Below are 197,902 nucleotides of genomic sequence, written 5' to 3' on the forward strand. Positions count from 1 at the left end.
TCTCAATTTTCTGCCTTTAGGGAGCCTGTGCCAATCACAGGCTCCCTTTTCTTTCCCTTGTTAGTCTAAACTCCAGTTATCTTAGCCAATCTCGACAAAATTCCGCCGACAGAATTGGCAACCATCGGCCAAAAAGCGGCAGAGTGGCACTTAGGAAGTCATTAGTCAGCAATCAGTAGTCAGTAGTCGTTAGTCATTTGTTATTAGTCATTTGTTACTTGCTACCCATGCCCCATGCCCCATGCCCATGCCCCATGCCCTTTGCAATTCTTATTTTTTCCCTGACTTTTCCCTAAACATTCCACAGCGTTTCCACAGGCAAGTCTGAGGTTTTCCACAGGTGCGACAAAGTTTTCCACAGAAATTAACGGCACGGTAGCATCTTGCTGCGGAATTGGGGATTTCCTTAACTTGCTGCCCAATCCCTCATAAACCGCCCAACACATAAAGATATGTAACAAAAAATGCCCTGAAAAGCTTATTATTTGGTAAACCTTTTTTTTATCTAAAGGACTTTGTAATATTTCGCAACATTGACAAACCCACCCCCTCATAGCGCACAATGATGCGACCGACCTAAAAAAAGCGCTCTGATTTCGGCTGTGCCTGCACCTGTATCCGGCCGAAGGGGGGGTTCTGTTTTCAATTTATTAGCGAGACTAAAAAAAATGATGAACCCAACAGTCAGTATTTTTGCTGAAATTCCCGAAACGCTGCACGATTCTCTCAAAACTTACCTGGAAACCCATCCCGAATGGGATCTAGACCGAGTATTTTGCGCGGCCCTGTCGCTGTTTTTGTTGCAGAATGCCGATAGCGGTACGCCTGAAGCTTCGCGCAGTTATCGCCAAGCTGCGAGAGTTTATCTCGAAACTCTGTTTCAATCTCCTCAAGATTTGCACAGCAACAATGTAACTCCGTCGTCTTGAAGGATCGGGGGAGAGAGGGAGACGCGGTTTCTGGGAAGGATTTTAGTTGACCGAGAGGGCGCGCACTGCAGAGGTGGCAACTTCAGCTTAAAATCCCTGAGAACTATCGCTTATAGCTTAATGCCGAACCCCATTGCATCTCCCTTAAGAAGGGGACTTTGATAGCTTCAAGTCCCCCCGGACTATCAGGGGATGCCGAGGGGAGAAGCTGTCTTAATCGTCAAACAGTAGACGGGTAGTACATAAGATGCGCTTGTTTACATCCAGGGTGCTTGTGGCGCACTCTACAGACTACAAACAAATGGCTGAAGACTACATCATGCCCATGCCGCCCATGCCGCCCATGCCGCCCATGCCACCCATGCCGCCCATGCCGCCCATGCCGCCCATGCCGCCCATGTCGCCCATGTCGCCGCCGGCTTTTTTCTTCTCGGGTTTTTCGACAATCACAGCTTCAGTGGTCAGCACCATACCAGCGATGGAACCGGCATTTTGCAAAGCCGATCGCACCACCTTAGCCGGGTCAATAATCCCAGCGGCAATCATATCTTCGTACACGTCGGTGAGAGCGTTGTAGCCAATGTTGAACTCGCTCGCCCGCACTCGCTCGATGACGATCGAACCTTCAACGCCGGCATTATCAGCAATTTGACGCAAAGGTGCTTCCAAAGCTTTCTTCACCAAGTCAGCGCCTACTTGTTCTTCGCTGTCTAAAGTATCTCTGATCGCATCTATTTTTGTAATCAGGTGAATTAGCGTCGTGCCACCTCCGGCAACGATACCTTCTTCCACAGCAGCTTTAGTAGCGTTCAGAGCGTCTTCAATACGCAGTTTACGGTCTTTGAGCTCGGTTTCGGTAGCTGCGCCGACTTTAATTACAGCGATGCCACCGGCGAGTTTGGCGATGCGTTCGGTTAGCTTTTCCTTGTCGTACTCGGAATCCGTCGCTTCTAGCTGCTTGCGGATTTGCTCGATCCGTTTTAGCACGTCAGCTTTGTGTTCTTCGCCAGCAACAATGATCGTGTTTTCTTTGTCGATCGTAATTTTGCGGGCGGTACCGAGCATTTCTAGGGTTGCGGTATCGATGCTGAGTCCGACTTCTTCTGAAATCAGTTGACCGCCTGTGAGAACGGCGATATCTTGAAGCATAGCTTTGCGTCGCTCCCCAAAACCAGGAGATTTCGTTGCTGCGATGTTCAATACGCCGCGGGCTTTGTTGACTACCAGAGTTGCCAAAGCTTCGCCTTCAATATCTTCGGCGATAATTAGCAGCGGTTGACCTGTGCGGGCGATTTTTTCGAGAACTGGAATTAGTTCTTGAATGGAGCTAATTTTTTTGTCGGTAATCAGGATGCGAGCGTTTTCGTAATCAACTTCCATGCGATCGCCGTTAGTGACGAAATACGGAGAAAGATATCCGCGATCGTACTGCATCCCTTCGACAACTTCCAATTCTGTTGTCAGAGATTTCGACTCTTCAACAGTAATTACGCCGTCTTTCGTGACTTTTTCCATTGCTTGGGCAATCATGGCGCCGACTTCTTCGTCGTTACCGGCGGAGACAGTGGCGACCTGAGCAATGGCGCTTCCTTCGACGGGTTTGGCCAATTTCTCGATTTCCAGCACCAAGTGGGCGATCGTTTTTTCAATACCCCGGCGCAGCGCGACTGGGTTGGCGCCTGCAGCGACATTCTTCAAACCTTCGCGAATGAGGGATTGAGCTATAACCGTTGCGGTTGTTGTGCCGTCGCCTGCGATATCTTTAGTTTTGGAGGCGACTTCTTGAATTAAGCGAGCGCCGGCATTTTCCAGGGGGTCTTCGAGTTCGATCTCCCTAGCAACGGTGATACCGTCGTTAACAATTTGGGGACTGCCGTATTTCTTTTCCAATAGGACGTTCCGGCCTTTCGGGCCCAAGGTGATGCGGACAGCATCGGCGAGTTGATTGACGCCGCGTTCTAGTGCCCGCCGAGATTTGTCGCTAAATGCAACTATTTTGGTCATGTTTGTCTCCAATCGCTTACATTAGCAAATTTAGCACTCTCTGAGGCTGAGTGCTAAGTCGATCGATTTTTGATTGTAGCGCGCCTCGACGGTGTGGGGGATTGGGGGGACGGATTGGGATTTGGGCGAGCTCGTTCCGGGTGGCTAAGGACAGGGCATTGCCGTGTCCCCACAGATCTCGTGTTCCCACAGATATAATGGGGTTTGTTACATATCGATATAATCAGGTTTTAGTTAATACCAAAACCTAATTTTGATGGCACGTTATCCCAAAGCAGAATTTTTATTAAAAATTTCTTAACTTGAGTTTGCGGTCATCTACCTTTCGATAGAGCTTCTATTATTTTTTCCAACTTCTACCTTCTATAGCAACCGCCAAGACTATTAGGACGTTCTTAATTGCTGAAACATGAGCTTGAAGATTGCGCCTTCCCTCGGACTTCTTCATTCTTCCTTGTTCCTTGTTCCTTGCATCCGTTATATCCGTTACAAAATCCGTTGCCGAACCTTCTTCCTTTCCTCAATTAATCTCAAATTACGCACTAACACATGGCTCGTTATTCTCGACTGCAAAAACTCGGCTCTTATATGCGCCCGCACTGGAAGCCCACCTTCTGGGGCGTTTTTTCGCTATTAGTTGTCAATGCTGTGGGCGTTTACATTCCCCTGCTGATTCGGAATGCAGTTGACACTCTCCAAGTTGCGACTAAATTTGACCAAGTTTTCAACTTCGTGGCACTAATTCTGATCCTCGCCTCAATTATGTGGGTAATTCGGATGGCGTCGCGGATTTTGCTGTTTGGCGTCGGGCGTCAAGTCGAATTTGACCTCAAACAGCAAATATTTAATCATTTATTAACATTAGAACCGTCTTATTTTGCAGCCAATACGGTAGGAGATTTAATTAACCGCGCTACTTCCGATTTGGACAATATTCGGCGCTTGGTGGGGTTTGCGGTGCTGAGTTTGGCGAATACGGCATTTGCCTATGCTTTGACTTTGCCGGTGATGCTGGGGATTAATGTAAGGCTGACGCTGTTGGCGATCGCCGTTTATCCTTTAATGTTAGTTTTGGTTCAGTTATTTAGCGACAAACTTCGCATCCAACAGTTAGCCGTGCAAGAGGAATTGTCGGCGATGAGCGATTTGATTCAGGAGGATATGAGCGGGATTTCCGTAATTAAAATTTACGCTCAAGAAGAAAACGAACGCCGAGCTTTTCGCAATTCAAACGCACAGTTGCTATCAGCAAATTTGGAATTAGCAAAAACTAGAAACTTTATTTTTCCGCTGCTGGGCGGTTTGGCAAGCATCAGTTTGTTGGTGCTGCTTTCTGCTGGTGGCGGGGCAATTGCTAATGGTCAAATTAGCATTGGCGATTTTGTGGCGTTGCTGATTTATGTCGAGCGTTTGGTGTTTCCGACGGCGCTGTTGGGTTTCACAATTACTGCTTACCAGCGGGGAGAGGTGAGTGTCGATCGCATCGAATCAATTCTGACGGTGGAACCGCAAATTAAGGATGTTGCCGATGCAGTTGAACTGGCAACTCCAGTCAAAGGCGAAATTGTCGCCCGCCATCTAAATTATACTTATCCCGGCGCTAAGATACCCGCGCTTAAAGATGTTGATTTTACCATAAAACCGGGAGAAACTGTCGCCATTGTTGGGGCGATCGGCTCTGGAAAATCAACTTTAGCTAATGCGCTGCCACGCTTGCTCGATATCGATCCGGGTCAGTTATTTGTAGACGGACAGGATATTACCAAGGTAAAATTGACCGAATTGCGCGGGGCGATCGCCTACGTTCCGCAAGAAAGTTTTCTGTTCGGCACTACCATCAAGAATAACATCCGCTACGGAAACCCTTTAGCGGAACAGCCGGAGATTGAAGCCGCAGCCAAACAAGCGCAAATTCACGCCGAAATCCTCAACTTTCCGCAGCAGTACAAAACAGTTGTCGGCGAGCGCGGCATTACTTTATCCGGCGGACAGCGGCAGCGAACGGCACTTGCTCGCGCTTTGTTAGTTGACGCCCCGGTGTTAATTTTGGATGACGCTCTTTCCAGCGTTGACAATCAAACGGCTACCGACATTTTGCGAAACTTGGCAACGGGAACCGATCGCAAAACGGTAATTTTTATCTCGCATCAAATGTCGGCGGCGGCTAGTGCCGATCGCATTTTTGTGATGGATAGGGGAGAAATAGTTCAGAGCGGCACTCACCTTGAATTGGTAGGGGAAACAGGGCTTTATCAGTATTTGTGGAACCAGCAAAAATTAGAGGAATTGCTGCACTGACCAGTGACCGATACTTTGAGTTATCTAGAGTTAGACCATAGATAAATAGGTAGGTGCAAATAAACTGGTGACTAGAAGGGCGGGGTTTGTCAGAATAAACTGGCTGCTAGTATAGCTCCCGCCTAAACCCGCCCTCCCCATCTAATGTTTATTTGTAACCACCTACTTAACTAGGAAAGTTAGGGTTGAAACTTATCCCACTAACTGCATCCCTAATCCTAGGATTTTGGTGATAAAAAAGCCACCAAATTTATTGCAAACCGACTTTAATGAGCTACTTTACTGAATGGAATTTCTTCTTGTTGTTGAAAAAATTTAATCGATTGCAGACTATCTGAAGCAGCATCCCAAAGAATGAATTTGAAGCAGTCAGGAATATCGCGAATGGTCAGTGATTTTGAATTAGCCAGCAGGTGAATATTAGCATTGTGACAAGCTTGAAGATTATAGTTAGGTATTCGCTCAGAGAGATGATGAATATTGTGGTAAGCAATATCAGCCGAAAACCAATTGAGAAGATTTGGTAATTTTAGGTAACTACTGCCTTCAATTGCGCCAAGAAGATAGTCCCAACCCTCGGCTTTATGAGCGTAGGAACCGTCAAAATTATGCTGTACAAAGAAAATACAGATAAATATCGCTGCTGAACAGGTCATGACAATTGAGTAAACACTCCAGAAAAAGCCCAATCCCAGTAAGTTGCTCAGATAAATCCAGCTAGCAACAACACAAATATTGTTGAACAGTAAATCCCAAAATTCAGCCGTCGTATACCAATGTTTGGATTTATAAGAAGCAATGATTGCAGATAAACCCATGCTTAAATCTTGATTGAGACAAGCAAAAATATGTTGGATAAAACCAGTAATTCCCAAGATTAGGGCGATTCGTGGCTTAATAATTAGATAGAAAAAACCACCGGGAAACAGCATCAATGGGTGTCTGAGTAACTGATAGATCTTTTGCCTAAAGGGACTTAGCGCCGCAAATTTTTCGATGGATATCAACGCCGAAGGGCCTCGGTACATATCCCAATTACCATTATGTTTGTGGTGATAAGCGTGTCCCCTCGACCACGGATACTGAGGAATCGCATTGATGATACCTAGCAGAAAACCCATAATGCGATTGACTTTTTTGGAACTAAAAAGAGAATAGTGTCCGCAATCGTGCATCAAAGAGAAACAACGTCCTGAAAAAAGTGTCATCAACACCATTATCGGCGGCAGCAGGAATACAGAAATGGCAGCAGCTTTAAAGGCTAAAAACCATAACAGTATATAAGGAATCACTGTATTGAGTATTTGGCAACTAGCTTTCAAATTGTTGCTCTTCATATAAGGAGCTAGCACAAAATCCGACTTTTTGATCGCGTTTTTCATTCAGTATGTCTATGGTGTGTGGATAAGTGCTTCGCTTAGCATCAGGATAGGGTGGGTATTTTTGGCATTGTTTTATTGCAGGTAAGCGGGTGAATTGCGGTTGGAATTTTGCCCATACTTGACAAACCTGCTAATAATATGTAGTTCATTAGCTCCTCATTTGGATGGTTTCGTCAAGCTGAAATTAATCCCAGCATTGACGTACTTGCTCCTAACAAACGGTAAGAGTAATTGCTAATTGTTGCAGAAAATCGATTTCTATTTGACCATCATTTGTTAGCAGAATAATTTCTTGGATGGGATGGTATGTCGCAATGATTTGAAGCAAAATTGAGATAGCGGATAGCTCTCTTGACGGTCGTTACAGATAATCTGTTAGCGATAATTCAGTTAGGAATTACAAGTGATGCGGAACCGTAGAGACTGTATAATCTCATCACATTTGCGGGACAGGGGCGGATTTACGCCGGACTTTCCCCGTTTCTTCCAAAGGTTTTTTTGTTGGAACCGATTTTTGCACATTTATGAGGTTATCACAAGTCTGCTTTGTTTACAGAAAAAACTGTGAAGCCTTTCAACAGCCGAACAAATCGCTGCACCGGAAGGTATGAATATCATTGGTTGGTTGCACGCCATCCAGTAATTTATGCCACTATTTTTGCTTGCATCGTCTGTGCCACACTTTACTGTACCGGGTTCTAGCCCAACTCGATCGCAGGTTCAAAAGTTGGGCTACGGGCGAAAACTTTTTATTGGCGGGCGATAGGGGCGATCGACAAACGACCCATCTCGGAAACCAAAGCTGACACAACATCCAGAAGCGCAGAGGATTTTGGCTCAACTCCTTGAGAATAGAATTTGAGGAGCGATCGCAATTGCCTGCGTTTTTTGTGCTCGGAGATAGCTTTGATTTGCTACAATCTAATCGCACACGCGATTAGAAATGGGTTATGACCGAACTATTAGATGAGACGCTTTCTATTGAAATGGCCGCTCGCATCAAAAGCAACCGTAAAAACTGCTTTGACAACGCTTGTAAAGCAGCGTTAGCCACCGAGGGCGCGATTTATGTTCAAGGCTTTTTAGCCGTGCCGGGAGTGCCATATAAACCTATCGAATATAGCTGGATTGAACTCGATGAGCGAATTGTTGACCCAACCTTTCCCCATCTTGGTTTCATCGCTCAAGACATTCATTACTTCCCAGTCCAGCGCTTCAGCGTCAAGAAACTCAAAGCAATCCTAGAAGAATCAAAAGAAGATTATCCTGAAGACGACCCGCTGCCGATTTATGGCAATCAACCTTATGAATATTACGGCGATTTGATGTTAGGCGGTAGCGATTACCAAAATGCTTACGATTTGGCTGCCGCTAAATGCAGGGAATTAAACCAACCCAAAAAACAGGATGCGAACTAATTCCAGAGTTACCAAAAAATGGTGGAATGCGCCTATTATAGCAGTAAGGTATGCTGCACCCAACCTATATAGGTTCAAGTAAGTGCTGAAGGTCCAAACCTCGAATAATGAAAAGCAGCCAATAACGGATCTAAGTTCTGATTCGCAATCAAATCAGCCAACAATTTAGCCGTCACCGGAGCCAACAAAATGCCATTGCGGTAATGCCCCGTCGCCCATGTCAAATTCTCCCAAGCACTACCACCCAAAATCGGCAATTCATCAGGAGTAGCTGGCCGAAATCCCCACCAAAACTCCAGAATTGGATAATTTTGTAATTCGGGATATAACTTAATCGCTCCTGCTAGCAAACTTTGGATTCCCGCAGGCGTATTTCCCGGCGTGAAATCAACATTTTCGCTAGTTGCACCAATAATAATTCTGCCATCTTGACGTGGCACAATATAAATGCCAGTCCCGAATAGAACGGTTTGTAGGGGCTGGATAACTCCACAATCTTCTGGTACACATACTGACAGCATTTGTCCCTTTCTTGGAAAAACAGGAATATCCAATAATTTCTCAGACCAAGGACCAGCAGCCAAAACATAACGGTCAGCTTGTAATTTTCCTGCCGTTGTTTCCACTCCAAAAACTCGTTTTTTATGCCGAACAATTTCCTCTGCAGTGCCTTGAATAATATCAATTTTTAATTCTTTGCTGGCAAATTGAAGCGTCCGAAATAAAGCGCGGTTGTCTACTTGAGCGTCGTCAGGATACCACCAACCGCCAATTACTTCTTGACCTAATCCAAACTGGTGCTGGCGAACAGTATCTCTGTCCAACCATTGATAATTAAGGTTTGACAAAAGCGGCTTTTCTTGAGATTCGTTTTGACAAACTGGTGCGAGAATTCCCGATCGCCAATATCCCGTTTTCAATCCAGTAATATTCTCTAGCCGTTCTACCCAGGCAGGATACAGTGCGCGACTTTGCAAGCACAAATCCAGCATCGGACTCGGGGGAATTCGTTCGGCTTGCGGGGCAAGCATTCCCGCAGCAGCCCTGGCCGTCGGTTGTTTAGAATCGGCGGTCAGAACTGCGACAGATGCCCCTCGCAATTTCAGTTCTACTGCTAGCGAAAGACCAATTATTCCGCCGCCAATAATCAGAATATCTTTAGATGAATTCATTAACTTTTATATGGACTTTCTGGCTTTTTTGACCTCTCGGGTTTCTTTAGAGTAAGGTGTGCTAAGCACACCTTACAGTTAGAATTATTATGCAAGTCTTACAGATTATCTGGCAAGGCGATCGTCCTATCTGCCTTCCTTAACAAAAAATCTATGCTTGGGGTTTCCAGACAGTTTCACAACCTTGACCCCAGAAACCGTCATATTTTGTCACCTTAATATCGCCTAAAACCTTGGTTTGGCAGGACAAACGGCGGTTGGAGGCGGGAGAATGGGGAGGAACCGAAAGTCGGGCTTTTTCGCGCCACTGGGCCTCGGAAACTTCGCCCTCGACGGTGACAGCGCAGGTGCCGCAAGTGCCGAGGCCGTGGCAGTTGATGACTTTGGCGTTGCCGTTGTAGAGATCGATGCCGTTTTTGAGCAATACTTCACGGAGATTCGCTCCGCGATCGCACTCAAATGTTTTGCCTTGCGCTTCTACCTTGACCACAGCAATTTACCCCAGTTAGATTTATGTTAATTTTCCTATATATTATGGCATTAAATTCAAATATATTCATCTAATATGGTAAGTGATATATTACCAATTTCTCGATCGCAATTTCCCATGACAAATCGGCTCTGGATCTACGATACCACGCTGCGAGACGGTGCTCAGTGTGAGGGACTCTCCTTATCTCTCGAAGACAAACTGCGAATTGCTCGACAGTTAGACAGTTTAGGAATTCCCTTTATTGAAGGCGGCTGGCCGGGGGCGAATCCTAAAGACGTACAATTTTTTTGGCGACTCAAAGAACAGCCCCTAACTCAAGCAGAAGTTGTAGCTTTTTGTTCGACTAGGCGGCCGGGAACTACGGCAGCTAATGATGAAATGTTGCAGGCTATTTTGTCCGCCGGTACTCGCTGGGTGACGCTGTTTGGCAAGTCGTGGGATTTGCACGTTATTGAAAGTTTGAAGACCACGCTAGAAGAAAATCTGGCGATGATTCGAGATACAATTCAATATTTGCGGAGTCAGGGAAGGCGCGTTATTTACGATGCCGAACACTGGTTTGATGGGTACAAAAACAATCGAGATTATGCTATTAAAACTTTAGAAGTAGCCGACGATGCCGGTGCAGAATGGCTGGTGCTTTGCGATACTAACGGCGGTACTTTGCCTCACGAAATTAGTGAGGTGGTTCGCGATGTTTTAGAATCTTTAGGAACTAATAGACAAAAATCTTTACAATTAGGAATTCATACTCACAACGACTCTGGAGTTGCGGTTGCTAATGCTTTGGCTGCTGTGCGGGAAGGAGTGAGGATGGTACAGGGAACTATAAACGGTTACGGCGAACGCTGCGGTAATGCCGATTTATGTTCTTTGATTCCTAACTTTCAGCTAAAGCTGGGTCAGAATTGCATTGAAGACGAGCAATTAGTGAGATTAACTCAAGTAAGTCGCTCGATTAGTGAAATTGTCAATCTTGCTCCCGATGATCGTGCTCCTTTTGTCGGTCTTTCGGCTTTTGCTCACAAAGGTGGAATTCATGTATCGGCTGTTGAGAAAAATCCGTTAACTTACGAACATTTGGAACCGGAAAAAATTGGCAACAGGCGGCGAATTGTGATTTCCGATCAAGCGGGTTTGAGCAATGTTTTGGCGAAGGCTCGCACTTTTGGCATGGATCTCGATCGCAAAAATCCTGCTTGCCGCCAAATTCTGGAAAAATTGAAAAATTTGGAAAGTCAGGGATATCAATTTGAGGGTGCTGAGGCTTCTTTTGAATTGTTAATGCGAGAGGCTTTGGGAAAGCGCAAGCATTTATTTGAAATCAAAGGTTTTCAAGTTCACTGCGATAAAGGTAAGGAGGAAACAGTTAATTCTTTAGCAACGGTGAAAGTGACTGTTAACGGTCAAGATATTCTCGAATGCGCGGAAGGAAACGGGCCTGTTTCCGCACTTGATGCGGCTTTGCGGAAGGCTTTGCGGAATTTTTATCCTGCAATTACTGATTTTAACTTAACCGATTATAAGGTACGAATTCTAGACGGATGTGCGGGAACTTCTGCTAAAACTCGCGTTTTGGCTGAGTTTAGCAACGGTCAAGACCGCTGGACAACTGTGGGGGTTTCTGGTAATATTTTGGATGCTTCTTATCAAGCGGTTGTTGAGGGTTTGGAGTATGGTTTGGTGTTGGGAGATAGGGAGGCGATCGTTTTAACTGTGTCGAGTTATTAGGTTGACGGCGAAGAGAAGTTGCCTGAATATCGATGTTTAAATAGATATCAGGCGATTTCAAGAGGCGGTTAGCCAATTTAAAAAGGGTGAAACCTGAGATTTTGCATCATTCTCAATAAGGCTTTTATGGGCTGGCTATAACATCCCACCCACAAGAAATTCATTCTTTGTGGAACAGGCCCGAAAGCCTTTTAAATGAGAAGGGTGCTCTGGGCGTGAGTCGGGAGCATCTCAATGAAAGCAGCCAAGCTAGAAATTGGAGTTTTGAGGCCCGACGCGCCGAGGCTCTCTTGCTGCTGGGAAAGAGGAAGAAGGAAGGAGCCAGAAGAAGTGTTTTTACAAATATGAGATGCTCCCCGTGAGTTATCCTAGTTGTTTGACCCAATTCATAATTGTCGTATGATGTACACCTTTGACTCTTTCAATCTCCCTAAAACCCATGCCATTAACATACATTTTTAGGCATTCGTCTTTCACTTCTTGAGCATAACCTCTGTGAGGTTGATAGCAGTCTATAAATTGTCTGCCACAGGTAACACACAGGTAGTTCTGCTTACTTTTTTTTCGCCCATTTTTATTGATGTGAGTTGACTTACATTCAGGACATTTCATAGAATATGACTGGTGTTAAATTATTTTTTGTAAATTGCTCTCAAAATCAATAATATCTTAATTCAGCAACGCCGATTATTTAATAATGTGGTGCGCGTGATGACACAATCACTTTTGCTATTAATGCTAACTCTGTATGAGGAGTTTCATCCCTCATACAGAGTTACCAGTCTCTTTCAATTGCCCATTCTAGCTAAGACTACTTTTTAACCTCATTATTATTACCTTCGCCCACGATCGATCGCATTCCTTCGAGCGTCGCGGGAATGCTGCGCGGGTCCATAAACATCACCTTGCTGCTGTCGCTGGTGCCAATTTTTAGACCCATATCCAGATAGTTTTGAGCTAACAAAAATTGTAAAGCTTCCCGGGCAGTGGGGTCATTTTGCAGAGTTTTGGCGATAATTTGCAAGGCCTCAGAAGTAGCTTGAGCTTTCAAAACCTGACTTTGGCGTTCTGCTTGAGCTTTCAGGACGATCGCCTTTTGTTGAGCTTCCGCCTCCAAAATAGTCGCTTTTTGGCGCGCCTCTGCATCCAAAACTTGCGCTTCAGCTTTACCTTTGGCGCTGTTAACTGCTGACTCGCGTTCGCCCTCAGATGTCAGAATTGCCGCCCGCTTGCGTCGATCGGCTGCCATCTGCAATTCCATCGATTCCTGTACAGTTTTAGAAGGGATAATATCGCGCAATTCTACCCGCGTTACTTTCACTCCCCAAGGATCGGTAACAATATCTAAATCTCTGAGCAAAATTTCATTAATTTGAGAACGAGCAGTAAAGGTTTGTTCGAGATCCAGTTGACCCATTTCGGCGCGAATTTGAGTCAGCACCATATTTACCATTGCTGACTGGAGATTTTCTACTTTGTAACAAGCTTTTTCCAAGTCTACAATGCGCCAGTAAACGACAGCATCAACGGTGATGGAAACGTTGTCGCGGGTAATACAAGCTTGCGGAGGAATATCTAAGACTTTTTCCCGAATTGTTTGCTCGTACACGACGCGATCGAGAAACGGCTTGACAAAATTCAAACCCGGTTCCAGTTTCTTACCGCTGTATTTACCTAAAGTTTCCACCAATGCTTCATTTCCCTGATTGATAATTTTGACGGAACCTGCGAGGGCTGAGCCGCCTAAAGCTAAAAATACGAGTAAAAAAATTTGTTCCACGGTCGCCTCCTATTAAATGTTGAGTGTTGAGTGTTGCCTGTTAAATGTTGACTAATGACTGATGACTAACTACTAATTGCCTGTGATTAATTACGCATTTTGTTTAAGAATGCAATAAATTTTCTGGCAAAACTATTAGAGTAGTGCCTTTCCGTCCCACGACAATTACGTTTTGGTTGGGGGGGATAGTGGCCTTCGTGTCTTCGCAGCGAGCTTGCCAAGAATTCCCCTCATAAATGACTCGGCCGGCTTCTCCGGGGGGAATTTCTGTCAAAGTTTTTGCTTCCTGAGAATCTGCGATCGCCCTTGCCTTGCCTTTTGGTATCAACCGCCGAGACAGCAGCACAAAAACTGTCGAAAATACCATCCACAGGAATATTTGTAAATTAACGTAAGGTAGAACTAGAGAGCATCCAGCTACGGCGAAGGCGCTCAGTCCCATCATAAAAGCGACAAAAGCAGTCGGGAGAAATAGCTCTGCCAAACACAGCAAAGACCCAGCTAGCAGCCAAAGGAGCGTCGGAGTCAAGATCATAAAAAGAATAGGTGATACTATTTAGATCTTAGATTGGAAATTTAAGATTTAAGAAATGCAAACAACTGACTCTGCAAGGGTTTGCGACTTGCTGGCCCTCAGAGCGATTTTTCGCGCCACGGTATCAGGTTGAGGCTTCTACCGTACTCCAAGTCAGAGTTTAGTAACTTAAATTACAATTTAAGCCGGTGCAGACTGGCAGAAACTACAATTTCTAGGGGCCCAAAGGCAGTTAAGAAATTGATAGGGGCTAAAATCAGTTTATTCTCAAGCTCATGAATTTGAGGTTGCGAATTATATATCTTCAGAATGTTTTTACACAAACTATTTCGATATGATCAGCAGTTTCTCCGAACCCATTTATTGCCCGAATCTTAGCTGTGCCGATCCCCGCAATACCTTTGGCCGCCAGCACTGTGCAGCGTGCGAAACGGATTTAATTTATCGCTATGTGTGGGTGGTGGGACAAGCAGCCGAGGAAGTGCCGACGGGTAAGGTAATAGCCGATCGATACTTTGTCATTGCACCTCAAATCTGGCTCGACAGCCGTCCAGCTTTGCCTCCCAGCGTCCCTGAACAACTGCCGGATAGCATTATGCCTTACCTGCATTTGTATCCCCAACGGCTGCATACGCCGGAAGTATACGGTTTTTCTTCCTTGGGGGAAGCACCGGAAGCGACAGACGTGCTCTTGTTGGAAAATGTGCCCATCAATAATTTCGGTCGCCTGTATCCTTCTATTTTAGAAGCTTGGTCGGGGACAAGCGCCGCGCGCCAAGTTTACTGGCTGTGGCAAATGCTCCAACTGTGGGCGCCGCTATCGGAACAGGGAGTCGCTTCGAGTTTGCTGGTACCGGAAAATTTGCGCGTGGAAGGTTGGCGGGTACGCCTGCTGGAACTGCACCGGGGCAATTTTGTACCGACGCTGCGGGATTTGGGAGATGTGTGGTCAGGTTTGGTGGAATCAGCGCAAGCCGAGGTGCAGTCGAGACTCGGAGAGATTTGTCAGTTTATGCGCCGCAGCAGCATGAATTTCGACGCGATCGCCCTGGAACTAAACGATTTACTATTAGAACAAGCCGCTCAATTGCCTCTGCACTTAGAAGTAGTCGGCATGACCGATACCGGGCCGCAACGCTCCCAAAATGAAGACAGTTGCTATCCGATTGCTACTGATTTTCAATCTAGCAAAACTTCAGGGAACGACAAATTAATTCCTTACTTGACAATGGTTTGCGACGGGGTTGGAGGTCACGAAGGAGGAGAAGTTGCCAGTCAATTAGCCGTGCAGTCCCTGAAAGCTTTAATCCAAAATTTGCTCGCAGAAATTGCTCAACAAGAAGAGTTGATGACGCCAGCAATGGTAATTAAGCAACTCGAAGAAATAGTCAGAGTTGTGAATAATGTGATTTCCGCTCAAAATAATGAGCAGGGAAAAGAGTTGCGGCAGCGGATGGGGACGACTTTGGTGATGGCCCTCCAGTTGCCTCAAAAAGTGAAAATTTCCGAGGATTTGCCATCGAATAACAGCCACGAACTTTATTTGGTCAATGTTGGAGACAGCCGCGCTTATTGGATTGGCAAAAATTACTGTCAGCGGCTGACTGTGGACGACGACGTAGCCTCAAGGGAAGTCGAGCTAGGACATTGTTTATACTGGGAGACTCAACTGCGAGCCGATGCAGGAGCCCTGACTCAAGCTTTGGGAACGCGGGACGGCGATTTCCTGCGCCCGACGATTCAGCGATTTATTGTCGAAGAGGAAGGCTTACTGCTGCTGTGTTCCGACGGTTTGAGCGACAACGACTGGGTAGAGAAATCTTGGGAGAATTACGGCCCAGAAGTGCTTGAGGGCAAAATGTCTTTGGAAGCCGCGGTTCAGTCTTGGATTCGTCTCGCCAACGAGAAAAACGGTTATGACAACACCTCCGTGGTGGCCACTCACTGTCGGATGTCGCCTGAGAGATTGGTACTGTTCGATCCGGCGGTGGCGTCAGCGCCGGCGTCAGCGCCAGCGTCCGCCTCGGTGTCGCTGCCGCCGTCCCTGCCGCGGTCCCTCCAGAAGTCCGGGAGGATTCCAGAATCTCAGCTTTCAGAATCGTCCAAACAGTTGTTGTACCCCGAAACTTCCCCCGCCCCGGAACCCCTTCAAAAACGCCGATCCAAGCTGCCACTGCCCCTACTGGGGGTGTTGGGGCTGATATTAGCCGGCGGCGGTTTAGGTTTGTGGGTGCAAAGCCTCCAAAGCCGCCAGCCAGATCCCGCACCACTTCCGCCACCGCCGGAAACTCCCGCCCCAAGTCCTTCGGAGAGTCCCTCGCCCGGAGCTGAGAGTCCCTCGCCGTCCCCCGAATCGACTCCTGCGGAAATTCCGTCGCCCGGGGTCGAGAGTCCCTCGCCGTCCCCCGAATCGACTCCTGCGGAAATTCCGCCGCCCGAAGAAGGGGAAACTCCTTTGCCATCACCGGAGTAAGGGAGATTGAATTAAGCAGAACCTTTCATAAAAGTAATATGGGATGCGGGAAACGATCGCGTCTTCAGATTCCAGAGGGAAGCGACGCGGGGGACTTCAGTCCCCGTGTTCTTTCTTTCCGACCAACGGCCCTTGTGGTAAATCTTCTAGGCTTTTGAGCTTACAAAAAAATGCTTCGAGAGTCGCAGCTATCTACTATCCAAATTCGGGAAAAATTTCCCAGTGTAAATTGAATGCTTTCTGGTAGAGCTCATTGATCTTCTCTTCCAAGATTGGCCTGTAAGTTTTTTTTTGCGTGGTCGCGGTTGGTTTTTCGGCTAGCACCCATTTTTACTTACTGAGATGTTGCACCATTTTCAATAAGCCTTTTATGAACGGGATCTGGGACCCGTTTCACAAGAAAATCTACTCTTTGTGGAACAAGCGGGAAAGCCTGTGCGAGCGAGAATCGTTCAGATGTGAGCTTACCTACACAATCGCTCAATTACTCGTCAATTTTATCGTTTTATAATACCAAATCCGGGAAACGTTACCCCTTACCCCTGATGATAACCCTGCGGAAACTTCACTCGCTTGTGTACTCTCAAAAAATAGAACCTTTGAGGCAAATATTGAAGAAAAATTGTCACCAACTTCAATAAATACAGCTCGCTTGACAGTTGATAAACAAGTGAATATTTTGCATAGCTTCGGTGTCCCTTGCGCGATCGTATGGCTGCTTTTGGCCCCGGTCGTCATCAATTAGAGGTCATTAACCCGGATTTGGTATTAGATAATTTTCTCGCGGACCTGTGAAAACTATTTGACAATTTATTGACGATCCTCGCCTTAATTGGGCTAGTCCAACCTTTCCGCTTTTTTAATTATCATTATTAGTTAATTTTTTATCCACTTAGAGGGGCTGACAAAATCTACTCATTTCTAACTTGTTACCAATGACTTGACATCAGCTATGCTATGTAAATCACAGTGGGATCATCTCAAGGAAAGCAGCCAAGCTAGAAATTGGAGTTTTGAGGCAGGAGGCAGAAGGTAGAAAAAAAGAGGCAGAAGGCAGGAGCCAGAAGAAGTGTTTTTACAAATATGAGATGCTCCATCACAGTTAATGATTTGGTATCATAGTCTGCTTGCAGAAATAAGAGGGCTAAAAAGTCAGCCATCACTACAAAAAGTAGTTAAAAATGCTTAATAATCTCCAGGCAGCTAACAATTAGCGATTAGGAACTAACAACATAAGCTTTTTTTATATTGACGGCGCACAATTTATTAACTATAATTACCAGGCTAAAAATAACAAAAATCTTACGCCTAACAGTTTTTCTCAAATAACCGTTAAACTATTCTAACGTTTGCGCGTACTCAACCTCGCAGGCACAACCTATATCTGTTAAGGATTCGTCCTGATTCACAGGAGCAAGATTTTAAAATATGCATCTCAGCGAACTGACTCACCCAAACCAATTACACGGCCTCTCGATTCATCAACTCGAACAAATTGCCCGACAAATTCGAGAAAAGCATTTAGAAACTGTAGCCGCTAGCGGCGGCCACCTCGGCCCAGGATTGGGTGTAGTCGAACTGACCTTAGCACTCTACCAAACACTCGACCTCGATCGCGACAAAGTTACTTGGGATGTCGGCCACCAAGCTTATCCTCACAAATTGATAACCGGTCGCTACAACCACTTCCACACCCTGCGCCAAAAAGACGGCGTTGCAGGCTATCTCAAGCGCTGCGAGAGCAAATTTGACCACTTCGGCGCCGGCCACGCTTCCACAAGCATTTCCGCAGCGTTAGGAATGGCGATGGCGCGCGACCTCAAGGGGGAAAACTTTAAAACTGTAGCAGTCATCGGCGACGGCGCATTGACCGGCGGCATGGCACTCGAAGCGATCAACCACGCGGGCCATATGCCGAAAACCAATTTGTTAGTTGTGCTCAACGACAACGAGATGTCAATCTCCCCCAACGTCGGCGCAATTACCCGCTATTTGAACAAGATGCGATTGTCGCCACCAGTGCAGTTTCTCAAAGATAACTTAGAGGAACAATTCAAACACATTCCCTTTGTTGGCGAAACTTTTACTCCAGAAATGGAACGCCTCAAAGAAGGGATGAAACGCTTAGCAGTCTCGAAAGTTGGAGCAGTAATTGAAGAATTGGGCTTTACTTACATGGGCCCGGTAGATGGACACAATTTGGAAGAGTTAATTACCACTTTCAAACAAGCTCATACTATCCAAGGGCCGGTGTTGGTTCACGTTGTGACGGTGAAGGGCAAAGGATATGCGATCGCCGAAAAAGACCAAGTAGGATATCACGCCCAAAATCCCTTTAACTTAGCTACCGGCAAAGGCATTCCCTCCACTAAACCCAAGCCTCCAGCTTACTCGAAAGTCTTTGCCCACGCCCTGGTAAAGCTAGCAGAAGATAATCCCAAAATTGTCGGCATTACCGCTGCAATGGCAACCGGAACAGGTCTGGATAAACTTCATGAAAAACTGCCGAAACAGTACATTGATGTCGGGATTGCCGAACAGCACGCCGTGACTTTATCCGCTGGTTTAGCCTGCGAAGGAATGCGCCCGGTTGTAGCAATTTACTCGACATTTGTGCAGCGGGGGTATGACCAAATAATTCACGATGTCTGTATCCAAAATTTGCCCGTTTTCTTCTGTTTGGATCGCGCCGGAATAGTCGGCGCTGACGGCCCCACCCACCAAGGAATGTACGACATTTCTTTCTTGCGGTGTCTGCCAAATATGACAATTATGGCACCAAAAGATGAGGCAGAATTGCAGCGGATGGTCGTCACAGGAATCAACCACACCAGCGGCCCGATCGCCATGCGTTACCCGCGCGGCAACGGTTACGGCGTGCCTTTGATGGAGGAAGGTTGGGAAGAATTGCCGATCGGCAAAGCCGAAATTCTCCGCAACGGCGACGATTTGCTGATATTGGGTTACGGTTCAATGGTTTATCCGGCAATGCAAACCGCCGAGATGCTGAGCGAGCACGGGATTGAAGCAACTGTGATCAATGCGCGTTTTGTCAAGCCTTTGGACACCGAATTAATCCTGCCTTTGGCACAGCGAATCGGCAAAGTTGTCACAATGGAAGAAGGCTGTTTGATGGGAGGCTTTGGTTCAGCAGTAGCCGAAGCTTTGTTGGACAATAATGTTGTTGTTCCAGTGATGCGGTTGGGTGTACCCGATACATTGGTAGATCATGCAACGCCTGAACAATCATTTGCCAGTTTGGGATTAAATCCGTCGCAAATGTGCGATCGTATCTTAGCAACATTCAGCCGCAAACAGTCTCCTGTTAGCGTGTAAATAGCTAGAATTGTAGGGTGCGCCTAGCGCACCTTACCATTAGAGTTCCGAGCAGCAGGATTGAAGTAAGACTTGAGGATAAGGCAGAAAAAACAATGACTAACGTGAAACCAAATCGTACCTTAAATTTTAATCTAGCGCCAGTGGCTGAACACTCGGCGATTAGTAGTTGATATGTGTGCGGCTGTTTTGACATTAGAAGTGAGTTAAAAGCAAGATGACTGTAAAAAGTTTTGACATAGTAATAGTAGGAGCAGGTCCCGCAGGCGGACACTGCGCGAGAATACTAGCTAAATCTGGTCACCAAGTCTTGCTGGCAGAGCAAAACGACAATTTTAATAAAAATGACTTTTCTAGCGCCGCGACGCCTCTAGAAACCATCTCTAAATTCGATTTACCTGAATCCGTTATCGGCAGCTTTTGGCACAAACTTACTATTGAAACCAGCAAAGTCAGTCAAACTTGGGAGTCTCCCGAAAGCTTGGGAGTTGTTCTCAACTTTGCTAAATTTAGAGCATTTTTGGCCAGCGAAGTTGAGCGATTTGGCGGTGAAGTTTGGCTGGGTTATCGCTACACCGGACATTCACAAAGCAACGGCGAAACAACAGTCGAATTTAAACAGTTATCCGACGGTCAACTTATCAAAGTTAGGACTAAAGTATTGGTTGATGCTACTGGCTTTGCTAGGGCGATTATGTACGAAAAAGAGAATGATAAGCCCGATTTTTTGTCGGGAACCGGAATCGAATATTTAATTGAATTAGAGCCAGAAATTTACAATAAATACAGCAGCGATTTAATCTTATTTGTGGGTGATAAATGGATGCCTAAAGGTTATTGTTGGATATTTCCAATGGAACAAAACAGGCTGAAAGTTGGTGCTGCCCGAATTTTTTTAGAGCAGAAAAAGCTGAGGCATTTGCCACCGCTGAAAAAATATATTGATTTACTGATTGATGAATATCTGAATTCTAAAAATTATAAAATTCTTGACAAACACGGTTCAATGCTGAAGTACAGTCGCGGTTTGAATGATATTTATTGCAAGGATAATATAATTGCGATCGGCGATAGTGTTTCGACAGTAAATTTTTTGGGTGGCGAAGGAATTAGACACGGGATGGATGGTGCCCAAATCGCCGGGAAATATATTCAAAGGTATTTGGAGGGAAAAATCTCAGATTTTCGGGATTATGAGATGGAAATGCACCGCAAGTTTGAGCGGAAATGGAATATTTCGGAAAGATTGGCAGTGAGAAAGTATATCGATGATGTTAATGATGAACTGACCGATAAAATAATTTCTTATTTAAAGTATATGAACACAGAAGATGTTATGGAGATTTTATTTTATTATAAGTTTGAGAAAATTTCCCGAGGGTTGGGCGGTTATTTGCAGCGAAAAATCAAGGAATTGATTAATAAATTTAACTGGTAAGGTGCGTCCGTTGAGAGATTGTTGATTGAGGAAAAATCTCGCTGATTGACGCACCTTACTAAGCTAACTTAAGCTAATTTTAAGGCATTTTCGGTAGTTACTTGAATGCGCGGCAGCGACAATAAAGAATCGTCAAAACTGCTAAAATTTAATTGATATGATACACCAAAAGTATATCCACTAGCTCCAATTAAATGCGCTACAATGGGATCGAAATCCCCGTAAGGATAAGCAAAGCATTTAACAGATTTCTCTAATCCCTGTTCCAAGATAGCACGGGATTTGACCGCCTCCCGCACAATTTCTGTCGGCGACAATGCAGTCAAAGGTTGATGAGTAGCAGACATAGAACCGAATTCAATCCCTGCATCCCGCAATTGCAAAATTTCCGGCCATCCCATTAACGGCACTTCTTTAAATTCGGCTTTTTCCCAACTATTTGTCTTGCCTATTGACTCCGCTACAATAAAAACAGTTCCTGTAAAATCAAAGCGTTTTAGCACAGGCCAAGCATATTGGATAAAGTCGAGATAGCCGCCGTCAAATGTCATCAATACAGCTTTACCGGGTAAAGGAGTTTTAGCCTGTTTTGCGCTTCGCCAGTTTTCCCAACTCACACTGTGATAACCCAGATTTTTGAGCTTGTGTAACTGTTGTTCAAAAATCTGGGGAGTAACTGCGTCTAAACCGTCAGGAGAAATGCGGCGGTACGAGAGAATCGGGAGTTTTTGTGTAACGCTATGATTGTCCAAAACTTGAGGTTTCACCGAGTGAGAAACTTCCCGATAAGAAGATTTTGAGCCAATAATTTCCGGTGCGTAAAATACTTGCTTTGGAAACTCGTTTTCTTGGGGAATTTGCATTGTCGGTTCCCCCGCGATTGCCGCGGCTGACTCGATTTCCTGCAGCGCCGCCGCCGGGAGTGAGGCGCGGCGGCTGACACTCGTCCCGATCGCACCCGATCGCCTGCCGAATATCACCGCATTTTGGGGATAAATGCCCCCAGCACCCGGTGCATTGAACGAGTCGGGCAAATTAGACCTTTGTTGAACACAAGAGGCTAAGCGCGATCTTAGCCACTGCTTGCCGTTGAGTGGTTTTCCAACCAAAGCTTCTCGCACGGCGGCGACGCACAACTCAAAACCCATATTTCGATTAATTGTCGATCGCAATTTTTGAGCCGAAACAAAATTATTTTCCACCGCAACAGTGACAATACCGACAGCCACGCCGCCTACTTTCACCAGCACATTTATTTCAGAAAAATCAACCTTTATATTAGCAAATTCCTCGCTAACTTCTACAGCAATCAAATCTTTTTCGATGGTAATTGTTGGGACTTTCTCAGCTATTTCAGGATTGTAGAAATCCTCCAAATGCCAATACGGACGCCCCCATAATTCTTGCATAAATAGCGTCCAGTCATGTTTAGGGTGCAATGGTTCCAGCAAAGTTTCCCACAATTTATTGCCTTTTTCGCAGCGATTGCGTTGAAAGAAGCGATCGAGAATTTGCCAAGCATACTGGGCTGCAACCGCATCCGCCAAAACCGAAGCCGCAACCATGCCATCGCAAATCGGCAATTCAATAATACCTAGTTGAATTCCTTCTAGTTCGATCGTACAGCACAGGCGATCGCATATTTGCAAAGCGTAAATATCCGAAATTGGTTCGCTCACTTCCACCGTAACTTTCCACGCCATTTCACCCTGGACTCGCTGAATTTTCTCTAAAACATATCTAATTTCATTTCGCGTGAAAATTTTATGATATTTGTGAACGTTACTACTTTTGACATCTCTCTCAATTCCTTTATGCCAAGGTAGATTTAAACTTAGCTTGGCTGCTTTTTCTTGATAATTAACGAGCATTGTATCGTCATATTCAATGCCCATAAAATGACAAATTTTTTCTAAAATTTGTGTTTTGTTATCTAAAAGATCCTCATATTTAACTAATATATGATTATATTTATTAATATATTTGTGGCTAGTTAACATCGCGTGTTCCCAGCGATAGATACAGTGGTTTAAATCCCAACCAGCGCCCCACAATTCGTTAAAATTCCTAGTAGCATCATACATAGAAGCTATTGTATCCATACCGTTTCGCAAAATATGTATGAATTTTGCATTCGGCAAAAAGCGCTCTATGTCATCAATAAAATATATGTGCTCCGGCGTTTTTTCCAACCAAATGCTTTTTTTTTGTTCAGCCGCCAAACCATCCAAAACTTTCACAAACCAACTAGCTTTAGCTTCCACAGTTTGGCTGTCATCAAAATCTTTCAAAAGTTCAGGACGTTTAATCTCATCCTTAAAAAAAGCTTCCATTCTACGTGGCAACTTTCCCGCAAACTGATCGTATAGCAAATAGTGAAAAAACTTAGATTCCGGAAAAGAAATAACTTCAGGATGAGCAGCTAATAAGCTTTGAAGAATTGTTGTGCCACTGCGAGGCGAGCCCAGGAGAAATATGCGTTTCATAACATTTTGCAATTATAATTAACGGTATATTTTGAGGGGTTGGGTTTCCTTCTCTGAACCCAACCTGCCAATTCTAACTCCAAGTAAAATCCTGTTTTAACAAATCAGAAAGTTCCTGATTGTAAGGTTTGAAATAATCTGTCAATTGTTGTTCGATTGCTGCTGGTATTTGGGTGTAATCCTCCCTCATATTAATCTCATCTTCTTTACTGGCGATGGCACTAATATCCAAGAAATCTAACACTTCCGAAAAAACTTTATCGGTATTTGCCTCAAAATCTTCGCTTTTGAGAATTAGCAACTGTTCCCTCGGAAAATAATCGAGCCAATTCCTGATTTGTTCAACATAAATTCCTCGCGACAAATAAGAATAATGTTGGTGGTTGAAACTGTAATAATCTTTATCGGCTTTGATCTTTTCAATTTCACCTTTTAGGCGATCGGGCTCGGAAGCGATCGCCTTTTCAAAATCCAGCTTTTCGCAGCCGATCGCGACTTCTAGATGATAGTGCAGCCAAGCTCGTTTTACCGGGTTTCGCAGCATTACAATTAGCTTAACATCCGGGAAACACTTGTAAACCCGCTCGGCCACCAACGGATGATAAATATAGTAAGGAGTCATTTCCCACAGCAACACCTTCTCATCCGCCACACTGCGCGTCAACTGCTTGCTGTACCAATCAACGCCCCGCTCAAAATTCAAATCAAAAAAGTGAATGTTGCGGGAACCATCTTTGATAATTTGCAAGTGATTGGCGAGATAGCCGGATAGAGGTTCAGTGCCGCACTTTTGAGCGCCAATAATTAAAAAGTCTGGTTCCTGCTTATTTTTCAACTGAGTCGAAATCTTGGCATAGGCGGGATTATCCTTATTCAAGGCGTGAACTTTTTCGATTGGTTCTGGTAAATCCGCAACCTGCATTTTGCCATCAAATTCCCAGCGGTATGGCGGACAAAGAATCGTTTTTTGGCTTACAGTCGATCGCACGTACAGCGGATAAAGGTGCCAATGATAATCGTAGGCGTAAGCCAAACTCTTCTCGTAAACCCCAGCATTCACGTAATACTGACCGTTGCCTAAATCCAGCCTGTCTACGTGCAGGCGAATTTTGCCTTTACCTTCGGCCAGCGGCAGCAATCTGCCCATTTGATTAGTATTAGTATCAAAACAACTTTGACCGTCTTCCCGGCTAATTGTCACGCCAAAAATAGCAGCCGAAATTGGCTTCGGTACAGAATAATGAATTTCCACAGTAATAGGATCACCACTGTTGATCTCATCATCCGGCAACACTTTAACATCCGTAATTTCTACTTCCAAAGAACCGAAGCGATTGTCATTGATTCGCAGTTGCGAACCCGTAGTCGTCATTTCAGGAGGACGCATGGGAGTGCGTTTTTCGGTGGCTGGGCGCATTTCTGACAAATACTGACCGACTACCACTTCTGGTTCCCCGTAAGCCACGATTTCACCTGATTTCAGCCACAAAGCCCGATCGCACAGTTTATGAATTTGCGCCGCGTTGTGAGAAATCAAAACAATCGCACATCCTTGATTCTTAAACTCGGTGATTCTGTTCAAACATTTATTTTGAAAAGCCACATCACCAACCGACAAATGTTCATCAACTAACAGCACTTCTGGATCGGTGTGCACCGCCACCGAAAAAGCCAGCCGCATTTGCATCCCGGTACTGTAAGTCCGCATCGGACTATCAATAAACTGTTGCAATTCCGCAAATTCAACAATATCATCAAACCGACGTGCCGCTTCCCGGCGAGTCAAACCGGCTACCACCGCACCCACAAACACATTTTCTCTGCCCGTTAAATCCGAGTGAAAACCCGCACCCAAATCCAACAAACCACCAATTCTGCCATTAACTTCAATAGTTCCTTCTTGAGCGTGGCCGATACCGCCAACAAGTTGCAGCAGCGTCGATTTTCCCGCGCCATTCTTGCCGAGAATTCCCAGCATTTCCCCGGGAGAAACAGTAAAATTGATATCCCGCAGGGCCCAAAAACGCGCCTGCGGTTTCATCTGCCGAAAACCCGCCAAAGCGGCCGCCATAATCGTATAAGGTCGATCGGCAGAGTAGCGGTTGAAACGTTTCCCCAAACCCTTGACAACAATAGCTTGACGCATTTACAATTCCTCCACAAAAGTATTGCTTTGCCGTCTAAAAATTCCCAGTCCGATCGGCAAAAGAGCAGCCACAACCAAGCTAACAATTAACAGCGCCAGCCAATCCGGCTGCGTACCTTTGAGCAGTATGGCGCGGTAAGCTCCCAGCAGTGGCACCATAGGATTCAACTGATAAAAAGCCTGAAATTGTTTCGGGACACTGTTGAGGTCGTAGAAAATCGGAGTCAGGTAAAACAGCATCTGCAAAACTACGCCCAAAGTGTGCTGAGTATCGCGAAAAGTGACATTCAAAGCGGCGAGGGGATAAGCCAAACTGACTGTCAAAATAAACTGAATAACCATCAGCAGCGGCAACACAAACAGCACAGCACTCGGCTGAACGCCATCAATTGCCAGAAAGATAATTAACACAGGCAAAGCTAACAGAAAGTGAATTAGCCCCGTCATAGTCGTGACTACCGGCAAAATTGCCGTGGGGAAATTCGGCTGTCTGATTAGCGCTTTATTGTTGGTAATTAATCCCGTTGCTTGAAATAATGCGGTTTGAGACCAACTCCAGATTAACAAACCGCTGAAAGCAAAGGAAGAAAATTGCGGAATGTTTATCGGTACAACAGAGCGAAATACAAAGGAAAATACAGCTAACTGCAACAGCGGATTGATTAAAGTCCAAGCAATCCCCAAAGCCGATCGCTTGTAAAGTAATTTCATATCGCGATCGACCAATACCCGCAGCAAATCGAAGAAATGAGCGATTTTGCGCCTGTTAATCAGCCTGGGAACACTTTTCATCGCACACCTCCGGCGACTTCCTGCGGTTCGGACTGTAGCTGCTCTTCCGGCTCAATCTCAGCTAAATGCTGCGCCTGCAACTGCGCTTTTCTGTAAGCAAAAGGACTGTCGAGAGCTCCCAGCAACTCGCTGACTACCAACTTGCGCGGCAGCCAACCCGGATCCCCCAAGCGGCGCACCAGCCACCAACCAAGCCACTGAAACATAGCAAATTTCCAAATTTCCCAGCGCGGCACAGTGCGGTTGCGATAGCACGTGAGTACATAAGCCCCAAAACCGCGCCCGTTATCCTGCAACTGCTTGCTCAAAGCCTCGGCGCTGCGCCGGTGCAAGTGCCACACAAAAGCTCTCGGCTCATAAAAAGTCGAGTATCCCTTCGCCAAAATGCGATGAAACATCTCAATATCCCCACCACCGCGAGTTGCAGTCCCCACATCGAGAGCAACGTCAAAATTGCCCACAGCCTCGAAAACTTGCCGCCGGAAAGCCATATTCGCCCCCACGCCGTATTTGCTCGCCCACAGCAACTCCCGCACAGAAAGCTTGCTACCGTCGGTTTTCTGGCGGTCGAGGTGTTGCAGCATTCCGCCGTATATCAGTTCAAATTGCTGTTGCGGCAAGGTTTCCAGTTCGGCTGCCGCCACTAAACCGCTCACGGCCATAATTTCTGGGTCAGCAAACGCCGAAGCAATACCCCGCAACCAACCGCGATCGGGCCGCACGTCGTCGTCAGTAAAAGCAATAATCTCATGTCGCGCTTCCGCGATCCCGCGATTGCGCGCCCAGTCCAATCCTGGCCGTTCTTCCTTGACGTAGCGTACCGGCAATCGCGCGACTAATTCAGCGGTGCTGCTGCTTGCAGGAGCGTTGTCTATAACGATAATTTCGCGGTGCGGATAGTCGAGGGCGAGCAGAGCTTCCAGAGCGCCTTTGAGCAAATCTGTGCGATCGCGCGTGCAGATGACAACGCTAATTGACGGCAGGTCGCGATCCGCCACTGCTTCAGAAACAGCGCCGAACTGCTCTCCTAAAGTCGATCGCACCAACTCTTTTCCTAACTGATCCAGAATTGTTTGTCGCACTCGCTCAGCGGAAATTGTTTGTTCCCAGGGATTGTTACTAACATAAGCCCAGCCCAGAGGCCGTCCCCGGTAGCGAACTAAAATCCGAACTCCTTCGTATTGTTCGAGTTGCCTAATCGGATTAATCTGTTCGGCAAACTCAATCTCCATAACTTTTATTGCCATAACTTGCTCCTGAAAATTTTGCAGCGGGCACTAGATAGAAAAGTTTTGACTTGGGACTTTTAAGTTTGGGGTGGCAATTTTCCAATTTCCCAACTTTTGAGGTTTGAGTTTTTGGTTTAACTTCCCCGAATTCAGTAGATATGCACGAAAAAAAATATCTTCTAGGGGCTAGTTTAGCTAAGCATAACGAGATATAAGCGAGAAGATGAAGGCACTCACCTGCCCGCATCCTGTAATCTTTATTTGCACCTATTTACTTAGCTATTAATGGCTAACTCGTAAGTTTCAAAAGCAACTAAAGGCTTTTCTTCAAGCGTTTCAGCACTGCGGGGCATACCGTTAACCGCGATCGCCCCAGCCAGTGGTTGAGCAAAGTGAAGCGCCAGAATCGATCGCAAATGAGCGCCCCGCAGCGGTTCCGCCCCCGCTTGCGGAAAAATATGGCCGATTGCCAGTTGGTCGTAATACAGGTAAACCCCAGCCGGTCGTTCCGCGTCCAGCAGACTTTCTGCCGCTTCCCAACCTTGCTGCAAATCAATGTTAATTTCATGTCCGCCCAAATCAGAACGGGCCGGGCCCCCTTGCATAAAACTAGAAATAGCAGAGCGACTTTTTAGCTCATCAATCACACCCCGCAAATACCAATAACCGCGCAATTTTGCCCGCAACCACCGCCAAGTTTCCCGCATCCCCAAGCTTTCGAGCAAATCCAGAGATTTCCTGCCTCCCACAGCCAGCCAATCCATAACCGCCGGCCAGAAAAACGTGAGCGCCACCACAATCTTGTCTACCAAAAAATAAGGAGTTTCGTAGTCTTTTATGTGCAGCGTCGGTCTGAGTTCCGGGTGTCGGCGGCCGATCAAAACATCCGATCGCCCTTCCTGACGAGATCGGCGGAAAGAGCGATCGAGATTGTTAGTTTCGTGTTCGTAATGATAGCCCACAGCATCCTCCGCTAAAGCAAAAGGTACATCAGCTTTCAGCAAACGCAGCCCAAACTCGTAATCTTCCCCGCCGCAGTTCCCAAAAGCCGAATCAAAGCCTTCGATACGAGCAAACAGTTCTGCATCCAAAGAAAGGTTGCCGCTGAGCAAATCTTGATAAGTAAATCGGTGACCAGGTTGGCTCATCTGATAAAACTTCTCTTCCCACCACGAGCGCACTTCCACGTCAAAAAACCTAGTTCCTCCGTGCAACTTAGGCGGATAGGGGCCCATGACAGCCGATCCCGGACGCTCTCGGTGAACCCGCGCGTGGCTTTCCACCAAAGGCGGCAGCGCTTCGATGTCGTCGTCGAGAAACAGCAGCAATTGCCCGGTAGCCGAAGCCGCTCCTGTATTGCGGGCGATGGCAGCGCTCCGGCAATTTACCTCGATCACCTGCAGTTTAAACTGAGCTTTGTAGTCTTGTAGTATTGCCAAAGTATCATCAATGCAGCTATCTGCCACTACAATAACTTCGAGCAGGTCGATCGGATAAGTCTGCGAGTGCACAGCATCAAGAGCGCGCCGCAGCGAAGAACTTCGATTGTGGCTCGGAATAATTATGCTAATTGTTGGATTTTCCCTATTCATAGTAGATTGGTATTTGGTAATTAGTAGTTGTTATTTGGAATTGGGAAATTAATTTTTGGTATTTAGGATTGGGATTTTTATAAGTGGTGATTAAAATTTCAAACACTCTTACTTCTTCCCTGTACCCTCAATATCCATCTGTTAAATCCCTTAAATCCATTACACCATCCGTTGCCGGACTTCCCTGTTCCTCCTGACTAATGACTAATGACTAATGACTAATCCCAAAAGCTTAGAACTTAGTTTCATTTCCCAGATTCATCATGTGAGTAAATCTAAAATCTAAAATCTAAAATCTAAAATCGATTAACTTCCCCTTTAACTTCCTGCAACCGCTTGCGAGAAGAAAAATAAGCCATCGGCCCGCTAATGCACCCCCGCAGTTGAGCCAAAAGTAAATCACTAGGAATACAGCCCGGTTGGTTTCGCAAAGAAGCAAATAATTCAGGAATTTGCTTGTAATACAGCCATCCCCAAGCTAATAGAGGCACACTAAATTCTTTGTTGATTACAAACATCCGCGTCCAGAAAGCATAGACTCCGATTCCGTAGCATCGCAGCAAGTTGCGTAGTTCTTCCCAGGTGCGTCGGTGGCGGTGCCAACTCAAAGCCCGCGGTTCGTAGACGATGCGGTAGCCCGATCGCAAAATGCGGGAAAACAGTTCGCTGTCTGAACCGCACTTAGCGGGCGTGCCCACGCCCAAAGCTTCGTCAAACAGGCCAATGTAGTCGATCAAACTTTTTCGCAAAGCCATACTCGCCGAAACCCCCACTGGAGCTATAATCAGCGGATTGCAGTACGCCCCGTCAACCACTCGGCGCTCGTAGCCGCGCCCGTGGGGGCTGTAGCGCTCAAACCACTCTTGCGCTTCGGTTTCCAGTTCCAAGGGCATCACCAGCCCCGTGACGCACATCACTCGCGGATCACTAAAATTCCACAAGAGCGATCGCAGCCAGTTCGGATCGGGGGCAGCATCGTCATCTGTAAACGCTACGAATTCGTGTTTAGCTTCGCGTAAAGCTCGGTTGCGGGCAGCACTCTCGCCCGCTAAATCTTCGCGGACATAGCGGATTTTCGGGTAATTTTTGACCAATTCACTGCTGGCCTCGGTGGCGGGACAATTGTCAATTACCAGGTATTCCTGACCATCATCTGGCAGCAGCATCAGCGCGTCTAGACAGCGCCGCAAATCTTCCGGGCGATCGCGCGTGCAAACTACTACTGTGGCCAGTGGCAATGCCTCCACCGGCCCCCGCTCATCCCATTCTAGAGTGTCGTAGAGCCAGTTTTTCCACAAGTTGTCACCAGCAGCATTCATCAGTGTTTCCCGTAATTCGTCACCGCCAAAGCGGCCTCCGACTACGGGCAAAAGAGCTTGACCGATCGGTTTTCCGTGCAGTCGAATTAAAATCAAGGCTTTACTGTAACGCTCCTCAACCGTAATTTCTGGCGGGAGTTTGGATATTTCCAGGTCAAGAATAGCTGTTGCCATTTTAGATTTTAGATTTTAGATTGGGAAAAAATCCTAGATACTCCCTATATTACCGGAGGTATTTTAGCAGAAATTGTTTTAGGGGATAGCAACTTCTCAATGCCATACTTGCCGATTGCTGATCGCGAATCAAAGATAAAGCCTCATTGTTTTTATTGCTTTTATTTATTTTTACTTTCAATTACCCGCTGATGTCAAGTTTTTTCCCAACACAACTTTTACCACCGGCAACGATCCCTCGTCGAGGCTTGTGTCAATTGAAGGTGTTATTGGCAGCAGACCGCCACCAAGCCTCGCCATTATTAATGCCACCTCTAAAAACCAGATTTTTTGACAAAACCCGGTTTGTGCGATCGCTCCTCATTTCCGCTTTAATTGCGATCGGGTACTATTCAAGGGCAATATACCAAACCATTAAGCACTCTCGCAATTCCAACTTTCTCAATTAGGTAGTTGTATAGCAATCCCAAACCCGTTGTGAGAATAGAGACCGAGCCCATAAAATACTCTTTTTTGACATCAAGCCCAATGCTAAGTATAACGGCACAAAAAACCATAATATCTTGTAGGGTCTTGTAGGGGCCAGTTGAGCTAATAATCACTCCTATACAACCCACTTTATGAGCGATCTCACCCGCCTGACCCACATTTTCGCCATTGCCCAAATCAGCACGCGCCCGGCCTCCGTGTATAAAACTGAGATCCACCCTTGGTATTTGGTATTTGGTAACTTATAAGTGGTGATTAAAATTTCAAACACTCTTACTTCTTCCTTCTCCCCTCAATATCCATCTGTTAAATCCCTTGAATTTATTACACCATCCGTTGCCGAACCTCTCTGTTCCTCCTGACTAATGACTAATGACTAATGACTAATCCAAAAAGCTTAGACCTTAGTTTGATTTTCCAGATTCATCTGTGGAGTAAATCTAAAATCTAAAATCTAAAATCTAAAATCGATTGACTTCCCCTTTAACTTCCCGCAACCGCTTGCGAGAAGAAAAATAAGCCATCGGCCCGCTAATGCACCCCCGCAGTTGAGCCAAAAGTAAATCGCTAGGAATACAGCCCGGTTGCTTTCGCCAAGAAGCAATTAATTCAGGAATTTGCTTATACCGCAGCCATCCCCAGGCTAATAAAGGCACACTGAATTCTCTGTTCATTACAAACATCCGCGTCCAGAAAGCATAGACTCCGATGCCGTAGCCTTGGAGCGTTTTTCGCAATTCTTCCCAAGTGCGCCGATGGCGGTGCCAGCTCAATGCTCTCGGCTCGTAGACAATGCAGTAGCCCGCGCGCAAAATGCGGGCAAAAAGTTCACAGTCTTCGCCGCCCACCGTGGGTGTTCCCGCCCCCAAAGCTTCGTCAAACAGGCCAATGTAGTCGATCGAACTTTTCCGCAAAGCCATACTCGCCGAAACTCCCACAAGATGCACAATCAGAGGATTGCAGTGCGCCCCATCAACAACTCGGCGCTCAAATCCCCGCCCGTGGGGGCTGTAGCACTCAAACCATTCTTGCGCTTCGGTTTCCAGTTCCAAGGGCATCACCAGCCCTGTGACGCACATCACTCGCGGATCGCTAAAATTCCACAAGAGCGATCGCAGCCAGTTCGGATCGGGGGCAGCATCGTCATCTGTAAACGCTACGAATTCATGTTTAGCTTCGCATAAAGCTCGGTTACGGGCAGCGCTGGAGCCTGCTAAGTCTTCGCGCACATAGCGGACTTGTGGATAATTTTTGACCAGTTCCTTGGTAGCGTCCGTGCTGGGACAATTGTCAATTACTAAGTATTCCTGACCATCATCTGGGAGCTGCATCAGCGCGTCTAGACAGCGCCGCAAATCTTCCGGTCGATCGCGCGTGCAAACCGCTACTGTGGCGATCGGCAATGCCTCCACCGACCCCCGCTCATCCCATTCTAGAGTGTCGTAGAGCAAGTTTTTCCACAAGTTGTCACCAGCACAATTCCTCAGTGTTTTCCGTAATTCGTCACCGCCAATGCGGCCTCCGACTACGTAAAAAAGAGCTTGGCCGATCGGTTTTCCGTGCAGTCGAATTAAAATCAAGGCTTTGCTGTAACGCTCCTCAACCGTAATTTCTGGCGGGAGTTTGGAGATTTCCAGCTCAAGAATAGCTGTTGCCATTTTAGATTTTAGATTTTAGATTTTAGATTGCGAAAAAATCCTAGATACTCCGTATATTACCGGATGTATTTTAGCAGAAATTGTTTTAGGGGATAGCAACTTCTCAATGCCATACTTGCCGATCGCCTATCGCGAATCAAACATAAAGCCTCTTTTTGTTATGGCTATTATTTATTTTTACTTTCGATTACCCGCTGATGTCAAGTTTTTTTGCTACATCATAATATTTTTTATCAAAAACCTTCGCACCTCCAGGCAGGTGTCAATTGCAGGTGTTATTGGCGGTCGGCGCGCTCCCCAGTCTCCCCATTAATACTAAATCTAAAAACCAGATTTTTTGCTCAAACCGGGTTTGTGCGATCGCTCCTCATTTCAGATTTAATTGCGCTCTGATACTATTCTAGAAAACATACCAAACAATTAAACACTCTCGCCCTTCAAACTTTCGCGATTAAACCGCGCACGGATTAGGTGAAAAACACTCCCAAACTCAACCCTAAATTAGACCCAGAAATGATAAAAAACAGGAGATTACAGGCTGGTTGGAGACTCATCGAGCTGAGATTACTTCTGGCAAGTTAGTAGTATTTTTACAGGATAAATATCATCTATTGTTTGGGAATTTATGTGGCTATGTTTGGGGTTAAACAAAAAAAACGCATCCTTTTGCCCCCTAGTCAATGAGCGGAGTAAACAAACGTATTATGGGGCAGTCAATCGATTTTAGATTTTAGATTTTAGATTTTAGATTTTAGATTTTAGATTTTAGATTTTAGATTTTAGAATTGAAGTATTGACCCCACCGATAAATTCGGGGGCGACTTTATCGGATACAGGTTTTTTATTTCTGCACGGATGAATCCGGGGGATTGTATCCTGGATGCTTTCGGTCAAAAAGCCATTTACACTCCCTCCTCGATCGCCACAAGATTTGCTTAGAAGAATGTATCAAACTTTTACAAAGAAACCGAGCAAGCTCATAAAGTCTCTCTCTGCCCTGACAAAAGCTGTTAGCTAGCACGATGCTGGTTCTTCGTTTTTCAGATTGGACTATACACGACCCTCAAAACCCTGAAAATGAAGAATTGTAAAGTTTTATCAAGATGTTTGGTCATCTGAATTAAAATCTTCTCATAAAAAAGATTACCTTTTAGCAGGCGCAAATTGTGGAAAAAGGTTTAAAACTCAGAATATGAGATCGAGCTCGCTGCTCTTACATGGTGCAATAAAATGTAACTTTTGATGCAAGAACCAGTAGCCTGAACTTTGTCCAAGGCCGAATGCCCGTCCGGCCCATGCCTTCGGAAAATCGCTTTCTGGGCGCTGCATCAAATCTTAAGTGCAATTACTTTCCTTGCACGAGAGCCGGAGCCTTCGAGCAAACATTTAGCTCTAGGGCTTACGCACCAGAACTTTGATAAACCGGATTTTTTAACCGGGAGCGGGGGCGGCAACAAAGTGTTTTCGTTCATCAAACCCGGTTTCAGCGTCCGAGACTGAACTCGATCGAATGAATGCAGTCGCAACCAATGTTTAAATGTGGCGATACTGCAAGTTGCGTGCAAAGCAGGGAGCTAACCGCAGTGATGGATCTCGATTGTTTACCTTACGGCGCAGGCCACGCACAGGAAGGGGTCTGTCTGCTAGTCCGAATGGGGCCGCACCGCATTTTACTCGACTGCGGTATAGACGATATTGCACCGCTGTCAGCGACACTAAATCGATCGCTGCCAGCCGATTTTGTGGTGTGTACCCACGCCCACTCTGATCATGCCAGAGGTTTGCTAGCACTCCATCAATCTTTCCCCCACTTGCCAATTTACGCCAGCGAAGTGACAGCGCGACTGTTACCGCTCAACTGGCCACAACTGGCTCAGCAGCCAGAGTCCCGGTTCTGTCAGGGACTGCCCTGGCAGTCGCCGCTCGAAGTGCGCCCTGGACTGAGCGTGCAGTTGTTCCCGTCGGGTCATTTGCCCGGAGCGGCGACTGTGCTGCTGACTTATGCCGCCCCGCACCGCACCTACACAGTGGTTTACACCGGCGACTTTTTCCTGTCCAATTCTCGTTTGGTGGAAGGTTTGCCCCTGGGAGAACTCAGGGGCATGAAGCCGGATGTGTTAATTTTGGAAGGCAGTTACGGCACGGCGCGCCACCCTCACCGCCGACAACTAGAAAATCAGTTAGCCGATCGCATCCACCGCGCCATCGCCGACGGGTACTCGGTACTGCTGCCCGCGCCGGCCCTTGGTTTGGGCCAAGAAATGCTGATGCTGCTCCGCAGTCACCACTACTTTACTGGCCGCGACTTGGATATTTGGGTGGACGGCACTGTCGCCGACGGGTGCGACGCTTATCTGGAACTGTTACCCCAATTTCCCACCGCCGTCCAAAATTTTGCTCTGCACCAACCTTTGTTTTGGGACGAAAGGGTGAAACCCCGCGTCCGCCGGCTGTCTGCCGAACAACGCCCCGGATTGGGAGCCACGCCCTGTATTGTAATTACAGACAAGTTAGCTGATTTGGCTTTGTATGTTGCCGATGGCACACATCCTTGGATTTTGCTCGCCCCTCAAAAACCAGGATATCCCGTCAGCGACTGGCTGGGCAACAGGCCCGAATCTGGAGTCACAAGTGTCGAAACTTATCTGCTAGCCGAACACTGCGACGGGCCCGGGACGACCCAACTCATCCACAATTTGCGTCCCCAGCACGTAATTTTACTCCACGGTTCCCCTGCATATTTGGCTGACTTGGCTAACTTGGACGAGCTGCGAAACCGCTACCAGTTGCACACTCCGGCGGCCGGAACACTTGTCGAATTGCCGATCGGGGAAATGTTTTTGCAGCCCGCTATCCCAGAAACTAACTATGAGGGAGAACTCAGCGAATTGGGGACAGAGGTAGCAATTAGCTTACCGAGTCCGATTACAGCCGATCCTCGGTGGGCCAATTTTGCCGATACCGGTTTGGTAGAAGCGCGCTGGCAAGGCGAAGAGCTGGTACTGCGCGGCATCTCCCAGCGGGAACTGCTTTTTCAAGGCAGCGCCGTTCAGGCAAACCTCGAATGCTGCGGCAATTGTCAGCACTACCGCAGCCAGCGCTGTTGGAACCAGTCCAGTGCTTTGTTTGGCTTTAAAGTTACCCCCGACGGTTACTGTCCCGTATTTAAAGCGATACCGGAGTCGGAACTTTTCCTAGATCGCGAAACAGACGGCGAATAAGCTCTCGGATACCTACAAACCAGCCTGCAGGCCTAGAAAACAAAAGAACAGCCCTGGACGCACCCAGACAAAAAACCCTGTTTCAGCAGGGCTAGGGTGTCGCGCATTGAATTTTTAAACTACTGTGTATTTACGCTGTTGTCCCGTGGGCAGCAGATCCCCCCATCAAGCTTAAATTTAAAGGCAAAATAGCTTATGTGGTCACAACCCAGAATATGTTTGGCCTAAACCGGGTTTTTTGCATAATTTCTCCACAAAAAAGGGAGAAAAGTCGTTTTCTTTTCCCCCAAGTTTTCCTTGTGCCTCAAGCGCGAGCTCAAAACTATTCCAAATTCGAGTCCGGGTAGTGATTGCGAATTTGTTCGGCTTCGGGACAATCGTCAGAAACTAGGGGTTCGCAGTTAGTTCGGGACACCGAAGCCAACTTCTGGGACACAGCTCCAATACTTTCGAGACGCACCATTTCTTCCCAAGAGCTGATTTCGTCTTCTTCGTCGGTTTCGTAGCGCAGCGTGACTAGATCCCCTTCAATATCTAGGATACGAGCGCGCTCTATCCAACGTTGCTGATCTCGAAGAAAAATAGAAACCTCACGACCATCACAACAGAGTTGATAGATTTTGCGCTGTAGCATTTGTCAGTTCTCCTGCGCAGTGTAACTTGCTTAAAATATGGCCTGTTTACCGTAACGTACTTTGGGTTTTACATCGGAAGGCACAGCCGTATGGACTGGCCAGTTTCACGTTTTCCGCAACTTTGGTACCGATGGGAGTTACCAAATTTGATTTTACCACCAAATCTATCTAGTACGCCATTTATCCAATTACAGGTTGTGCAGCCAGTGGCATCCCTCGTGAGAGGCATTTGCCAGCATAGATCGAAGCATTAGGACTTGACAAAGGCACGCGATTAACAGCCACAATAAAAACAGACTCTGCCTCATAAATCTCCCTCTCTTGTGCCTCAAGTCCCCCAGAAATCTATTGTTTCGACGTTTGTTTTATTGTCCGCTAAGGCCTCTTGGCTCAATCTCAAATCTCAAATCTCAAACCGAAAGCTCTAAAGCGACACTCAAACAGCGACAATAAAAACAGACTCTGCCTCATAAATCTCCCTCTCTTGTGCCTCAATTCCCCCAGAAACCTCTTGTTTCGACGTTGGTTCTGGCCCCGATTACCCTCTGTGAACTCAATCTCAAATCTCAAATCTCAAATCTCAAATCTACCGACCTGAGTGTGATAAAAATCACTGACAGCAGGCAGCCCCTAAATGTAGAAAATGGTGGCGGCCAACAACTAGCTTCAAAACGGGCAGCGGAACCTGTGGCGGTTAAGCTAAAAGAATTGCGGTTCCGTTCAAAACAAATTGGAGTCATTGCTCGTGCGTATTAAGGAGGCTAATTGATGGTGTACGCAGAAAATTGGTCGCAGCCGTCTATCTTGGAGCTAGCGCGATCGGGCAACTTTCAAGCCCTCAATTACTGGATTGACAGCTTGCTGCGACCCGAAGGGATTTATGCCCGCGTCGAACAGGCTCAGGCCGGCTGCGTCCAAATCCTCGTAGAATTCCAGCGCGAATTTGCGCCAGATACTACATTACTCGGGAGCAATCTCCGCGAAGGCTTAGTCAAATTTATTTGCCACCAACTTTGGAGACTCAACTCGCCAGCAGTAGAAGGAGTGCGAATTCACGCGCGCTTGGCTGGGGATGCAGACATTCTCTGGAAACAGTCAGTGCGAATTGTCACTCCGGCAAACCGCCAGCGTCGGCGTTACCGTTCCCTACCAGTCGTCGATTGGGTTAAATTTAAAACGTATCGTTCTCTGCTGCTAGTGGGATCGGCACTTGCCTCTTTTATTTTAGGGTGTTGGGTTAGCTACCACGAAGCTCTGACCCTGCAGTTAGTATCTCCAGTATCCGGCTACCAGCAAACTGCGCTAATGTCGGGGCCGCCTCCAAAACGTGCAGATACGGTGCAAGCGGCCTTAGAAGTGGTACCAGTAGTACAGCAAAAGCAAGTTGCTAATCCTTACGACCCAACAGTAACGCTGATGTTCGGAGGAAATGTGAATCTATCGGATGCGCTCGGAGCATCTGCTGCCAACGATCACCAATGGGCTTTCGCCAATATGGACGAGTATCGGCAAGCAGATGTGGCGATGGTTAACCTAGAAAACTCGCTGACTCGCTCTACATTGGGGTCTGGCAAAAAACAATTAAATTTTAAAGCCGATCCAGAATCGGTGAAAGTATTAACAGCCGGAGGAGTGGATATTGTCAATCTGGCAAATAGCCGCGCTATGGATTACGAGGAACCGGGGCTGGTGGAGACGATGAATACTCTAGATAATAGTGGGATTCAACACCTGGGAGCCGGCAGAGATATTAAAGAAGCGAGGCGTCCAGATATTATTGAAGTTAAGGGTCAGCGGATTGCCTACCTCGGTTATTACGATGCCGAGCTTAACGTCGCTGACCAAGGGAAAGCGGGCACTAACCCCCGCCGTAACAATCGCGTGGCTGAGGATATTAAAGCTCTTAGGGGTCAGGTAGACTGGATTATTGTGAATTACCACTGGGGAGTCGAATTGGCAGATTATCCGGGGGACTGGCAGATTGATTTGGCTCGGTTCACGATCGACCAAGGAGCTGATTTGGTAGTGGGACACCATCCCCAGGTATTGCAAGGTGCAGAAATTTACAAGGGCCGTCCGATAGTTTACTCGCTGGGTAATTTTATATTCGGCGGCAATGCTCGCAGGGATTACGATACCGCAGTCCTGAAAGTATCGCTCAAAGACAGGAATATGAAGGTAGAGTTTCTGCCTGTGGAGGTGAAAAAGTTTCAGCCCAATGTGGTGAAGGGAGCCGCAGCCGATCGCATCCTCAAACGCGTCGAGCAAATTTCTAGTATTTTCGATCGACCGATGCAATCTTCTGTAGTTCTCGATGCCCTAGTCCAGCCAGGAGCGGCATCAAAAACTCCAAATTCTCCATTGCCAGGAGCAGCAAAGAGCGGTACATACCAGCCCGGGCGAGGTTCCGGGGGAACCTCTGGTGAAAGCACTCAGCAAGGGCCCGCACAACCCAAACCTACTTTGATTTTGCCGGCTTTGCCGGCTGCGCCCCAACAGCCGGACAACTCCTCATTTTTCCCGAACGGGACAGGGCCTGCAATTGAGTCAAATCCGCCTCTGAATCAAAATTTGCCGCCGCGCATCTACCCCACTCAACCTCAAAATCCCAGCGGGGAACCAGAGCCGTTTACAAAAGAGCCATTTATCAAAGAACCGTTTATTTCGCCCCCATCTCCTAGTCAAGGAGCAGTGCCGAGTCCCCAAAGCTATCTTCCCCCCACTCGGGCTGTATCTTTTGAAGTCGCACTCAAAAAGCAGCCGGCATCCGCGACCGTTCCAGCTAACAGCAGCAAACGCTCCAATCACCGGATCGCCCTGCCTCCTATAGCTGGGAGAATTGGTTAGCCGGTGGGGGTCGGAACAACGAGGAGGCAGGGGGAGGATAAGGGCGGTAATGGGTGAACATCAAGATACTAGCGACCATTTATTAACGACTGATTTACTGACAACCAATGATCAATGACCTACTACCGATGACAAATGTGTTTGCGATCGCGCTCAAGCAAAAGCAGTACAAAACCTATATCCTCTCCGACGAAGCCGCTAACTCTACTCTAGAAGTTGTGCCGGAACGGGGCGGTATTGCCACTAGCTGGCTGGTTGAAGGCAAAGAAATCTTCTATTTGGACGCGGAACGGTTCGCCAATCCCGATCTAACTGTACGTGGCGGGATTCCCATCCTGTTTCCCATCTGCAGCAATCTCCCCGACAATACTTACACGCACAAGGGAGTCGAGCGTCAGCTCAAACAGCACGGCTTTGCTCGAGACTTGCCTTGGACAATAGGCGAACAAGTTACGGAGGGTTGCGCTGCTATTACGCTGATTCTCGACAGCAGCGACAAGACGCTGGCTGTTTATCCCTTTGATTTCCAACTAGCCTTCACTTATCAGATTAAAGGCAATTCTTTGGAAATTTTTCAGCGATATACCAATCTGTCTGCTGAACCCATGCCGTTTTCTAGTGGTTTGCACCCCTACTTTTTGGCGACGGACAAATCTAAGCTGCGCTTTGATATTCCAGGGATGCAGTACAGAGATCAGAACACCCATGAAAAGGGTTACTTCACTGGAGTTTTTGACCCGACGTTGGATGAAATTGATGTTTCCTTTGACGAACTCACTGGTCTTGCTGCTACTGTCACTGACGCGGCGAGTGGCTTGCGGCTCACCCTCAGTTACAACTCCAGCTATGGGAAGTTGGTTTTCTGGATGGTGAAGGGCAAGGATTTTTACTGTTTGGAACCTTGGACTGCTCCTCGAAATGCGCTCAACACTGGCGAACACTTGATTTATTTGCAGCCGGGAGCGACTTGCGAGATGCTGGTTCGCATGACGGCAAATTTTATTTAAAAAACACTTGCTATTTCAAATGAGGGGTGCTACTATTAGAAATTGTGTGCGGTAACAATGTTTTCTCGGGTCGCTAGCTCAGCGGTAGAGCATTCGGCTTTTAACCGATTGGTCTCGGGTTCAAATCCCGGGCGACCCATAAAAAATTGGTGAGTTAAAAATTTTGAGTTTTGAGTTTAATGCTCGGAACTCAAAATTTTGTTTTTTGAACTTTTAAGTAAATCTAGAAAGATAGTGCGCGATCGGTGGCAAATTGTCTTAATATTATCGTAAGAATTGAGCTTGTTCAAAATTCACTGCCCAAAAATCACAAATAATTAGGAGGAATATCTATGGCGCTTGTACCTATGCGATTGCTGCTCGACCACGCGGCTGAAAATGGTTACGGCCTACCGGCTTACAACGTCAACAACATGGAGCAAATCCAAGCGATCATGCGCGCTGCTGACGAAACCAACAGCCCTGTGATTCTGCAAGCTTCTCGCGGCGCTCGCTCCTACGCTGGCGAAAATTTCCTGCGCCACTTGATTTTGGCAGCAGTTGAAACCTATCCTCACATTCCCATTTCCATGCACCAAGACCACGGCAATGCCCCCGGCACTTGCTATTCTGCCATGCGCCAAGGTTTCACCAGCGTGATGATGGACGGTTCTCTGGAAGCGGATGCTAAGACTCCCGCCAGCTACGAGTACAACGTTCAAGTTACTCGCGATGTGGTGAATGTTGCTCATTCGATCGGCGTTAGCGTTGAAGGCGAACTGGGTTGTTTGGGTTCTCTGGAAACAGGGATGGGCGAAGCAGAAGATGGCCACGGCTTTGAAGGTGCGCTTTCTCACGATCAGTTGCTGACAGATCCTGAACAAGCTGTGGATTTCGTTGAGCAAACCGGCGTTGATGCTCTAGCAGTCGCGATCGGCACTTCTCACGGCGCTTACAAGTTCACTCGCAAGCCGACTGGCGAAATTTTGGCAATCAGCCGCATTGAAGAAATTCACCGCCGCTTGCCGAATACTCACTTGGTAATGCACGGTTCTTCTTCTGTGCCCCAAGAATTGCTGGAAATCATCAACAGCAACGGCGGCAAAATCCGCGAAACCTACGGCGTACCTGTGGAAGAAATCCAAAAGGGCATCAAGTGCGGCGTTCGCAAGATCAATATCGATACTGACAACCGTTTGGCGATTACCGCTGCGGTGCGCGAAGCTTTGTTTGCCAAGCCCGATGAGTTTGACCCCCGCCACTTCTTGAAGCCGTCGATCAAGTATATGCAGAAGGTTTGTAGCGATCGTTATAATTCTTTCGGTTGCGCTGGTCACGGTACAAAGATTAAGCAAGTGTCTTTGGACGATTTTGCAGCTAAGTATGCTAAGGGCGAATTGAGCTCTTCTGCTAAGAAGACTGTGGCTGTTTAAGAATTTTAGGTTTGAGATTTTAGATTTGTCTGAAGTCTAAAGTTAGGATTGCCGGGTAGCTTTGAAGTTGCCCGGTTTTTGTTTGTGCGCTTTTATGTATTTAATCACTCGGCGATTGAAATTGCTATACAAACTAAGTCTGCCTCCGGAGACTAAGTGATATCAATTACATCGCATAGACGATCGCATATTGCCTCAGTACAGGTGAAATCGTGTAAAAATTTGCTTGTTGTTCTATCAAGCAGCGCCGCGATAGAGATTGCAGCGCATTTAGCAAATCTGAAGCCGGAATTCTGTCATTTTCTAGCAATTTTGCTCGGTTGATTGGCTGGCTTTCTTTTGCTAATAAGGAGATTACTTGTTTTTCTAGTTCCGATAGGCGATCGAACTGCTGCTGTAAAACATCTTTCAAATCTTCCGGCAACAATATAGTATCATTTGGTAATAACTCTGTCAGGCCGCCTCCCAAGTCTTGAATCAGATTCGCTACGCTTTTTAACCATAGGGGGTTGCCTTGGTAGCGATGAATGAGTGCTTCACTGTTGTCGCTTTCTTCTAACCCATAATCTCTGAGAATTTCCCGTGCGGCGGCGATGTCTAAACCTTTGACTTGTAAGATGCGAATAGAAGTATTTTGGCTTTTAGCTTGAGTCACTTCTCTCGGTTGTTCCCAACCGATTAACATCAAGCAGCTTTGATGGGATAATTTTTCTATTTGTTTGAATAAAGTGCGATATTCTTCGGATTCTGGTTTATATTTTCCTGCCAATTCGCCGCTACAGAAAAGGTTGTGAACGTCATCTAAGACTATTAAACAGCGATGGTTTTGTAAATACTTAATCAGCGGTAAGCGTTTTTGGTTTGTTGGGGATGAATCTTGTTTTTCGGAATGGGAAAAAAGCTGTATTAGGTTAGATTGAAATTTATCTATGGTGGGGAATTCGTCTAGTGTGTACCAAACTGCGTACTCAAACTCGTCTTTAATTTGTTGTACGAGTTTTACTGCTAGGGTGGTTTTGCCGATACCGCTGATGCCGGTGAGGGTGATGAGGCGACAGCGTTGTTGTAGAATCCAGGTGGTCAGGGTGTGGAGTTCGGGAGTGCGATCGAAGAAATCACCCAATTCCGGCATCTCGCTTAAATCTTGATGTGAGGTTTCTTGATTTGGTGGGCGTGAGTTCGGTATGTTTGGCGGATGTCTACCTTCTGCACAGGTGTTAAAGATACCAATCCCTACCACATCTTTTGCAAAATTTGAGACATTTGAAACTTGCCACCTCTGCATTGCCGATCGAAAATTTGATTTACTGACTTTTTTTCCTAACTCTTTTGAGAGTATCTGCCATAATTCCATTCCAACCTCTCTAACACGAGCCTCAGAGAGGTTAACCTCCTTGGCAATCTCGTTGTAATCCTCATGTTGCCATGTCCCGCACAGGATTTTCTCTTGTAAGTCATTGAGATGCTTACCTGTTCGAGCAAATACCAGATCGTCTGCGAGTTTTACCACTTCCTTAAGGTTCATAGAGTCGCGTAGATGTCAGGGTTGTTTGTATTGTATCCAACATTTACCAACATTTACCAACATTTCCCTATTTTGGAGCGCGTTATCAACGGGAAAAGTCCCGATAAATACCATACTTTTGGCTAGCCGACAAAAAATATAATTGCTAGTATGGATAAAGAGCAAGTTTACTCCCTTGGAAATGTCAAATAGATGGAGCGACCTATAAATTTAATAAGATATCACTGAGATGAAAGACAGTCTAATCGTAAAAATTCTCCAGGAAGGTGACAAAGTTTTGAATGTCTCACACCAGGGTGAAGAGATTCATATAGTAGTACAGAAATCAAACGAGGAAGTTGTTGTTTGGGTCCTGTATCGCGATGAAAAAGGGCAGCCTATACTGTCTAAAAGACCAGAGATTACCATCACTTTGGGAGATGGTATGGTTGAAGCCAGGGCAACCGATTCTAATGGTCAACAATTTTTCTCTTTAACTACATGAGGTGAACAGTGGGTAAAAAATCTCTTAAAATAACAGTCAACAATTTGGATGATGAGAACTACGTTAAGGTTGCTTATCAGGTAGCTGAGTCAGTCAAGTCGGTTGCTCCAAATAGCACTATCTCTATTCTAGGGGGAAGTCCAGAAGTATTTGAAGGTTCCTCCAATAAGCAAATCAAGGGTGAGTAACATGGCAAGTCAAAGACGACCTCCTGAACACCTGAAGGCGCAGAAAGAAGTCAAGCTGAGGGATGGTAACGAATGTGAAATTTGCGCTAAAGTCTCCAAAATCGCCGATGGACACCATGTTATTGCTTACAGTGATGGTGGTCCGGCGGATTTGAAGAATATGATGACACTTTGCCCAGAGTGTCACAAGGCTTACCACCATGCAAAAATACAAGTGGATATTTGGCGATTTTAAATACAGAGTAAAGCTTGCCTAAACTTTTTTTCCATACGTTTAATATTTTAAAAACCTCAGTAACCAAAACTGAGGTTTTTATTTTTATTGATTTATTTTTTAGGTATTATACTTAATATATCAAGCATCTTTTTGATCGGAAACATGAGCCTTAGAGTCAGAGTCGTGTCGCTATTCCGTAGGGAATCGCTTTATCAAAATAAATAGCCCTCGCCTTACCAAAAAAAAGGGCGATCGCCTATCTTGCCTATTCCGTTGACACTCGTGTTACCCAACTTCTTTTTCCAGTTACAATCTGATCCATTTCCACCATTTCAAAGGGCTATGGTTGCACTCCAGGCGTGAAGCGTAGCTATCCAATAGCGAATCGCCCCAGCAAAAAAAGGGCGATCGCCTACAGAAATATAGAATATTGCCTAACTGAGTGTTTGTAGCACCGAATTACCTGTAAGGTTGGCATCAACTGTAGCTAATTTTAACCCATAGTAAATGGCTGTGGCAGCAATAAATCGGTCTCCGGGGTCTTGATGGGGTAGTGCAATCTCGCGACTTAAAATGGCAATGGCGTGATTCATTTGGGCTTCACGAGTTTCCAGAGTTTTTAAAGCTAAGTTAACCCATGTAACCGGATCTGGCTGTAAAGATATCCTTCCTTTTTCTGCAAGAATGAGCGTCTCCCAAATGCTAATTGGACTCAGCCAAAGTTCAGTATTAGGATCGGCGATCGCGGTTTGAAGTTGAAGCGATAGGCGTTGATCGCCGAGTAAATACCAAAGCCAAATGTGGGTATCGAGTAAAAGTTTCATTCTAAAACTTCCCATAGTTCGGCGACAGGAGCAATTAAATCTCCTAATATTTCACCGCTTCCTTTCATTGTGCCAAACACAGGGCGTGGGGTTTGGGTAGTGGCAGGATAGATAATCACTAATGGTTTCCCTTCATGGATGATGGTGAGGGGGGTTTTGGTACGTTCGACCTCTATAAGTAGAGTCTGGAGGGTTTGAGGTAATTCAGTCGTGGTAATTTGTGCCATTTGTTCACCTTTCACAATCTTATTCTATTTCTACTATGATAATGCGAGGATTAGACGGAAAGCGATGCTTGAGTGAAAAAAGAGCGATCGCCCCTCGCACCAAATACCAAACACTGCGATGATTCTACGGAGTGCGATCGCACATAATCATCATCCCTAATTTGCGATCGACCTCCCGCATCAATTCTCCACAAAGCATCCGGCTCAAATTCGTTATCTGCGTCCAAGCACACAGTAGCATTCTCGCCTAATTCCACCCCAGCCAACCTCTAATTTGATTGTGTGGTTCGCCGTGACTTCTGAATCTTAGCGATGATGCCAGATAAAATATTTTTTCACTCTATTCAGTTAGCGATAAAAATTTAAGTAAACATAGCATAGGGGGGCGAGTTTTGCAGTACTAAACTCGCTCCTAATATCAAATTCTAACTAAATCCTTCCCTTAAACCTTCTGCTTCTTCCTTCGCGTCCTTCGCGTCTTCGCGGTTCGTTTCTAACGCAAATATTCAATCCAAGTCGGCAAAACCTCCGCCGAACCGTACCACTTCCCCGGAGAACGAGGCGAATGCCAAACCCCCTCCAACACCAAATTTTCGGCCCCATCCAAAACAGCAGCTTCCACCGGCGTAATTCCATCTCCCCAAGTTTCGCCCTTCCCCACAGTCAACTCGTAACTTTTATAAGCCAGCCAAGTCCCAAAACCCCGCTTGCCAAAAACAGCCTTCCCAGCAGCGCACACGTAGCGCACCTGCGGGTGAAAAGCCCCCGGATAGTGAATTTTGACAAAATCTAGATTTTTGCGCGTCCAGCGCTCTTGAGAGACGTGCGGCGTGCCTAAAGTGATTAAAGTATTCACATAAGGGTGAGCTTCCCATAAACCCGCGTCCTCAAGCACGTCGCCGTGAATCGTGTAAGGCTTTTCGCCCAAATAGATGCGAGAAATCCAGCCGCCGGCGGAATGACCGACGAGATTGATCTGGGGAACGCCGTATTGCTGTAACATTTGTTTGACCGTGCGATCGAGCTGTCGCAAAATTGGCACCATCGACCGCCCGCCAAAAGTCGGCAACCAATCTCCCTTCCGCAGAGGCACTGTTACTGTTGGGAAACCTCGATCGACCAGAGACTTTTCTAATTCGCGATAGTCGGAAGCAGCAGCAAAATATCCTGGTAAAATCACGGTTGGTAATGGCATTGTCAATTTGAGATTTTAAATTTTAGATTTTAGATTTTGCGGCCGGAGTGCTACGATCTGTTTTTCAAGTTCAAAGACACTTGCCGAAGCATCCTTTGGATTGCTAACATCTGCCGCTCGTTAAACCTTTTGCTTAGGGAATATCTACTTCTATGGCTCGCGAGCCGATTCAAACATGGTATTTTACCCTAGTTGTCGTTCACTTAGAAGACCGTTTTCTACTGGTACAAGAGCGCAAGTACGAGCAGCAGTGGTATCTCCCAGCAGGGCGAGTGGAAAAAGGGGAAACTTTGCTGGAAGCTGCTATGCGTAATACCCGCGAGGAAGCGGGCATTTCCATCGTCGTTGAGGGAATTCTCCGGGTAGAGCATACAGTGATGCCTAAGGGTAATGTGCGCCTCCGAGTCATTTTTGTGGCTCGTCCGCAAGATAAGACGCCACCCAAAAGCAAGCCGGATGAGCATACTTTGTGCGCGGGCTGGTATTCTCTCAAGGAATTAGATCAGTTGTCGTTGCGGGGAGAGGAAGTTCGAGAAATGTTTCAATATATGGCAAGCGGCGCTCCAATTTATCCTATCGACTTGCTCACCATCGAGGGAGCTCCTTTTAAAAATTACCGCTATCGCTGGTGAATCTGTCGATTTTAGATTTTAGACTTCGGCGTGAGTGCGATCGCCCTTACGATTTTAGATTTACTTGCAGCGCAGTGAATCAGGGAGCAGGAACTTTAATTTACAATTTTTAGAATCGACCCTGACGCTAGTGTCGCGGGCTTGTACTCATTTTGGGGCGGGGCCACCGGGGGGCTGCGGGCTGGGCTGACAGCCACTCGATCAGTTTTTTGATGGCGTAACCGAATTGGAAACGCCGATCCATCAAACCTGTCGATCGTGTTTAATAAATTTGGTTCAGTTTCGGACCCATGAATTTTCATCAAGGTCGATCGGACAACTTCGAGGGCGATCGTGCTAAAATCATACCTTTGAATTCCCAACCTCTCCTCATTAAAACGAATTCACACTCAATCACAACCACAACAATATAAATTACCAATCTCCCAATCTCCCAATCCCCCAATCTAAAATCTAACAATCTCCCAATCCCCCAATCCCCCAATCTAAAATCTAAAATCTAAAATCTAAAATTTAAATGACTGACTCTTCCTCCCTAGCCAACACCCTTTCCGAACCGCTGCGCCAGCCTTATTGGTGGGCAGCCCTAGCTTCTGTCAGCCTTCACGGAGTGCTCGGAGTAAGTGCCCCGACGCTCTCAAACATAATTTATGGTGGAAATTCTTCAAAAAATATTCCCGGTTCTGTAGGCTTGGTAGAACTAACTCCCGCAGAAGCCGGCCGCCTGCCACAAACCATACCACCGCGCGCGTCAAATAAGCCGTTTACGCCATTTTCGATCGCACCAGTTCCCCTTCGACCCGCGCCAAAGTTAGCCCCGCCCTTGCCCCCCCCACCTGATACCATCAACTTGCCCGCCATGCCGCCGGGAATGCCGCCTCCTGGATTCTTTTCCCCTCTGCCTTATTCCCCTCTCCCGCCCTTAACGGCCCCAACAGCCCCGCCACCTCCCAAAAATCCATCCCCAACAGTCAGAACCCCCTCCCAGGCAACAACACCCACTATCATCCCACCCGTACCTCCCAGCGGTTTTCTTTTCCCGCCCTTACCTGGTAATTTCGATCGCAATATCCCGCCGCCACCATCGCTGCCAGAAGCGCCCCAGCTTCCCGGCGGCGGCTCGGAAGATGAAGCAGAGACGCTCAAAAAGATCATAGCCAGTAGAGGCGGACTCCCACTATTTCCAGACGGAGCTCCAGTCTTTACCCCGGAATTCCCAATTGGCAGGAATGTGGGACCCGATGGAGTACCAAAATTGACTCAAAAAGATCCCAATAAAAGGAATCTCATCGCAGAAACTCCCGAAGAAAGAATCAGGAGACAACAATTTGAAGATGGACAGCGACAGCTAGGACAGTCTGGCCAACCAGCTTCAAACTTACCCAGCGACAGAGAGACACAGCTTGCGGCTGCAAATACCTATGTTGCTTTGTTTGAGAAATTCAAAAAGGCTTATCCTGACTTGGAAATGACGGGCCCGACTCCTGTGAATGTCCCTTATCCCGTAACAGCTTGCTCGCAAAAACTCCAAGGAACAGCAGTTTTTGGAGCAGTTGTCAGCCCTCAAGGCTTGCTCAGGGCAGAGCCTCAGCCGATCGTCCCCACTGGTTACGGTATTCTCGATAATGCGGCTAAAATTGCGATTATTAGCCCTTCTCTAACATTTTCAGCAGCCAGCACGCACAAGCTTTACCAACTGGCTGTCGAGTTTAAGTACGACGAAAAAGTTTGCAGTGGCATTCCTGTCACCCCAACCAGGCCCAACCCACCAGGCCAGCAGCAGCCAGCGCCCGCCCCGACAGCGCCCAGGAGACCAACAGGCCAGCCGCCCTCCCCACCGCCTACAGAAGTGAAACCGCAGTTTGAGAAGCCGCCGGCCCCCTCCACCAAACCGCAGCCCGGGGCCCAACCGTCGCCGTCGGTACCCAAGCCTGCAGCTCAACCGTCGCCCTCGGCTGAACCAAAACCAGCCGCGGAACAGTCACCTTCTCCTCAACCGCAACCCGCCGAAGAGTCCCCGCAGCCGCCAGTGTCCCCATCTCCTGCCGCCGAAGAGTCCCCGCAGCCACAAGTGTCGCCATCTCCTGCCGCCGAAGAGTCCCCGCAGCCGCCAGTGTCCCCATCTCCTGCCGCTGAAGTGTCGCCCTCACCTGAAGCAGCGCCATCTCCTGCGGCTGAAGTGTCGCCATCTCCGACCCCGGAAGTGTCGCCGTCGCCGGAAGCTGCGCCATCTCCTGCAGCTACCGAAAATTAATTGGGCATAAGTAAGAGGCAATCGGGAATGGGTAATATCCAATCTGCTGGCTTCACTATTGTGAGTTAGTAGTTAGTAGGGTGCATCAGCTTGAATATTTGTTGCTTCTCAAACTAAGTTCTACTTGCTGACGCACCCTACTTTATCCACTAAGAATTAAGTTTTTTTGCGTCGGCCCTAACCGACTTTGGACGATTGAATTTTTGACGATAAAGCTAATTACCTATTCCCCTTGACCACTCAATTGTATTGAACTTTATACATTTGAAATAAGTCGCCGCTTTGCTTTTTTATTACCTTAGCGCCCGCAGCTTTAATCATTTTTTCCCAATCTTCTATGGTCTCTAAAAATACTTCGCCGGCTCGATAAGTTTCCAAAATTGCCCAATCTTCTGCTAAAGGAGCATCGGGGTTGAGGACATCAAAAACAAAATGACCGCCCGGTTTTAGTACCCGCTTTACTTCTCCCATGACAATACTCCAATAGTCTATGGGATAGTAACAGCTAAAGCCTGTAGCAAGGCATAAATCGAACTGAGCCTCCTCGTAATTTAACTGGTGAGCGGGAGCCCATTCTACCCCTTTGAACAGCTTAGAATTGAGCTGAGGGCCGCGAGCGTTTAAGGCGTCTCGCGCTGCGCTGCTGATTTCTTGACCGTAAAAATATGCCTCCCACTCCCGCCAAGGGTAGATCAGAAAGCTGACTCCGCAGCCAATGTCTAAACAGCGCTGATTTTTTTGAGGTTTGGCAATTTTCCAGAAGGGAGAAACTGTTTTTTCTTGGAGAGTTCCTGCAACTGATTCTAGGAAAATCGGCATTGCTTCGACTTCTTCGGGTAAAGCGAAAGCTTCTCCCCGGTATTCGCGATCGAACCGAGAAGCGACTTGCGACAGTAAAACTTGCCAGCTATCTGATTTTCCTTTAGCAAACCAAGTTTGCTCCTGACCCGCTACTGGGCGCTCGGACTTTTTAGACATTCTTGAATTACCTTTTAGAAGCTTTGAGAGCTTTTGTAAAGTTTTGGCGGTAAGGCTTATTAAAAATTAACGCCGGCCAGAGCAGCGACAGCTTCAGGCGATTTGCAAAACTTCTGTCGAAGTTAGTGCGATCGAAACCATTCCAAAATTTCCAAATACCGCCGCCGTAAGCGATCAGCAATGCCAAGCTAATTAATGTACTCATTTAAAAAACCCCTAAGCAATGGATAGGATTTTGGGTCAGCTAGTCAAAGCGTTACCCTTAATCTATCATTTATCAGATGCCAAAGCGCACCGATAGCCGTAGCAATTCCACCTTCAGAAAGAGACTTAAAAATCCCCGTTGGCCACAAACTTAAAAATAACACCCCCGAAATAGCTTTCACCGAGTAAGCAAGAAGGGACTTCTGTCAAAAGTCGAGGATTCTGAGGACTTATACCATTTTAGATGGAAGAATTGAAGAATTAAAGCATTGATAATGACTGATGACAGAAGGGTTTCGAGTACGGGCATACAGTTGCATTCTGTTTTTTAACTGGTATCGCCCAACATCCCCTACAAATCCGAGTTCGACCGGGGGATTGGTGTGATGCCGGAAGTTCTAATTCGGTTGAAATCGGTTGCTGCTGGGGGACAGCGCGGTCAAACGGGATTGCCCAGATGTGTAACTACTCGAAGATATTTTACTAAGAACTGATTCCTGGTGGCCAACGAATTACAGCAGGCAAACTTTTTCTAGCGGACAATAGCGGTAGAGAGCTTTCTAAGCAAGGAGGATTTTATGCGTGCAGTGCTGATGGCTGGGGGGTCGGGAACGAGGCTCAGACCCCTGACGTGCGATTTGCCCAAACCGATGGTGCCGATTCTCAATCGCCCGATCGCAGAACACATTATTAATTTGCTAAAAAGGCATCAGATCACGGAAATTATTGCAACGCTGCACTACCTTCCCGATGTCATGCGCGAATATTTTACCGACGGGGCAGAGTTTGGCGTTCAAATGACTTACGCTGTGGAGGAAGACCAACCGCTGGGTACGGCTGGTTGCGTCAAAAATATTGCTGAACTGCTCGATCGAACTTTTCTGGTCATAAGCGGCGACAGCATTACAGACTTCGACTTAACGGCAGCGATCGAATTTCACCGCAGTCAGCAATCCAAAGCCACGTTAATTTTAACTCGCGTTCCCAATCCGATGGAATTCGGGGTCGTGATTACCGAGGAAAATTACCGCATCAGCCGTTTTCTGGAAAAGCCTTCTAGCAGCGAAATTTTCTCCGATACTGTCAATACCGGCACCTACATTTTAGAACCCGAGGTCTTGGATTACCTGCCGGTAAATCAGGAGTGCGACTTCTCGAAAGACTTGTTTCCCCTGCTGCTGGAAAAAAACGAGCCGATGTACGGTTACATTGCCGAGGGTTACTGGTGCGATGTCGGCCAGCTTGATGTTTACCGCGAAGCTCAGTACGACGCGCTGCGGGGAAAGGTCAAACTGAATTTAACCTATTATAACCAAGTTCGATCGGGACTTTGGGTAGGTCAGAATACTTTTATTGACGATAGCGCGATCATCGAAGTACCGGCGATGATCGGCAACAATTGCCGAATAGGAGCCCGAGTTAAAATCGATGCCGGTACAGTGATCGGAGATAACGTGACCGTCGGGGCGGACGCTAATCTCAAACGTCCCATCGTGTGGAACGGAGCAATTGTCGGTGAAGACGCTCATCTTAGGGCCTGCGTGATTTGCCGGAGTACCCGCGTAGACAGGCGCGCTCACGTCCTCGAAGGTGCTGTCGTCGGTTCAATGTCCATTGTGGGAGAAGAAGCGCAAGTGGGGCCAAGCGTGCGCGTCTGGCCGAGCAAAAATATTGAATCCGGTGCTCTGTTAAATCAAAATTTAATTTGGGGAGAACAAGCTAAGCGGAATTTGTTCGGTCAACGTGGGGTTCAAGGACTGGCGAATGTGGATATTACCCCGGAATTTGCAGTGAAATTGGGCGCGGCTTATGGCTCGACTTTGAAACCTGGGACTTCGGTATCGGTTTCTCGCGACCAGCGGAGCATTTCGCGGATGGTTTCGAGGTCTTTGATTGCGGGTTTGATGTCGGTGGGAATTAATGTGCTCAATTTGGAATCGACGGCAATTCCGATCGCGCGCACGGTTTCGTCTACGCTGTCGATTGCTGGCGGCATTCATGTTCGCATTTCGCCCGATCGCTCCGACCACATTTTAATTGAATTCTTCGATATCAAAGGCATCAATATTACTAAAGGAGCTGAGAAAAAAATCGAGGGGGCTTATTTTAAGGAAGATTTGCGTCGAGCTCTAATTCCCGAAATTGGAGAGATGACGTACTTTAACCAAGCTCTCGAAGTTTACAACCGCATTTTTGAGCGGCAGATGAATGTTGAGGCAATACGCTACAGCAATTCTAAGGTGGTAATCGATTACGTTTACGCGGTTTCTGGAGCAATTTTACCCCAAATGCTTGCCAAGTTCGGCTGCGATGCGGTGGTCCTCAATGCTAGTCTCAAGCAAACTTCTCTAAGCAACGGGGAACGGGAATATTTGCTCGACCAACTCGGCCGGGTGGTGAAAGCACTCAGCGCTAATTTTGGAGTGCAGGTATCGGCTAACGGCGAACAGCTCATTTTGGTCGATGAGTCTGGGATAGCGATTCGTGGGGAAATGCTGACGGCGTTGATGGTAAATTTGATGCTGACTTCTCATCCCAAAGGTACAGTAGTAGTGCCGGTGAATGCGTCTTCTGCAGTGGAGGCGATCGCCCGACGCTATCAAAGTAAGGTAATCCGCACGAAGGCGAACCCAACTGCTTTGATGGAAGCTGCTAACAGGAACCCGAATGTGGTGTTGGGTGGCAGCGGCCTTATGGGTTTTATTTTCCCGCAGTTGCATCCCGGATTTGACGGAATGTTCTGCATTGCGAAAGTGATAGAAATGATGACGATTCAGGAGCGATCGCTCGGACAGATCAAGGCGGAACTTCCCCGCATCACCCACCGCAGTTACAGCGTCCGCTGTCCTTGGACTATCAAGGGTTCGCTGATGCGACATTTAGTAGAAACTCATTCGCCCGATCGTTTAGAATTATTAGATGGAGTGAAGATTTTTAACTACAGCGACGACAATTGGGTATTAGTTTTACCCGATGCTAGTGAACCGACGGTTCATATCTTCGCCAACAGTGAGGATCGAGATTGGGTATCTGAAACTTTGAAAGAGTACCGCGCCCTCGTTCACGATTTTGTCAGTCAAGCCGAGGCTGCGGTTCTCCAAGATAAATTTGGTAACGTGTAATCCGCAATCGGACATTTGCCAAACAGGGCATTGGGCATTGGCAATGGGGAATTGGTAATGCAAAAGTAAAAAAATAAAATGCGTTATTTTAAGTTTTACCTTTTTACTTGAAAGTTCATGCCCAATTCCCAATCCCGAATTCCCTGTTTGCCCAATTCCCAATTCCCGATGCCCAATTCCCAATCCCGAATTCCCTGTTTGCCCAATTCCCAATTCCCAATTCCCAATTACGCACAGATAACAGATGAATAGCTGCATTTTGATGGCGGAAATAATTCAACAACCGCAACTCCGTTATACTCCTGACAATCAACTTCAAATCGCTGAGATGTTGGTGCAGTTTCCCGGCCCAAAACCCGAAGATCCGCCCGAACATTTGAAAGTGATAGGATGGGGAAATTTTGCTCAAGAAATTCACGAGAAATATCACGAGGGCGATCGCGTGATTATTGAGGGACGGCTGAGCATGAATACGATCGAAAGAGATGGTATTAAAGAAAAGCGCGCTGAACTGACAGCTCAAAGGATTTACAGTGTCGGCGCCGATGCAATGAGTTCGGCTCCCCCAACTAGAACTGCCCCGGAACCTGCTCAAATTCGCGACAGCGCCCCGGCTAATGTGCCGAGCAATGTAGTGCCTTTAGGCTCGCGGAACCGCAGTTCTAACAGCGCTCCAGGTGGCGCTAACCGCACGTCTAGTTCGGATTGGAACTCGCATCAGTCTTCAAATTCTGAGTCCGATCGCCCGTCGGGTTCGTCTAACGAACCGGAAAATCCCGATTACGATCCGATTCCGTTTTAAAAAGTAGAGTGCGTCACTTTACGAGCGATCGCAAAACTTCGCCGTTCGATCGAAAGTGACGCACCTTAATTTAAGGGCGATCGCACTTCAGGAAAAAAAGGGCGATCCTCTTCGAGGGCTGCGCTAACGACTTTGACCCAACTACGAGCTAAATTGCAAATTTTACAGCTCGATTGTCACAACTTTTTTCTTGCTTTTTTCGTCGCGCAGCACCACTGTATTGTAGGGTGATGTATCCGTCCCCAGCGGAATTGGCAGCTTAAAGGTGCTGCTCTTATGCTTAAGTTCGCCTAAATCAATGCTTTTCGTTATATTGCCATCTGTTGCCAGATAAGCGGTAAGTTGGCCTTTATAATCTTCAATCAAAAAGTCTCTGAAGAAAAGGACTTCCCCATCACCCTCGACATCGATAGCAAGGATGACCGTACCGTTAAACGTTGCGCCTTTTTCTTCTTCATGAACCGTCGCCATTTTAATTTCCGAGGGGTCTTGACCGGACATATCTGCCATACATTTTTTCTCTTGAGCGGAGCGCAATAATTAACAAGAATCATACCTGACGCTAGGGGCGATCGCAAAACTCTTAGGACGTATTTCTGCATCGGTCTTGCTTCTGTCTGAGGTTAGAGAAGCCCGCGATCGCGCATTCTACCAATTCTCTCAATTATTGAGTTAGTAAGTACAGACAGTTAAAATGATCTCTATAATACCCCCAAGTCTCGCAAACACCGCCGCGTTAATTCGCTTCGATATTTAGCATCCTGAGTCTGGAGTTTTTAAGTGATTGGGTGGAGAATTAAGCCTGATGTTTTTGATAATTTAAGAGCGATCGCACTTTGCTCGAGAAAGGGCGATCGCCCTTAAAGATTATTCTTTCCAGTAACGGGTCACAATCCGCATTACTTCACCTGCTAGAGGGGACGGTAAAGGCGGGATCCATTCACCAACTTCTGCAAAACCCAAAACGTGCAGCAGATTGATGAGGCTTTCTACTCCTTTGGGAATGTCGCAAATCAACAATCGGATCGGTTGCTTTCCAATGGGTGCGTCGGGAATTTCTTCGCGCAGGAGTTCGGGAACTGACTTTGGCTGTGATATCATGAGTTTTAACTACAAAATAGTCGGATAGCGATCGCCCTTCAGTTTTCGAGGCAAAGGGGCGATCGCTTTTCCGTTTGTACATCCTCAGCATAGTTCATTCGCTGCTGCCATTCAAGCGATACGACAAAAAATATTGCCGATACGGCAAAACAAGTGTTAGTCAAGGTTGCAGGATGCTAACATCACCTTGCAGAGTCCTGGCTAGTAGTTGAGTACGCGCAGTGATCCGTTGGAAATTGGCAGTTGTGATGGCCGATCGCAATATCAGCAATAAAGAATTGGCGGCTAGAGTTGGGATGCACCCAACATCTGTTTCTAAAATCAAAACCCGTCGCCGGCTGACAAGAATTGATGAAACAACTCTTGATGCTTTGTGCAAAGCACTAAACTGCCAACCGGGAGATTTAATGGTGTATGAGGAGGAAAATTCCGATCGCACTTAAAAAACCGACTGCGATCGTTAGTAGGAAGGTTGACAGCGACGCACCCTACACATTCGTGAAGCGAAGCTATCCCGTAGGGAATCGCACAATTTCCACTGCAAAAACGCGAGCAAACTCAGCGACAACGAGCGATCGCACTCGATCGATCTCAATTCCCGGAATAAACTGCTCTAAACTGCCAACGGGTCGATCGGGAATCCCGCAAGGTACAATTTGCCCAAAACCTGCGAGATCCGGACAAACATTTAAAGCAAAACCGTGCATCGTAATCCAGCGGCTGACTTTAATGCCGATCGCACCTACCTTGCACCCATCCACCCAAACCCCAGTCATACCGGGAACCCGCGAACCCTTCAACCCCAAAACTTCCAGCACCCCCAGCAGCACTTCCTCCAACTGTCGCAAATACCAGTGCAAATCAGGCTGGTGGCGCCGCAAATTTAAAATCGGATACCCCACCAATTGGCCCGGACAATGGTAAGTCACCTCACCACCCCGTTCAACTCGGTGCAATTCCGGCTGAGTTTCGCTGTCAAATTTCAGAAATTCCAACTTCGCGCCCTGTCCCAAAGTATACACCGGCGGATGTTCCACCAAAATCAGCACATCTGGCAAATCTGGGTTTTCCCGGCGCTCTTGCACGAGTTTTTTCTGGATTTCCCAAGCTTGGGAGTAGGACACTTGTCCCCAATCGAAGAGCAAGCAGGGTTGTGCATTTAACTGTTGAGGGATGAGAGGAGAAATCATGAAAAAAATCAAGAGTGTATTTACGGAATATTGGCGCAGCTTAAATCAAGAATTGTCAACATATAATAAAAGATTTGGAAGATAAGTGTTTTCCAGAATACATAGTGCTACTGTATAAAATATACCCAAGTAAAAGAAGGGAGGGAGCTCTATGAAGCTTGTTATCCAGGGTAAAAATATAGAAATCACCGATGCGATTCGCGAGTACGTCAATCAAAAGGTTGAAAAGGCAGTTAGCCATTTTCAAACTTTGACTACAGAAGTGGACATACATCTATCGGTGGCTCGTAACCCCAGGATCAATCCTAAGCAGACTGCTGAGGTGACAATTTATGCTAACGGCAGCGTGATTCGGGCTGAAGAAAGCACGGAAAGCCTGTATGCCAGCATCGATTTGGTTGCCGACAAGATAGCTCGTCAACTGCGGAAATTCAAGGAAAAACGCCACGACAACAAGACCCACAGTAGTGTTAAAACGGTTACGGCAGTTGAAGAACATCCTGTAGTAGCGGATCTGATTGGCGATCGAACTCCCGAACTTCCTGCTGAGGTGGTGCGGACTAAGTATTTTGCCATGCCTCCAATGACTGTGCAAGAAGCTTTGGAACAATTGCAGATTATCGATCACGATTTCTATATGTTCCGTAATGCGGAAACAGGCGAAATTAATGTGCTCTACGAACGCAAGAGTCACAGCGGCTATGGAGTTATCCAACCCCGCCACAGCAACGGTAACGGTAATAGCAAAAATGGCAAAACTGCCGAAAGCGCTACATCTGAAAAATCGAGTGTTGCGAAAAGCTAGATAATTGCTGAGTGCTAATTATTAATGGCTGCAAGCCGTTAGCAAAAAAGGACTAAAGTCCTTACTACGAACCACGAGTTTTTAGTAAGGACTTTAGTCCTTTCTTGGTTTTTTTAGATAATGATTCGTAGTCAGGACGTTGCTGATATTGCCTAGAGAAAATGGATGAAAAATTATGCTATTGGAGTTAAGACAATTGAAGATTCAGCCGGGTCAGCAATTACTGGTTGAGGATGTTAACTGGCAACAATTTGAAAGTATTTTGGCGGAATTAGGAGAACGTCGTGCTTCCCGACTTTCCTATAGTAACGGAAGGTTAGAAATTATGGTTCCTCTGCCCGAACATGAAAAAGCCAAGGAAATTATTGGCGACATGGTAAAAATTTTGTTGGAAACACGACAAATAGCATTTGAGTCGTTGGGTTCGACAACGTTGAAAAATGAACGCATGAGTCAGGCTGTCGAACCGGATACCTGTTTTTACATTCAAAATCAAGTAGCGGTTATCGGTAAAAATCGCCTCGATATGAGTGTCGATCCGCCCCCAGACTTAGCTATAGAAATTGATCTCACCTCTCGCACGCAGTTGGATAATTATCAAATTCTACGAGTGCCGGAACTTTGGCGATACGCAAGGCGAGGGCTACAAATCAACGTCTTGCAAGCCGAACAATATATTGAGTCTGATGTGAGTCCTACTTTCCCCAATATCCCGATTGTTCAACTGGTGAACCAGTACACTCAGCAGAGTCAAGTTGCTGGCAGAACCCGCGCTATTCAAGCTTTTAAAATTTGGGTAGGGGAAAATCTCTAGTCTCAGAACTTTCTTCCTCACTAAAAACCGTTAGTTCGCAGTCAGGAATTTAGTGTTTTCTTGTTTTTGAGACAAGGAGGACTTTCGTCCTCACTACCAACAATATATTTAAGCAAATCCCTCTAACTTTTGATGGTTTCTAAAGTTTTGAGTGCTTCTGCAACGTGTGCTTTGAAGTCTAACATCGAGTCAAAGATATGCTTGACAACGCCTTCTTTGTCAATGACATAAGTTACTCTACCGGGCATAATCCACAAGGTAGCTGGAACGCCGTACAATTGCCGAACTTTATTCCCCGTATCACTCAACAAAGTAAAAGGTAACTGATATTTGGCAGAAAAATTCTGGTGAGACTGCTGCGAATCTTCGCTAATTCCTATGACTTCTGCACCTGCGTCTTTGAAGACTTCGTAGCTATCTCGAAAGGCGCAAGCTTGGGTTGTGCATCCGGGTGTGTCGTCTTTGGGGTAAAAGTAGACTATGACGTTTTTTTTACCTTTAAAATCTTTGAGGCTGACTGATGTGCCAGTTTGAGAGGGTAAGGTAAAATCGGGTGCGGTGTCTCCTACTTTGACTGTCATGTTTTTTAACTGAGTAGCTCTGTTTGAGTGAAATTTTAACTTTTGTTATTGTACAGTCTTTTGTGACGAATAGTTGGCAGTTGCGATCGCCCGGTTCGGTATCATCCCATGCTTGCTTTCTGGCACTTAAACAAAAAACCCTTTTGACAACATCGGGATGCTCCAGGTGATTCGCAATTAGGTGGATTAATTGGAGAACCTTTTTTGAAACGCAGATGCACGGGGATTAACGCAGATTGTTATTGAAAATTGGAGGGGCGGGGCTGAATCGTTAACACAAAGTTAATTGTTATCGGCCTTTAGTTAAATTTTTTAATTCCCGCCAGATTGGAGGAATTTGGCCGGAGTGTGTGCGGGGCTGGGTGAGGATTCCTTGAGTGGGACTGAACAGCAGTGATAGCACAAAGAATCCCGATGCAACTAAAACTATTGCGGGGCCGGATGGTAAGTTATAGAAGTAGCTGAGATACATTCCGCTAATGCTGGAAATCACTCCGATAATTGCGCCTAAAATCATTACTTGGTGCAGGCGAGTTACTAGGAGATAGGCGGTACTTGCTGGTGTAATTAATAGGGACAAGACTAGCACTACGCCAACGGCTTTGAGGCTGGCAACTATCGTGAGGGCGATGAGTACCATCAGTCCGAAGTTGAGCAGGTTTACTGGCAAACCTGTTGCTTGCGCTCCTAATGGATCGAATGTGTAAAATAGCAGTTCTTTGTAAAAGACTACTACAACTAATAAGACTACGGCGACAATAACGGCTGTGTCGATCGCATCTTCGACAGTCACGCCCAGGATGTTGCCGAACAGAAAGTGGTTGAGGTCGATTTTGTTGTCTTTTTGGACGATCGTAATTAAGGTGATGCCGAGGGCGAAGAATGCCGAAAATACGATGCCCATTGCCGCGTCTTCTTTGATTGTCGATCGAGCTTTGATCCAAGCTATGATGACTGTACTCAAAACTCCGGCAATGAACGCGCCGATAAAGATATTTGCTCCGAGGATAAATGCGATCGCCAATCCGGGCAAAACCGAGTGGCTGATGGCGTCTCCGAGCAAGGCCAGTCGCTGTACCATTAGGTAGCTGCCGACGATCGCGCAGACGATGCCGACGAGAATGGCAATTACGAGCGATCGCTGCATGAATCCGTACTGCAACGGCTCAATTAAGGTTTGTAGCATAAAATTATAAAATCACAGTTAACTAATGACTAACAACCAAAGCAACCCGGTTTGATCTGAGAGGTTGCACCATTCTCAATAAGCTTTTTATGAACAGGCTTTCCGGTGGGTGAAGCGAGAAAATTCACTTTTTGTGGAACAGGCCGGAAAGCCTGTTCTTGAGAATGGTGCAAGATGTGAGTTCGATCCGAGATTTATCGTTTCCCAATTCAAGATTATCAAAAAAACCGGGTTCAAGAGTGTAACTCCTAGATTAATGACCAAGAATTTCAAAGGTGGTACCCGCCACGTGATTTATGCGTGGAATCAATGCAAAATCGAAAATCGAAAATCCTCAAGCCCCCGCATTTATCCATGGGGTCGCCTCTAAAATCTAAAATCTAAAATCGATTGACTGCTGGCTAATTAAGCTGCTTGTCCGGCAAAGAACATTACTTGTCCGCCGTAGGCGCGGTAAAGGTTTTCTTGGGTTAGCACTTCTTGGCGGGAACCAGCAGCAATCAATTCTGTATTTAGCAAAATTAAATCGTCAAAATTAGTGATTGATTCGCCTAAGTCGTGGTTGACTACTAAGACGATTTTTCCGGCATTTGCTAGTTGGTGGAAGATGTCAAAAATGATATTTTGAGTTTTTTGGTCAACGCCAACAAACGGCTCGTCAAAGCAGAAAATAGAGGCTTCTTGGGCTAAGGCTCTCGCTAGAAATACTCGCTGTTGCTGTCCGCCGGAAAGTTGTCCGATCGGTCTGTCTTTGTAAGCACTCATGCCTACTCTTTCTAAGGCATCGGCAGCGGTGCGGCGACTAGCTGCCGAAAAGCGGCGGAACCATCCGGCTTTTCTGACTCTTCCCATCATCACGACATCCCAAACGGTGGCGGGATAGTTCCAGTCAATTTGCGATCGCTGCGGCACGTAGGCTACTGTTTCGAGTCGATCGGCGATCGCTTCTTCCCCCCAGGTAACAGTGCCGCGAGCTGCCGGAATTAAGCCCAACATTGCTTTGATCAGCGTGCTTTTGCCGGCACCGTTGGGCCCAATAATACCCGTCAGCCTTCCCGGTTTGACGGAAAGATTGATATCTTTGAGTGCCTCTACCGTGCGGTAGTTTACTGCTAAGTGCTTAACAGTGATAATTTCAGTGTCGGTAGCGCTGTCTTTGAGGTGGCAAACCATTTGAGACCAAGGATTCTCGTTGGGGAAGGCGGCGGTATTCATTGGGGTGACTCTATATCCTTTTTATTAAGTTTACTGTAAAAATGAAAAGAATATGAAATCATCGGTAAATAGGAATAATCGGCAACGCACCAGAGGTAGATAATGCGACAGTCCAAGCTGGAAACCCCTCAAACCATAGGCTTTGTAGCGAAAATCTCAAGTCGGTTAAAACTTCTCATATCTTCCACCATTCTCAATCAGAGGCAAGAAGCCTGTGAAGCGAAGAGTGAGTTTTCTTGTGGGGTGGGCATCCTGCCCGCCCATAGAAGGGTGATTGAGAATGGTGCCAGATGTGAGTTAAAACCGACGGAAATTGTAAAGCAATCCTATCAAGGGGAGTTTAGCTGTGAGTGGGGAATTGAAACCTCCCGCCCTGCATTGGACAAGTCCAAGGTATTTTTGATTAGAAGTATTGCCTGCGGCATTTTGACTTTGGGTTTATTTAGTTGCGCTCAAACCCAGGGCGATCGCCTCTCTCCAGAGGCAGATGCTAAACCCAAGGTAGTTGCTACCAGCACAATTATTGAGGATTTGACCGATCGAGTAGCCGGCGGCGAAGTTCAGCTAACAGGAATTTTGCAGCCGGGAACCGATCCTCACGTTTACGAACCGGTGCCAAAAGATTCTCAAGCTTTAGAACAAGCTAACTTAATTTTGTATAACGGTTACAATTTGGAACCCGGATTAATTAGGATGATGAATGCCGCCGGAATTAAGGCGCGGAAATTAGCAGTGGGTGAAGTTGTCAAGCCTTTGCTACTGAATAAAGAAGGCAATACCGTACCCGATCCGCACGTTTGGGGAAATGTGGAAAATGTAGTTCAAATGGTGGAAGCGATTCGGGATGCGCTAATCGAACTGTCGCCGGAAGATCGGGAGAAGTTTACGCAGAATGCTGTGAAACTTACTGAAGAGTTAAAACGCTTGGATAGTTGGATCGAACAAGAGATTAAAACTATCCCCGAAAATAAGCGCGCATTAGTAACAACTCACGATGCTTTTCAATATTACAGCCGCGCCTACGGATTGGGAAGTGCGGGCAGTTTGATCGGGATTAGTACGGAGGAACAGCCGAGCGCTCAAACGGTGCAAAAGTTAGTAGAATCGGTGAAAGCTGCCGGAGTTCCTGCTATTTTTGCCGAGACTACAATTAACCCGCAACTGATTAGAACAGTGGCGGAGGAAGCGGAGGTAAAATTGGCGGCGCAGCAACTTTATTCGGATTCGATTGGGGCGCCCGGAAGCGATGGCGATTCTTATGTGAAAATGATGTCGGCTAATACTCGCGCCATCGTCGAAGCTTTGGGGGGGAAATACACGCCGTTTGAAGTTAGCAAGTAGCAAGTATGGCGCCCCGGAAGAGTTTTATTTTCTCTGCGGGGTGACAGCTAGCTGATGCAGCCTGCAAGTTTCAGTAGGCTTGCATTGCATAAGTCTTTGGTTGATACAGAAACCGCAGATGCAAGGCAGATAAACACAGATTAACGCAGATTGTTGAAGGAATTGAAAGCTTGGGAATGCAAGAGGTCTAGTTTACCTGCTTCGACAAAATTAAATTGAGCACGTTCAATTCGTTGGAACTTAAAAGATATTTATCTGTGAAAAATTTTTCTCTACTTTGCTCTAAACTGTAGCTTCTAAACACGATAAATGGAAAGTCTTGATACTTGTGCCCGATCGGCATTACACTATCTACAGGGTAGATCGATCGCACGTAAGCCGACAAAATATCCCGAAACCGCCTGTCTTCCGGTTCTTCCAGCTTGCTGTCAGCAAAATACTCCTGCATTTCCTCCCCGCTAACAAAAGCAAACAGCGGTATGGCATAATAGCGATCGAACTGCTGACTCTGCTCTTCAAAATACTGAGTTTTCTCAACTTCGCTGTTGAGAAATTGCAAAAGCTCGATCGCACCGCCTCTAATTGCCGATATTACATTCTCCGGGGACGAATCCCTATCCCTAATTAGACGCATTTTGTGCAGCAACTTCTTCTCTAGACATTCCTTAATTTCTCGATGAAGCCGCATCTGGTATGTTTCTACCAAATTTTGTTTAGCTAGAGGTACGACCAACAAACTACCGCAAACATGACCGAGTTCTAAATTATCATAGCTCAGCAAACCATCAAGAGGATTGCACTTATCCAAAAATTTACGATTAAAATCGTCCCGCATTTCCAGATAGGAATCGCCCTTTTGGCGAGAGTTATCATAATTTTTCAAAACAAACTCCCCGCGACCCAAAAGCTGTTCCAGACTCGTATAAACCTCCTTAAACAACATATTTCCTCGCTGGCTCTCGCTCTTTAATGTCTTAATTAGAGCAGCCATTTTGTTGCTAAAAGTATCCCCGACTGCGGAAACCGACTTTCCACCAATCGGAATTATCAAAAATTTATCCCTACCTAAATAACCGTATCCCGAAATTCGCGTCATCACCGCAGTCTTCAAAATTAGCAATAAATTCAACAAACTTAACTTACTTTCTTGCAGGGAAAGTTCCGCATCATCAGCGTAATAAACGGCGGTATCAGATAGGTAAAAAACCAATTCTTTGTCTTCACCATCAAGGGTTTTACCGTTCTCATCTTCTCCGCGTCCCCGATAAATCACCTGTATCACTTCCATCAGATTTTTCTCAATCTGGAAGCGGGGAATATCAACTAAAATATGCTTGGTTTTGGGGAAAGAAAGTCCACGACTTCCCGATGCAGTCATAAAGATTACTTTAGCTGTATTTTTGTATTTCTGTATTTTTTCTTTCTCCTCTTCCGAGATATTCGCGTGAATTTCCAGATAATCGGTAAACTGCTCAAACTTTTCGCGACTAGCTTTAATTTTTTCAATTAATTCTGCCAATCTTTGCTTGTTCTGAATATATACTATAATTTGTTCCACACCTGGGATAGCTAATCGCTGATTGATATCCTCAATCATTTCTGTTTGAACCCGCTTTACTAAATTACTATTCTGTTTTAAAGGTGCATTCTCAGTGTATTTAAGAGTTTCTACAAATACCTTATAAGTGATATCTAAACTGCGCGCCGGGTAGGAATTCGCATTAATAACCTTTGCAGGTAGATTGTTAAATTTAAAAGGAATAACTTGTAAAGGTTGAATTTCTTCAGAATCTCTAGCTAACTTTTTAAAATAAATTTTGTCCGGTTCCGGTGACGTGTTATCCAGGTGTTGTTTGATGACATCAGGGTCAACTATCGAAGCATCTGCCACAATAATTTTAGTATTAAAGCCGTGTTCCCGCTTGTGCAAATCATGTTTTTTGACAATCTTGGCAATTCCGGCTAAAAACTCAACGCCACCATCATCTCCTGTAATTTCATCTATCATAATGAAAATATGTTTGATGCGACTGGAGATTTCTTGCATCTTAGCGGGAATGACCCGTTTGTCCCGTTTATTATAAGTATCTTGAAAAACTTTATCTAAATGCTCTAGAGTATTTTGTCTGTTCTCTTTCATTTTCACCGATTGAATAGAAACCGTAGCTACGATATTATTAGATACCTGACTATTGAGCAGCGCGTATATACCTTCGCAAATGCTCTTAAGCACTCCATTTCCTTTGGAATTAAGTGGTTTAATTACTGTTTCTCCCTTTTTTTGAAGTTCAGATTGATGAGATCCCCTCCTCTGAATTTCTGAATCATCCTTGAGGAAGCAAACAGTTTTTTTTGTGAAATCTTCACGATAGCTATTCGATGCGTATTTAACTGTACAGTGTCCTGAATTGCTTTTAATGATATCGGCGTTAGTGTTGATACAAAATAATCGATCGTTGCACAGCAAGCCAGTATTTTTATCTTTAAATTTTTTGATAATATCTAAGTTTACTTGCTTGCGGGGACTCACGTATAGGAATAAGAAACCCTCGTCGATATGGCTTTCCAGGAAATTTACGATCGCAGTTGTTTTCCCAATTCCCGGATTCCCAGTCAAAAATAGGTAAGTTTCGTCAGATTCCAGTGCTTTGACAATTAATTGAGCGTGAGCATTTCTCAGGTGTAATCCGCGATCGATTTGCAAATCATCTGCCAATTTATCTGATATAATATCAATGGAATTGACAAAGTTATAGATCCGCTCTGTATGACATACAGGTGCGACATTTTTGCCAATTGTTAACAAATCGGTGACAAATTTTTTGCCATTCTGAAAACTGTAACCTGCGTTAAGTTGGATCGCATCTAAAACTTCGCCACGAGCATCGTTAATCTGTTTATCTTTCGCTTCCTGCTGGTAGATTTTGGCACAAGTCGCCAAGATGTCAATTTTATCACTGCGGAGGGAAATTGTGCTGATTGTGCGATCGCTATAACCGACAACATTCAACAAAACATCAGCATCATGAGGAATAATATTAGTTGTTTGCAGAAAACCGTAGAAGCTGTGAGCGTAGCTACCAGCCTGAATCAACTTAGCGCTTTCCTTATCCTTATACTTAAAAGCCGTAAAATAGCGGTTTAAACCCTCCGAAAAGTCAATACCTAAAGTGCTAGTATCGATTCGCAGATTAGAAAAAACACTTTTCGATCGCAAATAGCTAATTTCTCTGAGCAAAGACTTCCGCATTACCTCTATTTCGTTGAGATTATCGAATTTTTCCGAAGTCAACGGAGGAGTAAACACAGACAAATCAACGCACAGGATTCTAAAATCCTTACCATTTTGCAACAAAATCAGGGTATCAGCTTGCAAAAACTCACCTTTTTTCTTGTAGCGGCGGATGTAGGAGTTAATTTCATCGCCTGATAAATTGGGTTTCGCAGTTTTTAACTGAGATAATACCTCTGTAAATCCTGCTTTTGGATCCTTATTATAAGTTCTGATACTGTTAGCATCGCTAAAACTGCACTGACAATACAAAATCTTCACCACATTTAAATTGCAGCCAGTAGATTTGACGTACTCCCGGAAAAAATTCAACCCACCCAAAAAGCCTTTTTGAACAAAAAATAAGCTCCATTTTTCAACAATTTTAGCATCCAAACTACCGAGCAAATTAGCTTCTCTGGTAATTTCCCCAATCATCTTGGGCAATTTGAGTTTCTGCAAATCTAGACGATAGGAATCACCGAAATTATGAGCTATATTTTCCCGCTGAATATATGCCAGAATCCCGATATTAAATCCAACCTCAAACAGCCGTCCAAAATCTTCACCAATCACGATCGAGTCCCTCCCTCACTGACATTTAATACTTCTCTTACCTTATTCAAAAATGCCAAGGAATTAAAATTTGCGCTACTCCGAGCATGACTAAATATAGACAAAGCACCAACCGATTCATCGCCAATAATTCGCTCGTAGGGGTCAAGTTTTAAACTAATATTGTGACGAGCTTCATACCTAGAAAAGTGGAATATTGTTAGATAATGTAGCAAAGTAGTTTTGATGGCACTATCATAAATCAAACCTTCACGAATATCTTGATCGTCTAGGATACCTTGATAGATATTCAACAGAGTCGAGTAGGAAATGACACCGTTATAAAAGTTCTTTTCCTCCCTGACTCTAATTCCGTTAAACAAGTTGAAAAACATCACAGCTTGCTGACTGGTATCTGCAAACAAGCTTTCCAGCTCCATTGCATCCTGAATGTAAAAAGATTTTCCCCTATCGCCTAGGAAACTGCGGACATAGTATTTATCAAAAAATATCGGATAAATTTTGATATCTCGCCTCTCTCCCTTCAAAGTTCGGAGAAGTTTTTTGGACATGAAAGACAATTCCTCATCTTCCTCAGTCTTAGTAATATGCAGCGTACTCATGTAAGGTGCTTGCGAAATATAGGCGAAATTCCGATATCCTTGTTGATAAAGCTGACTCATTGCATCTTCAAGGATTAACGGCTCAGAATAAAGACGGCTGACACTGTAATTCTCGGAAAGATTTTTCAGCATTTCGACTTGAATTGTAATATCATCTAGGCGAGTAATTCCGACAATTTCTCCGATTAAGCAGGCTTGTCTTTGGAAGCGGTTTTGATTGCTTCTTTTCGCATCACTATCCCGGCTGGAAACGACAATAATTGCCAATTTTTCCAACTCAGGAGCTAGCTGTACATTATCATCGAATCGAAACTTTTTAGGAAGGATTGAATACAGGGAACTCAAACCGTTACGAATTGTGTAACCATTGGGCGTTTTTCTAATCCGAAATCCTTGAGAAGTTGAGCGTTGTTTTTCACTCAAAATATGAGAGAATGTTTTGGAAAGATTGGCCATAAATTTTTCTGACGGCGAAGGGTTTTTATCGTCGCCTTCGTGAAGTCTCACCATCGGAATAAATAAGTTGTCCGCAGTATTTTCCAGCAATATCCTCAGACAGATATAGGACAGCAGCAGCATGGCAAACTTATAGACAAAAATTGCGGCAGGTTGTAAACCTTTATCACCGCTGTCTAGTCGTCTGTCGTCGTAGGGAAACACAACTAATTTTGTCTGAAAATGTTTTTCGTAGATCGCTCTAGAGCGATCGGCTTTAGGTGCAGAAAGTAAAGGCAAAACATCGACATCTTTGATATTGTATTCCATGCTGAAATTTTGGCGTTCATCAGTAGGAAAATAGCGGACATCTTCTATGGTGATATTGACTGGTAGCTGACAAATAGAGCTTTCATCGACACTAGGATCTTTGACGGTAATATAATGGAGCGTTTGCTTGTAATTTCGCTCCATAATTTCATTAAAAAATTTAGGAGTAGTCAAAATATTGTCAATATCTTCTACCAGACCTATTTTGAGGTTTACGTGTCGCGTTTCTGTGCGAATTGGTAAAATTGTTTGACGTTCCAGAAAGCCTTTTAGCATTATTCTCAGATGGTTGATTTTAGATTTAACATTTACTTCGTTAAACCTCTTCACAAAATTTCGGAAAAGTCTTCTTTTTATTTCGTCATTGTCACGACCCAATACATTTTTGATGACTTGCTCAAAACCAGAAATAGGATTAAAGTCAAGTTCTAATTCAGGGTTGTAATTTTCCGTTCCAGGAGTGTGGGTAGATGCAAAGACAAAGTGATATAACAGTGCTATTTTTAATACCTTACGTACAAATATTTCGCTATTAGCATCTTCGGCCAATTCTGCTTGATGTTCTTCACTGTCTGGATGTAGCAGATTCAGATAATACTCAAATACATCTTTTCCACCGCGCGCTTGAACTTGATTATCAAATTTAATTTTCAGCCCAAAGATAAACTTGCGTTCGTTACGAGCATTGTCGGTACTTTCTCCCAAGTAACCTGATACAATAGGAATAATTGGCAGTGCATCTAGGACTTCTGCCCTCGCGAAAATTTCTCTGTAATTAACTCTAACACCAGCATAATTAACCTCGTAATCACCATCGGATTTATTTGGATCGTTGATGTAATCTTCTATCAATCTGAGGCGGCGAATCAAGTCTTGTAAATAGATGATTCCTACGGTATCTGTACTGCTAGCGCGAATGTGTTCTAGCAGATAGTCCAAATAAATAATCTTAGATTCTTTGTTAATTTTCCCCAGAGTTTCTTTATCTACCAGTCGGATTAATTTGTGAAAATCAGAGTCTGGATTTTCCACCATCTCATCAAGACGATGCTTAAGTCCTTGTTTATCATCGTTATTGTCGGCATTTTCATTAATATAGTTTTCCAAACCTTTTTTTAGTTCTTGTTCAAAAATATCAGTATTTCGGACTGTAACGGTCAATTTATGCAATTTTAAAGCTGCATGGCTTCCAGTACCTCGGCTTTCCAAAGTTAGCCTTTCTTTTTCTAAAGAAGGGTAGCGGGTGCCAAAATCGTATTTAAAGCCTAACTCTTGGCCGCTTCCCCGAAAAGAGGGTGAGTCTAAGGGACTAATCAAACTAGCGACAAACCTTTCAATCGAGGTATTTCGAGGCAGTTTAGATTCTAAGTGCTGCCGCAAATAGTTTTTGATTTTTCTAACTTGACTGCCAAAATGCTCCTCAATTTCCGGCGGTAAATTAACAGTAGCAGAATCTGCTTGGGGTTCAAAAGAACCCAAGGGTTGCCGCACTTGCTTGTTGGAAACATCCGCAGCAATGGTGTCAATATCAATTAGCAAGCGGCGGCTGTCTTCTGATACGCTAAACGGGTTTTTAGTCTGCAATGTTTCTAAAATCTTGTCCAGCAAATCGGCATAGTCTACTGGAACTAAATCGTCGTCGCCTAGTCTTAAGATGTTCACCCTGTTAGCTCCTTTAAAAGGCTTGAATCCACTCTTTGATTTCGTATTCTGTCCAAACCTGATTTACCCAATAAGGATCGGTTTCAACTAATTCTCTGACTTGGGCTTCGTCTGCTGCTTCGTAAATTGCAAAAACTTTTGTTAAATCTTTCGTTGGCCCGATCGTACTTAACACACCCGATTCCTTCTGCTTAGCCAATCCTGCTAAATGAGCGTCTCGAAACGGAGCGCGTTTTTCGAGAACATCTTCGCAGTAACTTCCCCACATCACATATTTAGTCACGGTTTTGAGCCTTAGATTAATTTGTTTAAAAGTTATTGTACAATAAGAGTAAGAGGATTTAACTAAAATTTTAAGAATAAGATTAATGAACCGCAGAGAGCGCAGAGGGCGCAGAGGAAGAGGGGAAAGAGAGAGGTTTGTTAGATAAGAGGAGAAATTTATTACTTTAATGGTTGGGGAGATGTTGCGGCCATTGGTGTCAATTTAATTAACGTTATAAATTGAGTCCGGCAGGGGTTGAAACCCCCGCCTCAAAGCTGAAGTCCTCTCAAGAGGACTGAAGAGTTCATTAGTTAGCAATTATGCACTTTAGACGGTTTTATTGCAATAATTTGAGATTCTTCGCTTTGCTCAAAATGGCAAATTTACCTTGTTATCCGTAAATCTTATTAGTCCTCTTGAGAGGACTTTAGCTTTGAGCCAGGGAATTCATTCCCTGGCAGTTTCCATTGCTGAGTAGCGGCTTCTTTAGCTTCTCAAACTAACGCCGAATTTTTCAACTAGGACATCGCGAACTTTTTGTTGTGCCGGTTCGACATCGGTTTCGCTCAAAGTTCGATCGCCCGCGCGATAAACTAACCGAAAAGCCAAACTCCGCTGTCCCGCCGGCACGTTGTCGCCTCGATATTCGTCAAACAATTCCACCGAATCCAGCAAACTACCCGCCGCCTTTTTCATCGCACTCTGCATATCTACAACCGGAACTTCAACCGATGCGAAAAATGCAATGTCTCTGTCTGAAGCGGGGAAACTCGAATAACCAGCGAATTTGCGAGTTAACTCGTTCGATCGATTCAACGCTGCCAACAGCACCGCCAAATCTAATTGAAACACGTAAACCTGCTCAGGCAAATCCTTTTCTTGCTGCAATTGGGGGTGCAACTGTCCAAAAACTCCTAAATGTTTTCCGTTTAACGATAACGCAGCGGTGCGGCCCGGATGCAGGCGTGTATTCGAGGAATCACTTTGATATTCCACCGACAAACCCAACTCCTGAAACGCGCTTTCCAAAACCCCCTTGGCCTCAAACCAAGTCAAAGGTCGATCGCGCCCTCCCTGCTGCCATTTCCACACAGTTGGATCGCCGCCAATAATCCCCGCAACGGCATCGGCTTCCTTCATTGTGGGGTGGGCATCCTGCCCGCCCTCTTCCTTCCAGAAAATGCGGCCGACTTCAAAACCGTTTAGCGCCCCATTTCCCTGTTCCAAATTGTACTGGAAAGCATCAATCAAACCCGACAGCATTTCTGTCCGCAAAGCCGAATACTCCACAAACAGCGGATTCGCCAGCACCACCTGATTGTCTCCCTCAGTTTTCACCAAAGAATAGTGCATCAACTCCGTCAAACCGGCCGCCCGAAAAGCCGATCGTACATTCCGAATTGCCGCATATTCTGGTGACAAATAACCGGGTTCCGTTTTGCTGGGTAAAGTATCGCAGAAATTGTCATAACCGTGGAGTCGGGCAACTTCTTCAATTAAATCAATTTCCCTTTCTAAATCGCGGTAACGGTAAGGAGGAACAGTTATCCCAAACACCCGTTCTTTTTCCGTTGGCACAACTTCGCATCCCAAAGCTGTCAGAATGTTTTTTACCTCTTCCGGTTCCAGATATTTAGAACCGCCCGTTTGTCCTCTTTTCAACTGTCCCAAAACCAAATTTACTCGGTCTAAACGCAATTCGAGCGATCGCGAAAAACTCAAATCATCGCCGGAACTCGCCGTTTTCTGCACCGTCGCACTGCCTCCAGCCAACTCCAAAATTAGGGATACAGCGCGGTTGCAGGCCGTCGTCAATGCCGCCTGATTGACCCCCCGTTCGTAGCGGATCGATGCCTCGCTCCGCAGACCTTGAGCGCGCGCAGAACGGCGAATCGTTGCCTGGTCAAAAATCGCTGCTTCCAAAACTAAATTTTGCGTTCCTTCGTGAACTTCCGTGTCTTCGCCGCCCATTACCCCAGCTAAGGCAACAGGTTTGTCGCTAGCAGTAATTAACAGATTTTGAGCTTGCAAATTGCGGTTTTGTCCGTCCAAAGTTTTGAAGGATTCGCCTGTTTTGGCAAAGCGGACGCCGATGCTGATATCTTGAGTACCAGTGAAAGATTGCAGGCGATCGCGATCGAAAGCGTGGAGCGGTTGTCCCCATTCCAATAAAATGTAATTAGTCACGTCAACCACATTATTAATCGGCCGCACTCCCGCCGCCTGCAACCGCTGCTGCAACCAAGCTGGAGAAGCACCAATTTTCACACCTTCAATTGCCGTGCCGATGTAAATCGGGCAACCTTGCGGTTCCGATATTGCTACTGCCAAACCAGGACTTTCTTTGCCCTCAATCGCCACACCATTCGCTGCGGGAATTCTCAAACTAGCCCCAGTCAGCGCGGCCACTTCCCGCGCTACGCCCACCATGCTCAAAGCGTCAGCCCGGTTGGCAGTTGCTGTCAAATCTAAAATCACGTCATCTAAACCCAAAAGCGGGCGAATATCGCTGCCCAATTCGGGATTTTCTAACTCGAAAATGTGAATGCCGGCTGACTCTTTAGATAGTCCCAATTCCGCCAGAGAGCAAATCATTCCTTCGGAAGGAACGCCCCGCAATTTAGCAGGTTTAATCTTTAAATCAATAGTCGATAAATAAGTGCCGACAACAGCGACAGGCACGTAAATGTCTGCCCTAGCGTTCGGTGCGCCGCAAACAATATTCAAAGCTTCACCAGAGCCGACATCCACTTGACAAACTCTCAATTTATCTGCATTCGGATGCTGTTCGCAGGCGATGATTTTGCCCAAAACTACGCCGCTTGCCCACGGGCGGCGGTCTTCAATTTCTTCAACTTCAAACCCAGCCATTGTCAGGGTTTCGGCTAATTCTTCCGGGGATATTGCCACATCCACCAATTCCTGCAGCCACTTTAGAGAAATACGCATAATTTAGTCAGTAGTTAGTTGTCAGTGCTCTGTAGTTATTAGTCATTAGTCGGCGCCGACCGGCTACGACTTTTGAGTGCCAGAATTTATTGGGGAAAGCTTTTCATAGCATACTAATTTAAATTTGTCAATAGTGTTATGGTACCGATCGGCAAAAACTAGGGATATACCCCAAGGTCGATGGCAACTGGGGGATGAGTAGCATTCTCATTCAGAGAATGAGGTATGCTAGAGACATCTAACAACGCAAAAAGCACTTAAGTTTAGAAAGACTTTACACAAAAAAGCACAACTTTAGCAAGTCTTTAAACTATCTTCAACGATAATCAACCGAAAAAACTCACAGCAGCGAGATAATCAAAATAGGGAAAAGATATCGGCCTAAAAGACTTAGGTGCAATTCCAATTCGCAATCGAAGGCACAGCCTGCCGAAAACTGATAGATTAATATGTCTACCAGAAGCAGGAACAGGCTATTTGTGCAGTCGAGCGACGCTGACAAGATCAGAACAACATAGGCAAACTCAATCAATATGAGCTACTGCGTAAATCCGGGCTGTCCCCATCCTCAAAACCCTGCTGACTCTATTCTTCAGTGTCAGACTTGCGGTGCGCGGTTATTGCTGCGCGCTCGCTACCGAGTCATTGAACCCTTAGGGCAAGGAGGTTTTGGAGCTACATTTCTGGCAAAAGACATCTCATTGCCCGGTCAACCGAGTTGTGTAGTCAAGCAACTGCGACCCAGTAGTTCGTCGCCGCGAGTTTTAGAAATGGCGCGGGAATTATTTAAGCGAGAGGCAAAAACCCTCGGTCAACTGGGCGACCACCCGCAAGTACCGAGGCTGCTAGACTATTTTGAAACGGAACAGCAATTCTACTTAGTTCAAGAGTATGTTAAAGGCTCGACTTTGAAACAAGAAGTCAAGCACTCAGGCCGTTTCAACGAATCGGATGTTAAAAATTTTCTATTAGAAATTCTGCCAGTAGTGCAATATATCCACAGCCAAGGAGTAATTCACCGAGACATCAAACCCGCCAATATTATTCGCCGAATTCAAGACGGTCACTTAGTTCTGATTGACTTCGGAGCGGTAAAAGACCAAGTTAGCCAAACAATATTATTAGACCCCGCCGACCAAAGCGCCAACACGAAATTTTCAGTCGGCACATTTAGTTTTGCCCCCCCGGAACAAATGGCGCTGCGGCCGATATTTGCCAGCGACATCTACGCAGTGGGTATGACTTGCTTGTACTTGCTGACAGGAAAATCGCCCAAGGATTTAGATTTTGATGGAGTAACCGGCGAAATTGTTTGGCAGCCCCACGTTCAGGTGAGTCCAAATTTTGCGCGGATTCTCGAAAAAATGCTGAAGCCGATGGTTGGGCATCGCTTCCAATCGGCAGCAGATGTCCTCAGAGCTCTCTCGGGCCAATTTGAAGACCCAAGTCTTATGGATGGCTTGGCAACTCAATTCAATGCCTCTTCTCGTACAGTTGAAGAACCGACAATATTTAATGACGAGGGTTCTTCGTGGTCACCGCCGAGGAGCAAAATCAATGAAGATTTACGATCGAACCACACCCGCGCTGGTAGAACTTCCTTCAGCCAATCTGGGAACACGGGGATGCAGCCGAGAGTTTCCCGGACTCTGGCTGAGTCCGGCAGAACTTTCGGAACGGTTGGACCTTCTAGCGACAATTTAGCAGCGTCAAAGCTATCGAAAGTTGCTCCTAAGTGGGATACCAACAGCTTGCGAGCGGCATATTTTAAAGGCAAACGCGATTTTGCTGACTGCGAACTGTCGGGTTTGCAACTGCAAAAAGCGCAGTTAGCTGGGGGGAATTTTTATCAGGCTAGGTTGGTAAAAGCAAATTTGCAAGCAGCCGATTTGTCGGGGGCAAATTTGGGTCACGCGAGGTTAATTCAGGCGAATTTGCGAGATGCTAATTTGACTGAGGCTTATTGCAGCACTGCCAATTTTGAAGGGGCGGATTTCCGAGGTGCTGACTTGACGGGGGCTTATTTGACTAAGGCGAACTTGCGGGGAGCAAATTTGTGCGGGGCGAATCTTACGAACGCTACAGTTTCTGAGGAACAACTGGCAATGGCAAAGACTAATTGGCTTACTGTTAAGCCGGATGGCAAGCGGAGTTTTGGATTTTAAGAAGTCATGGGGCATGGGGCATGGGGCATGGGGCATGGGGCATGGGGCATGGGGAGTTGTTAGCTGCTACTAATCACCAATCACAACAGTCATCAGTCATCAATCAACAGTCCACAGTCAACAGTCAACAGTCAACTTCCCACTCCCCCAGTCAGGTGAGTCGTCAGGAGGAAGCTCGATCGCCCCAAAGCCGCCTAAATTAAAAACTAGGAATGGAGGATTCGATCGCACCTAAACATGAAACTGCTCAACCGCTGCACTCGAACGCTTCTGTACACCGGCATCCTGGCGCTGGCCTACTTTGTTACCGGAAAACTCGCAGCGTCGATGCTGGGACTGGTGAAAGCCGAACCCTCCCCCGTGTGGCCGCCCGCCGGTATTGCTCTAGCAGCCCTGCTACTGCAAGGGCGACGGATGTGGCCGGGAATTGTCCTCGGTTCAGTGCTGTTAAACTCTACCGGCGGTATACCGTCGGCTGTCATTGCCACATCGGCTTTTAGCGTCACCCTGCAAGCGCTGGCTGGAGAGGCTTTGCTGACTTGGAGCGGATTTTCTACCAAACTCGATCGACTGCGAGATGTTCTGGCTTTAGTAGCGGGCGCGGTCATAGGGTCTACTTTCCTAGGCTCTATCCTCGGCAACTTGGGAACGTGCATTTTTGGTTGGGCTCAGTGGAGCAATTTCTCTCGCAACTGGTGGACTACGTGGCTCGGAGACGGCATGGGAATTTTGATTGTGACGCCCGTTCTGCTGACTTTGAACCACGCCGTTAATAGTTTTAAATCTCCACTAAAACTGAGATGTTTCATTATTCTCAATTACTTGTTTAGGAACAGGCAAGATGCCTGTGAAGCGAGAGATGAATTTGATTGTGGTACAGGCATTTTGCCTGTTATTGAAAATGGTGTAAAAGGTAAGATTAAACCGGGAATTATTTCAAGTTTAAAAGCATTTTTTAACTGGGACGATGGCGAATCACGAGTTACAAATTATTCAAGCCGATTTTCTGCAAGTGAAAACCGCTACAATCTTCTATTTGTAATTATTAATTATTCAGAAATAGCGCTCTGGCTGACTCTATTGCTGAGCGTGAGCTGGCTGTTTTTTTGCTCTAAAATACAAGCAGCGATCGCTCAGTATCCGCTGGAGTATCTGCCTTTTCCTCTGATAGTTTGGGCTGCCCTGCGGTTTCAACCGGCGGGAGCGATTTTTGCTTATTCGATCGTATCTTACATCGCGATTTGGGGAGCGGTGCAGGGAGGCGGCCCGTTTTTGGCCAAAAGCGATAATCTCAAACAGGCGGTTTTATTTTTACAAGCTTTTACCGGTACGATCGCCCTTGTGGCTCTGATGTTGGCCGCCGCCGTAGCAGAACGCCAGCAAGCGCTGGTGGAGGTGCGCCGCACGGCCGCCATGCTGCGCGACCGCGAAGCTAGTTTAGCCAACGCTCAGCGCATCGCTCAGTTGGGAAATTGGGATTTAAATTGCGCCGCCCTCACAGCAACTGACAACTGCCAAGAATCCGCAGAAGATCGTAGATCCCATATCGAATTGCGGTGGTCAAACGAACTTTACCGCCTCTTGGGTTTTGCTCCGGGAACTGTCAAACCTACACCAGAAGTTTTTTTGCAGGCCGTACATCCAGAAGACCGAGAATTGGTGGCGCGATCGCAGCGCCAAGCTATGTTTGAGCGCACACCCTATTGCATTAACTACCGAATTGTGCTGGCAGACGGTTCCGAACGCACTGTCTGCGAACAGTCGGCCATTCAGTCAGGGGCGATCGCCGCCACAGTCCAAGACGTTACCGAACGCCACCGCGCGGAAACCGCTTTGCGGGCGTCCTCCGATCGCGATCGCTTGCTCTCGGAAATCGCCCTGCGAATTCGCAACTCCCTCGACCTCGAAGAAATTCTCAACACTACTGTTGCCGAAGTCCGGCAATTTTTCAAGGCAGACCGCGCTTTTATCGGTATTGTGGACGCGGACGGGGTAAATCTTCCTAGCCCGGTATACGGTAAGGTTGTGGCCGAGTCTGTGGATGCCCAATACCGTTCTCTTTTGGGGTGGGTACTCGCTGACGAGAATCACCTCGAAAACCAGAAAACTTTTTATGCTAACAACCGCGTCCGATCTATCTCCGATACTGCTAGCGTTCAACTCAGCGTTCCTATTGCCCAATTGTACAGCGACTATCAAATTCGCGCGACGTTAAATGTGCCGATCGTCCTGGGGGATGAATTGTTCGGGCTCTTGGCCGTCAACCAGTGCTCCGGGTCCCGCCAGTGGCAGGAATTTGAAATAGATTTGTTAGAAAAACTCGCTACCCAAGTGGCGATCGCTCTCCAGCAAGCCCAACTTTTGCAGCAGGTAAAAGCTCTCAATGCCAACTTGGAATATCAAGTGGAGGAACGCACCCGCCAACTACAGCAAAAAATGCACGAACTGCAAGAAAGCAACCGCCTCAAAGACCTATTTTTGCACGCAGTTTCTCACAATCTCCGCACTCCTGTTATGGGAATGTTAATACTGCTGAAAAATTTGCTCAACAAATCGGCCTCTGATTCTCTACAAGATGTTCCGGTTTCTCGATCGATTTTGCAGCGCATCGTTCAAGCCAGCGAACACCAGTTGACTATGGTTAATTCCCTGCTTGATGCTCACGCTAGCGAGGTTAAAGGTATTGTTCTCAATCCTTTACCGCTAGATTTGCAGTCTTTAGCTTCAGCCATTGTTGCCGATTTAGAACCGATGCTAGCCAAAAATCAAGCAACTTTAACTCAGGAAATACCAGTGGATTTGCCACAAGTCAAGGCCGATCGCCAACACTTGCAGCGGGTGCTAGAAAATCTGTTGACTAATGCTATTAAGCACAATCCTCCGGGAGTCAATATAACTTTTAAAGCCGAGGTAATTGAACTTGAAACAGCGCTAAGTTATGAAGAAAATTTCCAGGCTTTAACATCGCCCAATAATCCGCTCGCCCGCTGTATCGCTAACCGGATATCTCCTGCGGGCGATCGTCCTAGGATAGGCGAGACAACCCAAAAAAATCAGGAAACCCTGGCCAAATTTAACCTGGACGGCAGTTGCAAAATGCCCCGCTATCAGGGCCAAATTGGCAATATCGGCAGCAAATTGCCCGGAGTCACAGTAAAAATGGTTCGCTGTACTGTAACAGATAATGGAGTAGGAATCAGCGCCAAACAGCGGGAATCTCTATTTGAACTTTACGTTCACGACCCTAATAGCCGACAATTAACAGGGCTGGGTTTGGGCTTGTACCTCTCGAAGCAAATTATCAAAGCTCACGGCGGCGAAATTGGCGTCGAAAGCACTCCCGGCGGTGGTTCGACTTTCTGGTTTTCGCTACCTGCTGTCAACTCGGACGATCGATCTTTGTCAATATAAAATATAAAATCTAAAATCTAAAATGCTATGAACTATTTGGGCAATGCAAAATCCGTTCAGGCGTTAACGGTTTACGAGGTGTGGCGCGATCGCTTCCTCCGAGAGCGGCTGCGCCCTGCAGTCGGAATTGCCATCTTTTTTGCCTTCACAATAACGGTCTATTTTCTAGGCGAAAGATTCTTCGCTCACCAGGAGTTTGAAAGTGTTTATTTGTACACGAGCGCTGCTGTAGAATTGGGTTTGTTGACCTGTTTTGTGTTGCAAAAAACCTCCTTTGGACAGCGCTATCCCGGTTTGCTATTTTTGGCTTTTTCGTGGTCGCTGACTGTGGTTGTACAGCTTGGGCTAGCTGTCGCACAAGCCGGGGAATTACCAATTTTTACTTGGATTTTAGCGTTTTTGATCCAAGCTACGCTGATCCCCGTCCGCTGGCGCCTCCACCTGATTTCTCAACTCGGCGTTTTGTGTTGCCACGTCGGGATAAATTTGGTTTTAAATCTAAGTTTTGCTAAGTATACTCCTTTTAAGTTGACCGGGTTGTACTTATATTTGTTTTGGATTTGTTTGATTTGCGATTTGTCGGTTTATTGGTACGAATGTCTGCAACGGAAAGAGTTTAGTACCAGGCGTGAGTTGGAATCTGCTTACCAGCAGTTGGAGGTGGCGGAGGCGAAGTACCGCAGCATTTTTGAGAATGCCGGCGAGGGAATTTTTCAAAGCACTCCCGATGGTCGTTATATTACTGCAAATCCAGCTTTGGCGAGGATTTACGGCTGCGATTCTCCCGAAGAAGTGACAGCAAAGTTTACTGATATTGAGCGGCAGTTGTACGTCGATCCGGCTCGCAGAAAGGAGTTTTTGCGAGCGATAGAGGAAAGCGGCACAGTATCGGATTTTGAATCTAAAATTTACCGCTCAGACGGCAGTATTGTCTGGATTTCTGAGAAGGCGCGGGCGGTACGGGACAGCAGCGGCGCCGTGCTTTATTATGAGGGTTTAATTGAGGATATCACGCAGCGCAAACAGGCACAAGAATCGCTGCGGATGTTTATCCACGCTCTTTCTCACGACTTGCGAAACCCGGTGGCGGGAATGTTAATGGTGCTGAAAAATTGGCAGACGAAACCTGGGGATTCGATCGCAATTCCCCGTTCTATTTTGGAGCGGATGATTCAAGGTAGCGAGCAGCAATTGCGCTTGATAAATTCGCTGTTGGAAGTTCACGCCGGGGAATTGCGCGGTTTTGTTTTGCACTGCGAATCGGTTGATTTGAGGGCGCTAGTTGAAGCTGCTGCGACAGATTTGGAGCCTTTAATGAATGAGGGTAAAGCTACTTTTAAAAATTTGGTTCCGGATGATTTGCCAGCCGTGAATGCTGACAAAACTCAGTTGTGGCGCGTGTTATCCAATTTAATTTCTAATGCTTTGAAACACAATCTACCGGGATTGAGTTTAACAGTTTCGGCTCAAGTAATCCAGGCGGATAAATTAATTATAAATCAAAGCACAGCAAAGCAAGACACCGACAAGTTACCGATTACCAATCCACAATCCCCCATTACCAATCCACAATCCCCAATCCCCAATCCCGGAGCTAGGATGATTTATTGTACCGTGGAAGATGACGGGGCGGGAATATTGCCGGAACAGTGCGAACATCTTTTTGACCTTTACGTTAGGGGCGATCAATCCCGACACTCGGTTGGTTTGGGTTTGGGTCTCTATCTTTGTCGGCAAATTATAGGTGCTCACGGCGGCCAAATTGGGGTAATTAGCACTCCCGGTGCAGGGGCAAGTTTTTGGTTTACTTTGCCGCTGGCTGAGAATTTCAGGTGATTTTTTGTATTTTTAATTACATTTTACCTAGCAATCGTGCCAGATATTTAGAACGTTATTAATTGCTGAAACCATTGCGAAATATGCTCTTCCTTCTGCCTGCAGCTATACTTTTGTTGTGCCGTCGCAGGTGCTTTTTGAGTTGTGCAAGCCAAATCTGTCGATCGGACTATTTCGATCAGACTATTGATATTAATTTAAAACCATGGTATATTTACCCAAAGTTTTTAAACGAAAAATAAATTTCCGATATTCACATTTTCTTTAGAAAGATCATTTAATCTAGAAAATCTCTAAAACTAGATAAAAAATATGCAATTTATGTTTGTCGAGCAAAGCTCAGAAAATACAGCTAAAGACGATGCAGCTAAGTACGAATCAGCTAAATATAACGAGCGGTCGTTCTCAACTTTAATGCGGGCGCTCCGTCTTTCCCAAGGTTACTTTTCTTTCGTTTTAGTCAACTGTAACTCGCTAACTTTGCGGCAGCAAATAGTCGATCGGCTGCAAGTACATTGTCCCGTGAAACCGCGGCAACTGTTTTTGCCCAAATCGGCGACAACTCTCTACACGACAATTGCAGCAGAAATAGACGGCGAAAAGCCTCCTGCTTTAATGCTCCTCGGTTTGGAATCAGTGGAGGCGATCGATCGATTGCTCATTTCTACCAACCTATTATGCAGCGAATTCAGCAAAAAATTTTCGTTTCCCCTCGTCTTTTGGGTGACGGATGAGCTCCTGAGAAAAATCATTCGTACCGCCCCCGATTTATACAATCGGATGACGACAATTAGATTCATCAGTAATTAGTAATCAGCCCATCGATTTGAGATTTGAGAGTTGAGATTTTTAACAGTCAACATTTAACAGTCAACAGTCAACAGTCATTAGTCAAGTGTTAAATTCCGCTTCCCAAATCAGGACTAATTCTCGCGCCTCTGCAGTTCCCTCAGCCGGAAAACCTGCCAAAAAGTCTTTATCGGCCCCCACGTCGTAAGGCCCTTCCTTAAACTCCAAAATCACAGTATCCTGTGTCAAAGCTACTAACGTGTGAATAGTGCCCTCTGGCAGTTCGACAGCGCGAGTCGGGCCCGCAGCGCTGACTCGCAAGGAGCGCAGGATTTGACCGTTTTCGTTCAAAATAACAATACCGACTTCGCCTTGAATCACCACAAAAAACTCAAAACCGTTAACTGCAGGCGGGCGCAGGTGTTGGTGAGGGCGGACGTAAGTGCCTGGTTGCAGCACGTTGACAAACCGCTGCACTTTTTCAGACAAATCGTGGAAATTGTAGTTTTGTCGCTGGCGGGGACTGCGCCGGGAGGAAGCGGCAACTTCGTCTAGCAATTCTTGCGTCAGCAATTTGATCGGAGGGGACTGCACAACAGATATCCTGTATTTAATAGTTTATGAACAAATGGGCTAGTCTGGGATCATCGTTATCAGCATCTCTTGACACATGGAAATCGCAACTCAGGTGCGTATCACTAAGGCAATGCGTTTGTCAAGTATCTTTAGAAAAAGTATTAGCCCGATCGCCCTTTCAACTATTCTAGTCTGCGCCAATAGCGTTTCTGCCTCTGAACCGAGGCCGGCACTGTTGGTTGAGCAGCAATTCTCACAGCAGCCACTTAAAGAAGAAATCCGCGATCGAGTTCAAGAAGAAGTTGACATTGCTTTTGGGCGCACGGCGGTACTGCTGAACGGGCTAATAATTGCCTTAACTTTGTTTCCGACAGCAGCCGGAGTCGGGGTTTGGTTTCTGTTGAGCAAATTGTCCAAGCAGACAACAATTGCTCGCCAAGAAATAGAAAGTCTCCATTACGATACAATCTCTCAATTAAAACTATTAATTTCGGACGCTGAAACTATCTTAGGCGAAATTCAACAGCAAAGTCACCCGGCAGAGGCAGAAACAGACTTGTTATTCCCCGATGCCCAAATTCAAGAATTTGCTCCGGTTAACTATGGCAATTACCAAAAGTTATTGACTGCGGGCGACTATGCTAAACAGGGAGATGCTTGTTTCTTTGAAAACCGTTATCAAGATGCGATCGTGGCTTACGATCAGGCCCTGCAAATTCAGCCGGATTTAGCCGATACTTGGAATAACCGAGGAGTAGTGCTCACGAGAATGCAGCGGTATCCAGAGGCGATCGCCTCTTACGAACAAGCTACTACAATTCGCCCCAATTATCCCGATGCTTGGAACAATCGAGGCGTGGTATTGTTGGAGTTGCAGAAGTACCAGGAGGCGATCGGCTGTTACGAACAAGCAATTCAAGCCAAACCCGATTATGCCGATGCTTGGAACAACCGAGGCGTTGCGTTTTCCAAAATGCAGGAGTACGAACAAGCAGTAATTTCTTACAATCAAGCTCTACAAATTAAAAATGATTATACTGACGCTTGGAACAATCGAGGCGTTGCACTCTCAAAATTGCAAAAATACGAAGCGGCGATCGCTTCCTACGACAATGCTGCTAAAATTCGGCCTGACTTTTACAGAATTTGGTACAACAAAGCCAGATGTTATGCCCTACAAGGTAAAATTGAATTAGCAATTGAAAATTTAAAGCGCGCCCTCAATCTCAATCCGAATGTATGTAAAGAGTTGGCAAAAAGTGAAGCTGATTTGGAGAAGATTCGCGAACACGACGCATTCAAGCAGTTGATTAATTGAGCGGAACTAAGCAAATGAGTGGGAAAATACATACAGCCTATTCCAGGTTCATGAAGTGTAGGGACAAAGGTTTTTGCCTTTTCCGGGGATAGAAGGATAGGCGGGGGTACTTCATAAACCGGGAATCTGCTTTAAGTAGTCAAAAGCGAGTGAAACGAAGCTATTGGCTTTCTGTTCGGGCAGTTGTACATTCGGTTATACAGCAATGTTTATTTGTGCCTACCTACTTATATCAAATCCGTTAGCATCGGAATAGTAAATTCGAGTTGACTGTTGACTGTTGACGCCGTGAACAGTCAACAGTCAACAGTCAACATCACCTGACGGTGTAACCGGAAATGATATTACTTCTGTTTAATTACAACCAAAGTAATGTCATCAAATACTTTTTGTTCCCCGATGTATCGCCGCACGTCGTCAATCACAGCTTGCTTGATTGCTGCTGCTGACTGTTCCCTGTTAAGGACAACAACTTCAATCAATGGCTCGATACCGTATTGATTTTTCTTCATATTAAAAGCTTCGGTAATTCCATCTGTGTAGAGTATGACAACATCCCCCGAATTCAACTGTATTTCAGTAGAAGCAATGAAATCGGCAATATCTGCTTCCAAGGCGATGGGAAAGCCTAACTCGATGGTATCAATCCGCTCTACTTCGCCGCCGTCACGCACGACAATCACCTCTTCGTGCTGTCCGCTCAAATGCAGGGTGTTGTCCCGATATTCTAGCAAAGAAAGGCTCATATTTTTACCAGAATCCATGCGCTCTACGTTGTCAAAAAGCGTTTGGTTGACTGTCTGCAATAATTTAACGGGGTCGGTTTCCTTGTGAACCAGCAAAGTGCGAATGGCTGTTTGCGCCATAATCATTAACACGCCGCTTTCTAAACCGTGTCCTGTCACGTCGCCGATGCCAATTGTGGCTTTACCACTGTGATTTAGTACGTCGTAATAGTCGCCACCAACTTCATCAGCCGGTTCCATGAATGCAGCAATTTCTAGCCCTGCAATTGACTCTAATTCCTGCTGTTGAGGCAAAATCATTTGTTGCAGGCGGCGGGTTACGTCTAGTTCCGCACTCATGCGAAGGTTGTCTACTTTTAGCCGATCGTTCAAAACCAATATTTCTTTATTAGCTTGGGCTAACTGTGCCGTGCGTTCTTCTACTTTTTGTTCTAGGGTTTGATAAAGTTGGGCATTTTCTAAGGCGATAGATGCCTGGGAAGATAGGAGTTTTAAAACTTCTATTCGCGCTGGGGTGAATACTTTTTCTGCTAGGTTGTTTTCTAAGTAAACTACGCCCATGAAGCGACCTTGATTGATGATGGGAGTACAGAGTATGGATTTGGTTTGATGGGCAACAATATAGGGGTCTGCGGCAAACATTGCCTCGGTAGTAGCATTGTTTAAGACGGCAGGTGTTTTGGTTCTTTCTACATAGTTGATGACGCTCATGGGGAGGATTTCGGGGAGGGGCAGATGGGGGATTTGTGAGAGGGTGATGTTGTCGCCTTCGACTTGTCCGACGGCTTCTATGGTGAATGTGTTTGAGTGTTTGAGTAGCAAATATCCGGTTTGTGCCCCGGCATTTTCTATGGCGATTTTAATTAGTTTTGCTAGCAATTCACTGAGGACTATTTCACTGGAGATGGCTTGGGCGGCTTTGAAGACGGAGGCTAAGTCAAATCCTTCGGAATTGCTGCTACTGGTAATGATGGTGGCTAAGGTGAGGCTGGTTTCTGAGGGTTTTTGAGCGTTGATTTTGGCGAAGAATTGCGGATATCGGGTTTCTAAGTCTTTGACTTTGGCTGTGGCTCCCCAGCGGATGTAGCAGTAGTATGCTTCTAGTAGGAAGAAGCGGGCCATGTTTTCTTGGCCGCGAGTTAGGTGAAATTCGCCGGTGAGTTCGTTGGCGAGGGCTTCTTCTTGGGTGTATTGTTGTTCTCTGGCCCCGGTGATGGCCGCATCGTAGAGGGTGATGGCTGCGGGGTAGTCTCCTAAAATTCGGGCTTTTTCCGCTTCTACCAGGTCGTATTTATGTTGGTAGTTGGCGGGGGCGTTATTTGCCCAATGTCTCATTGTGTGTTGATTGGTGGCTACTTGTTCAAGATATTCTCTCTGCTCGGTTTCGCTGACGTGAGGATACTGATCGAGGAGGCTTAGGGAGTAGTAAAAGTTAAGTTGACCTGTCATGATCATCCCGCTAACAGGTGCTTTATATTTATCTGCTTGTCGAGCATTCTCAACTGCGGCTTTACGCTCTTTAAATAAATAAGATAGAAAGGTTTTCGCAGCATTAATATAAAAAAGAGTATAATAGTTATTTGTTTTTTGTGCAGATTCAAGATTCTCTACTTCATTATAGTCTTTCCCAATCAATAGAGTTGTGCAGTGTGATTCATCAATCAAATTTAACATCAACTGATGATACATCTTTATAAATTCAATAGCAAAATATTGCTTAATTTTACAAATTAATAATGTGTAATCTCGGCTTCTACTTGCGAGATATTCAAGTTCACTTCCGGCATAAAAACTATGGTAATTATCACTTAGAATCGCATAGCACGCATACTCTAAATTTCCGGTTTCCAACCCACTATTAAGAGCATCTTGCAAAGGTTCTATGGTTTCCCTAATATGGTCTTTCCAGTGTCTAATAAATGAGTTAAAGAAATGTAGGACAAATACTTTAATATTTTTGGCATTAAATTTATCTAATAATTTTAAAGAGAGTTGACCAAATCTATATCCTGAATCAATATCTCCACCCACAGTCAAAAAGACACCATAATTGACGTACACACCAGCAGCTAAGGAAGGATTGCCGTAAGTTAAGCAGAGATCCACCATTGCAAATAAAAGCCGCGAGAGTAGGGCAGGATTCGTAATATATGCAGCCGAGGTAACTGTTAAAAGAATCCGAATTGCGGCAAACTGATAAGGATCGGTCATTTCGGGAAGGTCTGCTAAATCCTCAATTTGTTTATTTTCTTCTGTCAGTTTTCTAGCAATTGCCTGAACCAAGATTCCCGGATCTTCCGACATTTGAGACAGGGATATCCCTAATTTTCCCAGCACTTCCAGCCCTGTCTCTATGGCTTCTGACATCCTGTATTGAGAAATATAAGACTGAATTTTAACTTCGTAAACTTTTACCCGATCTAAAAGCGTTTTCGCCTCTTGCAGCACAACTTCTAAAAGCTGTTCCGCCCGGGCAAAATTAGCGTTTAAATATTCAGCTTCTACGGTTTCCACATAGATAGGCAGTGTCAAATCATAATCACTCTGCCAACTATCGGCAGCCAGCAACCCCAAACTCAGATTAAAATAATTAACCGCTGCTTCAAAGGCGGCGGAGGCTTTAGCTTTTTGACCGGCAATCAAGTTAAGTTCTGCTAACAGGTTTTTGTCGGACTGTGTAGCCAGTAGAGGTGATGCCTCTGTGGTTGCCTCTATGCCAAAATTCAATTGATTAACCAGGGCAAAAATATTGTTTTTGCGTTCTTCTGCTGTAGTATTTTGCAGCAGTAATTGACCGATTTGGAAGTGAGTTGATTTTTTCTCGGTTTCGGGAATCAAAGAATAGGCAGATTGCTGCACTCTGTCGTGCAAAAATTTGTAATCTACTTTCACATCTTGCAGCCGCACTGATTCAGATTCCGACTCGATAAATACCAACGGAATTTTGTAGGCTTCAGACAGGGGTAAAATCAAACCCGCCTGAAGCGCCGGCCACAACTGCGCCCCGGATACTAATTCTGATGCTTCGTTGACAATGGCTAAAACATCTAAGTTAAAAGTATTGCCAATGCAAGCGGCAAGTTTTAAGGCTTTTTGAGTAACCTCTGGCAGTTTTTGAATGTTTCTAGCAATCAGTTCGACAACGTTTAAATCGGTAATGCCAATGGCTTGGATTGCCTCGATATCCCATTGCCATTTATCGCTGCTGGCTTCATAATGCAGTAGGTTTTCCAAGGCGAGGGTTTTCAGCAGTTGGGTTAAAAAGAAAGGGTTGCCTTGGGTTTTGCTAAACAGGAGTTGTGAAAAGGATTGAATGCGTTTTGTGGCTGCGGATTCATTGAGAGTATCGGCAATCAGTTGGCTAACATGATTGATGGCTAAAGGTTGGACGGTGATGTTGTTGAGATTAGCCCCGGATGCGCGGATTTTTTCTAAGGTTTGAATTAAAGGGTGAGTGGGGTTGACTTCGTTATCGCGATATGCTCCAATAATTAACAAATATTGGCTATCAGAATCACTCATCAGCAGTTGCATCAGTTTCAAGGAGGCTGCATCTGCCCACTGCAAGTCATCTAAAAAAAGTACAACGGGGTGTTGGGGTTGACAAAAGACTTTGAGGAATTGTTGAAAAACTCGATTGAAGCGGTTTTGTGATTCTGTTGGCCCTAATTGGGGTACTTCTGGCTGCGGGCCGATAATAAATTCTACTTCGGGGATAACATCAATGATGACTTGGGCATTGGGGATGAGGGCATCTAAGAGTTGATGTTTCCAATTGGCAATTTGTCCGGCATTTTCTGTGAGTAATTGGTTAATTAAGCCTTGAAAAGCGGTGATGATGGCTGAGTAGGGAATGTTGCGGTTAAATTGGTCAAATTTGCCGGAGATGAAGTAACCGCGTTGGCGGAGTATGGGTTTGTGAACTTCGTTGACGATGGCGGTTTTGCCAATACCGGAATAGCCGGAAACTAGGATCATTTCGGCATGGTTTTGAACCCCCCCGGCCCCCCTTGCTAAGGGGGGGGTAAGAGTGGAGGAGGATTCTGCTTCGGAAGCATGGGTTTGATCCCCCCCAGCCCCCCTTAAGAAGGGGGGGGTAAGAGTGGAGGAGGATTCTGTTTCGGAAGCGTAGCTTTGATCCCCCCCAGCCCCCCTTAAGAAGGGGGGGGTAAGAGGTGTTGGGGTTAGAGGGGATTCTGCTGGCTCTAAAGCCCCCTTAGTAAGGGGGTTGGGGGTTAGAGATGTCGGGGTAAGAGTGGATTGGCTGATTCTTTCAAAGGCGGCTAGTAATTCTATTACTTCCTGTTCGCGGCCGTAAAGTTTTTGTGGAATCAGGAGTTGGCTACCTTTGTCGCGGGTGGCAATGGCAAAAGGTGCTATTGTTCCCGTAGCAAGCAACTGATTTAAACAAGTTTCTAAGTCAAATTTTAATCCCGCTGCGCTTTGATATCTCTCTTCGGCGGTTTTGGCTAAGAGTTTCATTACAATATCAGAAATAACTTGGGGAATTTCTCTGATTTCACAAAGTGGTAAAGGCTGTTTAGCTAAGTGACAATGTATTAATTCCATCGGCTCGACCGTGGCAAAAGGTAACTGACCCGCCAGCAGTTCGTATAAAGTCACTCCTAAAGAATAATAGTCGGTTCGGTAATCTACGGAGCGGTTCATTCGCCCCGTTTGTTCTGGGGAGAGATAGGCGAGAGTACCCGCCAGTTCCGAGGGATTGCTCACAGATTGATTTTCTTGTTGCAGGCGGGAGGAAATGCTAAAGTCAGTGAGTTTGACTTCGGCTGTGGTAGAGTTAATAATGATATTGCCCGGTTTAATATCTTTGTGAATAATCGAATGGCGGTGCAAATAATCTAAGGCATCTATTAAGACAATGGCAATTCTCAGAACTTCTGTTAAAGGGAAGGTTTGGTTAGTAAGTAACTGGTCGAGAGAGGAGCCGCCAAAATCTTCTAAGATTAGGGCAAAGCTATTGCGATAGTTTTCTAGGCTATAGACTTTAGTGATACTAGAACTGTCTAGGGGTTGGGCAATTTTGTATTCATTTCTGAGGCGGGTGACTTCTTCCAGAGTGGGGTACTCGGATTTAAGGAGTTTGACGATAACGGGTTGCTGGTCTGCTTCGCGGTAGCCTCGATAAACCAAACTTTTTACGCCGCTGTGAAGTTCTTGTACAATGCGATATCCGTTAAGTCCGAGCATAGTCCGTGCGCTATTTGGTATTGTACTTGTTAGTGATATTAACCTATCGGGAGTGAAAACCACTGTATCATCAAGAAAATCCGTAAAAATTCACATTTTGCACCACGATAAAAAAGCTGTAGGGGCTGGTTCGCCAACAATATATAACGATAACCAACAATCTAAATAAACCCGCCCAACCCCACCAATCGCCCACATCAACCAGAAATTTGCATCGAATATTACTATGTGGATGATGATTGTTCGTTGGGTGGGGCGGGTTTTCGAGATTGTTTGTTTTTGGCGATTATGGTTGGCGAACCCGCCCCTACAGCATTTAGGATGATACAATTCCCAGTCAAAGGCAAATGATATTATTTCTCTTTCTCAAAAAAGGGCGATCGCCAGCTTCCTAGACTCTGAAGCCTTGGGCTCGACTGTAAGCCAGGGCGCGGTCAATAGTTGCCGATCGAAACTGTAGAGAACGCATCTGCTATAGAATAACAGCAAAATCTATATTTCCCACAAAAGGGAGCTAGGAGAAAATTATGGCATTTCCCCAGGATTGGAGAAGCGCTGAAGCCGCAATATCTCGGTTGATTGCTCAGTCATGGTTAGAACCAGAACTTTACAACAGCTTGCTGACTCGACCCACCGTCACCCTCCGGGAGGCGGGATTAATTGAAGACTTCGTAGAAGTCCGCATCAATCAGGCTCCCGATGCAGTTCCCGTCCTTCTAGGTACTCAAGGGGAAACGGTGATTTATGTCCTACCCCTACCTCCCAGACCAGATGGTCTGACAGAGCCACAGATTAGTGCTTGGCTGGCTGGAGAGATAGAACCAGGTGGTCTCCGCAAGTCTTGCTAAAGTCCCTTTAGCTTGTCTCAAGCTACACCCGTAGCTTGCCAGTTTTTCGGCCCCGCTTGTCTATTCACAGCCGGGCCGCTTCAGGAGAGTTGGTGTTTCTGGTGAGCGAGAGAGGGTTGACAAGCGGATGGGACTGTTGTATCTTATCCGCATTTATTGCCAGAACAAGATTAGGTTGATCTAACAGAGGAATATAATTATATCAGTTTTGCAACAAGATTTGACGGCGAGCGAACAGGAAATTTCAAAGGCGATCGCCCTCGCTTGGTTAAGTAGAACTCTCTAGTCACAGCGGGGTCGATCGAGGAGAGTTAGCTTTTCGGGCGATCGACTATAGTTAATTTATAGATTTAAATTTTTAAGAATATGGAAACCGTAAATAGCGATCGGGCTAAAACGAAAAAGATTGAATGAGGAGGCGATCGCACAAATTGTGGTACACACAATCTTGTCGTAGGTAAGGTGCGTCGCCACCGGTCAAACAGCAAGTTCCATTTAACCTCTCACAGATCCGCACCCTACAAAACTTGAGGAGAGGAAGCTTTTCCGGGGATAAAAACTGGCAAGCGCGATCGGACTTGACAAGAGGACGCGGCGGTTGTAATTTGTCACAATTATTGCTAAAATTAAGAGTAAAAAATTATTCTGATTAGCCAATGAGCAACATCTCTATCAGCTTACCAGATGACTTAGTTACCTATGTCAGTCAAAAAGCGCCAAACCCCAGTGCTTTGATAGAATCTCTCTTGCAACAATGGCGAAAACAGCAAGAAAAACAAGCTTTAGCAGATGCTTGTCAGCTAATTGATGAACTAAATTTAGGATGGGATGAGGAATGGCAGACTCAGGCGATTACCGACTGGGAAGTATCTGGATAGCGAGATTCGATCCGTCAGTCGGAACAGAAATACGCAAAACGCGACCAGCATTAGTTATTTCTGGATCGCTGTTTAACGAGGGGCGCTCTAAAGTCACCGTTTTGCCATTTACCTCCGCTCGTCCTCACGATCCTCGGATTTCTGCTGCTGTGATATTTACGCCCGCATCTGCACAAAATGGTTTAGATGCAGACAGTTTGCTAGTCTGTGTTGACCCAATGACTTTCGATAAAAAGAGATTACTACAACAACTCGGTCAACTTGAATCAGATCTGCTTTCCCAAGCTCAAGAGATTTTACAGCGCTATCTTGAATTATAGCGATCGCCACTCTCTAAATCTCAACCGCAATAAGAGCGATCGCTTTACTAAAATCAATCCCAAAATTATATTAAACACCCTTCAGGATGCTCTACCAACCAAAGTTTAAAAATTGCTTCACCGTCGAAATCATCAAATCGGTAGGAGTATTCCTGATCTCCGAGTCAGATTCCTTCGTCCTCTCAGGCCACCTTTACGAACTATTAACCCCCTTAATTAACGGCCACAACACCGCCGACGAAATCGTCAACCAACTGCGAGGTCAAGCCTCACCCGCAGAAATTTACTATACCCTAGCCCTGCTAGAAAAACAAGGCCACCTCATCGAAAACGACACCTCCCTCCCCGATGAAACTGCCGCCTTTTACACCCTTTTAAACATCTCCCCCCAACAAGCCACATCCCGCTTGCAATCCCTGAAACTTGCCGTCATTTCCTACAGCCAAATCCCAGCAGAAGCTTGCATTAGCGCCCTAGAAACCCTCGGCATTCAAACCTCGGCCACCGCAGATATCACCCTAATCATAGCCGACGATTACCTGCAACCAGAACTGGGAGAATTCAACCAAAAATCCCTCCAAACAGGCAGCCCTTGGCTACTCCTAAAACCTACAAGTTCCACAATTTGGATCGGGCCAATTTTCCACCCCGAAACCACCGCCTGCTGGGAATGTCTCGCCCAACGCCTGAGAGCAAATCGCCCCACCCAAAGCTTCATCCAGCGTCAAAAAAACTACTCAAAACCCTTATTAAATCCCCCATCTTACCTACCTTCCACCCTACAAATAAGCTTAAATTTAGCCGCCACAGAACTAGCCAAATGGATTGTCCAAGGCAATAATAAAACCTTAGAAAATAGGATAATTACCTTTGACACCAAAACCCTCAAAACCACCAACCACACCATAACCAAACGCCCCCAATGCCCCGAATGCGGTCAAGTTCCGCCCCAAGAAATCCAGCCCTTTGTCCTCCAAAGCCAGAAAAAAACCTTTACCGCCGACGGCGGCCATCGCGGCTTTTCCCCAACCGAAACCCTGCAAAGATTTGACAGCCAAATCAGTCCCATCACCGGAGTTGTGCGCGGTTTACTCAAAGTTCCCCAAACAACCAATGCTTTAACACCGAACTACTTAGCCGGCCACAATTTCGCTACGATGTTCGATGACTTGTACTTCCTCAAAGAAAACTTACGCGGCAGAAGTGCCGGCAAAGGCAAAACCGACGAACAAGCCAAAGCCAGCGCCTTGGGAGAAGCCATTGAGAGATATTCCGGCGTATTTCAAGGCGACGAAATCCGAAAAAAAGGCAGCTATCAAACAATGGGAGAAACCGCCATTCACCCCAATGATTGCATGGGTTTCAGTGAAGTACAATATAGCACTCGCCACGACTGGAATAGAACCTGTCCCAGCTTCTTTCAAAGAGTCCCCGAACCCTTCGATACCAGCCGAGAAATTGACTGGACACCAATTTGGTCATTAACTAATCAACGAGTGAAATATCTACCCACAGCTTACTGTTATTACGGCTATCCCAAACCCGAAAAACCCGACTGTTGGGCAGACTCCAACGGTAGCGCCGCCGGCAATACCAAAGAAGAAGCAATTTTGCAAGGATTTATGGAATTAGTCGAGCGAGATAGCGTCGCCTTGTGGTGGTACAATCGAGTTAAAGTCCCCGCAGTTGACTTAGATAGCTTTAACGATTCCTACATTCAAGAACTCAGAAACTATTATCAAAGTATAGACCGCAGTCTGTGGGTTTTAGACCTCACCAACGATTTTAACATCCCCGTTTTTGCCGCCCTTTCTCACCGCATCGACAGAGAAATCGAAGACATCATTTTTGGTTTTGGCGCACATTTCGATCCCAAAATTGCCCTGTCTCGCGCTTTAACAGAAGTCAATCAATCGTTACCCGCAGTATTAACCTTTAACAGCGATGGTAGCACAAATTACGGAGTTTCCGACGGCCTCACCGTTGAGTGGTACAAAACCGCCACCCTAGAAAATAAATCTTATTTAACGCCCGATACTTCCCAACCTTTAAAATTACTATCTGACTATCCCCCCTTAGCCAGCGATGATTTAAAAGCAGACGTTGAAAAGTGCGTAATAATAGCTGAAACATTAGGCTTAGAAACCTTTGTTTTAGATCAAACCCGGCCCGACATTGGCTTAAATGTCGTCAAAGTTATAGTACCAGGAATGCGGCACTTTTGGAAACGCTTAGCACCAGGGCGACTTTATGACATTCCGGTGAAATTAGGCTGGCTAGATGCACCCATCCCCGAACACCAAATCAACCCATTCCCGATATTCTTTTAAGATTAATTATGAGTGAAACCATCCCCCAAATCATCCTAACTTTTAAGCCAGAAATTTCTATAGAGGATGCCGAAAAAGACTTAATTTTAAAAGCCCCCTACATCGACTTTAACCTCAACAAACTCTCCCCCGGAATTGTCGCCGCGATTAAAGTTATTTCTACCGCAGGCGCAACCGAAACAGCCCTAACTCAACTGGTAGTTGCTACCGATGGCAGTTCCGCCCTCGCTAAATTCTACTACTACCTAGAACAATTTGTCATCCTGGGTTTAGTTTACCATACTTTAGAAATTGACGGCAGTGCGATCGCTACAGCCGTCCCCATAGCCACACCCTATAAATGGCAATTATCAGAGACAATTACTGATAATAACTATCAACTTTCGCGCTTTGCCTATTGCCACTCAGAAAAATCCCATTTAGTTGTCGAATCCCCCCTTTCCAAAGCCAAAATTATCCTCAAAGATTGGCGCAGTGCAGCTTTAATCAACGAACTCTCGCAACCTAAAGCCATCTCCGATTTAACCAAAATTCCGGGAATTTCTGAAGCCACCGCCCGATTATTTCTCAGCTTTTTGTTAACTGCTGAACTGCTATCATCTGTCAACAACAATAGCAGCTTAGAACAAAGTGAAACTCTAACTCAATGGGAATTTCACGATTTATTATTTCACTCCCGCAGTCGCGGCGGCAGACATTCCAATCTGATTGGCAAAACCTTTCGATTTTTAGGAGAAATCGAACCCACACCCGTACTCAAAGCCAAACCATCTAACGAGATTATAAATCTTTATAAACCTGACATAGACAGTTTGAAACAAACAGATACACCGTTTACAGCAATTTTAGAATCAAGAAAGACAATTCGGCAACATGGAGAAAAGCCGATTACTGTCGAACAATTGGGAGAATTTCTCTATCGTTCCGCGAGATTGCGCGAGATTGTCCCCAGAGATAACATGGATTGCAGCAATAGGCCTTATCCAACCGGAGGCGCTTGCTACGATTTAGAGATTTATACAGCTATCAATCGCTGTGAAAATATTGAGGCTGGCTTGTATTATTATGCACCCCAAGAACACCAACTTTGTAAAATTTCTGGGAAAACAAAGCAGGTAGAAGCATTGCTAAAAAGTGCAGGATTGTCAGTACAGATAGAGGTAGAACCACAGATTTTAATTCTGCTATCCTCTCGGTTTTCGAGAGTAACTTGGGGCTATGAATCAATGGCCTATAGTCTAATATTAAAGCACGTTGGGATTTTGTATCAAACGATGTATTTAGTGGCAACAGCAATGAATCTGGCGCCGTCGGGGGTGGGCGGGGGAAATTCCGAGTTATTTGCAGCAGCAGCAGGATGCGATTATTTTACAGAATCTTCCGTAGGGGAGTTTATCTTGGGGAGTCGGTGATTAGTTTTCATTGGTGTCAACTTAACGTCAAACCATTAGTCCGACAGGGGTTAAAACCCCTGTCTCAAAGCGAAAGTCCTCTGAAGAGGACTAATATAGCAATCCTAAATCAGTTTTAATAACTGGTTAACTGGTTCCCAGGCTCGGCCTGGGAAGCGATGTCACTCTTGCTCTGCCTCGGCTGCGACAATGGAGGCAGAGCCTCCGGATATGCGTTACCAGGCTCTTCCTGGTAACGAGTATAATCATTTAGGATTGCTATAGACATCTCCAAAAAAGCGAGTTTTGAACAGGCAAGATGCCTGTTCCACAAGAAATATGGTCGAGGTATAATGAGTTTTTCAGTCCTCTTCAGAGGACTTTAGCTATTAGCCAGGGAATTCATTCCCTGGCGGTCTGGGGAACAGTAAAATGAATTTTACGACCCCAAATCATAACTGGGTGGCAACCATTCAGGCCGGCTCAAGTTAAAGTTTTCCTCTAACATTAATTCTGCACTATTCAACGCTCCTTGCACCCATCCTTGCATATTTGAATAGGCTTCGCCACAGACATAAACATTAGCACCACGAATCGGATGCCGCATCTGTTTCATCACTTCCCAGGGCTGACAGCGGGGGTTCCAAGAGTGCCATCCACCCCCGTAGGGATCTTTTTGCCAGTCGATATAAAGGGCGGTATAAGGTTCTGGAATATCTGCTAAATTGTGTAGGCCTTTGAGTTGTTGCTGGGCCGTCCGTACCATATCCTGAGAAGGAACTAAGGGGTCTGTCGCAATAGAACCATCACTTTTCAGAAAAGCTCTTAATTCCCGTGTTTCGCCTAGTTCTCCGCGAAAAGCTGGACGTTTTTCTGGCTTATCTGGATTATAGGCCATCGTTCGCCAGAAACCCGCAGCAATATTATCAGGAAACAGGCTTAATAATAGGGAGTTGTGATTGTTCGGATCGCCCCCTTGGGCGCTTTCTGTACCGAAGTAGTAACACTTTTGCATCGGCAAATCTGTAGCTGAAGTACCACCATGAATATCTAGTGCGTGCCACCAAGGAGTATGATAACCGAGGAAAAGTTTGTAAGCGGGATCGCCGCTAACAGTTTGGATATTTTCCTGAAAAGTTGAATTGCTAAATAGGAAATTCTGCTGGTTTTCTACGGCCAACAGTTCTAGCGATCGCTTCGGCATTGCTAAAATCAGATGTTTCGCGAACACGGGCGGGAGAGAATGACCCGCGCGATCGACAAAATTTAACCTAATCAGCCCTTCTGGAGTGCGATCGAAGGTTTTTAAGCGATGATTTAAGCAAACTTCCCCACCCTCTCTCTCAAATTCTGTCGCGAGGGTTTTCGGTAATGTTTGGTAGCCATCAGCCATCATGTACCAAGTATCGCTGTAGGGAAGAGACATACTTGTTGCGATCGCACTAGCCGCATTCCAAGTACCCAAATCCGAATAGAAAAAGCCCGTATCCAAACTGAGATTGTAAGCCTCGTTGCTAATTTCCTTCAGCAACACTTCCCAAATACTCAAGTCATACAAGTGTTGACCGTCAATTTTCAGCGTTTCGCGATCGCGCTTCCACTCCGGTGAAGCAAAATAAGCAGGAGTTAAATCTTTTCCTGGAATCGACCGCCCAACAGCAAAATCGAACAATTCCTCATAATTTTTACCTTCTTCATCCGGCCGTAAATTATAAGGTACTTTATCCGGTTGATTAAATTCACTCATCAACAAATGCCGATCGCGAACATATGCCCGTACTCCCGGACTGCTAAAGTCAACAACCGTTGTCTTCAGGTTCAGCAACTTAATCAATTCCCAGACAATAGCCTGAGATTCAGTCACATACATCCCACCCAACTCAGCCTGAACATGAGGCATCCCCGGCATTGTCATTGATAGTAACCGACCACCAATGCGATCGCTCAATTCATAGAGACGAATCTTAGAAGATTTGTGATGAGATGCTAACCGCCAAGCAGCGTAGGCCCCAGAAACGCCACCACCCACAACTGCAACATCAATCATTTGATTTGGCTTAACTGCACTATTACTCATAAGTTCCTAGTAAAATAACACCTAAAAAATTACTTATCGATCGATCGGCTTCAGGACACTCCAATAACCTATTAGCGTCTACTTAGCGTCAAATTACATAAATAGAAAAAACCCTCGTAATAGAATCAGTCATTGGCAAATAGTGATTCACCTCAATTTGATATTGATTTTACGGCATTGCATAATTTTGGGAGGACTCTTGTAGGGGGGACTCTTATAGCCACGCAGAAAAATAAGGGTTTTCAGCTTTGATAAAATTCCAAATCATCCCGCAAATATGCAACGCCTCACTTTCAACTACAAATATTTCTGCAACAACAAACCCATTTTCTCCTTAGTTGCGGCAGGCACTTGATCGAGCCGAGTCAGAATAGCATATTTCAAAGCTGAATGCGACTCGGAAACGGGGGGATTTTCTGTTAACCTCCGTACTGTTTCTTGAATGACTTTTTGAGCATTCTCTGCATTGCGGTGCAAATTTGCTATTACCATTTCTACTGTTACGCTGTCGTGATCCTCGTGCCAGCAGTCGTAATCGGTGACTAATGCTAAAGTTGCGTAGGCAATTTCTGCTTCTCTGGCTAATTTTGCTTCGGGCAAATTTGTCATTCCGATGACTGTCGCCCCCCAACTGCGGTAAAGGTGAGATTCTGCTTTTGTGGAAAATGCGGGGCCTTCCATGCAGACGTAAGTGCCGCCCCGGTGGAGAGTAACGTCGGAGAGGTTCAAGGATTCGATCGCACTTGCCAATACTTTAGCCAATTCGCCGCAAACCGGATCGCCGAATGTGATGTGACCGACTATTCCTTCTCCAAAAAAAGTAGAAACTCGATTTTTTGTGCGATCGATAAACTGATCCGGCACTACCATATCTAAAGGTTTCGCCTCAGCTTTCAGAGAACCAACCGCCGACGCTGAGATTAAATACTCAACTCCCAAACTCTTCATTGCATAAATATTTGCCCGGTAAGGCACTTCTGAGGGCAAAAAAGTGTGGTTGCGGCCGTGTCTAGCCAGAAATGCTACCGGCGTACCGTCCAATGTTCCCACAATTGCGGCATCCGATGGCGCTCCAAAAGGTGTATCAATTTTCACCTCTTCAATATCCTTGAGGGCCTCCATTTTATACAAACCGCTGCCGCCGATAATTCCGATTTTTGCTTGTGCCATTTTTACCCTCTGCTGGAGTTTTACCACAGTGATTCTATCGGGCCATCGTTAAGTTGGGGTAAAGATAATTGAAGATTTGGTGACAACAGTCACCCTACATACACTATTTTGTCACTAACTATATGTGATTCTAATCACAAAGTGCCTTCACAAAATCTTTAAAAATAAAGGTACATAGTTCTGTTACTTATTTTTAGCGTGTTAAGACCATGACAGTCAGCTCTGCTAACCTCCCCAAAATCTCGATCGAGGCGATCGTCCAGCGTATTTTTGCTTTTCGTCAAATTACCCCCCTTGACAGACGGCTGCTGAAATCAGCCATGCTAGCCCAGAAAGGTCTTAACGAAAAAGACCAGTGTCACATCAACCGAGTTTGTCAGGGCATCCAAAACGGATTGATTTTAGTTGTAGAATAAATTTGCAACACTATCTCTTGCTAACTCAAGAAGCTGTTTTAAAATTTGTGTTTGAGTCTGTATATACTGGAACTGAGTTGGGGCCGAGTTTTACTATTTTTCGGGGCGCGATGGATCAACATTACAAATAATATTATTTCCCTCTTATCGCTCATAGTTCAACAGCCAAAAGCCTGTATAAGTCATGCCACTATCATCGGGCTGGACTAACAAAAAATGCAATCCTTTACTTAATTGCTTGCGCTGTTGGTAAATTTGGGCCGCAGCTTTCACCTCGCTATCTTCAAAAGTAGCCACAACCCACCTATCTACTAACCCAGCTTCCAATATCAATCCGTCTGGTTCTCCAGCAATATAATTCAAAGCGAAAGGTTTGGCATCCTGAAGCCATCTAGCCAACCGCATAGACTGGCGCCCGCCGTCAATCACAACTCCCGGTACGGGTACTGTTGAGGCCAATCCCAAATTCAGCGGTAACAGGAATTCTGGCATTTCCAAAATTGGCAGGGGACGCCCTTGGAAAGCATCTTCAATGTCGCCGGCGGGTAGGGAAGCAAAACGCCAGCCATCGCCCCAGAGGTTTTCGGGTAAGGGTACGGGCGGCGGCGAGTCGAGGGCGATCGCACTGTAAGTTTCACCTGTATAATTAGGCATACTCAAATATTCTTTTGCGCGTTTTTGCAGCAGCAATTTCAGAGCCGCAGTGCGCCGAGTCGCTTCCACCTTGACACCCAAAAGTTTGCCCGCAGCTTCGATTAAGCCCAGAGACTGAGGCCTAAATACTTGAATCAAGTCGGGCAAATTCTGAGTTTGAGCTTGCTGCTGCAACTGCGAAGCTAGCCAATTAGAATTTGCGTCCCCTTGGCGACAAACAGCGCTAAATTGAAAATTGCCTTCCGAGTCGCAAATTAAGAGTTCCCACAGTGGTTTGCCAGTTTCGTCTTGGAGAGGACGGCGGTAAAAATCGGCTTGCCAAATACGCATAAATAATTAACAAATAAAATCTACAACTCGATAATTTTAATATAGTCTGGTGACAATCCGATACAATACCGAACTTTGAAAAAAATTCGACTTATATATTCTGAGTTCATAGTTGAGTTAGATTTGTATATCTAACAGCGGTTAAAAAAAGGCCACTGTAGCCTGGTGAACCCAATCAGGATAGTTATCAGTCATTCCCAATTATAAAACTTTTTCTCTAAAATTTAAAAGTGTAGAAAGGCTGGGCTTGCCATCCTCCATTAGCAATTAGCGCTTCCAAAATTTATTTAAGATGGCGAACCAAATACATATCCAACTCGCCTTTATTTTTAGCATAAATTTTTCCTCGGTAGTCGCATTCAAAAAAATCTCTAACTAATTCAAACGTGTCGTGAGAGATATTGATATTTCCAGCTACGCCGGAAGATTCCATCCGAGATGCAGTATTAACTGTATCTCCCCAGACATCATAGGAAAACTTTTTATGACCAATTACCCCAGCAAGTATTGGGCCTGAATGAATGCCAATACGGATATCCCAATAAGGGATATTTTGTTGAGCTTTCTGCAATTTTCGCAAATCCATGAACTGTCGAATTTCTATGGCAGCAAGTACAGCGTCAAAGGCGTGTGTTGGGCGAGGCGTAGGAATTCCTGCAGCGCACATATAGCTGTCGCCAATAGTCTTCAGTTTTTCCATAGAATATTTATCCATCACGCGATCGAAATAAGAAAAACAATAATCTAGTTCGTCAACCAACTCTCGCGGCGTCATTTTTTCAGATAACTGAGTAAAGCCTTTAAAGTCAGTAAATAAAACCGATACGTTATCATAATAAAGTGGTTCTACTTTGCCGTTATTTTTGAGTTCCTCGGCAATTTCAAGCGGCAGCACGTTCAACAGTAGCTGATCGGATTTGTGCTTTTCGGCATCGAGTTCGGAATACAGCCTATTTATCTCTTTAAAGCGTTCAGCATTTCGGATAGCTGAAGATAGTTGCAAAGCCAAAAGATAGCCAATTCGTAAATCTTCTTGAGTGTAAGCTCTCGACTTGGTTGTGGCAAAATTAATTGTCCCTAAAACCTTACCTTCGCTTTCCAAAGGAAGGATAATTTGCGAAGCGTAGGGGGATAAAATAGCAGTAGCACCCGCTTCTTGAATTAATTGAGGTTGACGAGTTGTGAAAGCCTTGTGAATAGGGCCACCCTCTGGGAGGGCTGCAATATCTACAGGAATATGCCTGCCAAATAAGGTCATGCAAGTGTTAGTGCTGTGCAGGCAAACGCTACAGTGTTCAAAGTCTAGCAACCATTTGGCTTGCTTGCCTAGTACCCGCAAAATCTGGTTGAGATCGAGGGTGCGGTTAATGGCAGTGGCAACTTCGTTGACAGCGGAAATGCGGATGGAAAGCGCTTGAGCTTCTGCTAACAAACGGCGGGCTGTCAACAGAAGCTCTTCTCGATCTAGATCTTCTAGCCGCTCGCCCATAATATGGGTATACAATATAGATTACAAAGCATCTATTTCGAGGGCTATTGCATCAGTATATCGGTTAACAAAGCTAAACAAGTCTGCTGTCGCAATAATCTCAAAAATTTCTGAATCATCAAGTCCTAAATCCCGCAGGTTTTGGTAATCAGTTTCTGTCATTTCCAGGGGTTTTGTAGCAGCCAGCAAGCCAAAGGTAATTACGGCTTTATCACGTTTTGGCAAAGGGCAGTTGGCAAAGTCAGAAACTAGGGTTCGCAGTAGTTCTTCGCTCATCCCCAAGGCTGACAATCCGTGCAGGTGAACTTGTAGAGCGTACTCGCTATTATTTGATTGGGAAATAGCGACGCCGACCATTTCTTTAAGCGTGCGAGGTAAGTCTCCTTGCAGGATAGTTCCCCGGAATTTTTTCCAATTTGCTTCTAATAGGTCAGGGTTAATTGCCATTGACTTGAACAGGTTGGGGACGATGCCAAACCCCAAGTCTGTCAAGATTTCTTCGTACACTGCTTTGGCTTTAGGATCGGTAAGCTGCTCGTATTCTATAAGTGGAAAGTGTGTCATTGTTGTGTTGAATTTTACGGCTGTTAATTGGGTTGGGAATTTACGTGTTTGTTATGTAACGCCACTCAAAGGGCGACCTTACGACCTATCTTGGCTTTAGTCGGATTGATAATAAAATGCACCGCTGTCAGCAAACCGCGAATCATGAAAATGAGCTAGCAACAAATCTGATTCTTGAGGCTGGATTAAACCTGTAATTATAGCAGTAACAGGAGCCCATAAAATTCTGTTGCGATCGGGTTCTACGGCTAATTTTAGATTCTCCCAATGGTTGTTGTCAAGTATCGGCAATTCATCTGGCGCGACGGCGTGAAATCTTACCACAACTCTTGAATTAGAGATTGCTGTTCCGTTCGTTAATTTTTAGGCAAAAAACACTGTTCGATCGATCGATCCAGCTCCACAAATGGCCTGAATCTTATGATCCGGCGCGCGCACAGGGGAAAAACAAAATGCAGTGCGATCGAGTTTATTGCATTAATCAGACGCTCGATCGACAACCCATGCCCCAGACAAGCTAGGCTAACGCCTGCGACTGGAGTTATTATGGGTAAACTGTAAACTTCTATCATTGTCGCTGCATTTGCTATGAACCCTGCCCTGACTCAATTTGGCGCTCAGATGTCCCACCTCACGGGAGTTCGGGCAATTATGAAAGATATTATTGAAACTCTCAGAGCCGGCAGCGGGCAGGAGTTTATCAATTTGAGCGCCGGAAACCCGGTGATTTTGCCGGAAGTCGAGCAGTTGTGGCGCGACTGCACTGCGGAACTTTTGGCGAGCCCGGAATACGGCGAGGTGGTTTGTCGCTACGGTTCCAGTCAAGGTTATCAGCCGTTTATCAATGCGGTATTGGCGGATTTTAATCAGCGTTACGGACTGAATTTGACGGAGCGCAATATCCTAATTACTCCCGGAAGTCAATCGATTTATTTCTACGCAGCCAACGCTTTCGGCGGCTACACTACCAGCAAACAGCTTAAAAATATTGTTTTACCGCTGAGCCCAGACTACACGGGTTACGGCGGCGTTAGCTTGATTCCCGAAGCGGTAGTCGCCTGCAAACCCACCCTGGATATTGATGCAGCCGCCCACAGGTTCAAATACCGCCCGGATTTCAGCCAACTGTCGATCGACCAAACCACGGGTTGCGTCATTTTTTCCCGTCCTTGCAACCCCACGGGCAACGTTCTCACCGACGACGAAGTTAAGAAAATTGCCGATTTAGCGGCCGCTTTCGACGTGCCGGTGTTCGTTGATTCCGCCTACGGCCCTCCCTTCCCGTCCTTGAATTTTACCGAAATGACGCCGATTTTTGGCGGCAATATCGTGCACTGTATGAGTTTGTCGAAAGCCGGATTGCCGGGAGAAAGAATCGGAATTGCGATCGGCGATGAAAAAATCATTCAAATATTAGAATGTTTTCAGACCAATATGTGCATTCATTCGCCGAGATACGGACAGGCGATCGCAACTCGTGCCATTACGTCCGGCGCTCTTGCCGATATTTCCATAAACGTAATTCGCCCGTACTATCAAAGCAAATTTGCGATCGTAGAAAGCACTCTAGAGCAAGCAATGCCGAAGGATTTGCCGTGGTTTTTGCACCGGGGCGAAGGAGCAATTTTCGCATGGTTGTGGCTGAAAGATTTGCCAATGACTGATTGGGAACTGTATCAAGAGTTGAAAAAAGTCGGCGTAATTGTCGTGCCGGGAAGTTCTTTCTTCCCCGGTTTGCGGGAAGATTGGCAGCACAAACATGAGTGTTTACGCATCAGTTTGACCGCAACAAATGAGGAGATTGAAACTGCAATGAAACGCTTGGCTCAAATGGTAGAAAAGCTTTATCAGTCTTGATTTCTTATACCAAATCCGCCGAAATCCACCTCGTTGCTGATTCGGCGGTTGAAACCTCTCTGCAAGTGAAACTTTCGTCATAGATCATAGGGACAAGCGAGATCAATGGGGTGTTTAAGCCGAATTTGATATGATTTCTCTGTCTTGCGTAGGTGGACTTCGTTGGTGTAGTTTGAGGTCAAAAGCGATTGAAATCGCGGACTATGAGCGAGGAGTTTTTAACAATTAAACGACTCGATAAACAAAACTCAGAGTTGCCCAAACATTCACATCCAAAGCCAAATCATCGGTCGATATCCCCACTTTCTGCACCCCCGGAATGCTAGCGGCGTGCAAATCTTCTAGTACCGCCCGCGCCACATTTAAAGGATTCAACAACACTCGAATTGGCAGGGCATCCCTCGTTTGCTGCATTTCGGCTTCTATTGCAGCCAGAGTTTGAGCGAAGGGACTCTCACTAAATATAATCACAGTTTCCGCAAGTCCGATCGCCCCAGATACCGCCCACCCGATCGCCCCAGCCGCCGGCACGGTCACATTCTCCCCAGGAGCGATCGCCCGCGACATTCCCCCCACAGCATCTTTGCCCTCAACGCCGAGCACGGACAGCCGTCCCGCGCTGTCCGTGCAAAACACCGCAAAGTAAACCGGGCTATCGCTGTCGTTATACAATCTGCACTGAATTCGGCTGCTTTTGCCCACACTTAGTATATGAGCATTGGCTGATTTCTCGCTTTCCCCGGTCAGCGGTTCCAGGCGGTAAGACTTTTGGGCCCGCACCGACTCCCGCTGTGCCACAGCCCGCGCTTGGGGTGCGGTAGTTGCCAGAACCGCCCGCACCTTCAGGCGCGAAGACCCCTCATTGACTGTCAGCCGCAGCAACTTCCCAGCCTGCAGCGCTTTCAACTGCGGAGTCAAGCGCTGCACCGCCACCTTGACTGCTTCTCCCCCGTCGCCCTCAGTATCGGGAATCAGCATTTGAGCCAAAGAAAACAAACCGTAACGGCTTTGTATCAAAGCAGGTTCGTGAGGCGAGACTGTTTCGACTAAAGTCGTTTCCGAGACTCTGCCAAACCGACAGTCAGCCGGTTGCTCGCTGCCTACCGCCGAAACTTGCGGCACAGTCGCAAAGGCGCTGGTAGCGTCCACGCGCTCGATACGTTCCAAACCCGAGTCCAAAGCTACAGTCAAACCGATGTTTCGCGACAATACCCGAATTTCTTCCCTCACCACTTCGCCGACTGTTAATTCGCCGAAAGTTCGATCGAACCCGTCTACAACTTGGGCTTTAGCAGAGAGGCCCGTGCGTCCCCGCAGCAAAAGCCTCGCGCCCTCCGAGGAATCCACAGCAAACACAGAACCCCCCGAACACTCCAAAACCCCCGGCGACAACCCGCCCAGCCACAAATGCACAGTTTTGCCCCCCTCTTCCACCGCCGTCACAGCGCCGTCAGATGCAGGCGAATTCAAGATTAAATTTGAAAAATTCACCGCCGGCGCGGTTGTTAAATCGTGATTGAGAATTTGCGGTTGCTGCGATAACCCTGTCATTTGCTCGACATTGCCCGCGGCGCGGCTGAAACTGACGCTGAAGCTGCTAGCGGGAGTTGCCCACCACAAAGTTTGGGTGAGGGCGTAGGTAAACAAACCTGCGGTAAATCCGTTCCACTCTTGTTCGGCGGCGAGTTGGGAATTCGCACCCGCGGCCAGTACGGTGGCGGCCGGACGGAGATTTGTGCCGGATCTGAGGTCTTCGGCGAACGTTAATTCTCCGAGGCGAGGCTCGCCGATGGTGGGGCGGGGGCGGGAGCGAATGCGAAAGTTGCCGTTTGTAGGGAAACCCCGATAGGGGTAGCTGGTGTCGAGGATGGCGATCGCATTTTCTGTCGCGAGCGATCGCATCAACAGCAACAGCGTTTCCTCTAAAATATCGTTCACCGCCCGGTTTGGTAGCAACGGCAAAACATCATCCGCCGGCACCAAACTGTTTTGCATTTTTCCGGGAGACTCGCCCAAACTAACTCGGCTACCGCAGCCGCTAAAGTGAAAAACTACCACGTCACCGGGTTTTGCTTGTTGAGTCAAGTGAGTGACAAAAGCCGTCTCGATATTCTCCCTCGTAGCTTGAGCGTCAGTCAAAGTCAAAATGTCCGACGGCACAAACCCAAACCGATATATCAGCAGTTCCCGCTGCAATTCCACATCCGTCACGCAGCCGTGCAGGGGCGAGTCTGGATATTTGTCAACGCCAACCAACAAAGCCAATTTCCTGGCTGTCGGCTGCGCTAAGACTTGGAGGTAGCGATCGCCCAACGGCAGCCACAGGGCCTCGCTGATTCCGATGGCGGCCAGCACCCGGCCAGCTTGCTGCAAAAATTCCCGCCGCTTGAGTCCCATTTTTAAATAGCTTTGAATTTTAAGTTTTGAATTTTAAGTTACATTCCCCTCAATAATTTTAGGGGAATTAATTAGATTGTGAGTGTTTAGTATTAAGGGAGTTTTTAAGTTTTAACTTTTGAGCTTTAAGTTAAAAATTTCCCATTTAAAACTCAAAACTCAAAATTAAAAACTATGCAGAATGCCGCCCCCACCCAAGTTCAAGATTTAAATCTCGTAATTGAAAATATTCATTGCCTTGGCTAATTCTGCGGCGACTTCCGGCCGGGAAAACTGCGGCGGCGGCAATTTTCCAGCGCGCAGCATTTCCCGAACTTTGGTTCCCGACAAATGCACCCGTTGTTCGGGAGTGCTGGGACTTGTTTTAGTTGTAGCCATTTGTTCCGTCAGTGTGCAATAGAAAGCGTGCTCGAATTTCATCGGCACAATTCCCAATTCTCCCGGTTCAAATTCATCAAAAATATGTTGGGCATCGTAAGTGCCGTAATAATCGCCAACTCCCGCGTGATCGCGCCCCACGATAAAGTGAGTGCAGCCGTAGTTTTTGCGGATTAAAGCATGAAAAATTGCTTCTCGCGGCCCGGCGTAGCGCATCGCCGCCGGATTAATTGCCAAAATTACGCGATCTTTTGGATAGTATTTTTCTAGCAGAATTTCGTAGCAGCGCATCCGCACATCAGCCGGGATGTCGTCTTCTTTTGTCGTCCCGACTAGCGGGTGCAGAAACAAGCCGTCTACTGTTTCTAAGGCACATTTTTGGATGTATTCGTGTGCGCGGTGGATGGGGTTTCGGGTTTGGAAACCGACTATCGTTTTCCATCCTTTTTCTGCGAACAGCATTCTCGATTTCGCCGGGTCAATTTGGTATTGGGGAAAACGGACATCTAGTTCGCGTTCCAGCAGCCAAATGTCGCCTGCGAGGTTAACGGGCCCGGATTTGTCTACTACTTGGACGCCCGGGTGTTTGAGGTCGTCAGTGCGGTAGACGTTGAGGGCTTCTTCTTCTTTACTGTAGTGATATTTTTCTGCAAGTTCCAAGAGCCCGACAAATTTGCCCGCCGGCGAGTCGAGGCGCACTAAAGTTCCTGCTTTCAGGGGGGCGGCGACTTGTTCTGTTACCGAGAGGGTGATGGGAACCGACCACGGAAGGCCGTTGGAGAGGCGCATTTGTTTAACGACCGATCGATAATCAGCTTCGTTCATGAACCCTTTGAGGGGACTCAGGGCGCCGATGCCGATCATTTGCAGGTCAGAGATCGATCGATCCGAAAGCTGGACTCGCGGCAATACTTCTGCTTTGTCGAAAAATTCTTGTCTTTGGTCTAGTGTGGCAATGCGGTTGACCAGGATGCCGCCGTGAGGGGCAATGCGGTCTGAATGCTGGCTCATGTCGATTTGAAGTTGTGGGTTTTAGCTGCCAGAGTACATAGTATCAAGCGGTGGCTGCAATTCTACATTTTTTAATTGTTCTGGACTTGTGCAGAATGCTGCTTTTGTGGCGCTGTAATTCTTTAACTGTAAACTCGCGCGCTCAAAACTCTAAACTTTCCCTCAAGTCTGGACTTGAAATTCTTCGGGATCTATTCCCCAATTTACCCAGCTAATCGCTTCTTTAGCCGTTAGCGAAGCCCTCGAAGAGGATCGCACTTTTGGAGGCACTCGCAAGGCATGAAGGTGTCCCGTACTCGGACAAGTCATCTTTAACAAATAAATTGGCTCTATGTCAATATTATGGTCAATTTTCAACAAAGTATATTCTTGCCAAGTATCCAATTCAGTTGCTTGCAATTCTTGACAAATTCTCGGATAGCCGATCGCCTGAATCAAAACTCGCCGCACTTCGGCATTCTGTTCTGTTAACAGCCAGGAAGCTTGCCAAGACTGCGGCGGAACTTGACCAATTATTTCCGGCAGTCGGACGCCGCGATAAGAGTATACACTGAACTTGTCAGCAAATTCAACGGCTGGTTGACCTTCTGCGTGGAGCAAATATTCGCTATCAAAATGAAGTTGGATCGGGCGATCGCACACAAAGCACTTTTTCTCAAACGGGTAAATCCAGCCGCAGTTTTCCACTAAAGATTTAAAGGCTGAGTATAAAGGGCGATCGTACTCCAAATTTAACACGCCTATACAAAAATCCACCCAACTTCCGTGACAGGCTGACAGTTGTGAAAATATGCTGTTATTAATATCAGCTTGATCGCTCGGTAATCTCTGAAATCTCCCGCCCAAATTCCTTGCTAATTTGACGTAAACTTCGTCTTTAACATGAACGTGCAGTTGATTCATAAGTTGAGCATACAGCGGATTATAGAGTTTGCTGTAAATTTTATTTTCCAGTTCACTGTCGAGTTGACTTCTTAATATATCGTACAATTCATTATGAATTTTGTTTCTGATTTCGCTGGCCATTCCCAGACCATAATCGCGTATCCTTAGCGGTTCAACAGCTTGCAAAGCTGTGTAAGGGCTGTCACAGAAAATAATTTCCGGTTCAGGACAGCGGATGATGTGGTAGGCGGTGTTGATGGCCGCTGTCGCTTGCGGGCGATCGACTGGTTTTATCGAAAGTCCAATTTGTCGCCACTTCTCGCGATAAATCGGAATTAGCGCTATTTGTTTTGGAGTAATTGCGACCATTTGTAGAGCTAGATTATTTGATTGGCGGTCAAAAAATTTTGCTTTCGCATCCGGTAAAAATTATCATTCAGTTTGCAAAAATAACGGAATTTTCCCTACAAACCTATTTTATTAGAGTTGTCAAATTATTGGTATAAATTAACGATTGTTTGCAACACACCTAAAATCATAGGAACATTATCCACACAATAAACATCAGCATCAATAATTAAATTATTTCCATCTAATTTAAGAAACCGCCAGACAACGCCAGTAGTTACGCAGCCAAATACGGCAGGTATGGAATTGTGTTCGCGTTCGTTAAATAGCTGAGCCGCTACCATTTGTGCTGCACACTGTGGCAGACAAGATTCTATTTTTGGACCTTTCGTTTCTCTCAATGCAAAAACTGGAACTTTAATTTCAAAATCAAACGGCACGGAAGATAATAGAAAGTCGCATTCCCCATTCAATCCCTGCTCAACATCTACATCAAACGACCAACCAGAAAAAATAGAAAATTGTCTGTTGTTCCTTTCCCTAAATTCTAACAAAAGAGGAGAAATAATCCGTTCGGAACGTTCTTTTGCAGTTGTAACCGCAGTGTTGGAACTAATTTCGAGGGTTCTCCAAAGCCATTCGGAGGGTTCTACAGGAACAATCTTGGAACTCAAAATAGGACTGAGTGACGGTTCCAATCCAAATCGCTCTTTTAATTGTTGGAAAGTAAAGGATTTGTAAGGCATATTTTTCAGATAAGTCGCTGAAACTCTAGATTACTTGGAGAGACAAAGCGAGTTAATAAATGCTAAACACCCTTGTATAGCAACCCTTGCAAAATTTTGTCAACCTCTCTTTTCTTCCTTCTTCTCTCTTCCCTCAGACTTCAACATCAATCGGTTAGTTAAATCCGTTACATAATCCGTTGCCGATCTTCCTTCTAAACATTTAACCACTCAAGGAGTACCCTGGGCGCCGGCAACAAAATCATTAACAAAAGCGCGATCGCCAACAACCCCAAAAAATCCCGACGATTATCCAATTCGCTAACATCATTCAGCGCTGGTTCGTCGTTTAATGGCGTCAAAAACAAAATAATCGCCCACAGCAGCAAACCCTGTTCCAAAAAAGAAAGCAGCAACATACAAAGTCTAGCAAATTGCCCGATCGCCATACTCGCTCGCTGGCCGAACATCGCGTGTACGATGTGCCCGCCGTCGAGTTGTCCCACCGGCATCAAATTAAACGCCGTCACGATCAAACCCAAATAACCCGCCACCGCTACCGGATGCAAATCGATCGCAGTTTCCGCATTCAAAGCACCGCCCAAGGTTAACTTGCTCAACAAAGTCATCAGCAGCGAAAAACTGGGTTTGAAAGAGTCAAAATTTAACATTCCCGACTTGTCAGACAGCGGTACAATAGTCGAATGATTCAAACCCCAAATTAATAATGGCACTGTCACCACTAAACCCGCAAGGGGGCCGGCAATGCTAACATCAAATAAAGCTCGGCGGTTCGGAATTGGACTCCGTATTTGAATGAATGCCCCAAAAGTTCCCAAGAAAAAAGGAATCGGGATAAAATAAGGCAAAGTCGTGCGAATTTTGTAGAATCTGGCAGCTAAATAGTGGCCGGATTCGTGAATTGCTAAAATTGTAATTAGAGCCAGTGAGTAAGACAAACCCTGGAGCAACATTGATGAGTTTGACTGCAAAGCTTGTTCAGTAACTCCGGCAATTCGCGCCCCGACAAGCGTAGTCGTAAACACCGTGATCAGCAGCAAAGCTAATGCAAAAAATGGCCGGGTTACAGATTCGGTTTTGACAGGAGTTTCCCCTGATTGGTGGCTGGGATTGGGAACTATAGCAAAAAAAGGTTGACCGCTCAAGCTATTTTGAAATACTACTAAAAAGCGATCGCCAAAAAGCCTCTCCACATTCTCCCGAATTGTTTGATAAGCCGCCTCCGGGTTCGTCCGCAACTGTCCCCGACAAATTACAGCCTGCGGCCGAAATTCCAAATCTCGCAAAAAGTAAATTGACCAAGGAAAACAATCGCGCAAACTCGCTTCTTCTGCTGCATCGATCGGGCGCACGGGCGGTTTTTGCTTAACAGGTTCAGTCGCAGAGTCTGCTACCTGCTCAGGAGTTTCGGCGGTAATTTTCTTGCGCCCCAACTGTACCAGAAACCAATACAAAAAAGGGCAAACCAGAAAAGGTATAATTACCAACTCCGGCGGTACAGTTTTGCTGTTACCGTAAACTAAAATCCAACCACTCCAAATCAGCGCGGGCGCCATCATTACCAGCCACAGCAGCCATATCGGAGTCCGGGTGATGCGGCTGGTGCCGTTCTGCAACAAGTAGTACGATATCAGCCCCAATACGAACAACCATAGTAAAAAGAACATAATATTTATCCCATTCCCTTCTGAAATACTTCCTTGAAACAACAGAGTTTAGTCTCCAAACAACCCAGGCCCGTGCTCGACAATATCCTTGCTTTCCCGCCTAACCGGGAAACTCTGGGTGCAACAGCCTATTTCATTGTAGAAAACCAAACTAACATCCTGGTGGATTGTCCCGCTTGGGATGAGATTAACCAAACATTTTTGCGGGAACACGGCGGCGTGCGACTGCTGTTTCTCACCCACCGCGGCGCTATCGCCAAGGCGCGGGAGATTCAGGAAGCCACGGGGTGCGAGATCCTGATTCAAGAACAGGAAGCTTATTTACTGCCGGGTTTGAAGGTGACGGTTTTTGAGCGAGAATTTGTTGTGAGCGATGGAATCAAAGCATTTTGGACTCCCGGCCATTCTCCTGGTTCCTCTTGCCTTTATCATAGTGGCAGCGGTGGAGTGCTGTTTTCGGGTAGGCATTTGCTCCCCAACCGAGAAGCCGCCCCAGTACCGCTGTGGACGCCAAAAACTTTTCACTGGCCCCGGCAAATTAACAGCGTGAAGTCAATTATCGACCGATTTTCACCGGAAACTTTACAGTATATTTGTCCCGGTGCAAATACTGGTTTTTTGCGGGGAAAAGGATCGATCGATCGAGCTTTTGAGCAATTAGCCAATCTGGATTTAGCTGTTTGTTTACAGTCAAAAGCTGAACCCTAAATGTCTGCTGCAACATCGAAAAATGATCGGACGCGCTAATTATAGCGGTAAGGTGCGCCCTGACGCACCCTACATTATTCTTCCGTCTGTTAAAGAGCGAGGAAAGTTTGTATAGTGGCGGTTACAACCGCCTATTCTTATGGAAAAAACCGAGCAACAAAAAATGCTCGCCGGCGAATTGTATTTAGCTGCTGATGAGCAATTAATTTTAGATCGCCAGCGAGCCCGCCGCCTCGCCAGAACTTACAATTCTACCCGCGAAGACGAACCAGACAAAAGGTTACAAATTCTTGCAGAATTGTTCGGTGCAGTTGGCCCCAAAGTTGAAATCGAGCCACCTTTCTACTGCGACTACGGCAGCAATATTTATGCTGGAAACGGGTTGTATATGAATTTTGGTTGCGTGATTCTCGACTGCAATCGAGTTAACATTGGCGAAAATTTACTGTGCGGGCCCAACGTACAAATTTACACCGCTCTTCACCCCACAGACCCGGAAATAAGGCTTTCTGGCCAAGAACTCGCCGCTGAAATTAATATTGGCAATAATGTTTGGATTGGCGGTGGGAGTATTATTTGTCCAGGAGTCACTATTGGCGACAATAGCACGATCGGCGCAGGCAGTGTTGTTGTCAAAGATATTCCCGCAAACGTCGTGGCGGCGGGGAATCCTTGCCGAATCATCCGGCATCTACCTTGATGTGGTACGATCGACACACTCGTGCGATCGGCTCCTTGGAGCTTAACTCAACAATTTTAGGTATTAGAACAGCCAGTTTGAGATTTTTCACGTAAAATCCCGGAAAAAAACCGTGGAAGAAATCTCAAATCTAAAATCTCAAATCTAAAATCTAAAATCGCTTAATATCAAATCCGTTAGCATCGGAATAGTAAATTCGAGTTGACGGTTGACGGTTGACGGTTGACAGTCAACAGTCAACATCATTCCGGTGTAACCGGAAATGATATAATTTCTCGTTCCCGGTTTCCACACTACCAAGCTTTTCTTATGACGACTGCAACAGTTTATCCCAACGCTCCCGATCTCTGCACCGACGACTACATAGCAGTCGGTGTAGCTACCTGCTTCATCAAAGAAGAAGGCGAAGTTTTTGAAGTACAAGTAATCGAAGCTATTCCCTCAGCAGCTTTAGAAGCAATTGTGAAGGGAATTCCCACATCTTATTTAATGGTTTGCGGGACGACTTTGGGAGCAGTGCTCGACGGCGAAATACCCAAAATGTTGCCAGAATTCCCGGCCTCAGCTCAGTTTAGCGAAGAATTTGCCTTTCGGGCGATCGCCGCTGCCCGCACTTACAAAATCCGCCCCCAAGCTCAACTTCACATTCCCTTGGGAACAGTTCGCAACGACTTTACTTATTCCTTAGAACGTAAAAGGGTGCTCAACTCCGAGCGGATTATTCGCACTGAAGACAATGTGAAACAGCACGAACACACTCACAAGGTTCTTTAAACAAATCCCGCAACTGGGGCAATTTACCAGTGCCTCAGCCAGCGGATGCACCGAAAATAGTTTTGATTGTTGAGATATAAATTAAAGATTTAACAAGTTTTTCGTTCATTATTAATGAAGGAAAAACTTTTAATATTTCGTTATTAAGCAATACAGCAGACAGTTTTTGATAGAAAACCGTAGAATAAGGGTTTCTAGGCAATTCGGCAATCGAACTATCAACGGAAAATCTAGGGTTTCAGGCTAGGAACTAAAAACAGTCTGGACTATTGATTAAGACAAACACCAAAAATCTCAACCTAAAAAATTTACTGCTCACATTCACCTAAATAACATAAATTATTAACGAATGTAAAAAAAATAAGTAGGTGATGAAATTTTTTAATTTGTCAAAAATGTGGTATCATATTATTCCTGTTTAACAAAGTTATATCAAATCGGGTAGCATCGGAATTCATATTACCCACCGCCAGGACACGGCAGTGCCGTGTCCCTACAATTAATCTGGGTAGGGAAACGGCACTGCCGTGTCCTTTATATCATTCCGGTGCAGCCGGAAACGATAGGAGCTGCTCGGGGGGAAAACATTAAAAAATCCCCGCAATTATTGAATGCGAGTAGTTTAAGACTACTGGCATACGGGCGAGTAGATCGTAGGTGAGCTAAGGATTTAAATCTCACAAATTGGTCAAACCATGCGAAGCTTTGCGAAAGTAAAGTGGTGGAAATTAACTCGACTATTGCCAGCGGGATTAAAGGGCGAATACCATCTTGGGTACCAAACTGCGCTCTTAATTTTGGGGGGAACAATTCTGGCAGCTAGCATCACTGGTTGTATTAGCTATCAAAGCGTTCACCGCTTGATTATCACCCAAAGCGAGCGAAATGCTTTCTTAGAAGTTAGGGAGCGCGCCAACAAGATCGATCGCTGGCTCGGCACTAGAAAGGCAGAGATCGAAATCCTCGCCCACACTCCTCCCGTTCGCTCGATGAATTGGTCAGTGGCAGAGCCTTACTTAAAATCCGAAGTAATTCGACTGCAAGAATTCCAGCATTTCGCATTAATCAATCCCGACGGTTCTTATTTCACCACAAAAGTCGGCAGAGCGTTGATTAATGTCACCGACCGCCAACACTTCAAAAAGGCAATGGCTGGAGAAGTCTATGTTTCCGATCCTACCATTTCTCGAACGCTCAAACAACAAAATATTGTTCCCATTTCGGCTCCGGTGTGGTCAAACTCGGTAAATTCTATTGATAAAACAGCACAAAAGCCGATCGGAGTAATGAACGGCGTCATTAGCATCGACCGAATTGCCGAAGTAATAGGAAAGCTGGAATACGGGGCAGGAACTTACGCTTTTGTTCTGAATTCTCAAGGAGTGCCGATTGTGCACCCCGACGCTGGATTAATCGGAAATATCGACAAACCCGCTCCCAGTCTTTTAGAGTCTGCAGAGGCTAATTTGGCAAATGTAGCCCGGGAGATGGTTTATCAAAAAACGGGCATTGTGCTGACTCAAATCAACGGCGCTAGAGTTTATGTTGCCTATCTTCCATTAGAACAAGCTGAATGGTCGCTAGCCCTCGTAATTCCCCGCGAAAATCTCGAAAAAGAACTCCTTCCTTTCAAGATACTAGCAGTAGCCGCCGGCCTACTTGCAGCCGCAGCTATTTTCGCAGCAATTGTGGCCCTCAAGCTGTTTGCCCTAAATTGCATTCGCAGACGCACAGAAGCCCTTCTCCACCGCTTGACCGGCTGCATTCGGGCTTGCTTGCACCTCGATCGCATCCTCCAAACTACAGTAGACGAACTCGGTACTTTACTGAAGCTCGATCGAGCAATTTTCGCATGGTACGATCCCCGACAAGATACTTTAGAATTTGGCTGGGAATATTGTCGGGAAGGTTTGCCGGGGCGCTTGGGAATCTTTGGTGTTCCAGGAGGCCCCTCTGGAGATTTAGCTGCACGGCTTCACCGCTGCGAAACGATTCTGCTACATAAAACCGCCGCCGCTGATGCCACAGCCTCTGAGGAACACGCCTATATCGAACTCACAAATAGTCACTACGCAGCAGTACCCGTATTAACTCAGACTAATCGGATCGGATATCTGTTCGCCTGTGCAAATCGGCGGTTTGCGACTCCCGACGAGGTGGAAGTTTTGGAAGCAATTGCAGACTTACTGGGAGTCGCTATTTCCCAATCCCAAGTCCACGGGCAAATTCAAGAGAACTTCAAACTTTTAGAAGAAGTATTAGTCAAACTCAGAAGAACCGAAGAGCATTTAGTACAACGCGAAAGAATGACCAGTGTCGGTCAACTAGCCGCCGAAGTTGCCCAGGAAATTAATAACCCGATTAACTTTATTTACGGCCGCCTGATTCACCTCAACGATTATATCAAATACTTGCTCCATATAATTCGCCTCTATCGCGAACAATATCCCGAACCAGGGGGGCGAATTGCCAAAAAAATAGAGACAGGCGACCTAGATTTTATCAGCCAAGAGTTGCCAAATATTCTCAATTTTTTGAAAATAGGAGCCGATGGCATTCGCCAGATAGTCCTGGCTTTGCGAAAATTTTCACTTCCTGACGAAGCCAACAAAGAACACGCCAACGTTAATGAGAGAATCGACAATATTTTGCTGTTGCTCGCTCACAGACTGGAGCAAAAAATATTAGTAGTCAAGGAGTACCACAACCTGCCCCCAATTTTGTGTTATCCCGGTCAACTGAGCCAGGTATTCGCAAGTCTCACGATCAATGCTATAGATGCAGTTAAAACGATTGAAAACTCGGCTCAAATTATTACAATCAAAACCGATATTGTCGAGGAATATACAGGCAGATTTATTGTTGTATCGATCGCCCACAACGGCTCCACAATTCCACGGGAAATTCAACACAGAATATTTGACCAGTTTGGCCATACTAAATCATTTAAAAAATTTACAGGATTGGAGTTGTCGGTTTGCTATAAAATTATTGTAGAATTGCACGGCGGCAGGCTGACAGTTGAATCTCCATTGCAATCTCAAACTGGGGGCGGTGCTGAGTTTATGGTAAAATTGCCACTCTTTTGATCTCGCATTTGACCTCCAGGGAAAACCGTCGCAAATCTTGCCAGCAAGCTCCGCGAAAAGCTTAATTTGGGTTTGCAGTGAAGACTTTAGTCCTCATAAAACGGAGGGCGGAATTCCTCACTAAAAACCTAACGATCTTTTGTTAACCTAAATTGCTATCCTAGGATTAGGGAAATAATAAAGGTGCAACCACAGCAAACAACCAGCCTCCCATGACCAAGACTTCCGCAACAATTAATAAAATATTTCTGTTCATTTTCAAATTAAGCATTTTCAGATTAAGAGCGATCGACCAAAGAGCGAATTTTCTTCCACCAAGCAGCCGGCGAATCTTCCGGGCGATATGCGGCATCAAACATCGACAAAATTAGCGGCAAACCCCCCACCTTCGCACTCATCAACAAGTGCATTGCGAGACAAAACACCAATACCACCCAACCAGAAGCGTGTAAATAATACCAAGCCTGCGTCAATTCCCCAGCCGGCAGCCATTCTTCCTTAACCATACTGCCAGAAGCGATCGCCCAAGTCAGTGCCAGCAACATCAACGTATTCACAATCCGGTGCAAACTGTACCACCAAATCGGTTTTCCCGACTGCGTTAGTTTCCCAAAAGAATCCGGCTGCACCAAGCGTTTTTGACCTAGGTGAAAACTGTACAATGCAAAAGCAGGCATTATTCCTAACAGCAACATCTTGCCAAAAGTGCCGTGAATCCCGATAATATCTGCAATCAGAGGCAGGGGGACTTTGCCAAACCGCCCATCGTAGGTGTTGTAAACCAGAAATGCGCTCAAAATTGCTAAAAGGGCGATCGCAGCGTTAACCCCATGCAGTAATCTGAGCAGCAATGGCTGGTAGGGTCTAGATGGCGCCATAGTCGATTTTGCTACTTCATAAATAATCTTTTACACAATACAGCTAAGCTCTGATTTTTTCAACCCTCGCCAATTGTGAAATAAATGTGAGTCAAAAATGAATAGATTATGATAATAACGCACTTATATCAAAATTTAGTGTAAACTAAAACGGTCAAGATGAACACTTTATTTATAGCACATAACACCTTACAAAAATGGATGCAGCCACTACCATATTACTTTCCTTGGGACTAGCAGCAGATGCTTTTGCGGTTGCTGTTTCTAGCGGCTTAGCAATCAAACACATGAAGGTCAATAAAGCTTTAAAAATTGCTTTATTTTTCGGAGGATTTCAAGCTTTAATGCCCGTAATAGGATGGTTAATTGGTCTTAGTTTTAGTTTTTTGATAACACCGATCGACCATTGGATAGCTTTTGGGCTTTTGAGTTTCATTGGCGGGAGAATGATTTATGAATCGCTGCAAAGCGAAGAATGCGAGAAAAAGTTCAATCCCTTAGATACAGGGACTTTGATAACGCTGTCGGTGGCGACGAGTATCGATGCTCTCGCAGTTGGCCTCGGATTTGCTGTCCTGAAAGATTCTATTGCTCCTGCGGTGACTGCGATCGGATTTATTACTTTCTTTTTAGCCTTTGCAGGCGTGTTTATCGGTCACAAATGCGGCAACTTGTTTGCAAATAAAATTGAGATATTGGGCGGAGCAATTTTGATTTTTATTGGCAGCAGAATCTTGTTTATGCACTTGACGGAAGTGCCATTAGTGATCGGCAATTAATCAGTAGTCAGTAGTCATTAATCAGTAGTTATTAGTGGAACAGTGACATCAAAGTCTCTGCTGGCTGCAATTACCAATTACCAATTCCCAAAAAATGCTATAACAGCAATATTGCGTTAAAGGATAAAAATTTTGTGCTGAAACTTTACGGCGGAGCCCGCAGCAGGGCCTCAATTGTCAAGTGGTATCTAGAAGAAATAGGAGTTCCCTACGAATTCGTCTTGCTGGATATGCAAGCAGGGGCACACTTGCAGCCAGAGTATCTCGAAATTAACCCGATCGGCAAAGTACCGGCAATTGTTGACGGAGATTTCAAACTTTGGGAATCCGGCGCAATTGTGCTGTATTTAGCTCAAAAATATGGTAAAATGCCAGACACTTTGGAGCAGCAAGCTCAAATCGTGCAGTGGGTCACGTTTGCTAACGCCACCTTGGGGCCGGGAATATTTACAGAAGCAAGTCGCGATCGCGAAACTCCCAAGTTGTTAAAACCGTTAAATGAAATCTTCGAGAAACAGCCATTTTTAATGGGCGATGAATTTGGCGTAGCCGACGCAGCAGTCGGGTCAATGTTGGCCTACATTCCGATGATGCTAAAACTAGACCTCAGTGCTTATCCGGCCGTTGTAGATTACATCAAGCGGATCACAGAAAGACCGGCTTTCAAAAGTGCGATCGGCGGTAGCTGAACGCAGAAAGAACAACGAGACAAAACTTAATACCTAAAAGCAGGGGCAATTTTTGAATTGCCCCTGCTTTTAGTGAAATCAAACTTATCTAAATCCGACAGCCGCCTGCCAAACAAAAGCCAGCAGCAAGAAAAATACGGGAATGACCGGCAAAACATTAACCAAAGGCTCAAAAATCGAATAAGCTTCGGGCAGTTTTGCTAAGAGTAATGCAGCTTCCATGAATCAACCTACCTATCCAACAGAATTTTCATAATTGTCGCATATCTTTACCCAAGGCAATCACGATCGATCGACTCTCGGTGCCAGCCAGTAGGCAAACTCTTCAGTAAATCGATCTGCCAAAATCGCCTCCCGCATCCTCCCCGTAAAGCGAATCAACTCCGTCACATTGTGAAGCGCCAGCAAAGTATACCCCAGCACTTCGTTAGCCCGCGCCAAATGGGCCAAATAAGCCCGACTGAATTTTTGGCAGGTATAACAAGGACAAGACTCATCCAGCGGAGCAAAATCCTCCCGGAACCGAGCATTTTTCAAACTCCAGCGTTCGCCACCAACAAAAGCCGTCCCGTGGCGGGCCAGCCGAGTCGGAATCACGCAGTCAAACATATCTACGCCACTCGCCACCGCCAGCGCCATTTCCCGATAAGTCCCAATCCCCATCAAATAACGCGGTTTATTTGCCGGCAACAGAGGCGCAGTCACCTTCACAATCTCTGCGATCAAATCCCCCGATTCCCCCACACTAACGCCGCCGATGGCGTAGCCTGGTAAATCCAAATCTACCAACTGGTTCGCCGCGCGCGATCGCAAATCGGGGAAAACGCCCCCCTGGACGATTCCGAACAAAGCTTGATCCGGGCGCGAGTGAGCTTGAATGCAGCGTTGCAGCCAGCGGTAAGTGCGATTTGTGGCAGCCTCCACCTCCTCCCGCGTAGCGGGGTAAGGGGGACACTCGTCAAAGGCCATAATCACATCAGCGCCCAACTCATTCTGAATTTCGATCGATCGTTCCGGCGTCAAATTAATCATGCGGCCATCGCGGGGAGAGCGAAAAGTCACCCCATCATCAGTAATCTTCCGCATTTGGCTCAAGCTAAACACCTGAAAGCCGCCCGAATCCGTCAGCATCGGGCCCGGCCAAGCCATAAATTTGTGCAATCCGCCCGCGCCTGCGACAATCGCTTCCCCCGGCTGCAAGTGCAAGTGATAAGTATTTGCCAAAACCATTTGAGAACCCGCCGCCTCAAGATGTGCCGGGGTCAAAGTTTTGACATTAGCTAGCGTCCCCACTGGCATAAATTTAGGCGTTTCCACCACACCGTGGGGAGTGGCAAAAACCCCTGCACGGGCTTGGGTATGGCTGCAATTAGCCTGACATTTAAAAGAAAATTTCGCCCTGTCCTGAGTCATTAGTCCCCGATGCTCGTTAACCGCTACTCGGCCGTCCGTGTTATCTAATCTATTGTTGTTGACATCGCGACAAAAAACTCATGACCCCGCCCAAAAACGGATACAAGTTTCCGACCATCGTCGTGGAGGGCAAAAAATTTTAGACCTTAGTTCTAACTCCCAGATTCAATGCTGCAAGTAAATCTAAAATCTAAAATCGACTGACTGACGATTAAAACGGGGAATCATCGTCGTCCAATTGCAGATCCCAGTTGCCGGAAAGTACCTGATCGACAACCGCATCCAAAGCCGCAGCATTTAAATTCCGGGCGAATTGCTCTTGCAAAGGATTGGAGAGGGGAATTAACCGCAACTGCCGTCCATCTTGAATCAGGTCAAAATAAGCACCATCTTCAGGGGACTGTTTAAGTTCCAGGTAATCAAAACTATAGACGTTCAAATAAAGCGCATGATTGGCAATCAGGGTAGAACGGTGGGGGTTGGCGAAGACTTCGAGCACATAACCTTCTCCTTCGCTATAAATCTCGCCATCTTGTATGTGAAGGTAGCGGACACGTCCTAAATCAAACAGCAATCTTTTGATATCGCGTTTGTTGACGACAATCCCTGTATCGATGATGCAAGGAGCAACTACCCTGTTATTCAATTGATCGTGACTCATGGAGTAAAAGCCTCTGTTGTAGTATTTTCCCGTCTTGAACATCAGGGAGTTAGCTAGAATTCTTGGGAAGGGAAACGCGGATCTGGAGTTTAGTCATTTTAGATAGGGAGCTTTGGGATCGCTGCCGACAGAGGTTTTCCGGGGAAAAGAGCGGGCGACAGGAGGAATGCTCGATCCAAAAAACTAGGGTGTTACAGTCCAATTCTGGCACACGCTAATCGATTGACAACTGCATACCAGATGAAAAATTTTCTATCTTATGGTGCATGATAAATGGGTTCGCTCTACGATCGACTTTTTCCGGAATCAAGGCGCTGCCATCGCAGCCGCAGTCGCTTTTTATACTTGTTTGCCGGTACCGGTGTCTTGGACTTTGGAGTTTCGGGGCATTGCCCGCTTGGCACCGGCGATCGGGCTTTTGATTGGGGGGATGGTCGGCCTGGCGGATGTTGGGTTGCAGTTGTTGGGAATGCCTGCTCTGACTCGATCGGCCTTGGTGGTAGTCTTGGGCATCGCGGTGACTGGCGGGCTGCACCTAGACGGGGCAATGGACGCGGCGGACGGGCTGGCTGTACCCGACCCGGTACGCAGGCTGGAAGTCATGCGGGACAGCGTTACAGGAGCCTTTGGGGCGATGGCTGCGATCGCGATCGTGCTGCTGAAAACTGCCGCTCTCTCGGACTTGAATAACTATCGGTGGCTGGCTTTGATGGGTGTCGCCGGTTGGGGGAGGTGGGCCCAACTGGTGGCGATCGCCCGCTATCCCTATCTCCGGGCCGAGGGTAAGGGAGCTTTTCACAAGGAATCTATTTATTCTCCTTTTGATTTTATCCCAGGAGTGCTGTTGCTGCTGAGTTTGAGCGTGGTGCAAGTTGTCTTGGAGGGCGATCGGTGGCTGTTGGCGGTGGGGATGGCTTTGGGGGGAAGTGCGATCGGAATTTTTGCCGGAGCCTGGTTTAACCACCGTTTGGGCGGCCACACGGGCGATACTTACGGTGCTGTAGTCGAGTGGACGGAGGCTTTGTTGCTGTGTCTTTTGGCGGCATTGGAAGGTTAAACAGTTGACAGTTGACAGCGAGTTTTTAGCATGGGGATTTAAACAATTGATATCAAATCCGATAGCATCGGAATTGTAAAATCGAGTCATATCAAATCCGCGCTTCACAGTCCTGTATTCATCTCTCTGCGATCTTCCTCTGTGTTCTCTGCGCCCTCTGTGGTTAAATCATTCCGATGCAACCAGAAACGATTTGATAGTTGATAGTTGATAGTTCACAGCGAAAATTATATCGGAGTTTTTGCTGTCCATTGTCCACTGTCAATTGTCCTAGTTGTCCTATGTTAACCTTGAGCCCGATCGACCGCAGCCTGCAATTTTTCCCCCAGTATCCGAACGTGAGGTTCTTTTAACATCCCAAGGTGGTCGCTAGGAATCTCGTGAACCTCTATTCCTCCCGTAATTACCCTACCCCAACCTAATTCGAGGTCAGCCCCAAACGCCTCCGCACTCTCAATTGCCTTGAAAACAGAGGCCTGACCCGCATAAACTCCCCCTACATAATGTTTCAATGCCTGATGATTTAATTCCCTATGAGTGAAGTTTTCCAAATAAATTGGCAGGGGACGCCCCACCGCGCGGTACAAATTGCACAAAATTCTCCACTGAATCTCGGTGAGACCCTCGATTTTTCCGCTCAGATTGCTCTTCGCTTTATTCATAAATGCACCCGGAGTGAGACGTAAAATTCTCATTAGGCCTTCACTGTGCTTCATCTGAGACGAATTTGTGAAAGCATCCGGCCCGTAAGTGTCCAACAATCCCAGCAAAGCTACCTTCTCACCTCGATCGTGAAGTTGCCGAGCCATCTCAAAAGCTACCGTCCCTCCAAAAGATACTCCTAACAGAAAATAAGGACCGTGTGGCTGAAAAGTTTGCATTTCTTTGATGTAATAAGCTGCCAATTCCTCAACTCGATTGGGGGGAGCCAATTTTTCATCCATAATCTGGGTTGACAGTCCCAAAACAGGCTGCGATCGATCGATATAATTCATTAAAGGACGGTAAAATTCCAATCCTCTGCCGAGCACGTGGATGCAGAACAGAGGCGGTTTGTAACTTCCGGTTCCCGGTTGAATCACCACCATTGACGGAGAAGGCGAAGACCATTCAGGTTCGCGGAGAATGTCAGCCAATTGCTCAACGGTTGGCGATTGGAAAATAGCAGACAGCGGCAGCTTTTTGTCGAAGACTTTCTCAATTTCAGCTAACAAGCGCGCCCCTAGCAGGGAATGTCCTCCCACCTCGAAGAAATTGTCCCTGATTCCAATTGAATTGATGCCTAAAACTTTTTCCCAAATTTTTGTCAGTTGGATCTCTAATTGGTCGCGCGGGGCAACAGCAATTATTTCATTGGGCGCTGCGCCCCTAGATTGCCACTTTTGAGTTGCCAAAGCGCGGCGGTCAACTTTGCCGTTGGGGTTTAAGGGCAAAGCGTCGAGGAACACAAACCCAGCGGGTATCATGTAGTCTGGCAGTCTCTCTTGCAGGAAGGAGCGCAGGGTACCGGCTGCGAGAATTTGACCTGGGCGGGAAACTGCATAAGCTGCGAGACATTTGTTGCCCGAAGCATCTAACTGAACTGCGATCGCCGCTTGGGTGACATCTGGATGTCCGGCTAATACTGCTTCAATTTCTCCTATTTCTATGCGGAAGCCGCGAATCTTTACCTGATTGTCGGTGCGTCCGAGGTACTCGATGTTACCGTCACTCAGGTAGCGGGCTAAATCCCCTGTTTTGTAAAGGCGATTTGAGGAAGGAAGAAGGCTTGAAACCGATCGCTCTTGTGCATTTTCCAATCCATCTTCTTCGTTGTCGATCAAAGGATTGGGAATGAACCTTTCGGCTGTCAGATCGGGGCGGTTGAGATAGCCTCTGGCCAAGCCGGCGCCGCCTGTATATAATTCCCCCGGAACGCCGATGGGCACTGGCTGCAAATACCGATCGAGTATGTAAACTTGAGTATTGGCGATCGCCCGCCCGATGGGAACGGAATTGCTAATTTCACTGGCAGAGTCGATCGGCGCGCAGCAAGTAAAAGTCGTATTTTCGGTCGGCCCGTAACCGTTAATTAATTTGCAGTTTGGAACTTCTCGCAGCAACTTCTGGACGTGGGGAACAGATAAAACGTCGCCGCCTGCCAACAGTTGGCGCACACCTTTTAAATCCTCAATGCGATCGTCCACCATCAAGTGAAACAGTCCGGCGGTCAGCCACAGTATTGTCACATTGTATAAGCGAATCGCCTCTCCCAACTCTGCCAAAGATGGGCTGCCGGGAGGGAATACCGCCAGTTGCGCCCCGTTGAGCAGCGCTCCCCAAATTTCCAAAGTCGAGGCGTCGAAGGAAATGGGAGCCAGTTGCAGGAAGACTTCTGCTGCGGTGAGGCTGGCATAGTTAGTGTCTTTGACTAACCGGACTACGCCCCGGTGGACGACGCAAACGCCTTTGGGATTGCCTGTCGAGCCTGAAGTATACATTACATAAGCCAAATTGTCGGCATGAGCGAGATTCGCCGGATTTTCCTCACTTTGGGCGTTTATTTCCTCCCGCGCTGCATCCAGGCAAATTACTTTGGCTCCGCAGTCGGGAAGTCTTTCTACGAGGTTCTGTTGAGTCAAAAGCACCGATATTTTGGCGTCTGAGAGCATGAAATCCAGCCGCTCTTTGGGATAAGCGGGGTCTAAGGGCAAGTAAGCCGCTCCGGCTTTGAGAACAGCCAAAAGTGAGACGATCGCCTCGAGCGAGCGATCTAAACAAATGCCCACTAACACTTCCGGGCCAGCCCCCAAAGTTTGCAAGTAATGTGCGAGTTGATTGGCGCGACAATTTAGCTGTTGGTAGGTTAGCTGTTGCTCTCCAAAAACTACGGCTACAGCGTCGGGAGTTTGTTCTGCTTGAACTTCAAATAGTTGGTGAATGCAGGCTGATTCGGGATAATTTGTTTGAGTGTTGTTCCACTCAATTAATAGCTGTTGTTGTTCCGCTGCTGTCAAAATCGGCAAGTTTTTCAGCGGGCGCTCTGGATTAGCAACTATCCCCTCTAACAGCACTTCAAATTCACCCATGTGGCGGCGGATTGTCGCAGCATCAAATAAGTTGGTATTGTACTGGCACTCCAGCACGAGTTTGTTTTTTGTTTCGCTGGCATTTACTGCCCATTCAAAATTTTCATAAGTTCTTGGATTCGAGAAGACTTCAGCTTTAAAACCTTCAAAATTAAGTTGCTCTTCTGCAAGCTGCACGTCCAGATTAAAAGTTACAGGCACTAGCGGAATGCGACTGAAATCCCGCGGCACTGCTAGTTTTTTTACCAGAGTACCGAAGGTAATCTGCTGGCAGTCGAGAGCATCTAAAATTGCCGTGCGGCGCGATCGCAAATAATCGATAAAAGATTTTTCCCCGTTAATGCGAGTACGCAGCGGCAACAAGCTGACGCAGTGTCCCGCAAGCTTGTCTTTTCCCCCAACCAGTTGTCCCGCCGCAGGCATTCCGACAACCAAATCCTCTTGCCCGCACAAGCGGTACATAAAAGCTTCAAATCCAGCAAACAGAGTTGTAAAAAAGCTGCATCCTGCTTTTTTGCCCAGGCGTTTGAGGTTAGCAACCAAATCTGGATTGAGTTCCCAATCTTCCCGCGCACCCTGGTAAGTTCTCAAAGCAGGTCGCGATCTGTCTGTCGGTAAATCTAGCACCGAAATTGTGTTTGAAAACTGCTCTAACCAATACTTTTCAGCCTCAATAATTTCGGTAGCTGTTGAGTTTTCTTCTTGTGAAATTGCGTATTCTATAAAACTTTCTGGCTGTGGAAGATTGGCAGCTAACCCTTGCTTTCTGGCAGAATAAATTGCACCTAAATCCGGGAATAGTATGCCCCAAGACCAGCCATCGCAAATGATGTGGTGGCCGGTGAGAATAACGATGTGTTCCTGCTCTTGCAGCTTAATAATTTGACTGCGAAACAGCGGCCCGCGCACTAGATTGAAAGGGCGATCGACTTCTTGACGGCGCAAATGTGCTAATTTCGATTCACGATCGCGATCGTCCAAAATTGACAAGTCAATTGTGGGAATGTCAAGGGCGATGGACGACGCAATACAAAGAGTCGATCCGTCGGGGCTAAATGTTGCCCGCAGCGCCTCGTGCCGCTGTACTAATTCCTGAATGGAAAATCGGAGAGATTCAACGTCGAGGTTTCCTTGCAATCGCAGACACATCGACTCGTTATAAGCGCAATTTGCCTCGTCTCCCATTTGCACGGCAATCCAGATTTCTTTCTGCGATTCTGTCGCGGGTACGCAAGCAAAAAGTTCTCCGCCGGCGAAAGGATAGAAGTCTACAGCAGTTAGTTTTGGTTGTAAATCTGTGGCTATTTTCATTGACTATTAACGGTAGTGCAACTAAATAAATTTAATTGTCTTTGTTGTATGGGAGATTTATTTTAAAGAGGTCGATTGGGATTTAACGTTGGGTAGGGGCGGATTTATGAGATTATTAGTCAGAGACAATTATTGTTGGTCAAACCCGCCCCTAGGGGATTTACAGCAGATTCAATTGATCGAGGGAGTAACTAACCAGAATTTGGTATTATTCCATCCCCATCAATCTTTCGCGAGCACTCAGCAAAGCACCTGCACCCGTCAGATAAGCATTAATCATCTTGGCTTTGAGCGAATTTTTGCCTCTGGGGATACAACATTCGTTAGTAAAAAATTTCCAGTTTGATTCGCAAAGTTGGTCAAATGCTACGGAAATGGTTAAAGTCAGCGACCTTGCCGTGTGATACCAGCCGCAGGGAATAAATAGCGTTTCACCGGCTGAAATTGTAATAGTTATTGGCGTAGCTTCAGCCAAAAGTGGATATTTTTTTAAGTCTGGATTGTGATGGTTTTCAATCTCAGATAGCCAAGGAGCACCTGGTTTTGGGTAAAGATACTTTTGCTGCTCCGGCGGAAAAATTGTAAATTCTTTTTCCCCGTAAATTTGATTGATATACGCATACAGCCCGAGAAAATCGTAGTGCAAATAAGGAAATTCTCCGCCCGGCCCGCCGAAGAATATTTCTAAGTCGTACAAATCATTGAGCAGCATCTTCGGGATTAAGCTGCTGTGCGTGCGATCGGGTGTGGCAATACTCGGTCTGGGAGAAATATCTGGTTCTAAATCGGCAAAATCTTTGCGGACATTTAGTTTGAAAGGATAGGGAGCCGGATTCTGTTTTGTGGAATTTTTTAGTAAATCGAACAATTTGTTTATCGTGTAAATGTTACCACCTATTTCAATTTCTCGATCGCCAAATTTTTCTTGAAAATACTCCGGCGTAAATTTTGTTCGGGCCGGCCAATCTTTTGATAAATCTGTAAAAATAACTGGTTTGCCGGGATTGCGGTACTCGCTGACGAATTCTTGGTGAGTCAGACCTGTGCGGCGGTCTATTTTAAGAGTTTTTGCGGTTTGGAGCATTTGCGTTTTTCCTGGTTTGTTAGTGGAAATTTATTTATGGCCGATTTGAAGAGATTTATCGTGTTCGTGGGGCGGGTTTTCGAGATAGTTTGTCAGAGGTAATTATTGTTTGTCAAACCCGCCCCTACAGGTAGATAGAGATTTACCGTTGGGTGGGGCGGGTTTTCGAGATGGTCTGTCTTTGGCAATTACGGTTGGTAAAACCCGCCCCTACAGGATTTAATTACCAACGCTAACCGTCAATTTGATAAACCATCTCCTACTTGTAAATGTTTTCCTGGACGCTCTGGGTCTGCTATGTACCAAGCTGGATTGCCATTGGGATCTCGCCCTAATTTGGCACCGGGTACGGGAGAATTGTTGGCGAAAGCAGTTGACGATTTCGATCCATTGGTATTGCCATTCTTGTGGAAATCAAGAACCTTAACAGTCCCACCAGATGGAGCGGCAAAAAATCCGGCTGACTGCAATTCGGCAATGCTGTTTTTAAATGCTTCCTTGGCAAAAGCAATATCTGCGTCGGAATGCGCTAGCGTCAGAAAACACGGGCGGTGATCCCAAATGTGAATTCCTTTTTCGCGCAGCGAGTAAAACAGCAGTTCTCCGTGAGTAAAATCTTGCGAGTAGGTGATTTTGAACAGGGAACCAAAGTTTTTAACGGTGAAAGGTGCTTGCTCTCGATCGAAGATGGCGTTCAATTCTGCAACGAATTTGTCGGTTTTGGCATTGAGTTCGCGCTGCAATTTCGGCCCGCCGCGCTTCAAATATTCGAGGGATGCCTTGGCGGCTGCTAAAGTCAGGGGATGGCGCACAAAAGTCCCTGCAAAATAGGTAACGCCTACTTCCGGGAACGAATCGTCGCCGAACTGCCAAAAACCGCCGTCTAAAGCGTCCATCCAGGCTGATTTGCCCGCGATTACCCCGATCGGCATCCCGCCGCCGACGACTTTGCCGTAGGTGCCGATATCCGCTTGTACGCCGAAATATTCTTGGGCGCCGCCCGGTGCAACTCGGAATCCGGTAATCACTTCGTCCATAATGAAGGCGCAACCGGCTTGTTCGGTAATTCGGCGCACTTCGTGGAGGAATTCTCGCGGCTGCAAGTCGGGGCGGCGGCTTTGTACCGGTTCTACCATGATGGCTGCGAACTCGCCCGCCCGCGCTTTGAGGATTTCCAGGGATTCTGGTTCGCCGTAGTCGAGAATTAGGGTATTGTCAACGGCGGATTGGGGAATGCCCGGTGCTGCGGCGAGCGATCGCAGTTTTTTGGTGCCGCGCACGATCACTTCGTCGAAAATCCCGTGATAGTCTCCGGTAAACATGACGATCGTACTGTTGCCCGTGACGGTGCGGGCCAGCCGCATTGCGCCCAAAACGGCTTCAGAACCGGTGTTGCAGAAGGCGGCGCGATCGTGTTTTGTCATCTCGCACACGAGTTCGGCAACTTCCCCTGCTAGCGGTGTTTGCGGGCCGATTTCATACCCGCGCTGCATTTGAGCTGCGATCGCTTCTGTGATAAATGCAGGTGAATATCCGAAAAAGTTCGACCCGAAACCGTTGGTTAAATCCACGTACTCGTTACCGTCTTCATCCCAAATTTTAGAACCGGACGAACGCACCGCCACAATTGGATAAACCAACTCTTTCATCGTCCGGTTAAACCCCGAAACTACCCGCGGATCGGCGAGGTGGTGGCGGTGTGTCTGAGTGTACTGTTTGGATTTCTGAGTTCGCGCCGTATATCGCTTGACAAATGTTTCTAAATATGCTGATTGCGACGGAGTTAATCCGTCGCGATCGGATGTGTCGATGCGGGCGGCGGCACCGAACACCTTTTTTGGTTCTGCGGTTGGTTCTGCGGTTGGTGCTGCGGTTGGTGCGATCGCGCTGCCGTTAGTCTGGGATGGAGGGATATTTTGAACGGGTGCCGGCGCCTGCGGCATAACTTGACCGTTGGTTGCAGGTGCCGGCTGTGCGGGAACCAAACCAGCGCCGCCCAACAGTTCTAGCTGTCGCGACATAATTTGCAACTGCTGCCCGATCAGGTATTCGAGATTGCCAGACTGTACGGGATTCAAAATTTGAGGTCCAGGGCTGGGTAACGGCAGATTTACAGGGGCGCTGACTGCAACGGGAGTGGCAATGGGCGCAGGAGGTGCTGCTGTCGGTGCGATCGCCGGTGCGGGTGCTGGTACGGGCGCGGCTTGTTGGACGGCAGGAGTTGCAGGCAAAACCTCCGGCGGCATAGCACCATCGATAAATTCAGATAAAGTGCCGAGAGTGGGAAAAGTTTCTAATAGCTGGCGAAAGGTAATTTTGATGCTAAATTCTTTTTGCAAATTCAGCGCTACTTGAGTTAAAGATAGAGAATCTAAACCCATTTCTAGGAAAGTTAAGTCCTCATCAACACTGCCTAAATCCTCGCCAGAAGTTTCTTCTAGGATGTTTTTAATTACAGGGATAAGTCTGTATTTGCGCGCTGCTTGTTTGGTTTCAACCTGTGAATTTGGCATCAGTAATTGGGAATTGGTAGTTGGTAACTGGGAAGTGGTAATTGGTAATTGAGAAGCGGGCAATTCCTCCACTCTTTCACTCTTGCCCTCTGACACTTTTGGTTCGATCCAGAAACGCTTGCTCTCGAAGGGATAAGTCGGCAAGGGAAGGCGATCGCGCGTTTCCTCTTGATAAAAGCTCTGCCAGTCGATCGATACTCCGCAAAGCCAAAGCTGTCCGGCTGCACTCAACAAAGCCGCCCATTCAGTTTGATTTTCAGGGCTGTCGCCGAGAGAAGAAATGGCAACTTGTTTTTTCAAATCTTTGGCTTGTTTGCGAGCTAAAGTAGCAGCCGTTGTTCTCGGCCCGACTTCCAAAAGTATCCGGTTCGGATCTTCCCAAAGCTCTTTTATCCCGTCGGCAAAACGCACTGTCGCCCGCAAATGCCGCGCCCAATACATCGGATCTGTTGCTTGTTCCGCTGTTATCCAACTAGCAGTTACAGTCGAAACAAATGGAATAGTTGGCGCTGACAACTGCACTTTTTTGACATATTCGGCGAAAGGTTCGACGATCGAATCTACCATCGGCGAATGAAAAGCGTGGGAAGTGTGCAGTTGTTTGCAGACAACGCTTTCGCTTTCTAGTTGCTGCTGAAAAAGTGCGATCGCCTCCGTCGGCCCGGAAACCACGCACAAATCCGGCGCATTCACCGCCGCCACTGCCAAATCTGCACTCAACCGCCCCTCGACTTGCGCCGCCGGCAACCGCACCGACAGCATCGAACCCCCCGGCAAATCTTGCATCAACCGCCCCCTCGCTGCCACCAGCATCAAGGCATCCTCAAGGGAAAACACGCCTGCGAGAGTTGCCGCCACAAATTCGCCGATGCTGTGCCCGATCGCACCTTGGGGAATGACGCCCCAACTCTGCCACAGCTTGGAAAGCGCGTATTCTAGGGTAAATATCGCAGGCTGAGTCAAGAAAGTTTGGCGCAGCGATTCGGCGGCTGTCGCTTCATCGCTGCCGGGATACAGGACTTTCCGCAAATCTCGGCCGAGGTGCGGCTGCAAAATTTCGGCGCAGCGATCGACTGTTTCGCGGAATAAAGGCTCGGATTCGTACAAATTCAAGCCCATATTGACATATTGCGACCCCTGTCCCGGAAACATGAAGATTACTGCCGGATTTCTCGATTCGGTGCAGCGGGTTGCTGTACGCAGCGGGGGCAGGGATTCGAGTACCTGCACGGCATCGGTGCGATCGCTGCAAACAGCGAAGCGGCGGTAATTGAAGGCTTGCCGCCCGGTTTGCAGGGTGTAAGCAGCATCGGCGAGATCGATCTCCGGGTTTTGGGCGAGGTGCGATCGCAAATTTGCGGTAGCTGCGTCCAAAGCAGATGGAGTTTTCGCCGACAGCAGCAGCAACTGCCGCGGGCGAGAAGGACTTGACGGTTCCAGGGCGGGCGCTTCTTCGAGGACAACGTGAGCGTTTGTACCGCCGACACCAAACGAACTGACACCCGCTCTTCTGGGCGTTTTGCCGGCTTTCCATTCCGAGAGTTCGGCGTTGACGTAGAAGGGGCTGTTGGCAAAATCAATGGCTGGATTCGGTTTCTCGAAGTGCAGAGTGGCCGGTATTTGCTGGTGTTTGAGGGCTAAAGCTGTTTTGATCAGCCCTGTGACTCCCGCTGCGGCGATCGTGTGTCCGAAGTTGCTTTTGACGGAGCCGATCGCGCAAAATTGTTTGGCTGCTGTTTTCAGGGAAAAAGCCTGAGTTAGCGCTTCTATTTCGATCGGATCGCCCAGGGGGGTTGCCGTGCCGTGGGTTTCGACGTAGGATATCGTTTCAGGATCTACGTCTGCCATCGCCTGCGCCATCGCGATCGCCTCTGCTTGCCCGTCTATGCTTGGTGCCGCAAAGCTGACTTTGGCTGCCCCGTCGTTATTCAAGCCGACTCCGCGAATTACGGCATAGATTGTATCTCTGTGGGCGATCGCTTCTTCCAAACGCTTGAGTACAACTGCCCCGGCTGCGTTGCCGAACACGGTTCCTTCAGCCTTGGCGTCGAAAGGTTTGCAGTGTCCGTCGCTGGAGAACATCCCCCCTTCTTGATACAAATAACCGCTATTTTGGGGAACCGTAATTGATATCCCGCCGGCCAGCGCTAAATCGCACTGGTAGCTCATCAAAGCATAAAAAGCTTGACAAACGGCAACTAATGATGTAGAGCAAGCGGTATGCACGCTGACGCTCGGCCCCTTGAGATTCAGTTTGTAAGAGGTGCGGGTAGCAATGTAGTCTTTTTCATTGGCTACCATCACCTGAAACTCGCCCGCGCGGGAAATTACATCCGATCGTCCGGCGATGTTGTTGGGAAAATAAGTATTGTTACCCGTGCCGGCGTACACTCCGATCGAGCCGTTGAAGGTATTCGGATCGCAGCCTGCATTTTCTAGGGCGGCCCAAGCTATTTCTAAAAAAACGCGCTGTTGGGGGTCGGTAATTTCGGCTTCGCGGGGACTCACGCCGAAAAATGCTGCGTCAAAGCGATCGGCACCGTCAATAATTCCTCTAGCTTTGACGTAATTGGGATTTTGTCTGAGATTGGGGTCAATACTGGGGTCTAGTTCTGCGTCGCCGAACAACGTTGTAGACTCAACTCCGCTGCACAAATTCTGCCATAATTCACCGACACTGGCAGCGCCGGGAAAGCGGCCAGCCATGCCAATAATCGCAATGCCGTCCAGTTCTGAGTTTTCCTGCGAATTTGTCATAAATTAGGGTTTTTTGGTAGATTGCTTTTGCCGTTTAAAAGCAGCTTTTTGCCGATCGGCCCTGTCTTGAAATTTGTTGTTGGACGGGCTCGCGCTTTTTCCCTCGTTTAAATAATTTGCCAATTGGGCGATCGTCGGGTGCTGGAACAATTTCACCACCGGCAAGTCTTTGCCTAACAGAGTCCGGACTTGGACTGCAACTTGCAGCGTCATCAAAGAATTGCCTCCAATCTCGAAGAAATTGTCGTGAATGCCGACGCGATCGAGCTTCAGCAGCTTAGACCAAACACCCGCCAGCAAAAGCTCCAACTCGCTTTGCGGTGCAGCGTAACTCTGGGACTGTTCTTGTCGCTGCGAGTCAGGTGCCGGCAGGGCGCGGCGATCGATTTTCCCGCTGGGCGTCTTCGGCATCGCCTCAACAGTCATAAAAATCGCAGGCACCATGTAATCTGGGAGTTGCCCTTGCAGGTAAGGGCGGAGGTCGGCTATTGCCAATTTCTCCTCTGGATTGGCAACTATGTATGCAACCAATCGTTTGTCCCCCGGTTCGTCTTCCCGCGCCAGCACCACAGCTTGTTTGACGGCGCGATGTTTTGCCAGTGCGGTTTCGATTTCTCCCAACTCTATGCGGAAGCCGCGAATTTTGACTTGGCCGTCAATCCGCCCGATGTACTCGATGTTACCGTCTGGCAGGTAGCGAGCTAAATCTCCTGTTTTGTAAAGGCGATCTTCTTCATCCTCGATCGCGAGTATTTTATTTTGTCGAAAAGGGTTGGGAATAAATTTTTCAGCAGTCAAGTCAGGGCGGTTGAGATAGCCCCGCGCTAAGCAAATCCCCCCGATGTATAGTTCTCCCCCTACTCCTAAAGGTATAGGCTCACCCTCTTTTTGTAACAAATAGATTTGAGTGTTGGCAATAGGGCGGCCGATCGGAGGCAGTGCGGCCCAATCTCCGGGCGGGCCTGCGAGGGTATAAGCGGTAACAACGTGGCTCTCGGAGGGGCCGTATTGATTGTGCAGGGTACAATTTTCTAGCTGCTGAAAGAAACTGGCTATGTAACGGTTGACTTGCAACTGTTCGCCGGCGGTGATTACTTCGCGCAGCGATTTCGGTATTAGCTGATAGGTATCGGCTGCTTCGGCTAAGTGTTGCAGGGCGATAAAAGGGAGAAACAGTCTTTGAATCTTTTGTTTGTCGATTAGCTGCAACAAACTCTGGGCATCTCGCCGGATTTCTTCTGTGATGAAAACGAGGGTGCCGCCGGCACACCAAGTACAGAACATTTCTTGAAACGAGACATCGAAGCTGAGAGATGCAAATTGCAGGGTTTTGGCTGCGCCTTCAAGGCTGGAGTTTTGCAGTTGCCACGCAATTAGGTTGACTAGGGCGCGGTGCGGGAGGGGAACTCCTTTGGGTTTGCCTGTGGAACCTGATGTATATATTGTATAAGTTAAATTTTGGGGAGAGACGCTGCTAGCTGGGTTTTCCGTGTTGTGACTGCTGATGGTTTCCCAGTCTCCGTCCAAGCAAACGGCGCGGGCTTGATGTGCTGGCAGCCCCGACACTAAGTGAGATTGAGTGAGTATAAGGGGAGTTTGGGTGTCGGCTAACATGAAGGTCAGCCTTTCTTTGGGATAGGCGGGATCTAGGGGAACGTAAGCTGCGCCTGCTTTGAGAACGCCTAAAACGGCGATCGCAATTTCTAAGGAACGTTCCATGCAAATAGCTACTAAAACATCGGGCCCGACGCCTAATTGCTGCAAGTAATGGGCTAGTTGATTGGCTTTGGAATTGAGTTCCAGGTAGGTGAGTTGCTGTTGGGCATTGTGGGAAAAAACGGCGGCAATGGCATCGGGCGATCGCTCGACTTGTGCTTCAAATAATTGGTGAACGCATTTGTCTTGCGGATAATTTGCTTGAGTTTGATTCCACTCCTGCAACTGAGCAAGTTCGGCTGCTGTCAGCATTGACAATTTGCTGATTTTCTGCTGGGGATTCGCCGCTATACTTTCTAGCAAAGTTTGCAGGTGTCCCAACATTCGGGTAATGGCGATCGGATCGAAGCGCTGGCGATCGCCCGCAATTTTCAACAGCAGTTCTGTTCCCCCGTATGCGTAAACTGTTAGGGGAAAACTTGTCTGTTCTAAAAGCTGAAATTCTCGGTTTTGCCAGTTGCCGCCCAGAGCTTGCAAGGCAGAGTTAATGTGATATTTTTCAACTACTAGCAGGCTTTCAAATAAAGCTGTGCCGCGGGAAATCTCGCTCCATTCTTGAGTTTTTGCCAGCGGCACGTTCCCGTATTCTTGAAATGCCGTCCATTGAGTTTGCAGTTGTTTGAGCCAGTCGATCGCTGGTAAATCGGGAGATACAATTACCCGACACGGCAAAGTATTTATGAATAATCCTACCGCTGATTCTGCTTTTTCTAGATTCTGCGATCGGCTGTTGTAAATAGTTCCAAATACTACATCTTCAGAACCGGAACAGCGGCTCAAAAGTAAAGCCCACACTCCTTGCAGCAGGGTATTTAGGGTTAGTTGCTGTTCTTGAATGAGGGAGTTTAAGGCTGCGGTTACGGTGCTAGAAAGCCGGATTTCTGCTTCTGCTGATAAATTTTCTGTTGGTGTCAGGAACAGGCCAGATGCCTGTTCCACAACTGATGAATTTCCTGGTGGGGCGGGCATCTTGGCCGCCCTTGAAAAATCCCCAACCAGAGGGGTAGGAGCGCTGAAACCGCTTAAGTATTGTTTCCAGAATGTTTCTGCTTTAGAGATGTCTGGCTGCTGCCTCCACTCGATGCAATCTCGATCGCAGCGGGGCGGTTGTAATTCTAATGCTCGATCGGCACACAGAGATTCGTACAAGGTAAAAACTTCTTGCAAAACCACGATCGCCGAGGTACTGTCAAGCAAAATGTGGTGATAAGTCCAGATCAGTTTGTACTCGGTTTCCGACCAGCGGAACCAAGCCAAACGCATCAGCGGGGGTTGAGTTAAGTCAAAGCCTTGCAGGCGATCGGCTTGCAAATAGGTTTCGAGTTGGTTTGCACGATCGCCCTCCGACAAATTGCGCCAGTCTTGCTCAACGCTTGGGAGTTCAACTTGGTGATGTACCATTTGCAGGGGAACTTCTTTACCTGACCAACAAAAACTGGTTCTCAAGATGGGATGCCGCTGCACTATTTGCTGCCAAGCTTTGAGGAAAGCTGAAACATTTAAATTTTCCCGGATGCTACAGATAGCTTGTTCGATGTCTATCCCTGATTGTTGGCCCGAAAGGCTGTCGAACAACAGCCCCTGCTGTATCGGTGAAAGTTGATAGGAAGATTCACTATCAGTGGTTGCGGACTGCGGGCGATCGTCTGCTGGCAATGACATATTTATATGTAAGTATTGATGGAAAAGACTTTTGAGCAACTGTAGCCGGATTTTTAAGGCTTTTTCAAGTAACTATTTATCCCCCAGCACGGTAAAATCATCGATCGCGTGCATCTGACATAATATTTTGTTTTTGGCTGTAATATTTTATCGGCTCAGCCGATGTTAACTCCTACTCTACCGCCCTGTAAAGTATTTATGATACATTTTACAGGTAGCGCCGCCAAAGAGCATTTCCCGTTCAGCAACCGTGTAATTCCACAGCCTGTAAATATTAAAATTGCTTAATTATTCTGTTGGCTATCGACTTTCTTCTCTCAAGAATAACTAAAGCCTTCAACATCTGCTATAACAGGCTGACATCCGCACTCAACAGCAATGATTTGCATCCTGTCTGCAGGCAATCGTTGCGCTAAATTAGCTACAGCCAACCTCAACCTTTAAAGAAAGCTATGGGATATTTGATTGGTGCGATCGTCCTCGGAATGTTTATTTGGGCTGGATTCGAGATTGTCCAAACAATCCGCAATTGGGAAACGAATCCCGAAGAGACCACCAGCAAAATTCAAGCTGAAATGGTCCAAGAAACATATCGCGGTCAATTTGGTGCCGATGCGCTGGAGGGAGGGAGTCAGGCTGTCGGAAACGCACTCCACGCCGGCCAGTGCGCCGCCGAAGCAGCAGCTTGCGAAGCTGCTCCAAGTGCGATCGGTCATGTGGTAGAAGGCTTGTTGCACGTTCTACACCATTAATATAGTGTCTGCTAGCGTAAGTTGTGCAAATGTTTTTGATGCTGTAGCGGCGGGTTTTACCAATAATATTTACCCACACAAACATTCTCCTAAACCCGCCCCCCACAACTAATAACCTATATCAACCTTGACTTTGATCGAAGGGAAAAAATGTACATTCAGGTTTACCGTTGAGCGGCGGGTTTATGGGATTATTAGTTTTTGGCGTAGATGGTTGGTAAAACCCTCCCCTACCATCGCGCAAATCATACAAAAACGAACAAAGACCAAATGATATAACAACACAAAATGAATGGAAAAAGCCATTTAAAATTTTCCATTCATTCTCATTTTTTACGCTTTTGGCTCAACCCATACCGTCATCCCCTCAACCCTCAAACCTTTGCCGCGAGTGCCGCAATATTGACCGTTAGCAGTAACCGGAGTATCGCCTACATTCTGGATGTGAGCCGTATAAAATACGTCGTATTTATCAGCTTGCGGCCCTGTCAGGCGGGCGGCAAATCCCTCAATGCGCTTGGCTTTGCCCCGGAAACCGGCCAACTCCCCTTCTGAGATCCAAGCAGTATCGCCAACTCCTTCAACGTGAGCCATGTACTGCAAATTTAAACCGGCAACGGGAGGCTCTATTTTAATTTGAAATCCTTCGACGCGGCGGCCTTGAGCTTTAGTACCCGCATATTCTCGATCGCTAAAAGTTCGATCGCCAATTCCTTGAATATGCGCCAACACTTTTAAACCCACAGGTGCCACAACTTGAGAACTAGCAGACGGCGCGAGCCAAACTTTGATGCCCTCGATCCTCAAAGCTTTGCCGCGAGTGCCGCAATATTCGCCGTTGGAAGACACGTCGGTGTCGCCGATATTCTGAATGTGAGCGCTATAAAATACGTCGTACTTATCAGCTTGCGGTCCGCTCAACCGCACCGCAAATCCCTCAATTCGTTTCGCTTGACCCCGAAAACCTGCCAATTCTCCTTCGCCGATCCAAGGAGTATCGCCCACACCTTCGACGTGAGCCATGTACTCGACTTTTAAGCCGGGAATTGGGGGATCGATATTAATTTGAAATCCTTCGACACGGCGCCCTTGAGCTTTAGTACCCGCGTATTCTTGAGCACCGAAAGTTCGATCGCCAATTCCCTGAATGTGCACCAAAACTTTGATTCCCAAACCGCCCTCTACAGGAGCTTGTTGAATGTCCCGAGGTGCCCCAAAGACAATGTTCCCGGAACCGGTTGTCTGAAGAGACTTAGGTACTTCCACGCTGGGAACAATAATTACCTCGTGCATGGGGACAGAAGGTGCGGGGGATTCCAAAATCTGGATCTGTGGTGCAACTGTAACTTGTTTAGGTGCCACATTTCCTGACGGGATGACAATCACTTCTGGCAAAGGTTCGGCGCTGATTTTTTGTTCTGGCGCTGCTTTAAATGCGGGTTCGACTTTTGCAGGTGCTGCTTTTACCATCTCAGCAATGGTTAATTTGCCTCTGGAAATAGCTACGGCTATTTGTTTGCCAAAAGCGGCGCTGACTGTTTCTTCGAGAATTACCCACTGTTCGTCATCTAATTTGTCTTGCTGTTCCACCAGGGCGAGAACTGCTGAAACTGGGTGTTTGCCGCTGATTAAGGATTCTGCGTCAGAATGCAGTTGAGTTGGGGTTGATTCGGAAATCGCGCGCTGCAGTTCGCGGGCTTTGGCATGAACTGATTGTAAGGGTGCGAAGTCGCTTTGTTCGCGGTGGGCGATCGCCAATACTCGATCGATCACTTTCAATGCTGCATCGCGAATTTCTGCTTTACCTTCGGAAGCTGCGGCAGTCTCGACTAAGTTTTGAATGTCTTTGAGGGAAGCAATTTCCCCCGGTGCGATCGCGGATTTGTTGATTTCGAGAGCTTGTTTTTGGACTGCAGCAAAGTTGCGGCTGTAGGCGGCTACTTCTTGCAGCAAGCTGTCAGAGGGAGGAATGCCCGAGTCTTGCAGTTGTTTTGCTGCTTGGGATAGGCGATCGGCCAAATTAGCATAAGTTTCCGATAGTCGGGCTATTTGTTGTAGCAAATCTTTATGAGCTAGTTCCATATGTCTTGCCGTAAATATTTAACTTGCTGATTATAGACGTTGAGCGTCTTCTGAAGGTAGAAGGCAGTAGTCATCAATAATTAGTCCCAGGGAAAAAGAAAAATGCTCCCCCTCTCCGGCTCCTCCACTCGGACACTCTCCGACTCCCCCATGCAGACACCCGGACACTCTCCGACTCCCCAGTCTCCGACTCCGCCTCTAGCATCCCCCGCGTGATCGCCGTCACAACCGTGCAAATACTTAGTCACACTCTCCGACTCCGGTTGTCACGAGTGTCCCGTAACAATGTCACACCTATCGAGCAATAGCCGTCACTGCTGATTCTGTGAAAAGAGTTGATACTGAGACTTGAACCAATAAAACCCCGAAGTGTTATGGTACTAATTCGCGATCTCGCCCAGCAAGCTCTGGCTCTAGGCTATCTAACCATTGAAGCCGAAAATCAACTGCGGCGGATGTTAACTACCACCACCTATGACTTAGAAGACTTAAATGCTTTTATGGCTTTGCAACTAGCAGCTATGTCCGGAGGAGTGAAACAAGAGTCTCGCGAGCTGAAAAAATTTGAAATCTTTGGCGAGACGGCTTCCGAAACTTCCTGTTAGTAACTTGTTTGCTTTTGATTAGTTAAAATTTAGTAAGGGAAATTTCTACCGTGCAGATTCGTGAAGTTGTAAAACAAGCTATTGCCGCTGGATATCTGAGTTTGGAAGCGGAAAAAGAAATGCAGAATATTTTTTCCTCAGCCAAGTGTGATTTGGAAGATTTGAATGCTTTTATGAGCTTGCAGTTAGCTGCCATGGCGGGTCGCGTAAGGCAAGAGTCTTTGGAATTGATGAAAATGCCAAGTTTTCCCGAAACGAATTAACGAGCTTTATTCATTCATGTGCTTTCCGGCAAAATAAATATTAATTAATCAATTTACTAAAAAATTTTATTTAAGAGTTATTTTTTCTAACGTATAACTAATTAATTTTACCACTATTCCTATCTTGCTTAACTCGGTAGTAAGCCAATCAATTCTAATTTAAATGATTTTTAAAATAAATGTTTAAGCTTGTAGGCAGGACTTAGCTCCTCAAAGGCAAGGCGGGGATGACCAGACCTATCACCCTGTTTGCTGACTAACTGTCGATCGTTAGCATTCAAAGGTTATTTCTTGTTATAGCAATTTCATTTGAGATGTAAATATGGATTTCTATGGTAAAATACATAGGAAACTTTCATAATAAATGAAAGGGAAGAAAGCAAATGGAAGCCAATCAAAATGAAAAAGAAAGACAAATAGAAGGTTTAATCAAATTTATAAATAGTAATGGAGACTCGCGAGAAATGAAGAGAGCCTTAGCAGTAAAACTAGCTCTCCAAGGTTATGTGTACAGAGCGATATAAAATATACTAAATGTATCTCAAGGTTTTGTAAGTAAAGGGAAAAAATTTATAACACAAGGAATACCAGGTCTAAGATTAGGCTATAGAGGAGCGAAAACCAAGCTAACAAAAGAAGAAGAATCAACCATAAAATGGTTATCATGCCGCCAATAATATTGGGATATATCAGAAATAGAAATATATTTAATAGAGGAGTACGATGTTATATTTAAATCGAAATAAAGTTACTATAATATTTACAGAAAAGAGAAGATAACCAGACAAAAAGCTGAAAAAGTAAATCCGATAAAAAATGAAAAAGCAGTCAAAAAAAGAATTGAAAGACTTAACCAATTTCTCGAAGATAATAGATAGAAAATAGAGTCGGGACAGCTTGTAGTCTATGCAATAAACGAATGCCATTTAATGGAGGAGACATTGTAGGTGAAGGATGGGGAAAGTCAAAAGAACGCGTGGAAATACCAATTAATAATTATAAAGATAGGCAAACTTATTATGGTGCATTAAATTTGTTAGAGCCAGATTTAATTGTCGCCAAGTATTCAACGGGGAATGGAGAAAATACTGTCAAATTTGTCGAAAATTTACAAAAGAAATGTCGGAAAAAGATTGTTAATATTTTGGGATGAAGTCAGGCATCATACCGGAGAGAATAGGCGGAAATTTTTAGCAAAACAAAATGAAGGACTAGCCCCTTTGGAATGGAAAATTACTTGTGAACTTTTTGCCCCTTATGCACCCGAAGAAAATCCAATTGAAGCAATATGGTTTCAATTAAAAAGTTTGATCGGGATGTTTTATCGTTTAGTCAAAAAAATTAATATTATTAATCTTTTATTTCAATTGTTTGCTAAATATAATCTTTTCAATTTTCCTAACTTGAAAAAATTTGATGCCTTTTCACAATTCATATAGGATTGCTATATATCAATTCCGGTTGCACTCCTTATTATGATAGGTTTGAGCTACTTTTTCAATACATTGACAGGTCTGGCGGGGAGGATAGCCAACAATTTATGATAAGTGATTAACTCGACTTGGTATGAAAAAACTAATATTATTTACCCTCGATTAACCGCAATCAAATTGGTTAGTAGTGAAGATTCATCAAACGAGTTGGTAATTGCGGCGTTACTAGCAACATTGTAAGGTTATTTTGCCAAATTGAATATACTCAATGAGACTATTTCCTACGACTCCGACGCTCTAACTCTTTAATTACTCTCAGAACAAACAGCGACATTAAAGCGCCAATTAATGCCAGTTGCCACAACCCGCATCCTGCCGCAGTTCCTAAAGCTGCTGATACCCAAATAGCGGCGGCAGAGGTAAGCCCGTGAACTTCCGGTTTGCCTCTTTCCTGCTGATTTTGCCGCATGATTTCTCCGCCTCCCAAAAACCCAATCCCGGCAGCAATGCCTTGAATTACCCGCGCTACAGCATCTCCTCCGTTTTCATTTTTACCCATTGCCAGCGGCATTAAAACAAACAGTGCAGAACCCATACTAACTAGCATATGAGTTCTCAATCCCGCTGGTTTGTTTCTGAGTTGGCGCTCCCATCCAATAATTCCGCCAACAAACATGGCTAGGCACAACCTTAACAGTATGCCTAGCCAATTATCGGGAGACCACAAGTTAGCGATCGACAATGTTTTACTGCAAATAATTAATCCGAAGATTCCAATATTACCGGAGTACGATGTCCGATCGCAATCTTACTGCTAAATCTTGTTCCGGGCGAATCACGAGTACGTCAACGCTGCGCCGCCCCAACAATACTCCAGCTAAAGCGCCGATCCCAGCGCCTCCTAATACTTCTTCCGTGGCGATGGCTTTGTCGCCGGTAATGCCTGCGAGTGCTGCTGCTGCTGCTGCACCCAAAGCTGCACCTTGGGCTACTGAACCTGTGCCAGCACCTTTTTGGACTCTTTCGGTTCTGGTAATAATTCCTGAATTTCCGTCAATCCGATAGCGTTGGCGGCGGCTGATAACTAACTCTCTGGCAACAAATTGAGTACCACTTTGATTGCCTCTTCTGACAGGTTGCAGTGCCCCGACTATCTGGCTGCCTCTGGGGATTAATACTCTGCCTTGAGGTGTGCGGATGTCTTGCGCTACAGTTAAAGTTAAAGGTGCAGTTTCTTCGCGGGTGACAACTATTTTGTCTTTTTCATAGCTAACTGGAATTACACTGCCCGAGGGAATGCGGATGCTATCAAATTGGGAAATTCGTTGTTGAGCTTCTGCAGGATTAGCTACCACCAGCGGCGCGCTGGTTCCCACTGTAATGCCCAGTGCGAGGATTGCTGCTGTTGCTGAACGCCATTTTTGAGAAGTAATCATATAAATTGTCTCCTTGTTTCGGTTTTTGTTTACTTAGGAACGCACTACTGCTAAATTTGTTTCTGGTTTCGCATTCATCTGATGTTTTGATTATGGCAGGCTGGAATTCTACCAGTTGGGAAGATAAGGTCGATAATCCAGAAGTTGAAAATTTGGAAAAATCGAGAAAATCGGCAATACAGGGGCTATCGGGAAGATAAGGAAGATAGTCAAAAGTCAGCATTCAACAGTCAACAGTCAACAATTAATTGTTGAGAGCGTTTAAGGCTAACAATCCTGCACCGAAAGCTGGTTCGTATCGGGGCGAGATTACCTTAGCTTTTGGGGCGGTCGCACTTATTGCAGCTTCAAACCGACCTCGGCAATTTGCCTCGCCGCCCCACACACCTCCTACGAGCACAATTTCAAATTCTTCTGTTTGGTTAAATAGCGCTGAAATGGCTATTTTTGTTGAATAGGTTAATTCTGCCACAGCATTATTGATAATGCCGTCAGCGACGCGATCGCCCTCTGCTGCGGCTCGATCGACTATTGGTGCTAAAGTTGCAATTTCTTTGACTCCCCAACCGCGCCCGTAAACGACTTCTACCAATTCTTCTAGGTTATTGAGGCCTAAATGCTTTTGAAATTTTTCGGCAAGCAGGGTAAAATCTTCGCGTCCGTCATAGAATTTCAAAGCAGCTTGCAAACCCTGAAGGGCGATGTTATATCCGCTGCCTTCATCGCCTAAAATATATCCCCAACCGCCGACTCGTTTAGTTTTCCCGTGACGGTTTTGCCCGAAAACAATCGAACCGGTTCCTGAAATAACGGCGATACCCACCGGATGACCTGTACCGCCAGCAAGTGCGATCGCGCAGTCGCTGCAAATTACTATATTCCTGGGCAAGAACGATCGGGTTACTGGTAAAGTATTTGTCAACTGCAAGTTCTGCACTACAAATTGCACTATTTCGCGATCTTTTGGACGCCCGACGCCTGCTAGTCCCAAACCAATTGCTTCTATGTTGAGATTGCCTACAGCCTCGACCTGAGCGGACAGAACTGCTCGTTCGATCGCCAATTGGATGGATTGTTTTGCTGTCTCAATTCCCAGGGTTTGATAATTTGACGGCCCTGCTTCACCCCGTCCTAAAACAAGGTGGTTGTCATCCATTAAAAGGCAGATAGTTTTAGTGCCGCCGCCGTCGATGCCGAATACGTAACTCATGAATAATTTAGAGAATAATAGAGCAACCCAGATTAACAGAGATATCTCTATTCTAGGCTTTGTACAATCCGAGTGAACAGAGATGTTGCACCATTGTCAATAAGCCTGTTCTTGAAAATGGTGCAAGATGTGAGATTAAATCGACACAGCAATGCTAATAATAATTAAAGCTAATAAAGCTAACCAAACGAGATGGCGCTGACACCAATTTTTGATTGATTGCGGCCAGCCGCTGCTGATGTAATAGCTCGTCTGTGGCACAAGTGGCTCAGCTCGATCGTGATAAAGCGTGCATTCTTTGGCAAAGGGACGCTGCGGGTAGTTGCAAGTGTCGTCTTCGTGATAAATACAGGTAGGGCAGAGAAATTCTTCGGGTTTTGATCGATAAAGAGGGATACCCGGATGACCGAAAGCTTTGAGGGGAATTTTGCAGTGTGGACAGGCGAGGGCTTGGGCGTCTACAGGTTGGTGACAGCGGGGGCAATCAGGCATAGACAGCAGGGTTATGGGGTAATGTGGTGGGTAGGCTCATTAGCGGGTTTTCCGAACGCCGATTAGCGCGATCGGCTCGCCATCAGGCGGCTGGATGCTCCAAAATAGAAAGGTAGGTGTGCGCTGATGTAACTTTAAGTTTACAGATGGTTTCGCAGCGACAGCAGGCGACCTGAGCCGATCGGGTATGAAAGGGCAAACATTAGGAAAAATCTATGGATAACAATAGCAACTTACTCAAACAACTGGTAATGCTGGGCATTGGTACTACCTCCCTGGTGGCAGAGAAATTGCAGGAAGTCAGCGAGCAATGGGTTAAAGATGGCAAAATCAATCCTGAGCAAGCCAAAACCTTTGTCGATGACATGACGGAGCACCTCAAGTCTGAACAGGGAAATTGGGATACGCAGTTGCAGCGGCAACTACGGAATATGCTGCAAGATATGGGAGTTCCCCGACAGTCCGAAATGGATGAGTTGCGGGGAAGGCTCGATCGTTTGGAACGTCAGATGCGGGATTTAGAAAACCGTAACTGGCGCTGAGGTCGATCCTCTTCGAGGGCTTCGCTAACGCCCGCGAGGAGTTCGCTGCTATCTTGTGATAAAATTGTCACCCAAAGGCAGAAGCCTAAAAAAGGCACTTATGTAGAAGCCACTTATGTAGAATTACAAACATTCTGACTTCATACTTTTGCCTTTAAAATTATCTGGAACCTGCCGTTTTTTGGTGGAAAAGTTCAGATAACATTTGGTAGTTCTTGTTGTACTAGATGTCTTAGATATCTGAGATATCGCGGTTAAAAGTATTAGGAGGGTTAATTTTGCGAGGAGTTCTAGTCAGCTTGGGGGTAATGCTGGTTTGCTTTGTGTTTTTGATAGTCGCTCAAATGGGCGGTTCTGGGTCCCAAGCAGTTGCAGCCGAATTGAATAATCTTTTACCAGAGACTGTTATTGAGAAGTTGTCAGCACAGTCTTTGAATGAAAATAACTTGCTAGTAGCTGATGCTACTTTACCGGAGGTACCAGCTACTATCGCTGGCAATGACATGACTGATAATACTGATAAAACTGTCACCACAGATTCAGGTCTGAAATATGTTGAATTGAAAGAGGGTAATGGGGCGACTCCAAAAACCGGGCAGACGGTTGTGGTACACTACACTGGGACTTTGGAGGATGGCACGAAGTTTGACAGTTCGCGCGATCGCAATTCTCCTTTTCAGTTCAAAATTGGCGTGGGTCAAGTAATTAAGGGTTGGGATGAAGGTGTCGGTACGATGAAAGTTGGAGACCGCCGCCAGTTGATTATTCCCCCTGAACTGGGTTACGGTGCTCGCGGTGCGGGCGGAGTCATTCCTCCTAATGCTACGCTGATTTTTGATGTGGAATTGTTGAAAATCGCTGGCTAGGTAGCTCAATCTAATTCAACGTAAAACTTTTACGGTGTTTAGAAACCCGGTTTTTTTATTAAGAAACCGGGTTTCTGTGTATTTCCTGGTTGATTTACGATCGCTTCGGAGATGCCAGATTGCGAAAGCAGGTATATTGGGCGTCAAATAATAGTTTGATGATTCCTGTGGGGCCGTTTCTGTGTTTGGTAATAATTACTTCTGCAATTCCGCGATCGGGCGAATCAGGGTTGTAATATTCATCGCGATAGAGCATAATTACTAAATCTGCGTCTTGCTCGATCGATCCGCTTTCGCGTAAATCAGACATCATCGGCCGCTTGTTTGTCCTCGCTTCCACACCCCGACTCAACTGAGATAAGGCAATAATCGGCACGTTGAGTTCGCGGGCTAAACCTTTAAGACTTCTGGTAATTCGAGATAGTTCTTGCACGCGGTTGTCGCTGGTACCTTCCATTAATTGCAGGTAATCTAGCAAGACTAATCCTAGGGTTCCGCCTTGTTCTGCTTGGAGGCGGCGGACTTTCGATCGTATTTCTGTGACGGTAATATTGGGAGTATCGTCAATAAACAGCGGTAGTTCTGATAAATTCCCAATGGCTGTACTGATTGGTTCCCATTCGTTTTGACTGATTCTACCCGATCGCAACCTGTTACTTTCTATTTTGGCTTCACTGGACAGGATACGCTGCACTAGCTGTTCTTTCGACATTTCTAAGCTGAAAACGGCAACGGGCAATTTTTGCTGTCCGGCGGCGATGTGGTGGGCGATATTGGTACAAAAGGCCGTTTTGCCCATCGCCGGCCTAGCCGCAACGATGATTAAATCCGATCGCTGAAAGCCTCCTGTCATCGCATCTAAGTCATAGAAACCGCAGGGAATGCCGGGAAGTGTCAGGCCTTCATTGCGATTTTCTAGGTCTTGAAATGTTTGGTTTAGTGTTTCGCCGATCGACACTAAATCCTGTTGCGGACGTTCTTGAGTTATGCTGAAAATTTCTTGTTCGGCGCGGTCTAAGACTGTTTCTAGCGGTGTTGCCGTCTCGTAACCTAATTGTACTATGTTGTTGCCAGCTTCGATTAATTTGCGGCGCTGATATTTGTCTTCAACTAAAACTGCATATTGGTCGATGTTGACTGCGGAAACTGTGCGATCGACTAATTGTGCTAATTTAGTTAGTCCTCCTACTTGCTCTAACTGGTTGCGGTCGGTTAGTGCCGTTGTTACCGTCATTAAATCGGTAGGTTGACCCTGTAAAAATAGCCCTAATGCCGATCGATAAATGACTTGATGAGCGGTGATGGCAAAAAACTCCGGCCGCAGCAGTTCGGCAATTCGGGAAATAGCTTCTGGGTCAATTAAAATCCCGCCCAAAATTGCTTCTTCTGCCTCTATATTTGTCGGCATCAAATCGCTCATTAGTCAATATTTCTCAGTCATTAGTTATTAGTGGCCACTTATTAGTAATCAGTTCTCAATGTGTAAGTTAGCGTAACTCACTTTGCAAGTTAGCAGTGCTTAGTTGTTAGCTAATGACTAATGACTAATAACTAATGACTGATGACTGATGACTGATGACTCTTAATTACATCGGAACAACTTGAATATCAACTTCGGCGGTAACTTCTGCGTGTAGTTTGATTTCAGCTTTGTAGGTACCAGTTTGGCGAATTTCGGGCAGAGTGATGCCGCGCCGATCGACTTCTTGACTGGTAGAGTTGAAAATCAGTTCTGCTACTTCTTGGTTGGTGACAGTACCAAAAATCGCGTCAGCTTCGCCAACTTGCTTGGAGATGATAAAAGGCCCAGCCGATTGGAGGGCGGTTTTGCGGACTTCAGCTTGCTGCTTGAGCTCTAGCTGGCGCAGTCTTTCTTCTTCACGGCGGCGTTCTGCTTGCTTGAGAATGCCAGGAGTGGCTCTAAATCCCATTCCTTGGGGTACTAGGTAGTTGCGGGCGTAACCTGGGGCTACTTCTACTACGTCGCCAGCTTTACCGAGTTTGCTGACATCTTTATTTAAAACTAATTGGACGCGCTTGGCCATGATCGTGGGTTGTGGGGTTTTAACTGCAACTTTTTATAATAGCGAAGTTTGAGGGGCGATCGCAAGGGAGAAGGAAGTTCGGCAACGGATTATGTAGCGGATGTAACGGATTTAACGGATTTAACGGATGGATGTTGAGATTCGAGGTTCGAGGGAAGAAACAGGGATAATATTTTTAACGGGTAAATTCAGTTTGAAATTACGCAAAACCGGGGTGCTGTAATGAGCCAAATCAACTACAGTGCAAGATCTTACAGAACACTCAGGCTTTATTTTCAAGGCGCTGGACGATCGATCGCGCTACAGTAGCAACTAACTGGGTCGGATCGATCGGCTTGGCTAAGTGTTTGTCAAATCCGGCTTGCAAAACTTGGCGCTGGTGCCCTTCTCCAGCATAAGCCGTTAACGCGATCGCCAACAACTGCCGATACTCAGGCGCAAGCTGAGTGCGGATGCGATTTATCAACATATATCCGTCCATGTGGGGCATTCCGATGTCGCTGACGAGCAAATCCGGTGCAGTTTGTTCGATCGACTCTAGCGCCTCAGCAGCAGATGACAGGGAAATCACCTCTGCACCCGCTTCCTCAAGCACGAAAGCGACAAAATCTCGCGAGTCGAGCTCATCATCTACCACCAAAATTCTCAATCCAGCTAGTGGCAAGGATGGCATATCGGGACAAGCATCCCCATGACGTTCTTCCTCCCCCTGCCTTCTAGAACCATCATTTAATAGCGGTAATCTCACCGTAAACGTCGCTCCTTGACCTTCTCCGGCGCTTTCTGCAAACACCGTTCCGCCGTGAAGTTCGATCAGTTGGCGGACGATCGCCAATCCCAGTCCCAAGCCACCAAATTTACGAGTTGTGGCGCCATCTTCTTGTCGAAAATGGTCAAAAACATAAGGTAAGAAATCGGGAGTAATGCCTTTACCAGTGTCTGTGACTTGAATTTGAGCTTGGTGTTCGACTTGCTCTAATCGAACTTCAACTCGACCGCCTTCGGGCGTGAATTTCACCGAGTTTGATAACAAGTTCCACACAATTTGTTGCAAGCGACTTGTATCGCCTACAACTTGGCCGACATCTGGATTTAAAATAATTTTAATTTGAATTTTTTTAGCTTCTGCTGCTAATTGCACGGTTTCCACCGCAGACGGAATAATGGTTGCCAGATTCACCGGAGCAACATTCAATGTGAGTTTTCCTTGCAGAATCCGAGACACGTCAAGCAAGTCTTCGATTAGTTGAGATTGTAGTCTGGCGTTACGCTCGATCGTCTCAAAAGCCTTGGCAGTTTGATGCGCCTTCAGCTTGCCGCCGACGAGCAGTTGCGACCAGCCTAAAATCGGATTCAGGGGCGATCGCAACTCGTGAGAAAGCACCGCCAGAAACTCGTCTTTAATGCGGTTAGCTCGTTCCGCTTCCGCGCGGGCCGTTTGTTCTAATTGCAGAACCATATCGCGCTCGGTTTCCACTTGTTTGCGCTCTGTAATGTCGATAACAGAGCCGATATAACCCTCAAATTGTCCGCTTTCGGAAAATCTGGGAGCAGCCGCATCGATCGCCCAAGAATATCCGCCATCCTTACGCCTGATGCGATATTCCACGCGGAAAGATTCCTGGCGTTCGTTGGCGGTCAAAAATGCGTTCTTGGCGTATTCTCGGTCTTCTGGATGCAGCGCGTTTACCCAACCCAATCCCAAACCTATTTCCTCAGTTTGACCTGTGAAGTCATACCAGGTTTGGCTCAGGAAACTACAGTAGCCTGTGGAGTTTGTTACCCATACCATAAAAGGAGCATTGTTAGCCATATTGCGGAATCGTTCTTCGCTTTCTTGCAGCGCTGCTTCGGCTTGTTTGCGTTCTGTGATATCCCGACAGACAATCACTCCGCCTTTGATTTCGCTGCTAGTATCAACTACCGGATAACCGCTGATACTGATCCAGCGATCTTCGGAATCTTCGCGGCGGACAAATACCTCTACATCATTAACATATTCACCTTTGATTGCTCTGGCTAGAGGTAGTTCAGCGTCGGGAAAGAGGGTTTTTTTGTCAGTCATAAAAAGTCCGTAAGTGCTCGACCATTCCTCACAAGATTTTTCATTCGATAGCTGACCGAATATCCCCACGGCGGCTCGGTTAAACAACACAAACTCCCCTTGTTGGTTAGCCAAAATCAAACCATCACCAATGCTGTCAATGATTACTTGCAATAACTTAGTTTGTTCTTGCATGGCGACTTCTGCTCGTTTGCGATTTGTGATGTCGCTGGAGATGCCAATCAAGCCGATGACTTCTCCCGCTTCATTGCGGTAGGGAGCTTTCATTGCCACAAATGTCCGAATGCCATCGGGAGATTCTTCGACGACTTCTGTTTGTCCGGATTCCATAATGCGCCGATCGTTGTCCGTGACTGTGGCTCCAAGTTCTGCTATTGGGTATAAATCGCGATCGCGCCGCCCAATTACTTCAGCAGCAGGTTTGCCCAGTACGTCCAGCGTGGCTGGATTTGCATAAATAATCCGTCCTTCTCGATCTTTGACAAAAATTGGCGTGGGCGCTGACTCGTTAATCAGATTCAAAATTGCATTCTTTTGCCGCAGTTCTTCTTCAGTGCGTTTGCGATCGCTAATATCGCTCCAATAAGCCGTAAATCCTTCGGCGGCTGGATAGGCGCTCACTTCTATATACATTTGGAGCGACGGCGAAAACTCTTCAAACTTGACAGAAACTTGCTCGTTAACGACTCGATGAAATTCTTGATATGCCCTCGAATTGGATTCTTTCTCGGCGGGGAATACCTCCCAGATCGATCGACCTAGCAAGTCCGATCGAGAGCGAGAAAGCAGTTTTTCTGCTGTGGTATTAACGTAGGTATAGCGCCATTGTGAATCGATAGCCATAAAGGCATCAGTAATACTTTCTATAATATTGCTGACTTGCTGGGAGGCCTTTAGCACCGCGAGTTCAGCGTTTTTGCGATCGGTGATGATTTCGCAAAAAATCATGATGCCGCCAATCTCATTTGTATTGGTTCGCCAAGGGTGAATTTCCCACTGCACCCAGTCGATTAAGCCATCAGGGCGGGGAAACAGATCTTCTTGGCAGAGTTCGACTGCTCCCGCCAGACAGCGCTGGTGGATTTGTTTGAAACGATCGGGCAAATTGGGAAAGATGTCGTAGTGCGATTGACCCACAATGTTTCGATCGCCGATCCCGTAACTTGATAGCCAGCGGTCGCTCACCAGCATATACCGCATCTGGCGGTCAAACATCGCCACCCCCGCAGGCGAATGTTTAACGAACAGCCGCAGTTGTTCTTCCTGTTGCCGCAAGCGATTCTCTGATTGTTTGCGATCGCTGATTTCTTTGAAAAGTAAGGCGACTTTTCGGCTGTGTGGCTCAGGAGTGCGGAACGCCAAAACCTCGAACCAGCGGTTCATGACTTCCGAGCCGTGCTCGAAGCGCAAGGACTCCCCCGTCAGCGCGACTTTGCCGTACATCTCAAACCAATAATCTTCGAGATCCGGAACGAGCTGCCGCACCGTTTTACCCGCAGGTTGTTCGAGTCCGGTTTGTTTCAAGAAGGCCGGATTGACTTCCAAAAAGCGGTAATCGATCGGCTTTTCGTTGGCGTCAAACAGCATTTCGATGATGCAAAAGCCTTCGTCTAGGCAATCAAACAAAGTGCGATAGCGTTCCTCAGAGCGGCGCAAAGCAGCAAGAGCTTGTTTGCGATCGCTAATATCCATAAACGCCGCCACACAGCCACGAACTGCGCCTTGTTCGTCAAATAACGGCACCGCATTCACCAACCAATCAAAGGCAACCCCGTCCTCGCGCACCATTTGAATTTCCATATCTCGCACTGGGACGCCGGAAGCCACGGCTAGTTGCATGGGCAGTTGTTCTCCGGGAATTTCTTCTCCGTTGCGGAATCGTCTAAACGGAAGGACTGCCGCTTGCTCTCCGGTTCCAGAAACATTGGTATCGGCCGGCACTTGCAACATCGACAGGGCAAACCGATTAGCGCGAATTACTTGACACTGTGGGTCGTCGGCGATCGTAATACCGACGGGTACAGCATCAAGTATCGATTCCAGTTCATTCACTCGTCGCTCTAGTTCTTGGTTGAGCCGTTGAATTTCTTTTTTGGTAGCTTTGCGTTCGGTAATTTCATGCACCGTCACATTCACGCCCAAAACGCGATCGTCCTCGGCTTTCAGCGGATAGAGACTCAACAGCCAATCCTGTTCGACTCCCGGCTGTACTGAGTTCGTCCTGCGAACTTCGAGCTGTTTTAGTGGAACTTTAGTTTCAATAACTTGTCGGTAAAGCGGCTCTAAATCATCTGCCATTTCTGGCAAGATTTCGCGCAATGTTTTGCCGATGTGGGCGGCCGCTGGAACTCGGTTAATTTCTGCGAGGCGATCGTTGAGGCGCACAAACCGCAACTCAGTATCAAGGAAGCAAAGTCCGATCGGCGCGCTAGCATAAATCGCCTCGATTTCTGCTAGTTGTTGCTGCACTGTTTGCGCTTGTTTAACAAAAGCAGCCCGAGCTGCCTTCTGCTCGGTTACATCTTGAAAATAAACGGCAAGTCCCGATGGGATGGGATAAGCTCGTACCGCATACCAAGCATTAAGTGGCGGATAAAAAGATTCAAAACTAACTGTAACTTGGAAGGTGGCGGCGTGGCGATATTCCTGCTCAAACAAACTGCCCACTGATTCGGGAAACTCTTCCCAAATGCTGTGGCCAATCAAATCTTTCGAGGGTCGATTCAGCCACCGCGCCGCTTGCGAATTGAGGTAGGTAAATCGCCAGTCTCGATCCAAAGCAAAGAACCCGTCCGAAATACTTTCGAGGGTGTCTGACAGTTGTGGCGCGGGCGCATTACAGACTGGTTCGGGCTGAGGTTGAGCGATAGGAGTGAAGGTTGTTACTACCGCATAGGGAGTCGATCGATCTCCCTGAAATAAAGGTTGAGAATTGAGCGTCAACCAAATCAATTCTCCCTGTGGCCGATAAAAGCCCATGATGGCATTTAAACATGGTTGCCCGGTTTGCAGCGCCACCATCGCCGGATGCGTCTCGCCGGGAAAATCCGAGCCATCTTCACGCACAGTCTGCCACCGACTGTTGATTGAAGTGCATAAGAGCATCTGTTCTGCTGTCATCCCCAACAGATCCTGGGCGTGACAATTGCAGCCCTGAATGCTACCGTCTGCCAATTGGAGAAGCATCCCTACATCGGTTGGCAAAGGCGCGGCTGGGTAGAACACTTTGTTAGAATCCGTTGAAACAGATGGGTCCATTTTTGGTTGGGGTTCAGTATTGCGTGGGTTTTGCATCGGTTTCTAACAACGCTCATTTTACTTTTGGCCAAGCCAATCGCGATCGATAATAGGGAAATAACCAGAGGAACTTGTGATTTGAGCAGGGTGACACTTCAAACCTAAGATGGATGTCGATCGTTGTGCGGTAATATCGATCTCTAGACAATTTATTTTATCGTAGAGTCCCACGTCTGAACCAGTTGCGGGATTCAGCACAGGCGACGGGGAATTTTCTGGCTGTTTCAGATGGCAGGTTAGTCTGTCTCATTATTTTTCGCGTTGCTGCATATTACCAATGGCTGTTGCTCGTTTTCGGGTGCGAACAGATGGTACTTGCACACAGATAAATAAGTAGAGGAAGCTTGCAAATACATAACCCCTCTCTCGCAGCGAGTGAAACGAAGCAATCGCTCTTGTTATGCCCGCCTTACATTCTGTTACCTTGTAAACTTTATTTGCGGCTAACTACTTAGAATCCCCGTCTGTTTGTGTAAATCTAACCGGAAATTTAGGCAATATTTTGTTCGTCTCAACGGTAAATGGGCGATCGCATTTACCTCAATACAGGGTCGCCTACTTCCTCAATTCCCAACGTTTGTGTTACCTTTGCCGTTCATCTCACAAACTTAATCCTATGCACATATTCACAGCAGCCGATCGCACCTATATTCTCGGGTTAGCAGCACTTCTCAAGTCTGTAGATCTGAATGTTAGCCAATCTGGGGAGGAGCAGGTCAAAATTAGCGTTGTATCTACCAGGATATATTCACCGGAAAAGGAACAGTTACAGAATTGCTGCAAATACCAGATTGAATGGCAAGAATTGCAATCTAATTACGACCAACTTCTTTCGGTATCAGGCTCTAAACTTCCTTACGTTAAATTGGAGCCGCGAAAATATACTAAAGAAACAGAAAGGCTGATTTGGCTCGACAGCGATACGATCGTTCTGGGCAGCTTAAAGCCGCTGTGGAACCTAGATTTTCAAACTCTGCCGATAGCAGCCGCAGCCAACACCTGGGGAAATCCCAACAATTATCAAGATCGAAACCCTTATTTCAACAGTGGTGTTTTAGTTTACAACATGAAGGTTTGGGAGGAAGAGCAACTGTCGGAAAAGTTGCTCCAAAATGCTAGAACCCACGTTTGGGGCGATCGCGATCAAGGTGCATTAAATTCAGTTTTAGTGGGAAGGTGGAAGCAATTAGACCAAAGATGGAACAACCACAAGACTGATGATATGTCAAGTAAAGTGATGCACTTTATGTCAAGACCGAAACCGTGGGAAAGCAATGCCCCCAATCAATTATGGCTTGATATGTTGTCTCAGACACCGTTTAAGGACGAACTGGAAAAAATCCCAAATAAGTTTAAGGGGCTGTCGAGCTTTAACGTAAAATACAAAAGACTTGACAGGTGGTTGAGCGAACCGATACTCAAGTTTAAGAGTTACCTAAAACAACAAAAACGTTAAAGTTAAAATTGGTCTTTCATGCCGCGCAATCGAGCGAAGGTTTGCACTGGATCGCGGGTGTTGGTGGCTGATTGGATCTTGGGAAAGTCCCAGCGCAAAAATGGGTTTGTGCTTTTTTCGAGGCCGATCGATGATGGTATTGTAGGTTGCGATCGACTCCGCGCTTCCTTGACTTCGGCGAAGCGCTGCTGTAAATCGGGATTGTCGCCATCCACACTCAAGGCAAATTGCAGGTTGTTCAGCGTGTATTCGTGGGCGCACCAAACTCTGGTATTGTCGGGCAAGTTTCGCAGTTGCCCCAAAGAGGCTAACATTTGGGCGGGAGTGCCTTCTTTGAGCCTGCCGCAGCCTCCGGCAAATAAGGTGTCGCCGCAGAACAATTCGCCGGTTTCGCTGGGGTTGCTGGGGGGGAAATAGTAGGCGATGTGAGCTTTTGTGTGGCCGGGTACGAAGAAGACTTCGGCGGTTCTGTTGGCAAAAGAAACTCGATCGCCCGCTTGTAAAAACACTTGCTGTCCGGGAATTCTGCCTCTATCTTCTGCGCCGCCGTAAACTTTAATTTGGGGAAAGCGATCGATCAGTTCCTGATTGCCACCTATGTGGTCGCTGTGGTGGTGGGTAATGAAAATTGCGGTTAATTCGGCTCCGAGTGCTTGCAGTTGCTCTAATACTGGCTGCGACCGTGCTGGATCGACGACTGCTGCTGTGTGGCGATCGGGGTCGTGCAGCAAGAAAATGTAATTGTCGAACAGTACCGGAAGCCGATAAACCTGCATAGAAAAGTGCCTCTCTCGGAAAAATATTATATAATTAAGTTAGTCTGAACGCTATCCGAAGGCTGATTGCAGATTTATTAAGTCCGCATATCTATCTTGGGAAGTAAAACTCTGATACGTTATTTCTGCTATCGATCCAGCTATCGATCCAAGTGATTTACAGTTGGGTACGCAATATTTTTTGGTCAAGAACTGCAATCCACTTTAATTATTTTAGCGTAAAAGCGATCGAATAAATGCGAACATCTCACAACAAATCGAACTTAACAATTTCTCAAAAAGTCGATCGGATTGTAGCGTCTGGTAAGATAACTCGCCGGGAACATTTAGTTTTGACTTCGGCTATCCTGTCAGATGATAAAATTTCAGAAGAGGATCGACATCAGATTAATCGCATATTTGATTATATCCAAATTGGTCGCCTCAAGTTTATCGATTGAATAGAAAGACTTGCACATTCAGCATCTATCTGGAGTGTAAAAAGCGTTTTTTAGGAGTGCGCTCGTCCCGTCTCGCACAGCAAAGCCTATATATTTTGCTTTAATTCTCCGGCTCACGCGGAGTGTAAAAGCATCAGATGTGGAAGTCTCAAATTAACAAGGCTATTGGCAATCCCAGCTACAAAAACAGGCAGAAGAAAATGAGTGCAGAAAAACAAACTATTTTGGTGACAGGCGGAGCTGGATATATTGGCTCTCACGCGGTATTAGCGCTGAAAAACGCAGGTTACGGTGTGGTGATTTTGGATAATTTAGTTTACGGTCACAAAGATTTAGTAGATCGGGCTTTGCAGGTGGAGTTAGTAGTTGGCGACACGAACGATCGCACTCTCCTAGACAACTTGTTTGCTTCGCACAAGATTGATGCTGTCATGCACTTTTCTGCTTACGCTTACGTAGGCGAATCTGTTACCGACCCAGCTAAATATTATCGCAACAATGTCATCGGCACTATTACGCTTTTGGAAGCAATGATCGCTGCTGGGGTGAAGAAATTTGTGTTTTCTTCTACTTGCGCGACTTACGGCGTACCGCAGAAAATTCCGCTCACCGAAGACCACCCGCAAAACCCGATCAATCCCTACGGTGCTACTAAGTTAATGGTAGAGCGGATTTTGTCTGATTTTGACGCTGCGTACGATTTCAAGTCTGTTTGTTTCCGATATTTTAACGCGGCTGGGGCCGATCCTAATGGGTTGTTAGGAGAGGATCACAATCCAGAAACTCACTTGATTCCGCTGGTGTTGTTCGCTGCTTTGGGGAAACGAGATTCGATCTCGATTTTTGGCACGGATTACGATACTCCTGACGGTACTTGCATTCGGGATTACATTCACGTTAACGATTTGGCATCTGCTCACATTTTGGGATTAGAATATTTGCTCAAGGGTGGCAAATCTGATTTCTTTAATTTAGGCAATGGAGGCGGGTTTTCGGTGAAAGAGGTGATAGAAACGGCTCGTCAAGTGACGGGAAAAGAGATTAAAGCTGTTGAGTGCGAACGCCGTCCTGGAGACCCGCCTGCTTTGGTTGGCAGCAGCGAGAAAGCCATCAAAACCTTGGGTTGGTCTCCAGAATATCCCGACATTAAGAACATTATCTCCCATGCTTGGCAGTGGCACCAAAAACGCCACAGCTCTTAGTATGTAGGGTGGGCATTGCACACCTTACAATTACAGCAAATTTTGATTAAATTGTTGTGGGGTGGGCTTCCCGCCCGCCCCAAAAATACAATATGCTAATAATATCTGCTAAGTCGGGGCAACTCGGAAATCGACTGCTGCTTTTTGCTAATTTCATTGCTTGGGCGATCGAGCATAATTTGACTGTTCTCAATCCTGCTTTTGACGAATATGCAGAATTATTTGTGGGAACCGCGGGGGATTTTTTGTGTTGTTATCCTCCTCCATGTTTTACCGCAGCAGGCAACAACTTTGTCAGAAATAAATATTATAATTTTATTAAGTATTTAAGCAATAAAAAAATATTAAAAACGCAAGAAATAACCCGAAAAGAACCTTTTAGCTGGCTAAAATATCAGGATATAGAACAAATCAAGCAGGACTCAATAGTTTGTTTTCAAGGCTGGCTGTTTCGAGATGGCTGGTTTGTAGAAGATGTTTCCAAGTTACACAAGTATGCCGACCCGATTAGAGCCTACTTTGAACCATTAGAGCGATATAGAATCAATGTAGATCGTTTGATATTGAATTTAAAAAATAACTCTGATATGCTCGTCGGAATTCACATCCGCCAAGGGGATTATGCTCAGCATCAAAAAGGGAGGTACTTTTACACAACTGAGCAATATTTACAAGTCATGAATTATGTGGTAATGCTATTTGAAGGAAAAAAAATTAAGTTTTTGATTTGTTCTAATCTTCCGCAAAAGCAGAGTTTATTTGATAATTTTAACTGTGGATTTGGCAGCGGTCATTTAATTGAAGATATGTATGCTCTGGCTGAGTGCGACTATGTTGTCGGGCCGCCTAGCAGTTATACTATGTGGGCTTCTTTTTATGGAGATAAACCTCTTTACATGATCGTAAATGTCAATAAAACAATTAACCTGAAAGATTTTGTACATTTTTATGAATGGCAAGGAATTTTTCACTATCGAGATAACTGGAGTGAGAGCTTTTGGGAGTGGACACACGCTCGGTAAATAAGTAAATCAATGAATTCAAATAAATTAGCAGCCAAGGGATTTATCACTATTTTAACCGGTCTTTACTCTTTCCAGGATTGCGTTCATTTTCTGGCGTCTGTCAGGAAGTTTCACCGCGAACCCATTATTATTTTAATAGATAGAGTCCCTCTAATTTTATATCCTTTACTTCAGGTGTTTGGAAATGTCATATTGAAACCTGCACCGTCTCACGAAAACTCAGTTTTAGCGTCGCGGCAAGCTAAGCTGGCTTTGTACGGGGAATCTTTATTTGAGAAAACTATTTATATGGATTGTGATATTTGTTTGCTATCACCAATATATGAGGTATTTGATTTTCTTGATGAAGTAGATTTGCTGGTAACAGAAGACGTGCAGCCTGCGATCGCAAAAGCTGCTAATTTATTGAGAGTCAAGCAAGATATTCTCTCAACTCTGCAATCAGTAGGATTACCACTCAATGAAAATAGCATTCAATACAATGGCGGATTTATCGCTTTTACGAAAAGCAGTAAAACTCAGGAATTGTTCACAAAGTTTAAGAAATATTTCGATATGGTAGTGGCGCATCAAAATGTGTTACTATTGAAAGATCAGGGCGCTTTTGCGGCGGCTGTTGAATCGGTGAAACCGAAAATGACAACTTTGTCCCCGGTTTACAACTACTTGGATAAGTGGAAAGATGTTTATACGATCGACAAACCGATTAAAGTAATGCACTGCACTTATCCTTACCGTCCTCAGTACGCCAAAAACGTAACGCGATCGCTCTTTACTAGAATAGTCGATCGCACGGCTAAAGTATTTTTACCAAATCAACTTAACAATCCCTGGCGTTTAAAATAATTAAAGTTGCTTGGCAAACTGCATTAAAAGCAACAAAAATCCGCCCCAAGTAAAAAAAATTAGCCTCTACATATCCGAAAATTTACCTAGAAGAATTATTGCTGGCCTGAATAACAGTCTTGGATTCATTAGTGTGTTTTTTTACCAAAATACTTCGTTGCTGCCCTTTGCCCTGGTTAAAAACCTGGTTGCTGTGGTCGGGAGTACGTGAGTCCCCGTCGCCTTGACAAAAGCTCGGTTAAGCCGGAAAATTAAACAAATGTTTTAAACAAAATACTCAGTGAAAGTTTCATTAGTAGTGAGCGATTTGTCAGGAGGAGGTGCAATTCGTGCTTTTTTATTAGCTCAAGTCTTGATAGAGCTTAAATGTGATGTAGAAGTTGTTGGATTTCAGTTTGGCAAGGAATTGTATGCTACTCCTCCCAGAGATATCCCGGTATGTGCGATACCGGGTAAAAATTATCCGGGGTTTTTAATGGATGCTCAAAAACTTTGGAAAAAAATAGATGGGGATATTATTTATGCAATCAAACCTAAACCTACAAGCTTTGGGTTATCACTGCTAAAAAAACTGGCGACTCGCCACTTTATAATTTTAGATATAGACGACTGGGAACTGAGCTGGTACGGCGGAGATGAATGGAAATACCGTCCCTCTTTCAAACAACTTTATCGAGATATTTTTAAACACAACGGTCAATTAAGAGAACCAGATAATCCCCTCTATCTCAAGTGGATGGAAAGTCTCATTCACAATGCTGATGCAGTCACCGTTGATACAGAGTTTTTAAAACAGCGTTTTGGTGGTGTATATTTGCCTAATGGTAAGGATACTGCAATGTTCGACCCTGCTAAATACAATCCTGAATTGAGCAGACAGTGTTACGGCTTGTCCGGGTATAGAGTTTTGATGTTTCCGGGGGCACCGCGACCTCATAAAGGCGTGGAGGATGTTTTGATGGCCCTCGAACAGTTAAATGAGCCCGATTTAAAATTAGCGATCGTCGGCGGGAGTCCTTATGATGATTATGATGATAAACTTGTGAAACAATGGGGGCGTTGGATTATTAAACTGCCAAGGTTTCCAGTGGAGAAGATGCCGTCCGTTGTAGCGGCGGCTCATGTTGTCGTTGTTCCTCAGCGAGAAACTCTCACAGCCGTGGCTCAGTTTCCGCTCAAGCTGACAGATGGCATGGCAATGGCTAAGCCTGTTTTATCTACGCGAGTCGGGGATATTCCAGAAATTTTAGGTGGAACGGGTTATTTAGTCGATCCGAGTTCTCCCGCTCAAATTTCACAAAATATTCAATGGATATTTCAAAATTTGACAGCGGCTAATTTACAAGGAATGAAAGCTCGGGAAAGATGTGTAAAAAAATATAGTATTCAAGCAATGAAACCCATCCTTTCAGATATAATCGCAGATATGTAAATGTTATTTTAAAACAACTGGCGGGAGGACGAAAAACTGGCTGTTATTAAAGAATATTTTGAGATGCCGTACTGTTTAGCTGGGAATGCTTCATGTCTGCCAATAAGCTACTCCTAAAATTTGCCAGACGATATCCCGGCAGGATTCTCTTAACTGTGATGCTGGGCTTTTCTGGCGCTTTATTTAACGGTATCAGCACTACTATGATTGTACCAGTGCTTTTAAGTTTTTTAGAGGAAGCGATCGAGCTGCGTGGTGCTCCACCTCTAATTAAAACTTTGATGTATCCCTTTGAGGGAATGCCCGGAAATCAGCGTTTAATGCTGATGACCGGGGCGGTTGTGCTGGCAATTTTTTTAAAAAATGTTGCGAGTTATATCAATACTTTAGTAGCTACTTCTCTGACGCGATCTTTGACTTTTGATTTGCGAGAAGCCGGCTTGCAGTTGTTGTTAGAAGTAGATTTAGATTTTTACTCTAAAACTAAAGTCGGGGATTTAATTAATAGATTGGGCGGAGAGATTGGTCGGACTGCTAGTGCAGTTGGTACGGCCATCGGAATGTTTACTACCTCAATCACGGTTTTGGTGTTTGTGGGTCTGCTACTTTCGATCTCGTGGAAACTGACGGTGACAGCTACAGTTTTGCTGGCGTTAGTTGCTTGGACAAATCAATATATTATTAACCGTTCCAAGCATTTTGGCCACCTGCTTTCTGAAATGTCGAAAGATTATTCGGTGAGGGTGCTGGAAACGATTACTGGGATTCGGCTGGTTAAGTCAACTGGTAACGAGGAAAGGGAGTATCAGCGGATCAAGCATTTAATTCAAAGGCGAGAACAAGCGGATTTTCAGGCTCAGGTAAATTATGCGGCGATCGCTCCAATTAACGAAGTTGTTAATTTGATAGTTATAATTTTGATTGTATTCATAGGTCGCACAATATTTGCGAATGAGATAGAGTCTATTGCTACAATTTTATTAACCTATTTATTGGTACTGTTTCGATTGGTTCCTTTAATTTCACAGTTGAATAGCGGGCGCAGTCAATTTGCAAATACGTCGGCTAGTGTAGAGGTGGTTAATGATTTTTTGAGCCGCGAGGACAAGCCATTTATGCTTAACGGTTCTGTGCCTTACACTCATTTGCGATCGGGAATTCATTTTAATAAAATATCTTTTAGTTATCCTAACCACAAAAATTTAGTTTTGCAAGGAATTGATTTATTTCTACCTCACGGCACGACTTTAGCTTTGGTAGGAACTTCGGGTTCTGGCAAGTCAACTTTGGCAGATTTACTGCCGAGATTTTACGATCCTACTGAAGGTAATATCTCGATCGATGGCAGGGATTTGCGCGAATTCGATCTAAAAAGTCTCAGACAAGCGATGGGTATTGTTAGCCAAGATACGTTTTTGTTTAATGCTTCAGTGCGCGAAAATATTGCTTATGCTAGACCCCAAGCGACTGAGGAAGAAATTGTGGAAGCGGCGAAGGGAGCGAATGCTTACGAGTTTATCCAACTATTGCCGGATGGGTTGGAGACTCAAATTGGCGATCGGGGCGTGATCTTATCGGGAGGGCAGCGTCAGAGAATTTCAATTGCTAGAGCCCTGCTGCAAAACCCGGAAATCTTAATTTTAGATGAGGCAACGAGTTCGCTGGATACGGTTTCGGAAAGGTACGTGCAAGCGGCGATCGAGAAATTGAGCTGCGATCGCACAACCTTAGTCATCGCCCACCGCCTCTCCACAGTCCAAAAAGCCAACAAAATCGCCGTGATCGATCGCGGACAAGTAGTAGAAATGGGTTCCCACGAAGAATTGCTAGCAAAAGGAGGTTACTACACTCGCTTGTATTCAGTGCAATTTGCTGAAGAAACCGCTCGTGATGAAGCTCTAATTAGAGGTTCTTACGAAATTCGCACTCGCCTGACTCCCATGATAGCTTACCTCAAAATGCTAGTAGATGAAATGGTAGACTCTCCCGAAGAAAGAGACGAGTTAATCAGAGAATCATTTCACTCTGCTGCTAATATTTTCACTACTTTAGAATTTATAGAAAACACTATTAAGCGTCAGGCTGTTAAAAAGTAGTCAGTTGGCAGTATTCATTAGTCAAATGCCTGCACAGCCAATAATTACCAATTACCAATTACCATGTCTAAATATTATGTATTTTTTACCAGAAATATCTTACCGCAACCCAATGTAGCGAGCTTAGTTCAAGTTGCACACTCTGCCAATGCCGCAGCAAACCTAGGTTATCCAGCAGTTTTGGTATACCTCCGTAAAGGCTGGAGTGCTTTGAATCCGGTTGATTTGCTTTTTCCTTTTCAACCCACGAAACCCGATGACAAACTTGCCAAAATTTACAATATTCAAGATAAATTAAAAGTAGCAGATTTACCGATGCCGTGGCCGATCGACCTTTGGGACAGCAAGTGGACGAGTTCGAGTACAATAGTCTCAAAATACTACTTACCAATTCACCTGCTTAAATCTACTAAAATTGTCCACACCCGCGACTGGAACTTTGTCAAAGCAGCAATTAAAAACGGTATTCCCGCTATCTACGAACAGCACCACCATGAAAACAAGCAATTTGAACCAGAAATTATCCGCAATCCTCTGTTTCAGATTTCCGTAACTGTTGCCGATACAGTTCGAGACAGCATGATTTTGAATGGGATGCCACCAGAAAAAGTAATTACGCTGCACAACGGTTTTAACCATTTTTTTCTCGCGAGACAAACAGAAGCTGCTCAGAATTGGCGACAGCAATTATTACAAAATGACAAACAGCATTTAGCTGTTTATGCAGGGGGACTTTACCAGTTTAAAGGTGTTGATATGTTGGTGGATGTAGCTCAGGAATTGCCGCTGGTTCAATTTGCGATCGCAGGTGGTGATTCATCCCAAGTAACATCCTACCAGCAGTTAGCCAAATCCAAGCAAGTTAACAACATTAAATTTCTCGGCTACCTCCCTCAAAATCAACTGGCTAGCTTGCTGCAAGCAGCCGATGTTTTGACTCACCCGCACTGTTCGACAGAGGCCGCGACGTTCACATCTCCTTTAAAATTCTTTGATTACATGGCATCGGGAACTCCGATTGTGGCGACGGAGATTGCATCTTTAATGGAATTTAAATCGGGCAATATAGCAGCAACTTGGTGCGAACCGGATAACCCGCAACAGTTCGCGCAAAGCATTCGAGATTGTTTAACCAAATATCTGAGGAAGAGCGAAGGTTATGCAGAAACAATGGATTTTGTCAAGCAATTTTCGTGGGAAAATAGGATACAGAAAATTATGGGTTATGTGGAAGAGTCAGTGCGATATCCGATAATTCAAAATTCCGTAGGGGCGGGTTTTACCAACAATCATCCCCTCAAATAAACAATCTCATAAACCCGCCCTGCCAAACGCAAAAACCACATTTATTATTAGTAGGGGCGGGTTGTACCAAAAATTATCGCCTAAAATTAATAATCTCATAAACCCGCCCCATCCACACGCAAAAACCCAATTTATTATTAGATATGAACAAAAAAATCATCGGCACAATCACCACCTATCCAGGCATGAACCAAAGCGACTGGCTGTGGCAACAAACCCCCCACAACTTCGGCAAATGGGGCAATATTCAAATGTTAGCGAATCACCCAGAACCAGACTTTTTACTCATGTATCAATTCGACTTTCCCCGATCGCCCAAAAAGCAGTCATGGCTCGACAAAATCCGCCGTCCAAGCCCCATAAATCCAGAAGAGGACATTCGAGAAAAATTGCGCGGTGTCCCCAAGGAACGCATAATTTACCTGATCCGCGAGCCACCATTACCAGAAGTTATTGAAATTACCAAAGCCAACTACGAACAAGCCAAACTTTATTGCGGTTACGTTTCCGGGCCAGACGACTTCGCCCCAAAACCAGATTATATGCCCGCGATTTGGTATCACTCTAACTCGTTTCGAGAACTCGATGAAATGCCTGCGCCGCCAAAAACTAAATCCTGTTCTTGGATAACTTCAGGTGTTAGCCGCAGCGCCAATCACCGCCACAGATTAGACTTTATCAAATTGCTGCGATCGCAAGAATTGGATTTTGACCTTTACGGGCGAAACTTGCCAACTTGGGCGCGCGGGAACGGCACTGTGAACAATAAATGGCACGCCATCGCACCATACTATTACAACTTAGCTACTGAAAATTATGCAGAAAACGATTGGTATGTCAGCGAGAAGCTTTGGGATGCTTTATTAGCTTGGTGTTTGCCAATTTATTACGGCGGTTCGGCGGCTGATAAGTTGTTGCCAGCAGGGAGCTTTCTGCGACTGCCAAGTTTGGATGAGAAAGGAGTAGAATTTATTAAAGAGGTTGTTGCTACGCCGGATTATTGGCATGAAGCCAGGGAAAAAATTGCCGAAGCCAGACAAATCATTCTCCACGAATTGAACCTGCTCAATTGGCTGTCAAAGTTTGTATCTCAGGAAATAGCGCAATGACAGAAAACCAAAATCAACCCAGAGAATACGATGCCGTACTCGGTGTCCAATCTCAAGTGCCATTTGGTGCGACTGTCTTAGGCGGGATTCCTGGTGTTAAGAGTCGGTTAGCTTCACCGATTGTCGAAGTCAGAATCACCGCACTGTATGAAGCACTGAAATATGGAGAAGCTGGTTTAGACTTGATAATTCCGGCATTGCAGGATGAATCAATAAAGGTGAAGTTGGCTGCATATTCGGTGCTGAAGGAGAGAGATGAACCAAATATAAAAGAGAAGTTCCAAAAATATTCGCCTATTTTTGACTTTGATGCAATAACAGTAAATGCTGAAGGAAAAGAAAACAGTCGCCGCCGTGATTATGCTCACTTTTTGCGCCAAGACTTAGGGAATCCAGTTGTGCTGGAAATGGTTTATATTTCCGGCGGTACATTTATTATGGGTTCGCCAGCAACCGAAAAAGGTAAAATATATGATGAAAGTCCGCAGCATCAAGTAACAGTACCCGCTTTTTATGCAGGCAAATACCCCATTACTCAAGCACAGTGGCAAGCGGTGATGGGGAATAACCCATCGTGGTTTCAAGGTGAAAAACTTCCTGTAGAAAAAGTATCGTGGGATATCGCAGTCGAATTCTGCGCCAAACTCTCGCAAAAAACCGGGAAAAAATATCGCCTCCTGAGTGAAGCTGAATGGGAATACGCCTGTCGTGGCGGTACAACAAGCCCATTTCATTTTGGGGAAACTATTACCCCGGAATTAGTCAACCATAACGGACACAAACCCTACGCAAACGCCCCCAAAGGACTTTGCTGCGGAAAAACAACCGATGTCGGGAGTTTTCCTCCCAATGCCTTTGGACTGTACGATATGCACGGCAATGTTTGGGAGTGGTGCAGCGATAAATGGCACGGTAGCTATGAGGGCGCACCCACTGACGGAAGTTCTTGGGAAGAAACTGGTAGAGATAATTTCCGAGTGCAGCGTGGCGGTTCCTGGGCCAGCCATGCGGTCAGTTGTCGCAGTGCCTATCGCGTCAGGGGCTCGGTCGGCAACCGCGAATCGTATATCGGTTTTCGCGTAGCTGTCGATTTGGCGTAGTCTCCGGTTTGCGGTTTGGTGCTGTAGGCACCCGATCACACGTTTCTACCCTTTTACCCTTTAAATGATTCGGCGGTTGAAACCGCTTCTGCACAAACAAAGTCCGCCTCCGTGGACTAATAGATATGAATGGAATTTGCACGTTAGCCAACGATACAGTTTACGACCAACTAATTGCCTTGCTCAACAGTATTGAAGTTATCTTAGGATCAAATACTCCTGTCTGTATTTATCCTTTCGACGACCAAATAGAGCAAATCAAAGCTGAAATTGTTAACCGTCCCAACGTCTTTATTTATGAAGATATCGCATCAATTCAGCGATGGGATGAATTCATGCAAGCAGCCGCACCAGAGCGTTTGAACCGCAAAAAATTCAGGCTTTACGGCGCACACCGGCGTTTTTGCGCTTTCGACGGCCCGTTTGACAAGTTTCTCTACATGGATGCGGATACTTTGGTGATGAATTCCCTCGATCCGGTTTTTCAGAAGTTAGAGGAATCGAATTTTGTGGTTTATGATTTTCAATTTCGCGACCCAACTAAAGTATACAATATTCAGTCGCCAAAACTCCTCGAAGTTTTTGAGCAATATCGGATAGACTCGGAAATATTTTGTTCGGGATTTTACGCCAGCAAGCAAGGATTGTTTGAGCAAGATACTAGGGAATGGCTGTTAGCTCAACTGCAATCTGGCGAGGCGGAAATTCTCTATGAAGGGGCGGGAGAACAACCGTTGCTCAATTATATGGTGATGAAAACGGGGATGAATAGCTATAATTTTGCTTTTAGCCTCCCGGATGGCGAAAAAACCGGGTGCAGCGTCACTTCCAAACATTTTGAAGAGCAAGATCAGATTTTGTACGACAAGGGAAACCGACTTACTTACATTCATTATATTGGTGTGCAGCCGGATTTAATTCGGAGAGTTTGTGCGGGCGAAAATATTGAGTTTCCCTATCGCGATTTGTTTCTGCATTACCGCTATCTCCGCGAACCCTCCAAGCGTCCGATTTTTGCCCAAGCGCCAAAGTCTTATACTGAGGTTTCTGCGCCGAATTTGTTAAAAAGGGTATTGAGAAGGTTGAGGATAAATGTATGAATCGCGGTATTTATATTGTTGCGAATGATAAGGTGATCGAAAGTGCGATCGCCCTTTTAAACAGCATACGTCTGTACAATTGTCAAGTACCTGTTTTTCTGATTCCCTTCGACGACAATTATCAGCAAGTGGCAGCCGCACTCAGCCGTCTCCACGGGGTGCGATTGTTCCCAAATCTGGAGTTTGTGGAACAGTTTACCAGAGAAATTGGCCAAATGTTCGATCGCAACTTTTTAGCCCTCCCCAACAAAATGCGAAAACTCGCCGCCTGGTTTGGCCCCCTTGACGAATTTCTGTACATCGATACCGATATCATCGTCTTTGAAGACATCGCAGACAACTTAAACAAACTATCAGAAGTAGACTTTTTTTGCTGCGATTACCACTACCTCAGCGAAAAACTGCGAAATGTATTTTCACCTGCTGTAAAAGAACAAAATATCTTTACAGACTCACAGCTTCAAGATGTATTTAACAGCGGTTTTTGGGCTTCCAGAAAAGAAACTATTACAGAATCGCAAATGTATGAAATTTTGCGAGAATGTTCGCAGCATCGAGAATATTTCGACTTTACTCAAAATGTCACAGACCAACCTATACTAAATTATATCATTCTTAAACTGATTCTCAAGCGCTGCAATCTTGTTAAAGATTCAGCAACCGAACCGGGAAGCTGGGCTGGTTCCAAGCATTTTCAGGAAATAAATTATGTTCTTTATGACAAAGGCAAAAGGTTAAAATATCTTCACTGGGCTGGAATCCCGATTAAATCTGGTAGCCCTTATTGGAAACTTTGGAAACATTATCGTTATCTCAATGAGGAACAACCAAATTTAGTGCAAAAAATATTTCTGGCTTTCAGTAGGTGAGGATAAAATCATATGTTTTATCATTGTCAACAAGCTTTGAAGAACAGGCCAGATGCCTGTTCCACAATGAATAAATTTTATTTCTTGTGGTGTGGGCATCTTGCCCGCACCTAAAAAGCAATATATATGTGCTGGGTTACTTATTAACTAAAATCCGATGACTGATGGCATTTATCTTCTAGCAAACGATGTTGTTTTTGACCACTTAGTTGCTTTATTGAACAGTCTCGAAGTCAATGGGGCAAAAGATATTCCAGTTTGCATCATTCCCTATGATGATAACTTGAAAAAAGTGCGATCGCACATTTCCCGCCTACACAATGTAACCCTGTTTGAAAATACCGATTCTATCCAGTTCTGGGAAGATTTTGCGACTCAAGTTTGGAAAACTCATGCAAAAGCTCAAAAAGTTTGGCAATCTCAAGGTTTGAAACCTGTTCAATGTTTGGAAATGCACCGAAAATTATGTTGTTTCGACGGCACTTTTGATAAATTTATCTATTTTGACGCAGACACTCTGTTAATGGGTTCTGTAGATTATATTTATCAAAAGCTTGATGATTTTGATTGGATAGCAAACGATTTTCAATACAAATCAGACCTCAATTATATATTTGACTTGTCGTCCCCAAAATTACGTCAAATTTTAAATTTGGATGAACTGCAATCTCATACTTTTTGTGCGGGTTGGTTTGCGTCCAAAGCCGGGGTTTTCAATCGAAATAATTGCTCTCAACTTTTAGAAAAATTAACATCAGGAGAAGCGGAAATTATGTCTTTACGGGGCGCTGACCAATCTTTACTTAACTATTTAGTCGCCCGCAGCCAAATATCTTTTTACAACTTTGGATATGCTGAACCCGAACAGGTAACGGGAAATCATTGGTCTTCTCAATTTGATGTAATAGATTATGTTCTATATGACAAAGGACGACGATTGACTTATTTGCACTACATGAGTATTTCGGCTGCAAAGTTTACTAGATTGTGTGCTGGCGAAGATGTTGAGATTCCCTACCGAGACGTATTTCTGCACTACCGCTATTTGAATTCGCCGGAAACACAGCCCAAACTCGCGCCTCCAAATTTGTTGGTTCGCTTGGGGAGAAATCTCAAAACTTGGGGAATTAGAAAAATTAACAATTTTCAATTTAAGCTGCGGAATTTCTGGGATAGATAGCATCTAACTGTACTCTAACTGTACAAAGACTGAATCCACTCCCATTCGCGCCTTAAACCTTCTTCTAAAGCAACCTGCGGCTGATAACCTAAGATTTTCTGGGCTTTAGACACATCCGCGCTAGTGTGGCGCGCGTCTCCCCTCGCAGCTTCGGTAAAATCTATCCGAATAGGTCGATCGACAATTCTCTCTATTGTATCAATAACTTCTCTCAAAACTACCCGACTTCCCCCACCAATATTAAAAACTTCTCCCGCAGCTTCTGGAACCTCAGCCGCCGCTAAATTCGCCGCCACGCAATCGCTGATAAACGTAAAATCCCGCGTTTGCAATCCGTCGCCGAAAATTGAAATAGCCTCGTCAAACAAAATCGACTTAAAAAACTTGTGAAAAGCCATATCGGGGCGCTGTCTGGGCCCGTAAACCGTAAAATAGCGCAGCGAAGTAGTCGGAAGACCAAAATTTTTGTAATAAAGCCCGCACAAACGTTCACCGGCTAATTTCGTAATTCCGTAGGGAGAAACCGGGTGCGGACAAGCATTTTCATTCGTGGGAAAAGATTCAGCATTACCGTAAATAGAAGAAGAAGAAGCATAGACAAACTTTTGCAATTTTGGCGCATCTTTGGCCGCTTCTAACAATACTTGAGTGCTGTTAATATTCCGTTCTGTATAGCTGCGAAAACCGTCGCCCCAGCTAGCACGAACTCCTGCTTGCGCCGCCTGATGAAATATTACCTTAACATCGGATAAAAGACCTTGCCAATTTAGAGACAAAATATCGCCTTCCACCAATTCAAACCCCGGATACTTTTCAAATCGTGCAATATTCTTGCGCTTGAGAGCCGGGTCGTAATAATCGTTGAACTCATCAATACCGATAACGGTCTCGCCTCGATTTAAAAGAGTTTCTACTAAGTTAGAGCCAATAAATCCCGCCGCACCCGTAACAATTAAAATACTCATTCGATTTTAGATTTTAGATTTTAGATTTTAGATTTAAAATTTTAGATTTAAAATTTTTTACATCAATTATTGCATAAGTTGTCCTCTTCTTCTTTCTCTTCCTCTGCGTTCTCTGCGTTCTCTCCGGTTCAAAAAGCATCAAATAGGATAATCTTAGAGAACTATCAACCCCCTTCCTTCTGATAAAAAGAGGTTGATAGTTAACTTTCATTGTTCAAAAGAATCTAAATCCAGCGCTTGGGAACCTCCGCGTTCTAACTCGATCAAAAGCTTACCCAACTGAGTCCAAACTAGCCAGCCAGTGAGTAGCGTCAGTGGCAAAGCTAGGGCATAAGAAAGTAGTTTTGGGAAGCCAAAAATCTCCATTCCAGAAGCTAAAAATACGCAAATACCGCCAGCCATTCCCAGAAAAGGTATGACCAATTGCAGCCTTGGCAGGTTAGCCAAGGTGCGAGTAGAACGATTTTTAGACCACTGTTGTACGGATTGTTTGAGAGTAGCTTCAAATGCTACGCCGGAAGCCATACCTGCTAGTAATCCAGCCGACATTAAAAAATAGGGAGGTTCTGGAAAATAATACACAAATAATTCCTTAATTTGGGTAATGGGAAATGGGGAATGGGAAATGGGGAATGGGGAATAGGGAATGGGGAATGGGCAAGAGTAGAATTATTTTTCTTCTTTCTTCCTTCTTCCTTGTTCCCTCTTCCTTCTTCCTGACATCCGTTACATCCGTTACAGAATTCGTTGCCGAACTTCCTTCTTCCTTCTAATTAAAACCGAGTTAGCGCCGCTGCTCCTGCTGTGGAAAACTCCGTCAAAGCGCCTAGAGCAACGTTGAACAGGCGACCGGGCTGCAAGTCTTCCTTGACTAAGTTCCACAGGCTGCGAACTTCTTCGGTGTGGATTCGATCGTCCTCAATCAAAGCTAACATTAGCTGGCGTCTCAAAAACGACCCTTCCTCGGACAGCAAAAATTGCAAGCCTAGTTGTGCTGTGGGTAGCAAGTCGAAACTACGATCCGATCGGGCGATCGCGATCATGTCCTCTAACCTGTTCCACTGGAATTTGCCATCTTTGAATAATACCTCAATCAGACGCCGCCGCAGTGCCGGAGATTCTCCGTTCAACAAACGCCGCGCTACATAAGGATACGCCACCTCGACTATCTTGAAATTCGGATTCAGCGTCAGGGCCAAACCTTCTTCTGTCACCAGAGAGCGAATAATTAAGGCAAATTTCGCCGGCACCCGGAAAGGATAATCGTACATCAACTCCGAAAACTGGTCTGTAATCGTCTTGAAGTTAAAATCTGACACCTTTTCGCCGACGATATCACCGAGTACAGATTCCAGCGCCGGAACGATCGGCATAATATCTGTATCTGGCGTCAAAAAGCCAAGTTTGACAAAATCCTTAGCTAACTCTAAGTAATCTTTGTTGATCAAATGAACGACCGAATCAACCAAAGTTTCTTTAGTTGTTTCTTCCATCTGATCCATCATCCCAAAATCAATGTAAGCCATGCGGCCGTCCGCTAAGGCAAACAGATTTCCCGGATGGGGGTCAGCATGAAAAAATCCGTGTTCCAGCAACTGCCGCAAACCGCTGCGGACTCCGACTTCAATTAAACTATCGGTATCCAAACCTGCGGCTTTAACACTTGCCATATCTGTCAGCTTGATGCCGTCAATCCATTCGAGGGTCAGAACGCAATTTGAAGTATAGCGCCAGTAAATACTCGGAACTTTTACTGTCGGGTCGTCGGCAAAATTTGTAGCAAATTTCTCGGCGTTGCGGCCTTCATTGAGATAATCAATTTCCTCGAACAATTTGATACCGAATTCATCGACTATTAAACAAAGGTCGTGACCGAGATTCAGCGGCAGCAACGGGCCCAACCATCCAGCGGCCCAGCGCATTAAATAAAGATCCAGGCTCAAGACTGGCAGCAAATTCGGTCGCTGAACCTTGACTGCTACTGCTTCCCCGGTGAGGAGGCGAGCTCGGTAGACTTGACCGAGACTTGCCGCGGCGACAGGTTCGGGAGAGATTTCGCTGTAGGTTTCGCTAATTTTGCGATCGAGTTCTGCTTCAATAATCTCGAAAGCGCGCACGGAGTCAAACGGCGGCAATTGATCCTGAAGTTTGATCAATTCTTCGAGAAAGTCTTTGCGGATCAAATCCGGTCTGGTAGAAAGGGCTTGGCCAACTTTAATGAAAGTGGGACCCAAGCGAGTGAGTATTTGTCGCAGGTGGGCGGCCCGTTCCGGCTGGTGTGCTGCGACTTCGTGCTGCCAACTGTCCCACAGCATCCCCAGAACGAAGCCTGCAAAAGACCAAATAACGGTAATTGCGCGCCAAATTGCTTTCCAAGGACGGTTGCGGTAATATTGAGCGATCGCTTGTGGATCGTAGCGTCTAGCCTGAGTGAATTGATACTGAGGCACTCGTTTATTTTCCTCTTATCTTATGAAAATTACAGGTTAAATTGAGAATTGGGCATCGGGCATCGGGCATCGGGCATCGGGCATCGGGGAGGGAAGTCGAAAGTTCAAATATTATTTATTCTTTCTTCTTCGTTCTTCCTTCTTCGTTCTTCCCTCTTCCCTCTTCCTTCTTCCTTCTTCATCATTGACCGATCGCATTTCAAGTTTTAGGCGAGCGGAAAATGCACCCGTTCGAGGCGGATTGCTAGCCTAAATTTGTTTCTTTTCATTAAATATAGTACATAAAAGTACAAGTGATCGGTCAAAATACTTAACAGCTCTCCCTGAACCCTGCACATTCTCACAGCACTGCAACCCTGCAATTCTTTTCTCCTCCTGCATTTCCCTCGCTGATGCCATCGCGCCAAAGCTACCGGATGCGATCGGCCTTTGCCAAGCAATCTTTCAGCCCATAAATCGTCCGCTCTTGTTGATCCCTCGACAGTTCCGGGAACATCGGCAAAGACAAGACTTCGCGACAAACTTGCTCAGCCTTTGGCAACTGACCTGCTTGATAACCCAAAGATTTGTAAACAGGTTGCAGGTGCAAAGGTAACGGATAGTAAACCATCGAACCGATGCCGCATTCCTGCAACTGAGCTCGCATCCAATCTCGAAAATCGCCAGAGGGATTTTGCGCCTCTTCTGGACTTGTCAGCCGGATCGTGTATTGATTCCAAACTCCTTTTGCTTCCGGCAATTCTTTGGGGACGGCAACTCCGGGCACGCGGGAGAGAAATTCGCTGTAAAGTGCCGCTTTCTCCTGCCGCTGCGCGTTCCAACTGTCGAGATACCGCAATTTAATGCTGAGAATCACCGCTTGCAGGGCATCTAAACGGCTGTTGTACCCGATTTCTTCGTAGAAATATCTAGAAGACTGTCCGTGTTCTTTGAGCACTCGCATCGAAGCTGCGAGGGCAGGATCGTTTGTCGTCACCGCGCCACCGTCACCGCAAGCGCCTAAATTTTTGGTTGGATAAAAACTGAAGCAGCCGACATGGCCGATGCTGCCGACTTTTCGAGACTGCCACTCGGCCCCGACAGATTGGGCGCAATCTTCAATTACGGCTAAATTGTGCCGAGTCGCAATTTCCATCAGCCGAGTCATGTCTACCGGTTGGCCGAAGATGTGCACTGGCATAATTGCCTTGGTTTTGTCGGTAATTGCCGCCTCCAGGAGTTCGACATCCAGATTAAAAGTCTCGCTGTCAATATCGACAAATACTGGAGTTGCACCGACGGCGCTAATTGTCTCAGCCGAAGCAAAAAAGGTAAAAGGAGTGGTAATGACTTCATCGCCGGGGCCAATTTTGAGAGCACGCAAAGCCAAAATCAGGGCATCGGTGCCGGAGTTGCAGCCAACACACTCGGAAACTCCAGTGTAATCGGCGAACTCTCGTTCAAAACTCTTCACGGCCGGGCCGCCTACGTAGCCGCCAGAGGCAAGCACTTTTTGCACCGCAGCGGTTATCTCGTCGCCAATCTGCGCGTATTGGCGGGTTAAGTCGAGGGGGGGAACATTATTCACTCTTCACACCATAAATTTCAAGCATTATCAAAGCAAATTCTTGCAGCAAAACTGTTTCTCAGAAACCTTTATTGCAATATCTTATATTTGGACAGGCAAACAATCACATTATCGAAAGGGTGGGCCGGTGTTAATTCTGCTAGATTTTACAGATTTGGGTTGGGCTTTGGGGATGGTGGCGATCGCGATCGGGCTTTCGGCGTGGCAGGGATTGGGGCTGGAGGGGGCGATCGCGATCGCCGCGGGGCGCACCCTAATCCAGCTAATTTTAGTCGGATACGTGCTCGCAGTCGTATTTGACCCCGAGGGAAAAAATCCTTGGCTGGTTTTAGCAGTTTTAGCAATCATGCTGACAACAGCTAGCATGGTTGCCAGCAACCGCATCAGCAAAAAAATCAAGAACTTACTGCCCTTAGTTTGGGGTTCAATTTTTATCAGTACGGCTTTGACTCTCGCCTATACAAACTTGCTAATTTTGCAACCTGACCCTTGGTACGAACCGCAATACCTGATTCCCTTAGCGGGTATGATTTTGGGCAATGCCATGAACTCCGGGGCGATCGCCGGCGAAAGACTGGTGAGTACAGTTAATAGCAGCCAGTTAGAAATAGAAACCCATTTAAGTTTAGGTTCGACGCCGCAGCAAGCAGTCAAACAATACCGCAAAGATGCGATCAAAGCTGGATTAATCCCGCTCTTAAATACAATGACGGTGGTAGGAATCGTAACTTTACCCGGAATGATGACAGGTCAAATGCTGAGCGGTGTCAGTCCTCTCGATGCAGCATCTTACCAGATTTTAATTATGTTTGTGTTAGCGCTGGCAACTATAATCGCAACTCTGCTGTTGACTGAGGGATTGTCCCGGAAGTTTTTCAATCAAGACGCACAATTGATCAAATGGTAATTGTTAATTGGTAATTGGGCATTGGGCATTGATAATTGGGCATTGATAATTGGTAATATAATGTAGGTAGGAACTTGCATTGAGCCTTATTTTATTGAACAGGCTTTCCGGCCTGTTCCACACAGAGTGAGTTATCTTGTGGGGTGAGAAGAATAGCCCGCCCCAGTCATCACTAAGGAGAATAGCCATGATTCAAATAGCAACTAAACCGCTAACTTTTGAAGAATTTGCGGAATGGAAGCCCGAAAATGCACGTTATGAACTGCACAATGGAGAGATTGTTGAAATGTCACAGCCATTAGGAAACCATGAAGAAGTTATCGGTTTTTTAGCCTCTGAGTTAACTGCTGAGTTTAGAAAGGTAAAACTTCCGTACTTCATCCCCAAACAAGCATTAGTTAAGCCACTAGAAAACGAATCAGCTTATTCGCCCGATATTCCGATATTAAATCGCCCCAACTTAGCGTCAGAACCTATGTGGAAAAAATTCTCAACCGTGACTCAAGGCGCATCAATTCCGCTGGTTATTGAAGTAGTTAGCACGAATTGGCAAGATGACTACATCAAAAAAGTAGGCGAATACGAACTAATCGGGATTCCTGAATATTGGATTGTGGATTATCTCGGGTTGGGCGGCCGCAGGTTTATTGGCAATCCCAAACAACCAACGATATCTGTTTATCAGTTGGTTGACGGCGAGTATGAGGTGAGTTTGTTTCGGGGAAATGATAGGATTGAGTCACCAGCTTTTCCAGAGTTGAATTTGACGGCGAAACAAGTTTTTCAAGCTGGATTGACTGCGGGTGAAATTGCTGGGGATGCGTGAGTGTAAATATTGCGATCGTTCAGACAGATTTTTCGCCCTCACGCACCCTACAACTACAACTACTTCGGTTCGTGACTCCCAATCCGCTTGCCTTCGCCATCGTACACCTGCATCGGGATTTTGGCGTTTTCGGCGATCGCCTCCAAAGCTTTTTGCAATGTTTGAACGTGCTTTTCTACAGCTTGGCGAGTCTTCACAGCATTGTTGTTGTTTGCTTGGATGAAGGTTTGTTGCAGTTTCTGCACGTAACCTGGAGTCATCTGCACCGCAATCAAATCTTTGCTAACAGTATAGTCGCAAATCTTTGGGTTGCCTTTGCAAGTTTTATCTAAATCGGTGCGGGCTTTTTGCAGGTTTCTTTCTTCCTGCAACCTTACTTCTGCTTGCTGCAAGGAAGTTTTGTAGGAAGCGATCAGCGGTTGGGCTTTCTGGGAATAGGAAGTTGCCGCCGGCACTTGCTCCGCGTAACTCAAAGCTCTCCGCCAGGATTCAGATGCTTTAAACCAGGCGTTTTTGCCTTCAAAAATTTGAGCTTCCGCTGCTAAAGTCACAGCTTGAGTATACGCATTTTCCGAAATTCCTTCGACATTTTTGCGCTCGCGAGCTTCTGAAAGTTTGGTTTCGTATTTGGGAACTAGCAGTTTAGCTTGTTGGTAAGATGTCGTGCTCGTGGGAATTGCTGATAGGATGTCGAGGGATTCTTCCCAACCTGATTGCACTTGAGCCCAAGTCTCGGCTGTCTGAGCTACTGCTTCGCGAGCTTCTGCTATTTGGGCTGTACTTTTGGCGGCGAGCAGCGTTTTTTCGGCTTGTTTCTCTGTGCTTAACTGCCGATTTCCAGTTGCTAAATTTTTCCGGTATTCTTTTGACTTTTTCTGAGCAAATGTATAAACTGGGCTGTCTGGGGGGATTTCTCCGAGTTCGGCGATCGCACTTTGCCACAGAGCTTGCGCTTCCTGACCGTCCTCGGCAGAGTAAGGCGGATTTTGGGTTTTCTTGGCTGCTAACTGTGCGAGGCGCGCTGCATCGATCGCAGAGTTTAAATTCTGATTTTGCTTCCGGTAGCTTTCCAGAGCGCTTTGAGCTTCACCGCGATGAATTGACCAAGAGGGAATCGGTTCCAAAAGGGCGATCGCCTGTTTTAACTGTCGCTGCGCTTCTTGGGGGCTGTTGGCAACTTTTGAGGTTTTCAGCGTCTTCGTCGAATTCTCGCTCAACTGTTTGGCATTAGCTAATGCAGTACATTCTCCGATGACGCAGGGGCGGCTCAGCATATAATAACCGCCTGCCAAAATTAGCGCCGCCATGCTGACCATTCCTGCTGCAGCCAGTATCGCCAACGGTGAATGTTTGGGTTTTTGGGCAACTGTTACCGCTTCCATATCCAGCGGATTGAAGGGATTGTCTGCAATATCTGTGGGTATGGCAGCTACTTTAAAGGCGATCGGAGCGGAATTGCTGGAACTCTCAGACAAATTGGGGAAATATTCTTCATCCCACGCATCTTTCCCATCGGTTTCTAACGGTATCTCCTCCTCTACATCCGCCATATGGTCGGCATTTTCTGTTAAGACTATCCCGGTTTCTGCTGCGGGAATATTCTCTGTTTTTTTGAACAACTGCACTGTTTTTGGTCTTGACAAAACAGGGTTGTGCATGGTAAAAGAATGGAAAGCATAAGGCTGTTTTTGCCCGGTAATTTTTAGGCAAAGTCCAATCTGTTGAATAGATTCTGGTTCTATTTCGAGAATTGCTGCTTCTAGCACCGCAAAAGTCGGTTTGGCTTTGAGAACTAAACTGCGCGGGTGTTCTCCCACAACAGTTAAAGATTCATCTCGAAAATCACAACTAATATAAAGCGGTAAGTTTTTAAATCCGGCAGCTTGCAAGTGTTGCTGCAATTTTATTTCGAGAATTTGGGCGTTGCTTTGTCGCGTTGCTACTGTCATATTTTCTCCTCTGTCTTATCTCACCACTTTCGATTTTAGATTTTGAATTTTAGATTTTAGATTGCAGAACTGTCGGGATTTTTGATTGGTTTGAACTTTGGCATCGATTCATTCCAAGCCTTAACTCTTAAAATTCAAGTTGCAACAAAATCTTAACTCTCAAATCTCAGCTTGCAAAGCCTGCCCATAACTTTCGCTGTAATAAACTTGAGTGACCTCAAAACGTCCGCCATATTGTTTGAAAGGTTCTGCTGCATAACCAAGTGGCAGCAAACAGCAAACATCTACTTCTTCGGGAATTTGAAAGGCTTCTTTCACCTTAGCGCTGACAAAACCTTCCATCGGACAACTGTCTACCCCAAAACTTTTAGCTGCAATCATTAAGTGGGCTACTGCGAGCATTGTATGCCTGTTTGTCCAAGCTTCTAGGGAGTCGAAGCAGGGACGGTTCTCGAACAATTGCGGGATTGCTTGTCGCATATAACCGGCTAAATTCTCATTCATTGCCCCTGTGGCTTTGCCCAATTCGATGACGGCTTCGGTGTTTTTGGATCCGGCGGCGCGTCGATCGCCACAACAGATTAATACTACTGGGGCTTCTACCACTTGGCGCTGATCGAAGGCGCAAGCTTTTAATTTTTGTTTGCTGGCTGGGTCTTGAAGTACGATAAACCGCCAAGGCTGCAAATTGTAACCAGAGGGCGATCGCACTCCCAACCGCAAAATCTCTGCCAATATTGCTGGGGGAATCGGATCTGGTTTGAAGCTGCGGGCGGCGCGGCGGCTTTCGATCGCCGTTTTAACATTAATTGAAGGTTGGATTTCAATTGTCATAGATAATTGGTAATTGGTAATTGGGCATTGGGCATTGGGCATTGGCCAAACAGGGAATTGGGATTGGGGCATTGGGCATTGGGATTGGTAACTTAAAAAAGTTGAATTGTTTTTCTTCCTTCTTCCTTCTTCCCTCTTCCTTCTTCCTTCTTCCTTCTTCCTTCGTCACCCCAAGCCCAACTCGCGCTTGAGCAAATTAATCGACTTAGATCCGATGTAATTTTCGGAGCATATCAGTTGCGGGGGACGAATAATATCTTCTCTAGCCGCATTGATGGCAGCTTTTACTGTAGCAAAACTCGGTTGGTCGCAAAAAATTGTTCTGGCCGATCGCACGATCGAGTTAATCTTGTACTCGTCCGACACCAAGGCCGTCATCACCAGTAAATCCTCTCCCCGGATGCTGTGGATGATGACTTCGGTCGATCGCAGCATTCCCGGACTCAGGCTGACGAGACCCAAATAACTGTCTTTCGGCAAACCCCCCACTAACTGGATTTCCTGGCTGTAGTCGTAGATGTCTACGGGAATAACTCGCACCGAACGCGGTGCCGAAATCGATTCTGCTTCTCCGATAAAATATCGACTCGTGATCACAGTTCCCGAAGAAATTTGATCCAAAAAAGTACCTAGCTGTTCCATCGGGACTAACTGTATGGGAATGCGAAGAGCTTGTTCGAGTTCTTTCGCCATCAGTTCACCCACGCCGATGTCTTCTGTAGGGGCTGTGACGACCACGCGGGCGCTGCACCTGAGCCGCCAGTCAATTTCGGCCAAAAATAATTCCCTCGCTTGGTTGAGCGTACAGCCCTGTTCCAGCAGTTTATCGATACTTCCTTGCACTATTTTGTTGGCAAGGGGATATTCTTCGAGGATCGGAGATTTGTGTTTGTTGCCTACAACTTCGTTGCCTTGAGCGCGGACGTAAATGCCGGATCCTGCTTGCGCTTCTACGAGTCCGGTATTTTCGAGCTGGCGGTATACTTTGCTGATGGTGTTGCGGTGCAAACCTGTCTGCATGGCTAGCTGTCTGGTGCTGGGCAAGCGGTGTCCGGGCGGAAATTGTCGCGAGGCGATCGCGAACCTGATTTGATTGAATAGTTGGGTGGATGCTGGAATATCGCTATCTGTTTGAATATGAAATTGAACCATTATTAAAGGCTCCGACGACTTCAACTTAGTATTTTTATAACGTCGAGTACCGCGCCTAGGATTGCTCCGATATCTCTGTCTATAGCATAATCTTATTTGGTTGATCTGCAGCAGCCGTTCTGCCACAGGGCGATCGCGCCGAAGAGGCGATTAATCGCAGCCTCCGGAGTTTCCCTCAACAATCAGGTACTTTCCAGTCTTAGTTTTATTTACTCTGAGATTTTGAGCTCGCTTGCTATTTTTCTACCCATCAGCAAATAAGTCTGCATTTCCCCTTTACCTTTAATCTCGATCTCGCCACGATCTTCAAATTCATATTTATCCTGGAGCAGCTCATAAGTATAGTGGCTGACTTGAATGCGACCTGTTATGCCGTGAGATTCCATGCGGCTGGCTGTATTCACCGCATTTCCCCACAAATCGTAAATGAATTTTTTAGTGCCGATTACCCCCGCTACCACCGGCCCGCTATTAATACCGATGCGGAGGTCAAATTTCGCGTCTAGCTTCACATTTAATTCCTTAATTGCTGCTAGCATATCCAGCGCCATTTCGGCGATCGCCTCTGCGTGGTCTGGACGTTCAATGGGAATACCGGCTGCGACCATGTAAGCATCCCCGATCGTCTTGATTTTTTCTAAGCCGTGCTTCTCACTCAGTTGGTCAAAAGCTGAGAAAATTTCATTCAGTAAGTATACTAATTTAGTAGCGGACATAGTAGTAGAAATCTGGGTAAAATTCACCAAGTCTGCAAAAAGAATTGTTGCTTTTTCAAACTTGTCTGCAATCACCCCCGGTTTAGACTTCAACCTGTGGGCGATCGGTTCTGGCAAAATATTTAGCAGTAAACTTTCAGTTTTTTTCTGTTCTTTCCTGAGTGCAGATTCCATCTGCCTGCGCTTAGTTATGTCATGAAAAAACACAGAAATGCCGTCGTGAGAAGGAAAAACCCGGACTTCCAGCCACACTTCTAAGGGACGATAATATTTTTCAAAAGCCACTCCAATTTGTTTGGCTACAGCTTCATGATACTCTTTATAAAAATCAGAATTCACGAATTCGGGAAACTCTTCCCAAAAATTTTTACCGTAAAGTTCTTCCTGCGAGCGCTTCAAAAATTGCGATCCTTTGTAATTGACGTAAGTAAATCGCCACTGCGTGTCAAAAGCAAAAAAAGCATCGCTCATTCCTTCTAAAAAATTGACAATTTGCTCGTCTGTAGAACGGAGTTTTTCTTCTACTTGTTGGTTCTTGATCTGTGCGCGCTTTAATTTAGTCAGATTGATTCGCAACTCCATGTGGTTGATAATTTGCCGTCCTAAAGTCCGCAGCGCTTCTAGCTGTTGTGGGGTGAGATTACGAGGAATTGTATCTATCGCGCACAAAGTGCCGATCGGATAACCGTCAGGAGTTACTAGCGGCGCGCCAGCATAAAACCGAATATTTGGATTGGAAGTTACTAGCGGATTGGCGGCAAAGCGATCGTCATCTAAAGCATTGGGTACAACTAGCAATTGGTTGGGATTTAAAATAGCGTGGGCGCAAAAAGCTGACTCTCTCGGAGTTTCGGGCGCTTCCAGACCGACTTTTGATTTAAACCACTGTCTGTTAGAATCTATTAAGCTTACTAAAGCAATAGGAGTGCCGCAAATATACGAGGCTAAAGCTGTGAGATCGTCAAAAGCTGCTTCGGCCTCTGTATCTAGAATGTCGTAGCGATGAAGTGCTTCTAGCCTCTCTTCTTCGTTGCTGGGCAAAGGTGCAGCTTGCATCGGAGGTCGCGAGGATATAGGTTTACGAACCATGCGTGGAAGTATGAGTGCTGCGAATTTTCTGACTTGCGAGACCACTTTTTTAACTAATATCAAAAGATTTCTTGACCAACCTTTATTCATCTTTATCTTTTTTCACACCTGATGGAACTGCGTATGTGCGATCGAACTCGGCTCTACTTACGTATTTACCGCAACTAACTCCTCAATCTCCGGAGCTTTTGTGGGCAATTCGCCTGTCAATACTTCTCTACCCTTTTCGCTGACAAGTATATCATCTTCTATGCGTATCCCCCGCACATCTGCAAATTTTTCCAACTCCTCCCAGTTAACAAAATCTTCATATTTGGCACGGTTTTCTGGGTTATTTAAGATGGCCGGAACTTGATAAAATCCCGGTTCGATCGATACCAGCATTCCCGGACGCAAAACTCTATTCAGCCGCAAAAATCCCAACCCAAACCGACTGCTTCTGGTTCTTCCTTCTTCATAGCCAGCCAAATCTCCTAAATCTTCCATATCGTGAACATCCAAACCGATTAAATGTCCGATACCGTGTACAAAAAATAGCGCGTGAGCATCCATTTCCACCAAATCTTCAACATTGCCCCGCAAGATTCCCAAATCAACCAATCCTTCTGCCATAATTCGAGCAGCTAACAGATGAATGTCTTGATATTCCACCCCCGGACTAACTTTATCAATACAAGCATCGTGTGCTGCCAAAACTACATCATAAATTGCTCTTTGAGTCGGAGAAAACTTGCCAGAAACCGGCCAAGTGCGAGTCACATCAGCCGCCCATCCCGTGGATGTTTCCGCACCGACATCTGCTAACAACAAGTCTCCGGCTTGTAGGGGATTGTGATAATGTTCGCTGTGCAGCACTTCTCCATGCACAGTCACGATACTAGGATAGGCATAGGTCATATTTTTGGAGATGATGACACTTTCCATTGCAGCGCGCACCCCTGCTTCAATTTGAGCATTTCGAGTGGCCACCATTCCCGCTTTGTGAGCTTCTACGGTGACAGCCGCAGCTTGACGCAATTGGGCCAAACTGGCTGCATCGTGGCTCAGGCGCAGAGATACGATCGCCTGAGTTAATTCTAGGTCGATTCCGGTTGGCGAGTTGGGCGGTGCCAGAGGGCGATCTAGAATTTGAGACTGTTGCAACTGAGTCCAAGAATCCTGAATAGCGATCGTTCCTGCATTGATCGATCGGGCTTTCAATTCGGCCATTGGGAAAGCAGCATCAGCCCCAATTAGTTCGGCAATTTCTGCTCTTTTCGGCATTTCTCCGTGCCAAAGAGTGCTGCTAGCAGGTGCGTCATCTAAGAACAATTCTAATTTCCCCGACTCTAAGCGAATGGCAGCATTTTCTAAGGGCAAACCAGCAAAATATAGAAAGTGACTGCTGGCACGAAAGGGATAAGTAAGTGCCGGATAATTGCGAGGAATGCTGCGCCCCGACCATAAAATTACCGGAAAATTAATTAAATTAGCCAGTTTTTGCCGCCGTTGGTGTAGAGTATTAGTTAACAAATCATAACCTTCTGTAATTTTCATGGGTAGAAACCGATAAGTTTGAGTTGGGTTTGCAGTCAGGGGAAGTTTTTGCATTCTCAGCATTAAAGCACTAAAATTCAGACTGCAAACTTGTCAGACATTTTTGAGAAAACTCTCATTTTTATCTGATTTTTTGCTATCATTTATAGGCTGTCTTTTCTATAGTCTTTGTCGTCATCGCCGGGATGATTGGGTTAAGCAGTAAGCCTGAACCACAGTCAGGAAAAACAGGCTAAAAGTGCTACTTTGCAGGCAATTAGCAGAAATGTCACAACATCCGCAATTAGTCAAATTCCTTGGTCGGGTTTTTGTTGATTGGGTGACGCGATCGATCGCCTCTATTGACTGTTTGATATTTTAGACTTTAAAGTATAAGTAAAGTTCACTGAAAAAACATGAAAATTTCTCACAAAGTTCCTCAAACTTCAGCGCAAGTACGCGATTGGCCGATCGCACACTTACCGGGATTGAGCAAGGAAAACCAATCTCAACTGGAAGAGTGCAGCATCACCACAACCGGACAACTAATTCGCATGACGAAAACACCGGCTGCGAAAATGTTGCTAGCCCATCAATTACAGATTAACATTCAATATGTTAATAAATGGGTAGCGATGGCAAATTTGGCTCGAATTCCAAGTGTAGGGTGTCAGTATTGCGGGCTGTTACTGCACGCGGGCGTTGCTTCGCCGGCTCAATTGGCTGAAATGCCCGTGGAGAGATTACACCAACAAGTTTTAAGGCTGCACGTAGCGACAATGCAGCGCAATGACTTGACTCCTTCAGTCGATCGCGTGCAAAAATGGGTTCAACAAGCTAGATTAGTCAGTAGTCATTAGTTAGTAGTCATTATTATGTCAATTCAAGTTTACGGAATCCCGAACTGCGGAACCTGCAAAAAAGCTTTCCACTGGCTCAAAGATAGCGATGTGAATTACGAGTTCATTAACACCAAAGAACAGCCGCCGACTCGCGAAACAATTCAAAACTGGGTAGCTGCTTTGGGTTTTCAACCCATGCGAAATACTTCCGGTCAATCTTACCGCGCTTTGGGCGATGACAAGAAAAATTGGACTAGCGAACAGTGGGTAGAGGCTTTTGCAAAGGATGCGATGCTGCTGAAACGTCCTCTTTTCGTTAAAGATGGAACGGCTGTTTTAGTAGGTTTCAAAGAAGATGTAATTCGAGAAAAATTGGGGATTTCAAGGGGCTGAGTTCAGCCTGTTGTTCGCCGCATAAACTTCATTTCGCCCACATCATCTGTGAAACCCCAACGCTCGTAAAACGGCATCATGTTCGGCAAACAATTAAGAGCGAAACTCTCCACTGCTTGCAGTTCGCGATGATTTAACACTGCATCCATCAACACCTTACCCAGTCCACATTTTCTGTGTGTCGGCTTGACAATCACATCAAAAATCATGGCTCTGTAGACAAAATCGGTAATGACTCGGGTAAAGCCAATTAGCCGATCGCACTCATCGACCAAACCAATGGTAACATCAGTAGAAGCCAGCATTTTCAGAACATCCTCCCGCCTCCGCTTGTCGCTCCAAAACTCGTTTTTATACAAATCCATCAAGTCGGAAACCTGGTTTTCGGTAAAAGTTTCGACAATTCGGTAGTTATCCATATCTTCCCTCATAAAAATTAGAAGACTAAAGTCCTTACCACCAACCAAATTATTATTATTTTACTGTTACCAAGCTAGACATTGCATCACCCCACAGCATGAATTTTATTGCTGCACTTCTGTTTCCGGGCTTTCAAATACAACCAGCTCATAAATATCGAGCATCGACATTTGCACTTCCACTGAAGCGAAGGAAACTATTGCTGATTCCCCCTCATATTCCCGAAACAACAATTCATTTGATTCGGTTTTAATATATTGTGCGACTAAAAACTCAGATTGATTGACTAACACATATTCACGGAATTCAGGGATCGATCGATAAAACCGAAACTTATCCTCCCGATCGAAATCCTTGGTAGACTTAGAAAGCACTTGCACAATCAGCACAGGATTGAGTATTTCATCTTTCCGTCCCTCTGTGCAAACTAATTCTCCTTCAACTACCATCACATCTGGATAAGTCCCGCGTCGATACCGAGGAATCCACAACCGCAAATCGCTCGTAAATGGTCGGGCATTCTTTCCCCGCAAAGCAGATTTTAAGAACGCATAAATATTACCGATTATCTGGGTGTGATTAATACTGACACCACTCCTTTGTACAATTTCTCCATCGCGGTATTCATTTCTAAACTCAGCAGTTTCCTCTAACTCCCGGTACTCATCTGGAGTATAAAACTTTGCCTTACTTTGTACTAACATTGTTGCCTCTGTACTAACTTTTATCTGCGTTAATCTGGTGGCTACATCTGCGGTTAAAAATCCTAATTAACAGTATATCACAACAAAAAAAAACGCCCAACTTCAAAGAGTCAGGCGTTTTCCACTATTTCAAAACCAGGAAAAATCAATCCCGGCGAGACACCAAATTCGATTCGATTTTCGCACCCACAACAGGTTGCACATGACTCAATGCCGACTGCAACATGGGAGTTTTGGTAATAGCATCATTTGCCAAATTAAACAAAGGATTCGATAAAATTCCCGCCAAAGTTGTCGCAACCAAAGTGAGTACAACGCTGACTTGCAAAGGCCGCATTCCCTGAAGGTTCCAGCGAACTTCGGGATAATTTTTTACCGCGTCTGACATTTCTTGAGGTTCTTTTACTACCATCATCTTGACAACGCGGATGTAGTAGTAAATCGAAACTACGCTGGTAACTAATCCCAGAATAACTAAGCCGTAAAGTCCTGCTTGCCAGCCGGCCCAGAACAGATAGATTTTGCCGAAAAATCCAGCCAGGGGCGGAATTCCACCGAGAGAAAGCAGGCAAATACTTAAGGCTAAAGTTAACAGCGGGTCTTTTTGGTACAAACCTGAGTATTCGCTAATTTGGTCGGTTCCAGTCCGCAGCGAGAACAAGATGATGCAGGCGAAAGCACCCAAGTTCATAAACAGGTAAACCAACAGATAAAATATCATGCTGGAGTAACCGGCTTCTGTTCCTGCAATCAAACCCAGCATTACAAAACCGGCTTGGGCGATCGACGAATAAGCCAAAAGCCGCTTCATGCTAGTCTGGGCGAGGGCAACCACATTTCCTAACACCATGCTGAGAATGGCTAAGGCCGTGAACACGAAGTGCCACTGTTCGGTAAGTGCGGGGAAAGCACTTGTTAACAAGCGGATTGCTAGGGCAAAACCGGCTGCTTTGGAACCGACAGAAAGGAAGGCAACAACGGGTGTAGGAGAACCTTCGTAAACGTCAGGAGTCCATTGGTGGAAGGGAACCGCAGAGATTTTGAAGGCGATTCCGGCGATCGCAAAAACCAAAGCAATCACCAAACCGAGAGATTGACCTTCATTCACGGTAGAAAGGTTAGCCGCGATCGCACTTAACTTCGTTTCGCCGCCAGACAACCCGTACAGCAGCGAAATCCCGTAGAGAAACACCGCCGAAGAAGAAGCCCCAATTAACAAATATTTCAAAGCAGCTTCATTGGAACGCGGGTCGCGTTTTGTGTAACCTGTCAGCAAATAAGACGAGATACTCAGAGTTTCCAACGAAATAAAAATCATCACCAATTCATCAGCGCCGCTGAGGAACATTCCCCCCAAAGTAGCGCTAAGCAAAATGCCGATGAATTCCGCTAAAGCAGTACCAGTTTGCAGTACATAGCGGACGGATATCAAAATAGTGACAGCCGCACTCAAAGCGATAATTCCGCGAAACACTAAACTCAAGGCATCGCTGTTAAAACCGCCCAGAAACGAGATGGTATCCGTGTTATCCCACTGCAAACACAAGGCAGCGACGGCGGCCAGCAAACCCGCAACGGCAACGTAGGGAGTCCAACCCGAGGAACTGCGGCCTACGATTAAATCGCCGACGAGAACCACCAAGAGGGTGATGATGACAATTCCCTCTGGCAAGATAGTTCCAGCATTTAGCTGGGCAGCAAGAGTAGCAAAATCCATATTTTCAGGCAGGTTGGGTAGTACAAGCCGCAAAGGCTGTAATGGGCTGTGAACTTGTAAAAATTCTTTACCAAACACAGATTGTATCGCGGAAGCTCCCTCATGCTCTCTGCGTTGCGAGTGCGAGCTTTTGTATTACAATATAATACAAAAAAGTAGGTTCGCAGTTGCGCGTTGACTCGCCGGCTGCGGGCAACTGCGAACCAGTTTTAATGTGCCGCTTATGCCATCGACAGAATTCGATCGCCCCGAACTTACAGCCCGCGCCGTCGCAGCATCGGTGTCTGTTGCCTCTGCAGCCGACATTCGGGTAAACGACCCCCACGTGCTTGCTGACACCTATTCCGTGCGAGTTCACCTGAAACCTGCACCCATTGTGGCTCGGATCGCTACCCTAACCCCCGTACTGCGATCGCCAGTCGAGTCTTGGTTGGCCCGCGAACTCTCTGTCGTCGCCTTTCTGGCTGCCAAAGGCGCTCCTGTAGTCCCTCCCAGCGATTTTTTACCCCCGGTTCCCCACCATTGCGACGGTTTGACGATGAGCTTCTGGCGCTACTTTGAACCAATCTCTGATGCTTTGCCCGATGGGGCGACAGTCGGACGAATGCAAGCTGAACTGCACGCGGTTCTGCGGGATTACCCGGGCGATTACCCGCTGCTGGCGCCGCCCCTCAACGATATTCCGCGCGGGCTCGAAAGGCTCGAAAAGCTTGGCAATATTCTGCCGAAAAGTGACCTGACGCTGCTGCAAACAACTTACCATCGCCTGCTTGGGGAGTTAAGCAATTCAGTCAGCGTGTTGCAGCCGCTGCACGGAGATGCCCATGCCTTAAATTTAATTCCAACTGCGAAAGGATTGCTGTGGAACGATTTTGAGGACACTTGCACCGGTTCTATCGCCTGGGACTTGATTAACCTCGACGATGAGGGGATGGCCGCTTATCCGAATGCGCCCGACTTTGCCACTCTGGAACCGTACCGTAAAATGCGACAGCTACACGCGATCGTTTGGGTATACGCGATATCGCCCGAGTTACCCGACTGGATCGCAACTGCTAAAACCATGCTCGATAACTTGCACGTACTTAACTCCTAATCATCTTTATTGTGGAACAGGCCCGAAAGCCTGTTCCTGAATATGCTGCCACTTTAAAAACCCCGATTCAAATTGAGTTTTGGTAAAAACTATTTCGCTTTGAAATTTTATCTTTTATATTTTAGAGTTTCTGGTGAGCCGATAGAGCTGATAAAATAGTAACTGTCGTGCCAAATAATATTTAGCTAACAGGTAAATATTATGTCTTTGCCTAACTTTAAAAACTTCCGAAAAGTAGAAGTATTTCCCCACGATCTAGGATGGCGAATTACCTTCCTTAAAGAGTCAAAACAGATTGCATTAGCAATGGGAGAAAAGGCGGTCACCGTTCACCATATCGGTAGCACAGCGATACCGAGCATTTATGCAAAACCGATTATTGATTTCTTAATTGAGGTCAAAGACTTTGCTAAAGTAGAAAGTTCAACCAGTAATTCGGCATGACTGACTCGCTAAGTGCCTACAAACAGGAGATTCTCAATGACTGCAACAACCCTCCAGGCTACGAGAATGAATTGCACAAACAAGCTGCAACTCGGTTAGTAGAAGTGGCAAAAGTGCGATCGGGCAAGCTTGTTCTAGATATAGCCACCGGAACAGGTTTAGCGGCGATTGCGGACGATGCACTTAGGTCGATCGGGTTCAAGAAAATATCAGTCGCCTTTTCTACACCAGGAATGCTCTAGCTAGTATGTCTAAACTACTCAATTACATCTGTATATTAATTATTATCGGCTGGTTGCTGTTTGCTTGTCATTCCCCGGAATCTCTAAAAGTAAAACGTCCTCCCCTAAAAGTATCTTGTGTCCCTTTTGTTGGCTATACACCTCTAATCATTGCTCAAGAGAAAGGATTCTTCAAAGCGCAAGGGGTAGACGTGGAACTCAGCTATGTAGACTACTCACAATTGCAAGACGCGGATTTCAGTGCAGGGAAGTATGATGCGATCGGATTGACTTTGGGGGATTTGGTGATCTTGAGCGCCACCAATCCTGATATGCAAGCTGTGATGGTTTTGGATGAATCGACAGGTGCAGATGTGGTAGTCGCGCAATCGGAGATTAAAACAATCCCTAACTTGAAAGGAAAAAAGCTTGGTGCAAATCTAGGCAGCTTTAGCGAGGTTTTCGTTACTGAAATGTTGAAAGCCTCTCAACTGACGAGCGATGATGTTAGCCTGGTTAAAGTCGAGCCTTTAGAAGTTCCCAATCGCTTACAAAACAATGCTATCCAAGCAGGACACACTTGGGAACCTTATCTTTCTGAAGCATTAAACTTAGGGGCGCATATCCTGTTTACAAGCAAGCAAACCCCTGGCTTAATTTTAGATTTGGTCGCGTTTCGGGGTGAGGCGATACGCGATCGCCCCGAAGATATTCGCGCCTTTGTGCGAGGCTGGCTTCAAGGCTTGTCATATTGGGAAGCAAATATTCCCGAAGGAAACGCGATCGTGAGCAAAGCGTTGAATATTCCCATCAAGACAATCTCTTTCAAGGGAATAGACCTCACTAACCTTGCAGAAAATCAAAAGTTATTTCAATCAGACAGTCCTAATTATATCTACAAAACCGCCAATAAATATGCAGATTTTTTTATTAGCGCTGGCAATGTGACGCGCCTTCCTAATCTTGAAACATTGTTCAATTCTTCTTTCTTAACCCCCCCTCATAGTCTGAAACCATGAAGCGCTCCTTTTTCAACAGCATCTTTATTATTATTACCTGCGGGCTGCTGTTTGCTTGTCATTCTCCGGAATCTCTAAAAGTAAAAACTCCTCCCCTGAAAGTAAGTTTTATCTCTTTTGTTGGCCATATGCCTGGCATCATTGCTCAAGAGAAAGGATTCTTCAAAGCGCAAGGGATAGACGTGGAACTGAGCTATGTAGACTACTTACAATTGCAACAAGCAGATTTCAGTGCAGGGAAGTATGATGGGATCGGATTAACCTTGGGAGATTTTATGATCTTGAGTGCCACAAATCCTGATATCCAAGCTGTGATGGTTGTGGATGAATCGACTGGTGCAGATGTCGTAGTCGCGCAATCGGACATTAAAAGAATTCTTAACTTGAAAGGAAAAAAGCTTGGTGCAAATCTAGGCGGCTTTAGCGAAGTCTTCGTTACTGAGATGTTGAAAATCTCTAAGCTGACGAGCGATGATGTTAGGCTGGTTAAAGTTGATGGTTTAGAAGTTCCCCAGCGCTTACAAAACAATGCTATCCAAGCAGGGCACACTTGGGAACCGCATATTTCGGAAGCATTAAAAATAGGGGCAAAAATTTTGTTTACAAGCAAGCAAACCCCAGGCTTAATTTTGGATTTGATCGCGTTTCGGGGTGAGGCGATACGCGATCGCCCCGAAGATATTCGCGCCTTTGTGCGAGGCTGGTTTCAAGCCTTGTCATATTGGGAAGCCAATATTCCCGAAGGAAACGCGCTCGTGAGCAAAGCGTTGAATATTCCCAGCAAGACAATCTCTTTCGAGGGAATAGACCTCACTGACTTTGCCGAAAATCAAAAGTTCTTTCAATCAGACAGTCCTAATTATATCTACAAAACTGCCAAGAAATATGCGGACTTTTTTATTCGCGCTGGCAATGTGACGCGCCTTCCCAATCTAGAAAAATTGTTCAATTCTTCTTTCTTAACCCCCCCTCCTAGTCTGAAACCATGAAGCGTTCCTTTTTCAACAGCATTCGTACAAAGTTAATCGTGTCGTTTCTCCTCGTTGCTCTAATTCCATTGCTGTTGTTAGCATTTATCGACAAAAATACAACTGAAAAGGCATTGACCGACAACGCACGACAATCCCTATTTGCGGCAGCTAACGAAACTGTTTACAGAATAGATGGGTTTATCGATGGGAATCTCAGTGCCGTGCGCGTAGAAGCGATTTTACCAGGTTTGGCCGCCTATCTGGGCCTACCTCCAGAACGGCGAAATGGTAGTCCCCAAGAGATGTTAGCGACTGAAACCTTAACCCGGCTCAGTCGCAAAGATATGCTTAATATTATCTCCTATGCCTTGCTCAACTTAAAGGGACGGAATGTACTCGATACGAATACACCGGATGTCGGACGAGATGAATCCGGCCAAGATTACTTCCAAGAACCGCTCAAAACTCAACTACCTTTTGTTTCTAGTATTAGGCAATCGACGACAATTCCCAACCTCGCTACGCTTTTTTTTAGCAGTCCTGTTCGCGATGCGAAGGGAAATATATTGGGTGTATTGCGAGTCACATACAATGCCACATCTGTCCAGCAGTTGGTGACTCGGGAAACTGAACGCGCAGGTGCGAAATCCTTAGCAGTTCTTTTAGATGATCACTATATTCATCTGGCACATAGCACTACACCTGAACTCCTTTTCAAATCAATTGTGCCTTTGTCACCCAATGTTGTAGCGAAACTCCAACGCGAAGGGCGTTTGCCTAAGACTATAACGAAAGAATTTGCAATCAATTTGCCCGACCTCAAGCAAGCTTTAGACACTAAGCAGCCCTATCTAACCACACGATTGGCAGCTAGGGGTAATAATGAGTTGAGCCTGTTAGCGATCGCCCGCCTGAAATATAAACCTTGGTCAGTTCTTTTCGCACAACCCATTGCCGTTGCGCTAGCACCTGTAGAAAAACAAATACGTGATGCACTTATTTTATTAGCAATCATCGCCACAATTGTAACTATCATCGCTTTGGCGATCGCACAACTATTAACAAAGCCTGTGATTAACCTAACCCAAGCGGTTGCCCAGTTTACGGCAGGTAAGTTAGACATCCGTGTGAAGATGCGATCGCGAGACGAAATCGGTCTGCTGGCACGATCGTTCAACAGTATGGCGAGGCAAATCCAAGAATCCTTTGAAACCCTCGAAGACAAAGTTAAAGAACGAACAGCAGAACTCGCTCATGCTAATCAAGAAATCATTAGCCTCAACGAAAAACTCAAAGTAGACAACCTCCGCTTAGGTGCAGAATTAAATGTGGCGCGTCAGATCCAGCAAATGATTTTGCCTAACCCTGAGGAACTGGAAATTGACGGACTAGATATCGCCGGATACATGGAACCCGCTGATGAAGTAGGAGGTGACTACTACGACGTGCTACAGATCGATGGTGTTGTCACACTGGCGATCGGTGATGTCACCGGACATGGCCTCGAAAGCGGCATTCTGATGCTGATGGCGCAAACCTCAGTTCGCACCCTGCAAGAAATTCGTGAACTAGACCCCGTTCGATTCTTGGATGTACTCAACCGTACCCTCTACAAAAACGTACAGCGCATGAATTCTGAGAAAAGTCTGACGCTGGCGATTTTGAGCTACTCCGAAGGACTCATTAGCATCAGCGGTCAGCATGAAGAAACGCTAGTTGTGCGAAAAAATGGAGATGTTGAGCGCATCGATACGATGGAGTTAGGCTTCCCCATCGCTTTAGATGATGATATCGCAGACTTCATCAGTCACGTCCTGATTGAGCTAGAACCTGGAGATGGCGTGGTGCTTTATACTGATGGGATTCCAGAAGCCTATAACATCCGCAAAAAGCAGTATGGACTGAAGCAATTGTGTCAAGTAATTAGTCAAAATTGGCACAAGTCTGCAGCAGGAGTTAAGGATGCGGTGATTGTAGATGTGCGGCAACATATTGGTAAGCAGAAAGTGTTTGATGATATTACGTTGCTAGTCTTTAAGCGGCAGGCTGACGTTACTGAAAAGGGAAATTTAGTTAAAAATATCATTTCCCAAACAGAACTGCTACAATGAAGAACAAAGTTTGAGGAATACTTTATGAAAGTAAACTACCCAGAAAGAATTGATTTAACAGCAGAGGAGTTAAAAATAATTCTGTCCGAGTAGCGAACTCTACCTAATAAACAAAAAATTCAGGCACTTGATTGGTTAAAAACTGGAGCGAGTCAAAGCCTTACAGATGTAGCTGAACGTTTAGATGTACATAGAATTACTGTACATAGATGGTTAAAAAAATATAGTGCTCGCGGTCTGTCAGATAAGTGATGCCCAATAATAAAACTGTACGCACACTATCTATTAGCCTTAATCTATCTTACGTTTTTTTAGGTAGCTACTTAGAAGATGGTTTGGAAACTGTAACGGTGGTAACGCGGACATTCGGATCGAGGGCGTCACCTTGAGAGTAAATATAATCAAATGCCGATCGATCTTTAAGCATATGTGCCCGCAAAAACAGGGCGCTCCAACGGGCGATCGTTTCAATACCCACGGCTTGCTCTAAGGTAGCAGTATTGCGATCGGGGTTCGCACCCGCAGGGTTATTAACATTAGTGATGCTAAAGTGATTTGCACCCATAACAGCGATCAAAGCTTTGGGTGGTGTTTGAATTTGCTCAAAAGTGCTTTGAGATCGATCGGGCAGGGCGACACCATCGATAGATCCTTGAATCAACCCCACTGCAATGCCATCATTAGCGATGGGTACAAATTCATTAGCAATGGGATTCCGCAAGTTAGCCCCAAAAAATGCACCCGCTAATAGTTCTTTCGGGCGCGTAAATGGCTCTTGACACAAATACAATTCTGGGAGGCATTTATTAGCAATCACAGATAACCCCACTGCACCACCAAAAGAATGACCCAATAAACCAAGGCGCTGCGTATCGATAACAGACGAAATAGGAGATGTGGGGTTTGTGTTTTCGATCGCCATTTGCGACAAAACCGCCGCAATTTGCGAAGTTTCCGACGCCAAATTAGGCGGTAAAGTGGGATTGAAGGGCGAAGGGCGCAAATGGTTCGGAACGACTACCACAAAGCCGTACCGCGCCACGTGGCTAGCGTAATCTGAATAAAATGATTTATCTACAAGCGCACCTTGCAATAAAAGTACAATGGGGAAAGAGTAATTACCTGAATTAAGATCGGATGGTTTAGGATAATAAATGTCAGCTAAATCGTTATTAGCAGATATCATCGTACTGTAAAAGCTGGTTTCTTTAAATGGCGGTGCATAACCGATTGTTGTGGCAAAGACTTTGCTACCAAGGACAACAAACGCAGCAATTGCACAAACAATTGCTAGGGTTTTTGCCGAAAAAAAATGAGGGTGGAAATTCATCATTATTATTGTGGGTTTGAGAGTGCGTGCATAAGCTATGCAAAAAAACAAGTCGGTGACCGTTGGCAATTTAAGGAGCGTTGCCGGAAAATATTTCGGACTCTGTGGCTAAGAGTATGAACTTGTGATTAATATAAATTTGTCTCAAAATTACAAATACACTGACTCATAAATAAACAAGATTCCTGATTTTACACCATGTTTGACTACTTTTATTTTAGTGTGGCTTATAACCCGCCTAAATCTTCTTCATAAAAATATTTTTTAAAGTGGTGAATCGGAATTTCGATTACCAATGTCGCCCCTTGAGCAGGTCTCGAAACACAACGAAGTTGCCCGCCGTGCTCGTCCACTACAATAGCATAGCTGATCGATAATCCCAAACCCTTTCCTTGGCCCACTTGCTTCGTTGTAAAAAAGGGTTCAAAAATGCGTTGTTGAATCTCTTCTTTTATGCCCGGCCCATTATCAGTAATATAAATACCCACTTGAAAATCGGAGAGTAACTTCGTGCAAATAGTAATAGTAGGGATGTGGCTGTTATTATCGGCCTCTTTTTCCCAACTTTTTTGTGACTGCAACGCCTCAATCGCATTAGTCAGGATGTTCATAAAAACCTGATTTATTTGCCCCGCATAACATTCTATCTTTGGCAGCTCCTCATACTCTTTTACAACTTTAATTATCGTTTGGTCTGCTTCATCTTTCAGCCGATGCTGCAAAATCATCAGCGTACTTTCAATTCCTTCATGAATATCCACCGCTTTTAACTCAGCTTCATCGAGTCGGGAAAAATTCCGTAGCGAGTGCACGATTTCTCCGATTCGGTCAGCTCCTATTCTCATAGAAGCAATTAGCTTCGGCAAGTCCTTCCTGAGAAAAGTGAAATCGATTGCCTCCAGTTGTTCCTGGATAGCGGCTGTGGGATTAGGAAAATCTTGTTCGTAGAGTTGCACCAGCCTCAGCAAATCTTCAGTGTACTCGGTTATGGGGCAGAGGTTCCCTTTAATGAAGCTAATCGGATTGTTAATTTCGTGAGCTACCCCTGCTACGACATTCCCTAAACTTGACATTTTCTCGCTTTGGATGAGTTGAGCTTGTGCCTTTTGTAACTGTTGTAGAGCCAGCTCTAGTTGTTGGGATTTCTTCCGCTCTTTAGCCTCGGACTCCTGCAATCTTGCATTTTGATCGTGCAATTTTTTTTGCAAACGTTGAATAGTTAGTTGATTTTCAACACGAGCTAAAACTTCTTCTAAATGAAATGGCTTGGTGATGTAGTCTACTCCTCCCACAGCAAATGCTTTGACTTTATCTAATACTTGATCTAGGGCGCTCAAAAAAATAACTGGGATACCCGAAGTTCTGCTATCCGCTTTTAGGTGTTGGCAAACTTCATACCCATTCATCTGGGGCATCGTGATGTCCAGCAAAATCAAATCTGGCGGGGTTGAACGCGCTGCTTTTAATGCCATTGCCCCGTTTATTACGCCCCGAACTTTATATCCTTTGTCGCTCAACATAATGGATAAAAGACGCAGGTTGTCGGGGGTATCATCAACTACTAAAAGATTGGCAACATGAGATTCTAATTGCTGGCTGTTCATGGAAGAATTTTTTCTATTAAAGCAGTAATTTTATCAAATCGAAAATCATGAATCCAATCGGTGAGAACCTCCGCAGAAGAAGTATCGGATTCAGGGATTGTGGCGACTAAACTTAAAATCAGGTGGGCATCAGCATCGATAGATCCTCGATCTAACTTTCTCAACCACTCCGCAGGCATTTTTGCCAAAGTTGCCTTTAAATTTTCTGTTTTTTCTTCTTCTTTTACACTCAAGTCTTGACCCCCAAGCTGAGATAATGTAACGTTCGGTAAATCTTCATAGATATACTGTACCCCTAAATGTTCAGCCATTTTGGCAAAAATAACTTCTTCTTGGAAAGGCTTGCTTACAAAATCGTCACAGCCTGATGATAAAACAACGGCTCGCTCTTCCTCAAAAGCGCTAGCGGTCAACGCAACAATCGGGGTAGCCTCATCTTTAATCTTGGCTTTAATTTGTCTGGTAGCCTCATACCCGTCTATCACAGGCATTTGCATATCCATCCAAATTAGGTGAGGTTTCCAAGTTTCCCAGATTCTAATAGCTTCTTGACCATTTACTGCTTCGCGCACCTCCAAGCCAAGCGGTTGGAGAAGATGAACCAATAGCAAACGGCTCTCCCATTTATCATCAACCACCAAGATGCGATATGAGGGTTGATTGGGTTCTAAACCAATTACCCGCTTTCTTGATTGTCGAGGTTGAACTTTAGCCATCTCAGGGGAGCTAATTTGGATATCAAAACTAAAAATTGTTCCTCGATTCAAGGTACTGCTGACGGTAATGTCTCCTCCCATCAGTTGTACGAATTGTCGGCTGATGGGTAAACCCAACCCAGTTCCTTCTTGAGATTTCCGACCCGCGTCCGTTTGTACAAAAGGCTCAAATAAAGAATCTACATCAGTAGGAGCAATACCGTGACCCGTGTCTTCCACTTCAAACGTAATAATCCGTGGTTCGTTGTCTTTTGGGGACTTTTGTTTCTCACTAATTGCTGCAACTCGAAGTGTGACACTTCCCTTCGTAGTAAACTTGATCGCATTTCCTAGCAGATTAATTAAGACTTGACGCAATTTGCTTTCGTCAGTTTTTACATACTGAGGAATATTAGAATTAATGTGCCAACTGAGCTGTAAATCTTTAGAATCAGCTTTGAGTTTGAGCATTTCTTCTAGAGAATGGAGCAAGTGATACAGGTCAAAGCTAGTAGGATTTAATGTAATCCGACCTGCCTCGATTTTAGACATTTCCAGAACGTCATTAATCAGCGTCAGCAAATGCTCGCCAGAACGACTAATGATGGCGATCTGTTCCTGCTGTATGTGAGAAAGGGATGGGTCGCGTCCCAGCACTTGGGTAAAGCCGAGAATTGCATTGAGGGGAGTTCGCAATTCGTGACTCATTTTTGATAAAAATTCGCTTTTAGCCTTGTTAGCCGCATCTGCAACTTCTTTGGCTTGTTGTAAGGCTGCCTCTGCTTTTTTGTCCTCCGTAATATCGCTGGCTGTGCCAGTTATTCCTAGAATATTTCCCTCGGAATCCCGCACTACAAGTGAATTAAACCGGAGATTGATAGGTCTGCTGTCTTTAGCTAATTGTATGGTTTCATACTGAAATACGGACTCTCCATTCAACATACGTTGGAATATCTCGTTATCTTTGGGAAGTTGTTCAGGTATTTGAAACTCACTGAATTTTCGCCCTATCATTTCTTCACGGCTGTAGCCAAAAATCTGTTGGACGGCAGCGTTGACGAAGGTATAACGCCCTTCAACATCAACTGACCAAATCATATCCTGCGATGTTTCAACTAAGTCACGGTATTTAGCCTCGCTTTCTTTTAGCGCTTCTTCTACCCTTTGACGATCGGTAATGTCGTTAGTGACTAAGAGAATACACGCTTCTCCACCCAGCTCAATAATATCTGCTGATACCAGCATCTTCCTCACCTCGCCTGAAGAAGTACGACAATCAAATTCCTGATTGCGAACCACTCCTGATTCTTGCAATAGCTGTTTGTATCTGTCACTTTCTTCTAAATTAAGCCAAAGATTCAACTCAATTGCTGTAAAACCAATTACCTGTTCGCGAGAGTAATTAAAAGTGCTGAGGAAACTGTCGTTCACTTCAATGTAGCGTCCATCTGCAAACCGGGCGATCGCGATCGGGTTAGGACTGGAACGAAAGGCTTTAGAAAACTTTTCCTCCGACTTGCCCAAGGCTATTTCTGTCTGCATTCTGACAGCCATTTCCTGTTCCAATTCTTGCGTTCTTTCTATAACCTTACGTTCCAGCGTTCGCGAGTATTCCCCTAATTGATCGTAAAGTTGAGCATTCTCAATAGAAATAGCAATTTGGGCAGATAACAGTTTTAACAATTCTAGGCGATCGGTAGTAA

General features: G+C 45.9%; 152 protein-coding genes, 1 tRNA gene and 1 pseudogene. 75 read left to right on the plus strand and 79 right to left on the minus strand.

Annotated elements, in window-relative coordinates; all coding sequences use genetic code 11:
* Positions 1-221: 221 nt before the first annotated feature.
* Positions 222-461 carry a hypothetical protein gene (locus QUA53_RS02820; protein ID WP_333095206.1) on the minus strand — a complete coding sequence of 80 codons (240 nt, stop codon included), beginning with the start codon at positions 459-461 and terminating at the stop codon, positions 222-224.
* 210 nt (positions 462-671) lie between these two features.
* Between QUA53_RS02820 and QUA53_RS02825 the strand changes: the two genes are divergently transcribed.
* The gene (locus tag QUA53_RS02825; protein ID WP_050813024.1) at positions 672-929 is read left to right on the plus strand and encodes a DUF2811 domain-containing protein; all 258 of its coding nucleotides are present in this window, start codon (positions 672-674) and stop codon (positions 927-929) included.
* A gap of 312 nt (positions 930-1,241) precedes the next feature.
* Here QUA53_RS02825 and groL read toward each other — a convergent pair whose 3' ends face one another.
* The gene (groL, locus tag QUA53_RS02830) at positions 1,242-2,933 is read right to left on the minus strand and encodes a chaperonin GroEL (RefSeq protein WP_333095205.1); all 1,692 of its coding nucleotides are present in this window, start codon (positions 2,931-2,933) and stop codon (positions 1,242-1,244) included.
* A gap of 549 nt (positions 2,934-3,482) precedes the next feature.
* Here groL and QUA53_RS02835 point away from each other — a divergent pair.
* A complete protein-coding gene (locus QUA53_RS02835) occupies positions 3,483-5,231 on the plus strand; it encodes an ABC transporter ATP-binding protein (protein ID WP_333095204.1) in 1,749 nt (582 codons plus the stop codon).
* A gap of 266 nt (positions 5,232-5,497) precedes the next feature.
* Here the strand turns inward: QUA53_RS02835 and QUA53_RS02840 are convergent, their stop codons facing one another.
* A complete protein-coding gene (locus QUA53_RS02840) occupies positions 5,498-6,523 on the minus strand; it encodes a fatty acid desaturase (RefSeq protein WP_333248668.1) in 1,026 nt (341 codons plus the stop codon).
* Between the two features lie 1,040 nt (positions 6,524-7,563).
* Between QUA53_RS02840 and QUA53_RS02845 the strand changes: the two genes are divergently transcribed.
* Positions 7,564-8,031, plus strand: a complete 468-nt coding sequence (locus tag QUA53_RS02845) for a hypothetical protein (RefSeq protein WP_190734193.1) — start codon at positions 7,564-7,566, stop codon at positions 8,029-8,031.
* A gap of 74 nt (positions 8,032-8,105) precedes the next feature.
* Here QUA53_RS02845 and thiO read toward each other — a convergent pair whose 3' ends face one another.
* Together thiO and QUA53_RS02855 are read right to left on the minus strand one after the other, a co-directional pair.
* Entirely contained in the window at positions 8,106-9,203 is a 1,098-nt protein-coding gene (thiO, locus tag QUA53_RS02850) for a glycine oxidase ThiO (RefSeq protein WP_333095202.1), read from the minus strand.
* A gap of 151 nt (positions 9,204-9,354) precedes the next feature.
* Positions 9,355-9,693, minus strand: coding sequence for a 2Fe-2S iron-sulfur cluster-binding protein (locus tag QUA53_RS02855; protein ID WP_333095201.1), 339 nt, complete (start codon positions 9,691-9,693; stop codon positions 9,355-9,357).
* 117 nt (positions 9,694-9,810) lie between these two features.
* Here QUA53_RS02855 and cimA point away from each other — a divergent pair, with 117 nt between their 5' ends.
* On the plus strand, positions 9,811-11,427 hold the full coding sequence (gene cimA, locus QUA53_RS02860) for a citramalate synthase (RefSeq protein ID WP_333095211.1): 1,617 nt from the start codon (positions 9,811-9,813) through the stop codon (positions 11,425-11,427).
* Positions 11,428-11,793: 366 nt separating this feature from the next.
* On the opposite strand, the pseudogene QUA53_RS02865 reads toward cimA, so the two are convergent.
* The 3 genes and pseudogenes from QUA53_RS02865 to QUA53_RS02875 all read right to left on the minus strand — a co-directional run.
* Positions 11,794-12,039: pseudogene (locus tag QUA53_RS02865) on the minus strand (IS1/IS1595 family N-terminal zinc-binding domain-containing protein); the annotation flags it as partial.
* Positions 12,040-12,238: 199 nt separating this feature from the next.
* Positions 12,239-13,207, minus strand: coding sequence for an SPFH domain-containing protein (locus QUA53_RS02870; protein ID WP_333095200.1), 969 nt, complete (start codon positions 13,205-13,207; stop codon positions 12,239-12,241).
* A gap of 103 nt (positions 13,208-13,310) precedes the next feature.
* Positions 13,311-13,742 (minus strand): NfeD family protein, encoded by a 432-nt coding sequence (locus tag QUA53_RS02875; protein ID WP_333095199.1) that lies wholly within the window; start codon positions 13,740-13,742, stop codon positions 13,311-13,313.
* A 334-nt stretch (positions 13,743-14,076) separates the two neighbouring features.
* Between QUA53_RS02875 and QUA53_RS02880 the strand changes: the two genes are divergently transcribed.
* The 3 genes from QUA53_RS02880 (at position 14,077) to QUA53_RS02890 (ending at position 20,989) form a co-directional block, all read left to right on the plus strand.
* Complete coding sequence (locus tag QUA53_RS02880; RefSeq protein WP_333095198.1) at positions 14,077-16,215, plus strand: protein phosphatase 2C domain-containing protein; 2,139 nt, start codon at positions 14,077-14,079, stop codon at positions 16,213-16,215.
* 1,428 nt (positions 16,216-17,643) lie between these two features.
* A complete protein-coding gene (gene dxs, locus QUA53_RS02885; RefSeq protein ID WP_333095197.1) occupies positions 17,644-19,551 on the plus strand; it encodes a 1-deoxy-D-xylulose-5-phosphate synthase in 1,908 nt (635 codons plus the stop codon).
* Positions 19,552-19,768: 217 nt separating this feature from the next.
* Entirely contained in the window at positions 19,769-20,989 is a 1,221-nt protein-coding gene (locus tag QUA53_RS02890) for an NAD(P)/FAD-dependent oxidoreductase (RefSeq protein WP_333095196.1), read from the plus strand.
* Between the two features lie 68 nt (positions 20,990-21,057).
* Here the strand turns inward: QUA53_RS02890 and QUA53_RS02895 are convergent, their stop codons facing one another.
* The 7 genes from QUA53_RS02895 to QUA53_RS02925 all read right to left on the minus strand — a co-directional run bounded on the left by QUA53_RS02895 (position 21,058) and on the right by QUA53_RS02925 (position 32,874).
* Entirely contained in the window at positions 21,058-23,475 is a 2,418-nt protein-coding gene (locus tag QUA53_RS02895; RefSeq protein ID WP_333095195.1) for a sulfotransferase, read from the minus strand.
* A gap of 73 nt (positions 23,476-23,548) precedes the next feature.
* Positions 23,549-25,621, minus strand: coding sequence for a Wzt carbohydrate-binding domain-containing protein (locus tag QUA53_RS02900; RefSeq protein WP_333095194.1), 2,073 nt, complete (start codon positions 25,619-25,621; stop codon positions 23,549-23,551).
* Positions 25,622-26,413 carry an ABC transporter permease gene (locus tag QUA53_RS02905; protein WP_333095192.1) on the minus strand — a complete coding sequence of 264 codons (792 nt, stop codon included), beginning with the start codon at positions 26,411-26,413 and terminating at the stop codon, positions 25,622-25,624.
* The gene (locus QUA53_RS02910) at positions 26,410-27,660 is read right to left on the minus strand and encodes a glycosyltransferase (protein WP_333095190.1); all 1,251 of its coding nucleotides are present in this window, start codon (positions 27,658-27,660) and stop codon (positions 26,410-26,412) included. Before QUA53_RS02910 ends, QUA53_RS02905 begins: the two co-directional genes overlap by 4 nt.
* 257 nt (positions 27,661-27,917) lie before the next feature.
* Positions 27,918-29,234 carry a glycosyltransferase family 2 protein gene (locus QUA53_RS02915; protein WP_333095189.1) on the minus strand — a complete coding sequence of 439 codons (1,317 nt, stop codon included), beginning with the start codon at positions 29,232-29,234 and terminating at the stop codon, positions 27,918-27,920.
* A 296-nt stretch (positions 29,235-29,530) separates the two neighbouring features.
* Positions 29,531-30,727, minus strand: coding sequence for a glycosyltransferase (locus tag QUA53_RS02920; RefSeq protein ID WP_333095188.1), 1,197 nt, complete (start codon positions 30,725-30,727; stop codon positions 29,531-29,533).
* A gap of 950 nt (positions 30,728-31,677) precedes the next feature.
* Positions 31,678-32,874 (minus strand): glycosyltransferase, encoded by a 1,197-nt coding sequence (locus tag QUA53_RS02925; protein ID WP_333095186.1) that lies wholly within the window; start codon positions 32,872-32,874, stop codon positions 31,678-31,680.
* 1,586 nt (positions 32,875-34,460) lie between these two features.
* Here QUA53_RS02925 and QUA53_RS02935 point away from each other — a divergent pair.
* Positions 34,461-36,095 (plus strand): MBL fold metallo-hydrolase, encoded by a 1,635-nt coding sequence (locus QUA53_RS02935; RefSeq protein ID WP_333095210.1) that lies wholly within the window; start codon positions 34,461-34,463, stop codon positions 36,093-36,095.
* Positions 36,096-36,417: 322 nt separating this feature from the next.
* Here the strand turns inward: QUA53_RS02935 and QUA53_RS02940 are convergent, their stop codons facing one another.
* Entirely contained in the window at positions 36,418-36,729 is a 312-nt protein-coding gene (locus QUA53_RS02940) for a DUF6679 family protein (protein ID WP_006633466.1), read from the minus strand.
* A 601-nt stretch (positions 36,730-37,330) separates the two neighbouring features.
* Here QUA53_RS02940 and QUA53_RS02945 point away from each other — a divergent pair.
* From QUA53_RS02945 to fba, 5 genes are all read left to right on the plus strand, one after another.
* Complete coding sequence (locus QUA53_RS02945; RefSeq protein ID WP_158307982.1) at positions 37,331-37,486, plus strand: hypothetical protein; 156 nt, start codon at positions 37,331-37,333, stop codon at positions 37,484-37,486.
* Positions 37,487-37,498: 12 nt separating this feature from the next.
* Positions 37,499-39,577: a CapA family protein gene (locus tag QUA53_RS02950; protein WP_333095184.1), complete on the plus strand. Its 2,079-nt coding sequence runs from the start codon at positions 37,499-37,501 to the stop codon at positions 39,575-39,577.
* A gap of 137 nt (positions 39,578-39,714) precedes the next feature.
* A complete protein-coding gene (locus QUA53_RS02955; RefSeq protein ID WP_445243511.1) occupies positions 39,715-40,584 on the plus strand; it encodes an aldose epimerase family protein in 870 nt (289 codons plus the stop codon).
* A gap of 67 nt (positions 40,585-40,651) precedes the next feature.
* Positions 40,652-40,723 (plus strand) — tRNA-Lys (locus QUA53_RS02960).
* 193 nt (positions 40,724-40,916) lie between these two features.
* The gene (gene fba / locus QUA53_RS02965) at positions 40,917-41,996 is read left to right on the plus strand and encodes a class II fructose-bisphosphate aldolase (RefSeq protein ID WP_006633469.1); all 1,080 of its coding nucleotides are present in this window, start codon (positions 40,917-40,919) and stop codon (positions 41,994-41,996) included.
* Positions 41,997-42,162: 166 nt separating this feature from the next.
* Here fba and QUA53_RS02970 read toward each other — a convergent pair whose 3' ends face one another.
* Positions 42,163-43,521: an NB-ARC domain-containing protein gene (locus tag QUA53_RS02970; RefSeq protein WP_333095182.1), complete on the minus strand. Its 1,359-nt coding sequence runs from the start codon at positions 43,519-43,521 to the stop codon at positions 42,163-42,165.
* 229 nt (positions 43,522-43,750) lie between these two features.
* Between QUA53_RS02970 and QUA53_RS02975 the strand changes: the two genes are divergently transcribed.
* Positions 43,751-44,005 carry a hypothetical protein gene (locus QUA53_RS02975; RefSeq protein WP_333095180.1) on the plus strand — a complete coding sequence of 85 codons (255 nt, stop codon included), beginning with the start codon at positions 43,751-43,753 and terminating at the stop codon, positions 44,003-44,005.
* Positions 44,006-44,194: 189 nt separating this feature from the next.
* On the plus strand, positions 44,195-44,428 hold the full coding sequence (locus QUA53_RS02980) for an HNH endonuclease signature motif containing protein (protein WP_333095179.1): 234 nt from the start codon (positions 44,195-44,197) through the stop codon (positions 44,426-44,428).
* A 416-nt stretch (positions 44,429-44,844) separates the two neighbouring features.
* Here the strand turns inward: QUA53_RS02980 and QUA53_RS02985 are convergent, their stop codons facing one another.
* From QUA53_RS02985 to QUA53_RS03000, 4 genes are all read right to left on the minus strand, one after another.
* Positions 44,845-45,234, minus strand: coding sequence for a PIN domain-containing protein (locus tag QUA53_RS02985; protein WP_333095178.1), 390 nt, complete (start codon positions 45,232-45,234; stop codon positions 44,845-44,847).
* The gene (locus QUA53_RS02990; protein ID WP_333053935.1) at positions 45,231-45,461 is read right to left on the minus strand and encodes a type II toxin-antitoxin system Phd/YefM family antitoxin; all 231 of its coding nucleotides are present in this window, start codon (positions 45,459-45,461) and stop codon (positions 45,231-45,233) included. The genes QUA53_RS02985 and QUA53_RS02990 overlap by 4 nt, the downstream gene beginning before the upstream one ends.
* Before the next feature lie 50 nt (positions 45,462-45,511).
* Positions 45,512-45,718: a hypothetical protein gene (locus QUA53_RS02995; RefSeq protein WP_333095177.1), complete on the minus strand. Its 207-nt coding sequence runs from the start codon at positions 45,716-45,718 to the stop codon at positions 45,512-45,514.
* 236 nt (positions 45,719-45,954) lie between these two features.
* Positions 45,955-46,656 (minus strand): alpha/beta fold hydrolase, encoded by a 702-nt coding sequence (locus QUA53_RS03000; RefSeq protein WP_333095176.1) that lies wholly within the window; start codon positions 46,654-46,656, stop codon positions 45,955-45,957.
* Between the two features lie 152 nt (positions 46,657-46,808).
* Between QUA53_RS03000 and QUA53_RS03005 the strand changes: the two genes are divergently transcribed.
* Both QUA53_RS03005 and QUA53_RS03010 read left to right on the plus strand, forming a co-directional pair.
* Positions 46,809-47,288 (plus strand): NUDIX domain-containing protein, encoded by a 480-nt coding sequence (locus QUA53_RS03005; RefSeq protein WP_333095175.1) that lies wholly within the window; start codon positions 46,809-46,811, stop codon positions 47,286-47,288.
* Positions 47,289-47,805: 517 nt separating this feature from the next.
* The gene (locus QUA53_RS03010) at positions 47,806-49,542 is read left to right on the plus strand and encodes a hypothetical protein (protein WP_333095174.1); all 1,737 of its coding nucleotides are present in this window, start codon (positions 47,806-47,808) and stop codon (positions 49,540-49,542) included.
* A gap of 240 nt (positions 49,543-49,782) precedes the next feature.
* Here the strand turns inward: QUA53_RS03010 and QUA53_RS03015 are convergent, their stop codons facing one another.
* Positions 49,783-50,520 (minus strand): methyltransferase domain-containing protein, encoded by a 738-nt coding sequence (locus QUA53_RS03015; RefSeq protein ID WP_333095173.1) that lies wholly within the window; start codon positions 50,518-50,520, stop codon positions 49,783-49,785.
* Positions 50,521-50,527: 7 nt separating this feature from the next.
* Positions 50,528-50,725 carry a hypothetical protein gene (locus QUA53_RS03020; RefSeq protein WP_333030091.1) on the minus strand — a complete coding sequence of 66 codons (198 nt, stop codon included), beginning with the start codon at positions 50,723-50,725 and terminating at the stop codon, positions 50,528-50,530.
* Between the two features lie 577 nt (positions 50,726-51,302).
* Between QUA53_RS03020 and QUA53_RS03025 the strand changes: the two genes are divergently transcribed.
* Entirely contained in the window at positions 51,303-53,846 is a 2,544-nt protein-coding gene (locus tag QUA53_RS03025; protein ID WP_333095172.1) for a mannose-1-phosphate guanyltransferase, read from the plus strand.
* Positions 53,847-53,941: 95 nt separating this feature from the next.
* On the opposite strand, the gene QUA53_RS03030 is transcribed toward QUA53_RS03025, so the two are convergent.
* Positions 53,942-54,073 carry a hypothetical protein gene (locus QUA53_RS03030; protein ID WP_333095171.1) on the minus strand — a complete coding sequence of 44 codons (132 nt, stop codon included), beginning with the start codon at positions 54,071-54,073 and terminating at the stop codon, positions 53,942-53,944.
* Positions 54,074-54,090: 17 nt separating this feature from the next.
* Between QUA53_RS03030 and QUA53_RS03035 the strand changes: the two genes are divergently transcribed.
* On the plus strand, positions 54,091-54,648 hold the full coding sequence (locus QUA53_RS03035; RefSeq protein WP_333095168.1) for a single-stranded DNA-binding protein: 558 nt from the start codon (positions 54,091-54,093) through the stop codon (positions 54,646-54,648).
* Positions 54,649-54,810: 162 nt separating this feature from the next.
* Here QUA53_RS03035 and QUA53_RS03040 read toward each other — a convergent pair whose 3' ends face one another.
* Both QUA53_RS03040 and QUA53_RS03045 read right to left on the minus strand, forming a co-directional pair.
* The gene (locus QUA53_RS03040) at positions 54,811-55,158 is read right to left on the minus strand and encodes a hypothetical protein (protein ID WP_333095167.1); all 348 of its coding nucleotides are present in this window, start codon (positions 55,156-55,158) and stop codon (positions 54,811-54,813) included.
* A gap of 357 nt (positions 55,159-55,515) precedes the next feature.
* The gene (locus tag QUA53_RS03045; RefSeq protein WP_333095166.1) at positions 55,516-55,749 is read right to left on the minus strand and encodes a hypothetical protein; all 234 of its coding nucleotides are present in this window, start codon (positions 55,747-55,749) and stop codon (positions 55,516-55,518) included.
* 221 nt (positions 55,750-55,970) lie between these two features.
* Here QUA53_RS03045 and QUA53_RS03050 point away from each other — a divergent pair, with 221 nt between their 5' ends.
* A complete protein-coding gene (locus QUA53_RS03050) occupies positions 55,971-56,192 on the plus strand; it encodes a helix-turn-helix domain-containing protein (protein ID WP_332984474.1) in 222 nt (73 codons plus the stop codon).
* 66 nt (positions 56,193-56,258) lie between these two features.
* Here QUA53_RS03050 and lipB read toward each other — a convergent pair whose 3' ends face one another.
* Positions 56,259-56,939 (minus strand): lipoyl(octanoyl) transferase LipB, encoded by a 681-nt coding sequence (gene lipB, locus QUA53_RS03055; protein WP_333095165.1) that lies wholly within the window; start codon positions 56,937-56,939, stop codon positions 56,259-56,261.
* A 151-nt stretch (positions 56,940-57,090) separates the two neighbouring features.
* Here lipB and hpf point away from each other — a divergent pair, with 151 nt between their 5' ends.
* Together hpf and QUA53_RS03065 are read left to right on the plus strand one after the other, a co-directional pair.
* Positions 57,091-57,744 carry a ribosome hibernation-promoting factor, HPF/YfiA family gene (gene hpf / locus QUA53_RS03060; RefSeq protein ID WP_333095162.1) on the plus strand — a complete coding sequence of 218 codons (654 nt, stop codon included), beginning with the start codon at positions 57,091-57,093 and terminating at the stop codon, positions 57,742-57,744.
* Positions 57,745-57,919: 175 nt separating this feature from the next.
* The gene (locus tag QUA53_RS03065) at positions 57,920-58,558 is read left to right on the plus strand and encodes a Uma2 family endonuclease (RefSeq protein WP_333095158.1); all 639 of its coding nucleotides are present in this window, start codon (positions 57,920-57,922) and stop codon (positions 58,556-58,558) included.
* Between the two features lie 122 nt (positions 58,559-58,680).
* Here QUA53_RS03065 and QUA53_RS03070 read toward each other — a convergent pair whose 3' ends face one another.
* The 3 genes from QUA53_RS03070 to QUA53_RS03080 all read right to left on the minus strand — a co-directional run bounded on the left by QUA53_RS03070 (position 58,681) and on the right by QUA53_RS03080 (position 61,540).
* Complete coding sequence (locus tag QUA53_RS03070; RefSeq protein WP_333069707.1) at positions 58,681-59,139, minus strand: peroxiredoxin; 459 nt, start codon at positions 59,137-59,139, stop codon at positions 58,681-58,683.
* A 289-nt stretch (positions 59,140-59,428) separates the two neighbouring features.
* Positions 59,429-60,325, minus strand: a complete 897-nt coding sequence (locus QUA53_RS03075) for a metal ABC transporter permease (protein WP_333095156.1) — start codon at positions 60,323-60,325, stop codon at positions 59,429-59,431.
* A 405-nt stretch (positions 60,326-60,730) separates the two neighbouring features.
* Complete coding sequence (locus QUA53_RS03080) at positions 60,731-61,540, minus strand: metal ABC transporter ATP-binding protein (protein ID WP_333095155.1); 810 nt, start codon at positions 61,538-61,540, stop codon at positions 60,731-60,733.
* A gap of 102 nt (positions 61,541-61,642) precedes the next feature.
* On the opposite strand from QUA53_RS03080, the gene QUA53_RS03085 reads away from it, so the two are divergent.
* A complete protein-coding gene (locus tag QUA53_RS03085) occupies positions 61,643-62,881 on the plus strand; it encodes a metal ABC transporter substrate-binding protein (RefSeq protein WP_445304914.1) in 1,239 nt (412 codons plus the stop codon).
* A 187-nt stretch (positions 62,882-63,068) separates the two neighbouring features.
* On the opposite strand, the gene QUA53_RS03090 is transcribed toward QUA53_RS03085, so the two are convergent.
* The 4 genes from QUA53_RS03090 to pheT all read right to left on the minus strand — a co-directional run bounded on the left by QUA53_RS03090 (position 63,069) and on the right by pheT (position 72,971).
* Positions 63,069-66,728 (minus strand): helicase-related protein, encoded by a 3,660-nt coding sequence (locus QUA53_RS03090; RefSeq protein WP_333095154.1) that lies wholly within the window; start codon positions 66,726-66,728, stop codon positions 63,069-63,071.
* The gene (locus QUA53_RS03095; RefSeq protein WP_333095153.1) at positions 66,725-69,757 is read right to left on the minus strand and encodes a hypothetical protein; all 3,033 of its coding nucleotides are present in this window, start codon (positions 69,755-69,757) and stop codon (positions 66,725-66,727) included. The genes QUA53_RS03090 and QUA53_RS03095 overlap by 4 nt, the downstream gene beginning before the upstream one ends.
* A gap of 13 nt (positions 69,758-69,770) precedes the next feature.
* The gene (locus tag QUA53_RS03100) at positions 69,771-70,040 is read right to left on the minus strand and encodes a YciI family protein (RefSeq protein WP_333095150.1); all 270 of its coding nucleotides are present in this window, start codon (positions 70,038-70,040) and stop codon (positions 69,771-69,773) included.
* A gap of 468 nt (positions 70,041-70,508) precedes the next feature.
* The gene (gene pheT / locus QUA53_RS03105) at positions 70,509-72,971 is read right to left on the minus strand and encodes a phenylalanine--tRNA ligase subunit beta (RefSeq protein WP_333095147.1); all 2,463 of its coding nucleotides are present in this window, start codon (positions 72,969-72,971) and stop codon (positions 70,509-70,511) included.
* A gap of 533 nt (positions 72,972-73,504) precedes the next feature.
* Here pheT and QUA53_RS03110 point away from each other — a divergent pair.
* From QUA53_RS03110 to QUA53_RS03130, 5 genes are all read left to right on the plus strand, one after another.
* Positions 73,505-75,136, plus strand: coding sequence for a serine/threonine-protein kinase (locus QUA53_RS03110; protein WP_333095145.1), 1,632 nt, complete (start codon positions 73,505-73,507; stop codon positions 75,134-75,136).
* Between the two features lie 20 nt (positions 75,137-75,156).
* Positions 75,157-75,339: a hypothetical protein gene (locus QUA53_RS03115; RefSeq protein WP_333095143.1), complete on the plus strand. Its 183-nt coding sequence runs from the start codon at positions 75,157-75,159 to the stop codon at positions 75,337-75,339.
* Between the two features lie 34 nt (positions 75,340-75,373).
* Entirely contained in the window at positions 75,374-78,547 is a 3,174-nt protein-coding gene (locus QUA53_RS03120) for an MASE1 domain-containing protein (RefSeq protein WP_333095142.1), read from the plus strand.
* Positions 78,548-78,574: 27 nt separating this feature from the next.
* A complete protein-coding gene (locus tag QUA53_RS03125) occupies positions 78,575-80,383 on the plus strand; it encodes a PAS domain-containing sensor histidine kinase (RefSeq protein WP_333095141.1) in 1,809 nt (602 codons plus the stop codon).
* A gap of 312 nt (positions 80,384-80,695) precedes the next feature.
* A complete protein-coding gene (locus QUA53_RS03130; RefSeq protein WP_333095139.1) occupies positions 80,696-81,193 on the plus strand; it encodes a hypothetical protein in 498 nt (165 codons plus the stop codon).
* A gap of 81 nt (positions 81,194-81,274) precedes the next feature.
* Here the strand turns inward: QUA53_RS03130 and QUA53_RS03135 are convergent, their stop codons facing one another.
* A complete protein-coding gene (locus QUA53_RS03135) occupies positions 81,275-81,766 on the minus strand; it encodes a WbuC family cupin fold metalloprotein (RefSeq protein WP_333095138.1) in 492 nt (163 codons plus the stop codon).
* 76 nt (positions 81,767-81,842) lie between these two features.
* Here QUA53_RS03135 and QUA53_RS03140 point away from each other — a divergent pair, with 76 nt between their 5' ends.
* Positions 81,843-83,066 (plus strand): tetratricopeptide repeat protein, encoded by a 1,224-nt coding sequence (locus tag QUA53_RS03140; protein WP_333095137.1) that lies wholly within the window; start codon positions 81,843-81,845, stop codon positions 83,064-83,066.
* A 344-nt stretch (positions 83,067-83,410) separates the two neighbouring features.
* Here the strand turns inward: QUA53_RS03140 and QUA53_RS03145 are convergent, their stop codons facing one another.
* Positions 83,411-89,023, minus strand: coding sequence for a protein kinase domain-containing protein (locus QUA53_RS03145; RefSeq protein ID WP_333095135.1), 5,613 nt, complete (start codon positions 89,021-89,023; stop codon positions 83,411-83,413).
* A 527-nt stretch (positions 89,024-89,550) separates the two neighbouring features.
* Here QUA53_RS03145 and QUA53_RS03150 point away from each other — a divergent pair.
* The 5 genes from QUA53_RS03150 to QUA53_RS03170 all read left to right on the plus strand — a co-directional run bounded on the left by QUA53_RS03150 (position 89,551) and on the right by QUA53_RS03170 (position 94,811).
* Complete coding sequence (locus tag QUA53_RS03150) at positions 89,551-89,871, plus strand: hypothetical protein (protein WP_333095134.1); 321 nt, start codon at positions 89,551-89,553, stop codon at positions 89,869-89,871.
* Positions 89,872-90,527: 656 nt separating this feature from the next.
* Positions 90,528-90,749: a hypothetical protein gene (locus QUA53_RS03155; protein WP_333095132.1), complete on the plus strand. Its 222-nt coding sequence runs from the start codon at positions 90,528-90,530 to the stop codon at positions 90,747-90,749.
* Positions 90,707-91,069, plus strand: coding sequence for a type II toxin-antitoxin system PemK/MazF family toxin (locus QUA53_RS03160; RefSeq protein ID WP_333095131.1), 363 nt, complete (start codon positions 90,707-90,709; stop codon positions 91,067-91,069). Before QUA53_RS03155 ends, QUA53_RS03160 begins: the two co-directional genes overlap by 43 nt.
* 86 nt (positions 91,070-91,155) lie before the next feature.
* The gene (locus QUA53_RS03165) at positions 91,156-93,399 is read left to right on the plus strand and encodes a TOMM precursor leader peptide-binding protein (protein WP_333095130.1); all 2,244 of its coding nucleotides are present in this window, start codon (positions 91,156-91,158) and stop codon (positions 93,397-93,399) included.
* 8 nt (positions 93,400-93,407) lie between these two features.
* On the plus strand, positions 93,408-94,811 hold the full coding sequence (locus QUA53_RS03170) for a SagB family peptide dehydrogenase (protein ID WP_333095129.1): 1,404 nt from the start codon (positions 93,408-93,410) through the stop codon (positions 94,809-94,811).
* A gap of 418 nt (positions 94,812-95,229) precedes the next feature.
* Here QUA53_RS03170 and QUA53_RS03175 read toward each other — a convergent pair whose 3' ends face one another.
* A complete protein-coding gene (locus QUA53_RS03175) occupies positions 95,230-96,867 on the minus strand; it encodes an FAD-dependent oxidoreductase (protein ID WP_333095128.1) in 1,638 nt (545 codons plus the stop codon).
* A 297-nt stretch (positions 96,868-97,164) separates the two neighbouring features.
* Entirely contained in the window at positions 97,165-98,037 is an 873-nt protein-coding gene (locus tag QUA53_RS03180; protein ID WP_333095127.1) for an S-methyl-5'-thioadenosine phosphorylase, read from the minus strand.
* 209 nt (positions 98,038-98,246) lie between these two features.
* On the opposite strand from QUA53_RS03180, the gene QUA53_RS03185 reads away from it, so the two are divergent.
* Positions 98,247-98,453: a hypothetical protein gene (locus QUA53_RS03185; protein ID WP_333069727.1), complete on the plus strand. Its 207-nt coding sequence runs from the start codon at positions 98,247-98,249 to the stop codon at positions 98,451-98,453.
* Positions 98,454-98,597: 144 nt separating this feature from the next.
* Here QUA53_RS03185 and QUA53_RS03190 read toward each other — a convergent pair whose 3' ends face one another.
* The 4 genes from QUA53_RS03190 to QUA53_RS03205 all read right to left on the minus strand — a co-directional run bounded on the left by QUA53_RS03190 (position 98,598) and on the right by QUA53_RS03205 (position 101,814).
* A complete protein-coding gene (locus QUA53_RS03190; protein WP_333095126.1) occupies positions 98,598-99,437 on the minus strand; it encodes a Tab2/Atab2 family RNA-binding protein in 840 nt (279 codons plus the stop codon).
* A 283-nt stretch (positions 99,438-99,720) separates the two neighbouring features.
* Positions 99,721-100,926, minus strand: a complete 1,206-nt coding sequence (locus QUA53_RS03195) for an adenylate/guanylate cyclase domain-containing protein (RefSeq protein WP_333095124.1) — start codon at positions 100,924-100,926, stop codon at positions 99,721-99,723.
* A gap of 21 nt (positions 100,927-100,947) precedes the next feature.
* The gene (locus QUA53_RS03200) at positions 100,948-101,490 is read right to left on the minus strand and encodes a peroxidase-related enzyme (RefSeq protein WP_333095122.1); all 543 of its coding nucleotides are present in this window, start codon (positions 101,488-101,490) and stop codon (positions 100,948-100,950) included.
* 96 nt (positions 101,491-101,586) lie between these two features.
* The gene (locus QUA53_RS03205; protein WP_333095120.1) at positions 101,587-101,814 is read right to left on the minus strand and encodes a hypothetical protein; all 228 of its coding nucleotides are present in this window, start codon (positions 101,812-101,814) and stop codon (positions 101,587-101,589) included.
* 264 nt (positions 101,815-102,078) lie between these two features.
* Here QUA53_RS03205 and QUA53_RS03210 point away from each other — a divergent pair, with 264 nt between their 5' ends.
* Positions 102,079-103,347: a valine--pyruvate transaminase gene (locus QUA53_RS03210; protein ID WP_333095118.1), complete on the plus strand. Its 1,269-nt coding sequence runs from the start codon at positions 102,079-102,081 to the stop codon at positions 103,345-103,347.
* Between the two features lie 225 nt (positions 103,348-103,572).
* On the opposite strand, the gene QUA53_RS03215 is transcribed toward QUA53_RS03210, so the two are convergent.
* The 5 genes from QUA53_RS03215 to QUA53_RS03235 all read right to left on the minus strand — a co-directional run bounded on the left by QUA53_RS03215 (position 103,573) and on the right by QUA53_RS03235 (position 110,779).
* Complete coding sequence (locus tag QUA53_RS03215) at positions 103,573-105,744, minus strand: caspase family protein (protein ID WP_333095116.1); 2,172 nt, start codon at positions 105,742-105,744, stop codon at positions 103,573-103,575.
* 207 nt (positions 105,745-105,951) lie between these two features.
* The gene (gene sat, locus QUA53_RS03220; protein ID WP_333095114.1) at positions 105,952-107,133 is read right to left on the minus strand and encodes a sulfate adenylyltransferase; all 1,182 of its coding nucleotides are present in this window, start codon (positions 107,131-107,133) and stop codon (positions 105,952-105,954) included.
* A gap of 162 nt (positions 107,134-107,295) precedes the next feature.
* Complete coding sequence (locus tag QUA53_RS03225) at positions 107,296-108,387, minus strand: DUF6745 domain-containing protein (protein ID WP_333095112.1); 1,092 nt, start codon at positions 108,385-108,387, stop codon at positions 107,296-107,298.
* A 125-nt stretch (positions 108,388-108,512) separates the two neighbouring features.
* Positions 108,513-109,112 carry a hypothetical protein gene (locus QUA53_RS03230; protein WP_333069741.1) on the minus strand — a complete coding sequence of 200 codons (600 nt, stop codon included), beginning with the start codon at positions 109,110-109,112 and terminating at the stop codon, positions 108,513-108,515.
* 194 nt (positions 109,113-109,306) lie between these two features.
* Positions 109,307-110,779: a site-2 protease family protein gene (locus QUA53_RS03235; RefSeq protein ID WP_333095110.1), complete on the minus strand. Its 1,473-nt coding sequence runs from the start codon at positions 110,777-110,779 to the stop codon at positions 109,307-109,309.
* A 33-nt stretch (positions 110,780-110,812) separates the two neighbouring features.
* Between QUA53_RS03235 and QUA53_RS03240 the strand changes: the two genes are divergently transcribed.
* The 4 genes from QUA53_RS03240 (at position 110,813) to QUA53_RS03255 (ending at position 116,050) form a co-directional block, all read left to right on the plus strand.
* On the plus strand, positions 110,813-111,487 hold the full coding sequence (locus QUA53_RS03240) for an MBL fold metallo-hydrolase (protein ID WP_333095108.1): 675 nt from the start codon (positions 110,813-110,815) through the stop codon (positions 111,485-111,487).
* Between the two features lie 139 nt (positions 111,488-111,626).
* Positions 111,627-112,187, plus strand: a complete 561-nt coding sequence (locus QUA53_RS03245; protein ID WP_333095106.1) for a sugar O-acetyltransferase — start codon at positions 111,627-111,629, stop codon at positions 112,185-112,187.
* 309 nt (positions 112,188-112,496) lie between these two features.
* Positions 112,497-112,961: a hypothetical protein gene (locus tag QUA53_RS03250; RefSeq protein WP_333095104.1), complete on the plus strand. Its 465-nt coding sequence runs from the start codon at positions 112,497-112,499 to the stop codon at positions 112,959-112,961.
* Between the two features lie 695 nt (positions 112,962-113,656).
* Positions 113,657-116,050 carry a cache domain-containing protein gene (locus tag QUA53_RS03255; RefSeq protein ID WP_333095102.1) on the plus strand — a complete coding sequence of 798 codons (2,394 nt, stop codon included), beginning with the start codon at positions 113,657-113,659 and terminating at the stop codon, positions 116,048-116,050.
* A gap of 278 nt (positions 116,051-116,328) precedes the next feature.
* On the opposite strand, the gene QUA53_RS03260 is transcribed toward QUA53_RS03255, so the two are convergent.
* The gene (locus QUA53_RS03260) at positions 116,329-116,928 is read right to left on the minus strand and encodes a cytochrome b/b6 domain-containing protein (RefSeq protein ID WP_333095101.1); all 600 of its coding nucleotides are present in this window, start codon (positions 116,926-116,928) and stop codon (positions 116,329-116,331) included.
* 197 nt (positions 116,929-117,125) lie between these two features.
* Here QUA53_RS03260 and QUA53_RS03265 point away from each other — a divergent pair, with 197 nt between their 5' ends.
* Positions 117,126-117,707: a manganese efflux pump MntP family protein gene (locus QUA53_RS03265; protein WP_333095100.1), complete on the plus strand. Its 582-nt coding sequence runs from the start codon at positions 117,126-117,128 to the stop codon at positions 117,705-117,707.
* Between the two features lie 134 nt (positions 117,708-117,841).
* Positions 117,842-118,396, plus strand: coding sequence for a glutathione S-transferase family protein (locus QUA53_RS03270; RefSeq protein ID WP_333095098.1), 555 nt, complete (start codon positions 117,842-117,844; stop codon positions 118,394-118,396).
* An 84-nt stretch (positions 118,397-118,480) separates the two neighbouring features.
* Here QUA53_RS03270 and QUA53_RS03275 read toward each other — a convergent pair whose 3' ends face one another.
* From QUA53_RS03275 to QUA53_RS03285, 3 genes are all read right to left on the minus strand, one after another.
* Positions 118,481-118,618 carry a photosystem II reaction center protein K gene (locus QUA53_RS03275; RefSeq protein ID WP_006634808.1) on the minus strand — a complete coding sequence of 46 codons (138 nt, stop codon included), beginning with the start codon at positions 118,616-118,618 and terminating at the stop codon, positions 118,481-118,483.
* Between the two features lie 60 nt (positions 118,619-118,678).
* Complete coding sequence (gene tgt, locus QUA53_RS03280) at positions 118,679-119,809, minus strand: tRNA guanosine(34) transglycosylase Tgt (RefSeq protein ID WP_333095096.1); 1,131 nt, start codon at positions 119,807-119,809, stop codon at positions 118,679-118,681.
* Positions 119,810-120,020: 211 nt separating this feature from the next.
* On the minus strand, positions 120,021-120,470 hold the full coding sequence (locus tag QUA53_RS03285; RefSeq protein WP_190662161.1) for a hypothetical protein: 450 nt from the start codon (positions 120,468-120,470) through the stop codon (positions 120,021-120,023).
* Between the two features lie 259 nt (positions 120,471-120,729).
* Between QUA53_RS03285 and cobS the strand changes: the two genes are divergently transcribed.
* The gene (gene cobS / locus QUA53_RS03290; protein WP_242722367.1) at positions 120,730-121,527 is read left to right on the plus strand and encodes an adenosylcobinamide-GDP ribazoletransferase; all 798 of its coding nucleotides are present in this window, start codon (positions 120,730-120,732) and stop codon (positions 121,525-121,527) included.
* Positions 121,528-121,811: 284 nt separating this feature from the next.
* Here the strand turns inward: cobS and QUA53_RS03295 are convergent, their stop codons facing one another.
* The 4 genes from QUA53_RS03295 to QUA53_RS03310 form a co-directional block, all read right to left on the minus strand.
* The gene (locus QUA53_RS03295; protein ID WP_333095095.1) at positions 121,812-125,906 is read right to left on the minus strand and encodes an amino acid adenylation domain-containing protein; all 4,095 of its coding nucleotides are present in this window, start codon (positions 125,904-125,906) and stop codon (positions 121,812-121,814) included.
* Between the two features lie 208 nt (positions 125,907-126,114).
* Positions 126,115-126,990 carry a cupin-like domain-containing protein gene (locus QUA53_RS03300; RefSeq protein ID WP_333095093.1) on the minus strand — a complete coding sequence of 292 codons (876 nt, stop codon included), beginning with the start codon at positions 126,988-126,990 and terminating at the stop codon, positions 126,115-126,117.
* Between the two features lie 239 nt (positions 126,991-127,229).
* Positions 127,230-132,260: an aminotransferase class III-fold pyridoxal phosphate-dependent enzyme gene (locus tag QUA53_RS03305; protein WP_333095092.1), complete on the minus strand. Its 5,031-nt coding sequence runs from the start codon at positions 132,258-132,260 to the stop codon at positions 127,230-127,232.
* 3 nt (positions 132,261-132,263) lie between these two features.
* Positions 132,264-135,638, minus strand: a complete 3,375-nt coding sequence (locus tag QUA53_RS03310; protein WP_333095091.1) for an amino acid adenylation domain-containing protein — start codon at positions 135,636-135,638, stop codon at positions 132,264-132,266.
* 452 nt (positions 135,639-136,090) lie between these two features.
* On the opposite strand from QUA53_RS03310, the gene QUA53_RS03315 reads away from it, so the two are divergent.
* The gene (locus tag QUA53_RS03315) at positions 136,091-136,390 is read left to right on the plus strand and encodes a hypothetical protein (RefSeq protein WP_333095090.1); all 300 of its coding nucleotides are present in this window, start codon (positions 136,091-136,093) and stop codon (positions 136,388-136,390) included.
* A gap of 333 nt (positions 136,391-136,723) precedes the next feature.
* On the opposite strand, the gene QUA53_RS03320 is transcribed toward QUA53_RS03315, so the two are convergent.
* Positions 136,724-138,472 carry a hypothetical protein gene (locus QUA53_RS03320; RefSeq protein WP_333095088.1) on the minus strand — a complete coding sequence of 583 codons (1,749 nt, stop codon included), beginning with the start codon at positions 138,470-138,472 and terminating at the stop codon, positions 136,724-136,726.
* A gap of 374 nt (positions 138,473-138,846) precedes the next feature.
* On the opposite strand from QUA53_RS03320, the gene QUA53_RS03325 reads away from it, so the two are divergent.
* The 5 genes from QUA53_RS03325 to QUA53_RS03345 all read left to right on the plus strand — a co-directional run bounded on the left by QUA53_RS03325 (position 138,847) and on the right by QUA53_RS03345 (position 140,779).
* A complete protein-coding gene (locus tag QUA53_RS03325; RefSeq protein ID WP_333069764.1) occupies positions 138,847-139,077 on the plus strand; it encodes a hypothetical protein in 231 nt (76 codons plus the stop codon).
* Positions 139,078-139,127: 50 nt separating this feature from the next.
* Positions 139,128-139,340: a hypothetical protein gene (locus tag QUA53_RS03330; protein WP_333095085.1), complete on the plus strand. Its 213-nt coding sequence runs from the start codon at positions 139,128-139,130 to the stop codon at positions 139,338-139,340.
* Positions 139,341-139,723: 383 nt separating this feature from the next.
* Positions 139,724-139,864, plus strand: a complete 141-nt coding sequence (locus QUA53_RS03335; RefSeq protein WP_333095084.1) for a hypothetical protein — start codon at positions 139,724-139,726, stop codon at positions 139,862-139,864.
* A gap of 395 nt (positions 139,865-140,259) precedes the next feature.
* Positions 140,260-140,493, plus strand: coding sequence for a hypothetical protein (locus QUA53_RS03340; protein ID WP_333095082.1), 234 nt, complete (start codon positions 140,260-140,262; stop codon positions 140,491-140,493).
* Positions 140,474-140,779: a hypothetical protein gene (locus tag QUA53_RS03345; protein WP_333095081.1), complete on the plus strand. Its 306-nt coding sequence runs from the start codon at positions 140,474-140,476 to the stop codon at positions 140,777-140,779. The genes QUA53_RS03340 and QUA53_RS03345 overlap by 20 nt, the downstream gene beginning before the upstream one ends.
* A gap of 268 nt (positions 140,780-141,047) precedes the next feature.
* On the opposite strand, the gene QUA53_RS03350 is transcribed toward QUA53_RS03345, so the two are convergent.
* The 4 genes from QUA53_RS03350 to QUA53_RS03365 all read right to left on the minus strand — a co-directional run bounded on the left by QUA53_RS03350 (position 141,048) and on the right by QUA53_RS03365 (position 143,911).
* Positions 141,048-141,515 carry an MgtC/SapB family protein gene (locus QUA53_RS03350; RefSeq protein ID WP_333220790.1) on the minus strand — a complete coding sequence of 156 codons (468 nt, stop codon included), beginning with the start codon at positions 141,513-141,515 and terminating at the stop codon, positions 141,048-141,050.
* Positions 141,516-141,552: 37 nt separating this feature from the next.
* Entirely contained in the window at positions 141,553-142,209 is a 657-nt protein-coding gene (locus QUA53_RS03355) for a hypothetical protein (RefSeq protein ID WP_333095078.1), read from the minus strand.
* A gap of 244 nt (positions 142,210-142,453) precedes the next feature.
* A complete protein-coding gene (locus QUA53_RS03360) occupies positions 142,454-143,419 on the minus strand; it encodes a BadF/BadG/BcrA/BcrD ATPase family protein (protein WP_333095077.1) in 966 nt (321 codons plus the stop codon).
* Between the two features lie 135 nt (positions 143,420-143,554).
* Positions 143,555-143,911 (minus strand): zinc ribbon domain-containing protein, encoded by a 357-nt coding sequence (locus QUA53_RS03365; protein WP_333095076.1) that lies wholly within the window; start codon positions 143,909-143,911, stop codon positions 143,555-143,557.
* A gap of 215 nt (positions 143,912-144,126) precedes the next feature.
* Here QUA53_RS03365 and QUA53_RS03370 point away from each other — a divergent pair, with 215 nt between their 5' ends.
* Both QUA53_RS03370 and QUA53_RS03375 read left to right on the plus strand, forming a co-directional pair.
* On the plus strand, positions 144,127-144,453 hold the full coding sequence (locus QUA53_RS03370; protein WP_242723321.1) for a phasin family protein: 327 nt from the start codon (positions 144,127-144,129) through the stop codon (positions 144,451-144,453).
* 278 nt (positions 144,454-144,731) lie between these two features.
* Complete coding sequence (locus tag QUA53_RS03375; RefSeq protein ID WP_333095075.1) at positions 144,732-145,319, plus strand: FKBP-type peptidyl-prolyl cis-trans isomerase; 588 nt, start codon at positions 144,732-144,734, stop codon at positions 145,317-145,319.
* A 94-nt stretch (positions 145,320-145,413) separates the two neighbouring features.
* On the opposite strand, the gene dnaB is transcribed toward QUA53_RS03375, so the two are convergent.
* The 3 genes from dnaB to QUA53_RS03390 all read right to left on the minus strand — a co-directional run bounded on the left by dnaB (position 145,414) and on the right by QUA53_RS03390 (position 152,723).
* Positions 145,414-146,739 carry a replicative DNA helicase gene (gene dnaB, locus QUA53_RS03380; RefSeq protein WP_333063067.1) on the minus strand — a complete coding sequence of 442 codons (1,326 nt, stop codon included), beginning with the start codon at positions 146,737-146,739 and terminating at the stop codon, positions 145,414-145,416.
* A gap of 166 nt (positions 146,740-146,905) precedes the next feature.
* Entirely contained in the window at positions 146,906-147,364 is a 459-nt protein-coding gene (rplI, locus tag QUA53_RS03385; protein WP_006634794.1) for a 50S ribosomal protein L9, read from the minus strand.
* Between the two features lie 262 nt (positions 147,365-147,626).
* Positions 147,627-152,723 (minus strand): PAS domain-containing protein, encoded by a 5,097-nt coding sequence (locus QUA53_RS03390; RefSeq protein ID WP_445304913.1) that lies wholly within the window; start codon positions 152,721-152,723, stop codon positions 147,627-147,629.
* A 619-nt stretch (positions 152,724-153,342) separates the two neighbouring features.
* Here QUA53_RS03390 and QUA53_RS03395 point away from each other — a divergent pair.
* A complete protein-coding gene (locus QUA53_RS03395) occupies positions 153,343-154,182 on the plus strand; it encodes a glycosyltransferase (protein WP_333095073.1) in 840 nt (279 codons plus the stop codon).
* Positions 154,183-154,184: 2 nt separating this feature from the next.
* On the opposite strand, the gene gloB is transcribed toward QUA53_RS03395, so the two are convergent.
* A complete protein-coding gene (gloB, locus tag QUA53_RS03400; protein WP_333095071.1) occupies positions 154,185-154,958 on the minus strand; it encodes a hydroxyacylglutathione hydrolase in 774 nt (257 codons plus the stop codon).
* A gap of 236 nt (positions 154,959-155,194) precedes the next feature.
* Here gloB and QUA53_RS03405 point away from each other — a divergent pair, with 236 nt between their 5' ends.
* The 12 genes from QUA53_RS03405 (at position 155,195) to QUA53_RS03460 (ending at position 168,662) form a co-directional block, all read left to right on the plus strand.
* A complete protein-coding gene (locus QUA53_RS03405; protein ID WP_190659093.1) occupies positions 155,195-155,398 on the plus strand; it encodes a hypothetical protein in 204 nt (67 codons plus the stop codon).
* A 200-nt stretch (positions 155,399-155,598) separates the two neighbouring features.
* Positions 155,599-156,600, plus strand: a complete 1,002-nt coding sequence (gene galE, locus QUA53_RS03410) for a UDP-glucose 4-epimerase GalE (protein WP_333095070.1) — start codon at positions 155,599-155,601, stop codon at positions 156,598-156,600.
* A 92-nt stretch (positions 156,601-156,692) separates the two neighbouring features.
* The gene (locus tag QUA53_RS03415; RefSeq protein ID WP_333095068.1) at positions 156,693-157,622 is read left to right on the plus strand and encodes an alpha-1,2-fucosyltransferase; all 930 of its coding nucleotides are present in this window, start codon (positions 156,693-156,695) and stop codon (positions 157,620-157,622) included.
* A gap of 12 nt (positions 157,623-157,634) precedes the next feature.
* Positions 157,635-158,471: a hypothetical protein gene (locus QUA53_RS03420; protein WP_333095066.1), complete on the plus strand. Its 837-nt coding sequence runs from the start codon at positions 157,635-157,637 to the stop codon at positions 158,469-158,471.
* Between the two features lie 280 nt (positions 158,472-158,751).
* On the plus strand, positions 158,752-159,903 hold the full coding sequence (locus QUA53_RS03425; protein WP_333095064.1) for a glycosyltransferase family 4 protein: 1,152 nt from the start codon (positions 158,752-158,754) through the stop codon (positions 159,901-159,903).
* Between the two features lie 92 nt (positions 159,904-159,995).
* The gene (locus QUA53_RS03430; protein WP_333095063.1) at positions 159,996-161,999 is read left to right on the plus strand and encodes an ABC transporter ATP-binding protein; all 2,004 of its coding nucleotides are present in this window, start codon (positions 159,996-159,998) and stop codon (positions 161,997-161,999) included.
* Between the two features lie 63 nt (positions 162,000-162,062).
* Positions 162,063-163,304 (plus strand): glycosyltransferase, encoded by a 1,242-nt coding sequence (locus QUA53_RS03435; RefSeq protein WP_333095062.1) that lies wholly within the window; start codon positions 162,063-162,065, stop codon positions 163,302-163,304.
* 143 nt (positions 163,305-163,447) lie between these two features.
* On the plus strand, positions 163,448-164,413 hold the full coding sequence (locus QUA53_RS03440; protein WP_333095061.1) for a glycosyltransferase family 10 domain-containing protein: 966 nt from the start codon (positions 163,448-163,450) through the stop codon (positions 164,411-164,413).
* On the plus strand, positions 164,410-165,513 hold the full coding sequence (locus QUA53_RS03445) for a formylglycine-generating enzyme family protein (protein ID WP_333095059.1): 1,104 nt from the start codon (positions 164,410-164,412) through the stop codon (positions 165,511-165,513). Before QUA53_RS03440 ends, QUA53_RS03445 begins: the two co-directional genes overlap by 4 nt.
* Before the next feature lie 125 nt (positions 165,514-165,638).
* Positions 165,639-166,613 carry an Npun_R2821/Npun_R2822 family protein gene (locus QUA53_RS03450; protein ID WP_333095058.1) on the plus strand — a complete coding sequence of 325 codons (975 nt, stop codon included), beginning with the start codon at positions 165,639-165,641 and terminating at the stop codon, positions 166,611-166,613.
* On the plus strand, positions 166,610-167,482 hold the full coding sequence (locus QUA53_RS03455; RefSeq protein ID WP_333095057.1) for an Npun_R2821/Npun_R2822 family protein: 873 nt from the start codon (positions 166,610-166,612) through the stop codon (positions 167,480-167,482). Before QUA53_RS03450 ends, QUA53_RS03455 begins: the two co-directional genes overlap by 4 nt.
* A 157-nt stretch (positions 167,483-167,639) precedes the next feature.
* Positions 167,640-168,662 (plus strand): Npun_R2821/Npun_R2822 family protein, encoded by a 1,023-nt coding sequence (locus QUA53_RS03460; RefSeq protein WP_333095056.1) that lies wholly within the window; start codon positions 167,640-167,642, stop codon positions 168,660-168,662.
* A 14-nt stretch (positions 168,663-168,676) separates the two neighbouring features.
* Here the strand turns inward: QUA53_RS03460 and QUA53_RS03465 are convergent, their stop codons facing one another.
* The 4 genes from QUA53_RS03465 to QUA53_RS03480 all read right to left on the minus strand — a co-directional run bounded on the left by QUA53_RS03465 (position 168,677) and on the right by QUA53_RS03480 (position 173,644).
* Positions 168,677-169,627, minus strand: a complete 951-nt coding sequence (locus QUA53_RS03465) for an NAD-dependent epimerase/dehydratase family protein (protein ID WP_333095055.1) — start codon at positions 169,625-169,627, stop codon at positions 168,677-168,679.
* Between the two features lie 207 nt (positions 169,628-169,834).
* A complete protein-coding gene (locus QUA53_RS03470) occupies positions 169,835-170,209 on the minus strand; it encodes a hypothetical protein (RefSeq protein ID WP_333095054.1) in 375 nt (124 codons plus the stop codon).
* 191 nt (positions 170,210-170,400) lie between these two features.
* A complete protein-coding gene (locus tag QUA53_RS03475; protein WP_333095053.1) occupies positions 170,401-172,077 on the minus strand; it encodes an AarF/ABC1/UbiB kinase family protein in 1,677 nt (558 codons plus the stop codon).
* A 409-nt stretch (positions 172,078-172,486) separates the two neighbouring features.
* Complete coding sequence (locus QUA53_RS03480) at positions 172,487-173,644, minus strand: DegT/DnrJ/EryC1/StrS family aminotransferase (protein ID WP_333095051.1); 1,158 nt, start codon at positions 173,642-173,644, stop codon at positions 172,487-172,489.
* 127 nt (positions 173,645-173,771) lie between these two features.
* On the opposite strand from QUA53_RS03480, the gene QUA53_RS03485 reads away from it, so the two are divergent.
* Positions 173,772-174,551: an ABC transporter permease gene (locus QUA53_RS03485; protein WP_333095050.1), complete on the plus strand. Its 780-nt coding sequence runs from the start codon at positions 173,772-173,774 to the stop codon at positions 174,549-174,551.
* 187 nt (positions 174,552-174,738) lie between these two features.
* Positions 174,739-175,377, plus strand: coding sequence for a Uma2 family endonuclease (locus tag QUA53_RS03490; RefSeq protein WP_333095049.1), 639 nt, complete (start codon positions 174,739-174,741; stop codon positions 175,375-175,377).
* Between the two features lie 59 nt (positions 175,378-175,436).
* Here the strand turns inward: QUA53_RS03490 and QUA53_RS03495 are convergent, their stop codons facing one another.
* The 5 genes from QUA53_RS03495 to QUA53_RS03515 form a co-directional block, all read right to left on the minus strand.
* Positions 175,437-177,326 carry a hypothetical protein gene (locus tag QUA53_RS03495; protein WP_333095048.1) on the minus strand — a complete coding sequence of 630 codons (1,890 nt, stop codon included), beginning with the start codon at positions 177,324-177,326 and terminating at the stop codon, positions 175,437-175,439.
* A gap of 159 nt (positions 177,327-177,485) precedes the next feature.
* Positions 177,486-178,160 (minus strand): nitroreductase family protein, encoded by a 675-nt coding sequence (locus QUA53_RS03500; RefSeq protein WP_333095047.1) that lies wholly within the window; start codon positions 178,158-178,160, stop codon positions 177,486-177,488.
* 165 nt (positions 178,161-178,325) lie between these two features.
* Entirely contained in the window at positions 178,326-179,312 is a 987-nt protein-coding gene (locus tag QUA53_RS03505) for a GntR family transcriptional regulator (protein ID WP_333041052.1), read from the minus strand.
* Between the two features lie 209 nt (positions 179,313-179,521).
* The gene (locus tag QUA53_RS03510) at positions 179,522-181,084 is read right to left on the minus strand and encodes an adenylate/guanylate cyclase domain-containing protein (RefSeq protein ID WP_333248674.1); all 1,563 of its coding nucleotides are present in this window, start codon (positions 181,082-181,084) and stop codon (positions 179,522-179,524) included.
* Positions 181,085-181,264: 180 nt separating this feature from the next.
* Entirely contained in the window at positions 181,265-182,653 is a 1,389-nt protein-coding gene (locus QUA53_RS03515; protein ID WP_333095045.1) for an aminopeptidase P family protein, read from the minus strand.
* Positions 182,654-183,048: 395 nt separating this feature from the next.
* Between QUA53_RS03515 and QUA53_RS03520 the strand changes: the two genes are divergently transcribed.
* Positions 183,049-183,492: a DUF4332 domain-containing protein gene (locus QUA53_RS03520; protein WP_333095044.1), complete on the plus strand. Its 444-nt coding sequence runs from the start codon at positions 183,049-183,051 to the stop codon at positions 183,490-183,492.
* Between the two features lie 15 nt (positions 183,493-183,507).
* Complete coding sequence (locus QUA53_RS03525; protein WP_333095043.1) at positions 183,508-183,867, plus strand: Spx/MgsR family RNA polymerase-binding regulatory protein; 360 nt, start codon at positions 183,508-183,510, stop codon at positions 183,865-183,867.
* 2 nt (positions 183,868-183,869) lie between these two features.
* On the opposite strand, the gene QUA53_RS03530 is transcribed toward QUA53_RS03525, so the two are convergent.
* From QUA53_RS03530 to QUA53_RS03540, 3 genes are all read right to left on the minus strand, one after another.
* Complete coding sequence (locus QUA53_RS03530; protein WP_333095041.1) at positions 183,870-184,286, minus strand: GNAT family N-acetyltransferase; 417 nt, start codon at positions 184,284-184,286, stop codon at positions 183,870-183,872.
* A gap of 105 nt (positions 184,287-184,391) precedes the next feature.
* Entirely contained in the window at positions 184,392-184,991 is a 600-nt protein-coding gene (locus tag QUA53_RS03535) for a Uma2 family endonuclease (protein WP_333095038.1), read from the minus strand.
* A gap of 145 nt (positions 184,992-185,136) precedes the next feature.
* Positions 185,137-186,708, minus strand: a complete 1,572-nt coding sequence (locus tag QUA53_RS03540; protein ID WP_333095208.1) for an NAD(P)H-quinone oxidoreductase subunit N — start codon at positions 186,706-186,708, stop codon at positions 185,137-185,139.
* A gap of 223 nt (positions 186,709-186,931) precedes the next feature.
* On the opposite strand from QUA53_RS03540, the gene QUA53_RS03545 reads away from it, so the two are divergent.
* From QUA53_RS03545 to QUA53_RS03575, 7 genes are all read left to right on the plus strand, one after another.
* A complete protein-coding gene (locus tag QUA53_RS03545; RefSeq protein ID WP_333095036.1) occupies positions 186,932-187,804 on the plus strand; it encodes a hypothetical protein in 873 nt (290 codons plus the stop codon).
* Positions 187,805-188,005: 201 nt separating this feature from the next.
* Positions 188,006-188,248 (plus strand): GrpB family protein, encoded by a 243-nt coding sequence (locus QUA53_RS03550; protein ID WP_333095035.1) that lies wholly within the window; start codon positions 188,006-188,008, stop codon positions 188,246-188,248.
* On the plus strand, positions 188,245-188,490 hold the full coding sequence (locus QUA53_RS03555) for a hypothetical protein (protein WP_333095033.1): 246 nt from the start codon (positions 188,245-188,247) through the stop codon (positions 188,488-188,490). Before QUA53_RS03550 ends, QUA53_RS03555 begins: the two co-directional genes overlap by 4 nt.
* Before the next feature lie 5 nt (positions 188,491-188,495).
* Entirely contained in the window at positions 188,496-189,488 is a 993-nt protein-coding gene (locus QUA53_RS03560) for an ABC transporter substrate-binding protein (RefSeq protein WP_333095032.1), read from the plus strand.
* Positions 189,485-190,477, plus strand: coding sequence for an ABC transporter substrate-binding protein (locus tag QUA53_RS03565; protein ID WP_333095031.1), 993 nt, complete (start codon positions 189,485-189,487; stop codon positions 190,475-190,477). The genes QUA53_RS03560 and QUA53_RS03565 overlap by 4 nt, the downstream gene beginning before the upstream one ends.
* Positions 190,474-192,570, plus strand: a complete 2,097-nt coding sequence (locus QUA53_RS03570) for a SpoIIE family protein phosphatase (protein WP_333095029.1) — start codon at positions 190,474-190,476, stop codon at positions 192,568-192,570. The genes QUA53_RS03565 and QUA53_RS03570 overlap by 4 nt, the downstream gene beginning before the upstream one ends.
* A gap of 117 nt (positions 192,571-192,687) precedes the next feature.
* On the plus strand, positions 192,688-192,822 hold the full coding sequence (locus QUA53_RS03575; RefSeq protein WP_333095207.1) for a helix-turn-helix domain-containing protein: 135 nt from the start codon (positions 192,688-192,690) through the stop codon (positions 192,820-192,822).
* A gap of 67 nt (positions 192,823-192,889) precedes the next feature.
* Here the strand turns inward: QUA53_RS03575 and QUA53_RS03580 are convergent, their stop codons facing one another.
* From QUA53_RS03580 to QUA53_RS03590, 3 genes are all read right to left on the minus strand, one after another.
* A complete protein-coding gene (locus QUA53_RS03580) occupies positions 192,890-193,903 on the minus strand; it encodes a poly(ethylene terephthalate) hydrolase family protein (RefSeq protein ID WP_333095028.1) in 1,014 nt (337 codons plus the stop codon).
* Positions 193,904-194,127: 224 nt separating this feature from the next.
* Complete coding sequence (locus QUA53_RS03585) at positions 194,128-195,504, minus strand: response regulator (protein WP_333095027.1); 1,377 nt, start codon at positions 195,502-195,504, stop codon at positions 194,128-194,130.
* The coding region (locus QUA53_RS03590; protein ID WP_333095026.1) for a PAS domain S-box protein at positions 195,501-197,902 on the minus strand (2,402 nt) is incomplete at its 5' end. The genes QUA53_RS03585 and QUA53_RS03590, both read right to left, overlap by 4 nt.

Source organism: Microcoleus sp. Pol12B3, from assembly GCF_036701355.1.
Classification (GTDB): Bacteria; Cyanobacteriota; Cyanobacteriia; order Cyanobacteriales; family Microcoleaceae; genus Microcoleus.

Coding starts and splice junctions, on each gene's coding strand:
- QUA53_RS03000 (WP_333095176.1), bottom strand. CDS start 46,656: ATGCCATTACCAACCGTGATTTTACCAGGATATTTTGCTGCTGCTTCC.
- cobS (WP_242722367.1), top strand. CDS start 120,730: ATGGTGCATGATAAATGGGTTCGCTCTACGATCGACTTTTTCCGGAAT.
- gloB (WP_333095071.1), bottom strand. CDS start 154,958: ATGCAGGTTTATCGGCTTCCGGTACTGTTCGACAATTACATTTTCTTG.
- QUA53_RS02935 (WP_333095210.1), top strand. CDS start 34,461: ATGGATCTCGATTGTTTACCTTACGGCGCAGGCCACGCACAGGAAGGG.
- QUA53_RS03045 (WP_333095166.1), bottom strand. CDS start 55,749: ATGATATCACAGCCAAAGTCAGTTCCCGAACTCCTGCGCGAAGAAATT.
- QUA53_RS03520 (WP_333095044.1), top strand. CDS start 183,049: ATGAAAATTTCTCACAAAGTTCCTCAAACTTCAGCGCAAGTACGCGAT.
- QUA53_RS03540 (WP_333095208.1), bottom strand. CDS start 186,708: ATGGATTTTGCTACTCTTGCTGCCCAGCTAAATGCTGGAACTATCTTG.
- rplI (WP_006634794.1), bottom strand. CDS start 147,364: ATGGCCAAGCGCGTCCAATTAGTTTTAAATAAAGATGTCAGCAAACTC.
- QUA53_RS03365 (WP_333095076.1), bottom strand. CDS start 143,911: ATGCCTGATTGCCCCCGCTGTCACCAACCTGTAGACGCCCAAGCCCTC.
- QUA53_RS03445 (WP_333095059.1), top strand. CDS start 164,410: ATGACAGAAAACCAAAATCAACCCAGAGAATACGATGCCGTACTCGGT.
- dxs (WP_333095197.1), top strand. CDS start 17,644: ATGCATCTCAGCGAACTGACTCACCCAAACCAATTACACGGCCTCTCG.
- QUA53_RS03235 (WP_333095110.1), bottom strand. CDS start 110,779: ATGTTCTTTTTACTATGGTTGTTCGTATTGGGGCTGATATCGTACTAC.
- QUA53_RS03035 (WP_333095168.1), top strand. CDS start 54,091: ATGAATAGCTGCATTTTGATGGCGGAAATAATTCAACAACCGCAACTC.
- QUA53_RS03450 (WP_333095058.1), top strand. CDS start 165,639: ATGAATGGAATTTGCACGTTAGCCAACGATACAGTTTACGACCAACTA.
- QUA53_RS02895 (WP_333095195.1), bottom strand. CDS start 23,475: ATGAAACGCATATTTCTCCTGGGCTCGCCTCGCAGTGGCACAACAATT.
- QUA53_RS02915 (WP_333095189.1), bottom strand. CDS start 29,234: ATGAATAGGGAAAATCCAACAATTAGCATAATTATTCCGAGCCACAAT.
- QUA53_RS03315 (WP_333095090.1), top strand. CDS start 136,091: ATGGGATATTTGATTGGTGCGATCGTCCTCGGAATGTTTATTTGGGCT.
- QUA53_RS03175 (WP_333095128.1), bottom strand. CDS start 96,867: ATGAGTAATAGTGCAGTTAAGCCAAATCAAATGATTGATGTTGCAGTT.
- QUA53_RS03360 (WP_333095077.1), bottom strand. CDS start 143,419: ATGAGTTACGTATTCGGCATCGACGGCGGCGGCACTAAAACTATCTGC.
- QUA53_RS02905 (WP_333095192.1), bottom strand. CDS start 26,413: ATGAAAAGTGTTCCCAGGCTGATTAACAGGCGCAAAATCGCTCATTTC.
- pheT (WP_333095147.1), bottom strand. CDS start 72,971: ATGCGTATTTCTCTAAAGTGGCTGCAGGAATTGGTGGATGTGGCAATA.
- sat (WP_333095114.1), bottom strand. CDS start 107,133: ATGAGCCAGCATTCAGACCGCATTGCCCCTCACGGCGGCATCCTGGTC.
- QUA53_RS03245 (WP_333095106.1), top strand. CDS start 111,627: ATGGAAAAAACCGAGCAACAAAAAATGCTCGCCGGCGAATTGTATTTA.
- QUA53_RS03200 (WP_333095122.1), bottom strand. CDS start 101,490: ATGACACACTTTCCACTTATAGAATACGAGCAGCTTACCGATCCTAAA.
- QUA53_RS03080 (WP_333095155.1), bottom strand. CDS start 61,540: ATGAATACCGCCGCCTTCCCCAACGAGAATCCTTGGTCTCAAATGGTT.
- QUA53_RS03140 (WP_333095137.1), top strand. CDS start 81,843: ATGGAAATCGCAACTCAGGTGCGTATCACTAAGGCAATGCGTTTGTCA.
- QUA53_RS03210 (WP_333095118.1), top strand. CDS start 102,079: ATGAACCCTGCCCTGACTCAATTTGGCGCTCAGATGTCCCACCTCACG.
- QUA53_RS03310 (WP_333095091.1), bottom strand. CDS start 135,638: ATGTCATTGCCAGCAGACGATCGCCCGCAGTCCGCAACCACTGATAGT.
- QUA53_RS03325 (WP_333069764.1), top strand. CDS start 138,847: ATGGTACTAATTCGCGATCTCGCCCAGCAAGCTCTGGCTCTAGGCTAT.
- QUA53_RS02825 (WP_050813024.1), top strand. CDS start 672: ATGAACCCAACAGTCAGTATTTTTGCTGAAATTCCCGAAACGCTGCAC.
- QUA53_RS03500 (WP_333095047.1), bottom strand. CDS start 178,160: ATGACAATTGAAATCCAACCTTCAATTAATGTTAAAACGGCGATCGAA.
- cimA (WP_333095211.1), top strand. CDS start 9,811: ATGACAAATCGGCTCTGGATCTACGATACCACGCTGCGAGACGGTGCT.
- QUA53_RS03490 (WP_333095049.1), top strand. CDS start 174,739: ATGATTCAAATAGCAACTAAACCGCTAACTTTTGAAGAATTTGCGGAA.
- QUA53_RS02875 (WP_333095199.1), bottom strand. CDS start 13,742: ATGATCTTGACTCCGACGCTCCTTTGGCTGCTAGCTGGGTCTTTGCTG.
- QUA53_RS03560 (WP_333095032.1), top strand. CDS start 188,496: ATGTCTAAACTACTCAATTACATCTGTATATTAATTATTATCGGCTGG.
- QUA53_RS03370 (WP_242723321.1), top strand. CDS start 144,127: ATGGATAACAATAGCAACTTACTCAAACAACTGGTAATGCTGGGCATT.
- QUA53_RS02950 (WP_333095184.1), top strand. CDS start 37,499: ATGGTGTACGCAGAAAATTGGTCGCAGCCGTCTATCTTGGAGCTAGCG.
- QUA53_RS03025 (WP_333095172.1), top strand. CDS start 51,303: ATGCGTGCAGTGCTGATGGCTGGGGGGTCGGGAACGAGGCTCAGACCC.
- QUA53_RS03130 (WP_333095139.1), top strand. CDS start 80,696: ATGCAATTTATGTTTGTCGAGCAAAGCTCAGAAAATACAGCTAAAGAC.
- QUA53_RS03020 (WP_333030091.1), bottom strand. CDS start 50,725: ATGAGTACATTAATTAGCTTGGCATTGCTGATCGCTTACGGCGGCGGT.
- QUA53_RS03415 (WP_333095068.1), top strand. CDS start 156,693: ATGCTAATAATATCTGCTAAGTCGGGGCAACTCGGAAATCGACTGCTG.
- tgt (WP_333095096.1), bottom strand. CDS start 119,809: ATGACTCAGGACAGGGCGAAATTTTCTTTTAAATGTCAGGCTAATTGC.
- QUA53_RS03285 (WP_190662161.1), bottom strand. CDS start 120,470: ATGAGTCACGATCAATTGAATAACAGGGTAGTTGCTCCTTGCATCATC.
- QUA53_RS03585 (WP_333095027.1), bottom strand. CDS start 195,504: ATGAACAGCCAGCAATTAGAATCTCATGTTGCCAATCTTTTAGTAGTT.
- QUA53_RS03110 (WP_333095145.1), top strand. CDS start 73,505: ATGAGCTACTGCGTAAATCCGGGCTGTCCCCATCCTCAAAACCCTGCT.
- galE (WP_333095070.1), top strand. CDS start 155,599: ATGAGTGCAGAAAAACAAACTATTTTGGTGACAGGCGGAGCTGGATAT.
- QUA53_RS02985 (WP_333095178.1), bottom strand. CDS start 45,234: ATGAAACTTTTACTCGATACCCACATTTGGCTTTGGTATTTACTCGGC.
- QUA53_RS02975 (WP_333095180.1), top strand. CDS start 43,751: ATGAAAGACAGTCTAATCGTAAAAATTCTCCAGGAAGGTGACAAAGTT.
- QUA53_RS03015 (WP_333095173.1), bottom strand. CDS start 50,520: ATGTCTAAAAAGTCCGAGCGCCCAGTAGCGGGTCAGGAGCAAACTTGG.
- QUA53_RS03040 (WP_333095167.1), bottom strand. CDS start 55,158: ATGGCAGATATGTCCGGTCAAGACCCCTCGGAAATTAAAATGGCGACG.
- QUA53_RS03460 (WP_333095056.1), top strand. CDS start 167,640: ATGACTGATGGCATTTATCTTCTAGCAAACGATGTTGTTTTTGACCAC.
- QUA53_RS03160 (WP_333095131.1), top strand. CDS start 90,707: ATGGCAGACTCAGGCGATTACCGACTGGGAAGTATCTGGATAGCGAGA.
- QUA53_RS03335 (WP_333095084.1), top strand. CDS start 139,724: ATGGAAGCCAATCAAAATGAAAAAGAAAGACAAATAGAAGGTTTAATC.
- QUA53_RS03180 (WP_333095127.1), bottom strand. CDS start 98,037: ATGGCACAAGCAAAAATCGGAATTATCGGCGGCAGCGGTTTGTATAAA.
- QUA53_RS03195 (WP_333095124.1), bottom strand. CDS start 100,926: ATGGGCGAGCGGCTAGAAGATCTAGATCGAGAAGAGCTTCTGTTGACA.
- QUA53_RS03525 (WP_333095043.1), top strand. CDS start 183,508: ATGTCAATTCAAGTTTACGGAATCCCGAACTGCGGAACCTGCAAAAAA.
- QUA53_RS03145 (WP_333095135.1), bottom strand. CDS start 89,023: ATGCTCGGACTTAACGGATATCGCATTGTACAAGAACTTCACAGCGGC.
- QUA53_RS03230 (WP_333069741.1), bottom strand. CDS start 109,112: ATGCCTTACAAATCCTTTACTTTCCAACAATTAAAAGAGCGATTTGGA.
- QUA53_RS02845 (WP_190734193.1), top strand. CDS start 7,564: ATGACCGAACTATTAGATGAGACGCTTTCTATTGAAATGGCCGCTCGC.
- QUA53_RS03150 (WP_333095134.1), top strand. CDS start 89,551: ATGGCATTTCCCCAGGATTGGAGAAGCGCTGAAGCCGCAATATCTCGG.
- QUA53_RS03085 (WP_445304914.1), top strand. CDS start 61,643: ATGCGACAGTCCAAGCTGGAAACCCCTCAAACCATAGGCTTTGTAGCG.
- QUA53_RS03510 (WP_333248674.1), bottom strand. CDS start 181,084: ATGCAAGCTGCACCTTTGCCCAGCAACGAAGAAGAGAGGCTAGAAGCA.
- QUA53_RS03505 (WP_333041052.1), bottom strand. CDS start 179,312: ATGGTTCAATTTCATATTCAAACAGATAGCGATATTCCAGCATCCACC.
- QUA53_RS03550 (WP_333095035.1), top strand. CDS start 188,006: ATGTCTTTGCCTAACTTTAAAAACTTCCGAAAAGTAGAAGTATTTCCC.
- QUA53_RS03120 (WP_333095142.1), top strand. CDS start 75,374: ATGAAACTGCTCAACCGCTGCACTCGAACGCTTCTGTACACCGGCATC.
- lipB (WP_333095165.1), bottom strand. CDS start 56,939: ATGATTTCTCCTCTCATCCCTCAACAGTTAAATGCACAACCCTGCTTG.
- QUA53_RS03215 (WP_333095116.1), bottom strand. CDS start 105,744: ATGGGACTCAAGCGGCGGGAATTTTTGCAGCAAGCTGGCCGGGTGCTG.
- dnaB (WP_333063067.1), bottom strand. CDS start 146,739: ATGAGCGATTTGATGCCGACAAATATAGAGGCAGAAGAAGCAATTTTG.
- QUA53_RS03535 (WP_333095038.1), bottom strand. CDS start 184,991: ATGTTAGTACAAAGTAAGGCAAAGTTTTATACTCCAGATGAGTACCGG.
- QUA53_RS02980 (WP_333095179.1), top strand. CDS start 44,195: ATGGCAAGTCAAAGACGACCTCCTGAACACCTGAAGGCGCAGAAAGAA.
- QUA53_RS03395 (WP_333095073.1), top strand. CDS start 153,343: ATGCACATATTCACAGCAGCCGATCGCACCTATATTCTCGGGTTAGCA.
- QUA53_RS03545 (WP_333095036.1), top strand. CDS start 186,932: ATGCCATCGACAGAATTCGATCGCCCCGAACTTACAGCCCGCGCCGTC.
- QUA53_RS03455 (WP_333095057.1), top strand. CDS start 166,610: ATGAATCGCGGTATTTATATTGTTGCGAATGATAAGGTGATCGAAAGT.
- QUA53_RS03225 (WP_333095112.1), bottom strand. CDS start 108,387: ATGGTCGCAATTACTCCAAAACAAATAGCGCTAATTCCGATTTATCGC.
- QUA53_RS03555 (WP_333095033.1), top strand. CDS start 188,245: ATGACTGACTCGCTAAGTGCCTACAAACAGGAGATTCTCAATGACTGC.
- QUA53_RS03355 (WP_333095078.1), bottom strand. CDS start 142,209: ATGATTACTTCTCAAAAATGGCGTTCAGCAACAGCAGCAATCCTCGCA.
- fba (WP_006633469.1), top strand. CDS start 40,917: ATGGCGCTTGTACCTATGCGATTGCTGCTCGACCACGCGGCTGAAAAT.
- QUA53_RS03430 (WP_333095063.1), top strand. CDS start 159,996: ATGTCTGCCAATAAGCTACTCCTAAAATTTGCCAGACGATATCCCGGC.
- QUA53_RS03440 (WP_333095061.1), top strand. CDS start 163,448: ATGAACAAAAAAATCATCGGCACAATCACCACCTATCCAGGCATGAAC.
- hpf (WP_333095162.1), top strand. CDS start 57,091: ATGAAGCTTGTTATCCAGGGTAAAAATATAGAAATCACCGATGCGATT.
- QUA53_RS02970 (WP_333095182.1), bottom strand. CDS start 43,521: ATGAACCTTAAGGAAGTGGTAAAACTCGCAGACGATCTGGTATTTGCT.
- QUA53_RS03115 (WP_333095143.1), top strand. CDS start 75,157: ATGGGGCATGGGGCATGGGGCATGGGGCATGGGGAGTTGTTAGCTGCT.
- QUA53_RS03495 (WP_333095048.1), bottom strand. CDS start 177,326: ATGACAGTAGCAACGCGACAAAGCAACGCCCAAATTCTCGAAATAAAA.
- QUA53_RS02890 (WP_333095196.1), top strand. CDS start 19,769: ATGACTGTAAAAAGTTTTGACATAGTAATAGTAGGAGCAGGTCCCGCA.
- QUA53_RS03190 (WP_333095126.1), bottom strand. CDS start 99,437: ATGCGTATTTGGCAAGCCGATTTTTACCGCCGTCCTCTCCAAGACGAA.
- QUA53_RS03390 (WP_445304913.1), bottom strand. CDS start 152,723: ATGCAAAACCCACGCAATACTGAACCCCAACCAAAAATGGACCCATCT.
- QUA53_RS03295 (WP_333095095.1), bottom strand. CDS start 125,906: ATGAAAATAGCCACAGATTTACAACCAAAACTAACTGCTGTAGACTTC.
- QUA53_RS02910 (WP_333095190.1), bottom strand. CDS start 27,660: ATGGCAATAAAAGTTATGGAGATTGAGTTTGCCGAACAGATTAATCCG.
- QUA53_RS03155 (WP_333095132.1), top strand. CDS start 90,528: ATGAGCAACATCTCTATCAGCTTACCAGATGACTTAGTTACCTATGTC.
- QUA53_RS02920 (WP_333095188.1), bottom strand. CDS start 30,727: ATGGCAACAGCTATTCTTGACCTGGAAATATCCAAACTCCCGCCAGAA.
- groL (WP_333095205.1), bottom strand. CDS start 2,933: ATGACCAAAATAGTTGCATTTAGCGACAAATCTCGGCGGGCACTAGAA.
- thiO (WP_333095202.1), bottom strand. CDS start 9,203: ATGAATTCATCTAAAGATATTCTGATTATTGGCGGCGGAATAATTGGT.
- QUA53_RS03075 (WP_333095156.1), bottom strand. CDS start 60,325: ATGCTACAAACCTTAATTGAGCCGTTGCAGTACGGATTCATGCAGCGA.
- QUA53_RS03185 (WP_333069727.1), top strand. CDS start 98,247: ATGACAGTCAGCTCTGCTAACCTCCCCAAAATCTCGATCGAGGCGATC.
- QUA53_RS03420 (WP_333095066.1), top strand. CDS start 157,635: ATGAATTCAAATAAATTAGCAGCCAAGGGATTTATCACTATTTTAACC.
- QUA53_RS02835 (WP_333095204.1), top strand. CDS start 3,483: ATGGCTCGTTATTCTCGACTGCAAAAACTCGGCTCTTATATGCGCCCG.
- QUA53_RS02940 (WP_006633466.1), bottom strand. CDS start 36,729: ATGCTACAGCGCAAAATCTATCAACTCTGTTGTGATGGTCGTGAGGTT.
- QUA53_RS03565 (WP_333095031.1), top strand. CDS start 189,485: ATGAAGCGCTCCTTTTTCAACAGCATCTTTATTATTATTACCTGCGGG.
- QUA53_RS02880 (WP_333095198.1), top strand. CDS start 14,077: ATGATCAGCAGTTTCTCCGAACCCATTTATTGCCCGAATCTTAGCTGT.
- QUA53_RS03435 (WP_333095062.1), top strand. CDS start 162,063: ATGTCTAAATATTATGTATTTTTTACCAGAAATATCTTACCGCAACCC.
- QUA53_RS03065 (WP_333095158.1), top strand. CDS start 57,920: ATGCTATTGGAGTTAAGACAATTGAAGATTCAGCCGGGTCAGCAATTA.
- QUA53_RS03340 (WP_333095082.1), top strand. CDS start 140,260: ATGCCATTTAATGGAGGAGACATTGTAGGTGAAGGATGGGGAAAGTCA.
- QUA53_RS02900 (WP_333095194.1), bottom strand. CDS start 25,621: ATGCGTCAAGCTATTGTTGTCAAGGGTTTGGGGAAACGTTTCAACCGC.
- QUA53_RS03010 (WP_333095174.1), top strand. CDS start 47,806: ATGACTGACTCTTCCTCCCTAGCCAACACCCTTTCCGAACCGCTGCGC.
- QUA53_RS02990 (WP_333053935.1), bottom strand. CDS start 45,461: ATGGCACAAATTACCACGACTGAATTACCTCAAACCCTCCAGACTCTA.
- QUA53_RS03515 (WP_333095045.1), bottom strand. CDS start 182,653: ATGAAAATTACAGAAGGTTATGATTTGTTAACTAATACTCTACACCAA.
- QUA53_RS03265 (WP_333095100.1), top strand. CDS start 117,126: ATGGATGCAGCCACTACCATATTACTTTCCTTGGGACTAGCAGCAGAT.
- QUA53_RS03250 (WP_333095104.1), top strand. CDS start 112,497: ATGACGACTGCAACAGTTTATCCCAACGCTCCCGATCTCTGCACCGAC.
- QUA53_RS03260 (WP_333095101.1), bottom strand. CDS start 116,928: ATGGCGCCATCTAGACCCTACCAGCCATTGCTGCTCAGATTACTGCAT.
- QUA53_RS03530 (WP_333095041.1), bottom strand. CDS start 184,286: ATGGATAACTACCGAATTGTCGAAACTTTTACCGAAAACCAGGTTTCC.
- QUA53_RS03465 (WP_333095055.1), bottom strand. CDS start 169,627: ATGAGTATTTTAATTGTTACGGGTGCGGCGGGATTTATTGGCTCTAAC.
- QUA53_RS03125 (WP_333095141.1), top strand. CDS start 78,575: ATGAACTATTTGGGCAATGCAAAATCCGTTCAGGCGTTAACGGTTTAC.
- QUA53_RS03300 (WP_333095093.1), bottom strand. CDS start 126,990: ATGCTCCAAACCGCAAAAACTCTTAAAATAGACCGCCGCACAGGTCTG.
- QUA53_RS03070 (WP_333069707.1), bottom strand. CDS start 59,139: ATGACAGTCAAAGTAGGAGACACCGCACCCGATTTTACCTTACCCTCT.
- QUA53_RS03405 (WP_190659093.1), top strand. CDS start 155,195: ATGCGAACATCTCACAACAAATCGAACTTAACAATTTCTCAAAAAGTC.
- QUA53_RS03170 (WP_333095129.1), top strand. CDS start 93,408: ATGAGTGAAACCATCCCCCAAATCATCCTAACTTTTAAGCCAGAAATT.
- QUA53_RS03275 (WP_006634808.1), bottom strand. CDS start 118,618: ATGGAAGCTGCATTACTCTTAGCAAAACTGCCCGAAGCTTATTCGATT.
- QUA53_RS03305 (WP_333095092.1), bottom strand. CDS start 132,260: ATGACAAATTCGCAGGAAAACTCAGAACTGGACGGCATTGCGATTATT.
- QUA53_RS03580 (WP_333095028.1), bottom strand. CDS start 193,903: ATGATGAATTTCCACCCTCATTTTTTTTCGGCAAAAACCCTAGCAATT.
- QUA53_RS03320 (WP_333095088.1), bottom strand. CDS start 138,472: ATGGAACTAGCTCATAAAGATTTGCTACAACAAATAGCCCGACTATCG.
- QUA53_RS03255 (WP_333095102.1), top strand. CDS start 113,657: ATGCGAAGCTTTGCGAAAGTAAAGTGGTGGAAATTAACTCGACTATTG.
- QUA53_RS03005 (WP_333095175.1), top strand. CDS start 46,809: ATGGCTCGCGAGCCGATTCAAACATGGTATTTTACCCTAGTTGTCGTT.
- QUA53_RS02925 (WP_333095186.1), bottom strand. CDS start 32,874: ATGGCAACAGCTATTCTTGAGCTGGAAATCTCCAAACTCCCGCCAGAA.
- QUA53_RS03165 (WP_333095130.1), top strand. CDS start 91,156: ATGCTCTACCAACCAAAGTTTAAAAATTGCTTCACCGTCGAAATCATC.
- QUA53_RS03570 (WP_333095029.1), top strand. CDS start 190,474: ATGAAGCGTTCCTTTTTCAACAGCATTCGTACAAAGTTAATCGTGTCG.